We start from the raw sequence: 180,307 nt of genomic DNA, 5'->3' as shown, positions 1-180,307 counted from the left end.
GACCGGCGAAGTCATCCGTGCATAATTGGTTCTCCGGGTCCTGTCCATACTCTACGAGATAGTTTGTCCAAGTAGTTAAGAGATCCCAATATTTTTTTACATAGTCAGCGTTTCCTTCGATTTTGCTAATAGCAGCAGCAAGAATTACCATGTTACCTCCTTCTTCAATTGGCATGTCACCTCCATACACTTGACCATTAGCAATAGGATAAGTCCCTAAATCGTGTGCTGGAAAAGGTTTGTTCCAACGACCGCTAGCACTATACTCAAAGATACTAGTCATCATAGCTTTCTGTAATTCAGGGTTATAAACCAAAAATAGTGGTGCGGATGGATAAGTTAGGTCTACTGTATTTACACAACCATTACTGTTGTTTTCTTTAGAGAACCATAACAAGTTACCTTCTTTATCAGTAAAGAGTTTATGAGCAGAGATCACTTGGCGATAAGATGCCGAACAGATTTCTGCATATTTTTTGCCACCTGCCTTTTCTGCATCGTCATAAATAAGTTCGTCAAAGGCGCGACAACGTTCCATAATAGCCTGATAGTTGTCTCTCAATTTTTCGAAAGCATCGAAGATAGTCACTTTGCCATCATGCTTCCAATAGCCCATACGCTTCTCGTACATATACTCAATAGAGTAAATGTCATCATAACCAAGCATCATGAATCCTTCTTTCCCGCTATTGGAGACAGAACCGAGATTGTGAACATATGCCATAGCCGGATTATCTTCCTCTTTACGAGTTGTCCATTTAGTCTTTGTAGTGGCTAATGTACCATTTTTCACGAATGATTCTTTCATTCCGTAATAGTCTCCCAAACTGACTGATTTACCTGATCCATTCGTACTAGCAAGATATGCATAACCCCAATCAGCACAAATCAAGTCACCTCTTCGGTCACATATTGGTTGATCGATTGAACCTGCTTCTACATAACTGATACCATTCTTTGATAAGGTACGAGCAACAGTAGGCTGGTTACTTTCGTTAATAGCCAGTTCAGGAGTTGTCTCCATATAGAATTGTACATCATGAGTTTTTTTATCTAATGAACGTACATGATAAGAAACATAGTTTATAGGAGTTGACAATAAATCAAGATCATCAATTAATTGAGGAGCGGTAAACACGACATCAAGCTCTACAGGACCACAAGTGAAAGTATAGTAGGTGGAAGTAGCCAATACGTCTACAGATTTCTGAACTGCTTCATTTGCAAACTTAACAGCATTTTCCTTCTCACGAAACAATCCGAAATCGACATATGAACCACCTGTAGTATTGTGGCAATGGGCAGCGATTACGTTCTTACCTTTACGAAGTTTCTTTTTTGCTTCTTCTGAAAGTTTCAGATATACATTATTCTTCCAGACAAGTCCTGTAGAAACAAGCTTTTCCCCATTTAGATACAACTCAAATACATCATCATGAGAATAGATCAGATAAATATCTTCAGCGATATTCGGTTCATTAAAATCGAAAGTGCGACGAATGTAGATATCGGTATTGTCTCCTTTCCATTCTGTGTGAATACGTTCCATATCACGACTACCAAACGCTGCTTTACCTTTCTTCCAATTGCTATCATCAAACTGAAATTCTTGCCATCCGTTTGCTGGTTGGCTGTTAGTGTACGCTGCTTCCCAACGTTCTACATTAGTCATAGGAGCAATAGGTACCAGATTAATTTTATCTTTCCCCAAAAAACGATATACTTTTCCGTCAACACGCAGAGCACCCAATAAAGGTTTCTTCGCACTTGTCCAATGCTCTGTACTACCTTCCATTAATTTATCATAGGGTGACCAGATCGAGAAATAAGGATCTGAAACGATAATAGGCACCGACGGAGCACGTAGCGCTATATCTTTTGCAGGTTTTAATAAGTCAACGGTCTGGGCATTTGCCAACAAGCCGACTGAAAGAGCCATTATGGCTAGCAATTTCTTCATAAATATTTGCTTTAAATTAATCTTCAAATCCAAGGTTATCCATCCATCAATCTTATTTACCTCATAAAAAAAACAAGCCCTAAGTATTCTTTTAAATCCACTTTTTACCTTAATACTATCTCACCTTTGAATAATTGCAATCTTTATACCCGTTTTCCTATACCTTATAATATATAATACCAGTACTGTCATATTTAGGATGAAATGTTATGGAGAAGCGGCTAACAAATTGTGTATTTCTAGCAAATATCGAGCTTTAACAAACTCTTTATTTTCCATAGTATCTCATCTTTGATGACACAAAATAATGGAATTAATAGAAGAAACAAGGAAAATCTGTGTTCAAGAAAGGACAAAATCTATTCTTTTTTGGATTTCAAACGTTCTTTTAACATACGAAACAGGGGTTCTGACGCTGTTTGAGCAGTATTTATCCTTTTTTGAGCAGATTTTATCCTTACCACCTCAAAATGAAGGTCTATTAATTGATGACTTCTAACTTTAACAAAAGAGATATTGGTCATTTCAGATAGCTTTCGTAAATTTGCAACACGAATGCAATACTGATTATACCATCGCAAAATATATACCATATATTAAACCCAAGTATGTTACCCAAGAGGGAACTACTGTCCTTTATGTTCGATATAATTACAATCGGAACAAGCGCACGCTTATCTCTACCGGATACAATATCAAACCGGAACATTGGGATGCAAAAAGGAAATGGATTAAGCGTGCATGTCCCCATTATGAAGAAATTGATGCCTGCTTGATTAAGATAACATCTAAGCTCGGTGATATTCTCACCTATGCTAAAGTAAACGGCATAGATCCGACAGTTGATTTTGTCTTGTTTGAATTAGAAAAGAACAGGGAATATGATCTGCGTCCTAATCGGGTAGATATGTTTGATGCATTAGAACGGTATATAGTGGAAAAAGCACCATCCGTCTCTGCAGATCAAATAAAAGACTATCGAACACTCCGCAAGCATCTGACCGCCTTCAAAGAATACTCATCACAACCTGTAACATTCCGCAACTTGAATCTGACATTTTACAACGAGTTTATGGATTATCTATTTCATAAAGTAGTAAAACCAAACGGAACTGTAGGGCTGCTCACCAATTCTGCAGGAAAAATCATACGTTTGTTGAAAGGCTTTGTTAATTATCAAATAGTAAAAGGAATTATTCCACCGATTGACCTAAAGAACTTCAAAGTTGTAGAAGAGGAAACTGATGCTATTTATCTAAATGAAAAGGAGCTGGCTGCAATATACGAACTTGATTTATCAGATGATAAACAATTGGAAGAGATACGGGATGTATTCATTACCGGGTGTTTCACAGGATTACGATACAGTGACCTTTCAACTTTAAGTCCTGAGCATATTGATTTGGATAATGAGAATATAAATCTCAAACAGCGGAAGGTACACAAGGCTGTAGTGATTCCCATGATTGATTATGTGCCTGAAATTCTTAAAAAGTATAATTATGATTTGCCTAAAATCCCACGATACATGTTTAATGAGAGAGTCAAAGAGTTGGGGCGGAAGATAAAATTGAGCCAGAAGATTGAAGTTGTCCGCAGGAAAGGTAAAGAGCGAGAAAAGAGAATATATGAGAAATGGGAAATGATCTCTTCCCACACCTGTCGGCGATCGTTTTGTACAAACATGTATCTATCTGGTTTTCCTGCAGCAGAACTAATGCGTATATCCGGACATAAAAGTCCATCTGCGTTTATGCGATATATTAAAGTGGATAATCAGCAGGCTGCTAAAAGACTAAAAGAGTTGCGTGCCAAATTAGCCAGATGAATTCCTTAGGGAGATAAAACTATAACCATTTTTAGAATAAGACAACAGGCGTTAGTTTCCTCGGAGGAAACGCCAGTTCCCTTTAAAAGGAACAGTCGTTTCCATTAAAAGGAACGTCCGTTCCCTCACCGGGAAACGACAGTTTCCATTCCAAGAAATGACAGGAAACTATAAGTTACTGATATCTAACCACATAAAGTACTATCGGTAATATTATAGAGTTTATGTTCATGTCCAAACAGATATGCTTCATTCTTACATCGTTAGAGCATTTAGACAGATGAAAATAAAGTTTTTAAATAAATCTATAAGGAACTGCTATTCTAATATATAAGACAAGTATCTCATACTTCCTATAATTCTTTTCTTTCTGTAACTTATTTATTCATGTATAATACATAGAATTACAATACAAACGCAATACAATTTAATCATAATCCATTAATTAATAGGATGTTAATGTGTTTGCGGGTCGTTTGGACAGGACCCGGAGAACCAATTATGCACGGATGACTTCGCCGGTCATTGGGCTCATAATGCCAATCTTTCAGTAAAAGCGATCATGGGTGTAGCCGGATATAGCGAAATGGCGCATATGCTTGGTTTATATGATGTTGCAGAGAAATATGCAGGTATAGCCAAGAAAATGGCGGTGAAATGGGAAGAAATGGCAAATGAAGGTGATCATTACCGCCTTGCTTTCGACCGTGAGAATACCTGGAGTCAGAAATATAATATGATTTGGGACAAAATGTGGAATTTGAATTTATTCCCAAATAATGTAATCGACAAAGAAATTAACTATTATTTGACGAAACAGAATCCTTACGGATTGCCATTGGACTCCCGCAAAGAGTATACAAAGTCTGACTGGATTATGTGGACAGCTGCTATGTCTTCAGATTTAGAAACTTTCAAGAAATTCATAGATCCACTCTATAAATATATCAATGAAACTACTTCGCGGGTACCTATCAGTGATTGGCATCACACAGACAGTGGTGAATGGGTTGGGTTTAAAGCGCGTTCGGTTATTGGAGGATACTGGATGCAAGTGTTAATGGACAAAACTCGATGAAATGTTTAATTAACTATACATTTATTATTAACTAGAATGAAAAACATGAAATGTAAAATGAAAAAAGTATTGAAGGAATGGCGGTGGATATTGCTGGCATTATTCACGATTTGCATTTGTAGTTGTAAGGACGATGACAATGTAGAGACTGGAGCCTTTGATCCATCAAAACCTGTAGCAATTTCTGATTTTACTCCGAAAGAAGGAGGAGCCTATCAGAAACTATTGATTTATGGTGAAAATTTCGGAACAGATGTTTCGAAGGTAAAAGTGAAGATTGGTGGCAAAGATGCTATTGTTATTAATGTAAAAAGTACTTATGTTTACTGTTTTGTTCCTTCAGGAGCTTTTAGTGGTGAAATTGAAATCACTGTAGGAGAAGGAGAGAATGCAGTAACAACGACTGCGAGTACTACTTTTAGCTATGAGAAAAAGATGGTAGTAGGTACGCTTTGTGGCTATCGCAATAATCGTGATGATCAAGGTTGGAGAGACGGACCATTTGATGGACCGGAAGGTGTCAAATGCTGTGGCTTTAGCGATAACGGACGATTAGCTTTTGATCCGTTGAATAAGGATCATTTGTATATTTGTTACGATGGACATAAAGCTATACAGTTGATCGATTTAAAAAATCGTATGCTTTCTTCTCCTTTGAATATCAATACTATACCTACTAATCGTATACGAAGCATTGCTTTCAATAAGAAGATAGAAGGATATGCTGATGAGGCGGAATATATGATTGTAGCTATTGATTATGATGGTAAGGGAGATGAAAGTCCTAGTGTATATATTATTAAACGTAATGCGGATGGTACATTCGATGATAGATCTGATATACAATTGATAGCTGCTTACAAACAATGTAATGGAGCTACTATTCATCCAATCAACGGAGAATTGTATTTTAATAGTTATGAAAAGGGACAAGTATTTCGTTTAGACTTGGTTGATTACTTTAAAACTATTAAGAATGGTGGAAGTTGGGATCCTATAGTAAAGAACAATCCTAATACTTTTAAGCAGTTATTCACTATTGCTGACCCAAGTTGGGAATTTCAGATTTTCATTCATCCTACTGGAAAGTATGCTTATTTTGGTGTGATTAACAATCATTATTTCATGCGTTCCGACTATGACGAGATAAAAAAGGAATTTATTACCCCGTATAATTTTGTCGGGGGATATAAACAGTCAGGTTATAGGGATGATGTAGGAACTGAGGCACGTATGAATAATCCTTGTCAAGGAGTATTTGTGAAAAATCCGGATTATACTGGTGAAGAAGAGTATGATTTCTATTTTGTAGATCGATTAAACTTCTGTGTACGTAAAGTAACTCCAGAAGGTATCGTATCGACCTATGCGGGACGAGGAGCGTCAACTTCCTTAGCTGACGGAAACCAATGGGGAACTGATGATGGTGACCTACGAGAAGTGGCTCGTTTCCGTGATGTAAGTGGACTTGTTTATGATGATGCGAAAGAGATGTTTTATGTACATGATCAGGTGGGACATACTATTCGCACTATTTCAATGGAGCAAGAAGAGAATGTAGCCGGTGACGAGAATATACCGGAAGATGAATCAACAGTGGAATCTAACGAATAAACACATTTATCAGATTATGAAAAAATATTTAGCCATTTTTTTGTTGATGCTGGTTGTCCCATTGACGATTTCTGCACAACAAACAATTACCGTGACTGGTACGGTTACCGACACACAAGATGAGCCGATGATTGGTGTTAATATCACTGTAAAGGATGTAGCAGGTTTGGGAACCATTACGGATATCAATGGTAATTTTTCTATAAAGATGGAACCTTATCATCGACTAGTCTTCTCATACATCGGATATGATGATGTGGAAGTACTTGTAAAAGAACAGCATACTGTTAATGTAAAGATGAAAGAATCAGAGGCTAGTGTACTGGATGAGGTTGTGGTAACTGGTATGGGGGCACAGAAAAAACTGACAGTGACGGGAGCTGTAACCAATGTGAATGTGGGAGATTTAAAACGTTTCCCTACTTCCAATATGTCTAACGCTTTGGCCGGTAATGTTCCGGGTATTATTGCCCGACAAACTTCCGGACAACCGGGAAAAAGTACTTCTGAGTTTTGGATACGTGGTATTTCTACTTTTGGAGCTAGTTCAAGTGCTTATATTCTGGTGGATGGCTTTGAACGTAGCAGTTTGGATGAACTTAACATTGAAGACATCGAATCATTCACAGTATTGAAAGATGCGTCAGCTACTGCTATTTATGGTTCTAAAGGTGCAAATGGTGTAGTATTGATTACAACAAAACGTGGTAAAGCTGGAAAAATCAATATTGATGCCAAGGTAGAAACTTCTTATAATACGCGTACTATCACTCCGGAATTTGTAGACGGTCTTTCGTATGCCAGTCTGATGAACGAAGCATTAGTGACTCGCAATTTAGGAATGGCCTATCAACCGGAAGAATTAGAGTTATTTCGTACACAAATGGATCCGGATTTCTATCCGAATGTGGACTGGATGGATTTGATCCTAAAAAACGGAGCATGGAGTTATCGCGCTAACTTGAACATGAATGGTGGTGGTAACACTGCTCGTTATTTTGTTTCTGCAAGTTATACGGAAGATCAAGGTATGTATAACACAGACCAAACGTTACGTGATGATTACGATACAAATGCCAACTATAAAAAGTGGAATTATCGTATGAATGTTGATATAGATATCACCAAATCGACTTTATTGAAACTAGGTATAGCAGGTTCATTAGCCAAACGTAATAGTCCAGGACTGGCTGATAACGAGATGTTATGGGGCATGCTTTTCGGATACAATCCTATTGCAACGCCTGTATACTATTCCAATGGATATGCGCCTATTTCCCACCGGGATAACGTAAACAAACTTAATCCCTGGGTTGCATCTACGCAAACTGGATACAATGAAGATTGGCAGAATAATGTACAAACTAATGTTACATTAGAACAAAATTTTGATTTCATTACCAAGGGATTGAAGTTTGTAGGACGTTTTGGCTATGATACAGACAACAGTAACTGGATTAATCGTCATCGTCAACCAGATTTGTATAAAGCGAACGGACGTAGACAAGAAACGGGAGAGATTATTTATGAGAAAATGTTTTCCGCATATGACATGACACAATCAAGTGGTAGCTCTGGCAAACGTCGTGAATTCCTTGATTTACTGTTAAGCTGGGAACGTGCTTTCGGAAATCATCATGGAGGAGTTACTTTCCGTTACACACAAGATAGTGAGAAGCGGACAGTAGACATTGGTACGGATATTAAGAATGGAGTATCAAAACGTAATCAAGGGTTAGCAGGACGATTTACTTATAACTGGAACTATCGTTACTTTGTTGATTTTAATTTTGGTTATACCGGATCGGAAAATTTTGCACCAGGAAATCAATTCGGTTTCTTCCCGGCTTTTTCTCTTGCATGGAACGTTGCCGAAGAGTCATTTGTTAAGAATAACTTGAAGTGGATGAATATGTTTAAAATACGTTATTCTCATGGTAAGGTAGGTAATGATAATATTGGGGATAACAACCGTTTCCCATACTTATATACTATAGCCACTACAGGATATAACAGCGAAGGCAAGCCTAATTATGTATATAACTGGGGATTTGGTGATTATGGAAAATCATTCATAGGAACTCATTACACACAGATGGCTTCTAATGGCATTACTTGGGAAGTTGCGACTAAGGATGACCTGGGGATTGATCTTTCTTTGTTTAATGACAAATTTACAGCGACAGTTGACTATTTCCACGAAAAACGTACAGGTATTTTTTTAACACGTGAGTTCTTGCCTGACATTACAGGTCTTGAGAGCAAACCTAAAGCGAATGTAGGTGAAGTGAAATCTCAAGGTTTCGATGGCAATTTTGCTCTTAAGCAGAAACTGGGTGAGGTGGATATGACTATTCGTGGGAATATAACTTATAGTAAGAATGAAGTGCTCGAAAAGGATGAAGAGAATCAAGTCTATTCTTATTTATATCAAAAAGGGTATCGTGTAGATCAAGTTAAAGGATTGATAGCTGAAGGATTGTTTGCTGATTACGATGATATTCGTACCAGCCCGAAACAAGAGTTTGGTACAGTGCAGCCTGGAGATATCAAATATAAAGATGTAAATGGTGATGGTGTTGTAAACGATAATGATAAAGTTGCTATTGGCGCTACTACCACTCCAAACTTAGTATATGGTATAGGGGCATCTTTCGCATGGAAAGGAATTGATGTAAATGTTCACTTCCAAGGTGCCGGTAAATCCACTTTCCCTATTTATGGTAAGTGTGTATATGCATTCAGCGAAAGTGACTGGGGAAATATCTTTAAAGATATGATAAGTGATCGTTGGGTAGATTCAGAGACTGCTGCCAAACTGGGATTGCATGCTAATGAGAACCCCAATGCAACATATCCGCGTTTAACTTATGGGGAAAATAAAAACAACCAACAAACCTCTACTTATTGGATGCGTGATGGTCGATATATTCGTTTGAAGAATCTGGATATCGGTTATACTTTGCCAAAAAGCATAGTCAATAAACTGCACTTCAATAATATTCGTATCTATATTGCAGGATCAAACCTGATTACATGGTCTAAGTTCAAAACATGGGACCCGGAAACTGGCAATCCGCGGGGTGAAGCCTATCCGCTAACAAAATCAGTTACTATGGGTTTATCTGTTAACTTATAAAAATACTAAGAGATTATGATAAAGAAGATTTATATATTATTATTAACCGTATTAGGGATGGGAGTAATTTCTTCTTGCTCTGATTACCTGAATTCGGAGAAATATTTTAAGGATCGTCTGACACTGGAGAAAACTTTCGAAAGTAAGGATCATGTGGAAGAATGGTTAGCTTATGCTTTTTCATTTATAAAAAATGAAAACTATGAGGTGACGACTAAAGGACCAAGTGAGAATTCGTTTTGTTTTTCAGACGATATGTATTATGGTGACCGCGATAAGACAATCGATGCAACAAAGAATGAATTGTCATATAATATGTTCAAGTTAGGAGAATATGATGAGAATACTTATAATGTTGGGGCATGGGGGGCATGTTATAAAGGAATTTTCCAAGCATCAGTATTTATCCATAATGTTGACCGGTGTCAAGAGATGGCTGATTGGGAAATACTAGATTATAAGGGGCAGGCTCGTTTTGTTCGTGCTTACTATTACTGGTTGCTCTTACGTCGTTATGGTCCAGTGCCTATTATGCCGGACGAAGGAGTGGATTATACTCAAAGTTATGATCAAATAGCTACTCCACGTAGCTCATACGAAGAAGTGGCACAATATATCAGTGACGAAATGGTACAGGCTACTAAAGAGTTACAATATGACCGTCGTACTGATAATTATGCTATAGGCCGACCTACTCGTGGAGCTGCATTGGCAGTTCGTGCTTATGCACTGATTTTTGCAGCTAGTCCGTTTGCTAATGGAAATAATGATGAATATGCGCAGCAATTGGTAGATGACGAAGGGCGTCGTTTGCTTTCTTCCGAATATAGTGAAGAAAAATGGGCAAAAGCTGCTGCCGCTTGCCGTGATGTCATCGATTTAGATGTTTATGAGTTGAATATTGTAAATAAATCAACATCTGATAATGGACCTTCTGAACGTCCGACTGTTACTCCACCGGCTGATGGCGAGTTTTCCAATCACCCCTGGCCAAAAGGATGGACAAATATTGACCCGCTCAGATCATATCGTACTATCTTTGATGGTACTATATTACCTGCAAACAATAAAGAACTGATATTTACACGTGGTGCAACAAATATAGATATGTTGGTACTTCATCAGATGCCCAAGGATGATGGCGGCTGGAACTGTCATGGTATGACACAGAAAATGCTGGATGCATATTATATGAATAATGGTAGTAATGAGCCAGGTATGAACTCTATGTATCAAGGAGTAGCTAATTATCAAGGTATTGTAGATACTCGTGAACGTAGAACCGGATTTACTGATTTGCAAGACTTGAAGGATAATAAATATCCGGAATTAGGTTGGAAATATGATCCGAAGAAAGGAGATAACGATCAGGCTAAAACTGGGATGAATGTTTCTTTGCAATATGTAGAACGCGAACCACGATTCTATGCTTCTGTTGCTTATAATGGCTGTACCTGGTATTATTTGAGCCAGACTGAAAGCAAACCTGCCGATGTAAATCAACAGGTTTGGTACTACTTTGGAAGTTCCGATGGTTATCGTAATGACGGTTTCTACTTGCGTACAGGTATAGGAATTAAAAAGTTTGTTCATCCAAACGACTATCCTGGCAATTATGTTGCGAAAGCTGAAACAGCAATTCGCTATGCGGATATTCTACTGCTTTATGCAGAAGCATTGAATGAGTTGACTGGAACATACAATATACCTTCTTGGAATGAGGCGACAACCTACACTATTAGCCGTGATAAAGAACAAATGGAAAGAGGTATTCATCCGGTACGTATTCGTGCTGGGTTGCCTGATTATCCAGACGAATTTTATCTGCAGAGTGGGGTTGATGATATGCGTAAAGCATTAAAACGTGAACGTATGATAGAGTTGATGGGCGAAGGAAAACGTTACTTTGATATTCGCCGTTGGAAAGATGCACCAGTAGAAGAATCTCTGCAAATATACGGTTGTAATGTCTTTGTTGGTGAAGCTAAGAGAGACGAATTCCATTCGGCAATTCCTGTTTACAATCTCCCGTCTACTTTCTCGGAAAAGCTATGGTTATGGCCTATCAAACATAGTGAGTTGAAACGTAATTCACGTTTAACACAGAACCCAGGATGGACAATGTATGATTAATTCTAAACATAAAGACTTATATATGAAGAAAATATATACTTTGGCAGCTTTGGCTGCAATGACAATGTTGGGAACTTCCTGCAATTCGGAATGGGAAGATGAACAATATGAGCACTACATTTCTTTCAGTTCACAACTGGATAGTAAGGGAGTGACGAATATATATGTACCTTATAGCCGCCATGATGCAGAAGGAAATTATGCAGAAGGAGGAGAAGGGAGGTCCAATTATCAGTTACCGATACTTGTCAGTGGTTCTACTGATAATCCAAGTAATGTCACTGTACACGTAGCACATGATGCTGATACATTGAATATTTTGAATTACGCTCGTTACGCTACACGTACAGAACTATATTATGAGGATATGGGAGCAGAAGGATTGGCATACGCTTCATATCCAGAATCTCTACAGATAAAAGCAGGAGAAAATAAAGGTTTGCTGGATCTTAAATTTGATTTTCGCAACATTGATATGTCAGAAAAATGGGTACTTCCATTGCAGATTGTAGACGATGCGGCTTACAACTACGTAGCTCATCCACGTAAAGATTATGCTAAGGCAATATTGAGAATCTTCCCATTTAATGATTACTCTGGCGATTATTCTGGTACAGGGATAACCAACAAGGTGGTGACGGGATATGATGGAAATGGTAAACCGATAGAAACAGCAGAATCTATCACAAAATCGTCAATAAGAGGGTATGTGATAGATGAACAGACTATTTTTACGTATGCAGGAATAGTAGATGAGGATTATACAGACCGTAGAAAGTATAAAATCAAATTTGCTTTTAATGGCGAGACAAATGGTTCGGTTACTATTTCCTGTGATAATGCAGAAGAGATTGGATTTGAATTAAACGAGGACGTGACTCCTTCATTTCGTATTTCTTCATCAATGGATGACGCGAAGCCTTATCTGGAACACCGTTATGTAATAATTAATAATGTTGATTATTATTTCAATTATATACCAGTGGAAGGTACCATCATTCGCTATCATGTAAAAGGCACATTGACATTATCACGTGATATCAATACTCAGATTCCGGACGAAGATCAAGCTATTGAATGGTAGTTCCTGTTAATCGCTAATCTAACGAATCAAGAAGAGGGTGAAGTTCAAAAGCCATTGAATTCATCCTCTTCTCTTATTTTGAAAAGTTATTTTAGGACTGATTGTGTGCCGTTTTTTGTCAAATATCCTGAAGCGTACTATTTCGTTTCTGCAACTGTAGAATACGTCACGCTCCCTAGTTTCCCGTCATTACTCAGTGTCTCAGCTTGAATAATCAACGGTGTGGAATACTGATTATTGTAACATTCGATCACTGCTTTTCCATTTTCATCCGTCTGTACAGACGGATTCCAGTAAAGAGTTCGTCTTTTATCTGCTTTATCCATGTATAATTCTTTGTCCGGATAAGCTGGCGAATAATATTCTAATGCCGGTGTATATCCCTGCATAACAGTCTGCCGGGTACCAAGAGCTGCAGTCTCGTGTTTATTCAGAACATCATGTCTGGGCAATGGAATGAGGTAGAAAATGCTATATTTGTCCAGTTCTGATACATCTACATCATTGGAATTAGACATTTTGGTATTCTGGATAATTTCATCATCTACTCCTCCTGTGCCTTTACTGATGATAATAGAAGCCAAACCATCTATTTCAGTCAGCATCATGTTTACTTCTGTCGACGATAGAATTTTGTTATCCATAATATAACAGATCGGTTTCTGACGATAGGTACAACTGTTATCTTTACGGTCCCAGTAAAAGAGTGGATTTAATTTTTCCATTACTTCCGGGATAGTGGTGACAACTTTGCCATTATCGCGAAGCTGATCGACAGCCTGGCGTATATCATAGTAGGCATCAATACTTTGCTCATTAATTTTAGTCGCCATATTCGTACTTTGACGGCGCCGCTTACTTTTGATTTCAACTTCGTCCAAAAGATAAAGTCCGTCCACCCGGCGGATGGAATCCATATATAAAGAGTCGAATTTTTCAGCTTCCTGTTGCCAGTGGGCAATGTTGCCCCACTCCGGGTGCAACTCTTTGTAACCGTATGCACGCGTAGCAGGCGAGAAATGCCGGTCGATGAGAATAGAAGCGTCCTTATTTCGTTCTTTTCCCACTTTGCGAGTCTGGATGACAGCTTCCATTGATCCCTCGAAATCTTCCAGCGGAATGCTGAAATGTCCGTTCTCATCCGTAACGGTCTGACCGGTAATAATCTCTGCATCTCTCTTCACCATTACGCTGAGAGCTATATCCTTCAGCTTATTTTTGAGAATCGTAGATTTGACTTGTCCATAAAGTACCAGTTGGCTTTCTGGCAACTGGAGTGGGGTGAATGGGCTGATACCGATCTGTTGTGTCATATCATATTTACGCCATCCGTGTACCATTAACAGTATATCCAGTTCCTTCTGTTTCCGGAGAGAACTCTCTGTGAAGTAGTAGCCGGGTTGATGAATGTAGCCTTTCAAGTCCGATGTAAGCAGGAGGTCGGTGAAGATATTGTTATCATATTCCATATAATCAGAGCGGACGGCATCACGGATACTGACTGATAATTTGCCGGGCATCGGTTCTCCTATGGCGTTGTTCAACTGCAGTTCGCAGCGGATGGGAGCATAAGGAGCGTAAATCTCTTTTAAACCTTTGGGCGAGATTTGCAAAGGAGCCCGTGGAGAAGCAAAGACAAAGCGGTCGCATAAAGTATTTCCGGCACGATTGAGCAGACTGATTTGTAAGACTCCTGCCGGTAATTTGCGCGACAATACAGTAAATTGCTGAGGCTCATTTGCCTGACAGTGGATGAGCTGATAGGCATGGGGACGTCCCTGATGGCTTATAAAAACAGCTAATGTATCCTGCGGGGTCGCTACATTACATGATACCGTCACAGAAATAGCCCCTGCATTGTTGTCTACTTTCAGAACATACCCGTTTGGCAATGCTTTAGGGAGGTTAAATTCGTACTTCTTTCCTTGAAAGTTTACTTTAGCAATTGCCGGCAGAGCAGAAGGCGTATATTCAAAAGCTCCCATTCCATCGTGTAAAGTTTCAAAAGAGGTGATTTCTTGCCCCTCTTTGGTATAAAGTGTTCCTGATAATTGAAGGTTTCCTTCATTTTTGCTTTCTGCTTTGAAAGCAACCTGCGAAGTTACCCCTTCGACTAACTGTCCTCCTTCCGGAAAGAAACGCAGACTCAGCTTCTCTCTTGTTTCTTCCGGCCTTTTCTCCATAGACGGACTCAACTCATAGGTGCTGATACTACGCTCCAACTGGTCGCTATGAGAAAGCTGATAGACAGGGAAAGTACGTGAAAAGTACTGCGGATCACTGAATGCAAGCATCCAGCGGGTGTAAGCACGTACTTCGTAATAACCGGATAGCATTGACTGGGGGAGTACAAACTGCCCGTTGCCTTCTCCTTGTGATAGTTTAATGATCTGTTTATCAGTAACGTGCCCTGCCTGATCTACCAGTTCCACATACAAAGGACGGCTGATTGAACTGAAAACTTGTTTTTCGGCAAGAGTGACATATGCTTTGAACCATATCGTGTCGCCCACATAATAGCTTGTATTATCAAAATGCAGATATGCTTTTTCACGCGGATAGTTATCGGCAAAAGTTTGAGCTTGATTCATGTACTGTTCGAATATCACTTTAGCGGGTGGATTTTCTCCACGTGCAGATATTGCTAAAAGTCCGCATACTGAGAGTAAAAATAATAACGGTTTGTTTTTCATATTAGTGCTGTCTATTTTTAGTTGTCTATTTTATTGTATGATTTTTATGTTCAGCACTTTCTCTGTGCTATTTTAGTATCATGTGAACTACTACAAAGATAGCGGTTTCGATGAATAAAGAAGGAAAAAAAACGTTCAATCTAAGAAAGAAACTGTTCATTACTCTATAAATACTAATCGGATTGCTGTTTCATGTTGATAATTCTTTTTATCAAAATTCGTTTGTACTGAATGAGAAAGGCTGCCTTATTTTTATTGTTGAATAGATTTTATCATTTTTTGAATAGAAAATGTTCGTGTTTCTATTGTTTTTTGTCGTTCTTTGGGTATCACATTAAACAAAATCTAATCAATGATAATAAATAGAATTATGAGAACACTTATTATTTTGCTTTTATGCACGAACACGAGTTTTGCGATAGCTCAGATTTCTCCCAAAGCAGTTGAGAAGAATAACCAATCTGTGAAAACTGCGGGTTTCTTTAATGATTCCGATTCTTTAAATAAGGCTATTCATCTTTCAGATGAGGCGATAGCTTTGGAGCCTTCATACAAACTGGCATATGCAAATAAGATTAAATACTTAATGGCGTTGGGACAGAAGGAGAAAGCACTGCAAACCAAGTTGCAAATGGAGAAATTCTCTCCGGATGATCCTTACTATATTTTAGGTAAGGGAATGATGCTGGAAGAGAATGCTAAAAAGAGCCTGGCTATGGATACTTACAAACAAGCTGCCTCTCTTTTCGAAAAACGCTTGAAGGAGAAACCAACTGAAGCAGACCTGATGAATTATGTATTCGTACTCTTTTTGAGGGATAACAAGAATTATTCTTTGGATGAAATCGAAAAGGAGTATCTCCAAATCTTCAGTCCAGCAATAAGACAACACACGAAAAAGTTGATAGATGAACTTAGCAATAAAAGAGAGGATGTAATTCATGAGATGCTAGGTGGTAAATGAAAACATAGGGATTGCGGGTGGTTTACTTCATTCCTATTTTGTTGATGGAGCTATTCTGAATGATTCTTGCACGCTGTTTGTTCCGGATGGTGTTTCTCCGTCAGAATATCGTCAGTCTGATGCTTATCAACAAGCATCCAAGAATCAGCAGTAGTATGGTGGCTCTCTTAGCCTTGTTGCCGATTCACTACAATATGCGTATATGAAAGCTCAGGTTGAGTCTATAATTTTGCCGTTTAAGAAACGGTTGGATGGCTTCACATATTGGCAAAGAGAATTGGAACCGGCCATTCATCCGGCCTTGAAAGCGTATGTCAAAGCGGAAAATGCGACAGGAGGAGTTTCTTCGGTTATGATATTTGAGGAAATTGCCAGGAACACGGATCATTTTTGCAGTGATTTTAAAACAGATCGTGATGTGCGAATGTTCCTGACGCTTTATTTCTGGAAATATTTGTGTTATTTTGCAAATATAGATTTTTATACCGGTCAGGATAAAACTGAAGAGATTCTGAAGGGGGAGGCTGATTAGTTTGGAAATCTGATTATTAGTTTAAAACAAGAACCATTAATGTTATGAAATTGAGAATTGTACATTTGTTATTATTGCAGTCCGTAATGCTTCTTCTTTCCTGTTCCAATCAGAGCCGGAAGAATATGGATACATCGGCAGAACCAGCTGACGTACAGGCGAATGTGTCGGACAGTAGTAGAATTGAACAAGAAGCCATCGGCATGATTGAAGACTTTTATGAGGCTTATGCTGCCAGTTTCATGTCCACCGGTAAAGAAGCTCTCGCACTTGGGGATTCAATTAAGCAAAAGTTTCTGACCAAAGAGCTGATAGAGAAAGTTGATAGGCTGATAGAGGCGACAGATGCCGATCCGATCATTCGTGCGCAAGATTTAGGTGAAAATGACATGAAAACATTGTCGGTGAAACATCTGAATGATAATTGGTATGAGGTTAACTATACTTCGGCTAAAGGCAGCCAGTATGAACGTGCCGTGAGTATCCCGGTCAGAGTGGTTAACGTTGACGGACAATATCTGATTGATGATATAACTCCGGAAAACTGATCGTATCATTAAATGATATGAAAAAAGACAAACAGCATCTTTTACGCTAGGCAAAAGGGCTGTTTGTCTATATTCAACGAGGAAAAGAGTATTCGTTTTATTTCTGTTCTTTGACTTTCTCCATCAGTAGCTTCATGTAGTAGCCACCCACTACGGAACGTGCCTTGAAATTCATCATCTTTCCTGTATTCGTATCATGCCAGTCGCTGATAGGCACACGGGAAGTTGTTTCGTTCGCATAAGTATAGATCGGGTCGATGAACTTCTGGAACGTAGCATCGTCCGGAGACATACAGGCGCTCCATAGTACCCAGTCGGATTTGGTATATTGTGCGCGGGAGTCCAATAGCAAACCATATTTATTTTGCTTGGTCAGATAGAAAGGAATTTCCGTATCGAATACTTTCTGCGGGAAAATGTTCATGTTAAACACTTTGTCCCATATCAGATTGTATTTCTGACTCCACGTTCCCGGTTTGTCAAATGCCAGTTTGTAGTGATCGCCGTCAAATGCCATCTTCTCCCATTCTATCGCCAGTCTTTTGGCGGTTTCGATATATTTGTTCGCAGTTGTTTCTTTGCCCAGCATACGTGCCATTTCTCCGTATCCGGCGATTGCCATGATCGCTTTGGCGGAAAGATTGGCGTTGTGTGCCAGATGTCCGGCAAAGTCGTCTGTACAAAGCTGGTTTTCAGGGTCCAGACCGTTCTCAATCAGGTAGTTTGCCCAGGTTGATAATGTTTCCCAGTATTTGGAAGCATAGTTGGCATTGCCTTCCATCATAGAGATGGCTGTAGTTACCAGAATCATGTTTCCGGCTTCTTCGATAGGCATATCTTCGCCATAAAGCTGTCCGTTGGCTATCGGATAAGTTCCTAAGTCATGAGCGGGGTAAGGCTTGTTCCAGCGTCCGCTTTCGCTGTAATAGAAGATAGAGTTGAGCATTCCCTTCATCAGTTCCGTATTGTAAATAAGGTATAGTGGAGCGGATGGATAAGTTAGGTCTACTGTGTTGATACAGCCGTTACTATGGTTCTCTTTGGATAAGAAAAGCAGGTTGCCTTCCTTGTCGGTAAGGAGTTTATGGGCGGTAATGGAGTGGCGGTAAGTCAATGCGAGTAGTTCGGCATATTTCCTGCCTCCGGCTTTTTCTGCATCAGCCATCAGTTGTTGGTCGAAGGCACGGCAACGTTCCATCAATGAGGGATAAGAAGCCTGCGCACGTTCGAAAGCATCAAAGATGCTGACTTGACCGTTGTGTTTCCAGTATGCCATGCGGCGTTCGTAGAAATATTCGATCGAGTAGATATCGTCGTAGCCTAACATCACATATCCGCTTTTCCCTTGATTGTCTACCTTGCCTAAGTTTTCGGTATAAGCCATAGCGGGCATGTCGCTTTCGCTGCGGGTAATGAAATCCTGGGAGTTGGGTAATAGTTTGCCATTGGTGATGAAGGCTTGCTTCATGTCATAGTAGTTACCTATGCTTAAGTCCTTGTTGGGTGCGCTGTTGCTTCCCAGATAAGCATATCCCCAGTCGATGCGTACACCGTCTCCTTTACGTTTTACGTAAGGCTGGTCGATGGTACCTGCCTTGAGGTAATCCACTCCGTTTTTGCTGATCTTTTCTGAGATGGTTGGTTGTGACGGTTCGTGTACGGCAAGTTGCGGGGTTGTTTCGATATACACTTGCACATCATGTTGTTTCTTGTCGAGTGTACGTACCCGATAGGAGATGTAGTTGATAGGGGTCGAGATAAGATCAAGATCTTCCATCAGCAGAGGTGCTGTGAATACGAGATCCAGTTCTACCGGACCGCAGGTGAATGTATAGTAGGTCTGTGTCGGTAATACATCGACAGACTTCTGGATAGCAGCTTCCTTGAAGTTGCTGAGCTGTTTGTTCTCACGGAACAGGCCGAAATCAACGTATGCTCCGCCGGTTGTGTTGTGACAGTGTGCTGCAATAATGTTTGTTCCTTTACGGAGCCTGGCTTTAGCTGATGCGGATAGTTCGATGGTAACATCGTCATTCCAGGAATAATCGGTTGCCACCAGTTTTTCTCCGTTCAGATAGAGCTCGAATACATCGTCGTGTGAATAACGTAAGTAGATAATGTCGTTTGTCAGGTCTTGATTGAGGTTGAAACTACGGCGTACCCAGATGTCTTCGGTGTTCCACTCTGTGCCGATGCGTTTCATGTCTTTGGTGCCGAAAGCGGCTTTGCCCTTGGTCCATCCGGAATCATCGAACTGGGGCTGTATCCAGTTGGCCGCCGGTTGGCTCATGGTGAACTTTGCTTCCCAACGTTCGGTGTTTGTCATCGGAAGGATTGTTTCGAGGTTTAGCTTGTCCTTGCCCATGAAACGATATACTTTCCCGTCCACCCGGAGCGCGCCCAGTAAAGGATGGGTGGCGGCTGTCCAGTGTTCGGTGTTCCCTTCGTTCAGTTCGTTGTAGGGAGACCAGATAGCAAGATAAGTATCGGAAGTGATCAGAGGTACGGACGGTGCACGCAAAGCGATATCCTGACTCGTTTTAAACAGGTCAGTTGCCTGCACATTGCATGCGAGGCAAACTGACATGATTGTAGAGAATAGTTTATTCATTAATATGAAACTTTTATTTATTTAGCGAGTTACAAATTTTCTGGTTGATGGCTTTGATTTTAGGCTCGTCTACTTTGATCACTTTCCGGTCGTAAGTAACCAGACCGTTCACTTCTTCTTCCACATCTGTGATTTGTGTGTATACGGCAGCCGAGAAGCCTTTCTCGATCAATTCCAATAAATGGTCTGCATATTTTATGTATTCATTAGTCACTTCTTCTGGCGTGTTGAACTTCACGTAGCCCCAGTTCTTGTCTGCCAGCCACAGATGTCCTTTCAGTGCCATACCTATACCGCCATATTCGCCCAGTACGGTAGCGCGTATCGGATCGTAGAGATAGAGGTTCGGTCCGGGATAGTTATGAAGGTCGAGAATATCTCCGCACGTGTAGTGGTTACCTCCACTGGCAGGGTTTACCAGACGGCTGGGGTCGTATTCTTTCGTCCATTTAGTGATTTCAGGAGTCTTGAATTGTCCCCATGCTTCGTTGAAAGGTACCCATACGCCGATGCTCGGATAAGAATACAGGTAGTCGATAATTTCTTTCCATTCTTTGCGATAGTTAGCTTCTGATGCTGCGGAGCGGATGGCGTCTGCGCCGTCATAGTACTTGTGCATCTGCCATTCGGCAGGACCGCGGCCACCGTTCGGCATATCTTGCCATACGATCAGTCCGAGTTGGTCGCAATAAGTATACCAACGTGCCGGTTCTACTTTTACGTGTTTGCGCACCATGTTGTAGCCGAAGTCTTTGATCTTCTTCAAGTCATATACCAATGCTTCGTCTGTTGGCGCTGTGTATAAGCCGTCCGGCCACCAACCTTGGTCGAGCGGACCAAACTGGAAATAATCTTTGTTGTTGAGTTGCAGGCGTGTAATGCCATTCTTGTCTTTATGAGTTGAGAATTTGCGGAGAGCGGTGTAACTCTTCACTTGGTCTATAGCCTTACCGTCTTTATAAAGAGTGACTTCCATATCATAAAGTGAAGGAGACTCGGGTGTCCATAATTTAACGTCTTCCGGCATTGTTAATTCTACCGGTACGCCATTGAGCGCTGCTCCTTTGGCTACGAGGTTTTTGCCGTCGAATACTTTCACTTCCACTTTGTCCGGAGAACATACGTTGGTAGCTACTTCCACTTTGACGGTCTTCTTGTCGATATCCGGAGTTGTTTTCAGTTGGGCGATATGCTGGGCAGCTACCGGTTCCAGCCATACAGTCTGCCAGATACCTGTGACTGGTGTATACCAGATTCCTCCCGGTCTTTCTACTTGCTTTCCTCTCGGCTGTTCGCCACGGTCAGAGGGGTCCCACACTTTCACAACCAGCTGGTTATTGCCTTTATTCAATGCGGAAGTAATATCAAAGTAGAATGGAGTGAAGCCTCCTGTATGTTGTCCTACTTTTACGTCATTTACCCAGACGTCGGCTTTCCAGTCCACAGCTCCGAAATGCAGTAGTATTTGTTTGCCTTTCCAGGCTGACGGTACATCAAAAGTACGCTGATACCATAATTCCTGATGTTCGTTAACAGTTTTGCCTACTCCTGACAGGGAAGATTCCACTGCAAACGGAACTAATATCTCTCCTTGGTAATTGCTTGGTGCCGGTTCTCCTTTTTTAGTAATTGCATAATTCCAGCTACCATTCAGATTTTTCCAATCCTGACGTTCCATAATGGGGCGTGGGTACTCTGGTAATACGTTTTTAGGATTCAACTGCTCACCCCACGGAGTCTTTATCTTATCACCGGCGGGCTTCCATTGAGCGAATGTCGGGCTACAAAGAGCCAATGCGAATAGCACTGCTAGAAAATTCTTTTTCATGGTAATTATCTTTATATATGTTAAATAGAAGAAGTAAATCTCCTTAAAAGGAATATTGCAAAGAAAAGCCAATCAGAGAAGAATGAAGGAAATTTGCTGTTCAATAAATGATAAATGCTCGTCATTTTATAGTGAATGACAGCTTTTCATGCGATAATGGTTATTTTTTATCCTTAATTGAATAATAAGTAGCTTATATTACCGGAGATAATTATGACTTTTGGAGGGAGAACAATCGTATGTTTCCGCGGATAGTAGTAAATAAACTGAAAAACAACTATAATAAACTTTATCAATGAGAATCCTTTTTTTATTAATAGTATTGTCGGTTACTTCTGCCCTACAGTCGCAGGTAGTCATTAAAGAGAATGCTATTCAGAGTAAGTATGCTTTTCCCTTGGTTACTTCGAAAGCGAAAGCTGTAGTAGTTTATGATACTGATGACTATCTGGTGGTACATAAGACTGCGGAGCTTTTTGTTTCGGATGTCGAATCAGTGACCGGACAACAATTACGGTTGACGGACAAACTGAAAGGCGACAAAGAGATTATTATTGTGGGTACAGTTGAGAAAAATCGGCTGATCCGCCAGTTAGCTGAGAAGGGCAAGCTAGATATCTCTTCTTTGGAAGGGGCATGGGAACGATTCCTGATTCAGACGGTTTCCCGTCCATTCCCCGGAGTCAGCAAAGCGCTGGTAGTAGCGGGAAGCGACAGGCGGGGAGCTGCGTACGGACTTTTCTCTCTTTCGGAAATGATGGGAGTGTCTCCTTGGTACTGGTGGGCTGATGTTCCGGTGAAGAAACATAAGACGCTTTATGTCGATGCTCCCGCCACTCTGTCCAAGACTCCTTCGGTGAAGTACAGGGGGATTTTCTTAAATGACGAAGACTGGGGATTGAAACCTTGGGCTGCCAAGACATTCGAGAAAGAAAGAGGAAATATCGGCCCTCGTACCTATGCCAAAATATGCGAGCTGTTGCTGCGACTGAAAGCTAATCATCTGGCACCGGCCATGCACCCCGTTTCTACCGCATTTTATAAGATACCGGAAAATAAACTGGTAGCTGATACCTTTGCCATTGTTATGGGGTCCAGTCACTGCGAACCGTTATTGCTGAACACTGCCAGCGAATGGGACAGCAAGACGATGGGACCATGGGATTATAACAAGAACAAAGATAAGATCAACGAGGTATTGAGTAATCGTGTGAAGGAAAACTGTGCGTATGAAAATGTATATACGCTGGCTTTAAGAGGCTTGCATGATGCAGCTATGGGTGGCGGAGATGTGCCGATGCGGGAAAAGGTTAAGATGCTGGAAAGTGCACTGAATGCTCAGAGAGAGATCATTGCCCGGCATATTGACAAACCTGTTGAAACAATTCCACAGGCATTTACGCCTTATAAGGAAGTGCTGGAAATCTATTCGAACGGACTGGAATTGCCGGATGATGTTACAATTATCTGGGCGGATGATAATTTCGGTTATATGAAACGTCTGAGTGGTCCGCAGGAGCAAAAGCGCTCCGGACGTGCAGGCGTTTACTATCATATATCTTATTTGGGTGTTCCTCATAGCTATTTGTGGTATAGTACTACCCCTCCGGCATTGATGTATGAAGAACTTCGTAAGGCGTATGATACCACTGCCGATCGTGTCTGGCTGGCGAATTGCGGAGACTTGAAAGGGGCTGAAACACAAATCTCCCTTTTCCTTGATATGGCTTATGATATAGACAGCTTCAATGCGGATAATGTCGCCACTTATCCGGCACGTTGGCTGGCAAAGATGTTTGGTGAGGAGTACTACGATACATTGGAAGATATAACTTGTTCTCATATAAATTTGGCTTTTTCCAGAAAGCCGGAGTACATGGGCTGGGGATATTGGAATAACTATTGGGGAGGCGGAGAGAAACGTACGGATACGGAGTTCTCTTTTGCTAACTATAATGAAGCGGAAAGACGCTTGACTGAGTATAGCCGTATTGGGAAAAAAACGGAGGACTTGTTAGCTTCATTGGACGAAAAGAGTAAACCGGCTTTCTATCAATTATTATACTATCCGGTGAAAGGGGCCGAACTGATGAATCATATGACCATCAAAGGACAGTTTTACCGTCAGTATGTCCGTCAGCAACGTGCTGCCGCCAATCGGCTTAAGGCTCAGGTGAAGTGCTATCATGATAGTCTCGAAATCATAACCGATGGATACAACTCTCTGCTGGATGGAAAATGGAAGCACATGATGTCTTTAAAACAGAACTATGATGGTACGAGTTCCTATTTCATGATCCCATTGATGGAAGAGGAATACACACCTGTTGGCTTTCCTAAGCTGGGGCTTCAGGCAGAAAGCGAAAATTTGGATAAAGGAGGAATGAGTTTTCATACATTGCCCGCCTACAGCACTTATTCACGTAAAAGTCATTGGATAGATATATATAATCAGGGGACCGGAGAGCTAAGCTGGAGTATCACGCCTTCGGAAGACTGGATACTGATCTCTCAGAAAAGTGGTAAGACGTCTGCGGAAAACCGTATCTATATTTCTGTTGACTGGGATAAGGTGCCGGCAGGAGAAAAGGTGAAAGGACAAATTGATGTAACTTCCGGCAGTCAGAAGGAGAGTGTACTGGTTTCAGTATTCAATCCGGAGTCTCCTGCACGTACAGAAGTACAAGGATTGTATGTAGAGGAGAATGGTTACATTTCTATTCCGGCAGCGGACTTCCACCGGAAGTTTGAGAGTAATGATATTCGGATGAGTATCCTTCCGGGACTTGGTTTTGAGGGTCGCTCTTTGCAGTTGGGGAATCCGACAGCTCCCTTGCAAATGTATCGTGCAGGTGATGTCCCCAGGGTGGAATATGATTTCTATACATTTAATGCCGGGATTTATGATGTATATACGTATGTTTTGCCGACATTTCCCTTGCATGCTGAGCGGGACTACAAATTGCCGGAACATACTAACTCGGATACAAAGTATAGTGTCCGTATAGATGATGGTTCCATTTCTACTCCTTCTACTTCAGCTATCGAATATTCTCAAATCTGGTATGATAGCGTATTGAAGAATTGCAGAGTGAATAAGTCTACTTTGTATGTAAAGAAGCCCGGTAAGCACACTTTGCAGATACGCTGTGGTGATCCGGGCGTCGTTATTCAAAAGATTGTCATTGACTTGGGAGGAATGAAGCGTTCTTATCTCGGCCCTCAGAGTACAATCTGTAATTAGTTCTGTTTTTTATGAATAGGGGAACCGGATGGCCTTGCCATTGGTTCCTCTTCTTTTTGAGGGGTTCCCAGCACGGGCATTCCGTCTTTGTCCCAGTCTATCTTCTGTAAACGGGGAGAACGGGAATCGGATGCGCCAGGAGCGTCATTCGGTATCTGGCGGGCATGATATAGCATATACCATTCTTTCCCATCCGGAGACGGAGTGAAAGATATTCCGCCGGGACCGTATACATTGTTTTCAGGGTCTTGTTGTAGTACCGGAACCGGAGACTTCTTCCAGGAAGCCGGATCGAGTAAGTTGGCTTTTGCGTCTGCAGTCAGTAATCCGACACAATAATAAGGAGTCCAGCTACCACTGGCTGAATAGAAGATGCATGCTTTGTCTTTATTCTTTGATTCAAAATATTGGGGTGCTTCGTTTACATGTATCGGATAGGCTGTTTTGCTGCCATCCGGATTTACCCATTGGCATTCCCATTCATATTCAGGTTTGGAGATGAGAATCCTGTCAGAAGACAGTGTCCATGGATTCTTCATAGTAGCGATGTAGATACATTGGGTTTCACTGTCTATCCTTCGTTTTTGCCAGCCGCACCATATCATATAGCGTTGGCCATCATGTTCAAAGGTGCTGGCATGGATTGCCCAGTTGTTGTCTTTATCTGTCTGTATGCGTCCTTTCATCACAAATGTTCCTTCCATGGGGTTGGCGGCTTCATTCTCGACAACATAAATCTGGTGATTATCCATATTGCCGTCGTCTGCGGCAAAGTAAATATACCATTTGTTGTTTATACGATGAATTTCGGGTGCCCACAGATGATAGGAGTTGCTGGGGTCGGTGGGTATCCATACATCTTTTTGAGTAGCATGTGAGAGGTCTGTTATATCATCGGTTTCCCAAAGTATGACTCTGTTTTCTGAGCCCTGTGTATAATAATATTTGCCTTCATGAAAAATAGCCCATGGCTCTGCTCCACGTTCAAGTAACGGGTTCGTATAGGTATTTCCTGCGGCTACAGTTTCTTTCTCTGTTGTAGCCTTCTTATGCTGGCAAGAGACACCGATTAATAAGATAATGGATAATAAAAACAATCTGCTTCTCATGGTACTTCTCATTTGATAATGACAATGCAAAGTAAGCATAAAATATTGATAAATCATGCAAATGGAAGTAGAATGGTCAGTTTTTGTTGTTAAATGAACTGTAATTTCTGAAACTTTTCTTTGTTTTTTCTCATCTTTGCGAAGTGAACTTTTAAATAAATAATATATGAAACTTAGACATCTTTTTCTTTTCTGTGTAATTTGCTGTTCTGTATCTATATCTGCCCAAAACAAAAGTAAGCTTCCGAAAACGAGTGGTAATCCTATTTTCCCTGGTTGGTATGCCGATCCGGAAGGGATTGTGTTTGGAGACGAATACTGGATTTATCCTACCTATTCTGCCGCTTATGATGATCAGATATTCATGGATGCTTTCTCATCAAAAGATTTGGTAAACTGGACCAAGCATCCGAAAGTACTTTCCAAAGAAAATATCAGCTGGCTCAGACGTGCATTGTGGGCCCCGGCAGTAATCCATGCTAATGATAAATATTATTTCTTCTTCGGAGCCAATGATATCCAAAATAATAATGAGTTAGGCGGAATTGGAGTTGCTGTAGCAGACAATCCTGCAGGACCTTTTAAAGATGCGTTGGGAAAACCGTTGATTGATAAGATTGTAAATGGTGCTCAGCCGATTGATCAGTTTGTATTTAAGGATGATGATGGACAATATTATATGTATTATGGTGGTTGGGGACATTGTAATATGGTGAAGATGGCACCGGATTTATTGAGTATTGTACCTTTTGAGGATGGTACTATCTATAAGGAAGTGACTCCCCAAAATTATGTGGAAGGGCCGTTTATGCTGAAACATAATGGAAAATATTATTTTATGTGGTCGGAAGGTGGCTGGGGAGGTCCGGATTATAGTGTAGCCTATGCCATTGCGGATTCACCGTTCGGTCCGTTTGAAAGAGTCGGAAAAATTCTGCAGCAAGATACTAATATAGCAACCGGTGCTGGTCATCATTCGGTAGTTAAAGGTCCCGGATCAGATGAATGGTATATCATTTATCACCGTCGTCCGTTGGGCGAAACTGCAGCGAACAGCCGTGCAACTTGTATAGACCGTATGTATTTTAATAAAGACGGAAAAATAGAGCCTGTCCGTATGACTTTTGAAGGAGTAGGAGCTAGCCCTTTGGCAACCCCTGTTCGCGCTAAAACATATGCTAATCCTGTAATAAACTTTAGTTTGCCCGATCCTACTATTATAAAAGGAGACGATGAATATTACTATCTATACGCAACTGAAAGTATTAAAAATGTACCTATTCATCGATCAAGAGACTTGGTAAACTGGTATTATGTAGGTACTGCTTTTACAGATGCTACCCGTCCAAACTTCGAACCTAAAGGGAGAATATGGGCACCGGATATTAATAAAATCGGTGATAAATACGTAATGTATTATTCTATGTCCACTTGGGGAGGTGAGTGGACATGTGGTATTGGTATTGCTACTGCTGATAAGCCGGAAGGACCATTTACTGATTTGGGTAAGTTATTCCGGAGCAATGAAATCAATATACAGAATTGCATTGATCCTTTTTATATTGAAGATAATGGAAAGAAATACCTTTTTTGGGGGAGCTTCCACGGAATATATGGTACGGAACTGACAGATGATGGTCTCTCTTTGAAGAAAGGTGCTCCAATAGAGCAAATAGCCGGTACTGCTTATGAAGGTACGTATATTCATAAACGGGATGGTTATTATTATTTGTTTGCTTCCATCGGCCGCTGCTGTGAAGGTTTGAAGAGCACATATACTACAGTTGTGGGGCGTTCGAAGAATCTGTTCGGCCCTTATGTTGACAAGAAAGGGCGTTCAATGTCAGATAATCATCATGAGATATTGATTCAGAAGAATAAGGCATTTGTCGGTCCGGGGCATAATTCTGAACTGGTGACAGATAAGAAAGGAAACGATTGGATGTTCTATCATGCGGTCAGTGTTGCTAATCCGGAGGGCCGTGTATTGATGATGGATCGTGTGCAGTGGAAAGGTGGCTGGCCGTTTGTGAAAGGCGCTGAACCTTCTTTGGAGGCTGTCGCTCCAAAATTCTGATCAGAATGATAATCTAAAATATACGGAGATATTGTATATAAATTCCCCTTATCCGGTACACCGGGTAAGGGGAATTTATATATATACGCTGTTATCTGATACTTTAAAAGGGCGTTTTGGTCTGTATTTGTTCTTTATTGAATAGAGATTATCGTTCTTTTTCGTCTATTTCTGCAATCTTTGTAACAGGAAAAATATTAAAACTTATCAACTATCATGAAAAGCAAAATTCTTTTGGCGGTAGCTTTACTGCTGGCGATATCAACTACTAGTGTATGGGCGGCTGATAGCTCAGAAAAAACGAACCAGAAGACAGGGTCTTACACCAATGAAGATGTGTGGGCGGCATACGAAGGATTTAATAATACGCTGCTCGACCCGGATAAATATATCTATAAAACGACTTCGGCCTATGAACAGGCGGTAGACCGTGGTCATGGCGCAGCTGCTATCTGGTGTCAGCCTATTTACTGGGATATGTCAATGAACGCCTATAAACTGGCGAAGGCTCAGAAAGATAAAAAGAAAAGAGCCTATTACAAAGAGCTCTGCGAAAAGATATTCGCTGGAAATAAAGCCCAATATTGTCACTTTGATTTCGATAATAATAATGAAAATACCGGATGGTTTATCTATGATGATATCATGTGGTGGACGATCTCTTTGGCACGTGCATACGAACTCTTTGGTGTGGATGAATACCTGAAACTGTCTGAAGAGAGCTTCAGCCGTGTATGGTACGGTTCTAAGAAAGTAGGCGATACAGGATCATATGACAAAGAGAACGGAGGGATGTTCTGGCAATGGCAGCCGATCCATAATCCCAAGCCGAACAGACCGGGTGACGGAAAGATGGCTTGTATCAATTTCCCTACCGTGGTAGCAGCGCTTACACTGTACAATAATGTTCCTAAGAAGAGAAAAGAATCAACCGAAGAATCACCCAAGTATCAGACAAGAGAACAGTATTTGGCTAAAGGTAAAGAGATTTATGAATGGGGAGTAGAAAACCTGTTGGACAAGAAGACGGGCCGGATAGCTGATAGTCGTCATGGAAACGGTAATCCTGCATGGAAAGCACATGTATATAATCAAGCTACCTTTATCGGTGCTTCCGTATTGCTCTACAAGGCGACTAAAGAAAAACGCTACCTGGATAATGCAATCCTTGCAGCAGACTATACAGTCAATGAAATGTCTGCGAAGCATAATCTGTTGCCCTTTGAAAGAGGAATCGAACAAGGTATCTATACGGCTATTTTTGCAGAATACATAGCTATGCTGGTATACGACTGCGGACAAACACAATATATCCCGTTCCTGAAACGTAATATTGAGTCCGGTTGGGCAAACAGGGATAAGACACGTAATGTATGTGGTGGAGAATATGAGAAAGTATTACCGGCCGGTGCTGAGATAGACAGCTACTCGGCTTCCGGTATACCGGCATTGATGCTTCTGTTTCCGGCAGAAAAATAATCCGAAGAGAAACGGGGTAACGACCAGATATAGAAATGAAAATACACCTGAATATCATGAACAATAAACATTTGCTGATTGCTCTCGGCTTGCTTCTTGCCTGCAATCATGCTACTTATGCGCAAAAAGGAAAAAGCAAAGAAGCAAAGACCACGTTTCAGACTGCTGAACCCTGGAAACCCGAAACAGACGTACGTGCTGATGCCACGATGGTATATGGTACACTGGATAAGCCCGGAGTAACTTTTGAACAACGCATTCAGTCATGGAGAGACAAAGGTTATCTGACGGAATTTATGACCGGAGTTGCCTGGGGAGACTACAAGGACTACTTTCTGGGGAAATGGGATGGAGTAGACGGGCATCTGAAAGAAGGACAGCGCGACCGTAATGGAAATGAAATAGCTCATGGTCATCTGATCCCTTATATCGTACCTACCGAAAGTTTTATCCGCTATATGCAGGAAACACAGATCAAACGGGTGATTGACGCCGGGATAACATCCATATATCTGGAAGAACCGGAGTTCTGGATGCGTGGCGGATATAGCGAAGCTTTTAAATCCGAATGGCAGAAATATTATAATTTCCCCTGGCGAGCTCAGCACGAATCTCCCGAAAACACATACCTTTCCAACAAACTGAAATATCATCTGTACTATAATGCGCTGGATAAGATATTCACTTATGCCAAAGAATACGGAAAATCGAAAGGACTGGACATCAAATGTTATGTGCCGACGCATTCTTTGATTAATTATACTTCCTGGCAGATTGTAAGTCCGGAAGCCAGCCTGGCTTCATTGGATTGTGTAGACGGCTACATTGCTCAGGTATGGACAGGGACTGCCCGCGAACCGAATTTCTATAACGGTGTGCAGAAGGAACGTGTATTCGAGAACGCGTTTCTGGAATACGGGTGTATGAAGTCGATGACTGCACCGCTGAACCGGAAAATGTATTTCCTGACAGACCCGATCGAAGACCGTGCGAAAGACTGGCTGGACTATAAAATCAACTATCAGGCCACTTTTGCAGCACAGTTGATGTATCCTATGGTAGATACCTACGAAGTAATGCCCTGGCCGGACCGTATCTATCAGGGACTGTACCGGATAGCGGGAACGGATCAGAAAGAACGCATTCCCCGTTCTTACTCCACCCAGATGCAGACAATGGTTAATACACTGAATGATATCCGTACTTCCGATAAAAAGATTACAGGTACACAGGGCATCGGTGTATTGATGGCAAACTCACTGATGTTTCAACGTTTTCCGAATCATAACGGTTACGATGATCCGCAATTTTCCAGTTTCTACGGACAAACTTTGCCTCTGTTGAAACGTGGTATTCCAGTAGAACTGGTACACATGGAAAATACCCCTTTCAAAGAAACTTTCAAAGGACTCCACATACTTGTCATGTCTTATTCAAACATGAAACCGATGAAACCGGAATATCACAACTATTTGGCTGATTGGGTGAAGAAGGGCGGAATACTTATCTATTGTGGAGAAGATATCGACCCTTATCAAACGGTACTGGAATGGTGGAATACAGATGGAAATGAATATAAAGCGCCTTCGGAACACCTGTTCGAGAAGATGAATCTATCTCGTAATCCGGGTGAAGGAACTTACCGCTATGGTAAAGGAACGGTGATTGTGATGCGTGAAGACCCCAAACATTTTGTTTTGAAAGCCGGAAACGATCAGAAATATTTTGAAACGATCGCATCCGCTTATCAGAAAAAGATTGGCAAAGAGATAGAAACCAAGAACAGCTTCATTGTAGAACGTGGTCCATATACCATTGCTGCTGTCATGGACGAAAGCGTTTCCAAAGAGCCACTGACGTTATCCGGATTATATATCGACCTGTTTGACAAAGACCTGCCGGTACTGACTTCCAAACAAATCCAACCGGGTGAACAGGGGTATCTTTATGATCTGAATAAAGTATCCGGTAAAATAAAAGCCAAAGTGCTCTGCGGAGCTTCTCGTATCTATGATGAGAAAGTCAGCAAACAAAGTTACTCTTTTGTAGCCAAAAGCCCGATAAATACAACTAATGTATCAAGAGTCCTCTTGCCTCGTAAACCAGAGAAAATACGTGTGAATGGAAAAGAGGAACAACCGGAATGGGATGAATCATCAAAAACTCTTCTGTTGAGTTTCGAGAACGATCCTGCCGGTGTGAATGTGTCAATAGAATGGTAAATAGATTAAATAAAACAGGTAATTAAATTATGAAACAACAACTGATGACGCTGTTGCTGGGAGCAGCCTCTGTATTTTGTAGCTGTGAGACCCAGCTGGAACAGCATGTGAAGAGCGAGTTGCGTGCTCCGGCTTATCCGCTGGTGAGCATAGACCCGTATACCAGTGCATGGTCTTTCACGGACAACTTATACGACGGTTCGGTCAAACATTGGAGCGGTAAAGATTTCCCTTTAATCGGTGTAGCTAAAGTCGACGGACAGACTTACCGCTTTATGGGAACGGAGGAACTGGAGTTGAGACCTCTGGTGAAAACTTCGGAACAAGGTAACTGGACAGGAAAATATACAATTCAGCAACCTGCCGACGGATGGCAAAATGTCGGCTTCAATGATGCTGCCTGGAAAGAAGGTGAAGGTGCCTTCGGAACCATGGAGAACGAACATGTAGCCAAGACCCAGTGGGGTGAAGAATTTATCTGGGTACGCCGTGTTGCTGATATTCAGGAAGACCTGACAGGTAAGAATGTATATCTGGAATATTCTCATGATGATGATGTGATTATCTATATCAACGGAATAAAGGTTGTAGACACTGGAAACGCTTGTAAGAAGCACGTACAGGTGAAGTTATCGGAAGAAGTGGTAGCGTCCCTGAAAAAGGGAGAAAACCTGATTGCCGCTTATTGTCACAATCGTGGAGCGAATGGCTTGCTGGATTTTGGTTTGCTGGTAGAATTGGATAATAACCGTTACTTCAATCAGACTGCACAGCAGACTTCTGCCGATGTTCAACCTATGCAGACTTATTATAACTTCACTTGTGGTCCGGTAGACTTGAATTTGACATTTACCGCGCCCCTGTTTATGGACAATCTGGACTTGATGGCACGCCCTGTCAACTATATTTCTTATGAAGTCATTTCTAACGACGGACAGGCGCACCAAGTTGAACTCTATTTTGAAGCTGCTCCTCAATGGGCACTCGATCTGCCTCATCAGGAATCCGTAGCCGACAGCTTTACTGACGGTGATCTGTTGTTCCTGCGCACCGGAAGCCGTAATCAGGACATCCTGAAAAAGAAAGGTGACGATGTACGTATTGACTGGGGACACTTCTACCTGGCTGCTGAAAAAGAGAACAGCACTTATGCTATCGGTGACGGAAAGAAACTTCGCCAAAGCTTTACAGAGAACAAACTGGAAGCTCCTACCACCAATGGTTATGACAAACTAGCTTTAGTACGCTCACTGGGTGAAACAAAGAAAGCGAACGGACACCTGCTGATCGGTTACGATGATATTTACTCTATCCAGTACTTTGGTGAAAACCTCCGTCCTTACTGGAATCGTACAGGCAGTGAAACAATCGTATCACAATTCCAGAAAGCAGAACAGGAATATAAGACTCAAATGCAGAATTGTGCAGCTTTCGATAAGAAACTGATGGCGGAGGCTGAAGCGGCCGGCGGACGCAAGTATGCCGAACTTTGCGCTCTGGCTTATCGTCAGGCATTAGCTGCCCATAAACTGGTACAAGCTCCGAATGGTGACCTGGTATTCCTTTCCAAAGAGAATTTCAGTAATGGTTCCATCGGAACAGTCGATCTGACTTATCCGGGAGCTCCGTTGCTTCTGCTTTACAATCCGGAACTGGTCAAAGCTACCATGAACCATATCTTCTATTATAGTGAAAGCGGAAAATGGACCAAACCGTTTGCTGCTCACGACGTAGGTACATATCCGCTGGCTAACGGCCAGACTTACGGAGGCGATATGCCAATCGAAGAATCCGGCAATATGGTAGTCCTTGCTGCGGCGATTGCTGCTGTAGAAGGAAATGCCGACTACGCACAAAAGCATTGGGAAACTCTGACAACCTGGACGGATTATCTGGTAGAGTACGGTCTTGATCCGGAGAACCAACTTTGTACGGATGACTTTGCCGGACACTTTGCGCACAATGCCAATCTTTCTATCAAGGCTATCATGGGTATTGCTTCTTACGGCTACATGGCAGATATGCTGGGCAAAAAAGACATTGCTGAAAAGTACACGAAGAAGGCGAAAGAAATGGCTGCCGAATGGGTGAAGATGGCGGATGACGGCGACCACTACCGTCTGACATTCGACAAGCCGGGAACCTGGAGCCAGAAGTATAATCTGGTATGGGACAAATTGCTGAAACTGCAGATTTTCCCGGAAAAAGTTGCTGAGACAGAAATTGCTTATTATCTTACGAAGCAAAATAAATACGGCCTTCCGCTGGATAACCGTGAAACTTATACCAAGACTGACTGGATCATGTGGACAGCTACCATGGCACAGGACAAAGCTACTTTCGAGAAGTTTATTGAACCGGTATATCTTTTTATGGATGAAACGACTACCCGCGTTCCGATGTCCGACTGGGTATTTACGGACAATCCGATTCAGAGAGGTTTCCAGGCGCGTTCCGTAGTTGGCGGCTATTTTATAAAGATGCTTGAAGAAAAACTAACTAAATAAAACAAGAACACCATGAAAAAACTCGCTCTATTAGCTTTTACTTTATTTAGTGCGTGGAATATGGATGCTAAAACGATTACCGGACCAGTGGACTATGTTAGTCCGCTGGTAGGTACTCAGTCCAAGCACGCCTTATCTACCGGAAACACTTATCCCGCTATCGCCCTTCCCTGGGGAATGAACTTTTGGGTTCCCCAGACCGGAAAAATGGGGGATGGCTGGGCATATACCTATGATGCCGATAAAATCAGAGGTTTTAAACAAACCCACCAGCCCAGCCCCTGGATCAATGATTACGGTCAGTTCTCCATCATGCCGATTACCGGTAAAGCCGTTTTCGATCAGGATCAGCGTGCCAGCTGGTTCTCGCATAAAGCAGAAACGGCTACTCCTTACTATTACAAAGTATACCTTGCCGACCATGATGTAGTAACCGAGATTGCTCCGACAGAAAGAGCGGCAGCATTCCGCTTCACTTTCCCTGAGAACGATCACTCTTATGTAGTTGTAGATGCTTTCGACAACGGTTCGTTTGTGAAAGTCATCCCTTCGGAAAACAAGATTATCGGTTATACGACCAAGAACAGCGGCGGTGTTCCTGCAAACTTCAAGAATTACTTCGTACTGGAGTTTGACAAGCCTTTTACTTATACGGCAGCTGTTGCCAATGGTAACATCGATACCAATAAACTGGAAGCCAACGATAAGCATGCCGGCGCATTGATCGGCTTTAAAACCCGTAAAGGCGAACAGGTAAATGTACGTGTAGCTTCTTCTTTCATCAGCCCCGAACAGGCGGAACTGAACTTGAAAGAGTTGGGCAAAGATAACATAGACCAGATTGCGGCAAAAGGCCGTAAGGTATGGAACGACGTTTTGGGACGCATCGAAGTGGAAGATGATGATATCGACCATTTGCGTACTTTCTACTCCTGCCTGTATCGTTCGGTACTTTTCCCCAGAAGCTTCTACGAAATAGACGCGAAAGGAGATATCGTTCACTACAGTCCTTATAATGGTGAAGTACTTCCCGGCTATATGTTTACCGATACCGGTTTTTGGGATACGTTCCGTTGTCTTTTCCCTTTCCTGAACCTGATGTATCCGTCTATGAACATGAAGATGCAGGAAGGATTGGTAAATACCTACAAAGAAAGCGGCTTCCTGCCGGAATGGGCAAGCCCGGGACACAGAGGCTGTATGGTTGGCAACAATTCGGCTTCAGTAGTTGCCGATGCTTACCTGAAAGGTCTGAAAGGATATGATATCGAAACCCTTTGGGAAGCTGTAAAGCACGGAGCTAATGCGGTACATCCGCAGGTTTCTTCTACCGGACGTCTGGGCTATGACTACTACAATAAGCTCGGTTATGTTCCTTACAACGTAGGCATCAATGAAAATGCAGCCCGCACACTGGAGTATGCTTATAATGACTGGTGTATCTATCAGCTGGGTAAGGCCTTGAACAAGCCTAAAAAGGAAATTGAGATCTTTGCAAAGAGAGCCATGAACTATAAGAATCTGTATGATCCCGAACATAAACTGATGCGCGGCAAGAATGAGGATGGCAAATTCCAGTCTCCGTTCAACCCGTTGAAGTGGGGAGACGCTTTCACCGAAGGAAACAGCTGGCATTATACCTGGTCCGTATTCCATGATCCTCAGGGATTGATCGACCTGATGGGCGGAAAAGACGGCTTCAACCAGATGATGGACTCTGTATTTATCCTGCCTCCTGTCTTTGACGACAGCTATTATGGCGGTGTCATCCACGAAATCCGTGAGATGCAGATTATGAATATGGGTAACTATGCACACGGTAACCAGCCTATCCAGCATATGCTGTATATGTACAACTACTCCGGTCAGCCGTGGAAAGCGCAGCACTGGATTCGTGAAGTGATGGATAAGCTTTATACTCCTGCTCCCGACGGTTATTGTGGTGATGAGGACAACGGCCAGACTTCTGCGTGGTATGTGTTCTCTGCTATGGGCTTCTATCCGGTATGTCCGGGTACGGATGAGTATATTCTCGGTACTCCTTACTTCAAACAGATGAAGCTGCATCTTGAAAATGGAAAGACAGTAACCATCTCCGCTCCAAATAACGGAGACGACAAACGTTATATCTCTTCCATGACCTTGAACGGCAAAGACCATACAAAGAACTACGTGACTCACGAGGACCTTATGAACGGTGCTTCCATCACTTTCAAGATGGATTCCAAACCCAATGAGCAGCGTGGTACCAAAGAAACCGATTTCCCTTATTCTTTCTCCAACGAATTTAAAAAGAAAAAGTAATTTATGAAGAAGCAAGTAAAATATATCAGTGCGGGTATGCTGGCAGGCATGCTCCTTTGTGGCGGTCAGATGCAGGCTGCAAATACGATGTCCGGAATGCATGTATGTGTGACGGACGCTATTCAGAAAGACAATCGTCCGGAAGTTTCCAAACGTCTTTTCCGTTCGAATGCGGTAGAAAAGGAAATCATCCGTGTGCAGAAACTTCTGAAAAACGAGAAACTGGCATGGATGTTCGCAAACTGTTTCCCCAATACCATCGATACTACCGTACACTTCCGCAAAGGCGCGGATGGCAAACCGGATACATTCGTTTATACGGGCGACATTCACGCAATGTGGCTTCGTGACTCGGGTGCGCAGGTATGGCCGTATGTGCAGTTGGCAAACTCCGATCCCGAACTGAAAGAGATGCTGGCAGGTGTTATCCTCCGCCAGTTCAAATGTATCAATATCGATCCGTATGCAAACGCATTTAATGACGGTGCCGTTGAAGACAATCACTGGATGAGTGACCTGACCGATATGAAGCCGGAACTGCACGAGCGTAAATGGGAAATCGATTCACTTTGCTACCCGCTGCGTCTGGCTTATCACTACTGGAAAACAACCGGAGATGCCAGCATCTTCTCAGAAGAATGGATTCAGGCTATCACCAATGTGCTGAAAACATTCAAGGAACAACAGCGCAAAGACGGAGTTGGCCCGTATAAATTCCAGCGTAAGACAGAACGTGCATTGGATACATTGAATAATGACGGACTCGGAGCACCAGTGAAACCGGTTGGTCTGATCGTCTCCTGCTTCCGTCCTTCGGATGATGCGACGACTCTTCAATATCTGGTACCTTCCAATTTCTTTGCCGTATCTTCATTGCGCAAAGCAGCCGAAATACTTGATAAGGTAAATAAGAAGACTGCTTTGGCTAAGGAATGCAAAGACCTGGCAAAGGAAGTAGAGACAGCATTGAAGAAATATGCGGTATACAACCACCCGAAATATGGTAAAATCTATGCTTTTGAGGTAGACGGCTTCGGAAATCACTTCCTGATGGATGATGCCAATGTACCGAGCCTGCTTGCCATGCCTTATCTGGGTGATGTAGATGTAAACGATCCTATCTATCAGAATACCCGTAAATTCGTGTGGAGCGAAGACAATCCTTACTTCTTCAAAGGCAAGGCAGGCGAAGGTATCGGCGGACCGCATATCGGTTATGATATGGTGTGGCCGATGAGTATCATGATGAAAGCCTTCACCAGCAAGGATGATGCGGAAATCAAAACCTGTATCAAAATGCTGATGGATACCGATGCCGGAACAGGCTTTATGCATGAATCTTTCCACAAAGACGATCCGAAGAACTTCACCCGTGCCTGGTTTGCCTGGCAGAATACGCTTTTCGGAGAACTGATTCTTAAGTTGGTCAACGAAGGCAAAGTAGATTTATTGAATAGTATCAATTAATAGAATACCATGAAAAAGTTATGTGTATGGGCAGTTGCCGCCCTCTTAATGGCAGCTTGTACACCGAAAGCCGAGAAAACAACGGATTCCGGTTTATTGCAAAGTAACTTCCAGATGGAAGTGGATGGAAAGAAAACAGATTTGTATACCTTGCGCAACAAGAACAAGATGGAAGTTTGTGTAACGAACTTCGGTGGTCGTATCGTTTCAGTGATGGTACCCGACAAGGACGGACAGATGCGTGATGTAGTGCTCGGCTTCGATTCGATTCAGGATTATGTCAGCAAGCCTTCGGACTTCGGAGCAAGCATCGGCCGTTATGCTAACCGTATCAACCAAGGTCGATTTACTTTGGACGGTACTGAGTATCAGTTGCCTCAGAATAATTACGGTCACTGCCTGCATGGCGGTCCGCAAGGATTCCAGTACCGTGTGTTTGATGCCGTTCAGCCAAATCCGCAAGAACTGGAATTGACTTACATGGCAGAAGATGGCGAAGAAGGTTTCCCGGGAAATATCACTTGTAAAGTGTTGATGAAGCTGACAGACGATAATGCGATCGATATCCGTTACGAAGCGGAAACTGACAAGCCGACCATTGTGAATATGACCAACCACTCTTACTTCAATCTTGACGGAGACGCAGCCCGTAATGAGGCGCATCTGCTGACAATTGATGCTGACTATTATACTCCGGTAGACAGTACCTTCATGACTACAGGCGAGATCGCTCCGGTTGAAGGAACTCCGATGGACTTCCGCACTCCGACTCCGGTAGGCGCACGTATCAATGACTACGATTTCGTACAGTTGAAGAATGGTAACGGTTACGATCATAACTGGGTATTGAATACCAAGGGCGACATTACCCGTAAGTGTGCTACTCTCGAATCACCGCTGACTGGTATCGTACTCGATGTATATACTAACGAACCGGGTATTCAGGTATATGCAGGAAACTTCCTGGATGGTTCGTTGACCGGAAAGAAAGGTATCACTTACAACCAGCGTGCTTCCGTATGTCTCGAAACTCAGAAGTATCCCGATACTCCGAACAAACCGGAATGGCCTTCGGCAGTACTTCGTCCGGGCGAGAAATATATGAGTCAGTGTATCTTTAAGTTCTCTGTAAACAAGAATTAAAGATAAGTATATTATATCATTAGTTTATCCTATCCTGTCATTCAGAGCGTAGCGAAGAGTGACAGGATGATACTATTTTAGAAGCATGAAAAACAACCGAAGCAGATGGTATGCCCTTCTTTTAGTCGTGTTATCTATCATGACACCGTCAGTTGCACAAAATACAAAGTATGTCAACTTGTTTATCGGTACTTCCGGTGATAACGGACAGGTAGCTCCGGGCGCTGCCGCTCCTTTCGGAATGGTTTGTGTGTGTCCGGATAATGATCCGCGTAGCCATGCCGGTTATGATTATGCAGTGACGAAAGTCTCCGGTATCTCTGTCAACCGCCTCTCCGGAGTGGGATGTAGTGGCGGAGGAGGAAACCTGCGCATTCGTCCGGTAGCTCCTTCACAGGAATTGCATATTAAAAAGTCCCGCGAGAAAGCAACTCCCGGATATTACTCGACAGCTTTTACCAATGGTATCAAAACTGAATTGACAGCGACCAACGCTATGGCGGTGGAACGCTATAAATTTCCCCGAAGCCTTTCCGCTGCCCTTTGGATAGACTTCGCCTCTACGTTTGAAGACGTAGCTACCTGCCATAACAAACGTATATCGGAAACTTGCATCGAAGGCTATGTACAGGCAAAGAACGTCTGCGGACATGGACGCTACAAACTCTATTTCTCCTTAAATACCAGCCATCCTTTCCAGTTGGAAGAACAGAAAGAGACGACTGCCTGCCTTACCTTTGGCAAAAAGGTACGTTCGGTGGAAGTCCGTATCGGACTGTCTGCGTTAAGTTCCGAACTGGCGAGCTGGGAATGTGCCCGTTGGGAAAAGATGGACTTCGAAGATGTGAAATCCCGGACCGCTGATCAGTGGGAAAAACAACTGTCGGCTATCGACGTCAAAGGAGGCAAGAAAGATGACAGGGTCATTTTCTATACTTCCCTGTATCGTACTTACCTGAGTCCGGCGGATGTCAGTTCTCCGGACGGAGCTTATCTGGGTACGGATGGAAAAGTGTATATCTCAGAAGACTTCCGATATTACAGTAACTGGTCGTTATGGGATACCTTCCGCACTAAATTCCCTTTGTTGGTACTGACCGAACCTGCGAAGATGCGGGATATGGCGACTTCCCTGATTCATCTGTATGCAACGGGAAAGAAAGACTGGTCCACCGGATTCGAGTCTACCCCGACAGTACGTACGGAACATGCCGTAATTCTTTTGTTGGACGCTTACCGGAAAGGAATTACCAACCTTGATTTCCGTAAAGGATACGCTGGTATGAAGCAGGAAATGGAGCGGTTGCCCATGCGTTCGCCCGACCAGAAGATGGAATCGGCATATGACTTGTGGGCAATGGCAAAGATTGCGGAAATCATCGGTGAAAAGGCGGATTCCGAACAATACCGGCAACGTTCGGTCTCTCTTTTTGAAGAAACATGGAAGAAGGAATTTATGAATGTGACTCCCGCTTTTGAAGTGATGAAGAACAACGGACTCTATCAGGGAACCCGTTGGCAATACCGATGGGCGGCTCCACAATACATTGATAAAATGATAGAATGGGTAGGGCAGGACTCTCTTCGTTCGCAGCTTACCTATTTCTTCGACCATCACCTTTATAATCAAGGAAACGAACCGGATATCCATGTTCCTTACCTGTTCAACCGACTTGGGGCACCGGAGAAAACCCAGCAGATAGTGCGCAGTCTGATGACCGAACCGATGATCCATAAATATGGAGGCAACTCGGAATTTAAGACTCCTTATCTGGGTAAAGCATTCAAGAATGCCCCCGAAGGGTATAGTCCCGAAATGGACGAAGACGACGGTACGATGAGTGCCTGGTACGTGTTCGGGGCAATGGGTTTCTATCCTCTGCTTGTGGGAGATGAATACTATGATCTGACCTCTCCGCTTTTCGACAGGGTACTGTTGCGGTTGACGAATGGAAACGTACTTACTATTCAGACAGAAGGACGGAAAAAGAAAGACGCACCGATCAAAAGTATCCATTTCAACGGGAAAAAGATTGCTGACTACCGTATATCTCACAATGAACTGATAAAAGGCGGAGAATTGATTTATAATTATAAATAAACCGAATTAAAACAAGGCTGACTAAAAAGTCGGTAGTATCTCCAAAAAAATATTCAAAATGAAACAGAAACGATCTTTTAAAATAGGTGTTGCGGGTACGCTGCTGACTGTCGGGTTACTGACAGCAGCTTTTACTACACGCACTGCCAGTGAGTCTGTAAGGGTGATGGACCGCCCCGACACAGAATCGACGAATGTGAATTATGTGAGCTATCGGGCCCCGCTCCGTCCGTTGAACTTTATTAAGCTGCCTGTCGGCAGCATCCAGCCGGAAGGCTGGGTAAAGAAGTACCTCGAACTGCAACGTGACGGGCTGACCGGACATCTGGGAGAAATCAGTGCCTGGCTGGAGAAAGATAATAACGCCTGGCTGACAACCGGTGGTGATCATGGCTGGGAAGAAGTACCTTACTGGCTGAAAGGTTATGGCAACCTTGCCTATATCCTGAATGACCCGAAAATGATTGCAGAAACAAAAACATGGATTGAAGGTGTATTTGCCAGTTGCCAGCCCGATGGATACTTCGGTCCTGTCAACGAACGGAACGGCAAGCGTGAGTTGTGGGCACAGATGATTATGCTCTGGTGTCTGCAATCTTATTATGAGTATTCTCAGGACCAACGGGTTATTGACCTGATGACGAACTACTTCAAATGGCAGATGACTGTCCCCGACGATAAACTTCTGGAAGACTATTGGGAAAACAGCCGTGGCGGTGACAACATCATCAGTATCTATTGGCTTTATAACCATACCGGAGATGCCTTCCTGCTGGACCTTGCCAAGAAGATTCACCGCAACACAGCCGACTGGACAAAATCAACCTCCCTGCCCAACTGGCACAATGTGAACATCGCCCAGTGTTTCCGCGAACCTGCCACTTATTATATGCAGACCGGAGATTCCGCCATGCTCAAAGCCTCTTATAATGTACATCATTTGATCCGTCGCACTTTTGGCCAGGTTCCGGGCGGTATGTTCGGTGCCGACGAGAATGCCCGTCTGGGATATATCGATCCTCGTCAGGGAGTGGAAACCTGCGGACTGGTGGAACAGATGGCTTCCGATGAGATCATGCTCTGTATGACAGGTGACCCGATGTGGGCTGAGCATTGCGAAGAAGTAGCTTTCAACTCTTATCCTGCCGCTGTGATGCCGGACTTCAAGGCTTTGCGCTACATCACTTGTCCGAATCATACTGTCAGTGACTCAAAGAACCATCATCCGGGTATTGACAACCGTGGTCCGTTCCTTTCCATGAATCCGTTCAGCAGCCGTTGCTGTCAGCATAACCATGCACAAGGCTGGCCTTATTTTTCGGAACATCTGATATTGGCAACTCCCGACAACGGTATTGCTGCCGCCATCTATGCTGCTTGTAAAGCTACGGTAAAAGTGGGTAATGGAAAAGAAATCGTCCTTCACGAAGAGACTAACTATCCTTTTGAAGAAGGCATCAAATTCACCGTTTCTACCGATGAAAAGGTCGATTTTCCGTTCTACCTCCGCATTCCTTCATGGACTGAAGGAGCCGAAGTGCGTGTCAACGGAAAGAAGATCAGTGTGAAACCTGTATCCGGTAAATACCTTTGTATCGAACGCGAATGGGCGGATGGTGATAAAGTAGAAATGACTCTTCCGATGTCTTTGTCCATGCGTACGTGGCAAGTCAATAAGAACAGTGTAAGTGTGGATTATGGTCCGTTGACTTTATCTCTGAAGATTGACGAGAAATATATAGAAAAAGACAGTCGTGAAACGGCTATCGGTGACTCCAAATGGCAGAAAGGTGCTGACCCGAAGAAGTGGCCTACTACTGAAATCTATGCTAACAGTCCCTGGAACTATTCGTTGGTATTGGATAAGAAAGAGCCTTTGAAGAACTTCAAAGTCGTTCGTAAGTCCTGGCCTGCTGATAACTTCCCGTTCACGGTGGCCAATGTGCCTTTGGAAGTGAAAGCTACCGGCCAGATGATCCCCGAATGGCAGATTGACGAAACCGGACTTTGCGGTGTATTGCCCGAAGAAGATGCGGTGAAAGGCGCTAAAGAAGAGATTACATTGATTCCGATGGGAGCGGCCCGGTTGAGAATATCGGCTTTCCCGAATACAAAGGAGTAACTGGTGATGGAATCAGTTTACTTGCATTTGCTATAAGATAAATCATTTTGATTTAGAAAGATATAAGTGTTTATGATTGCATCATTGGCGAAATGACTGATTTGTGCTATTATTTGGAAAGAATGTTGCCTCCAAACTATCAGAATTTCGCCAATTTTGCAATCTAAATAAAAGATGTTTGTTGAACTAATTTATAATAATACTTATATCAACCATGAAGAATTTAGCATTATGGGCTGTTTCTGCCCTTTTTGTAGCTGCTTGTACCCCGAAAGCCGAGCAACCAACTGACTCCGGCCTGTTAAGAACTAACTTCCAGACTGAAGTAGGTGGTAAGAAAACCGATCTGTACACCCTTCGTAACAAGAACAACATGGAAGTTTGTGTGACGAATTTCGGTGGACGCATTGTTTCTGTGATGGTCCCCGATAAAGACGGTAAGATGCAGGATGTAGTTTTAGGTTTCGATTCTATTCAGGATTATATCAGCAAACCTTCTGATTTTGGTGCCAGCATCGGTCGTTACGCAAACCGTATCAATCAAGGTCGATTCACATTGGACAGCATTGAATATCAGTTGCCTCAGAATAATTACGGTCATTGCCTGCATGGCGGTCCCAATGGATTCCAGTATCGTGTGTTTGACGCTGTGCAACCGAATCCGCAAGAAGTGGAACTGACTTATGTCGCTGCGGATGGCGAAGAAGGTTTCCCGGGTAACATTACCTGCAAGGTTCTGATGAAACTGACGGACGATAACGCTATCGATATTCGCTATGAAGCAGAAACGGATAAGCCGACCATCGTAAATATGACCAATCACTCTTATTTTAACCTTGACGGCGATGCGGCAAATAATGCAGATCATCTGCTGATGGTGGATGCCGATTATTATACTCCGGTAGACAGCACATTCATGACAACCGGCGAGATTGTTCCGGTAGAAGGTACTCCGATGGATTTCCGCACTCCGACTCCGGTAGGTGCACGCATCAACGACTACGATTTTGTACAATTGAAGAATGGAAATGGTTATGACCATAACTGGGTATTGAATGCCAAAGGGGATATTTCCCGTAAATGTGCTTCACTCGAATCTCCCAAAACGGGTATCGTACTGGATGTATATACCAACGAACCGGGTGTTCAGGTATATGCCGGCAACTTTCTGGATGGTTCTCTGACAGGAAAGAAAGGTATCACATATAATCAGCGTGCTTCCGTATGTCTTGAAACTCAGAAGTATCCGGATACTCCGAACAAACCGGAATGGCCTTCGGCTGTGCTTCGCCCGGGAGAAAAATACATGAGTCAGTGTATCTTTAAATTTTCTGTAGATAAGGAATAATCTGCTCGCTCCCAAGAAATAAAAAAAAAATTAGTCTCACGGTCTCACTGCCTTTCTGTAAAGATCAGATAACTAGATGAATAATGAATGAGAGATACCTTCGGAGCAGGGTGTCTCTCATCGTTTTATCCCATAATATGCTCCCAAACAGTGTATCTCTCATCCTTTTTTAAGTTGTCTCTCATCATTCTTTCTGCTACAGACTACAGCTGTATTGATTTTACTCTGCCTATCATTTGTATGTTGTGACACTTATGTCCTTAGCATATCTCCCTTACATTCTTATATTATCTTACCGACATCTTCATCGTTCCACCCGGGTGAACTGATCATTGCACCTGGGTAAACCGATCGTGTCACAGACGTAGACAGTTCGTTCTACCCGGGTGGAACGATGAAGATGGCCCTACGAAAAACTGATAACAATAAGTGAAAATCAAGCGATTATAGGGTTGCTTGGACGAAGAGAAACGGTAAATCAGACAATAATTGCCGCAGTTTATAATTATGTCCGTTATTTGTTTGCCTTTAAAGTTTTGGCAATCTCTTCGACCATAAAAGGCGTATTCTTATTTATGTTTTCGCCTTCCAAATGCACTGTTGTGTATGCTTTTAGTACAAACATGTTTTTCTCGATAAATGATGTTTCATCTCAGCCTTAATTTTTTGAATGATTGTAGAATTCTTTTTTACAGGTTTTTCTATGATTAATTGAGCCAGCCTATTTGCCTTTTCTGCCTTTCCCTGTTTCATGTAGACATAATGTAACCTATAAAGAGGTATAAACCTTACAGGACACATTAAGGTAGCTTTCTCTAAATGATGTTTGGCTGCATCATATTGTTTTAGGCCAATATATGCCTCTGCTTGTACTAATTCTAAATTGTAATCTGACCAATAATTACAGCAAATAGCCGTTATTGCTAAGCATTCTTTATATTTTTCGGCAACACAAAGTTCGGCAGAGTAATTATATAAGAAATAAGGATTTCTTCTAAAAGTATGTAGTAAATTATGGTATCGTGGTAACATGTCATTGGTTCGTCCACAGAGCGACATATGCGCTACTTTTCCCCATTCCAGTTCTGCTTTAATTCTGCTCACCACTTCAATAAGCAAAAATAAACTTCCTATTAATAAGAAAAAAGCAATTCCTCTTTTTATAATTGTTGTTTTTTGAAACAAGGTATTTTCATAGGCTTTTCCTATTAAAGTACTAACACTTAATGCACTAATAATCCAAATGAAGGGATAAGTGAATGGATAAGAGAAAAAAGAAAAAACTGCAATGGAAAGTAAAGAGAGCAGAGACACATATCCTGCTTTGGTTGGGTGCTTCCTGTGACAAAGAATCAAGAAAATACCAGCAGCTATCAAAAGTACCCAAGTTAGAATACCAAACTGGACTCCGACAGAAAGGTATTCATTAAAAGGACTCTTAATATTGTCTGCTAAAATTGCAAATTGACTATCCGGATGTTCCTTGAAATATTGGGCTTGATAATCCATATAGTGTGCGCTGAATCCTCCGACTCCATATCCTGTAAAAGGCTCATGTTTTATCATTTCCCATGTGCAACGCCATATTAATAATCTACCATCTGCCGAATCTTTTTTTAGATGATAGACTGTTACAGAAATGACAAATATGCTAATCAGCAGAAAGGATAGACAGAGTAAGAAGCTACCGATATGTTTTTTATAGTGGAACTTATTCTTGTTTTGGTGAATAAAGTAAATTACTAATACGGTAAATATACTAATTGACCCGGCGCGAGATTCTGATAGCAATACTCCTAAGACAATAACAAACAATGCACACCAACTGGCCCATTGAACCTTTTTGTTTGAATATTGTAAAAAATAGAAGGTAAATGGTAACCCTGCGCATAAACTTCCTGCAAAACCGGCAGGATTATCAAAGCTACCGACAACATTGTAGGTGATGGAATGTGAAGACAGTATATTGAAAAATTGTAATATACCGTATCCGGCTTGAAGAAAACAAGATATAATAACCGTGTAGTAACAACATTTTGCATTGCAAACAAACCTTTTTCCCAGGAAAAGATAAAATGAAAAAAGACATCCAATTACTCCTAATCCTGCGAACATAAAAATCCATTTAGGGAAAATTTGGGAATCTGTAAATGTGTTTGCATTTACGAATAAGACTCCCAAACTCAACAGAAAATATAGAATAGAAGAAACTGGAATGCTTTTCATTTATTTATATTAGTTGCTGTTTCAAGGCTCTAAGACGAAATATTTGGTGAAATCTTCACTGTGAGTCGCACCTTTTTCGTCTTTGAAGAAAAGATTTCCGTAGCAGGTTCCTTGCAGCTTTCCTTCGACTTCGTTATATTTTACAATTGGCAGGTCGTTGCATGTAATCTCTATTCCAGAGTAACTAATACACTCTAATTCATTTTTTATCGGATATACTTTTTTATTCATTTTGTCATATCCATAAATCACAGTTAGTTTATAATGCGCATCATAGCCGTCCCTGCTGGAATAAATAATACCGCTTTTTTTCCTGCATTCTAAGATTTCGGTGTTCCAATTTGTCAAGGAGTCAATTTTAAATTCATCAGCTACACAAAATAAAGAGCCTTTTTCGATATTGTATGAACCATTTTGGATTCTTGACACAGTGTTTTGCAAGAGGTGAAGTATTTCTTTTTTTCTTTCTTGAGAGATATCTTTTTTGAGAAAAGAGTAGTCAATTTGAAAAACAGAACTCATGACTTCCCATAATTTATATTCCTCATGATTAACTTTTTCTTTGACCCACTGTGGTACTTCGTCCAATTTGGAGTATTCCTGAGCATTGCATTTAAATGGCAGATTACAAATCCCTGCAAAAAATAGGACGAATAATAATTTATAGATGGACGTATGATTGGTACTTAGAATGTTGTTCATGGTGACTATTATTTTTAATTGTTCTATAACTTTTTTCAAGATCTGAATAGAAAATCACAAAAGAGTACTAACTGTACCAAGATTAATCTTGTGTATATTCAAATTGATCATGGGATCATGAATCCTGTCTTTTGTACAGTTACCTCAACCTTTCTGGATCCATCTTTGAATGATAAAGTTCCGCTACACGATGCGGCTATTAATTTCTTATCCTTATCGTAAGAAACACTGGAAGCACCAGAAAAACTCGGGTCATTTCCTAAATATGGTGATCCCGTATAAACACTCGATGACGTAATTGTAACATCATCATCGGATTTTTTGTAAGTAACAGCAGCTTTTATATAGGGACCTAAGCTATGTGTATACAATGTACATCCATTTGTCTTATATTCAGCTCCTCCTTCTGGTGATCTTGTTGCTATTCTGCCAAAATATTGTGAGTCTGATAGGGTGGTGCCATCTTCATCTGCTATATTTAGGAATCCTTCATATTTATTAATCTGCCCTTTTTCTATTCTTTCACAGATGTTGTTGATGCAATCATAGATTTCTTTTTTCCTTTTTTCTGAAATATCCTTTTTTAAAAAGGAATAATTTATTTCATACCTTGAACTCATGGTTCTCCATAGTTCGTATTCTTTAGGTGTCACTTTTTCACTAACCCAATCAGGAATAGTATTGAGAGGAGCGTACTCTGGATTTTCTTCAAATGATTGCATCGGTTCATTTACAACCCAGTCTTCATTTTGTTCGCATGCCATTAGTGATATAAAAATACATAATGACATTAAATGTCTTAATCGATTCATAAGTGATATTTATTTAAAATTAAATGGATGTCATGTTCTTTTTTAGGACTTCATACTCTTTTTGCAAAGGTACGAATCTTTTAAGTGTGAAAAAAGGGAATGTTACACTTGATTTTGTGGTTTATGATTGATATTCAAACTATTATCATTGCAAAAAAAAGGTATTATCCATTGAATTGTAACAATCGTCCTATTGTTTTAATCTAAAAAAGTCTGATTTCAATACAGACATCCTATTTATTACTTGGGGAATGCAATAAAGAAATTCCGGTAAATCAGACAATAATTGCCGCAGTTTATAATTATGTCCGTTATTTGTTTGTATTCTAATAATAATTAGAGTATATTTGTAAGAATGTATAACACAATGAAGTTAACTTGACTTCATCAACAAAACTATTATATGATGAAAAAAATCCTTTTCTTAATGGTGATCTGCGTAGCCACATCGCTTACTTCTATTTTACCGGCTTCGGCTCAGAATTCAGACCAGACCGACGAGTACAAAACTTTACTAAAAAAGATCATGACGCTTTCCGGCAGTTCGGCATCCTCTGAAGCTATAATGTCTCAATTGATGGCGAGTATGAAAAATGGGCCTTTCCAACAAGATGAGGCTTATTGGAAAGATTTTGCTTCAAAATGGACACGGAAGATTGAAGATAAAGTCATGGAAGTATATGCTCCTATTTACCAGCAACACATGACATTGGATGAACTGAAAAAAGTGGTTGCTTTTTATGAATCTCCTGCGGGAAGAAAACTTGGGGAGACTGCAACTGCCGTTGCAACTGAATCAATGCCGATGATACAACAGCTGTCAATGGAAATGGTGCAGGAAATGATGCCGAAGCTTCAGAAATCAAGAGAGTTGGTAAGGGATGACGCTGCCGAACAGGCCAAGACACGCGATCAAAAGTTATTTGATGCGGCTTATACAGCTCCTAAAGATAGCATAGAGATCGTTGCCGATAGAACCTATGAGCATGGCATGGGTACAAAGCCTTTATTGCATTCTATTGAAAGAAGGAAAGATGATACTAAAGTTACGTTCCTGCAACCCATCTATTTCGACTGGCAATGGATGTACTATAGCCCGGGATTTAAAATAGTAGATAAGAAAACCGGTGATGAATACATGGTGAGAGGATACGATGGTGGCGCACCTATGGATAAGTTGATGATTATTAAAGGTTGCAATCGTAAATACATATATGTCAGCCTGTTGTTCCCCAAATTGAAAAAGAACGTGAAGGAAATCGATATAATAGAGGCGCTGACTGATAAAGAGGAGTTGCCTTCCAATGATGACGGTAAAGCTAAGTCTTATTTTGATGTAAAAGTGGACGATTATTTGGTACTTTCCAGAGAAAACAAGAAAGTCTATTATTGATTAAATCTTGTAATAAATAAAAGATATGATCGGTTTAGAAATACGCATAAATGATGAAGATCCGATTACTGTGGCTTCTGATAATTTGGTTTTTGTAAACTTATTACATGGATATTCTTCCGATCGGATTATGGTAATGGGAAGTGATCTTTTACATTACCTTACCTGGTTCGACGGAAGACCTGAAGTTGGTGATAAGGTATTAATTAGAATTGTTGACACTGATAAGGTGGCACCAGTTTTGACCATGAAGGACTGTGATAGGTATGAAATAAAGCAGTGGTATGAACGGTTAAAGGTTGAACTGCAAGAAAAAGGACTGATATAGAAGATATGAAAGGATTGATTATAAAACGAGGGAATGAGGTTTGTAAAGCGGGCATCCCTGATAACGGGGTTAGCTTGATGGTAAATATTACACGTTATGAGGGTGCTTACTGGAACGTGGGTGGTTTGAAAATGCCTGGAGATGTTCATGTTACATGGAATGGAGGTACGCTTGAAGTAGGAGATGAAATAGAGGTGGAATTTGCGGAGTTTGATGAGGCTACGCTGCCTGACACAGAAGAAAGCCATAAATCTCTGTTAGATACAATAGCATTGACACATGTTGATGATAGTCCGGATATGTGGAATCGAAAACTTGATACCTATAATCGGTTGAAAAAAATGCTGAAGGAGGAGAATGATAATATAATATTGAAAATGGAATAGAAAACAGCGTGATATAGTGAAAGTGCACTTTACAGATTATTAGACATGAATATAAAATTTGATGTTATGAATGAAACAGGAAAAGCTAGTTTAATGAGCCGCATAATTATTGGGATAATCGGTCTTATTATGTTTTCCCTAAATGTGTATCTTTACATTTGGGACCCTTTGGAGAAACATTATGATTTAAATAAAATAGTATTTGGTTGGCTCATTGTTTTGTTTATACTTAATTATTTATTTCGACATAGTAAATGTTGGAAGATAGGATACGTTATATCTATAATACTTCTTGCTTTAGCCTATTTTATAATTCCAATGTAGGCCAAAGGTAAGTAAATAAGCAATAGTATGAAAGTCCTTATTTTTGATCTGACATATTTAATCGCTATTGTCTTTTTAGGTATGTGTATATATAATGGTGAGAATATATTGACTCATATTTATTGGACAAGGCTGGTGGTTTTTATTTTTGTCGGGATATGTGCTGTTTTAGGGATCGGCTCATTTATAAATGAAGTAATTGCAAAAAAGATGAAGCCTGTTTTCGTTTCTTATATTAGGGCGATAGTAGGAATGGTTTATATCATATTATTGGTAGTTTCAAATAAAACAGCCTGTTAATGGATTTGTATAATGGGAATGTTTTATCTTTGCAGTGTTTAAAATAAGATACGATGAATAAAAGAGTAACAATACAATTCGCTGACTTTATAAAGAGTAGGTTGGCAGGTGGTTTGCTCTGTTGCCTTGTATTGTTGGCTGCTTATCTGTTTCAGATGTTTTTCCCAGGAATGTATGTTGATGCATTCTCGTCATCTTTTTATCTTTTTGCGTGGCTGATTCTCTTTGTGGGCGCACTCCTATGGACACTTCGTGAGAAAGGAACATCTGGATTACCCTCCGAGATAACTGATTGGCAATGCATTGCTGCCTTTTTGTTGATTGTTGCAAATCAGATTTATGTTGTTATGCCTAAGGAGGTTCACGTTGAATTGGCTCCTGTAATATCTGCTTATACTTTACCTGTGCTGGTCATTGTCGGTTTGGCAATAGCAGGGATAGTTAAGTTGTCTATCTCATTCTATCGTTCATTGGAAATTGAACGGCAAAAAACAATTCTTCAAGAGAAACGGCTTCAGGAACTGCTGTCTTCTCCTCCACCTGTGTTGGAAGGCGTCATATTTGTGCGCAGACTTTTAGAAAATCAATCTATATATCAATTAACTGCCAGTGAGAACCTTACATTAATAGAAGGATGCCGTGCGATTGATCCTGACTTTTTTGTTTGGTTAAAAGATAAGCAAATAAAAATTCCTCCACGTCATATTGTATATTGCGTACTTATTAGGATGAGGAAAACAAAGAAAGAAATCTTGTCTATTTTTGATATTAGCGATGGTGCTTGCCGTGCCATGAGGTCTCGTGTCCGTGCGAGCTTAGGTATAGAAGATGAGGACATGGAAACCTTTTTGCAGGAGTTACATTAGGTAATCTCTAGTATGTTTATTAGTCCTATAAAAGAATGGATTGCTGATATAAATCCTCCCATAATAGCATAGTAAAACCATACGCGTTTATTCGAATATTTGTTTTGAGGGAATGTGTCGATGGCTCCGATTATGAGCACAATCCATGCTAGAAGTTCAAAGAAAGTAATAAGGAAGTCTTGAAGAGAATAATTTATGTTGTAAATAAAACGATCTAAGTAGCACATCGCTATACTGATGCACCACATTAAGTTGTACAGAATTATATATCGAATTAATTTCACGCTTTATTTTTTTATACAATTCTCATATCCTCTGTCGGCAATCCTTTTGTTTCTGTCATATTTTGCAGCTGCCTGTGTTAAGCAACCAGATGGCATTGAACCATTTTGACAGTTAGCGATAGCATTGTCATAATCAGCTTTTGCCTGCTTATATGCCGCTTGTTTTTGTTCTTCACAGCTACTAGTACTTCCTCCTTCTTCGCGTGTTTTCAGGAGTTTTACTTTTGTAAGTTCGTTACTTTCTGCATATAGTATAAAGAGTTGTGTCCGTTCATCTGCGCTTAATCTTAAAAATCTTGTATGTTTAATCAGGTTTTCTTTAGCTTTTGCCAGTTGCTGTAGTTCATTTTCTAGATTGGCTTTCCTCATGAAGTCTTCCACGTAGTCATCATCATTCAGATTTTCCATAAGTTTGTCATATTCTTCTTCACTTAAAATAGAAGTGTACTCATGAAACTTATCAGCTAAAAGCTCGGAGCTCATTTCGAATTCCCAAAATTCATCTGAACTGGCGATGGAATCAATAAGAGTGCTTCCATTATTTATCATTTTTGATGAAAGTGCACGTGTATTAGTTACCTCGTTTTTTTCTATTTCGTCAGAGTAATATCCGTCTGCGCTACAACTATAAATAAAAAAGGAAGCTACCAGTCCGCAGGCTAATGCCATTACATAATACAAAGTGTATTTTTTCTTTTTTGTGATCATATTCTGTTTTATTTAAATGTGTATGCAAAGTAACGAAAAATAGACTTATTTTAGGGATAATAATCATTCAATAAAAGGAAAATATTTGGTCTAGTGTCAATTTGGTCATGTTTGTGATGTTACAATTTAGTGTAAAATATGAAGGAGAATCGCTCCTAGAAAGCTCACAGGCGCTATATGATAGCTTATTGGTGTAACACATTCGTTGTTAAGGTTTAGTCCAGTCGTTATTATCCGAAATAAAAAATTAAGCTTAACTACTTACTGATAAGTACAAGACTTGATAATGAGAAGTACTTAAGTTGTCTGATTCTTGTACATCAGTTGAGTAAAAGATGTACAACGTTGGAGTAGACGATGTACTACGATTGAACTAAAGATGTACAGCGTTTGATCTATACTATTAGGATGTCAAATCTGAAAGGGCTGAATGTTGGTATCACTTTAAAGGATAATATTCATTCAAAAAAGGATAATATGTGGTCAGAGAAGGAAAGTTTGGGGTATTTCGGTTGTTACAATATTAGGGAAAATAAAAAAATATCCTCGCTGTAATCCTCCTGTGGCACATTCTACATGCTGTAGGAGTGTAACGCCCTCTTTTTCTATGGCAAAAGAACTTGTAAATTTGCAGAAAAATAACACGAAATCATTTATCTCTATTTTTCTGATAATTATGAAAATATTCACAAAGTTGGTATCTGTCTTTTTGCTCGTAGCAATTGGTAGTCTCTTTTTCTTTTCATGTGCTGAAAAAGAAAAATGCACTCCAATGGTTTCATTCCTTGAAACCGCTCTTCAGCAGGCAGGAGAGAACCGTGTGGAACTGGAAAAGGTCTTATCTCATTATAAAACTGATCCGGCGGATAGTTTGAAATATAAGGCCGCTTGTTTTTTGATAGAGAACATGCCTTATTACACCTATTATAAGGGCAAGCAGTTGGACCGATATCTTACTTACTATACTTTACTACAGGAAACACGTGGATTGGGGATTTCTCCCCAAGTAGTGGCTGACTCTGTTTGTCACATGTATGGGGCATTGTATTTAGATTCTTTGCAATCCTATAGAGATATTGAAACTGTTGATTCTGCTTATTTATGTAATAATATTGAATGGTCATTTAAGGTGTGGCAGGAACAACCATGGGGGAAACATGTTTCGTTTGCAGATTTTTGTGAATATCTTCTTCCTTATCGTATTGGTGACGAGACCTTGACTAGCTGGCGTGAATCTATTTATCAGAAGTATAATCCTTTGCTCGATTCTTTACGTGCATCCGGAGTACTTGATAAAGAAGACCCGATTGTGGCAGCCCGTTGTTTGCTCGATTCAATTCGTAAAGGAGGAGTGGTATTTACTACTGCCGTTCCTGCCAGCCTTCCTCATGTGGGACCGGAAGTTGCGCAACTGAAAGCAGGTAGTTGCCGGGAACTTTCAGACTTTGTCGTTTATGTTTGTCGTGCGTTGGGTATTCCGTGTTCAATTGATTTCATGCCGATTCGCGGTGATGAGAATGATAGCCATCAATGGGTAGCATTTTCAGATAAGTATGGCATACTTTATTATCATGAATTTCCTAACGGTGTGAGTGAAGTACGAAAAGACGCAATGTGTGGAATGCCCAAGATAAAGGTCTATCGCAATACCTTTAGTCTGAATCGTGCTATGCAGGAAGAAATGCTGAAATTGGATACTGCTATTGTTCCTCTTTTCAAAGATCCGCATATCGTAGATATTACTTTCCCTTATACCAAAGATTTCAAGAAAGAACTCCACATACCAAAGGACGCTCTATATAAAGGTAAGCCACGTTCAAGAATTGCTTATCTATGTGCCAGCAAACGGATGGATTGGGAGCCTGTTGCATGGACAGAGTTCGATGGTAAAAACATTGTCTTTACGGATATACAAAAAGGACCCGTCATGCGGGTTGCCACTTACGAGCGAGGACGACTTCGTTTTTGGACCGATCCTTTTGAAATAAATGTTTCCAATGAGTTTCATTTTTTCACTCCTTCGGATAGTGTACAGGATGTTACTTTGTTTGCAAAATATACTTTGCGGGCAGATGAGATGTTTTTGAATCGTATGATAGGCGGAACATTTGAAGGAAGCAATGATCCTGATTTTCGTGAAAAAGAAGTCTTGTACTTGATAAACGAGAAACCGAAAAGACTACAGACTGTTGTTCAATCGTATTCTTCAAAATCGTATCGCTATGTCAGATATATAGGTCCCAAAGATTCACACTGTAATATTGCGGAGGCGGCTTTTTATACTCCTAATGATACCGCTTCTTTAAAAGGTAAAGTTATAGGTACTCCCGGATGTTTTCAAAAAGATGGTTCGCATGAGTATACAAATGTATTTGATGGGGATGTCACAACTTCTTTTGATTATATCGAACCTTCCGGTGGTTGGTCAGGTCTTGATCTTGGAACTCCTAAGCAGATAGGAAGAATTGTTTATACGCCTCGGAGTTATGATAACTATATTCGTTCGGGTGATGATTATGAGTTATTCTATTGTGCAAGGAGGAATAATTGGAAATCTCTTGGAGACCAAAGGTCTAAAGCGGACTCGCTGATTTATATCAAAATTCCAGTGAATGCTTTACTTTTATTATGTAACAATACACGAGGAATACAGGAACGAATATTTGTGTATACAGCAGCTGAACAAATTTGGAAGTAAATTCAGATATGATTTTAATAAAAACTTGATTTATTTTGCTAATTGTCATTTATTAAGCTAGCGATATATGATTTAGTAAAGATGAACAAGTTTAATAAGTAAATAATTATTAATGATTAAATTTTAAAATTATGATTTCGAGAAAGAAAAGCCTTTTTTTAAGCGTATCAGTATTGATTCTATTTGTGGCGTTAGTTGCACAAAGTTGTAGTTCGGAGAATGACGATTTTGTTGCTAATCCCAACTCATCATTAGAAATGAGAGCTAACCTAGAATCAATGGATAATCGTGCAACAATTGTCAATTCTATAGCCGAATCTGATGAATTATTAGATTACGGAATGAACTGTATGTTACTTGCTGAGAAGTTAAAATCATATACTTCAACTTTGACTCCAGAAGAATTTGATGAACTTATGAATAACTTAAATAATGATGATTATATGATAGAACTTGTGAGTAAGGTTGACATTGAAAAAGAGGCTTTAATGGTAGAGAATGCACGACAGGAACTATTAGCTAATAAAAGTTTTAAGTTGTTAGATGAGTCCGAAAAAATGAATGTTTTTATTAGATTCTCTGATAATTCGCAGAATACTATGCAACATCTATTGCTAAAAAGTCCGGGTGAAAGTGCAGGAGGTGTTACTAAAGCGGAATGTAAGCGTAGATATGATGAAGACTACGCTTATGCTTCTGCTATTTATCTATCATCTATGCTCCTTTGTTCTTGTGCAACGGGGGGGCTTGGTGTATGTCTTTGTGCTATTGGTGCTTCTGCTGGCTATGACTATGCAACAACTCTTGCTGATCGTAGTTATTATGATTGTTTGTCAAATGCTATAGATCGCTAAATGAGGTATTATAATATCTTTATAGTTTTAGCTATACTATCTGTATTGCTCATGACAATTAATAGAAACTATAATTATTTGATAAATGACTGGTATATTTCAGGTGTTTATGTGTTAATGTGGGTCTTTCTTTTTCTTTATACAGTAAGTAAAGTTCCTAAAAAGAAAAAAGGCTTGAAAGAATATCTTCCTAGCATTTTAGCCTTTCTTGTGGTTCTATTAAATGTCTTGGATGTGCTTAGAAGACATGTTATGTGTTAAAATAAGTAGATGAAAACTTAGGAATAAATACTTAATGTTTTGTGGTTTATAATCAACTTTTTATTTATTCCTAAGTAATAATGAGTTTTTATATGTCAAAAGTGAGTATTACTCAAATCGGCTTTGCTCTTCTTTGCATTGGTAGTGTTTTTATGTATTCTACCCAGATAACCGATCCCTATATTGTTTCTAAATGGTTATATACGATCTTATTTGTTTTAATTATAACAATATATTGTTCAATTAGAATGTTATTAGGAAAATCTGTAAAATTTGATACACGATTGGCTGGGATGAGTATTGTTATTGTTTCTAGTTTACAAGCAATATATGGTCTGTCTCAATGTTTTAATATAACCACCTTTAATACTTTTTATAAGATAATGGGGAGTTTTGAAAATCCTACGGGATTTTCTGCTTGTCTTTGTGTCAGTTTACCCTTTTTTGTTGTATTCCAATTATTAAATGAAAATAAGCAAATACGGTATCTAGTATGTTTTTTAGGGATTATTGTTGTAATAGCAATTGTACTATCATATTCAAGAGCTGGAATTATTAGTGTTGCAATAGTAATTGCGATATTTTTGTTTCAAAAGCTTAAACAGAAAAGAATTTGGAAGTATCTATTATTATGTAGCAGTCTGATATTATTGTTGTTTGGTTGCTATTGGATGAAGAAAAACTCAGCCGATGGTAGACTGCTGATTTGGCAATGTGGTATAAATATGGTAAAAGATGCTCCTTGGATAGGTCATGGGTTGGGTAGTTTCGAAGCGCACTATATGGATTATCAGGCAAATTTCTTTAAGCAATGCGGACAAAGCCGTTTTTCTATGTTGGCAGATAATGTGAAACAACCATTTAATGAATATCTTGGACTTCTTTTAAATTTTGGGATTATTGGTTTATTAGTATTGTTGTTATTGATGGTAATAATTATATATTGCTATAGGAAGAATCCAAGTGTAGAAAAGCAAATAGCCTTTTATTCTTTGTCTTCAATAGGAATATTCTCGTTCTTTTCTTATCCATTTGCATATCCTTTCGTTTGGGTTGTGACATTTTTAAGCATATTCATAATAACTAGTGAATATATCAAACCTTTATTTTCTAATATCCTAATAAAGAAAATAGCTTGTATGTTCATACTTACATATTCTCTTTTCGGGAGTAGTAAATTGTTCGAACGTATTCAAGCAGAATTAGACTGGGGAAAAGCTTCTACGCTAGCGTTATGTAAGTCATATAATGAAACTCTTCCAACCTATGAGAGATTAGAAAAGATGTTTGTGAGTAATCCCTATTTTCTCTATAATTATGCTGCTGTTCTTCAAGAAATGAAGCAATATACCGAAAGTCTAGAAGTGGCTTTAAAATGTCGTCAATATTGGGCAGATTATGATTTAGAGTTAATAATTGGGGAAAATTACCAGCAGCTTAACAAACCTGAACTGGCGGAAAAATATTATAATAGTGCATCTATGATGTGCCCTTCGCGCTTTCTACCTCTTTATAAACTATTCCATTTATACAAAACGAATGGTGAAAAAGAACGATCGCTTGCTATGGCTGAGGCCGTTATTAGCAAACCGATGAAAATTAAGACAACTACTATTAGGATGATGAAAAGAGAAATGGAAAGAGAAATACAAAAAATGAATATGTCTATAAAACTAGAATGAATATGGAATTAATACGGTTGTTGTCAATCACTTCGCTTGTGCATTTAGGAATCTACGGATTGTTTATTGTGTGATAATAGAAATAAATATAGTAACCGAATGAGAATTTATAAAACACTAATGAATAAAACATTCATTTATCTGCTAATAGCAGTATTGGCAGCTTGCAAAAGTACTCCTTACTCTGATGAAACTACTAAAAGTGACCTTCGTGCGCCTGCTTATCCGTTATTAACTTTGCATCCGCATGTGAAACTTTGGTCTATGACGGATGAACTGAACAAACAGAATATGACTTTTGGCGGCAGCACACAACTTCCTTTTGTTGGCTTCTTACGGGTAGACGGTGCTATGTACCGTTTTATGGGTAGTAAAGAACTGCCGATGCAAGCTATCGCTCCGATGGCGCTTGACCATGAAAAGTGGGAAGGAAAGTTCACTTCATTAGTTCCTGATGAAGGATGGGAGCAACCGGATTTTGATGACAAGTACTGGCAATTGTCAGAAGGGGCATTTGGCACGCCTGGCATGTGGGAAGCAAGAACACAATGGACTTCTTCTAATATTTGGGTACGAAGAGAGGTTGAAGTTGATCCGTATCTTCTGGAGCATAAAAAGATTTATTTGCGCTATTCTCATGACGATGTATTTCAATTGTACATCAATGGGAAGCAATTGGTGAATACCGGATATGACTGGGGAGCAAACTTTAAAGTGGAAGTCCCGGACTCAATTCTGCAAACAATGAAAAGTGGAAAAGCGTTGATTGCCGCTCATTGTGAGAATCGTGTGGGAGGAGGATTGGTAGACTTCGGACTCTTTGCCGAGGAACCGACTATGCCGGTGGAAAAGGTAGCCCCCATCTCTTATGAAAAAGAGTGGACGGGAAGATATACTATGGAGCAACCTCAGGAAAATTGGGAAGCCAAAGAGTTTGACGATACAACATGGACAGAAGGACAGGCGGCCTTCGGCACGGATGATCAACGAAATGTGCATACTCCCTGGTTCTCACCTAATATATGGGTGAGGCGCGAACTGACATTCGACCCGGCGTTGGTGAAAAACAAGCAACTGTATTTACGCTATTCCCATGATGATGTATTTCAATTGTATGTGAATGGAATGCAACTGGTCAGCACGGGATATGAGTGGAAAAGTGATCTCAGAGTAAATATCCCGGATTCTATTGCAGAAACTATGAAAGATGGGAAAGCCGTGATTGCCGCTCATTGTGAGAATCGTATGGGAGGTGCATTGGTTGACTTCGGACTATATGCAGAATTGAGGGAAGCTGAACAAACGTCTGTCGATGTGCAAGCAACCCAAACACATTATACCTTCGAATGTGGAGATGTAGAACTGAAACTTAGCTTTACCGCTCCTTATCTGTTGGACGATCTGGAGACACTTGCCCGTCCGGTCAATTATATCTCTTATCAGGCTAAAGCATTGGATGGCAAAGAACATGATGTTGCTGTTTATTTTGAAATAGACCCGCACAAGGCATTTCGTGCCGGACAATCTACACAAATATATGAAAAGGATGGACTGGCTCTGATGAAGACCGGACAGGAAAATCAGAAATTATGGGTGGATAAAGAGAAAGATGGACGGTCATGGGGATATTTCTATCTGGGAACAAAGGATGACGTGACCTGTGCACAGGGGGATGCAGCCGAAATGAGGGCATACTTTATGAAAGAGGGAGATCTGAAACAAATGAGAAAGTCTGCCGAGAAACGCTATGCTGCATTTGCACAGAAGCTGGATATGAACAGCGATTTCCCGCAACATCTCACTGCAGCCTTTGACGGACTGTATACAATGGCTTATTTCGGCGAGGACTTAAGACCTTATTGGAATAAAGACGGAAAATCAAGCATAGAAGATTTGTATGCAGATGCAGAGAAAGATTATAAAGAAGTGATGGCAAAATGTTATGCTTTTGACCGTCAATTGATGGCGGATGCTTACCTTGCCGGAGGAAAAGAATATGCTGAACTCTGTGCTTTGGCTTATCGTCAGTCTGTATCCGCTTTCCAGATGTCTGAAGATTCGGATGGAGAATTGCTTTATTTTACTCCGCAGGTAGGTCCGGTGGATGAATATTATCCGGCTTCACCACTATATCTTCGCTACAATCCCGATTTGGTAAAAGCGATGCTTAATCCGTTCTTTTATTATAGTGAAAGCGGGAAATGGGGAAAGCCATTTCCTCCGCATGATTTAGGAGGATATCCTATCGTAAACGGGCAGACGATAGGTGGTGATATGCCTGTAGAAGAAGCAGGAAACGGATTGATAATGACTGCTGCTATTGCTAAAATGGAAAAGAATGCTTCGTATGCAGAAAAGCATTGGAAGACATTGACTCAATGGGCTGAGTATTTATTGGAAAACGGCACGGATACCGGTGATCAGCTTACTACAGATAATTTTGCAGGGAACTGCCCTCATCATGCTAATTTATCCGCCAAAGGTGTTTTGGGTATTGCAGCGTATGCACGTCTGGCAGAAATGCTGAATAAGAAAGAAGAAGCGGAGAAGTATATGAATGCTGCCGGTGAGATGGCTAAAGAATGGGAAATGGCTGCTTATGCGGGTGACCATTACCGACTGGCTTTTGACCAACCGGATAGTTGGGGGATGAAGTATAATCTGGTGTGGGACAGGCTGCTTGGCTTGAATCTTTTCCCGGAGAGAGTTATTCAGAAAGAGACGGATTTCTATCTTACTAAGATGAATGAGTTTGGATGTCCGTTGGATAGCAGACATAGTTATACGAAAGTGGATTGGACAGTATGGACTGCTTCGTTGAGTGCTGACCGTATGCAATTCCGTAAGCTTATGTTGCCGCTTCATAAGTTTATGAATGAGACTACAGATCGCACACCAATGGCTGATTTGATAAATACGGATGGGAAAACTATAGTAGGATTTACGGGGCGTACTGTAGTAGGTGCCTATTTTATCAGGTTGTTGGAAAAGGAATAATTAGAATCTTAATGTCTTTTAGAAGGTATATTCGGAGCAATATGATATAGTTGATTTATTATTTTAAATAAAAACATTATGAATATGAAAGGTTTATTTTATTTAGTTGTTACTATGGTAGTAATAATTGCATGTACAAATGAAGAGTTTGATGCTAATTCAGAAGTTAAGAAGGAAGAAGTTAAAACAAAGATTGCATCATTAGCTGAAAAATATGATGTAAACGTCGATTTCTTTGAGATTAATCCTTCAGAAAAAACTGAAAATGAGATGTCATTAGAAGAAATTGAAGAATTGTTTCGTGATATAAAACAACTTAGAGAACACCCTGTTGAATTAAAGATGTATAAGGATAAAGAAGAAAATGGCTGTATGTTTTATTCTACTAAAGAGCAGAAACCTAGTGTGCCGCTTGCTAAAACACGTAGTGAAATTTATTCATTCAGTGATTGGATTTGGAATCTTACATGGTTTAGTGTAACTTTGATCGAAGATAACAAAAATGTAACAGTAATGACAGATATAACAGGATTATCAGTTTATACGTATTCTCAATCTTATGCGAGTGGCTATGTATCAGGAAATGCTATATCATTTAATAGTACGGGGAAAATTAAGGCAACTATAACTCAGGTTGTTGGCTTTAACCTTTCTTATGTTATTAATTCTTCAGGGACATACGATAAGAGTGCGGGAAAGGGAAGTGTTACAGTTTCTGCATATTAATGATTATTGAGAATAAAAATTATGATTATGCCTCCAATGTTTTTTGAAATTGTTTATGTTCTGATTTTGTTGATTGGGATATTGGTCGTGTTGAAAAGTCATCAACTTACTAAACCATATAAATATTTATGGGTCATTTTGGTTTTGTTATTTAATCTGTTAGGCATAATTGCCTTTTTGATATGGAAACAGTATCTTAACAAAATGAGCAATAGTGGATCGCATGGAAATGTCTGATTTGATATATAATATGAATCGGGTAAACTTTTTTCTCTATGCTCTTTGTAAATCCGGGATGGATTGAATAGACCATTGAAACTGGTTGTTTTTCTTTGATTTAGCCACCGTTATTATGATGGTGGCTAAATTTCTTATCTTAGATAAAGATACAGGAGGTGCCCCTTTTTTCATAAATGCCATTGTCGTTTCTGTCTATAACCATAAAACATACTTGAAATCGGAAGTTTTTAGGGGTATACCCCTAAAAACTTCCGATTAATTATTTATATTTGTGTCTATAACCCTAAAAACTTCAGTTGTATGATTAATCGTGAACTTTATATGGAGCAAATCACTCCTTTTATTGATAAGCCATTTGTGAAAGTTATCACTGGTATTCGTCGCTGTGGCAAGTCGGTCGTGTTGCGTTTAATTCGTGAGGAACTTTTACGAAGAGGAGTATCTGAGGATTATATTATTTATATGAACTTTGAAAGTTTCGAGTGGATAGACATGAAGGAGGCGAAGGCGTTATACGCTCATATTCGGGAAGCTACGAAAGCCTCGGGAAAATATTATATTCTCTTGGATGAGATTCAGGAAGTTACAGATTGGGAAAAGGCAGTGAATGCCTTTTTGGTTGACTTGGATGTAGATATTTATGTGACAGGTTCTAATTCACGTTTACTATCTTCCGAGTTTTCGACTTATTTGGCAGGAAGATACGTTGCCTTTCACATTATGACTTTATCCTTTAGAGAATATCTATTATTTCATGATCTCCCGCTGACAATTTCTGTATCCGACCGTAAAACGGAGTTTCTGAAATATCTTCGTATGGGAGGATTTCCGGCTATTCATACGGCAAACTATGATTATAATGCTATCTACAAAATAGTGTATGATATTTATTCTTCTGTCATTCTTCGTGATACCGTGCAGAGGCATAGCATTCGTAACGTAGAAATGCTTGAAAGAGTGGTGAAGTTTGTTTTTGATAATATTGGGAATAAACTAAATGCGAAAAATATTGCCGACTATTTCAAAAGTCAGCAACGGAAAGTAGATATCAATACGATTTATAATTATCTCAATGCTTTAGATAGCGCTTTTGTCATTCAACGTATACCACGTTATGACATCAAGGGCAAAGAGATTCTGCAAACCAATGAAAAGTATTTTGTAAGTGATCTTTCATTAATTTATTCTGTGATGGGATATCGGGACCGCTTAATAGGTGGAATGCTCGAAAATTTAGTTTGCATGGAGTTGAAACGCCGCGGATACGAAGTATATGTAGGTAAACAGGATGAAAAAGAAGTTGATTTTGTAGCCATTAGGCGTGAAGAGAAAATATATGTGCAGGTTACTTATCAACTTGGCTTGCAAGCAACCATCGATCGTGAGTTTGCCCCTTTACTGGCAATTGATGATCATTATCCTAAATATGTGGTTAGTATGGATGATCTATGGCAAGATAATATTGAAGGGGTTAAGCATCGGCATATAGCCGATTTTCTACTTGATGAGTGGTAAAGACGGACTAAAGCTTTAGTCCGTCTAACAAATCTAAATAAATCCCGATAGCCTCTTCTATCTCTTTCAGCATAATATACTCTTCGGCTGTATGTGAACGTGAAGAGCGTCCCGGACCGATCTTTACCGATGCAAAGGACATCAATGCCTGATCTGACAAAGTCGGGGAACCGAAAGGTATGCGTCCCATCTTCACCGCTTTCTGTACGAACGGATGTTTCTCATCAATTCGTGAAGAGTTGAGACGGAACGAGCGGGCTTTCGCATCGCAGGCTATATGCTTTCTGATCTCTGCAAATAAATCTTCGTTGGAGTAAAGTTCGTTGCTTCGGATATCAACAACAAATGTACATTTATCGGGAACTACATTGTGCTGAGTGCCTGCATTGATGACCGTAACGCTCATTTTTACCGGTCCGAGTAAAGGCGATTCTTTCTCGAAACGATAATCACGGAACCAGGCGATATCGTTCAATACCTTATAAATGGCATTATCTCCTTCATCGCGTGCGGCATGTCCGGCTTTTCCCGTAGCAGTTACATCCAATACCATCAACCCCTTTTCGGCAATGGCAGGTTGCATTTCCGTAGGTTCGCCTACGATAGCGAATGAAACAGGGGGTAACCCCGGCAATACACTTTCAATTCCATCCTTACCCGAAACTTCTTCTTCGCAGGAAGCCAGATAGATGAGATTGTAATTTTGAGAAGTGCGACATAGTTGCAGGAACACCTGTAAGAGCGAAACAACACTGGCTCCGGCGTCGTTACTGCCCAATCCGTATAATTTACCGTTTTCCTCGCGGGGTGTGAAAGGGTCTTTGCGCCAGCCATTTACGGGTTTTACCGTGTCGATATGAGAATTGAGCAGGATTGTCGGCTTTTTAAGGTCGAACATAGGACTGAGGCACCAAACATTGTTTCCCTTGCGTCCGGTCTGCATCCCTTCGGCTTCGATATAATTTTGCAGGAAATCAGCGGCTTGCGTCTCTTCCCGACTGATGGACGGAATGCTGATTAGTGATTTCAACAGGCTTACAGCTTCGGCTGTCATGGTTGGAATATCGTATTTCATATACAAACTTGTTAATTTAGAGCTTAATATTTGCACAAAGATACTCGTTTTGCGCAATAGTTTCAAATAAAACTAATACCTTTGTACCATATTTATCAATACAAAGAGTATGACTTATCATCATTTATCTGTCTTGGTCCACCGTCAGGCTGAAAAGTATGGCGACAGGGTAGCATTGAGGTACCGCGACTATGAGACAGCACAATGGATTCCGATTACCTGGAATCAATTCTCCGGAACTGTACGACAGGCTGCTAATGCTTTCGTTGCGCTAGGAGTGGAGGAACAAGAGAATATCGGTATTTTTTCACAGAATAAACCTGAATGGTTCTATGTCGATTTCGGCGCATTTGCCAATCGTGGGGTTACTATTCCGTTCTATGCAACGAGTTCACCCGCACAGGCACAATACATTATCAACGATGCGCAAATCCGTTATCTTTTTGTAGGCGAACAGTATCAGTATGATTCTGCATTCAGCATCTTCGGCTTTTGTTCCTCGTTACAACAACTGATTATTTTCGACCGTTCGGTAGTAAAAGACCCGCGTGATGTCTCTTCCATCTATTTTGATGAGTTTATGGCAATGGGCGAAGGATTGCCGCATAATGAGGTGGTGGAAGAACGTACCGCACGTGCTTCTTACGATGATCTGGCTAACATCCTTTATACTTCCGGTACGACGGGAGAGCCGAAGGGAGTAATGTTGCATCATTCGTGCTATCTGGAGCAGTTCCATACGCATGACGAGCGTCTGACGACAATGACCGACAAGGACGTTTCTATGAACTTCCTTCCGTTGACACACGTATTCGAGAAGGCATGGTGCTATCTTTGTATTCATAAAGGAGTACAGATCTGCATCAATCTTCGTCCGGCAGATATCCAGACAACCATTAAAGAAATTCGCCCGACACTGATGTGCAGCGTACCCCGTTTCTGGGAAAAGGTATATGCCGGTGTACAGGAGAAGATCAATGAAACGACAGGATTGAAGAAGGCGCTGATGCTGGATGCCATCAAAGTCGGCAGAATCCATAATCTGGATTATCTTCGGTTGGGAAAGACCCCTCCGGTGATGAATCAACTGAAATATAAGTTCTACGAGAAGACTATTTATTCTTTGCTGAAGAAGACGATCGGTATTGAGAATGGAAATTTCTTTCCGACAGCCGGTGCAGCCGTGCCCGATGAAATCAATGAATTTGTTCATTCGGTAGGAATCAACATGGTGGTCGGCTATGGACTGACAGAATCTACGGCTACGGTATCATGTACTTTGCCGGTAGGTTATGATATCGGTTCGGTAGGTGTGGTATTGCCGGGACTGGAAGTGAAGATAGGTGAAGACAATGAAATCCTGCTTCGTGGAAAAAGTATAACCAAAGGATATTATAAAAAAGCGGAGGCTACTGCCGCTGCTATCGATGCTGACGGCTGGTTCCATACAGGCGATGCCGGTTATTTCAAGAATGGGCAGTTATTCCTGACAGAGCGCATTAAGGATTTGTTTAAGACATCGAATGGTAAATATATTGCTCCGCAAGCATTGGAAACCAAACTGGTGATAGACCGTTATATTGACCAGATCGCTATTATCGCAGATCAGCGCAAGTTCGTTTCTGCCTTGATTGTTCCGGTGTACGGGTTTGTCAAGGACTATGCGAAGGAGAAAGGAATCGAATATAAAGATATGGCCGAACTGTTGCAGCATCCAAAGATTGTCGGTCTGTTCCGTGCACGAATAGAGACCTTGCAACAGCAATTTGCGCATTATGAACAGATCAAACGCTTCACATTACTTCCTGAACCTTTCAGCATGGAGCGTGGAGAATTGACTAATACATTGAAGTTGAAACGCTCAGTGGTTTCTGAAAACTACAAAGAACTGATTGAGAAGATGTACGAAGAATAAGGCTTTTCTCGGTCTGGCCTGATGATAAACGATAAACGGTGAACAAGCTGCATATTTGGCAAGCTGTTCACCGTTTGTTCTTTGTGTATCAATTGGCTATGTATCTGCTATTTTATAGAGAACACTATACTTTAGTAACCGAAGATTTGTTCCTGAGTGAGTTCCTCGATAGGGCCTACTGCTTTCAGCTTATTCATATCGAGGTCTTTCTTGTCTCCCAAGATGCAATACACATACGTGCGTCCTTTCACCCATTCCTTTTGGAAATCAACGATATCTTTCAATGTCATAGTCTGCACGTCATTATAGAGTTTGATGCGCGGATCTACGCTTTGTCCCAAATCCTGTGCATTGATATAAGTCCAGATAATATCGCTTTTGATGATGCGGTCGGTACGCATGCGGTTGATTAATCCTTCTTTTGCCAATTTGAAGGCTGCTTCGGATTCTGGCATATTGTTGATAATATCGTTGAACGTATTGACGGCATCAATCATCTTGTCATTTTGAGTTGCAATCTGGGTACGTATCGTATATGGATACTTCAGATAGCTTGGCGGCATTATACCCGCCCATGCGGAATAAGCCAGTCCACGTGTTTCACGCATTTCCTGGAAGACGATGGAGTTCATGCCTCCGCCGAAATATTCGTTATATAATTCGCGGGTAGGTTCTATAGCCGGATCGTATTTCTTATCAAGATTGGAAATTTGCGCCATATAAATCTGTTTGGCTTCGTAAGGAGCTACCAGCACTTTGGTCGCCGGAGTTTCAAGATAAGAGTATTCGTTTCCTGCAGGAATATCTTTCAGAGTAGCCGGTACCTGGTGGTATTGTTCGATGGTAGCCAGCAGGTCTTTGCTGCTGCTAGGGCCATAATACAGGATACGATGTTTGTAGTTGTTCTGATTATGAATCCGGTCAACCAGTTCCTGTGGATTCATGCTGGCGAGCTCTGCTTCCGTCAGTAAATTGGTGGCGGGAGACTTCGGGCCGTACATCGCATAATTCATCAGGCGGGAGAAGTTCTGTCCTTGATTCAGTTTGGCATCTGCACGGGCTTTCAGTATATCTCCGACCAGATTGTTGTAAGCTTCCTTATTTACTTGTGCGTCTGCCAGTAACTTTTCGAATAGTTGCATGGCAGCCGGCATATTCTCATTCAGACCGGAAAGAACCACGTAGGTGCGTTCGTTGCCCGGAGAAACGTAGAAAGTACACGCCAGACGATAGAACTCGCTCTTCAGTTCTTCCGGTGTCATGTCGGAAGTGCCCAGATATTCAAGGTAGTCGAAAGCCGTTCCCAATGCCTTGTCGTTGTTGTTACCCATATCGAATACGTAGATCAGTTGGAAGAGATCGTTGGTAGTATTCTGCTTATAGAGTACCGGAATATCGGATTTCGCTGTCAGCTGGCTCATATCTTTCTTGAAGTCGAGGAATACAGGTTCGATGGGCTTCACTGCATTCTCCTGTATGGAGGTAAGGAATGGACTTGCCACATCCCGGTTGGATACGATGGGAGTAATCTCCGGTTTTGTCATCTTCTTCTCGTTCGGGTCCTTGCCTTGTTTCTTGTAGACAACGGCATAATTATCCTCCTTCAGATATTTATCGGCAAAGGCCACGATATCCTCTTTGGTCAGTTTAGCCATGCGGTCGATGGCGGTTACTTCGTCCTCCCAGTTTGTTCCGTTAATGAATGAGTTGACGAATATGTCGGCACGTCCTTCATTGCTTTCCATGCTTTGGAGCTCGTAGAGCTTGAAGTTGTTGATATTAGCTTGCAGCATCTTCTCATCGAACTCTCCGGCACGAAGTTTCTTTATTTCGTTCAGCAAGAGGTCTTTGACTTCTTCCAGCGTTTGTCCCTGTTTGGGAAGTCCGCCCAATATGAAGGCTGAGTAATCTGCCAGTCCCATCGGGTAACCGTAGCTGTTCAGCACCTTCTGCTGCTGGTTCAGATCAAGGTCGATGAGTCCTGCCTTTCCATTGTATAATACTTGCGAAACAACTTGCAGAACCTCGAAATCCTTGCTGGCCAATCCGGGGAATCTCCATGCCAGTGCAACGCTTTCCGCATCCGGACCTAATACCTCTTTAACTACAGGTGCGGTGATCGGATCTTCTTTCGGCAGATTCAGTTTGGGAAGTTCCGGATTCGGCTTCAAGCCTCCGAAGTATTTATCTATCAAGGCAATGGTTTCATCCGGGTCTAAATCTCCGGACATACAGATCGCCATATTATTGGGAACGTACCATTGTTTATAGTAATTCTTGATATTGGTGATGGAAGGGTTCTTCAGATTCTCCTGTGTACCCAATACGGTTTGTGTTCCATAAGGATGCTTGGGGAAGAGAGAGGAGAAGATCGCCTCCTGCACTTTGCTGTTGTCCCGGGTCAGAGACATATTTTTTTCTTCGTATACAGCTTCCAGTTCCGTATGGAAACCGCGGATGACATTATTCTCGAAGCGGTCTGCCTGAATCTTTGCCCAGTTCTCTATCTGATTGGAGGGGATATCTTCCTGATAGACAGTCTGGTCATACCATGTGTAGGCGTTGCTGCCGGAAGAACCGATAGCAGCCATCAGCTTGTCATATTCGTTGGGAATGGCGTATTTGGATGCTTCGTAAGAGAGGCTGTCGATGGTGTGGTAGATCGCTTTGCGCTCTGCTTCGTCCGTCGTCTGGCGGTATATCTCAAATTGCTGTTCAATTTGGTCCAATAGTGGTTTTTCGGCAGCATAATCCTGTGTGCCATACTTGTCGGTACCTTTAAACATCAGGTGTTCAAAGTAGTGTGCCAGTCCGGTCGTTTCTGCCGGGTCGTTCTTTCCGCCCACCCGCACGGCGATGAATGTCTGAATGCGGGGAGTTTCCTTGTTTACGGTGAGGTAAACTTTTAATCCGTTGTCCAGTGTGTAGATGCGGGCTTTCAGCGGGTCATTGGGCACTGTCTCGTAGCTATACTTCTTTTGTGAGCTACAACTGCTCATCACTAATGCAAGGAAGAGCGATAAGCATGAAAGTTTCAGGAGTTTGTTCATATTGTGACAACATTTTAGTGACAGAAACAAAGGTAGCGGAATTTTTCTTACCTTTGCACCGAAAAGAGAAATTTGTAAATTGTAAATGATAAAATTGTAAATCACATGATTACTATTGAACAACTTAAAGACGTGAAAGAGCGCACTGATGCGCTGAGGAGGTATCTTTGACATCGACGGGAAGAAAATTCAAGTCGAAGAAGAGCAACTAAGAACGCAGGCGCCGGGATTCTGGGATGACCAGAAGAAAGCGGAAGCCCAGATGAAACTGGTGAAAGACCTGCAAAAGTGGATTGACGGCTATAATGAAGTCAAGACACTGGCGGACGAACTGGAACTGTCGTTCGATTTTTATAAAGAAGAATTAGTGACTGAGGGAGATGTGGACGCGGCTTATGCGAAAGCCAGTGAAGCGGTAGAAGCACTCGAACTCAAGAATATGCTGCGTGATGAAGCCGACCAGATGGCCTGTGTGTTGAAAATCAACTCCGGTGCGGGTGGTACGGAAAGTCAGGACTGGGCATCTATGCTGATGCGTATGTATCTGCGCTATGCTGAAACGAACGGTTACAAGGCTACTATTGCCAACCTTCAGGAAGGGGATGAGGCAGGAATCAAAACCTGTACCATCAATATTGAAGGAGATTTCGCTTATGGCTATCTGAAAGGAGAGAACGGCGTTCACCGTCTGGTGCGTGTTTCTCCGTACAATGCGCAAGGCAAGCGCATGACATCTTTTGCTTCCGTGTTTGTCACTCCGTTGGTGGACGACAGTATCGAAGTGAATATTCTGCCTGCCTGCATTTCATGGGATACATTCCGAAGCGGTGGTGCCGGTGGTCAGAACGTTAATAAGGTAGAATCCGGCGTTCGTCTGCGCTATCAGTACAAAGACCCTTATACGGGAGAAGAAGAGGAAATCCTTATCGAGAATACCGAAACTCGTGACCAGCCGAAGAACCGTGAGAATGCAATGCGCCAGTTGCGCTCTATCTTATACGATAAAGAATTGCAGCACCGCATGGCAGAACAGGCGAAAGTGGAAGCCGGTAAGAAGAAAATCGAATGGGGATCGCAGATTCGCAGCTATGTATTCGATGACCGCCGCGTGAAAGACCATCGTACCAACTATCAGACTTCGGATGTAAACGGAGTGATGGATGGTAAAATCGAGGAATTCATCAAAGCCTATCTGATGGAATTTTCATCGCAGGAATCATAAAAACAAAAATTAGCGAGTGTTATTTTTGGAAAGTTAAAAGATTTGTTTTTACTTTGTTAGCGTTGAACTTTAAAGCTAACATTATGGGTAAAAGTAAGAGAAAAGTAGCACATAGTAAGAAAGAGGAGGAGCAGGCCCAGCGGGTAGTCAAGATAGTATTTGTTTCACTCATTATTTTGGCGCTGATTATGCTGATCGCATATTCCTTTTTCGGTTGATTGATTCACCACAGGTTACACAGTTTTGCATGGACGGGGACACGTTGATTGTCGACGGTGAATATCCATGCTGACGAGGGTAGTCCGTGGTGAATTCTTTTTTTGTAACCCCTTTGTTATCCGTGTAACAGTATTGTAACCATTCTGTAATTTCACCGTATCTCTTTTGTAATCTCTCCGTATCTTGCTCATTGTACCTTTGCCGCGAATTAAGTAGCAAACAACTGAATGAGTAGAATTACAACAACCGTCGCCCTGCTTTTGATGGCGACAGCAGCCTGCGGACAGGCTAAAGAAGATGCCGGGGATGGCAAACAGCTGGATAAGCAGACCATGGAACTGAAAGATTATTTGCCTGAAATTCATGGGACAATCCGGGGAAAATATGAGTTCCAGACAGAAACCAACGAAAGCCGTTTTGAAGTGCGGAATGCCCGCTTCAGTGTTTCGGGAAATGTACATCCGATTGTTGCCTATAAAGCGGAGATCGATTTGTCCGACGAGGGTTCCATCAAGATGCTTGATGCGTATGCCCGTGTATTTCCTGTCAAGGACCTGAATTTTACGATTGGTCAGATGCGTGTACCTTTCACGATTGACGCCCATCGTTCTCCCCATCAGCAGTATTTTGCCAATCGTTCTTTTATAGCCAAGCAGGTGGGCAATGTGCGTGATGTCGGCTTCACCGGTTGTTATACACAAAAAGAAGGTCTTCCTTTTATCCTTGAAGGTGGATTGTTTAACGGCTCCGGACTGACTAATCAGAAGGAATGGCATAAGACCTTGAATTATTCGATAAAAGCACAGTTGCTGCCTAATAAAAATTGGAATCTCACTTTGAGCACTCAAATGATAAAGCCGGAACATACCCGTATTAATATGTATGATGCCGGCATCTACTATCAGAATAATCGTTTTCATATCGAAGCGGAGTATTTGTATAAAATGTATGGACACGAAGCGTTTAAGGACGTTCATGCGGTCAATAGCTTTGTGAATTATGATTTGCCGTTGAAGAAGGTATTCAATAAGATTTCTTTTCTGGCCCGTTATGATATGATGACCGACCACAGTAATGGGCTGGCGGACAGTGAGACAGGTGTTTTGAAGATAAACGACTATGCCCGTCATCGTGTGACAGGCGGCATCACGCTGAGCCTTTCCAAAGCCTTTATTGCCGATCTTCGTCTCAACTTTGAGAAGTATTTCTATCAGAAGTCCGGAGTTCCCAAAGAGTCGGAGCGTGATAAAATCGTTATTGAGTTTATGACGAGATTTTGATTTTTAATTATCTTTGTGCTATGGCACAAGAAATAGAACGTAAATTTTTAGTTTCCGGTGATTTTAAATCCTTTGCTTTTGCGCAGAGCCGGATTATGCAGGGATATATTTGCAGCGCCCGTGGTCGGACGGTGCGGGTTCGTATTCGTGACGATAAAGGTTATCTCACTATCAAAGGTGCTTCCAACGAATCGGGTACCAGTCGCTATGAGTGGGAAAAGGAACTTCCCTTGTCCGAAGCGGAAGAACTGATGAAACTTTGCGAACCGGGAATGATTGATAAGACCCGTTATCTGGTACGTAGTGGCAATCATATCTTCGAAGTAGACGAGTTCTACGGTGAGAATGAAGGACTTATTGTGGCTGAAGTAGAGCTGGGCACGGAAGATGAGGCGTTTGTCAAGCCCGGGTTTATTGGCGAAGAAGTGACCGGGGATATACGCTACTATAACTCTCACCTGATGAAAAAACCGTATAAAACGTGGTGAATGTTAACAAATAAGCTGTATATTTGTTCCTAGTACTAAAAGAGCAGTATATGGAACAGTTGTACAATTATCTACCGAGAGAACTGATAACTTTCGTTCTGGTTACTTTATTTTCTTTACTTATCGGACTGTCACAACGACGGATCAGTCTGAAGCGTGAAGGGGAAACAACTCTCTTCGGGACTGATCGTACATTTACTTTCATTGGTATTCTAGGCTATTTGCTCTATATACTCGATCCTACGGATATGCGTCTGTTTATGGGTGGTGGTGCTGTGCTCGGTTTATTGCTGGGCTTGAACTATTACGTCAAGCAGTCTCAATTCCATGTTTTTGGTGTAACGACCATTATTATTGCACTGATTACTTATTGTCTGGCTCCTATTGTTTCTACCCAGCCTTCCTGGTTTTATGTGATGGTGATTGTGACGGTGCTTTTATTGACGGAGCTTAAACACACTTTTACGGAGTTTGCCCAGCGGATGAAGAACGATGAGATGATTACGCTGGCAAAGTTCTTGGCTATCAGTGGTATCATATTGCCTATGTTACCGCACAAGAACCTGATTCCGGATATTAATCTCACTCCTTATTCTATTTGGCTGGCGACGGTTGTTGTCTCCGGTATCTCGTATTTGTCTTACTTGCTGAAACGCTATGTGTTTCATGAATCGGGAGTATTGGTTTCCGGCATTATCGGTGGATTGTATAGTAGTACTGCCACAATTTCGGTATTGGCCCGTAAAAGCAGAAAGGCTTCCGAGCAGGAGGCGAACGAATATGTAGCTGCTATGCTGCTTGCGGTCAGCATGATGTTTCTGCGTTTTATGATATTGATTCTGATCTTTAGCAGGGAGATATTTACATCTATCTATCCTTATCTTTTGATTATGTCTGTGGTAGCTTCCGTTGTTGCGTGGTTTATACATTCCCGTCATCGACGCTCCAAGGATATGACCGATGAGTCGGAAGATGAGGACAGCAGTAACCCGCTCGAATTTAAAGTTGCTCTGATTTTTGCCACTCTCTTCGTTGTGTTTACAGTGCTGACGCACTATACTTTGGTTTATGCGGGTACAGGCGGATTGAATCTGCTTTCTTTTGTATCCGGACTTAGTGACATTACTCCTTTTATCTTGAACCTTTTGCAGAATACAGGGAGCGTAGCTGTACTGGTTGTTGTGGCTTGCAGTATGCAGGCTATTATCAGTAATATTCTGGTGAATATGTTTTATGCTTTGTTTTTTGCAGGGAAAGGTAGTAAGTTACGTCCCTGGATTTTGGGAGGATTCGGGACGGTGATCGGGGTAAATCTTGTGTTGCTTCTGTTCTTCTATTTGTAGAAAAGGGGGGCATCCTTTTTGTTGCCGAATACACTCAATAGAACTGGCTTATATTTTGTTTTTTTGAATAAAGAAACTATCTTTGTATTTAGATATAATAGTATCTGAATAGTGCTATTTTTAAATTAATTGAATATAATTGTATGCCTTTACTTTATAATTTTGATGTAGAGAGACCCGAAGAGTTGCTGGCAATTCTGGCTCAGAATCTGCAGAAACGCAGGCTTGAGAAAGGACTTTCCCGAGAAGCTCTTACCGAACTTAGCGGAGTTCCGACGCCTACTATTGCCAAGTTCGAACAAAAGCATACTATTTCATTGGCATCCTATGTGGCATTAGCAAAAGCACTGGGTTACTCTAAAGCTATCAAGGAACTTTTATCTGAACCGCTGTTTAGTACAATGGAGGAGTTGGAAATGATTAATAAGAATAAAAACAGAAAGAAGGGGCGTAATGAAATCAGTAAATAAACTGATAGTAACCTATCATAGTAGAAGTGTTGGAACTCTCAGTATGACACCTGATAATCGGCTATGCGCATTTCAGTATGATAGAGAGTGGTTGGCTAATGGGTTTTCTATCTCTCCGCTTGACTTGCCTTTAAAACCTGATTTGTTTATTGCTAAACCACAACCTTTTTGGGGAAACTTTGGTATTTTTGAAGACAGTCTCCCTGATGGATATGGGCGTTATTTACTTCATCGTTTACTCAAAAAACAAGGGGTGAATGATAGCGAGCTAACTCCCTTGCAACGGTTGAGTATAGTCGGAACATCAGGGATGGGAGCTCTTTGTTATATACCGGAGACATACATTGGCGAAGAAAAATCTCTTCCGACACTAGATTGCCTTCAGCAAATGGCATTGGACATACTGTCAGAGAAATCGTATGAGGATGAAGAGGTACTTTACTTTAATAGTGGCAACTCAGGTGGATGCCGCCCTAAATGTTTACTTCACGATACAGAAGGAGCTTGGTTGGTGAAGTTCAGGCATACATATGATCCGAAAGATATGGGAGCGATGGAGTATCGTTATAATGAAGTCGCTCGTAAATGTGGCATAACAGTACCGGACTTTAAATTGATGGACGGAAAGTATTTTGCTACCAAACGTTTTGATATTGAAAATGGTATTAGGTATCATATTGCTACGGCAGGGGCACTACTTAATGAATCTATTATGCAACCCAGATTGGATTATAAGACTTTACTGCACTTGGTTGGTTATCTTACCCAAGACCCTAAACAGGTAGATGAAATGTTCCGGCGTATGGTGTTCAATGTCTTAACGGATAATAAAGATGACCATGCCAAAAACTTTAGTTTCATTTATAAAGAGGGGAACTGGGCGTTAGCTCCGGCTTATGACTTGACCCGATGCAATAACGGATATAATGGAGAACATGCTACCTCTGTTAATAATCATGGTAATCCTACTATAGAAGATATGCTGATTGTTGGAGAGAGCATTCGTATTCCTCGGAAAAAGGGAAAAGAGATGATATTGACTATTGCAGAAGGGTGTGCTGAGTTATTATCTAAAAAAGGCATCTGAGAAACAGATGCCTTTTTTAATGAAGTTATTTAGAAATCAATATCGTTCATGCTATTAACCAATAACTGATATTTAATATATCCTCCACTTTTAGAAGAATATTTGGTATAAATAGCGGTGATATTACCTTTGGCACCATCTGCAGGCAGAGGCTGAAGTGCGAAGTTTGAATATCCGCTGACACGCAGGATATAGTTTCCACCTGTAGATGTCGTATTGTCATAAGCAAACCAGGAAGAACCATAATAGCGATTACCTCCATAGCTGTAAGCATAGGTTGGAGTCAATCCTTCTTCTGCATAATATTTGTTTTCATATACAGCGGTGGTTGAACCGTTCGGGTAAGTTGTTTCCAGATATTGAGGATACTTGTCGCCGTCGTATGTGCCTTCTTTGTAAGTCAGTCCTTCGAAACGTACCAAACGTCCTAATGCATCATCATTCAATTCTGTTTTATAATTATTTTCATTGATAACCAATATGTCGTCTTCTGTCAGACTGCCGAGTTCACCTTTGAATACATGTTGATCTACAAATAAGGTATTCTCGAGATTACGGTTTGCATAACCTTTGGAAATGTCTTCTGCTGTCGGCATTCCACCTACACTTAACATATAACGATAGCTACCGATAGCCAGACCTTTGGTTTTAACAAAGAGAGTCTGCCCTACATGAAAATAAACATAGTTGCTAACCATCAATTTCAGTTCAATGGCTGATTTGGATGATTCATCATAGATGTATACTGATTTGTATACATTACCGGCTTGGTCGCTTGAGATGACTTTTCCGCTGATGACATAGTCTTCTGTGATTTCCAGAGTTTTTCCCAGACTGGCTGCACCGTTTCCGTATTCTTTATAGAAAAGTTGCTTAAAGTCCTTGATGGAGATTAGTTTGCTATTTGAGAAGTCTTCTTTTGTCCAGACTTTGGCTGGAGCAGGCTCTTCAAATTCGTTGTAGCAGCTACTGAAACCGAGCACTACTACCGCAAGCATAAATAATTTAAATATTTTGTTCATAACTGTTCTTTTTACTTATGATGTCCTTAGAAACGGAAATAAATGTTCATGTAATAGGTTGTACCGAACATATAGAAATATTTCGAATCAAACGGTTGGTAAGTTTGATAACTTTCATCCTTGTTCTTCAGCAGACGAACTTGTTCATAACCGCCGGTCTTGATATTCTGGTTGTTGAGCAGGTTCTTTACCTCCAGGCTGAAACCAAGAGTATAGGCACGGTTAATGTACCAGTTCTTACCAACACTTGCATTTAAAACGCAAGCAGAGTTGAATTTCTCCTGATTACGTAACGTTGCGATATCTTCTTCAGTCATTCCCGGTGTCAGTACGGCATCTGTACGATAGAGCGGACTCATAGATAAGTACATATTATTATAATAGTTCATATCTAATGACGCAAATATGTTTTTAGGACCACGGTAAGACAAGCCTACGTTCAGTGCTGTTTGCGGAGTGCTTTCTACACGGAAGTTCTTCCAGTATACTTTACCCTGGTTTTTGATTTCTCCACTATTATCCTGAATCTGTACATAATCCGGGTTATTGTCATAAGTGAATTGTCCCCAGCTGATGGCTGCATTCAGAGAAAGTCCTGCATAGATAGGTACAGAAGCTGCTGCTTCAAGTCCGAAGTGACGTTTGTTGATACCGCTCATTGCAAAGTTGGAGAAGGTAGCTTCTACGTCATCATAATAAGAGAGAACTTTGGACTGATCCATAAACTTCGTATAGTATCCGGAGATACGTGCTTTAACATCCCCCCAACGCAAGTTATAAGAGGCGTCTACACCAAATACCTTCTCGCTTGAAATACCCGGAGTCGCAGAGTTGCGGGTACGGGGAGAAACAAATGAAGCTTGGAAGGCAGGAGCATCCTGCATATAGATGATGTTGGCATCAATAGAATGAGCAGCAGAGAACTTATAGCTGAAGTTGGCTTTCAGTTTATAAGTCAGGTAATTCTGCTTCTTAGAGTCTCCTTGAGAATTGTCAAGGAACAACCCTTTTTTCCAAATACCATGACGCCACAGAGTAGTATGTCCGAGTTCTCCACCCAGATTGACTCCAAAGTTGCCGAAGTTTCTGCTATATTGTGCCCAGGCGCGTGCGTTGATAATATTTCCGTAGTAGTCGTAGCTGTATTTATCACCCTTCTTGACAGCTTGGGCATGACCGTACTTATCATAGTACTCCATGTTGTTCTGGTAAAGGATTGGGTTCATACCACCCATGTCACGTTCGGCAAACTTGTCTACGTCTACCCAGTAATCACCACCCAGCAAATCTTTCACTTCGCTATAATATTCTGTGCGATTACGACGCAAGTTCAATCCACCGTTAATTTTAGAATTGTCACGGAAGATATGAGAGAATTGTGTGTAGAGATTCCAGTCTATCTGATCGGCATGGCGTTCTTCAATCATGTTGATGGCACGATGACCGGCTCCATAGGTCGGGTTCTCTTCCTGGCTTTGGTTGATATGATACAAGTTGTCCCAGTTGATGTGGCGGATGTTATTAGTATTTCCTATCCATGCTTCATACAGTTGTGCTCCGACGTAAGTGTTGTTATAGAAACTCGGTAAATAACGGTAATAGTCGGGACGTGGGTCGGGACCACCGTACCAAGTCAGCGCAGAGTAACCGTTCTGTCCGAAACGTACAGAGGTTGCAACGTTTAATTGTGAACGGTCATTGATGTCGAATGTATAATTCAACATCGTAATAGGTTCATGATAGCTGCGCACACGTGCGTTGACACGCTTTCCATTCAGCCAACCCCAGTTTGGATTGTAGTAGTTGTTGCCTACTAAGTCGTAGACTTCCTGAGTAGAAGCTTGTTGTGCACCACGTTCTGTGGGAGCACCCAGGATGCTTAATGCCAAGCGGTGTTGTGAATTGAATTGCTTTTCTACAGCGGCAAAATATCCGAAGGCATTGTAGTACACACCGTTTACATAAGAGTTTCCTCCTTGGCGGGTTGATACGGAGAAGGCATAAGACCAGCCGTTATCCTGTAATCCGGATGCATAGGTCAGCATACCACGGAAGCGGTACATGGAGTTACCGTTAACTACGCTGGCGCGAAGGCCTTTGCGCATCTGTGAAGGACGGGTATTGATATTTGTTGTACCTGCGATACCGCCGATGCCCATATCCCCCATGTTCAGTGCAGATGTGACTTCCTGATTACGAGTCGCATCATTCAAGCCGCTCCACAAAGACCAGGGAGTATATCCTGTCATTGCGTCATTCAGTTGAATACCGTTCATATAAACGTCGGAGTATTGAGAATCATAACCACGTACATTGAAACGCATTTCACTGAATTTGTAGGAAGCAATGTTATTGAATACGTCTTTTGATGCGGACAGAGACGAGGGAAGTGATTGTGCATCCTCCAGCGTTTCTGTGTCAAATTCGGCAAAGATAGCATCGTCCATCGTAGGAGCAACGTTTTCAGGGATCAAAATGACGTTATTGATATCTCTGATCAACTTATCCACACGGACAGCCAGAGTTAAAGGTTCGAACTCTGCAGCTTCGAAAGACAGAGTGTATTCTCCTTTTACCAGGTTTTCGATAACGAAGTTACCCGACGCATCAGTCTTGGTTGTTACATCTCCCGGGGTTAATGTCACTTTTACGCCGTCTATGGCCGCACGTGTCGTACGGGAAACGACTTTACCTTTGACTCCACCATTGTTTTGTGCAAAAACAGTGAATGACATCAAAGATAATACCATGAATAGGATTGTTTTGATTTTCATATAAACTTATTTTTTTATTTACCTATATAGATATATACGGGGAAGTGGTCACTGTAACCTCCCTGGAAGTTATTACCTACGTATGTGCGCAATGGATATCCTTTGTATTGTCCTTCTTTCTGCACCATGTAAAGTTGCTTGAAGATATTTCCATAGAATTTAGATCCGGGAGCTTGCTGCAATTTCAGCTTTCCTGTCGATCCTTTTGCTAAATTCTCGGATACTACAATATTATCAAAGATATTCCAGGCATCTCCGTAGGCTAGTGTTCCGTATCCTGCTTTGAGCATGTCGGCATAAGGAGCGAAGAAGTCGCCTTCCTTCAAATCTTTCAGTTTGAATTTGGCTCCTAACCCTTGTGCTATACTTTTGTCGGTCGGATCATCATTGAAGTCTCCCATCATAACCACTTTCGTGTTAGGATTGGCCTTCATTACAGAGTCTGCAATACTGCGCATCTGTTCGCCTACAGCGATACGTTTAAATTCTGAAGCTTCTTTTCCTCCCAGGCGTGAAGGCCAGTGTGCTACCATAAAGAAGAAGGGTTCGTTTTCAATCGTTCCCCAAAGCGTCAGGATATCACGGGTCTTGAAGTCCGGAAGTGAAGGGATGACTGTTCTTACAGCTTTTTCTCCTTCTATTTTAAACACATCGGGACGATACAGAAAAGCAACGTCTACACCGCGGGCTTCAGGAGAGTCGAAATGTGAAATCCGATAGTTTGCCGGAGCCAGTTTGCGGGTTGCGATAATATCTTCCAGTACACTGCGGTTTTCTACTTCCGATACACCGATAATTACCGGATAATCCTTGTTGATAGCTGCAATATCGAAGAATACACGTTCTGTGTTAGCCAACTTCTTATTGTACTTGGCTGAGTTCCACTTCTTAGGACCTTCGGGAGTAAATTCATCATCGTGAACTTCCGGATCATTGATTGTATCGAAGAAGTTCTCAAGATTGTAAAATACAACCTTATACGGTTTCTGCGCAAAGCTGAACGATATCAGCAGCGCAAAGAGCGCGGTTACTAATAACAGTTTTTTCATAAGCTAGCTTATTAGTTAATCCCCCATTGAGTGGGATTATTTTGTTGTTTTACACTGTTGGATACTTGTGGAAAGAAGGTAAATCCTGTCATCTTTTCGATGTCTGCTACAGAAGTACAGATAGACTTAGGAGGTTCAATGTTTCCATATGATTTGTGATCTACCCAAAATCCGATTGATATCAGTTCACTGTCTGAACAATCTTTGATGTTCTTTCCTGTTTTTCCACTCTTCGTACGCAGAAGTACTTTAAAATAGTTTGTAGGAACCGGAACTGTATTCCTTGCTCCATCTGTAGTAGTGGTTGCACCTGCCCCAAAATATGCGCCGGTAACTACATACAAGGTATCAGAACAGTTATTTGCCCGAACTTTTGTTTCAAGTTTAGCCCACATATCCTGATTCAAACGATTAAGCTGTGGGGTCATATTGGACATATAGAAGGTTTGAGCATTCATTTCGTCTGTTCCTAGGCGATCGGCTGATGGAAGCTGATGACCACGGTCATAAGATCCTCCATAAGATCTTAATGTACAATCAGCCTGATAACTTTGAGGAATGATAGGGTCGAAGGCCCAACGGTCTGTACGTTCTCCTGAACCTTTGAGGTATGCGTTATGTATCGGATAGGCTACCCATAAAGCTGCTTTCTTTGTTTTATCAAAACAAATAGAATAATTACGTATTGTTTTATTATTTAAAAGAGCATAATGAGTTACATACTGATAATTAGCATTTTCCTTGAAATCAGGTACTTCAGCCCACAGTTTGAAAGCTGGCAAGTTCTGCTGTGATTCAGATAATTGTACTAAATCAAAGACTTTCGCCTCTTGGTCTGCAAACTGGAGTGAAACTTTTGCTACACGTTGTTCTTTACCTGTATTGCTATTATAATACACGTATAAAACATTGAGTCCGTCTTTTATTTCTCCGGATTTAGAGGATAAGGTCAGATCATTGCTACTGAAAGAACACCATGTTGTGCCCTCAGTGATTTCTGCATTCCATATTGTCCCAGGAGTACCTGTGATGATTATGGCAGACGATCCGGATGCTGATTTTACAGTGGAGGAAATTTTCCAGTAGGCATCACCTGTTTGTGACGAGCCTCCACCGTTGGAGTCATCGTTGCTACATGCTGTCATTAATAAAATGAGCACTGATAGCAATAATGATGTATAGTATTTGGTAAATGATATCATTTTAAGATATATATTTAGAGACAAGTAACTCTTGGCAAGTATTACCTGCCAAGAGTTTACTAATTTCTATCAGATTTTAATATAATTGGAATCCACACATTACACCTCGAGCTTTGGCTCCATTCCCATCAAAATTAGCATCAGTTGCAATTGTGATTGTTGACTCAGGTGTTAAGTCTGTAAGGTTAAAAGTGTAATAGTCTGAATCAGTAAAGGTTACAATGAATGTTCCAGTTCCTGCTACACCAGTATTTGGCTCTGCTGTAATATTATCATCACCTGACACACTACCACCTCCATTAACTTTTATATAAACAGTCATTGTCTCTTTATTCCATGCGCTAGCATAGAAAGACAATTTTTTGTTGCCACTGATTCCTAAAGCTCCTGTTGTAAATGTTCCACTTTTTTTGCTGGTACCCAATTTCAGTCCTTCAATAGTAGTTTCATTAATAGATAAATCTTGAGAGTAGGCATTTGTTTTATCAGAACCTTGAGCGAATAAGAAGGGTGTCATGGAAGTATAAGTTCCTTTTGTATCACTTCCTCCTTTTGCTGAAACTTTTATAGGCACAGTAACACTATTGCCATTAGTAATGCTGATGGTGAGGTCTTGCTTAACATCATCACTGCTTTCGTTAGCATTTGATGTAACTATTACTTTCCCATTTTCGAGTTTTGCAGATAAAATACCGCTTAATTGGCTTATTGCAAGTGTATTACTGCCTTGATTAACAGTCGTTACTTCAATTGTTTGACTTCCACCTATAGAAGAAAAACTAACAGAAGATGGATCAACCGATACAATCATTGGTTTATTGGAAGCGAATCCGCTCACGTCTTCAAGATTACGAGGTGCCAATTGTCCTGCACTTTGGTAGATGGAAGCAATACCCGTCATTGATGCTGTTGTTGCTGCATATGGCTGATTATCGAACGGAGTTGCGTTCTTGTTTATATTGACAGTGAATGATGTCCCTGCAACATTGAATGTATGATTTTTGCCAGCACCAGCATCTTTCCACACTCCTCCTGTTGCAATATTGACATTTTCAACTGTAACAGGCATACATACAAATGCTGCTAGTTGAGATAAAGTGACTTTTACAGGTGTTACGGCATTGTTTGCAGAAATAACCTCAATATTATCTGCACTGAATCCTTCAACTTGAGGTACATCATAACGTTTATATATTTTGGCTACATCTTTTTGTAATGTTACTTTAATCTCTTGACCTAATGCATACTGAGTTACATCTATTTGGTTGTTATATAAAGAAAGTGCATTACCCGCTGTGGTAGCTCCTTTGGTCATCAGATAAAGAGTACCATAAGAGTAGTTCTTGCCTGCAGGATCACCACAAATAATACCTTGAATTACATAGTTTTCATCTACAGCTGTGGAAGTACTTGTCATTTTTGTTACTAAGTCTGCTATAGAAATAGGAGTTGCAGTAGACTCGGTAGCAACAAATGTTTTAGGCTCACCGTAAATAGTACTAGATGCAGTTGTTGCATAAGCACGGAATGCATATTGATTGTCTTTAGTCAGATTAGTAACAGCTACTGTCCAAGGATTTTCTTTTACCGATGCGGCTGTTTTAGTTGCTTTTGTCCAATCAATATCTGTTACAGTTCCAGTACTGAATTCAATATACTGTACACCAACTTCGGTGGCTTCAGAAATTTCAATATTAGCAACTGAACCACCTAATGTTGCAGTAGTAGCTGTGATGGCTTTTGCATCTGTGGTTGTTACTTTAGGTTCTCCTGCTGTTCCAAAATCAATTTCAGTACCACCAGCACCTGTTGCCAAAGTGATATCATCTAAACGAATAGCTGAAGCATCTAAAGCTGTGAATCTGATATATAGGTTTTCTGGAACTTGTTTTAATGTGAAGTTTGCTGTTGCAAAAACCCAATAAGGATAATCGGCATCGCCATTATTCTTAGTATATGTAATTGGTACCCAAGCCGTACCATCAGCACTTAATGCAACTTCAAATTTGGAAACATCGAAGGTGTTGTCGTATGTTCCGTTATTGTTCACAGAACGGCTGGCTCCAAATGTCAATTGCAGATTCTTTTGTTCGGAAGTAAGCGTGATCGTATTAACATTGAAGTTTGTAGGAGTTTTGCCGAAAAATACAACGTTAGGTCCTGATGCACCTGCATAAGCATCTGTATTTGCTAATCCACTATTACGGACTGAAGCATTTACGCCTGTATAAGTAACGGATTCTGAACCGACCCCTGTTTTATTCCATCCTTCGTATTTATCAACAAAAGGCCAATTCGTTTTATCAAGCTCAATTGTACCAACATTGTCGTTGTAGATTACTACAGATGGCTCTACGCTTCCACTGCTAATCTTAACAGTCTCTGACATCAACACACCCACTTTATTTGAAATCTCAATAACAACGCTGGCTTCATCATTAACGTTTTCCGGAATGCTAACCTGAATAGTAGCAGAACCTTCACCTTCATATTTTGATAGAGTAACCCATGATTTGTCATCCTTTACTGTAGCTTTCCAACTACGGTTGGTTGAAATGTCAAAAGAAGCTTGGCTTCCGTTGGCTGGTTGACCGTCTAAGCCGAAAATCAAGGTTGTAGGCGAAACTTCGAGGTATGGAGCCTCGGTATCATCATTGTCGTCAACGCAACTTACGAAAGCTGTGCTAACCATTACAAGCATAAGCCCGTAGAATAACTTCAGAAAGTTCAAATTTCTCATTTTGTTGCTTTGTTAATTAATTAATAAAATTTTTGTGAATCATTTATCATTTTGTTCTCTCTCGATAATAATAGTTTAGCAAAGTTATTTTTTTCTATGAAACGTACAAAGTTTCTAACGTCTTTTTCATATTACAACTGTGTTAAATTTTAGTGACTTAAGAACCGGCAATGAGGTGATTTTCGACATTGACGAATAGATTGATTCTTTTTATCTTCAATATATAACATTGTGAAAGAATTTAGAGATGTTTGTTACTTTTTTGAAAGATTTGCATTATGCCTTTATTGGACTTGGCCTTGTTGGCAATTGCACTGTTTACGGAGTATTAATAGAAATATTTTTGAATGGACATCATTTATAATTTGATAGATAGAATCTTAATGGTATAAATTTATTTTAATATTTGGATGCTGAAATACCGTATTGGGAATGAATGCGTCTTTTTACTTTCATCTTGATGGTGGAATCTTATTGTATAAACTATTTATTTCTTCTTTTGTGCTTTGATTGCAGAATGTTTTGTGATGGCCTTGTTGCTCTGATCTTCATCCACAATTTTTCCCACCATCCACTTTCAGCTTTACTTAGCATATCAGAGGTTATCGTGATTATCTTTTCTCTTAACTTGTTCTGTTCGGTTGCCATCGCATACTGCCTTTCCAGCACTGAAATTCTACGCTTTTTGTATTGAAGGTCTTTTTCTTGTAGCTCAATGACTTCCATATACAGTTTACACACTTCAGACTGATTGATACAGAGTTGTTCTAGTGTGCGGATATATCCTGTTGTGGGAAGATTCTTGCGCAGGTATATAAATCTCTGAAGGCTCTTTTCGTCTATGATAAGAGTAGTTTCAGTGAAATATGCGGTGATTGCTTCCATTTCTGCCCACAAACAGATGTCTTCTTCTTTGACTCCGTACTTGTGCGCCGCTTCGTCTATGCTAATCCATTTCGGCATAGTGTTTCTTTGTTTATGCGTTTAACAAAAAAGAGCGAATAACTCTTGCCAAGCATGGTGCAACAAGCATCCCTGCATTTTGCTTTCTAGTCGGAGGGTTATGGGGTATGGGGATTATGTAAGGGAACCGACCGGATACAAAAGAGGCATGGATGCTGTTGAACCATTATCTGTACTCGAGGCCTAGCAAACCCTTGCAAAAGACAATGATAACAACAGACATCCACGCCAATCGTTTATATATAACACATCTCTTACTGATATGTTGATATACAGCCATTCACGTGGAGTATCTGTTGTATCATCTCTCTTTGCGTGAAATTGCTAGTTTCGAGTACGAGAGACAATACATTATTAATACTCCTATTTAAAGGAATAAAAACCACTACCCGCTTATTACATCTCGCTGATGTGCAGAAAGTGTACAGCAAAGATATATGTTTTTTCGGAATAAAGTGGGAGAATGGGAATAAATAAAAGAAGTCTGGTATTTAGAATGTTTTTTTGTGTTTAGGCGATGTTATTTCAAGGTGTTGTTTGCCATTAATATCACTTAGCACATTTATCTCCTTCGTAAAGCAACGCTTTGTATCTTCAAAAGCTATGCTTTATGGTTGCTAAAGCATTGCTTTAAATAACCATACAGCAGATGTTACGAGTGTCGCCTTCACCTTCACTTTTTCCTCTCAACCTTTTATTTATCAGTGATCTCGGGTGAAGGGACGGCTATTCACCTAGTGAGTGGAGAAAACATTGTAAGTGTTTGAAATAAACTATCAATGGTTTGAAACAAACATTGGGAAGAAAAAAATAATCTATTAGCATCTTTTTATTAGGTTATAGCTAATACGAATATCATTATAGCAAAAACAAATTAGCTTATAGCAAAGTGAACGATGTCTTTATGATTACATATGAAAATTGGGTGAAGGATCGGTGAAGGGCGATATGCTTCACCCGTTATCACTTATGAATAAAAGGTTTCGAAGAAAAGGTGAAGGCTACCCTTCTATTTGAAAATTTATAGTATGGCGTATAAAAGCATCTGGCTTTGATGGGAAGGGGGCGTTTCAGCGCAAGAATTTCTGACATTATACAACTCATACCTCATACAAGTTACTTGGTATATGGTTGATGCAAGCTCAAGAGAAGGGAAATCAAGGTGATGCCTGCATGGAAGTGGATGTGCAATAAAATGAAAAACGATTCTCTGATATATCAGGAATTACTTGATATTAATGGCAAATAAAATATGGGTTCTAAATATAATACCTTTTAGTGTACAACTTAATCTCTTTTAGTGAATGAATTAATTCGTCTGCCTATAGGCAAAGTTGCGTTTGCCTATAGGCAACCTTTCGTCCGGCTATAGGCGGACGAAAAGATGCCTATAGCCGGACGAATTAATTTATGAATGTGGTGACGTTATTTTCTACAGAGAAAACCTTTATTCAATTATGCCGTTGTTCTTAAGATTTTGAAAATGTATTTATAATGTGCAGCCAAGAAAGAGCTCTGCCATTTTATGGCGTAGAAATCAGTTTCTCTTTTCGTATAATCTTTTTTATCTCTTCTTTTACGATTCTTAACTCCGAAGATTTCGTAACCATAAAGAAACCATCTACTTTTACCCCGTATTTGTAAGAAATTGAAAGAAACTTCGTCTAATAAACTAAAAACTAAAACGATTCCAAACATGAAACACAGATTGTTGCTACTATTACTATTCGTGTTCACCGCAGTGATGACAGGTTGGGCACAAAACTCCGCTACGCCGTCCTATACTGTCAAAGGGGTACTTTTGGATTCACTGACTCAGGATGGAGAACCATACGCTACTATTAAGATTACTAAAAAAGGAGCACCGGACAAGGCTGTCAAGATGGCGGTGACGGGTGCCAATGGTAGGTTTCAGGAGAAACTGAATGTAGGTGCGGGAGATTACGTCATTACTATTTCTTCGATAGGCAAGGCGCCCGTCACGAAAGAGTTCACTTTGAAACCATCGGTTAGAGTCATTGATTTGGGGACAATGCTCTCCGCTGAGGCTAATAATGAATTGAAAGGAGTGGAAGTCGTGGCGCAAAAGCCTTTGGTCAAGGTGGATGTAGACAAGATTGAGTATAATATTGAGGATGACCCCGACTCGAAATCGAACAGTATATTGGAGATGCTTCGAAAAGTGCCTTTAGTGACAGTGGACGGAGAAGACAACATACAGGTGAATGGTAGCAGCAGCTTTAAAATACACGTCAACGGGAAGCCCAACAATATGATGAGCAACAACCCGAAAGAGGTGTTGAAGAGTATGCCCGCCAATTCCATTAAATATATCGAGGTGATAACATCGCCCGGAGCTAAATATGACGCTGAAGGAGTGGGAGGTATTTTGAATATCGTAACAGTAGGCGGTGGATTCGAAGGATATACGGCAACATTCCGGGCAAATGCCAGCAACTACGGTGCCGGTGCCGGCGGCTACGCAATGGTGAAGCAGGGGAAAATGACTGTCTCTGCCAATTACAACTTTAATTACAATGACCGGCCCCGTGGATATTCGGACAGCTACCGTGAGAACTATGAGTCGGATACGGAAAAATATCTTGAATCAAATAGCAGTTCCAAGTCGAAAGGCAACTTCCAGTATGGAAACCTGGAAGGCAGTTATGAGATCGACACCTTAAGGCTGCTGACGGTGGCTTTTGGAATGTATGGCAGCAATAGTAAAAATTATGGCGATGGATTTACCACCATGTATGGTGCTAACCATGAGGACATAGCCTACAGCTACCGGACCGGCAATCATGGAGATGGCTCCTGGTATTCCATCAATGGAAACATCGACTATCAGCGCACGTCCAGAAAGAACAAGCAGCGGATGATCACCTTCTCCTATAAGATCAATACGCAGCCTCAGACAAGCAAATCTAATACTGGCTATGAAGATATTCACGCCAAAGAAGAGGAGGTGGACGACCTTGTGAAACGGTTGCTGTTGAAAAACAGCCAGTCGGATGGCAAAACGAATACCATGGAACAGACCTTCCAAGTGGACTATACGACTCCGATAGGCGAGTTGCATACCGTGGAGGCAGGTGCGAAATATATCTTCCGCCGCAATACCAGTGACAACAAACTATATGAAGCAGCCGGAGGAAGTGACGATTATTTATATAACGAAGACCGCAGTAGCGACTATCGTCATTTGAATCATATTTTAGCCGCTTATCTCGGATATACATTGAAATATAAGGATTTCACCTTCAAGCCGGGAGTGCGCTATGAACAGACTGTGCAGCGGGTGAAATATATCGTTGGACCGGGTGAGAATTTTCACACGAACTTCAGCGATCTGGTGCCATCCGTTTCTCTTGGCATGAAGCTCGGCAAGACTCAAAACATGCGTGTCGGTTATAATATGCGTATCTGGCGTCCGGGCATCTGGAATCTGAATCCTTATTTTAATAATCTGAATCCGATGTTTATCACCCAAGGTAACTCGAACCTGAAAAGTGAAAAAAGCCATGCGTTCGACTTGTCTTATAGCAATTTTAGTGCGAAGTTCAATATCAATGTGTCGCTGCGCCATTCTTTCAACAATAACAGTATTGAGAATATAAGCCGGTTGATTACGGCGCCCGAAGGGGAGATGTTTGATAATGATCCTACACACATAGCACCGGAAGGAGCTTTGTACAGCACTTATGCCAATATAGGAAAGAGCCGGAACACAGGAATGAGCTTGTATCTGAACTGGAACGCGTCTCCTAAAACGCGCCTGTACGTCAATGGCCGTGGAAACTACAGCGACTTGAAAAGTGAAGCGCAGGGATTGCACAATTATGGATGGAACGGTTCTTTCTATGGTGGCGTCCAGCATACTCTTCCGTTGAAAATACGGTTAAGTCTGAATGGTGGTGGTAGTACTCCTTATATTAATCTACAGGGAAAAGGTTCCGGCTATTATTATTATAGTTTGGGTGCGAGCCGTTCTTTCCTGAAAGATGAGCGTTTGAGCCTGAATGTGTATTGCAGTAATATATTTGAGAAATACAGAAGCTATAACAATCATACGGAAGGCGTAAACTTCCTGTCGAAGAGCAGCAGTAAGTGGCCGAGTCGTAGCTTTGGAGTCAGCATCAGCTACCGGATTGGTGAACTGAAAGCTAGTGTGAAGAAAGCTGCCCGAAGCATCAATAATGACGATGTGAAAGGTGGTGGCGGCGAAGGTGGGAATACAGGTGGAGGAGGTGGTCAGTAGACCACTTCCACGCACGCTGTGATTTCTTTATTTCTGCCTTACATCCTGCTTATTGGTATTGAAACCTAACTTGGTAAGTCCTGCCTGTACATCGGGATGACTCATGAAGAGTTTCCATAACAGCCCTGTCCGGTAATTCTCGATCATGACTGCAATTGGTCCCTGGTCGATGGCAAGGTAACGTTGCGGATACCAGTTGTCTGTTTCGCTGAAAGCATCGTAGAATCCGAAAGGACCGAAGACTTTGTCCCCCATATTATACAGGTGGCGCATCACTTGCATCGAATATTCCGGTGTATAGACGATGGATGAAAGGGCGGCGGTGGGAGAGATAACCCCTTTGTCATCTTGTTCATTCGGTGAATGAGCAGCGTATCCATCGACGGAATAGCTGGCAGTCAGTCCCCAGCAGTCCGGTCCGAAACCTTTGTAGTGTTTGGGGTTGCGGATGCAGTAAGCACGGTTCACTAATGTCAGATTGCGCATTTCGTGGAAGTAGCTGGGACAGTATTCGTCTTTCAGACCGACGGGGTCGAGTCCGAGGAAGGAGTATTGTGCCCAGAAAAGCGGTCCGGCTTCCGTGCCCTGATAGCGGAGATGCAGTTCGATGCCTTCCACTTTATGCGGGGAGACGATAGCTCCGTTCTGCGCCCAGCCATCGTGATAGACGGCTGCCGGTACTCCGTGGGTAGGAGAGGCTGCGGCGAGGATATACATAATCATACATTCGTTGTACCCATGTATGGGGAAGTCCATTTCCCAGCCATAGGTGGGGCTCCAGTGCCAGTATAGCACATTTTGGTCACCGTTGCGATACCAGTTCCAGTCAACGTCTTTCCATATTTGGTCAATGCGTGCTGCCAGTGCTTTTTCTTTCTCATTACCGTTGATGTAATACTGGTGTACGGCGAGCAGTCCTTGCATCAGGAAGGCAGTTTCTACCAAGTCACCTCCGTTATCCTTCTGTCCGAAAGGTTTCACCTTTCCTGTATCGCCATACCACCAGTGCGGATATGCTCCGTGAAAACGGTCCGCTTTTTCGAGGAAGGAGACGATGCGCTCCATTCGTGCCAGACCTTCTTCGCGGGTGACGTAACCCCGGTCTATTCCGGCAAGGATAGCCATGATGCCGAAGCCGCTGCCGCCGGAAGTGACTACGTTGGCATCATTCTGCGGATATACCCCGTCTACATGATACCGTTCGGGGGCAAGTCCGCTGTTGGGCTCGGCACCTTCCCAAAAGTAGAGAAAGGTGCGGCGCTGAACGGTGTCCATCAAGGCGTCGTCCGTGAGCTCAGAACTGGCGGTGGCTGGTCCGCCGGTCTTGTTTTTGCAGGCTCCCGCTGTCAGTATCAGGCAGAGGAGCGAAATATAGAGAGATAGTTTTTTCATTGATTGTGGATTTAAATGAGAGAATAAAATTTAGGCACGGATTACACGGATTTCACGGTTTTAAGAGATTTCGCAGTTAAAGACCGTGTGAATCCGTGTAATCCATGCCTATTGTACGATTTTTATTTTAGCGTGAATCGTGCGGATTTCACGTCCCGGCTGTTTGTCCCGATCATTACTTCAAATTCACCCGGTTCTGCTACTAGTTGCAGGTCGTAGTTGTAATATCTCAGCATTTCCGGTGCAATCTTGAACCGTACAATTTCCGACTGTCCCGGTTCAAGGAATATCTTCTGGAAGCCTTTCAGCTCTTTCACCGGACGGGTAGTGCTGCCGACGAGGTCACGGATATAGAGTTGTACTACTTCCGATCCCGGCCATGTGCCAGTATTGGTGACCATTACTGCTGCCGTCAGTTCTCCCGTCATGTCGATGGTAGAACGGCTCAGGTCGATATCACCGTAAGAGAAGGTAGTATAAGACAGTCCGTATCCGAACGGGTAAAGCGGCTCATTGTCCACATCCAGATAATTGCTGCGGAACTTTTCGAACCACTTGCCTTGTGCTAGCGGGCGTCCCGTATTCTTATGTGCATAATACAGTGGAATCTGACCGACATTCTTCGGGAAACTCATTGTCAGTTTTCCACCCGGATTGACATATCCGAAGAGTGCGTCGCCGATGGCATAAGCAGCTTCGCTGCCTCCGAACCATACGTTCAGAATGGCGGGTACGTGTTCCTGCTCCCAAGTCAGCGTCAGCGGGCGACCTGTGAATAATACCAGTACGACAGGTTTTCCGGTTTTAAGCAACTCCTTCAGCAGGTTTTGCTGTACATCCGGAATGTTCAGGTCTGTACGGCTGCTGCTTTCTCCGCTCATCTCGGAAGATTCTCCGAGAGCCGCAATGATGATATCCGACTGGTTGGCTACCGTCAATGCTTCGTTCAACAATTGCTCGTCTGTCCGGTTGTCACGGTTCAGCGAACGTCCGAACATCGTGGCGCGTTCTTCGTAAGAGGCGTCGCTGATCAGATTGCTCCCTTTGGCATATAGGATGTTTGCTTTTCCGGCAGTCATCTCTTTCAGTCCTTCTACCAGTGACGGACATCGGTCGAGTACGGCAGCTACGCTCCATGTACCCGGCATGTTTGTCCGGCTGTCGGCTAACGGACCTATCACGGCGATGTTACCTTTCGGGTTAAAAGGAAGAAGAGGTTCGGAAGGAGTTCCCGGACGCAGGGTCACGTTGTCATTCTTTAAAAGAACAAAGCTTTCTGCGGCAATTCTGCGGGCAGCGTCTCGGTGCGCTTTCGTAAAGATATCACGTGCCGGACGTTTTAAGTCGCAGTACTTGTAGGGATTGTCAAACAATCCCAGTTTATATTTTGCTTCCAGGATACGGCGGCAGGCAGTATTCAGTGTTTCCATAGAAACTTTGCCTTCCTGAATGGATTTCTTGAGTGTGCTGACAAAGCCTTCGCTCACCATATCCATGTCTACTCCGGCATTGATGGCACGTGCGGAAACCGTTTGCAGGTCGCCGATACCGTGGTCGATCATTTCGGAGATTCCGGTATAGTCGGTTACCACAAATCCGTTGAACCCCCACTGACCACGCAGTACATCCGTCATCAGCCACTTGTTGGCGGTAGCGGGCACACCATCTACTTCGTTGAACGAAGCCATTACACTACCTACACCGGCTTCTACAGCCGCTTCGTAAGGCAGCATATATTCATTGAACATCCGCTGGCGGCTCATGTCTACCGTATTGTAGTCACGTCCGCCTTCTCCTGCGCCATACAGTGCAAAGTGTTTTACGCATGCCATAATTTCGTCATTCCGTTGCATGTTCTTTCCCTGATAACCGAGTACCATCGCTTCGGCAATCATGGCTCCAAGGAAGGGATCTTCACCGCTGCCTTCGGAAACACGTCCCCAACGAGGGTCGCGTGAGATGTCCACCATCGGGCTGAATGTCCATGAGATACCGTCGGCACTGGCTTCTATGGCTGCGATACGTGCCGATTCTTCTATGGCGGTCATATCCCAGGTGCAGGATAATCCCAGCGGGATAGGGAACATGGTTTCGTATCCGTGAATGACATCCATACCGAATAGCAAGGGGATGCCCAGACGGGATTGTTCTACCGCCTGTTTCTGCACATCGCGTATTTTTTCTACTCCTTTCAGATTGAACAAGCCTCCTACTTCGCCCCGTTTGATTTTGGCGGCGATGTCGCTGCTTTTGGCTTGTCCCGTAGTGATTTCTCCGGTGACAGGTAGGTTCAACTGACCTATCTTTTCTTCCACCGTCATCTTTTTCATCAATGCGTCGATGAAGCGGTCCATGTCTTGTGGCGACTTCTGCGCTGCCGCACTCAGGAAGCCGGCAGCGAGCAGCAGAAGTGAAAAAAATATTTTCTTATTTATCATATCGTTCTATCAGTTTGATTTGAATATTAATTAATAATCCGGATTCTGTACCAGTACTCCTTTGGACTTGTCAATTTCTGACTGAGGCAAAGGCAATAATGCGTTCTTATCCTGGTAGTTTACTTTCCCGGCAGCGTGCAATACTTCCGAGGCGATCCCCCAACGTACAAGATCGTAGAAACGGTCGGGCTCCAGCCCGAGTTCCACGCGGCGTTCGTGGCGGATGGCTTCCCGCAATTCTCCCTGATCGTTGGTCGTTATTTTGGGCAGTATATTCGTATTGGTGCCTCTGGCACGTGCACGTACCATTTCCAGATAATCCACCGCTTCTCCGGGGATATTCTTTTCGTTGGCAGCTTCGGCAGCCATCAATACTACATCCGAATACCGGATCAGGCGGATATTCACCCAAAAGCCTTTGTTGGTGTATTCCTTACGCAGTGCGGGGTCGGTATAAGCTTTTTTGTTGAAGTAAGCTCCCATAGCCGGAGAGACGGGGGATTCACCATAAGGTTCGTTGGTGTTTTCCGGGGTGATCGGTTCATCGTCCGTTTTGCGGAAGTAGAGCAGGGTGGCGTTTTTACGCGGGTCACCTGTCTCGTAGGCGTCTGCCATCAACTGGGTTGCCATGTGCCATCCCCAGCCTAAGTCCCACTGACCGGCTCCGCGAACGCCTTGCACTTCGCAGAATTGGCTGCCGATAACGTCACTCTGTGGAAGGGCGGCAGTGGCGGTACATTGCAGTTCGAATATAGAACCGCCGCTGTTCTCTCCGTCGTCGGTGAATATTTCGTTATACGGAGTTTTCAGATTATATAAACCTTTGTTGATAACGTCTGTAGAGGCTTTGTACATGTTGTCCCAGTCACTGCGCATCATATAGGTGCGGGCATGAAGTGAACGGGCAGCTCCCCAAGTCAGGCGTCCGGTATATTCGGTGCTCCATGTTTCGGGCAATGACTCTTCCGCAGTTTTCAGGTCGGTATCGATCTGCTCGTAGATTTTATCGGCGGTAGTCTTCGGGATGTTGGCTTCCGAGGCATCGTTGATCTTGTAAGTCACCAAAGGTACTTCGCCAAAAGCTCTCACTAGATTGAAGTAACAATAAGCACGGAAGAAAGAAGCTTCCCCTTTGTTGATGATATCTTCGGTTTCTGTTTGTCCGGCAGTCTCTTTCTCGGCAATGGCGTCGAGGATATCATTACACTGGTAGATGATGGCGTAATTCTTTCCCCAGTATGAACCTAGCAAACCGTTGGTCGGGGTGTATAAGAAGTCATCGTACATTTCGGCTACATCCGATCCGTCACTCGGGATACTTCCTTTCTCGGAGTCTTCGGAGCGTAGATAATGGATAGCAATGGCGGGAGTACCGGCGGTGATGTCGAAACTACGCATCATGGTATAGACATTGTAGATTTTACCGTTGACCAGCGCATTGGGATTATCGTCTTCGGTGAATTGTCCCTGCGGACTCCGGTCCAGAAAGTCGCTGCAACTGCTTATCAGCAGAGTGGAGGCGGCAATAAAGGTGGAAAAAAGATATTTATTTAGTTTCATACAATTATAGATTTGATTCATTAAAGTTATATTGCGCATGGAAACCTGGCTGTGGCACCTTGTCACCCGCATGGAAACTTGGGTGTGGTACCTTGCCACGCCACTAGAAGGTCAGGTTGATGCCGAAGGTGTAGACAGCAGGTACGGGGTAGCTGCCGTCGTCTACTCCGAAGGTGGTGGCGCTACCTCCCAGTTCCGGTGTGTAGCCGGTGTTGTGCTTCCATGTCTTCAGGTTCTGTATGTTGACATAGACTTTCAGTGCCTGCAAGCGTATTTTAGCAAGGAGGGCCTTGTCGAACGAGTAAGCAAGTTGCACGTTACGGATACGGAAGAAGCTGCCGTCTTCGATATAATACTCCGAATTCAGGTTGTTGATAGAATGTTTGGAGTTCAGCAACGGCTGGCTGTTGGAGGTACCTTCTCCGTGCCAGCGGTCCATGCGCTGTGACAGATAGTTGAACTGTGCAAAGTTATAATTGTCCCAGGTACGGAAAATTTCGTTACCGTGCTGTCCCATCATATCGATGCCCAATGACCAGTTCTTGTAGTTTACTCCGAGAGAAAGACCATAGGTGAAATCCGGTGTCGGGTTACCTATCATTGTACGGTCTTCCGGGGTAATCTTACCGTCTCTGTTCACGTCGGCGAATTTCAGGTCACCGGGAGTGACTGTGGCAAGGGTATTTTCGGGTGATGCATCGATGTCGGCTTGCGACTGGTATACGCCTGCCACCTTGTAACCGTAGAAGAAACCGATAGGATAGCCCGCCATCGTGTAACTCTGCTGTTTGTCTCCGGCGATAATGGAGTATCCGTCCTGAACGAGGCTCTTCACCTTATTCTTGATGGTGGTCAGGTTGGCGCTGACAGAGTATCCCCAGTCACCGATCTGGTCACGCCAGCTGGCTGCCATTTCAACACCCATGTTTTCGATTTCTCCCAAGTTGCCGATGCCGGGTACTGTTCCGGAGATACCGGGCACTTCGGCAAGCAAGTCTTTGGTCCTTTTCTTATAATATACTCCTTCGAAGTGCAGACGGTTGCGCAGCACGTTCGTTTCGAAACCTGCTTCCCAAGCTTCTACTTTTTCCCAACGCAGATTGGGATTGGGCAGATAGGAGAGCTGGTAACCGGGATAGATAATGGACGGCTTGCCGAAAACAGCCGAGTAAGCATTTGACAACAGCGGTTCGGCGGGATAGGCCCTGTCCAGATTCTGATTGCCTAATGTACCGTAAGATGCTTTGATTTTCAACATATCGAGCCATTTGATATCCTTCATGAACTCTTCTTCGGTCATCAACCAACCGCCGCCTAGTGAGAAGAAGTTCTGCCACTCATTGCCGGTGTATGAGAAGGCGGAAGAACCATCGCGACGGAACGAACCGTTGAACAGGTATTTTCCTTTGTAGTTGTAGATCACACGTGCCAGCATGGATACCGTAGTCCGTTCCCATTGGGTACTTCCGTTGGTAGCTGTTGCGGCATCACCGATGCTGACAAACCATTTGTCCGGATCGTCAGGAATCACCAGACCGACACCTTGCTTGCGTGCTCCGTCCAGTCGGCTCAGTGAATTGTAATACGTCGTAAAGCCGGCTGTAGCGGTCAGGTTATGATTGCCGTGATCAAAACTATTGGTGTAAGTCAATAGATAGTCACTCTGCACTTTCGTTTCATTTTCCTTGAACTGGCTGACTTCTGTCTTGCCGGTTCCCAATGTAACTACATCTCCTGCGGCAGTATCGTCATACACCTTCATGACAGGCAAATATGTCCGTCCGTTGTTGGAAGCATAGTCCATGGAGAACATCGCTTTGAAGTTGAAATGTTTCAGGAAGTCCACTTCGCCATAGATATTACCCGATGCCCGGTAGTTTTCGGCTTTGGTCGTATTGGCTTTCAGATCGACGTCTACCATCGGATTGTTGATCTGTGCTTTTTGAAATTCGGGCAGAACACTGTATAAGCCATATTCCTTATTATATACCGGTGCGATAGGGGCAGCACGAAGAGCGCCGAGCACCTGTTTGGAGTCTGCCGGAAGCGTGCGTGCTCCGTTGAACTGGAAACCGACTTTCAGAAAGTCCGTGATCTTATAGTCATTACTTGCATTGATGGTCACTTTACTGAACTTCTCATGCTTGATGTTTCCCTGTTCGTGAGAGTAACCTACGCCCAGATAGAAACTGTGTTTCGGCGAAGCTCCGGTAATACTGATATTATTGTTGGTGATGAATGCAGTCTGGAAAATCTCATCCTGCCAGTTGGTGTTCGCGTTCCAGCCGCTGAAGTCGAACGGAGTGTCCTTCTGATTGGCAAGCTGTTCGCTGTATAGCTCCTGAAATTGCGGACCGTTGACCAAATCAACCTTATCTACTACTTTCTTGAAACCGAAAGAGGTATTAATGTTAACCAGTGTCTGTCCTTCTTTGGCTTTCTTGGTGGTGATGATGATGACACCATTCGCACCGCGAACACCGAAGATAGCCAGTGATGACGGGTCTTTCAGGATCTCCATAGATTCGATGTCCTCCGGATTAAGGAAGTTGATATTGTCATTGAATAGTCCGTCTACCACGTACAACGGTTTGTAGCCATTGATGGAGTTTGTACCACGGATACGGATTTCGGGGTCGGCACCGGCACGTCCGGAGTTTACGATTTGTACACCTGCCACTTTTCCTTGTAAGGAAGATAATGGGTTCGTTGCAGGTTTGTTGGCAATTTCTTCTCCTTTGACGTTGGTAATAGAACCTGTCAAGTCTCTTTTCTTCGCGCTACCGTATCCGATAACGACTGTCTCGGCTAGTACCTGCGAATCTTCTTTCAGGGTGACGTTGATCACATTCTGTGCTCCTACCTTGACACTCTGTGTAGTCATTCCTACATAGGAGAATACCAGTACGTCTTCTGGGGTGACAGAGATTGAATACTTACCGTCCATATCGGTGATGGTTCCGGTGGAAGTTCCTTGTACGAGCACCGATGCACCGATCAGCGGTTCATTGGCGGCATCTGTTACCGTACCGGTCACTGTCTTTGTTTGTGCAAAGGCGGATACGGAGGTCAGCAACAAGCAAGTGAGCGCCACTATGCTCTTAAACCTGATGGTTTTCTTCTGAAGATCTTGTAAAAGTCTAGTCCTCATTGCATTAAATTTTTCCATTCGTTACTATTTAGGTTGAAGTTTATTCTGCCGTCTTCCGGCGAAAGTAACAAAGTGAACAAATGAAAGGCAAAAAAGATTAGGGAAAGAGAGAGAAAGGGCAATTTTAACATTGTAATTATGATGTGTGAAAAAATTATTTGTCTTTTTGTTGCTTGTTTGTTTTATTCTATTTACATTTGTAAAACGAAACGAACTATGAAGCTACTTCTTTCTTATATTATAGGGTTGTTCCTGATTTTGTCTCTCTCTGCTTGTCATGATGGAGGTAATGCAACTACTCTTTTACATCAGGCAGACTCACTGATGCAAGAGTTCCCCGATAGTGCCCTGTCTCTCCTCGAATCCATTTCTCATCCTGAAAAGTTATCCGGCTCTGAAAGAGCTGATTATGCTATATTTTTGACACGGGCAAGGACTAAGTTGTATGTTCATGAGTCAAGTGATTCATTGATTCGGTTTGCAGTAGATTATTATAAAAGAAGTTGGAATAATGAGCGTAAGATGCAAGCCTATTATTATCGGGGTTGTGTGTATCGAGACATGCGGTGTATGGATTTGGCGGTAAAAGATTTCTTGCAAGCATTAAAGGTAATTCCTAAAGAGAGCGAGTATCTTTATTTGGGGGCCATTTATGAGAATCTGGCGGGATGTTATGCGGAACAAAATCTTTATAAGGATGCTATGCACGCCCATCATAAAGCGCATGAAATTTATATTAAGCAAAAGAAAGATGATGGTCTATTTTATGCTGTTAGAGGGATAGGGTATGTTTTTATGCTTCAACATCAATTGGATAGTGCTTTGGTCTATTATCAAAAAGCATTGGATGTTGCAGAGAATATAGGGGAAGATTATTATAAATCTATAATATTGAGTGAATTGGGAATTTTGCATAATGAAAAAGGGGAATTTCAAAAGGCTAACCAATATCTTTCTGCATCTATATCTTCTGCACCAACTGGTACTAATTTATTTTCTGAATATCTTCGAAAAGGTTGTATCTTACGTAATATCCATCAAATGGACTCTGCACGGTATTATTTGAATTTGAGTAAATCTTCTCCTTATATATTTAACCGTGGAGGAAGTTATGGAGAATTATATAAATTGGAGAAAGAAGAGAAAAATTATCCAGCAGCTATAGCGGCAGCTGATTCTTTTATTTATTATCTAGATTCAATTTATGATACAACAAAGGCAGCTGAGATAACTCGTTTGGCTGATCAATATGAAATCGAATTTTATCAGCAAAAAATTGCGGGAAGATATAAAATTGAGGTCTTATCACTTTTGCTGTTATTTATTATTGGAGGAGCGATTTCTCTTTGGATTGATAAACGTCGAAAAAAGAAGTATCTTGAGTTACAAAATCAATTAATGAAGAGTCGTACAGATATTCTATCTGGGGACTTTGAGGATCAGGGTAATGCTGAATCTGATTTTATGAGGATGTTGGAGCCGAGTTTAGAACTTTGTCTTCAGTTGTTTCGAAGGACAGAAACCCATGAGAAACTTCTTTCTTTGGAGAAAAAGATGGGCGTTGCTACCTCTTTGAGTATTCATGAAGGACAGATGATTTGTGAAAGCATTTATGAAACTTTTGGCGACATTATGCTTAAATTGAAAATTCAATATGCTGATTTAACTAAAGAAGACTTGCTCCATTGCGTATTTCTCTTATTGGGTTGCTCCAAAGAAACAATCTTATTATGTACACGTGCTTCTGAAGGAGCATTTAAAAGTCGGAAAAGTCGCATGAAGATTAAGTTAGGAGAAGAATTCTTTGAATGGATGACTATACGCCAATATCTTGTCTCATAGGTGTTTATGTTGGATTGTGACATTCCTGTAACTTTTCTGTAACTTGCAGTCGAGATCCATAGTTATCTTGTAACTTTATTGTGACCAGGCATCTGAATTTATTTAAATCTTATCCCTTACATTTGTATCATAACCAATAAAAATAAGTATTATGAAAGCAAAACTATTATTATTACTTTGTTGCTTATTTGCGATTGAAGGATGGGCAAATTCAAATGATATTCATTTACTAAAAGATAGCCGCTCTAATCCTATGGGAATACCTATTCAACCTACTTATGAGAAATGTGCTATTCTCTCTAATATTCTTAATGTAAGCTTCGGTAGAGCAAAAGATTATGCTATCATTACTGTAACGAATAAAGCTACAGGTGAAATTGTACATTCCAAAACTTATCACAACACTAGCATTGTCATGATTGATATGTCTTCTTGTGAAAAAGGAGAATATACTATTCATATAATTTTGAATGATTGTTTGTTGGAAGGTACATTTACTGTACAGTGAAACTGAACTGAATAAGGTAATGGATAAATGTACTTTTAGTCTTAGTGACAAGAAGTAACTTTTTGTGTTCCTTTTCTGTATAGTCGATATTTCTAATTGTAAAATATTAAGTTAGAGGAAGGAGGTAATTTCCTTTGGGATCTGTTATTTATTATTGTTGTAACGTATTTATCAACCTTTAAATTCAATCGGTTATGAAAGCAATTTTTTTTATGTTTTTATTATGTTGTATTTGCTGCTTATCATGTTCGGATGAGCAAAATACTCTTTCAGAAGAACAGAATGTTATTGAGAATAAGACTTTTGAAAAAGTGAGTAGTTTAGAATTGAAACAACAACTACTGGATTACTTGAATAATTCGGTAAAAACAAGAACTACTTTTAATAATGCTGAAATGAATTACGATTTAGGTATGCAAGAAATTTTGCGTCCACAAATCCAAACCTTTGGGGAGGAAATGATAGTTGTACGAAGTAAAATGGATGCTAATAATATAATGGCATTTTATAAAGAGAATGGTGTTATTGAAAACTGTCTTATAATTGAATGTGCACAAAATGCTGAAGATGCACTTGAAGAAACTATGTTCACATGTTATGATAGTAACAATATTCCTATTTTTAAAGCAATGGTTAATAAAAGAAATAATACATGTAATGTTCTTGAAATATATGATGGACTTGACGATCTGACAGCCCGTGGTGGAAATTGGGGGTGCAATGTATCTCTTGGCTTGGCTGGTGCTTTATGGTCAACCGCTTTTGGAATGGTTACGGCTGGTGCGGGATTTGTTGTGGCGGTTGGTTGGTGTGTGTTACAAACTTGGCTATGTAGCTCCCGTGTAGTCTCTCGCCCTCCAACGGAAATACAAATAGATACAATAGAATTTAAGCCGATGGAAAGAGATGATGATAGTATAGCGAGAGACACAATAGGTAAACTATTGCCCCTGCGTTGATAATTATTTAATATGTACAGTAAATGAGAAATAATATCAAATTAGCATTGTTTTATATTTTAATATTAGGTCTGTTCTCCATTCTTTTATGTACAGAAAATAGTATTTGGTTTTCTGCTTCTATTGCAATGATTTGTACATCAACGGGAGTTTGCATAGGACAACTTATTAAGAAAAGAAAACGATTTCATGCTAGTACTGACAAATTATGGGTTCTATCAGGACTGTTTTTATTATCTATCATAATTTCATTATGCATTTATTTCTTTTTTGATAATAACCCCAATAAAGTGACATATATTTTACTGATGAATCTAGTTCTAGCTTTAGGTTCTATATTGTATATCTATATCACTAGAGAAAAAATATAAAATAATTAGTCGTATGAATTGATAATTAGAATATTTCAATTCATACGACTTTTCAAATATAGTATTATGAGAAAACTTATTTTATTTTTCCTATTTGTGTTTTCTGTTACAGTAGGATTTGCACAGAGTTTTTCCGGAGATAAACTGTTTATTTCGGTAGATGGTGGAAAAGGTGTATTGTTCGGTAAGTCAAACTTGTCACCTTTTGGTGTTAATTATCGTGGGGAATATAATGGAGGCTTGACGTGTAATGTGAAGACACTCTATCGAATTGATAAATTTTGGGTTGCCGGATTAAAGTTTAATCTCTCCGGTACTTCTGCCAATTATACACTTGATGATGAAACGAATGTAGCTGACAATGTAGAACTTTGGTATTTAGGACCGCAACTTGGATTCAAAATTCCAATAACCGAAAGAACTTTAATTAGTTGCGTATTGGGAGCCGGATATCTACATTATCGGGATGAAGGTCGAAGTAATAGTGAATTTAAATGTACTTCCGGTGCATTGGCCGGGAATATGGACTTTCTGGTAGAATATAAATTGACAGACCACCTTGCGGTAAACGGAGGCTTTTCTGTTTTAAGTGGAGACTTTAAGAAGATTGAAATGACAGCCGATGAGAAAAAGGAAACACTACGTCCAAACAAATTGGATAGACTCTATATGAGACGTCTTGATTTTCAGTTAGGACTAGTTTTCTGCTATTGAACATCTTAGGTCAAAAGATTAGCTGGATAGAGTGAACCTTGAAAGATATTTATTACTTTTGAGGTAAAGCTTGGTTTAGCTGAAAGGTATACGAACAGTCTGAATAATAAATAAAAATAGAACAATGAAATTCATGAAAAAAAATAGGCCAGATGTGATGATTATTATACTGCTTATTCTTTGGGGAATATATGAGATATTCGTAGTACCCTTTGAATATGATACTTTGGTATCTATTTTTGTTGGCTTTAATTTGGTGTATCTTTTTCCTTGGTGCTGTAAAGAAACAAGTGCTGAATATTTAAAGATAAGAAATGCTGCCTTACAATATGCTTTCACATTAATCATTGCAGTACTTTGTGCTTTAAAGATTGTCGGAGTTCTGTGTGAACGTATGTTTGATGTTGATGGTCTGAAAATGATATTTATTGGCGTCTTCTTTCAAAGTGTCTATTTCCTGATTGTTAAATTTAAACGTTCGAAGATACATGAAAGGTAATATTAAATTGGCATTATTCTTTGTTCTATTATTGGGACTCTTTACCATTCTTTTATGTACGGAAAGTAGTCGTTGGTTCTCGGCTTCCATTGCAATGATTTTCACAATGAGTGGTGTTTTTCTAGGGCAACTTATTAAGAACAGGAGAAAAAAGTAGTTAATAAACAGAGCGCTGTTTCATCCTTTTTCAAGATAAAACAGCGCTCTGCTTATTGATATTAACGCCTGTATGGCTCTCTTTTAGTACATCTGCTCCGCAGTCTCCATACATCGAATAACATCTTCCTTATTTCCACAGAAAGGACCGGATTTCTCGATCTTCAGCGTAGACATGGCGGCAGCAAACCGACCTGCTTCTTCGATGCTCGCACCCGATACCCGTTGATACAAATATCCGATAGTATAAGTATCTCCACAGCCGGTTGCATCTACTACTTGTCCGGGTTTATAAGCCGGAATGCGATAAAAATCCGTACCGTCGTAAATGAGAGACCCCATACTTCCTAAAGTGACTAATACTTCTTTCACTCCCCATTCGTGCAGTTTACGTGCGGCCTCATGCGGATCGGAAAGTCCTGTGAGCACTTCCATTTCGTGCTCATTTACTTTAAGGAAATGAATATATTGCAGAGCTTCCCGCTTGTCAGTCCAGTCTACCGGGTATACGTGCGTATCACGTACTTCACGCAGGTATCCTTGCGAATCGACAGCTATCAATCCTTTCCGGGATAACTCCTTAATCACTTCTAAAGAAAAATCATCTGCTAACAGCGAACCAAGATGATAAATTTCCGCCTCTATCTCCTGAAGCTGGGAAGCGGTGAAAGGATCGGCTTTAGCCAACACACGTTGTGTACGGTCATCCGGATTTTCTCCATAGATGTTCTCGAAGTATACAGAGTGCTGGCTGGGTAATGCGGTTACGCTGATGCCTATCCCGCGCAGCTGGTCTACTACTTTCATTTCCGTAGCGCCGACTGCTGTCACTAATGCATAATCTATGTCATTGAAATGGCGGATAGCGTGTGAACAATAGAAAGCTGTGCCTCCAGGCATATAGACTGTGCTTTGAGGAGTGACTACCTTATCCAAAGTGATATGGCCGATGCAGCAAAGTTGATGTTTCTTCATATATGTAATCAATTAAAAAGCCCCCAAGATATTTCTTGAAGGCTTTCTAGTTTATATAAATGTGTGCGGATGATAGGACTCGAACCTACACGCCTCACGGCACCAGATCCTAAGTCTGGCGCGGCTACCAATTACGCCACATCCGCATGCGTCGCTTTTTGTTTAGCGGTGCAAAGATAGGAAGATTTTCTGATTTGACAAATAATTAGGCAACAAAGTTACTCACTTAAGATTTCAAAAGCCTTTTCAATCAGTGTGTCCCTATGTTTAGATTGGTCATCCTCAGTCATATCGATAGCTATATCAGGCAAAATACCTTCTTCCAGCGGCTGCATATTTTTGTCGAAATGAGGACTGGCGGAGAAGCGGATGCTCCATCCGTTCGGCAGTTCCGATGTGAAAGGAAGTCCCGAACCGCCACCTGTCTGGTCACCGACCTGGATGATCTTGCCATTGTCTATGCTGCGCATCAGATTGACGAAATCATTGGTTGCACTGTAGCAACGGCGGTTGGTCAGTATAACGACTTTCTTCTGCCAGCGGATGCTGTTGGAAGGTTCCAGGTAGATCGGTTCCGGTTGGGAAAAGTCACTATGTCCTGTTCCCGTTTTATGCTGTATGAATCCGGTCAGGATTTTACTATTGGTAAATCGGGCGGCAATGCGGGAAGAATTAGTCAGATTACCTCCTCCGTTGTCGCGTACATCGATAATCAGTCCGTTGCAGGTTGCCAGATAGACAAGGATTTCATCCAGATTGCCATCGCCGACCCCGGAACTGAAACTTTCGTAGCGGATATATCCGATATTATTGTCGAATATTTTGTACTTCATCCCCGCCGATGTATAGTAGTCCTTGCTGGCACTGCCCAGGTAATACTGGTAAAGAATATCCTCCCGATAATTCCACGGATACCCCTGATACCATGCGTCGTAATAAGAGACACGCTTGGCAGATGAAAGATTGACATGACCGTCTTTCAGGATATAGAGCATCTCGCTGAGTTTATCGAAAAGGTCGTCATTGGACATACCCGGTACAATCAGTTTGCTGTATTTCTCATGAACCGCATCCCAGTCAATACCTTTCGAGTCCAGAAAGCAATACCGTTCGTCAATGATCTTCCATAGTTGCTCGAAGTTTCCTACGGGATCATCAGCGTAATCATCTTCTCCGATGCACCCCGTCTGTATCGGGAGGCAGCAGAGCAGTAAAAGTAGTTGTATAATTCTATTTCTCATTCTTAATCTTTCAGTTCTTGTCCATAAATTCTCCACTCTCCACTTCTCCTAGTACGCTCTCACCGACGGAGGCAGATTCGCTCCTTTTTTGTTGGAAACCCGATACAGGTCTTTCACAAATCCTACCATAAATACATGAGAGTAGGTATGTGTCTTGATTCCGTTAACATTGGATTGTTGCAAGTCTGCCAGATAACTGAAACGCATCTTGGTGTATCCTATCGGGAGATCGACAGAAAGCATCTGACGAAGGGACGGCTGATTGTGGAGAGAGGTAAATTGAATAACTCCACTGGAGTTGCCCAGTGAGAAGATTTCGTAATAAGACTGTCCGTAGTGCGGTGAGAACATAAGTCCGATCATCGGTACGTTGACCTGATAGCGGAGTACCATCGGATAGCGCTTGATTTTCAAATGCCAGATAGCCATTCCCGAAGCGTCCAGATTGACGTATGCCCGGGCTGAAGCCGGATTGTTCGAATTGCGGAGATTGTAGACAAATCCTCCGTTGACGTCAAACAGTCCTCCTGCCAGTAACTTGAAGTTCTCGGTGAGGCGGAACTGGTAATGGAGGCCATAGTTCCAGTTGACGAGTCCGGAGAAGGTATTGTTGTTGTCTGCGCGGTTGTGTGTATAGCCGACGTCTGCCTGAAAGAAGTTCTGCACAGAAACATTCCCGTCGAACAACTTTGTCATCCGGATCGTCTCGCGGGAAATACGGAAATCTATTCCTTTATATTCCTGAGGCGAAAGATAGGTGTCGAACACATTGGTAAATCCGACTCCGTACATGGTGGCACGTGTTACGTAGCGATGTGCTTGCAGACTGTCGGTCTGCGCCTGTAATCTTGTGCAGAGGGCGAACAGGAGGTATCCTGTCAGCCCTAAGTATAATAAGTTTTTCTTCATTGGCACATTGGGTATTTTTTACCGCATGTATACATTAGCTAAAACAGCTTCATCTGTCCCGTAATCTCATCGATGATGTCCCCTTCGCTCTTATCGCTGTCCGGGTCCAGATTTTCCGGTTCTTCTTCCGGTTGTTCCGGTTGTTCGTTAGTCGGTTCCGGGAAACGGGTCGGTTCAAGTTCGTTGATGGTATCCACCGTATAAGTAGTGATACGCTTTCCTTTTGCCTTGAAGCCTTTGACTGCAATAAATTCTTCCGCGTCAATTACCATCGCTTCACGGAAACTGTCGTGTCCGCCGAATATGACTTCCAGACGAGGATAGTACTCATCAGTCAGCAGGATCAGACGGGTATTCTTGTTATCTCCCAGATAGTTCTGCTTGCGGTTGGAACCTTCAAAACAGAAACGTTTCAGATACGGATAGTTCTGTTGGTCGGCGTCATAAAGCGCGGCAGTCCATATCTTGTTCGGGTCGAACTTCTCGACGATGCTGACATTATCTTCGTAGTGGTTGCTCAAATCGAAATTAGTGGTGTAGAACTCGCCATTGTTGAGCACTACCAGAATGGTGTCGTCGCTTTGGAATTCTCCCAGATATTCACCCCGTCCGTCGTAGTTGAGGCGCAGGATATCGCGGTCGAACCAGACTTTTCGTCCTCCGAGGGTAGAGCCTCCTTTCTGTTTCAGGGTAATCTTATGCACCGGCAGTCGGGTGAGGATCACTCCCTGTGCCTGACGTCCCTTGATGCTGATTTCACTGAAATCACGTTCGAAGATGATTCGTCTTACACGCGGGTTCGGCTTTAATGTCACTTTGATGATTTCGGCTTCTCCGTTCGGGTTGGCGCTGAAATAAGTGATGCGTGAGTCCGGCGTTCCTTGCGTGACATCGTATTCACGGTCGCGGACCACACCTGTCACGGCAAAACGTTTGATATACGTCGTTCCTTCTTTGCCGTCCCGGTAAGTGATATTGTAGATGGTGCGTTTGTCATTCTTCTTGAATACATTGACGTAAAGTATGTTTTTGCCCACAAACTTCTTGTCGGCTACCGGAGTGACGATATATTTACCATCCCGGAAGAAGACGATCACGTCATCGATATCCGAACAGTTGGCGACAAATTCGTCCTTCTTCAGTGCTGTTCCGATAAATCCTTCATCGCGGTTGATGTAGAGTTTCTCGTTGGCCTCTACCACTTTGGCGGCTTCGATGGTGTCGAAGTTGCGCAGTTCAGTGCGGCGCGGGAAGTTCTTTCCGTATTTGCTTTTCAGCATCTGATACCAGTTTACGGTATAGTCCACGATGTGAGCGAGGTGATCGTCGATTTCGGCGATCTCTTCTTTCATACGGGCGATCAGTTCATCGGCTTTGTCGGTGTTGAACTTCAGGATGCGCCCCATCTTGATTTCCATCAGTTTGAGAATATCCTCTTTGGTCACTTCACGGATAAAGCTCGGGTAGAAAGGAGTCAGGCGGTCGTCGATATGTGCGCAGGCGGCGTCCATGTCTTTGGATTGCTCGAACTCTTTGTCCTTATAGATTCGTTCTTCGATAAATATTTTTTCGAGGGAAGCGAAATGGAGTGATTCCAGTATTTCCCCTTTCTTGATTTCCAGTTCCTGTTTCAGCAGTCCCAGTGTGTTGTCTGCCGACTTTTTCAGTACCTTGCTGACGGTGAGGAAGTGAGGCTTGCTGTCATCAATCACACAGCAGTTGGGTGAGATGCTTACCTCGCAGTCGGTAAAGGCGTACAGTGCGTCGATCGTTTTGTCCGATGAAGTTCCGGGTGCCAGGTGTACCAGTATCTCTACGTTGGCGGCTGTATTATCGTCTACTTTGCGTATCTTGATTTTTCCTTTGTCAACAGCTTTCAGGATGGAGTCGATGACGGTAGAGGTGGTCTTGCCATACGGAATCTCCGTGATGGCGAGTGTCTTGTTGTCCAGCTTGTTGATCTTGGCGCGTACTTTTACCGCTCCGCCGCGTTCTCCGTCATTGTATTTGGCTACGTCGATGGAACCGCCTGTCTGGAAGTCGGGATATAGCTGGAACGATTCTCCATGCAGATAGCTGATGGAGGCGTCGCAAAGTTCATTGAAGTTGTGAGGTAATATCTTGGATGAAAGTCCGACGGCGATACCTTCCACTCCCTGTGCCAGCAATAGCGGGAACTTCACGGGGAGGGTGACCGGTTCCTTGTTTCTGCCGTCGTAAGACAGCTTCCATTCGGTCGTCTTTGGATTGAATACGATGTCCAGCGCAAACTTGGAAAGGCGTGCCTCGATATAACGGGGAGCTGCCGCACCGTCACCGGTGAGTATATTACCCCAGTTACCCTGACAGTCTATCAGCAGGTCTTTCTGCCCCAGCTGTACCAGTGCATCGCCGATAGAAGCATCACCGTGCGGATGGAACTGCATGGTGTGTCCCACAATATTTGCCACTTTGTTATACCGCCCGTCGTCCAGACGCTTCATGGAATGTAGAATACGTCGTTGTACAGGCTTCAAACCGTCATTGATATGGGGAACGGCACGTTCCAGAATCACATAAGAAGCATAGTCCAGAAACCAATTCTGGTACATGCCTGTTAACTGATGCTTTACGTTTTCGTCCCGCGCGTCCGCCGGTTTGTAGTCTGAATGTCCTTCCGTTATCTCGTTGATTTCGTCACTCATATATCAATCTTCGCTTTGCTTTAACAACAAATTTTCTTCTATCCATCAAAAAAAGGAGGATGTGCACGCAAAAATACGAAATAAATTCAATATGAGGACGAAAAGAACTCACGTTTTTATGATGCTGACAGCTTCAGTAATCCTTTGTTTTCTTGTGTAAACTTCCCGAAGACTTGACAAAGCCCTTTTTATGTTGTATATTTGTAGTCGGCTATCCAGCTTTAATTAAAACCTGAACCAATGAAAAAAGAATTGTTTTTTGCTGCATCTGATAGGAAGTATATGCCTTTAATTTGGTATGATATACTGACAATATAAAGAACGGAAGTCTGAGAAAACAGACTCTGTGAGACTCATTTATCATTGATGGGCTGCGAACTCTTAGCGGGTTTGCAGCCTTTTTTGTTGCATAAAATTAAAGATTAATCTTTGAAAAGGGGAATTTGAGTTTATAATAAACTGGGGGGACGTTTATAATAAACGATGCAGGAATTTATTAGAAACGTTTGTCTGGTTTATAAATAAAAGGTTGAAGTTTTTCATGGGAGCTTGGTCGGGGTGTTGCAGTATCTCTGCCACGGATGCGCTTATATGGTGAAATATGATAACATAAACTCTGTTCGCTTTATGATACAAAGAAGGAGCGTGTGTCAGAGTCAATAGTAACAAAATTCTCCTCCTTCAGGAAGGAGGAGTCCCCGTAGGGGGAGGTGGTAGGTGAATACATAAACTATTGATATTCAATTGTACAGTACACCTACCACCCCGGCTTTCAGCCACCCTTCCTTCCCGAAGGAGGGGAGTTTAGTTACTTTTGACATACCCTCCAACAAAACTATAACCTAATGAAAAAACGAGGAAGAGAAGGGCGGGGTTATACCCGTATTTCCCAACCTTTTTCGTATTCTCTGCCCCAGAGCTTGTTAGCTTCCAGATCATTCAGAATACGTCCGCTTCCCGGATCAATATCTAAAGAATGACCTACACGCTGCGCGATATTGCCTAACTGTACTAACTGAGTACTGATGCAGGCATCTACAATGCCGGAATTCAGCTTACCACCTTTGCGGATGGCGTCAAACCAGTTTTCGAAGTGATAAGCATCCAGCTTTTCCGATGGATTTAGCAAATTACCAGTTTCAAACTTCAAGTTACTTTTTACATCTTTGATTACTTTCCCTTGTAAGTCTGTTATTTTGTACTCATTGCCTCCACTGATGAAAAGGGTGCCTGTTTCTCCGTAGAAAGCGGTACCTACTCCGTATCCGTCTACCGGTGTGCTGTTGCAACTACGCCCTTCCCAAGAGCAGGATGCTTCGTCGCCGAACTGGAAAGTGATGAGTTGTGTATCCGGAGTTTGCCAGTCGTCTTGAAAGCGATAACGTCCTCCGACAGAATCTACCTTTGTCGGATAATCAACGCCCAGCCCCCAACGGAGGATATCAACGAAATGAGTTCCGTTATTCAATGCTTCACCGGTACCCCAGTTCCAGAACCAGTGCCAGTTATAATGAATATAATTGTCTTTAAAATTGGGTACCCGTGGTGCAGGACCTTGCCATAAATCCCAGTCCAGATAGTCGGGTACAGGAACCACTTTTCCTGTGCCTATGGAAGGACGGTTGTTGACATACCAGGACTTGGCATATCTTACTTTCCCGATTGTCCCAGACTTAATCTCTTCTATTGCTTTGATAACGTTCGGCCACGAACGACGCTGGTTGCCGACTTGGACAATCCGGTTATATTTAAGCGTCGCCCTGACTAACATTTCATTCTCTGCCGGATTGTGGCTGGTCGGTTTCTCCAGATAAACATGCTTTCCTGCTTGCATAGCCATAATGGCTGCTTTGGCATGCCAGTGGTCAGGCGTGGCAATGACTACCGCCTCAAAATCGTCCGATTCCAGCATTTTGCGGATATCTTTTTCTCCTTTGGGAGTGCGTCCGCTTATTTTATGAATATCTGCCTGACATCTTTCAAGTGCTCTTGAATCAACATCACAAAGGTAAGTAACTTCACAACCTTTCATCTTGGCAAATCCTTGTGCCAAGGCATTACCTCTGGAGTTTACACCAATGACTCCGATTCGTATTTTTTCGTTCGCACCCAGGATTTCCTGATAACTATTTGAACCGAAGCCGGGAATAATGCTTCCCAAGGAAAGGGCGGCCGTGCCTGCAACTGTTTTTTTGATAAAATCTCTTCTTGTTGTCATAGTGTTTATTTTTCCTCAAAGTTAAGCTGTTATTAACTGATATCAGACTTCTTTTCCGTCAATCAATCTTCAAAAAACGTAAAGCTGTTACTTCTTTTTTCGAAGGAGATGGCGTAACCCGATAATGAGTATACGCGGAATCCATAGTATGAAATAGATGAAAAAACTGATAACGAGCACATACCCCAGTTGAGTGAATATTTCAATCCACGGACGTGTATAGACAAGGATTGCAATAATATTGATTGCAAAAGAGAGAAGAAAGCATATCAGATAAATGTTTCTTTCCCTTTTAATTTTTTGGGAGGTGATGATGATATCTTTCATAATTTAAAATTTCATATATGGTATTTTATATTCGTCGGGGAAAAGGATATGTCGCTCTTCCTCCATTGCTTGATTGCCAAGCAGGCAAAGTACGGTGGAGCAATAGGCTTCTTCTACCACATTTTGTGCTTTTTCTCCAGTGATACATGATTGGCAGAAAGAAGAGAGAATGATATCGGAACCATCTTTGTCGGCTCCGATCATGCTCAGCCCGTTGTTGACGTTAATGTCTCCTTCAATAACAAAATGTGGCGTGTATTCCATTTTTGTTTCCGGTCTCCAACTGGGTCCGGCTGTCGGGATAGCAGCGAATACTTTATCCTTAACCTGTCCGATAAGTTGCCGGATGCCCGATGTTGAATGGTCCTCTTCCAGATAATAGATACCTTTTGCCATCTCCATAGTACCTTTGTGCCCGAGGATCTGGTCTTCCATACCGTTGAACTTATTGGAAATCAACGATTCGTAGGCAATCTTGGTTCCGTCGGAGTATCGGTAAGTCACATTTACGCTATCGTATACTTCGCGACCGTCTTTCCAGTAGACGATGTCTCCCATACCGATGATGCTTACCGGCATTCTTTTAGCTGCCCAGTTGCATACTTCCAGTTGGTGACAGGCCAGTTCGGTCATTAATCCGCCTGAGCTTTCTTTGTACAATCGCCAGTTGATTTGATGTTCCAGTTCCGGTGAGGGGACGGGACGGCGCCAGTCTGCATTTCTGAACCAATGGCAGCGCATTCCTACCACATCTCCGATGAGTCCGGAATGAATCATTTGCATTCCTTTGATATACTTCTCGTCATACATACGCTGCATACAGAAGTAGAGAACCTGGTTGGTCGTTTGATAAGCATCATATATAGCTTTGCATTCGTCTAAAGTCCGTGCCATGGCTTTTTCACAGAATACGTGTTTGCCGGCTGCCAGGGCATCCAGTACGATGGGGGCATGCCAATTCAACGGAGTAGAGATGATTACGCCGTCAATATCTGCCGATTCCAAAAGCTTCCGGTAGTCAGTGTATGCTTTGGCACCCGGACATAACTCTACTGCTTGTTGGAGGTTAGGAGCATAATTGTCACAAACGGCAACAATCCGGGCATGGGGAATCTCCTTTAGATTGTGGATATGATACTGTCCCCTGGAACCTGTACCAATTAAAGCGATCCGGGCTTTCTCGTTGCGGATTTCTTTAAGCTTTTCGGGTGTGCAGGAAGACAGCCAGGGTGTGCTTGCCAGCAGTGCAGTTCCTCCTGCGATATATCCCAGACTTTTGATGAATTGTCTGAGATTCAAATCGACTCCTTTTTCTATTTTGTTTCTCATATTTTATAGAGTATATATAGTTCCTTTTATATGTTTGAAGTTCTCGTTGATCTGTTCCCGTTGTTGGTCGTCGGCAATCATCCAGACTGTACTGAGTATTTCTGCATCCAGCGGATTGTCTGATAAGATACTCGTAACTTTTTTTTGTTCGTTGTAGATTCCTGTAAGCGGATTTATAATATGTCCGGTGTACTGTTCCGTATTCCCGGAAGTGGACAACGTATTGTCAGTAAGGCAAAATTCGTCAAGAGTTTGTTGAGTGTAAGGATTCTGCAAACTGACTTTCCAGCAGTCTCCATAAGGATGGTGTCCTATTCCCATAATCGAACTGTTGCCAAAATCGACGAAAGCATTCTCTATATTTCCCCGCAAGAGGATTTCTTGAATCTTTTTTAAGGCGTATCCCTTCGCGAAACCTCCAAAATCAAGTGTTACGGAAAAGTTGCTAAAAGAGATATGGTGATTGCCGTGAATTTGTATTTGTGAGAAATCGTTTAATGTGATGTCGAAAAGATGAAGAGTCTTTTCATAATAATATTGGCATGACCGTAGGATATCTTCCAATTCCGCACTGACAGAAACTGAATCTTGTTGTGTATGGCTGTTTAGCTTTGATACTTCACTTGTGGCATCAAATCGATTCAACATCTTATCCAACCTTTCTAACTCGTCGGTAATATGTGCCCAAAGCATGTTTAGGAGGGGAAGGTTGGAGTGAATCATCAGGATATCAAGACGTGTCCCCATAACATGAGGAATGAATCCATGAAACATGGATTCATCTGCATAATATTTTATTTCACTTCTTAACACGTGTCTGCGGTCTTTTTTATTTCTCTTTCTTTGCCAGCTCTACAGCTGTAGTGGTAATATAATATTTAGATATTGTATTCTCGTTTTCCCATTCTGGCATATTTTTATCATGCAAATAGCCAAGGAATGCTTCTGCTACTTTACTGAAGTGAGCTTCATGTCCCAGCCTGTCCGCCTGTGGTATATCAATCAGATAAAGTCCTTCATTCATTTTTTTGACGGATAGGAACGGATAGGTCGCCTGCAGTTGTTTGATGGCCTTTTGCAACTGGCTCTCAAATTCGGAGTGATCAGACTCTGCAGCTCTTTGGATGTAGAGTTGTTTCACAAAACCGCTTTCTTTGTCCTGAATTGTTTTCAATGTAGCCTTACTTCCTTTCTTAAGGGAGGTAAAAGTGTCGCCACCATCACTTGGAGGAGTGTAATTCCAGATAACCTTCATACCTATATGAATCCCCTTTACTGTGTAATTTAGGCTACCATTCGCTAAAACTTCCAGCACATTATTATTGATATATTTGTTCAAGAAGGCGGGGAAGGTGTCAGCCTGCGTCGATTGCGAAAATTCAGGTAATGTAATGCGGGTAGGCCAATGTCTGGCTTTCAATACTTCTACATCCGACTGATAACGGATGGTTTCGTTGGGGAAACATTGCCAGTTGACCAGATCGATAAGATGAGTGGTTACATCTGCAATACCTTCTCCTTGTTGCTCTGTGTCATAATACCATACCGGACGAATCAGTGGCTTGCCTGATACATTCTTAAAGAAATGATGAACACTTTCCATAGAAACTGACGGATCATTCAAAGACCCTTTTTGCAATTCACCAAAAAGATCCGGATTGTTCAGTAATGATTTTTCGATGATATTCAGGATGTCATATCGTTCAGTCATCAAGTCGTAAAGGAGTAATTTCCTTTCCTTTGCCAATTGATATGCTTGAATCAGTAAGTCGAAATCCTTCTTGTTAATGGCCAAAGGCTTGTCGGAAAGCACATTGTATCCTGCTTTGATAGCTTCCAGAATATAGTTTGTTTTTTTCTGGTTGTTTCCGGCAAGCACGACTACATCTCCTTGACGGTCGGAAAGCATCCTGGAAAGATAATCGCCCCCAATATATATTTCTTCTTTCCAGGATGTGGGATTCTCCGCCCGTTGATTATAGCTATTTATGTCGTTCAGATATTGTTTGACTTCCGCTCCTTCGGGAGCATATACCCGAATTGTGTCGTTCACTGAGGCCAGCGGATTCTTTTGCAACAGACTGGCATGAAAATGTCCTGGGTCGAGGACCACTATTTTTACGTTCGGATTCATATTTTTGTCATGACTGTTGTTTGCCTGCTTTTTGGAAAAGGAGCAGGAAGCAACTATTAATGAGATGGTCAGGATCCCGATGTGTCTGTATGTGTACCTCATGTGCTATTTTTATTTGTAGGTTTTAATTAGCTTTTGTGCATCTTTCAGCCCTTTTCGGTATGCCTCCTCCATGGTAACGATTTTGCCGTTCTGCTCTTTGCTCATATTGGAAGCTTTCATAAAAGTGAATATCTCAATTGTTTCTTCTTTCGAAATCGGAGCTACTCCGGTCTTGAAAAAAGTGAGTATTTGATCGAGCAAAACTTTGTAACCTTCATATCCTCCTGCTGCTATTGCACCTTTGGGGGTATAAGCTGTACCGCCATAAATGGCCGGACCTTCTTTGATTCCCCTGAAAGTACCTATCCGCCCGTCTTTCCAACGGCCTACCACTACATCAGCATCTTGGGAAGACATACGGTTGACTGACTCGCAACCGGTTCCCATAAGAGTATAAAGCGTTTCTACTCCGTGAATGCCATAAAAACCGAAATCGGGGTGAGTCGGTTCTACCTTGTGAGGAGAATAACAGTCAGCTCCCAGAATTTTGCCGAACTCTCCGTTTCTCAGCTTTTGATTCTGTGGAGAATATCTGAGTGCAGAAGAAGAAAAGATAGGCACATTGTATTTCTCCGCCATTTCGTAAATGGCAATAGCTTGTCCCAATGTCGCTCCAATAGGCTTGTCGATATAGCATATTTTTCCGGATTTGAATACTTCCATTGCTTGTTCGAGGTGGATTCTACCGTCGTTTGTTTCAAGCATGACGCAATCTACCTTGTCAAGCAATTCCGCTATGGAAGATGTAATCTCCACACCGTGTTTCTTGACCTCTTCTATATATCCGGGAATTCGTTCGTAACTGGACTGGATAGTCTTTGAACCATAAGGGTAAGCTGCTACGACTTCGAACTCTTTGACAAACTTATCGTCAGAGTCTCCGTTCAGTAGCTCGGTGAAAGCTGTAGAATGGGAAGTATCGAGCCCGATAATTCCTATTTTAATTACATCCTGCGCATATAGTCTGAAGCTGACAGACAAGAAAGCAAGGAGGATAAATAAGATATTTTTCATATGTATTTATAAGTTTATTCGTTCTGCACTTTCAGGATCCAAATATAAACAAGAATTTTCTTTTTTGCGTAATATACTGGCCGGACATTTTTCGGAAATTTCTCCATAAAGAGTGTTGTATACTGCATTGGCTTTATTTTTAAAAGGCACAATGCAGAACATCCAGTCCGCTTTTAATAAGGCTGGAATGGTAAGAGTCAGTGCTTTAGCAGGAACAAGGTCGAATGCTTCAAAGCATTTTTCATTCACTTGTTGCTGGCGACATATCGGGTCGAGTTCTACTACTTTAACTAAATGGGAGTCGTTGAAATTGGCTACATCCGGATCATTGAATGCAATATGACCGTTTTCTCCAATTCCCAGACAGACAATATCGACAGGATGACGAAGCAGCAATTCGGAATAACGTTTGCATTCTTCTTCAAGGTTTTCTGCTTGTCCGTTCAGATAGTTTACAGTCTTGAACGGGACTTTGTCGAAGATGCGCTGACGGAGAAAATTTCCGAAACTTTGTGGGGCTTCCGGATGAATGCCGATGTATTCATCCATGTGGAAAGCGTTGATTCTGCTCCAGTCAATCTGTTTACTGTGAATAAGATGACTTAAGAATTCATTTTGTGAAGGAGCTGCGGCAAAAATCATATTGATTTCAGCTTTCTCTTTGAGAAGTTCGCATATTTTGTTAGTAACTTCTGTCGCAGCACATTTCCCCATCTGTTGGATAGAAGGGAACATTTTGACTGTTAATAGATCTTGTTGAAACAGGTATGTTTCATTGATTGTAGATAACATGGCCTTTTGATATAGTTGTTGTTACGTTAATTTGATTGTCGAAGATGACGATGTCGGCATCTTTACCTTCCTCCAAAGAACCCTTTGGGGAATCCACATGCAGAATGCGGGCGGGGGTAAGGGTTATCATTCGGATAGCATCGATTAGGGGTATGCCGGCTATATTTATCATGGTTCTTACCAAACGATCGGCGGTAGCTACGCTTCCGGCAAATGCCGAACGGTCGGGAAGCTTGGCTACTCCGTCTTCAATAATAACTTTCTGACCGTTGGTCAGGCTGCCTAATATGGATTCACCGTCCGGCATTCCCGCACCTCGCATGGCATCTGTGCAAAGTGCTGTTTTATCGGCCCCCTTGAACTTATATACGAATTGTAGTAAAGGTTTGGGCAGATGAATGCCGTCCGCAATGATTTCTACTGTCATACCATCAATCAGATAAGCTGCCTCTACCACACCTGCATAGCGATAGGCATTTCTACGGGTGATGGTTGACATCGCTGAATATAAATGAGTGATATGAGTATACCCTGCTTCGTATGCTTTTACCACTTCTTCATAAATGGCATCGGTATGTGCGATGGATGGGAGAATGTGACAGCTATTGAGCTTTTCCCCCAGTTCAATTGCTCCTGCCAGTTCCGGAGCAATACTCCATCGTACAATATCTTGTGAAGCTTCCAGTATTGTGTTATATTCGTCCGGATGAGGCGTTTTCAAATGATTGGGGTCTTGGGCTCCACACTGCTTAGGCGAGAAGTAGGGCCCTTCCAGATGCAGCCCGATAAATTGGGCACCTTTTTTATTAAGACTTTTGGCTTTTTGATAAACGGCAAAGGTCGTCATTAGCTCTTCGTTTGTGCTGGTCAGTGTTGTAGGTACCATGGCTGTTGTTCCATATCTGGCATGAGTTTCGGCTACTCCCAGAAAGGCCTCTACGGTTCCATCCATAAAGTCATGACCTCCGCCACCGTGAACATGTATATCGATAAATCCTGGGGAGACATATTGTTGGTTGGCATCTATGATCCGGTCGTCAGCTTGAGGAATATATGCTTCGGATGATACAATCTGTTCTATCTTACCATTCCGGCAAACCATTATTTTATTGGTTTCGATGCCGGTAGGGAGTATTAGTTCCCCATTGATAATAATCAGTCTTTCCATTTTTTTAATTTTTAATGTCTTACGTTCAGTTTTATCTCCAGGAGTTGATTTTATGCCCTTTGATGGCAAAGAATACCAGATAGATAAAGCAAGGAATAAGTACCCAGTAACCGATACGCAAACTGTACTGGTCGGCAAAGTGACCATATACCAAAGGTAAGATGGCATTGCCGCATAATCCCATAATCAGCAGAGAGGAACCGGTTTTGGTGAATTTGCCTAACCCATGAATGGAAAGAGGCCATATTCCTGCATAGATCAGAGCGTTGGGAAAACCTAAAGCATTCAGAAAGAAGATGGAAGCATTGGCTTGATGACCGAATAATGTCATATCGAAGTCTGCCCATACCACTCCGAATGAGAGAGCCAAACCTAGTAATGTACACCCTATCAGTGCATTTTTCTGGGAAATGTATTTAGGGATAAGGATGATACCAAGTATATATCCTATCATTGTGCATCCCAGTGTGTAAGAAGGGAATACTTTTGCTTCCAGTAAATCCATCCCCATAGAGTTGGCGTAATTGATTATAGTGTCAATGGCTATAACCTGTGTACCTACATGAAAGAAAATGGCCAATGCACCTAATATGAGGTATGGAAAGTCGAGAATGCTTTTTTTGTCAGTATGTTTATTGTCCTGTTCATCAGTGGCATTCTGCTCGTCAGTATTTATTTCCGGTAATACGGAGTAGCGGATACCGATACCTGTCAGCAGTAAGATGATGCCCAGAATAATGTATGGGATAATGACACGTTGTATCAATTCATTGAGCATGGCGTTCTTTGCTGCTTCGTCCAGTGCACCGGATTCAATTAATGCAAAGAGTTCACTGTCGTTTGCTTTCAGAATAAGGGCAGCGAATATGAGCGGGGAGATAATTCCTGCCACTTTATTGCAGATTCCCATGATGCTGATACGTCGTGCTGCACTATCTATCGGGCCGATAATGGTGACATAAGGATTGGCGGCTGTCTGCAAAATAGCCAGGCCGGTGCCAATAGAAAACAAGCCGATGAGGAATATTTCAAATTGCCGTGCCAGAGCTGCCGGGACAAAGATAAAGGCTCCCAAAGCAGTCAGCATAAAGCCATACATGATTCCTTTTTTAAATCCTACTTTCTTCAATAGAATGCCCGAAGGAATGGCCATGACAAAGTATGCTATATAGAAAGCAAAGGCTACAAAATAGGATTCAAAATGGGTAAGCTCGCAAGAAATACGGAAGTATGGAATCAGTATGGAATTGACCCATGATACGAATCCGAATATGAAGAACATACCGGCTAGAATAGCCAGAGATATATAATAAGTTTTTTTTCTTGCCGAAGGTTGATTGTTTCCCATAAATTGGTCTTTTATAGTATGTATTTATATAATTGATAAAACAAAGGTAGTACATTCGATTTCTTTCTTCTCTGTGAAAAACGAAAAGCTACATTCAAAAAACGTATCTTTTGAAGCGCCTGTTTGTCGAATGTCCGCCTTCATTATTGTGCTTTGGTAAAGTACGTATCGTATTTTAAGATAAGACTGTCTGCTATTTGAATCGGGTCTTCCTCTGAAACAATAGGGAAAGAGTCTTTCTGTAATGTCCAGTTGTATTCAAATTGCGTAATGTCCTGGTGGAATTTGTCTTCGTCAAAAGGTTTATCTTCCGAAACAGCAGCGATGACTCCGTCTGTGAAACGTTTCCAACGTTCCCGGTAGAAGCTTCGGGTAAGTCCGCCCCAGCCTCGATTGGCATAGTCATTCAGTTGGGTGTCCTGTTGCCCCCATACGGTCAGGATACAGCGTGCATTTTCTTCATAGTAATCCTTTTCCGACACGGTTGCACCACAGTTTCTGGCGTCTTGTAACCATTTCCCGATGGATAGAGTCGCGTCACAGGAAAGGAGGCGGTCTACGTCAAGCAAGAGGTTGTCCATACGGGTACTCCATTCTCTCATGCCTGTTGTATCTTTCCGGTTATAGCAAGCGGTAAACTGATCTCTATATTCGGAGAACAAGTTTCCTAGTACTTGTCTTCCGATATTGATTACGTCAAAGCGAAAATCACTATTGTTGATGTTCCGGGCTTTTAGTAGCTCTTTCCATATTTGCCATAAGTCGTTATTTGCGTAATGTATGCCGGGGTTTGTATTCCAACTTTTAGTTCCCGTTAGTCTGGGGCGTGCGTTCATTAATACCGATTGGCCGCATGTGGCATGTTCGGTATAAATTTTCTGATGCAAGGCTCTCCACGCTTTGATGATATTGGCATCCTGATTTCCTCCTCTGCACATGGACCAGTTGGTTATCCATTGGTCGGTAGTGACAGGATAATCCCATGCCTGGTCAAAAACAAATTCGTACATAAGAGGGTTTACATCAAAGCCTTCAAGAGTTGCTCCCAAGCCATAGACATTGTCTCCTCCCTCCTTGAAGAGTCGTTTAATCTTGAAATCAATATCATTCAGATTGCCTGCTATCATCGTATTGCCGCCAAAATTACCCAGATAACACCAAATATAGGGATTCCCGTAATATTTTTCAGTATTTCGCCAGATTTCTGTATGATCGCAATAGTAATCGAGTAATATCAGTTTGTTATCCGGTACTGCTTTTAGAAAGGAACGGATACGGGGTTGAGTCCATTTCTTTTTGTCATAGAAGAACATCCAGGTCATTTGTAACCATTGGGCTGCTGAGTCTACCTGATGAATCGACTCGTAAATCTTGCTTGAAACATTGGCTAAAAAATCCTCGCTCCAGTCAGGAGAGTCGACTTCATTGAAAGGATCGATTCCATAAATATGGTCAGTACCATATACTTTGGTTTGTTCCTCCAGAAAACGGCGCTGAATGATTGAGTATAATGAGTCCATCGGATCAATAAAATGACTGCGGTATTTTTCATCGAAGCCACCCCACTGACTCATCTGATAGATTTTTGCATTCGGATAAATTGTTTTTAATTCGGCTGGTACATGACCGGCAAATGCTGGTAATACAGGAGTCATATCAAACTCACGTTCTCTTTCGAGAATACGTTTTTGTAATTCCTCCTGATCCTTTAGCCAGGATTGAGGTAGTGGACTTTGCCAGAAATCGACATTGGACATCCGATGCCAGGGAAGATGGGCTGGCCCTGTAAAGTATGAGCGAACCTGTTCGTCGCTCAAACCCATGTCTGTCCATACTTTGTACCAAATGGATTCTTGTCCGGTAATAGCAAGAGGCATGGTGACTCCGTTTAATGCCATCCAGTCTATCAGTCGTTCCCAGTCCTGCCATTTCCAATAGGGCATAGTATAACCGAATGTACAATAGTTGAGAAAAAAACGATTGTCACATTTGGAACGGATATATACTGGCTGAGGTATCTCCGGTAGTACATCAGGCATTTCCACTGTCTCTGAGGCATACCAGGAAACATGGGTATGACAGTAGTTTTTCAGATAATGATTCAAACCGGCAGCCAATGAGTTACGATTGTTTCCTTTTATCCGTATTTTCCCTTGACTCGATTCCAGTATAAAACGGTCTGTATCAATAGAATCTGTCAGTAACTCGAATAGAAACGACTGGGCATGCCGGGGAAATAATCTTTGGCACATTTCTTTTAATACAGGAGGGCCTGTTTCTACATTGCGTTGGCAACTGACTATCAAAAATAGCAGGAGTAAGTATAGGTATTTATGATTCATAGAATGGCGATGATTAAACTGTTTATACTAATGTGAACTCCGGATGGGGCGGCTGATGACAAAATTGCAGAACTCATGATAGAGTTGGGTATCGGCTGCGTTCCCTGATTTTTTTAGTGTAAGTAGGGATGCACTTCCCTGATAATAGGCAAGGCGTTTTTTCTCCCATATGCCATGTTTCTTGAATGCACTCATATAGTTTTTCAAACGATAAGCCTTTCCTCTGCTATTCAGAGCATTGTCATCAAATTCCAGTTCCATGTGCATATCATACGTGAGTGCTTTCTGGCAGGCATCTTCCAGACGAGAATCGGGGACGGATTCGTTGAAGAAATAATTAGGCTGGAAATAAGCATAATTAAATCCTAGTGATTTCCACTGATTATATCCATCTGCTCCATAATAGGGGATCCAGTTGAAACTATATTTTAGTTTATTCAGGTAGATGGCAACCGCATTTAAAATGTCACGGGTGTCGGTCGCTTTCTCGGCAAGCCAATAAAATCCCGCTAATTCTACATGTTGATAGTTCTTTTCATTGAACTTGGCACGTACCTGATCGATATACCATTTGCAGGCTTTAATTCGGTCGGCAGAGTTGGAAAAGTCAAGCGTCTGGTTATCAATTTTCCCCCAATACTTGGTTGATGAGGATGCTTGTTCCGGGTGTTGGTAGACAATGGGCTCTGGTATACTGATCACAATCTGACGTTTCTGCCGTGGGGTTCCCAAAATGGCAGAGGCCTCTTTGACTGATGCATCTAATGCTCCGATTCCTGTTTCAGATTGGAAGTAATAGTCTATAAGTTTCGTCCAGTCTGCTTGATTGGCTGATTCCAGATTGTACCCTTTGGCGAACATTTTATTAGCGCCTCCTGTACCTGTGTCCATAATTTCCAAAAAGAGGAAGCTGTCGAATAGCCAGTGGGATTGATTGTCGGTATCTACATATCTGATATAAGAACTTACACGTTCTTTATCCCATGTATAGGGAGTGCGATGATGTCCTCCGCCATAAAGTAACACCATATCTGTAGATGTCAGTAACTCGGTGCGGTTCTTTTCCCAATCATAGAATTCTACGACTGGATCGTTTATTTCCGGATCATTCCCGGATGGGAGGGTAGGGACCGTGTGGTCTTCGTCTTGGCAAGCAGCAAGACCACTACCTATACAACAGAGAAAGAGAATAAATAGAATACGTTTCATATTTGCTTTTATTTTATAGGTGTTATTTTAATTAGGGAGACACCGTGGTAGGGGATGGAAGTTTCATAACTACCACTGAATATTCCTAAGTTTTTTTGTCTCCATAAGTCTCTGATTTTGACTTTACCTTGGATGCCCAACTGATTAAGGGCAAAGTTAAAGTTATATTTTTGTTGCTGGATATTTACTGCTTTATCCTGATCCCATAAAATGAAGTAGGGATCCATCTGGAAGAAGCCGAGTGCATAGGAACCATCGTATAACTTTTTATACCATATTTGTCCGTTGGGAACTGTGAGCTTAGTAGCAGGGGCTACCAGTGGGTCCTGATTGACTGCAATCACTTCCGGATTGGTCAGAAGACCTAACGTGAAATCGTCTATGGCAGTCATGTCACAACCAAGCAATAATGGGGCGGAAAGGATGGACCATAGGGAGATATGTGCATATTGTTCGTCAGCGGTTAAGTCCGAATCGTGGGATTTTGCACCCCATCCCGGTCCTAATTTGCCTACTACCAACATATCCGGATCGTTATATTTTCCAGGTGCTGATACGTATGCGCAAACATCCTGGAAACATCCGATTGCCATTACAATATTCCATTGGTCGTTGATATCACGGGTTGTTCGCCACAAATTACCTCCGGCTTCCGCTCCCCAGTTCCATACATTGGGAGCTCCGTATCCGACACAATATACGATATCCCGTTTTATCTGATCTAAAGCGTTGCGCATGACGATAAATGGTTCTTGAATCGTTTTCTCTTCCGAGTTCTTCTCAATGGCAGCATAACCGCAATAATCGTATTTCAAATAGTCTACTCCCCACTTTTCCCAAGTTTTTGCATCTGTCAATTCGTGCTGACAGCTGCCTATATGCCTGCCGCAGGTCGTCCAACCTGGTGAAGAGTAGATTCCGAATTTCAGCCCTAACGAGTGAATGTAGTCAGTAAGTGTCTTAAAGTCCGGAAATTTTTCGTTAGCCGGGAGTTCACCTTCGGGTGTACGTTCATCGGCTTCCCATCCGTCATCTATGTTCACATAAGTCCATCCGTAGGCCTGAAGCTTTTCGTGCATGATTCGGGCAGCATCACGTACCTTTTGGTCATCAGCTGCAAATCGCCAGCAGTTCCAGCTATTCCAGCCCATAGGAGGAGTAAGCATAATCTCGCTACCTATTTTCAGTGTGATCTCCTTTTCATCTGTTCCTTTCTCATTTGTCGCTTGTAGGCGGACCTTAAAGTTACCATTTGTATTCGTGCTTCCGGTGATGAGTCCTGTTTTCCGGTTTAACTTTAATCCTTTCGGAAGTCCTTTGGCTTTATAGGTCATAGGTCGTTTGCCGCTAACCATAATTGGCATGAGAAAAGGATTGCCGGGACGAGCGCCATAAGTCAGTGGGTTATTGATTTGTGGAGCGTCCGGACTTTGTGGAGTCAATATGTATTTTTCTTTGGCAATGGGCTTGGGCCATACAGGAATGGGCTGTACGTCACCGAGAGTTGTGAATTTGACATTCAGCCAATCAGCGCGGTCGTACATCATTCCATCTCCGCATTCCTCTACCAATAATAAAACTTTGTCTATTCCTGATAAATCGATATTGAAAGGTTTGGCAGGATCTCCTTTTCTCATAATTCCGCTTCTCCATAGTTCTTTCCGATCTCCTAATATCTTGAACTGAAGATTACAAGCAAATGGGGTATTGTCATCTGCACCTGCTAATCCGGAAAGCGTCTTGGCTTTTTTTCCGATATCAAAGAGCATACGGCTGATTGCATGAGTTCCTATGCCGCGTTCATAGACGATGCCTTTCACAGTCAATGGCGTCATAGTGACTGCTTTGTTGATTCGGGGGAGTCCCCAATCCTGTATGTAATAAGAACTTTCGCCTAACTCGTCCAGCCAAATTTCTTTTACTTCTTCTGCCTGGCATTTCCAACTAATCGTTAGTATAACCAATAACATTATCTGCTTAATGTACTGCATAGTAAATTATTTTTTTAATACTTTCTTTATAACCGGACAAACAAGGTCTGCATATCTCATCATTCCTAAGTCTGTGAAATGAATACCGTCTACTGTTGCTTCTCCATCTTCTCCAAGCATCTTTTCGGAAGAAATTATGTATATATTCTTTTCACCTTTTGTTTTTAGAGATTTGAAGACACTGTTGACGGCTTTATTCTTTTTGTTTATTTCGATAGCTATTTTCTTGTCGAACAGAGCATGAGTGAATACGGGGTCCTCAATAAATATAATCGGAGTGCGTGGATGCTTATCCCGAAGTATGCGATAGAAGGTTTCCATCTTCTCATATATCTGATCGGAGGAAGCATTAGGGACGAAGTCTAGTACATACACTCCTGCATCTACTGAGGACATTACTTCGGCTATTTCGTAGTCTAAAAGTGCATTTCCACTGAATCCCAAATTGACGATTTCTCGATTGAGACGGCGGGAAATAATATTGGTATGTGCCATCCCAGGACGATTGGCACAGCCACCTTGAAGAATGCTTGTTCCATAAAAAACGATTGGTTTAGTCCGTACTGGAATTGCCGTTCGAGGTACTGATATAGATGCTTCTGCGTCTATTCCGATGGACAATGAAATTACTCCATCATAAAGAGGTAAATATAGCATATATTCTCGCTCGACCGGTTCCATATTTGCTATAATTGTAGCTTGATTCACTTTTCCGGTGGGGCGCCCACTATTCACAAATCTCCATGCTCCGTCTACCCATGTGTATAGATCGAGTCCTTTAGTACCGGTAGGTGTCATATGATTCATCAGGTTATTATTCAAATTCTCCCATTTGGTGGCTATTGTTGTTGAATTGGAGCAAAATCTGATTGCTAATCCTGCGGAGTTTCTGCTTAAATTCCATACCGGTTTACGAGAGACATGCTTTAATGAATCCGGCAATCGTTCGTAGCGATTTTCTGTATTCTTTGTGGCTTTACCATACAATGGAAACTTGGCAGCATCATAATATTTTAATTGAGCTTCCAGATATTCCGGCAAGCACAAGAATGTAATGAGCAAAATGATGATATGTCTTTTCATAATAAATGGTTGTTTATAAAAGCAATGCAATATACATAAAAAGAAACTTACTATGTATATTGCTATAGCTTTTATGAATATCCGGATTGGGCTAATTTTTCTTGAAGAATCCAATTGTAGAAACGACTGCCCGGTTTCCTCCGGTCATGTCATTCAAGTGTTCGTCTCCTACAACCATTCCGGTAGAACCTCCGCCATCAAGATTAATAGCTCCTACACAGCCTAATCCTTTCATTATTTGTGCCAGTTCTGTTAAAGTAGCTCCACCACTGGCGGTAATACGTCCGTCACATATGAATATGACCACTTTTCCATCTTCACGATAACCGATTGCTGTACGGTCCGGGGTTACATTCGCTCCGAAAATGTCATACGGAATGATTTCATAGTTACTGAGATAGTAATCTGTGCCCTTTGATGTCTCTGTAAAATCGAATGGGATTTTTTTGTCTTTCAGTAATACAGGACCTGCACTTAAAGCATATTTAGGACTCCAGCTAATTGCGGTAGTCGGATTTTCATTAGTGACAATTCCATATTTATTTTCTCCTTTGACAGATGGCAAAGGACGGTCGAAATAGAAAACATTACTGGAGGCATCCGTTCCTGTCCAAACAACATTCGGTTTGCCTGAAGCATCTACGCCGAATGTTCCTCTTGTCACATTATACATACTGTTGTATTCTGTATCGCCAGTTTTTAGTGACCCCCGAACGGCTGAAACAGAGCCCAATTTAATGGAATTGATAACAGCTATTCCTGTATGGTTTCCATTATAGAAGTATCCTCCATTGACCAATAAATAACAGTCTCCATTGAATGATGCAGATTGCGTGTCGATGGTTGCGGGAGAAGATGGTATGTGGACACGTACTTCTACCTTACCGGTAGAGAGATCACCAATGGCGTACCATGCATGGAAATTACTACCATTTAAGTTACTGGTGGTTTCGTACAGTTCGATTTCTGCCGGCAATGTAGACTTAGTCAGTTTATTCCATGTCAATTGGATCGCTTGTGGCTCTGTTTCCAAGGAAACAGTCGACTCTGCACTGTAATAAGTACCGGTAGAGGTTGTCAGGAAGGCACGTACTTTATAGGATTTGCCATAGTCGAGTAAGGTATTCGGAATCACTTGAAATACTTTTCCGTCTTCAGCAACTTCCGGTCCGTTTTGCTTTTGATCATTGATAGTGGGTGTGTTTTCGGTACTCCAGCATAAACCATATTTTACGTTGGTTTGTCCAGCTATGTTTGTCACTTGATAAGAGGAACTGATACAAGTTGAGTTTGCTTTGATACTTCCTATGATTGCGATGCTTGGCTCGTCACCGAGGGCTACCAACCGATAGAGCTCGTAAATGGCACGTGAAGTATTCGTAGCCGAGAATGCTCTTACTCCGAAATAGTATATGTTTCCTTCTTCCAGACCATTTTCGATTGTATATTCTGTGACATTTGCGGATACCTTGGCTATTTCTATATTTTCACTGGTATCTGCTTTTCTTAATAAGATGCTGAATCCGGTTTCATTATTACTATTGTCTTTCCAACGTAGTAATACTTTGGTTTTTCCCATTCTTTCTATGGTTATGTCTGAAGGTGCTTGTACGCTTGCAGACTGTTCGTCGCCGTCATTGTCACTTGAGCAGGCTCCGAAGGCACATGTTAATAATATTGCTATAAATATAATCTGTTTCATTTTACTGTACTATTTATTGTTTGATTACAAAGACTGTTTATTTGCTGATTCTGATCGCATCAAGTGCTTTAACGGTTATTTGTTTTTTATTAGGCAGTGTAACCTTGTGTTCTTGTTCACTCATGTTTACTATAAGGTATACGTGTTCGCCTGATACACTAGCCCATTCTGCCGCTAATACTACCGGAGTTATTTCATAGTTGGGTATCTCTTGCGTTGGGTTATCACCAGTTGGAATTATTTCCTGTATAAAACGGCCTCCCAAGAATAAATCATGTTGTTGACGGCGGAAATCTGTCAGATTTTTCAGAAATTTAGCTTCCCTTTTCGCATCTGGGCGCATCAACAGACTGGGCTCTACCCATCCTAACTGAGAACCCCATAACAGACTACGCATACTCATGAAATTCAAAGAACCGTCTGTGATACGCCAAGGGATGTAGGTGTATCCGCTATAGATGCAACGGTCAGAATAAATGAGCGGGAACAACGGAACCATTTTTGTATAGCTGTTGTGCGGAGAATTGACAACTAACATCATGTCAAACAGGTCAATATAGCACTCTGCATTTTCTTCTGTTGTCATGGCTTGGTTCTCTTTGTATAGATTTGTGCGCATTTCGGTGAGTAAACTGCGGTAGGCAAAAGGCCACCAATCACCACCGCCAGGTGCATGTCCGTGGTTGGTTGCATAGCAGGGTTCGCTGTTGGCGCAACCTATCTGATCCATATATACACCGTTCGTTTTTAGTTCAGTTAATATCTGTTTGTTGACTCCTTTCAGCACATCTCTCCAAATATAAGAAGCTGGGCAGGTTACAGTATTTAATACCTTTGAGCTATATACTTCTGTATATAATGTACCATCAGCTTTGCGACAAGAGGCATCTTTACCATTAAGCGTTTTATAGCTGTCTGTTGCTGGATCCCATAGACGACCGTTAATATATGGAGTAATAAATCCTCCAAGTTCCTGTGTTTCTTTAATCATTTCTTTGAATCCTGCTTTTTCGGGAAAGTATTCCGGATATTTAGTATCGAAACGATGATTGTGCCAATAATACCAATGCAATCCGACTCCTTTTCCATAGTATTTCATCGCTTTACGTACTGCTTCCATTGTTTCAGCATTTACTTCTCCCGGCCGTAGCCACATATCAGCGTTTTTGATCCATTCTGCTATAGGACGTTCTGAAATAGTTTTTGCACCCCACAGTGTTTCGAAAGTAAATGGACGATACCATTGTACTGCAGCGTCCTGCCATCCCTTTTGGGTAAATCCCATCACTGTTTCCCAAGGAATGCAGAACTTCTTGTTTTGAGTCCAGGCATAGGATGTTGTCACATTCTGAATAAATACAAGACTTTTTCCTTCACTTTTCATTCTGAATACTTTGCCAGATCCCCCTTTGTCTTGTGCGGCAAAGTAGACTGTGCCTCCTTTATGATGCATCAGCACTAATTGCATTGTGCCTGTACACGAAGGATAACGTGATTGCAGTTGTCCTTCATTGCCGATTGTGTATTCGGTCCCGAATCCGACAGGAAGAATTCCTTTTGCTCCTTCCGGTCTGTTTACAGCAATACGGGGAAATTCAGATTCTGTAATCACCCATCCTTCCGGCATTTCTGCTTCAATGCGCCATTCCGGTAGTTCGGCATCTTTACCTAATGTGACTAATATGCGTACCGGACACGTCGGTCCTGCATCTATAACCATTTGCCAGGTGAATATTAATGTTGAGGCATCTTGAGTTTTTTGTATCTCGCCTCCTTTATATTCGCCCCATCGGGGCATTAAGGTCGGGTTCTCTCCGTTGGGACCCCGATAGATTAGTTGCCACGGATGTGTTGTACTTCCATCTACAGGCAATATGTTCATGCCATCCATGCGGAATTCCTTGAATAAGAATTCTTTTCCGTTGGCAAACACTAATTCAACATTCTTGTTTTTTAATACAAAGTTTCCATTTTCATTTTTAGCAGTCACTGAGGCTGATAAAGTTCCAAAACATTGTAAATAGCATAATATGCTAATAATACCGGTTATCATATTTCTCATATACAAAAGATTAGGATGAATAATTTCTATTTAATAATTTCGATGCTTTTTCTGAATAATTTTATTACTTCCTCTTGTGGAAGAGCGGTTTCCAATATGAGACGCTCTGCTGCGGGGAGGATACTTTTGCTTCCTGCTGACCGGATAGGTATTCTTTTACCACTCTCATTCATCAAAGACAGCTTGTTTTTTTCTATATCAAGAGTGAGTTGCCCTGTACCGTTCATATGCCAATAAATGATACAAGTCCTTCCTGCTTTCTGGAAAATGAATGCCCGGATTGGCTTTTCGTCATCCTTGGTTATTTGACGATAGGGGTATAACTGATAATTTCCTTTTTTATCTTTCATCAGAAGATATTCTTGTTCGGGATTTTTGAGTAATTCTTTCTGTTTGTCTGTCAGGACACCTTGAAGTTTTACTTCTTCCCACATTTTGATAACTCTCAGGTTATCTTCCGTACGAGGATGATTCTGTAACTCTTTTAAATTGCCAACTAATGATATGGGAGAATTCCATGCGACAGCTTTGCTGCAAATATATTCATACATGTCTGGTTGCATGCCTATTGTCTTGTCGTTGGGAGCCAAGTAATTCACCCATCCGAAATTGACAGAAGTAAAATCTTTGGCTATCTGCTCTGCACATCGAAGTGTATACTTCTTCATTGCCGGACGGATACGTTCCGGAGGGAATATATCGAAAGCATTCCCACGACTTAAAATATGCCATCCATAATGTGATTTCAATGCTCCTTCTGCAAATAATGGAGTTGGTTTCATTTCGTTGTATACTATCATCTGAGAGCGGGAGACATTATACCAATAAGGCATCGGTACATCTTCCGCACCATCAAAATAGACAAAACGAAAGCCTGCTTCGTGGTAGATTTTTCCTAAACGTTCGGCAATCTCTTTTTGGATTCCTGTATTTTGGTTGACACGGATAAACAGGGGCCAGTCATCTACATCCAATAGTCTGAAATGTTGTCCTTTGTCATGTGAGGCTGCTTTTGAGTTAAATACTCCCCGTACACATCCCGTAAATTGATATGGTGGTTCGGTGGTATAGTTCTCATAAGTGACAAGCTCGTTGTCAATTTGCAGGAGACGTCGTCCTTTCTCCATACGTACGCCTTCCGGATTACCTTCTATAGTGATGATAGTACTTGAATCATCTAATGGTTCCGAGAGAATAAATTCGCGTACATGGTTGGTGCGGGAGTCCGGTATGCCGTTGTTGATATATGGGTCATTCACTGCTACTTTGGAATAATGAATATGAATGCCGGGTATCATGCCTGCTGCTTTGATTTTATTAGTGATTTCCTGTAAATCTTTCATTCCATTCGGATATTCTTTTCTCCATTCATAATGTCCGCAAGCTTTGGCGAAATCAACATAATAGACGACAATGGATTTGAAACCACCTTTTTGAGCATATGCAATATGTTCATCTATATTTTTAGTCGTGACATCACGTAGCTCATAATAGGAGTACTGATATTCTTTACGTTGGCGACTTTCTACTCCTAAAGGCATATGATAGTCACGTTCTACTTTATCAATACAGGTTAGCAGTTTTTCTTTTGAAGTAGTAATCAGTGCTGCACCGGAATTGAAAAGTTTCACTTGAAAATCAAGTCCTGCATACATCGTAGTATATTCCTTGTTTGCAAAAGCATCGATATAGGTGGTCGGATGGGTGCCTAGCAGGCATATGGCTGTCTGTTCATCCCATGATACATTCAGCCACTCACCAAAGTTCTCACGTTTACGTACTGGTAATTGTAATAATGAGATTTCATCTATTTCAGTTTTGCGTTTTACCCCAAAATCTTCGATACGATAATCAATTTGCTTCAGAGTGAAACCTATATAATAATCTGTGATATTTAACTCTATGATGGCAATGTCATAGGTATCCTGAAATTCTATACGTAATTCATTTCCGTTACGTTCAATTTTATTGGCTGGGAAGGTGCGTGGCTTTGCAGGAAACATTAGGAAGTTTTCATTATCGTAAGGACGGTATTGGGTAATAGCGCATAAAGGTACATCTGCATTTGTTATCAGACATTCCTCTCCCGTAGCTTTGTGTATCAGGCTGCGTGCTTTTCCGTCATTGCTAATAATTAGACGCATTTCCGCGTTCTCTATGACCACATCATTGTTTTCTTTCTGTTCATTAGGCATAGCTATACAAAATTGTGGCAACAATGTCGACACAAGCCAGACTAATAAAACCGGATATGTATAATATATTCTTTTCATCATTTATTTTATGTTTTTATTACCACTTATCTGTGCGAAATGGTCTGACCGGCAGATTGCGTGTATTAATCAGATTTCCTTTCAGGAAATTCCGAAAACAGTAACGAACGGCAACGGGAGATTTGACTGTTGGGGATTTGACAATTACTGTATGATCCTTCTGATTTAAAGAGGCCTCTGCCGGATAAAAGACTTTATCTGAACCTGCAATCTCAAATCCGGAGATATTCATCCAGGGGCTTAATCCTTTTTCTGCATGGGAAAAGGAGATTTCAATTGTCTCTCCGTTGATTTTCATGCTTTTATAAGATGGATATTCGGATTCTATTCCCTGATATCCGTATGTCTTATTCAAGGACATATATGCGAGGCGTTCTCCAATCCCTTTTTTATTGTGAGGATGCACTTGAGGAGCTTCGTATGTCTCTACTAAGTCGTTTGTTCCGATCATACCACTATTGGGAATGAGTGAAAGCGCCTTTTGTTGAGCTTCCCGCAATAATGCTCCTATGTAGCCATCTTCTTTATATTCACAGGCAAATGGGACTGTCTCAACATAGTAGAAAGGCAGGTCTCCTTGTTTCCATATTGATCGCCAATGTTTTACCATCGTAGCTAGGCGTTCGGCGTATGTTCTGCTACTTCTTACATTACTTTCTCCTTGATACCAGATAAAACCTTTTATTGTATATTTGTGACAGGGGTATAAAATTCCATTATACATTAACATCGATTGTAAATAGACTGGTGTCTTGTCACTTCCTATTAAAGTCAGGTCTTCATCCTTGTAGGTTTGTAGTATTTCCTTAGGTAGCCAACCTTCTACTCTTGAGCCTCCCCATGCACAGGTGATAACTCCTATAGGAATCTGCAAGGTCCGTTGTAAAGTTAATGCATAATGATAGGCGGCTGCACTAAACTTCGGAGCATTTTCCGTAGTTGGTTGCTGCCAGCTTCCTTCTGCATACTCCTGCGGAGATAGTTTTACTGTCGGCTTTATGGTTACCATTCGTATTCCCGGATGATTGGGAGCATCTGCTATGACATTATTGGAGTCGCTTATGGGACAATAATCAAATCCGTTCAAAGGCATTACCATATTTGATTGTCCGGCACATAACCAGACTTCTCCGATCAGGAGGTGCTGCAAAGTGACAGATTGCTCTCCATCCGTCAGTGTTAATGTATATTCTTCGAAACTGGCAGCAGGCGTTGTGATCTGTAATTCCCAACACCCCTTTTCGTCAGCATGGGTTTTGACTTCCTTATTTGCCCATGAAGGAGTTACTACAACAGTAGAATTTGGAGTCGCTTTTCCCCAGATTCGTACATTGCTTTTTTGCTGTAAGACCATATTGTCACTAAGTAGTGGAGGCAATTTGACTTTTGCCTCCATATTGATGCTCCACAGTACAATTATTAAAAAGTAGATAAGAATCTTCATGTAGCATTTCTTTTTTTAGTCACGGAAATCCATTTGTATTTTTTCTTTCTTTTTGATGACAGGACCAGCCGGTTCCGGATGGTGCTGAGGATTACGATAATCAAAGTAATAAATATTCAGCTTATCAAATAAGGTGAATGCATCTTCCATACGTGACAGGAACTTGTCGTAGTCTTTGACTGTCGGTGCGGACCAAGCTGATTCTGCCAGTGCGCAGAGGCGGGGAAAGATCATGAAATCTACCCGATCTTTAGTATGCATTAGTTCCGTCCATGTATTGGCCTGTATGCCTTTGACATGTGAGAGGTCAGAGGCTGACACTCCCCATTCGGCAAACCATTTGTCGGGGAAAGCATATACATCTTCTATTGGGCAGAATCCGTCCCAGATTCGTCCCCATTTGTGGTCTTTATATTGTACGAAGTCAAAATAAAGCGGTTTGCGCGGACACATGATAGTCGAATATCCTTTGGTCAGTGATTTGCGCAGGTAATCGGGTTTATCATGTCTCCACCACATAATGATAGTATTATCTTGCTTTACATTCAAGTCGAGAAGTTCATCCCAACCGACTAAAGTTTTACCTAGTGAGTTTACTACATCTGTCATTCTATGCATAAAGTAGCGTTCTGCTTCCTTTACAGTTTGTAACCCTTCGCGTTTCAATAGTGCTTGTACATGTGGGTCTGTTTCCCATGCCTTGATTCCGTAAGCTACTTCGTCGCCTCCGATATGTAAATATGGAGAAGGGAATAAGGCAGCTATTTCTTTTAGTATATTAGTCAGATAAGTATAAGTTTCTTCTTTGCCAACGTTAAAAGTGAATTCCGGATGTTCTTCCGTTCCTCCGCCTGAGTATTCCGGGTAAGCTTTATTGGCTGCTGTGGCATGTCCGGGCATGTCTATTTCGGGTATAATTTCAATATGACGTTCTTTGGCATATGCTATGATATCACGGATCTGCTCTTGTGTATAATATTGTGCCGGTGTATCCGGATCACTATGGCAACCTTCTCCTCCTATAGTTGCCAGTTTAGGGTATTGTTTAATTTCGATTCTCCATCCTTGTGCGTCTGTCAGATGCCAATGGAAGCGATTCATCTTATAATATGCCATCAGGTCAAGGATTTGTTTTACCCTTTTTTCGCCGGAAAAGTGACGTGCTTCATCAAGCATATATCCTCTCCATTCATAACGCGGGGCGTCTTCTATCGTTCCACATCTTAGATCTCCGTTGGTTAACTGCTGTAATAGCGTTTGAATACCATAGAAAACTCCAGCTGGACTTCCTCCTTTGATTAGGACCTGTTTGGGGGCGATAATCAGCTGATAGCCCTCTTTGTTTTGCAGTCTATTGTCTAATGATAAGTTGATTCCTTTCGCAGCTTTTTTGCCGGGGATTACTTTCATTTTATAGTTTAAATCAGCGAGTTTCTTTTCAAGGAATGCTGCTTCTTTATATAAACTGGCATCCAGATAGTGGATTTTCTGACCCGATTTGAGTTTACACGTTTCTGCTTGCATGGTGACTTCAGCAGGATAGGGGATAACCCGTACCTGTTCTTGTGCTTGCAGGCTCATGAACAAACTTAGATAGACTATTGCCAAGGTTGTAAGTAATAGTTTCATGTTTCTTGGTTTTATTAGTTATTTAATAATAATTATAGGATTTTCTCCATGTAAATCCTCTATGGATACTGTCGCAGTGATGGTACGGGTCTCATTAGGGAACAATGAAATGAAGTTATCACTCCAGAATACCGGATTTACGACTTCTTTTGTTTTTTCTCTTTGTATCTTTTTTATTAGTTTGATTACTTCGTAGCTTTTTTCAGACTGCGAAATACATATAATCAACGCTTCCAAGCTTATTAATGAAATTTGATAATGCAATAATTCTCCTGTTTTCAGAGCATATGTCGGGATCTTATATGAATTAAGTAATGATGCAGTTGCTCTTGTATTTTTTGGAAGAAAGATGGCATAGTATAAATAAATGTTTTATATTTTATATCAAGAGAGGTCACTATAAATTTTTGTAATAGAAATCCTCTCTTGATAATGCTAATAATAATTAATCAAGGATTTTTATGCGGATGTTACGATACCATACGTCATCACCATGATCTTGAAAGCCAATGAATCCTTCTCTGTTGTCACCACCACAGTTATTTAATAATTGAAATGCTAAAGGACGTTCTTGCTCGCTAAACTTACTGGATTGCAGTAAATCTGTCCATTCTCGTGTCCATAGATGATATTCAAGAACGTTCTCATCGTTTTGGCCATGAACAACCGTACCTTTGTATACCATAATTTTTGCTTTATTCCATTCTCCGGCAGGTTTGGCATTTTGTGGAATAGCAGGGATCAAGTCATATAAAGAAGCTGATTGCCGATTATTGCTTTTGCCTAATTGAGCATCTGGGTGAACTGCATTATCTAATATCTGGTATTCAGGTGCAGACATAAAAAGCATTTCTAATCGATCGTTTCCATCTTTGTCTTTAGATGTGACTTCTTGTCCTAAGTAGAAAATTCCGGAATTACCGCCTTTGGATATTTTCCATTCTAATTCCAGTTCAAAGTTTTTAAATTTATGTGCGAAGATTAGGTCACCACCGTCACTATTTTGAGCTTCTCCAATACCACTCCCATTGAATTTAATACTACCGTCTTCGATGGTCCATTTAGATGGAACTTGTTCTTTACCATATCCACGCCAACCTTTGAACGTTTCTCCGTCAAAAAGGGTGATATAGCCATCTTTGTCAATGGGAAATTGTATACTGTCAATCTCAGAAGCTTTTAATGATTTGGAACACGATAAAGTTATGAAGTTAGATGAGGTGTCATCTTGTGATACTGCAACTTTCTTATTGCCGTTGCAAGATACCAAAACTCCGGCTATAAGACTATAAATTAGTGGATAAAATTGATTTCTCATGATTCTAAATTAATGTTTAATAGTTAATTATTGGGCATATCCGGTAACTTCCATCCATCTCGGTAAGTATGCTTGATTAATTCCTGAGCAAATGCTTGAGCATTTATTAGGTCTGTCCATTGTTTATTGAAGGTTGGATGCCCATCTTTAATCGTAAAGCCATCTTTGATGACTGTTTGGATGGTAGCATTAGGGTCTATGTTTGTGAATTTCATGTTGAGACCATCCCATAACAATTCTTGATTTAGTGATTGAAGCCTGATAGCAAGTACTCCCATTACTACCATCTCATTGAAAGGTCCTGCTTCTTTGAAGGGAGAAGTAGTCTGAATACGGCTTGAGGCATTTTCCTTGCAGGCACGTACAAAGTCCATTTCATGAGTTTCTTTAACTTCACGTAATACTGGTGGACATTTAGGATCTCTACCGGAGAGTAACCAAGGTTTTCTTCCGTAGCATCCGCAGATCAATGTGTCTTTTGTTCCGTGGAAAATGACACCTCCACCATCTACATTCAAATTTTTGTTTTGAGGGAAACCTTTTGGACGCATTGGTTTCATGCCGCCATCATACCAATAAACTTCCACTTCTGGCATTGCAACTTTCGGCATATTATCGCGAGCTGGGAATGTGAATTTAACCATTTGAGCATTGGGAGCACAATCTGTCATAAGCAATGTCGAACTACCTTGTACTTTAGTAGGATATCCTAATTTTAATCCTTTAAATACCGGATGAAGAACATGACATGCCATATCACCTAATGCACCTGTACCAAAATCCCACCAACCTCGCCAGTTCCAAGGAGTATAAATAGGATTATAATCACGGTACTGAGCAGGACCGAGGAACAAATCCCAATTTAATGTCTTGGGTACTCTTTCTGCCTTGTCTGGTCGACTAAGTCCTTGGGGCCAGATAGGACGATCAGTAAATGCTTCTACTTTAGTGATTTCACCAATTTCTCCGTTCCATATCCATTCGCAGATCTTGCGGACACCAGCTCCTGAAGCGCCTTGGTTTCCCATTTGGGTAGCAATATTATATTTATCTGCGAGTTTGGTTAATAGGCGTGATTCATATACGGTGTGTGTTAATGGCTTCTCACAATATATATGTTTTCCCATTGTGATGGCTTCTGCCGCAATAAGAGCATGGGTATGGTCAGGGGTTGCTATCATTACAGCGTCCGCTGATTTGCCCAATTCATCAAACATTTTGCGATAATCATAATAACGTTTTGCTTTAGGGTATTCATCAAATACATGTCCGCTATATTTCCAGTCTACATCACAAAGCCCAATAATATTTTGGCTGGACATGCTGCGGATTGCACTAGCACCACGTCCACCAATTCCAATGCCAAGGATGTTTAACTTATCACTGGGTGAGATATGACCATGGCTCATACCTAGAATTGAATTAGGAGCTATTGTGATACCGGCTAATGCGGCAGCTCCAGTTTTTAGGAATTTTCTTCTTGAAAAATCTGACATAGTATTATTGTATTTATTTAATAAGATTATACCTATGACTCTGTAGTAATCCGTATCCATTTTTCAGGTGTTTCCTTCGTTCACGGATTTCTTCAAGAGTTTGTAGTTCACCAATTGCCGGAAGAACATGCTGGTGGGCATCTTTCAGAAAGAGCCATGCATTCTCTGAGGCAATAGCGGAATCTCGTATGAATGGTAGTCGGGAATTACGTTTTCCTGTTTTGATGGAATCAGCAAATAATTTGCATAATACATCTATGTTCTTACCGCCAAATGGTCTTTCTAAGTGTAGTGTTTCGTGAACTCCGTGAAGATCAACTACAGCAGTTTGGAAATCATGCGTCATGCGTACAATTCCCTTTGTACCAATAATATCAACATAGGAATTGTGTGTCTGGTTTTTTGATAATTGGCCATATACAAACCCCTGTGTAATATCAAATACTACTCCGTTCTGAAAGGTCCCATGACATTGTATCCACCAAGGTTCTTTATAGTTCCACATGTTGACTCCTTGTGCATGCCAGGTTTTGTATTCACTGTTAGCATACCATCGGGCAATATCTACATAATGCATTCCGCAATCGTGGAATGCCGGACCTTCATATTCGTGGCCTTCACCAGGAACAAGTCCGGGAGTCATATGGCAAATACGAAGAATTGCTAATTCTCCGATTTCACCTTGTTCAATAAACTGTTTGATAGTCTGGTGATACCAAGAATTGCGTAGATATAAATTGACAGTGGAGAAGCGATCATACTTTTCTGTGAGATTTACTACTTCCCATTCTTTATCAATGGTATCAGACACTGGTTTCTCTGATATGATATGTTTTCCACTTTGAATAGCTTGCTCGATTTGTCTTTTTCGAGAGTCAGCGAGTGCAAAGAGACCTACTACCTGTACATCTTTATCTGCGAAGACAATACGTTCATCTGTGATGGTTTTGGATTCGGGTGATAATAATTTGGCAAGTTCTAGAGCATCTGTATTTACATCACAGATGTATACAATGTCCCATTGACCGCTTTTTTGCATTTCTTTTAGATAAAACTGTCCCATGCGCCCAAAACCTATCAGACCAACTTTTATTTTCATGACCAATTATAATATTTACAGGAATATAGATAAACAATTCCAATTTTAGGAAATCAAAAGTCGATAAGCTTTTGGGGCAATATCGACTTTTGATTGAAACAATGATTATAGATTATACTTCGTTAATTCATATGCTATAATACCATGGTCAGTAGTTAACATGTAAACTTGTATAGAGTTACCGTCAGCACTATGACCGATAGCTATGTCGCCTGTTGAGTTTGGATTTTCACCGATTGCATTATAGAATGAAGTCATTCCGGTTAGAGAACTGTTATTCCCATTGGGTCCAGTTGGTCCGAATGCAGGGTCATAATTGTCCAAGCGTGAATCCATTATTTGTGCGTCTGCCATTGCCGTCGTAGTCATAGAAGTTATATTTCCTATGCAAAGGCGACAATATTGAGGTTTGGAAGTTGTGTTGGAATTTTGGACAGCCACTAGTTTTACACCATTAAATTCGGTATATGCTGTACCAATCAGACTACCACCCCACCAATTACCTTTAGGATCAAATATTATCTGACTTCCTTCTTTGGGAGTATAGATCACATTCTTTCGGGCATTGTTGGAGCTCATAATATAATCACATTCGTCTTCTGTTGTCATAGGAATAGGTTTACTTTGCAGGTACCAGCTATAGAGACCTTTGGCTGAGCCATGTACGGAGATAACTTTTCCATCTTCTGTTTTTACCCGAAGAACCCGGTTCATTACACTATTTGCTAATGACATTAATATGGCAGTTCCGTTTGTAATGTCTCCTTTTATAGATACGGTACGTCCCATATCCCACGTTCCTGTAGTTGCAACACTAGCATTGGTACTACGGAACTGAGCAAAAACATCACTAGTGAGAATATCTTCGGACATAATTTTTGTTGGTGGATTGGTAATGCCGTTTTTCCAAACATAAATCTCGAATAACTGATTTTTGCTCCATGGGTTATTAGCTGCACAGAAAGTTATGGCTACCATGTGATTGGCATCATCTTGTGTGATTGCATGGATAAGTCCGGTAGGCAATCCTGTCGTATTAACTTGTATATCTTTCAGATGTTCACCGCTATAACGGTTTAGGACTACAAAGTCTAAGGTTGTACTACTTACTATCAAATAATTGTTAACTATGGCTAGACTACGGTTATTTGTAGGAACGAAACCTCTAGGATCAGCAGGGGTTGTTTGGAATCCGAATAATAAGGATTTATAGCCGATTCTTCCCGGAGCAACGAAAGAAGGAGTTTGGATTTCGACAGTATACTTCTGCTTGGTAACTCCATCTTGTGCGATAACATAGATGTCTGCCATTTGGCTTAAATCAATATAACCTTCTGAATCCATAGCTGTTGATTCAATAGTAGCCCATGGTGAGGTAAATAGTTGTGCCGAACGTATAGCAGCATCAATGGAGGAAGATGTTTTATAAATAACGATAATCCCATTTTCACCTTCGTTCTCAGGTGATTTGATTGTGATCAATGGATTTGGTATATCCGGTAACACTATTTTAGTAATGAGCGCTGATTTTGATTTAGCATAAATTGCTTTGAAAGTGTAAAGGGTTTTTGTTCCATCTTCTTTGATTAATGTAGATTGGAAGCCTGCAACCAAATCATGAATGCCAGAGATTTCAGGCTCGAATCTTGCACCTGTGGGCATGTTTGCAGTAACTTTCATTTGAGTCAAGTCTCCTTGAATTTTTTCAGTATCCGAGATATAATAAGGGACCTGTACTGTGATAGTACCATTTGCTTCATCGACAATAGCATCATATTGCTTGTCTGCATCGGATATTAGAGATCCTTTAACAGAAAGAATATTAATGTTTTCACTATCGCTTCTTACCAAATCATCTGGCTCTTGACATGCAGTAATGAGAAGGATTGAAGCTAATAAACCGTGAAATAAATATTTCATTTTCATAATTCTTCTTTTTAAATAATATTATTTCCACAAATCATTTTGTTCGCAAAGAATGTTAGTTTGCAACTCGCTAAAAGGAATAGGGAAGATAGTATATCTTTCCGGGAACAAACGATCTTGTGTGTCACATTCTACTTTTTCATAAGCGAAATCATTACCTTTTTTCTCTATCTTGATACCATGCAGACGTTTTTGGTTAAGCGTTTGTACGGCAATCCCCCAACGGATCAAGTCAAAATAACGATGACCTTCCAGACCTAATTCACAAATACGTTCTTTGGCTAAATCAGTTAGGTAGTCACTCCAATTATTTTTTTGTTCTAATTGGGGTAATCCTACGCGGTCACGAATTGTTTTTAAATCAGCATATGCTTTTTCGAACTCATTTTTGCGAGCATATGCTTCTGAACGGATCAGATATATTTCTGCCAATCGCATTTCTATCCAATATTGGCCACTTAAGACATTAGTGAAGTTGTATTCAGGGTCATTACTCATGAATTTGCGAAAGATATAGCCCGTAGTTGATCTATGAACATTGTCTTGTCCAGCTGTGGAGAAGTCCATATATCCGTCATCACCGTCAACATATAGCTGTAGAGTGCGTCCTTTCCATGAAGCCCCGTTATATAAAATAGAAGCGTAAAAGCGAGGCTCGCGATTATCAAAAGGTTTGTTTCCATAAACGTTAAGCTTATCCCAGTCAAAAGCTTGATACACACCATTAACTTTAATGTCAAAAGATGATGCATATTCATCTGAAGGAGTAGCTGCAGCTCCGTTATTAGCTCCACCCGTCCATGGCTTAGAGTCAAATGGCGGACAAAAATATGTATCAAAATTATGTTGTTTCTTATTTTGTCCTTTTTCGTAATATACGGGCAATATTAGTTCTTTGTTATTGACAGATGTGAAGATCTTATAATAGCTTTCATAACTCGTGCCAGGAAGTAATGTATAGTCTAGTTTTAATACTTCCTCACACGCTTCAATTGCTTTATCCCAGCGTTTCGCATACAAGGCTGCACGTGCTTGCATGCCATAAGCTGCTCCTTTAGTTAAACGTCCGGCGTCACTATTTGCCCATGATTCAGGTAAATCATTAGCGGCTTTTTTGTATTCTTCCAATATGAAATCCCAGCATTCGGTTTCCGATGAACGAGCTTTTGCTCTTTCTTCTGGGCCGTCTATATACTCCTCAGATGTGCGTAGAATTACGCCTCCATGTCGAATAACCAATTCTTGATAAGCAAAAGCACGCATGAAACGGACCTCTGCAGTACGTGCAGCTACTTCTTCCGGATTTAATCCGTTTCCATATTTTTTTAAGTCATAAAAATATTCATTCAACTGGCGGATACGAGTATACATATCATTCCAGTTAGAACGGAAATTGCCTTGAGGAGTTACGAAGTTACTTTGATAGAAGAAACGATTCATTTTACCTCCATCTACTCCATACCATGAATATTTGATCAAATCACTAGCTCCGTCATCCATCAAACAACTCGCATCTACGTATAATTGTGAGTTTACGTAGAATATGCTATAAAAACCTTTTACATATAAGTCTAGATTTTTGATAGAATTAAAAGCGGTAGTTTCACTGTAATTTCCAGTAGGATCAATATCCAATACGTCGCATGACTGGCATAAACATAAAGCTGTAGCCATGCCTAATATGTATTTTTTTATATTTTTCATATGAATAGTCTGTTTAGAATGAAACATCAACACCTACACTGAAAGTACGTTGTTGCGGATAATAACCGGTAATTACGTTGGCACTTTCAGGATCCAGGTATTTAAATTCTGTAAAAGTTAGTAGGTTCTGACCGCTTGCATATATTCTGAGGCTACCAACGCCAAGTTTATTCATCCATTGTTTAGGGAATGTGTATCCTAACACAACGTTTTTCAAACGTAGGTATGCGCCATTTCTTTTCCAGTAGTCTGAAATCTGGGCGTTATTGGTTCCAGGACTTATTGATAGCCGTGGATATTCTGCATTAATGTTGTCAGGTCTCCAACTGTTTTCTACTAAATAAAGTGGAGCATTGTCTACTCCTGCGTAGAAAGGCTTGGTTAAAGGAGTTTGGTCTGTAACACCGTTTAGATTATACCAGTTTTGTTGCAGCATTTTGTCGCAAAGGGCAGCTCCCTGTAGTTGAATAGATAAGTCGAATCCTTTATAATTGGCATCGGCCATTAGGGCAAACATCAGTTCAGGACGTGAATTACGTGCAATCTTCACTTGGTCTTGTGAATTAATCTGGCCATCTCCATTGATGTCCATATAGCGGATATCACCTAAGCGTGGTTTAGTTCCAATAGGTTTGGGAGCATTATCTAGTTCCTCTTGAGTTTGATATAACCCCATCGATTTCAACCCCCATACATCTCCTATTGAACTCCCCAAGGTGCTTTGCCAAGGTAATGTACCGTCAGCTTGTCTTTTGCTTAATATACGGTTATGTGCATATGTTAAATTTCCGGTTAAGCTATAGTTAAAATCACTAATTTGATTGCGGTGTTTTAGTATTAATTCGAAACCTTTGTTGTCGAAAGTTCCGTCATTCATTCGGGTGGGTACATGACCTCCTAGAGATGCCGGATAGATGGAAGTAATGTTCTGGAGAATGTCATAAGTATATTTATAGAATACATCAAATTCTACTCCTAATAATCCATTCCAGGCATTCATTTCAAATCCGAGATTGATTGTGCGACATTTTTCCCACGTTAGGTCGGTCATTGGATAAGCGACCTTATTGGATAATGTGCTTTGTGAAGATGGGCTGGTTCCGAATGCTACATTATTGCTGTTTAGTTCATAAAGTTTACGATATAAGAAAGGATCTACATTATCATTTCCTAATATTCCGACTGAACCTCTAAGTTTAAAGTAATCGATTTTTGGAAATAAGTCTTTGAAGAAGTCTTCTTCAGAGGCAACCCATCCTAAAGAGACGGAAGGAAAGAATCCCCATCGCTGACCTTCAGCGAAAAGGTAGGAACCATCGTAGCGGAAAGAAGCTTCTACAAGATATTTGTTGTCATAGGCATAATTTAAACGTCCCACGTATCCGGCATATGCAGATTTACCAGATGACCCGTTAATGATAGCTGTTGCGGCATCACCGAAGTTTAATTCAGGAAGGTCAAATATATCAAAATCCTTGCGGCTTCCTGAAAATGAACTTGAGTTTTCTTTCTTTTGTTCGTAAAGAAATAATGCTCCTATATCATGCAAACCAATTTTGTTGTTATAAGAGATAGAAGGACGCAGCATTACCTTTTGTCTCTTGTTATTCCCTACATACATATTTCCTTCTGGTGAAAGATTTGCGCTTTTTACCAGTGAATATCCATTCCCTTTGTTAGCGTTGTTTTTATCTGCTGGAGTGAATGCCATTATATCATAGGCATAAGTAAATGTTTTGCCATCTCCATCATAGTAGTCCCAACTTGCAAACATACTTGCTTTTAGACCTTTTAAGAAGGGGAATGAGTATTCTATTTTGGCAGATGTTTCCAGTCGGACATTACGTGCTTTTTCAAATCCTGAGTTAGCTGATCCATATACAGCATTGGCTGCACTACCGGATTGACGGTAACCGGAGGTGGGATACCCATTATATTCTTGAGGAACATAAGGTAGTGAATATAACATTAAATGGAAGAGATTGTAACCTTTTTGGTTTTCATAAGTATATCCTCCTGGCCGATAGTAATCTTGTATATTGCCAGCAATATTTAACTGAACATTGAGGTTTCTATTGATTTCTGTTGTGATATTGGACCGGAAGTTACCACGTTGATTTTTATGGTCTTTGATGATACCATTGTGGCGTAGGAATCCACCACTGATAAAGTATTTAGTTTTATCTGTACCTCCACTGACAGAAAGGTTATGTTGATGCATCATAGTAGTTTTGTATATGGGCGATGTCCAGTCTGTATTTTCATATCCGTCCGTCGGGTCCCCATTGTAGGTTGCTGCAATCTCTTCATCAGTGAAAAATCCCTCACCAGGTTCCAAGCCATTTGCTATATTGTCTAGTTGACGTGCTAAGTTGTAGTATTGCATGTATTGTGTACCATTCATCATTTTAGGGAGGTTAGTCGCATGGTTGAAAGTAACACTGCCTCGATAAGTGATTACAGGCTTACCTTCTGTTCCCTGTTTGGTTGTAATTAATATAACTCCATTGGCTCCTTTCATACCGTACACAGCACAAGACGCAGCATCTTTTAAAATAGTAACAGATTCTATATCTGACGCATCTATGCGTGCCATTTCACGTTCTACTCCATCAACTAATACTAATGGGGTACTAGCACCGTTGTAAGATGAATAACCTCGTACTAAGAAAGATACATCATCAGCTCCAGGCTGCCCGGTAGATTGTTGGCTTACTAAACCTGGTAATTTCCCGACCAAGGCTTGTGAAATATTACTTGCTGTGGTTTTTAATATTTCCTTTGAGGAAGCGGAAGCGACAGAACCTGTCAAGTGGACTTTCTTTTGAGTTCCATAGCCTACTACAACAACTTCATTCAAACTTGATACATCTTCTGACAAGCTGACATTGATGGTTGTTTGTCCTTGTGTTTTAACTTCGTGTTTGGCCATACCAATGTATGAGAAGATTAATGTACCTGTGGAAGGTACATTGATAGAGTATCTACCGTCAATATCGGTAGTGGTACCTGTGGTCGTACCTTTGACAACGACGCTGACTCCTGGCAACGGATCACCGGTCACGTCTGTGACGACTCCCCTAACCATGTTCTGGGCATAGCCATTTGTGGCATACGCAAAAAGCATCGACAATGAGAATAGTATGATTCTGATTGTTCGGAAACTACTTTTTTGCTTAAAGCATTGTTCCATCATAAGATAAAATTTAATTGGTTAATAAAAAAGTTTTTGGGTATTAGATTTATTGTAATTCTTCTAGTACTTTCCAGCATTGATATAAGCCCCTGGGGACATGGAAACAGCCTTTCCATTTGCCTCCTTTAAGTGGCAGAAGTACTTCTCCCTGGCGGTTTAAGTAACCGAACCATTCAGGATATTGAGCATCTTTGAAGTGCGTCCATACATACTCATGTATTTTCTCGAACCACTCCATACATTGTTTGTCACCTGTCAATTGGTAACCTTTTAGTAGGGAAATAAGTGTTTCAATGTGTACCCACCAAAGTTTTTGGTCCCATTCCAGTTGTTGGGGAGGGCAACCTTTGCGGTCCATAAAATAGTAGATGCCACCATATTCTTTGTCCCATCCGTAGTTAATCATCGTCAAGGTTACATTTTTTGCCTTTTCGATTAGATCAGGGCGATTCAGGCGTTTTCCTAAATCCATGATAAACCACATCGCTTCGATGTCGTGTCCGGGAGTCACTTGCCGTCCTTCAAAACAGTCTACGAGATTGCCGTCCACTCCTATGTTTTCAACAATAATTCCTCCTAGCTCCGGGCGATAGAATACTTCCATCACTTCATGGATACAAGTCTCTATTGTTTTTTCCAGATACTCTTTGTCCAACAAGTGTTCTATTTCAAGTGCCAGATTACAAAGGATCATCGGGAGGGCGAAATTTTTCAGATTACGTGTGCCCGGATGGATTTTGTTCCATTTACCTTTCGGATTATCTGCCTTTGAGAGAATAATATCGAACGTTTTCTTTGCAATGTCAGCATATTCCTGATTGCCTGTAGCCAGACTGAGTTGCCCGAAAGCCATTGTAGCAAATGTATAGGAAAAGATGTTGTATGGTTCTACCAGAGGATTACCTGCCCGATCCAAAGAAAAATACCAATGATAGTTTCCATCATGTCCGTATTTTTTTAGAAATTCACCGCCTTGAATAGCGCAATCCAGCCATTCCTGTTTTTTCTCAACTTTATTGTAAAGCATTGAGAATAACCAAACTTCGCGTCCTTGCAGCCAAATAAATTTATCTGTATCGAATACGTTGCCTTCACGATCCAGACAAGTGAAATAGCCACCGAATTCGTGATCCTGAGAATGCTCTAACCAGAATGGAAGAACATTATTCAGTAGTTCGTCTTTGTATTGGTTTGCTAATTTTTTTAAATCCATAATTGTTAGTTTTTTATTTAATAAGGTCTATTTTACCGTTCCGAACGGGTCCAGTATCTTTCAATCTCCTCCAGAGACTTTCCGGTAGTTTCCGGTACGAGTTTCCAGACAATGAGCATATACGGTACACACATGATGGCGAACAGGAAGAATGTTCCGGCTGGAGTAAGATTCTGGAGCATCCAGGGGGTTAGCTGTCCGATCAGATAGGTACCGATCCAAAGAGCGAATCCGGCAATGGACATTGCTAATCCGCGTATTTTGGTAGGGTACATCTCAGAGAGAAGTACGAATATCACAGCGCAAATGGAAATGGCGCAACAAAAAACATAACACAGAAAGAAGGCTAACAGAAACAGGCTGGAAATATTCCAGGCATTTCCGAAGAGGAAATAACTGCCAATGAGTATCAATGAAACGACCATTCCGGATACCCCATAATATATCAGTTTCTTGCGTCCTACTTTGTCAATGATGAGAAGTGCCAGGATAGTGGTCAGTGTATTCACAAGTCCTACAAGAACCTGATAGAACAGAGAATCCCCTCCTGAAAGACCGGCATTCTCAAAAATGGAAGGCCCGTAGTAAAGAACTGCATTAACCCCCATGAACTGTCCCAGAATAGCAATACATACACCGATAATGACTGCTTTCAGAATACCTGGTTTCAGAAGGATAGACCATTCTGAACGGGTCTCGGAAACAAGGACGGATTTTGTCTCGTTTAGCTGGAAATCAGCCTCTTTAAATGAATTGTAGATCTTTTCCAGAATATAAGTGGCTTTCCTTTCTTGTCCTTTTACTATCAGCCATCTGGGGCTTTCGGGTATGAAAAAGATAATAATAAAGAATATTACGGCTGGTAATGTCTCCATGCCTAACATACCTCTCCACACTTCTGTAACTACTATTTTTTCTAACCAGGCGATAGGTAAGTGGTTTCCACTCTCTGAATATGCCAATAACTGGTAGTTGACAAGATAAGCTCCTAGAAAACCGACAGTTACGGCCAGTTGATACAGGGAGACCATCCTGCCTCTGAATTGTGCGACGGAAACTTCGGAAATGTAAAGAGGAGATACAATAGAAACAACACCAATTCCGATGCCACCTATGATTCTATAAACAACTAACTGGTTAAAGTCAATGCAAAAAGCACAGCCGATTGCTGATGTAGAAAACAGAATGGCAGAAAGTATCATTGTTCTTTTACGTCCGATGCTGTCGCTCAATATTCCGGAAAAGAGAACACCGACAATCGATCCGATCAATGCGCATCCTACATACCATCCTTGTTGCAAGGTGTCCAACTGAAACAGATGTGTCACCTGAGCTATTGTGCCGGATATGACAGCTGTGTCATAACCGAACAGAAAGCCTCCTAAAGCAGCAACGACTGAAAGGAATATGATATAACCCAGATTAATTGTTGTTTTCATATAGTTTATTTGATTTCAAAGTATTCTCTGTATCTGTCATATAAATGTCCTGCCTGCAGATAAGCTGATTGCGGACTTAAAAAGTGAGAAAACTCAAAAGTGATTGCTTTATCATATCCGGCACGTTTTGCCGCTTCCAGTTTCATGCGGAGTTTGTCGAATTTGATCGGCAGGAACCGGATGGGCATATCGCGGTCGAATGTTTCCGCGTTTGTCCAACATTGCATTCCGTATTTGTCTGCCAGTTTCTTGTTCACAGTGAAAAAAGCATCCAGTTCGTCGTAGTCAATGTGTCCGTCTTGAAAAGCACAAGCGTCTACTACATCGTGTATACCATCAAAAATTTCATTCCATTCTCTCTCATGTTGTTCTACGGATACAGCATCCTCCCTTGTCATTTTTCCGGTTCCCATGACTGCCTTTTTACCATCAATCCAAGGGGATATAAAAGTAGGGAGGCCATTCGATACATCTTTGCATTGTTTACCCATGGTATGAAATGCACCGATAGCTCCTTTGGTATTGCGGCTGATTTCCGTGCTAATATACCAGCCTCCGAAACTCTTATACTTTTCACCGTAAGTATTCCATACTTCGTCAATCACATATTTATTATATTCCACTTCCCACGACATATCACGTGTATCCCAATAATGACCGGTGTCATACAGCCCAAAATAAAACTTCATGTTATATTTTTCAGCCAGTCGTAAGTACATATCTACTAAATCCACGGAAGGCATATAGCATCCTTTTCCTAATAGATATTTGGACGGATAAGTGATGAACTTGCGATATCCGGAACGGATCATAATAACGGTATCGATACCAATCCTTTTCATGTGCTGAAAGTCGAGATCCCATTCTTTTTCTCCCCAGTTCTGGTGTGGAATATCGTGAGATATTTCATCTAGAAAAGTGCCTGTGATTTTCAGACCATTATTCTTCGGTACAATTAATTTGCTGTCCGTCCTTTTGCTCGGAGAGAGAACGAATTCACTTCCATCTTTGCCTTCAGCGGCCAGTAGTGTGGGAGCCATTAGGGCGGAGGCTCCCGCTAATGCGGCTTTCTTTAAGAAATCTCTGCGATTATTCGCTTCCATAGTTTACTTTTTTTAGTTTCTACTCTTTTTAGTATATATTTAACCTATTGAATTTTTAATAGTTTAATATTTATTACTAACTCGGAATCATCTGCTAGCTTTATTAATTCCTTTGAGCTAGCACTTTTAATTTATTAATTATGAATTTATTATTGTGTTATTTATTAATTGGGCGATAATTTATGATTAGTTTTATTAATATGGCATTAATATTGCCCCATTCGCAGATGGGGCATTTTATGTTTTCTAGTGTATATTTTTCATAGGCTAATCATTTTAGTCAAGTAATTTAGGTTACTTGGATGAATTGATAGAACAAAGTTAGGCATCCAGAGTTGATTTTTTGCGCAAAAAAACGAAAAAGTGTATTCAAAAAACGCATCTTTCTACTCTTTGGTAGATTTATTTGCTGAATGCAAGTACCATTTAAAAAAATCATATATAATTTCGTTTGATTCAGGGGTTGGGTCATGATTGACTCTGTTGCTCATCGCGACATTATTACGGTATCCTAAGAGCCGGTTGACCGCTATTGTATGGTTTAGCGCTATCCACCGGTCTGTTCCGTCAGAGTATCCTCCGGAAACAAGAAATGGGCGAGGTGCCATCAGCGTATGCAATTCATGCAAATCATATCCTTCTTTGCGGAGCTTCGGATAAATGCCTTTAGCATAATCATGCCCATTTTTGCTCCATGTATTTTCCCATGGTGGCGGATAATATCCCAAATACCAGGGTTCCCAGTAATTGATATATCCCTCTTTTGTTTCGTCGAATACAATTCCGGGGTCTCCCCATGCCGCACAAGCGAACTTTTCGTATAGGCATGAGGCAAACATTGCCCACTTCCCACCATAAGAATGCCCTGTGATGCCTATTCTTGTAGAATCGACGTCCTGTACTTTGGCTAATACTTCCCATGCATTTGCGGCTGCATAAGCTAATGCTGAAAGTGGTTGGAGAGTTGCATTTTCAATGGTGGGGTAATAAATGGAATATGTCTGATTCTCTGTGGTCTTCGTTGTTCCTATTGATAATGTGACAAATCCTCTTTTCGTCAATTGATATGCAAAGTCTCTATAAGGTTTTCCACCCAATCCGATAGCCGTTTCGGGTTCATAAAATGTAGTGATAACGGCAGGCTTTTTGCCTTCTTTGTCCGGAACCAGCAAATAACCTTCAGTCTGTTCGTTGGGAGTCCAGTAGAAGCGGACACGGTATTGCATGAAGTTTTCACGGTGGAGAGTATCCAGAATTTCAAATGTTTGTCCGGTAATGACAGGCGGCCATTGTCCTAACAGGCTCATCCATCTGTCCTTGATTTCAGTTCGTCGTCTTTGCCAGTCTTCAACGGTTCTGACTGTATCCCCATTATAATATAATAAAGGAGAGCGAAAATTCCCATATACATTTTCGTATTCTGCGGGCGGGCGGAAGTAGCTCGATAACTTATTCCATAGATCAGAGGAGTCATTGTTTCCGCTATTTTTGTTTCCGCTGCATCCTGCTAGAAATGCTGCCAGATGAACGATCAGGATGAATAGCACGATTTTCTTTTGCTCCATAAGTTGTTGATTGACTTTAAGAGTTAACATTTACCGAACAAAGATATGCCACTTTAGTAATGCCTCCGGTACTAAAAACGAAAAGCTATATTCGAAAAACGAATAATTTATTTTTTATCTGTTCGTGATTTTTTTCTCCCGATATTCCAAAGGGGAACATCCTTTGAACTTTTTGAAAATCCGGGAGATATTATTATAGTCTTTAAATCCGGCTTCCGTTGCAATGTCTGCCAATGAACGATCTGTAGTAAGAAGTAAATCGGCCAGATGGTTGACCCGGCAGTTTAAGATATACTGATAGATGGAAGTATGCATCGCATTTTTGAATTTCACTTCAAAATTTCTGCGTGAGAGCGGAATCTGTGCCAACAAAGACTCTATGGTCAGGTCGGAATTGTAATGACTCTCTATGTATTTTACAACTTCGAGAATGTAAGGGTCCTTTATATTATGCTTTTCTGTGGATTGCCGCAATTCTATGCGGATAGGGTTGATGACGATATTGAAGGTCCCTTCATGTTCCTTTTTGATTTGTTGATGAATGAGCCTGCCTATGGAATATCCTCCTCTTTCTACTTCCAGTTCTATGGAGGAGATGGGAGGATCGGAAATATTGCAGATCAAGTCATCATTGTCGACTCCTAACAGGGAGATTTCTTCCGGTATGTGTATGTTACTTATCTTGCAGGTTTCCGAAATGAATAGTGCGTGTGAGTCGTCGCAGCAGAACAACGCTATGGGTTTAGGAAGCTCTTGCAGCCATTGGCTTACTTCTATTCTGATTTCGTCTTCATGCTTATCGGATTCGAAACAATAAAAGTTGCCGCCTATCCGTTTAACTTCCTGACGGAAGCCTTCGCAACGTTCGTCAGACCAGACAACTCCGTTTATGCCGAAATAAGCAAAGTTGTGGAACATCCGCTTGGCGAAGAATTGGGCGGCCATTCTGCCCGTTCCTTTGTAGTCGCCCGTCAGATTGGAGTAAGTAGTGCTTCTATGGTGATAATTCTGCAATACAATCGGAATATTCAGTTCTTTCAGTAGATTGACGGTGTCATTGTTCCATTGTCCGATGATGGCGTCAGCTTTCCATTCTTTTGCCCATTTGAGAATACCTTTTTCTCCATACATGCCGCTGTAATAGGATGGAAGCCGATAGAAAAGCCAAGGTCCGTTTTCTTTGGAATATTGTACAAGTCCGCGGAGCAATTTTCTGTCAAATTCACTGGAATAATCGATCAGCAGTAGTATTTTTATCATAGTGTGTGCGGGTATATTAAAGTTTATGGAAACAAATATATAAATATTAGTTTGTTTTCTTTCTATAATAGTCTAACTTTGTTGCGAAGAAGATATGTATGACACCCGGGGCTCGTGCTGTACGACACCCGGGTGTTGTGATGTCTGACATCCGGGTGTCATACGTGCTGACACCCGGGTGTCGTACAGAATGAAAATATAAACGAAACAAGAAAGGAGTATAAGACATGGCAATCCCTTATGTAGTAAGAAAGAAAGCGGACTTGACGTCCGGAGAAAGAAAAGAGTTATGGTATGGTGTACCAAGTAAAATACAGGATAGAGGCGGAGTACAGAACAAAGAACTAGCCCAAGTGGTGGAGCTGCGGGGAGGTTTCCACCGTGGTCAGGTTGAAGGCATATTGGTGGAAGTAGCGGATGCCATCCGCTATTTGCTTTCTATGGGACAGTCTGTGACGATTGATGGGCTGGGTACATTCCAAACGGCTCTGACCAGTCCTGGCTTTGAACGTCCCGAACAAGTGACACCGGGACAAGTATCGGTATCCCGCGTTTATTTTGTGGCAAACAGCGTACTCCGTGACCGCATGAAGAAAACAAAGTGTATGCGCATCCCTTTTAAATATTATATGCCCGAAAGTATGTTGACTAAAGAGATGAAGAAAGCAGATCAGGAGCAGGAACAAACAGAAGAATAAGATAAATTAATACCCTCCCTGTCTTATTTATGAGATAAATGCCTATCTTTGTGGCACTTTTTACGAAAAAAGGTAATTCAAATTAATAGATATAGAAAAGAAAATGGCACAAGAAGACGTTTTTAAGAAACTTGTATCGCACTGTAAAGAGTACGGCTTCGTATTTCCTTCAAGCGATATCTACGACGGACTAGGCGCAGTATATGACTACGGTCAGATGGGCGTTGAATTGAAAAACAACATTAAAAAATATTGGTGGGACAGCATGGTGCTGTTGCACGAAAACATTGTCGGTATCGACTCTGCCATCTTTATGCACCCTACCATCTGGAAGGCTTCCGGACACGTGGACGCATTCAATGACCCTTTGATTGACAATAAAGATTCTAAAAAACGTTATCGTGCTGACGTATTGATCGAAGATCAGTTGGCAAAGTATGACGATAAAATCAATAAAGAAGTAGCAAAAGCTGCCAAGAAGTTTGGTGACTCATTCGATGAGGCTCAATTCCGTTCTACCAACGGACGTGTGTTGGAACATCAGGCTAAGCGTGATGCACTTCACACTCGTTTCTCAAAAGCACTGAATGATAATAATTTGGATGAACTTCGTCAGATTATTGTTGATGAAGAGATCGTATGTCCTATTTCCGGTACTAAGAACTGGACGGAAGTCCGTCAGTTCAACCTGATGTTCTCTACGGAAATGGGATCGACTTCAGATGGTGCCATGAAGATTTATCTTCGTCCGGAAACGGCACAGGGTATCTTTGTAAACTATCTGAATGTGCAGAAAACCGGTCGTATGAAAGTACCTTTCGGTATTGCCCAGATTGGTAAGGCTTTCCGTAATGAGATTGTTGCCCGTCAGTTCATCTTCCGTATGCGTGAGTTCGAACAGATGGAGATGCAGTTCTTTGTAAAACCGGGAACGGAACTGGATTGGTTCAAGAAATGGAAGGAGATTCGTCTGAAATGGCATAAAGCGCTGGGCTTCGGTGATGCCAGCTACCGCTATCACGACCACGATAAATTGGCTCACTATGCTAATGCTGCAACAGATATCGAGTTCCTGATGCCATTCGGTTTCAAAGAAGTGGAAGGTATCCACTCCCGTACAAACTTCGACTTGTCTCAGCATGAGAAATTCTCCGGCAAGAGCATCAAATACTTTGATCCTGAATTGAATGAATCATACACTCCGTATGTGATTGAAACTTCTATCGGTGTAGACCGTATGTTCCTGAGCATCATGAGCGCTGCTTATTGCGAAGAGCAACTGGAAAACGGAGAAAGCCGTGTTGTGCTGAAATTGCCTGCTGCCCTTGCTCCGGTGAAACTGGCTGTTATGCCGTTGATCAAGAAAGACGGTCTGCCTGAAAAGGCCCGTGAGATCATCGATGCTCTGAAGTTCCATTTCCACTGCCAATATGACGAAAAAGACAGTATCGGCAAGCGTTATCGTCGTCAGGATGCCATCGGTACTCCGTTCTGCGTAACAGTGGATCATCAGACATTAGAAGATAACTGCGTGACATTGCGTAATCGCGACACCATGCAGCAAGAGCGTGTAGCTATCTCTGAACTGAACAATATCATTGCAGACAGAGTGAGCATCACCTCATTATTGAAAACTTTACAATAAACCATTAACGAATGAGTAAAAAAATCTATTTATTCTCCTTAGTATTACTGGCTTTGGCTTTTGTTTCTTGTAGCGAAACCGAAGAAGAGGGAAAGTTTGCCAATTGGCGGGCGCGTAACGAGGCCTTTTTAGATTCTTTGCAGCAGGTGTATGATGCAAAAACTGATCCTGAATTGGAATTCTTTGTACCTTTTACGGATCCGGGAATGAAGATTTTCTATAAGAGAACGGTGAAAAATGACGAGGGGAGACGTCCTGTAATACCGAATGTTGTATCAGCGTATTATCGTGGATCTTATTATACAGGTGAGGTGTTTGATCAGAACTTTACCGGAAAAGATCCTGGGGACTTTGATTCTCCAACAGAATTCTGGGTGAATCCTATTTCAATGTCTAATCCTCCTCATATTATACCAGTGGATGGATGGATCGAAACATTGCAGAGGATGAGGACAGGAGAGAGATGGACTGTTTATTTACCTTGGGATATGGGATATGGAACTAGTGACCGGGATGGTATGCCCGGATATTCTGTTTTGGTCTTTGATATAAAACTGGAATCGGTAGTTTCAGATTATTAGATTGTTGAAAATAAGTATGTTTATGAGCTGATTACAAGTAAAGTTTGGTAGGATAGAAATTTAGTAGTCCTTGTAATCGGCGTACTTAAAATATTAAAATTCCCTTTATTTTAGTTGATTCTATTGAGAATTATACTAAAATAAAGGGAATTTTTATTGGAGAGTGATCTAATAATTTTCAATATTGAGGAACTTGTCTGGAAACAGCATATTATAAGTTCATTATATCGATATAATAAGTTGTGTTATTGCCTGTCGTAATGCCCCTAAATGTTTCACCGTTTAAATTACGACTAGATATTTGTGGAACAAGAGGTCCTGTTGGACCATTCTTGATAGCTCTATATGTCCACAAGATAGCTTCATTTCCGTTCTTTCCATTTTCGTCGTCTATGTATATGCTGTTTATTGCATTAGGAATAGGTGTTGAACTAGCTTTTCTTAAAACTCCATGTTGAAAGCCTAATTTTTGTGCAGGCTTGTCACTAAATCTCCAGTAAAGAGTTGTATTATGCCCGAAATTAGATAAACCAGTGGATACTAAACCTCCGTTATCCTCTAAGCTGTTTTTATTTTTATGATCCTCATTGTCATGATATCTCTTTACAAGATCTACATCACCTTCATTGATATTCCATACATAATCATATAAAATCAGAGTACCTCCACCATAATTACCTGGATCTACTAAGCAAAATCTAAATCTTACATTTCCATCAACGGTTGTAGAACCAACATTGCCGGTTGCATGTGTATCTCCTCCATCTTCACAGTCCATTCGGTATACAAATTCTCGATTACCACTGCAAGTACCATACTTAAATACTCCAACTTTGGGGGCATTTCCGCCATAAGCTCTTGTGTCAGTTCGTGTTTTACTGTCATAAGCTAAGATTAGTTTGTTTAATGAATCTTGGATAGCCTTGATTAATTCGGGTTCCGCGCATGTTTCTTCTTGTGTAGTAGGAGTTAATTCATCTTTCTCTTTGTTTAACTCATCAAAAGAATATCCTTTTAATGTTAATTCGTAATCAGCAACTACACTTTCTAGTTCGTCAGATAATTGTGTGTTTTCACTTGCACTCATCGCTCTTTCTTCTTCATTTAGAGAACAAGAAGCTAATAAAATGCTGAAACAAAAAAAAGTAACTTTTTTCATAATACAGTTTTTAATAAATGTGGATAAATAAAAATTATTTTGATAGTTCTTCGTCAATAAGATGACAAATCTCTCGTTTTGAGTTGGAATTAACAATCAAACGTCCATTTACGATAATTGTTGGGGTTGCATAAACACCGAGTAGTACTAATTGATTTATCGATTTTTCAATTAATTTTTTCCCTGCATCATCTTCAATATCTTTCTTGAATTTGTTAATATCCATGGATGTACTATGTGCTATATTATATACAGTTATTGAATCTATGTATCCTTTATGCGTGTATAATGAGTCATGGAATTCCCAAAACTTATTTTGTCTATTGGCTGCTTCACTTGCTATTTGGGCAAAAGTTGGTGTTGCCGAATAGTGGATATAGCCAAATTTGACTTTTTCTTTGTATTTTTGATATATTGTTTCATATAGATTGTGAGCATTAATACAAGATTCGCAATCAAAATCAGATATAATGATAATAGATACTTTTGATTGAAGATTTCCTCTATAATAAGTGTGCAGATTGCTTAAATCAATGGATGGACTTTTAGGAGGATAAATATATTGCACTATTCTTTTATTTTGTTTTAAAGAATCCAGCAAATTATCTATAATAAATCCTTTCAAGCGATATAATCCTGATATCTTTCCAGTGGGAGAGTTTGTGGCTACATTATACATATTAGCATCACGAAATTCTATAATTGATTTCAGATTATAACGTTTTGAAAGAGAATCTATTCCCAATCGCTGGATTTGATTATCTGTATAATTATCAATATATTGCTGATAAGATAGTTGTTTTTTATCAGCCTCTTTCTGTAGTAACTTAACGTTTATTAATTGCTCAACTGCCTTCTTCTTTATTTCATAAATTTTGTTTAGTTCGTCAAAGAGTTCTTGTTTAATGATCGTATTTAATTCATCAGTATAAAGTACTTCTTCTCCTAATTCTGCAATTATCTCTCTGTCATTATGTGATGATTTTTTTCTAGAGTTGCATGAAGGACAAAGTAATGCAAACAGTATGATAAATATAGAATATTTGGTACGTTTCATAACTTTATTATTCTATGGAAATTACTCCTACAGCTACCCATAAAGGAGAGGATACTTTAAGAGTATATTCTGTAGTTTTGTAGTGTTTATCTAAGTTGATGAATTTGATTTTCTCGAAAGATGTTGTTTTTTCATAGTAAACTGTTTCACCGGTAGTTGAATTAATTATGAGTATTGTTACATCATTGCTAGGATGTTCGAATTCTATTTCTAATAATGAGTTATTTACATAGGCTTGTACAGGAGATGGTAAATTTGCAGAGCGGTGCTCTATCTTTACTCTGACCTTCATCTTGATTTGTTTTCTTGTATCTAATGGCATTGCAAAGATAAGATTTGAACAAATAACCATAAGAGAGAATAAAAGTAGATTTCGTTTCATATTGATTTTATGTTATTGGTTTGTTGCAAAATTACGATGTTTGCGTATGCGGAACAATAACATGAAATAACAATATGAAAGATAATCGATCTTGATAATCAGGGTGTTGCGTTTTTGATATAACAAAAATGAGATAATGATAACACTTTCTTTTGCAGGACTATCTTTTATCGTTTTTAAGATCAAATATTACAGAGAAAGTTTGATTGGATAGTTGCTTTCTTATGCGATACTTTCTTTGGTTGAGCGCATATTGACTTTCAACCCTCATACATTTTTTGATAGTATCATTAGAAAGTTGAAGATAATTAAGTATACAGTAATAGAGATCTTCCTGCGTTAGATTTGGATATTGGTTAAGAAGCTCCTGCATTGCTTCCGTGAAAACTTCATTTATTTCTTGATAAATTAATGAAATATCTTCTTGGGATACTCCTTTTTCTCTTTTTATTTTAGATGTTTCAATTAATTGTATTTTCTTATAGGATGTGGTGGTTTTGAATAGACGTACACATGTTTGAAGGCTTTGATGCCATAATTCAAATCTTTTATTTACTATATCTATGTACTTTTGTTCGTTAATTTTGTTAGTGTGTGATATTGTTTTAATTTCTTCTTTTAATACAGCTTTTTCTGTTTGGTTTTTCATAAGAAGTTGCTGTAGATATATGTATTTTATTTTATTGCGGTTGCTGATGTACATTAGTATAAATATGGCAAAGGATATTGTCAATAATATGCAAATGATTAATACTGCTTTATCTTTTTGGTACTGACTTTCTACGCGCTGTTCATACATTTCTGTAGAGTGTTTTTTTATGAGACTATTAATCTCTGTATGATGAACCATCTTTTGTATAGAATCATAATAAACTAATGCTGTATCATTGTATAAAATAGCTTGCTCATATTTTTTTCTTTTTTTATCTATTTCGTATAATGTTTGGTAGATAGATGCTTTTGCATAGATATCTGTATTGATTTTAGCTTTGGATAAATAACAAATAGCAGAGTCTGTTTCTTCCAAATTGCGTAAAATAATCCCTTTCCAAAAGTAAATGGAAGAAAAACTTGTATTATAAGGTGCATATTTTAATGCATGTTCTATATTCTTTTTTGCTTCTATATGCATTCCTAAATTATCATAAATTTTGCTATATCACATAATATGGCAGTCTGCCATATGGAATCATTGATAGATTGTGCTATGGCTAAGGATGTTTGATAATAAGTTAGTGCGCTGTCTTCATCGTCTTGTATTGCATAAATGTTACCTAAGCCTCGCGTCGCATGAAGAATACCATATTTATCTTTTAATAGTTCAGCAGTAGAATAAGATTCTTTATATGTTTTTATTGCCTGAATATAAAATTCTTGATTTTCGTAGCACATCGCTAAATTATTGTAAACCTGTAATATAAAGGTTTTATCAGTCGGGGTAGATTTCAGAACTGTTAAATACGCCTCTGTTGCTTTTACATATTCTTCATTATCTTGGTATACCCTTCCAAGATAAAAATATGATTTAGCTTTTAAATTGTTGTTATCTTTATTTTTATAGTAGTCGATTGCTATCGATATTATAGAGTCATTTTGATGTTGAATGTAATTTTTATCTAAAGCTTGTGTTAAGAGCAATGCATACATTGCTTTAGCTGATTTACTGGGTATTTCTTGAATAGAAAAACTTCTTAATAAGTTTAAAGCACTATCAGGTTTACTAAGCATTAATGAATCTGCTAATTGGAGTTGAGGGATAATATCAGATTTATGACATGCATTTAATGTAATGCATAGTACTATTAAAAAGATTGTGTAGTTTGATTTCATAAAGTGTTTGCTTCTACAAAAATAACTATTTCTAAATGAAATATAGTTAATTAGGAGGATAAAAAATCAACGGTAAAAAGTAAATGATATAAAATACAGGACTTATTTTTCTTTTATGCTGCTCTCCCTTATCTGCAAATGTGTCGGAATCACCACTTGCTTGACCGTCCTGTCTCCCTTAATCTGATCAATCAGCAGTTGACAGGCTGTTTCCCCCATCTTATAAGTCTGATGCGATACGGCAGATAGCTTGGGTTCCACATAATTGGCGTGCTGCTCATCCGTGTATCCGATGATGGCGATATCGTCGGGAATACGAAGTCCGTGCCTTTTGATTACTTCCATAGCGGCAAAAGCCAATGTGTCATTCATGGCAAGGATGGCATCGGGAGGCTGGGGGAGAGATAATAATGTTTCCGTAGCAATCTGTCCTTCCTCATAATCAATTTTCCGGCAGACAACTAATTCCTTTTCAATCGGAATCCGGTTATCGCGCAAGGCTTCCAGATAACCATGCTTCCTTCTTTTTACAATATCCAGATGATTGGCACCGCCGATAAAAGCCACCCGTTTACTTCCATTGTCCAGCAGATGCTGGGTAGCCATTTGTGCGGATTGTGCTCCGTCTGCTATTACTGACGAGAATTGATCGGTCAGGCAAACACGGTCGAACAGAATCAGCGGCATATTGATCTCTTTCAATGCAGCAAAATGAGAAAAGTCAGTTGTTTCCTGAGACAGGCAGGCGATAATCCCCTCTACCCGCATATTGACCAGATTCTCTATATTCCTTTTTTCATGCTCGAAAGACTCGTGCGATGTCGTGATAATGACGAAATATCCGTTATCGATCGCCATGTTCTCTATCCCGTTCAGAATGGAGGCAAAGAAATGAGTGACAATATCCGGAACGATCACTCCGATGATGCGCGGCGCATTCTTTCGCAGACTCATAGCGAAAGGATTGGGACGATAATTCATCTCTTTGGCCAGCTTCTTGGCTTTGGCGCAAAGTTCACGGCTGATTTCCGGGCTGTCTTTCAGCGCTCGGGATACAGTAGGGATGGATACGCCTAATGCTTGGGCGAGGTCTTTGAGTGAAGTATGTTTCCGGTTTTCCATCTGAAGGTCTCCAACTTAGATTTATCTGCAAAGAAAGCATATTCCCTGATAAATCTCCGCATTTAAAGAAAGATTTTTTACGTAAACCGTTACGTAGCTTTTTCGCCCCTCTCTTGTCCGTTGAGAAGGGTTCACCCCTTACTTTTGTCGCATACAAAATAATTTAAAACCCTATACGTATGCAATACCATGAAATCGGAAAGACAGGGATGAAAGTATCGTCTCTCAGCTTCGGAGCTTCCTCTCTGGGAGGAGTTTTCCATGATTTAAAAGAAAAAGAAGGCATTCAGGCTGTGTTTACAGCCATCGAAGCCGGAATGAACTTTATCGATGTTTCCCCTTATTACGGACATTATAAGGCAGAGACTGTTCTAGGCAAAGCGCTGAAGGATATTCCTCGCGACCGTTATTATCTTTCTACGAAAGTCGGACGCTATGGCAAAGACGGAGTCAATACATGGGACTACTCGGCAAAGCGTGCGACGGAGAGTGTATATGAAAGTATGGAACGTCTGAATATTGACTTCATCGATTTGATCAATGTGCATGATATTGAGTTTGCCGACCTGAATCAGGTGGTTAATGAGACATTGCCTGCTTTGGTCGAACTGCGTGAGAAAGGAGTGGTAGGACATGTCGGAATCACTGACTTGCAGCTCGAAAACTTGAAATGGGTGATAGACCGTTCGCCAAGCGGAACTATTGAATCTGTTCTTAGCTTCTGTCACTATTGTCTGTGCGATGATAAATTGGCTGACTTCCTTGACTATTTCGAATCGAAAGAAATCGGTGTCATCAATGCTTCTCCTCTCTCGATGGGCTTGCTGAGCGAACGTGGTGTTCCGGCTTGGCATCCGGCTCCCAAGCCATTGGTAGATGCCTGTCGCAAAGCGATGGAGCATTGTAAAGCAAAGAATTATCCGATAGAAAAGCTCGCTATGCAATTCTCGGTGAGTAATCCAAAGATTGCGACTACCCTGTTCAGCACCACTAATCCGGAGAATGTGAAGAAAAATATCGGCTTTATTGAAGAACCGGTCGATTGGGAACTCGTGCGTGAAGTGCGGGAAATTATCGGAGAACAGCAGCGTGTAAGTTGGGCAAACTCTTAAAAAAACGGTCGATTCTATGGATTATACGATTATTGATGCGCATGCCCATCTGTGGCTTCGCCAAGATACGGTGGTCGATGGTTTTCCTATCCGTACTTTAGAGAACGGACGCTCCCTGTTTATGGGGGAGATTCGGCAGATGGTTCCTCCTTTTATGATTGACGGGGTGAATAGTGCGGAAGTTTTTCTGTCCAATATGGATTATGCCCAAGTCTCGGCTGCGGTTATTACACAAGAATTTATAGACGGCATTCAGAACGATTATCTGATGGAGGTTGTTTCACGCTATCCGGACCGTTTCTTTGTTTGCGGAATGTGTGAGTTTCGCAAGCCGGGCTATCTGGGACAGGCGAAAGAACTGATCGGGAAGGGATTTAAAGCGATTAAGATTCCTGCCCAGCGCTTACTTCTGAAAGAGGGACGGGTAATGTTGAACTGTCCTGAAATGATGCAGATGTTCCGGTGGATGGAAGAGCGGGGAGTGATCTTGTCAGTCGACTTGGCAGAGGGGGCGATACAGGTTCCGGAGATGGAAGAGATTATTCAGGAATGTCCTCGATTGAAGATTGCTGTCGGCCATTTCGGGATGGTTACTCTTCCGGATTGGAAGGAGCAGATTAAGTTGGCACGTCATCCGAATGTGATGATTGAGTCCGGTGGTATCACATGGCTGTTCAATGACGAGTTTTATCCGTTTAAAGGTGCCATCAAGGCTATTCGTGAAGCCGCAGAACTGGTTGGCATGGAGAAACTGATGTGGGGCTCGGACTATCCGCGCACGATAACAGCCATTACTTATAAGATGTCTTATGACTTTGTGGTGAAATCCCCGGAATTGTCGGAAGCGGAGAAAACGTTATTCCTGGGCGGGAATGCGCGGAAATTCTACGGGTTTGCAGAACTTCCGGAACTCCCATACATTAAAAATATGTCGGAATAGAAAGGAAACAGCCACTATACCGCTAAACAATCACTGTACACATGAAAAAGAATACATATACCATTCCTCTCGCACTGGTTTTCAGCCTTTTCTTCTTGTGGGCGATCAGCAGCAATCTGCTTCCCACAATGATCCGGCAGTTGATGAAAACCTGTGAACTGAACACCTTCGAGGCCTCTTTTACGGAGACCGCTTATTGGCTGGCTTACTTTATTTTCCCTATCCCGATAGCTATGTTCATGAAGCGTTATAGCTATAAGGCGGGAATCATCTTCGGGCTGTTGCTGGCAGCTGTCGGCGGATTGCTGTTCTTTCCTGCTGCCATGCTGAAAGAATATTGGGCTTATCTCTGCATCTTCTTCATTATCGCTACCGGAATGTGTTTTCTGGAGACAGCCGCCAATCCTTATGTCACCGTGCTGGGAGCTCCCGAAACGGCTCCGCGCCGATTGAATCTGGCGCAATCCTTCAATGGACTGGGCGCTTTTATCGCAGCGATGTTTCTGAGCAAGCTGATTCTAAGCGGTACCCATTATACACGCGAGACGCTTCCTGTTGATTATCCGGGAGGCTGGCAGGCTTATATACAACTGGAAACGGATGCGATGAAACTTCCTTATCTGATATTGGCTCTGTTGCTTCTTGCGATAGCGGTCGTATTTGTTTTCTCAAAATTGCCGAAGATTGGAGATGAAGGAGCGGAACCTGCATCCGGAAAGAAAGAAAAACTGATTGATTTCGATGTGCTGAAACGCTCGCATTTACGTTGGGGAGTCATCGCGCAGTTCTTTTATAATGGTGGGCAAACAGCTATCAACAGTCTGTTTCTCGTTTACTGCTGCACCTATGCCGGTTTGCCGGAAGATACGGCTACCACTTTCTTTGGACTGTACATGCTGGCCTTCTTGCTAGGGCGCTGGATTGGTACGGGATTGATGGTCAAGTTCCGTCCGCAGGATATGTTGCTGGTGTATGCTTTGATGAATATCCTTTTGTGTGGTGTCGTGATGCTATGGGGAGGAATGATCGGACTGTATGCGATGCTCGCCATCTCTTTCTTTATGTCTATCATGTATCCTACACAGTTCTCTTTGGCACTGAAAGGACTCGGAAATCAGACAAAGAGCGGTTCGGCCTTTTTGGTAATGGCAATTGTCGGTAATGCCTGTCTTCCTCAGTTGACAGCGTACTTCATGCACGTTAATGAACATATTTATTATGTCGCTTATGGCATACCGATGATTTGTTTTGCGTTTTGTGCCTATTACGGTTGGAAGGGCTATAAAGTAATTGATTAATAAATTTATCTCAAACAAATAAAATGAAAGCAGTTCAAATTGTCAACCCCTCCGAAATGAAGGTGGTTGAACTGGAAAAGCCGGCCGTCGGTGTCGGTGAAGTATTGGTAAGAATCAAGTATGTCGGCTTCTGTGGCTCCGATTTAAACACTTTTCTGGGGCGTAACCCGATGGTGAAACTCCCTGTAATACCGGGGCATGAAGTAGGAGCAGTGATTGAAGAGATCGGTCCGGATGTTCCGGCTGGCTTTGAGAAAGGGATGAATGTAACATTGAACCCATATACCAATTGTGGTAAATGTGCTTCGTGCCGTAACGGGCGTGTCAATGCCTGCGAGCATAATGAGACATTAGGCGTACAACGGAATGGAGTGATGTGCGAATACGCCGTGCTTCCTTGGACGAAGATTATCCCGGCAGGTAATATCTCATCCCGTGACTGTGCTCTGATTGAGCCGATGAGTGTAGGATTTCATGCTGTTTCCCGTGCTCAGGTCATCGATAATGAGTATGTGATGGTGATTGGCTGTGGTATGATTGGGATTGGCGCTATTGTACGTGCTGCCTTGAGAGGAGCGACGGTGATTGCGGTCGATCTGGATGATGAAAAACTGGTACTGGCCAAAAGAGTGGGAGCGTCTTACGCAGTAAACTCTAAAACAGAGAATGTACATGAGCGGATACAGGAAATCACCGCAGGGTTTGGAGCTGATGTCGTGATTGAAGCTGTCGGCAGTCCTGTGACTTATGTAATGGCTGTGGATGAAGTTGGCTTTACCGGTCGTGTGGTTTGTATTGGCTACGCCAAAAAAGAAGTCGCTTTTCAGACCAAGTATTTCGTCCAGAAAGAACTGGATATTCGTGGTTCCAGAAATGCATTGCCTGCTGATTTCCGTGCGGTAATCAACTATATGAAAGAAGGTAAGTGTCCGGTAGAAGAACTGATCTCAAAGATTGCAAAACCGGAAGATGCTTTGGAGGCAATGAAAGAATGGGCAGCTGATCCGGGAAAGGTATTCCGTATCTTGGTAGAAATGTAGATAATTTATTTTACAGAATCAACCGCTTAGCCCATTGTATTGAGAATATGAAGAAAGAATGATCCCGTTGGTTTTAAACCAACGGGTCGTTCCTTTAAAACCAAGACACCGTTCCTTTAAAACCAACAGATCTTTTCTTTTAAAGAAATTCTAGATGTTTTTTATCTGTTGAGAATCAGTGTTTTACGGACTGGGCCTGAACACGGGTCAATAAATGGTTATCATTCTTTACATAACTGCGTGGCATTAAAAGATTGAAGTATAATTTGTGCTTTTAGTCTTTAGAATGTTCTTCTATTATTAAGGATGGAATGATAATTGGCTATGATATTGAATCAATCCTTCCATCGGACTTTGGAGAATCTTACCTATCTGAATACCTGTTTGTCGGGCAGCATCCTGTAGAATCTCTTTGTAACAGTAGGCTATCGATCCGATGAAGTGTACCGGATATTGCTTGTAATCATACTGCATCACATTCCTGCGAAAGAAAGCTATAAAGCTGTTCATAACTAATTGGCGGATAGCCGGTTCTTCCAAATGCTGTGCGATAAAAGGAGAGAGACTGGCCAAAAAACGATTGGGAAAGGGCTGGCGATAAACCCGGTCGATGATTTCGGGAGGCGTCAGATCGAACTGCTTCAGAAACTCTTCTTTCAAGGTGGCAGGAAGTTGATTTTTCAGAATATCTCCTACCAGCAGTTTTCCAAGTACGGCACCGCTACCTTCATCTCCCAAAATAAATCCGAGAGGAGAGATGTTACTGACGATCTCTTTTCCATTGTAAAAACAAGAATTGGACCCCGTCCCCAAAATACAGGCGATACCAGCCTTCTGGCCACATAGCCCGTGGGCGGCAGCCAGCATATCCGAATTAGCTTTAATATTCCCGATAACGGGCAGACTGTCTGCAATAGCCCGTCGGAGGACGGGAGCTTTCTCGGGTGTACAACCTGCTCCGTAGAAGTAAACTGCATTGAATTTCCCTTCCGGCAGTTGAGGCAGAAGGGAAGCTGTCAGCTTCTGTTGGATTTCTTCTTCCGACTGGAAGAAAGGGTTGATCCCTTTCGTTCCAAGTCGCTTGATAACTGCGCCGTTCAGTACGACACACCAGTCTGTTTTGGTAGAACCACTGTCTGCAATGAGTATCATATCTTAATGTATATTTTCTTTTTATATAGAATGTAGCCTATTGCCCAGTTGAGAAGGACAAAAAGCAGGGCAAATACAAGCGAGCCTCCTTTATCTCCGAAGACAGGTTGTAGGAGTGCGCTGTAAATATAGCCATGTAAAGAAGTCGCTTCACCTTGGTAGGTCATAGGAATGACTGCCAGCGTAATCGCCAGAATATCTGCCAATACATAAATAAATAGCGGATTTACTCCAAACGATTCGAAGAAACGGCTCCAGTTTTTATAACCTTTAATGTCAATGATCCATACGAGTAATGCCAGAAAACTGGAACCCAGACCGCAGGTTACGAGTACGAAGGAAGGAGACCATACTTTCTTGCAGATAGGGGAACCATAACTCAGTAAGAAACCTGCGAAAGTAAGGATAGTACCTATCAGGAACAAACGTTCCAGCTTCTCATGAATATCTTTTACTTCCATCAATAGCTTTCCGGCACAGAAGCCGATTAAGACGTGGGCGATGGCTGAAATAGTACTAAGCAGTCCTTCCGGATCAAGTATCTGACCGCCATAGATATGAGCTTGTCCTAATACTGCACGGTCGACGATGGAAAGAATATTTGTTTCGTCGTAGACATATCCATTGCCGAGGGCAAGGATTGCAAAATAACTAATGAGAAGTACAGCAATTAAATAAGGTATATATTTATGCTTCATGAGTAAAGCGACTATGGCAGTAACTCCATATCCCAAAGCAAGCCGTTGCATGACTCCGAGAATGCGAATCTGGTCGATAGGGAAGGGATCGTGCTGGAAGCAGAGAATGGAAAGCCAGCTGATGCCAATTCCAATCAGGAAAATGATCACGGTCCGTTTGAGAATTTTTAAACCCGCGGGAACACTGAAGGTGAAATTGTACTTTCTCAAAGAGATGTACGTGGAGATTCCCATAATGAACATAAAGAATGGGAATACCAGATCGGTAGGAGTTAATCCAATCCACTCGGCATGTTTGAGGGGAGCATACGCATGTTGCCAGGAACCGGGCGTATTTACTAAGATCATACCCGCGATGGTGATGCCCCGCATCACATCGAGTGCCAATAGGCGTTTGTTACTTGTTGTTACATTCATGACTGTTACTTTTTAATGTGTTAAGTTATAAGTAATTCAATTTTATCTCTTTTTTCCGAAGGAACTGTCCAGTCGATTGCGGATCATCCATGAAGCAAGGATGCCGGGAATGGTGCATACGCATACCCAGATAAAGAAGTTGGTGTATCCGAGATGTTCCTGTATCCATCCTGCCGGCATTCCCGGAAGCATCATGCCAAGTGCCATAAAACCTGTTCCAATGGCATAATGAGCTGTTTTGTGTTCACCATCTGCAATATAAATCAGATAAAGCATATAGGCAGTAAAGCCGAAGCCATATCCCAGCTGTTCGATGGCTACACAAATGGAGATTAGCAGGAGGTTGTCCGGAGTAGCTGCTGCCATCCAGACATATAAAAGGTCGGGGAGGTTGATAGCCAGCGCCATGGGAATGATCCATTTCTTAAAACCGTCACGGGAAACGAGGAAACCGCTGATGATGCCGCCTATCAGTAGGGCGGCTACGCCGATGGTGCCATAAATGACTCCGACGGATGCGGTTGATAATCCCAATCCGCCTTGTTCGGCACCATCCAATAAGAATGGAGAGGCTATTTTAGCAAGTTGGGATTCTCCCAACCGATAGGTGAGCAGGAAGAAAAACATAAGTCCCAGGTTTTTCTTCTCAAAGAAAGTGACGAATGTCTTAAAGAAATCTTCCAGTAACTTACCCGGTGTTAACCCCGGTCTTTTGACATCTGAAGCAGGGTGGGGGAGAATAAAGCGATGGTATAGTGTCAGTCCGAGGAATAATCCTGCCATCAGATAGAAAGTGATACTCCAGGCCATTGGAACATTGCCATGCGATGTTTCCAACCAGCCTGCCAACATAACCAGGATTCCCTGCCCGAAGATATTGGCGAAACGATAGCAAGTGTTTCTGATGCCTACGAAGAAGGATTGTTCTTTGTTGTTGAGGCCAAGCATATAAAAGCCGTCAGCCGCAATGTCATGCGTGGCAGAACTGAATGCCATCAGCCAAAAGAATGCCAGAGTGAGTTGCACATAGTGTGGAGTCGGGATAAAAAAGGCAATACCGGCGAAACCGGCAGCAATCAAACCCTGCATGGAAATAATCCAGGAACGCTTTGTCTTGACCAGATCTACGAAAGGACTCCATAATGGTTTGATCGTCCAAGGCAGATATAACCAGGAAGTATAAAGCGCTATTTCTGTATTCGACAATCCCAGGCGCTTGTACATGATAACGGCAATTGTCATCACAGCCACATAAGGCAGTCCTTCCGCAAAATAAAGAGTCGGAATCCAGCTCCACGGATTTCGATTGTTTCTTGGTATTATGTTCTTGGCATTTCTTGTTGATATCATGGCATTAGTCTCAGATGTTATTCATATTGTTTTTCAAGTCTGCTTCCGGGATAATAGTGAGCTAAAATATCTTTGTAATAATAACCTCGCTCTCCCATTACTGCCGCACCGATCTGACAAAGTCCTACTCCGTGTCCCCAACCGGCTCCCGTCAGTGTAAAGCGGGTTGGAACATTTCCCTCTTCTCCTTTTTCCTTATCCACAAGGAATGCTGAACTATAAAGATGGGAAGGCGACAATGTACGTCGGATCTCTAATTCTTTTCCGATGGTCAGTGTCCGTAAAGTACCTACTATCTTTAATCGTATCAGGCGTCCGGAAGTTCCTCGCTCTACAGGGATTAAGTCTATGATTTCCCCGAAATCAATTCCCGAACGTTGATGGATTAACTCAGCTAGTTCCTGTTGGCTATAACTGATTTTCCAACGGTAGAAATCAGTCGTTTCCTGATCGTAGTTATTAAGAACCTGACTCAGAATCTTTTTATCCTGCGTATTACAGAAAGCATCCGGAGAAGTTCGTATCCATCGGTCCGCTTCTTCTTCCTGCGTCAGATCGGGAAGCTGTATTGCCGGACCTGTTATTTGTTTCTCCGAATCAGAAGCATGGGATTCCGGTATGTAATCTCGTTTACCGGTCAGATAAGGATGCCTCACATTCTCCCAACAATTCTGAAACTCTTCCATTGCACCGCCACAACATTTGGAGAATCGCGCATCGCAAATCTTTCCTTCATACATCAGCACCTCTCCACGGGTAGCTGAAACAGCTTCGATAGCTTGTGGAGTAGAAGCACGGGTAATTCCCTGATAGCGCTGGCAATGATCATCCGCACAAACATCAAAGTGCGTATGCGCTTCATGATCATACCATTTGATAAGTTGAGAGTGGAGAGTGGAAAGTGGAGAGTTGGCTGCGCTGTCCGGCTGTATAGTAGCTTTCCATTTTTCATTCTCCACTCTCAATTTATTGATCAGCCAGCTTCTGGAAATGACAGCATGTGCTTTCAGTAGTTCCAAAGAGGCGGTGGCACTCATTTCTGATGAGATGACACTTGTCAGGTAATCTTCTATAGAGATTACATTGATGGCGGTCAGTGTCTCTCCTTCGACAATGATTTTCAAAGCTCCCTGGAAGCGTTGTACTTCTTTGCGTTCCCAATGAAAATTGATGCCGATGGTGACATCCTTTAGCTCAAAGAAGATCCCGGCATTTGGCTGAGGGTAGAATATCAATTCATCGTATTCTTTCCCTGACCAGTATATCTTTTCTTTTTGATAAACAGCCTTTTGTGCCCCTGAAACCTTTGTGCCGTCAGGAGTAGTGAAGCTTTCGGGAAAAGAAAATTCAATTTCTTTTCCCGAAAGGATACCGACTGTAATCTGAGGTTCTTCCATTTCTTCTTTACTAGGATGTTTGATCGGTGAGTGCTTTTAACTGTTCCTGTGACAAACTGACCTCCTTGTAAATCTGAGTGATTTTTTTAGCTGTTATCTTATCCAAATCTTCTTCTCTTACAATGGGGAATACGCCACACATCTCCGCAATAGCCGGGCTTATCAATAAGCCTTTTTTCCCTTGGGCATAATAACATTCCGGCCGATGTTTAGAACGTAGGAAAATAATACAGTTCCACTGTTTTATTTCATCGCCTCCAGTGCGGTTTACTGTTTCGAGTCCATACCAGGCAATCACATTGATTAAAGGTTCTTTGTCATGATAAATAGAAACTATCTTATCGTAAAGATACTCAAACATTTCAATGATCCCTCTTCTGTTTGGAGATGAAATGCCAATGCTCGTGGTGAACCCGTTTTCTAGATGACTATGTACGCTATCTTCAGAACTAAGCATGTCCGATATGAAAGTCATCCCAAAAGGATTGGCAATCTTTTCCTCTTTTCCTGCTGCCTGAAAGTGCATATGGTCAGGGGCGGAAGCTCCGCATTCCGGTCCGTTATATAAGATGAGGAACTCGTTCATGTTTTCGGCAAGGAAAAGCATATCCTCAAAACGGTTTTTGATGGTTTGCGGGGTATGTTCCTCTTCAATTATGGTCAGATGCCGGCGGAAAATCGGATAAGGATTGAGGCATACCTCATAATGTCCGAGTGACAAAGACGTTTGTTCTGCCGGGCGATTGTCATTGCACAGAAAACAAGGTCTTTCTTGTATGGACTGAGAGTCGGTCTGGGCCATTGTAGAGATTGCCCGTTGTGGATTTGGGAAGAATCTGACTCTCTTGGTGTCCCCTCCTAGTTTGAGTTCCAGCGTCTTTTCTTTTTTAAGATTCTGTTCTAATTCCTTATAATTCTTTTTTGCCAGCTTCCAGTCTTTTTTCTGTTTTTCTATCATCTCGTTGACGAGACGCTGAAAACTTTCATCGATGCTGTGCATCCGGATTCTTGCCTGTAACTCCCAGGTTCGGATACTGTCTTTGTAGAAATTGTTCCGGTTAATTTTTTCGATATCTAATGCTGCGTCAGAGTTGCCTTCCCAACGGCGGCAAAGATAGATTACATCATAAATACGACCGATCGTATATTCACGAGAAATACTCAGACCTATGGCATAATCTTCTCCATAACTGGTATTGGGGAATTTGATCTTGCGAAGGATGGGAGTGTAGAAGGCCCGTGGGGCACCCAACCCATTGATACGTAAAGCATTGTTGGGACCGTCCTCTACTGTCCACTCTTTATGGTCAATGACACCGGGAGCTATCTCGTTCATCTGAAAATCCGTCATTAGGTAAGTCCCTATCACCATTGCACAGTTCTGCTGATAGAAGGTATCGACGATTTTCTGTAAGGTATGCTCATCCTTATACAGGTCATCGCTATCCAGTTGCACGGCAAATTTACCGCATTTCTCATGGTGTACTCCTACATTCCAGCAACCTCCTATACCGAGATCATTCTCCTGGGGAATGATATGTATTAGTCTATTGTCCGCACTAAATTCCTGGAGGGCTTCGGTGGTACCGTCCGTTGAGTGATTGTCGATCACAATCACATTAAAGGGAAAAGTCGTTTGCTGGCTCAAAGCAGAATTTACGGCGTCACGAATGGTCCGGATACGATTACGGACAGGTATGATGACAGATGCTTCAAACTCAAAAGCTTCTCTGTCCAGGTTTACTGTTCGGGAAGAAGGTCTTACATAGGCATTGATTTCTTTCAGATGCTTGATACAAACTTTCTCCATTTCGATCTGTACTTCCCGATTTTTAGGATTTACGTAATCGAATTGTTTTTCTCCGCTTTTCCGGGTATCTGTTTCTATTTCTGTGTAAAGGAACTCATTGATATGGATGATTTGAAATAGATTACCTAGCATCAGACGCATTTCATAAAATGCAGCATATTGGAAAACTGTTTCCTCCAGAATACTTGAAGCAAGGGTGAAAATTTCGGAATTGAATAAAAGCACCGAACCGAAATCAAAATCATCCCGGAGGCTTCCTTGTTGATAATCAATAACGGGAGCTTGTTTGAGAACTCCGTCAACCAGTTGGTAATGATCTGCGTATACCATTGCATTTTCTGAGGAGTTCTGTATAATCTGTGTCATGCGTTCCAGTGCGTACAATCCTAGTTTTAGCGGGGTCTGTTTCGTGTAAAGCAAAAGATAGCTGGCATCATCTGCGTTGTCAGCAATTGTTTTAATCGTACTTGTAGAGTAGAGACCGTTAATGAGGAGACATTCACACCCCGGTAAGCACTCTTTGTTGGTATCAGCGCTTAGCAGGTAGATTTTGTTCACTAATTCTGAAGCTTGCAATTCTTTTACAGTTTGTATCGTATCTTTCGGATTGCCAAAAGGTATGAAGCAATTGATTTTCTTTTTCATTTTAATGTTTTTTTATTAAAGAGTTGTTGATAGGGGCTGCTGACGATTTCCTTTTGATGAGCAGGCAAAGCCCCAGAAAAGTAAACGCAGCATTCAATATCAGTAACTCGTAGCTAATTTGATATCCATCGAACCAGGCTTCCGAATTTCTTTGCAATACGTAGCAAAGTGCAGGAGAAAGAATGGCTACTAACGGAATATATGGATCATAAACTTGTTTTTTAGTAAAAATGCCGAAAGCGAATAGTCCGAGAATTGGACCATACGTATAGCTGGCCAGCGTATAAATCGCATCAATCACACTCGTATTATTCAGCAAATTGAATACGAAGATGACGATTCCCATCACGAACGCCATCCCGATGTGCACGTGTTTCCGTATTTTGCAGAGTGCCGCTTCGTCTTTCTTGTGCGCATTCAGAATATCTACGGTGAAAGAAGTCGTCAGGGCTGTCAAGGCCGATCCGGCAGCGGAGTACGCCGAAGCTATCAATCCGATAATGAACAGGATACCGACTATTCCCGGAAAGTAATTGCCTGTGGCGATCATTGGGAACAATTCATCGCTCTTGCCGGGATTCTCGATTCCCTGTCGGGCGGTGAAAGTATAGAGCAATACACCCAGCATCAGGAAGAGCAGGATCACGAAGAACTGTGAAATCCCGCTTGTAATCATATTCTTCTGTGAGTCACGGAAGTTCTTGCAACTGAGATTCCGTTGCATCATATCCTGATCCAGCCCGTTCATGGCGATAACGGTAAAGACGCCTGCCAGGAATTGCTTGAAGAAATATCGCTTGTCGTTGACATCGTCAAAAAAGAACATTTTGGAGAGATCGCTGTCTGAAATCGTTGAGACCAATCCGCTGAAATTCAGATGCAGGCTGGAAGCTATATAGTAGATACAAAGTACAACGGAGACTACCAGACAGAATGTTTTCAGTACATCAGTCCATATCAATGATTTCACTCCTCCCCGGAAAGTATAGAGCCAGACAATGAGTACTGTCAGTATGACATTGATTATAAAGGGAATATGGAAAGGCTCGAAGATGAGTAATTGCAAGGTCAGACATACTAAAAAGAGCCGCACGGCAGATCCGAGCATTTTGGAAATAAAGAAAAACCAGGCTCCTGTCTTATAGGAAGAAGCTCCGAAGCGATTTTCAAGATATTCATAGATAGAAATCAGATTCATCCGGTAGAAAAGCGGAACGAGTATGAATGCGATAATGAACTGTCCGACGATAAATCCCAGTACCATCTGCAGGTAGGAGAAGCCGCTGGCTTGTACCATACCCGGTACGGATACAAACGTAACTCCGGAGATAGTGGAACCAATCATGGCAAAGGCGACAATATACCATGCCGATTTGCGGTTGCCGACGAAGAAGCCTTCGTTATCCGCTTTATGTCCTGCTATATAGGAGATAGCGAAAAGGATCATAAAGTATGCTATGATAGTAATAGATAAGATAATTGGACTCATATCTGTTGCTTAAAATTCGTTCGCGGGTGAATATATTCAAATATGCTTTTCCTACAAATTGTACAAATGTAGGGAATTTATCAAATAAATGCATCCTTCTTATGAGTTTTTTATTCCGGGTGTGCCACCTGTATCATTTCTCGATGAGTGCCAGTTTTTGTTGAGAGAAGGAAGTTCAGGAGATATCTTCTCTAATGAAATGCCTGTAGTGACTGAAGTGTCGTGCATCCAGTCTATGAAACGGCAGGTATCAATCGTGCGGGGATGTTCTTCATCAGTTGCCAAGGCAAGGTAACCTCCGTCGTTGCTCAGTTGCGGAAATTTGGATATTTCGGTTATACTTTTGCCGTCAACCTTATGCTTTCTGATCAGTGTAGTTGCGGAGTGAGTAAAACAAATATATCCTTTGCCGGGAATAACAAGGTTTGTATTTTCATCTTCCTGTTTGAGTATTGTGGTACTGAATATTTCTCCCGTTGCTCTCATTTTAAACAGACGCAGAGACTTTACAGTGATATCCTGATCAGCAGGATTATAGAATTCGATGTATTCGGCACCGTCTTTGGCATTGTCATACATCACTTCGTTGAATAGTAACATATTTCTCACATTGTCAGGATATTCCGGCGATTCCGGTGTGTCAGGCTTGTCCGGTTCATCCGGAACGTCCGGTATGTCGTCCGGTTCAGTACTTGTTATTACATCATCAGACAACTGTATATGATGGAAAGTGAAACCGTCACAGCGGCTTTTTGTATAAACGCAGTATATGCCGCAGCAGATTGACTTTGTGATACTTGCGTCTTTTATTTGTTTCTCCTTCGTATATTCGGTTTCCGTTTCCATGCGTGTCCAGAAAGTCCAGTAGCCGTTGGCGTCGCATTCTACTTTGATAAATAATTTCGGAGAATTATTTCCTTTCATGAGTTCTCTTCCCGAAGCCAGTAATTTGGATTGATTCCCATTTTGCCGGTAAAGTGCTACATTGTCTTTTGTTCCTCCTATCTGAATGTAATAGCCGTTCAGATCTCCGGAAAGTATTTCCGATGAAGAGGCTAAATAGAAACGGGCGTAATTATTGGCGGAAGGATTAAAGGTGAGCCGTACCCCGAATTCCCATCGGGTGCTTCTTACAGAAGAAGAGGGGATCGTGATATATGCTGTTCCTGCATCTTCCTGCGGATCATTCAAGTGTACGCCTTCTTTGGTATTAATCGTGAATTTCTCGGTTTCTCCTGTCCAGGGAAGTTCTGATGTTGAACTGTCCGGTTCAAGGCTCTCTTTTTCATCCTCAGGCGGAAGCGCACAACTGTATAATAATATAATGAGGAAACTCAGAAATGTACATGCCTTGCAAATTTTCATACGGCTTTAAATTAGTGTTGTTATCTACCGTATTTGTTTGTGTTCAACGCAGAGGCAATTGCGGATCGGATAATGTTCATGCTTGCAAAGGTACAGTTTCTTGTTGAATAAATGCGAAAGGTTCTTTATTGTTTTCTGTGAATGTTAGAAATAAAAGATACGGATTATACGAATTAACACGATAGCTTTATGCTTTCACAACGCTAAAACCGTGTTAATCTGTGTAATCCGTGCCTAAAAGTTATTATTCCTGTTATTACTCAAAGCGCGGCATCACATACTTGTCCGTATAAGAAGTGAAACTGATGCCGGGCATATAATGAGTATTCGAATTATTTTCCAGCTTCTTTATCAGTGAATAATCATCCGCGTTCAAAGCATAGTAATTATCGGAAGACGGACTCGTCACCCGTACCGTCCAGTCGAACATATTTCCAATAATGGTCAGCGCATCCGTTTCGGGATTGAATGCAGGAACTCCTGTTTTCACCACATCATACGTGCGGCTTTTCAGCACATAGAGGGCATTGTTGACATCTGTCAGGAAAGCAAGCGTCTTTTTATTTCTGAATTCCGTCAGATAAAGGTGCTCTAATGTTAATCCTTCCGGCAAAGCGATGGCACGAACGTAGGGACGTCCTTTCACCTGTTTCAGATGGAACAGACGACGATCGGCATCCAACAGAAGATATCCTTCGTCGTACTCCTTCTTCACCGTCGGGTTTCCTACGATCTCAATGGCCGGAAAGCGGAAATTCTTCTTGGTCATAGCTTCTGTAAACAAGAGGCTTTTTTCTGCATTCACGCTATTGGAAGCCATATCGATAAACTCGATGCCTTGCGAAGTAATGCGGAAAACATCATCCGGCATCTTCAGGTCTACACGCCCGGACATCGACTCCAACAGAGGATAAAGACCGATGGAAGGAGCGTTGATATCCGTAGGTACGCTGCGGAAATTGAAATTCTCCGTCTGCACGATCTTCGGAGTGACCGCTATCCCGTTAATCGTATCCGGAAAACGTTCGTCGGACATCAACTGGCGGAAATAAAACATAGGCAGAATACTGTCGAAAGCCGCTTCGGAATAGATGTTTCCGGCAGCGTCGCGACGTACGGTTCCTTTTCCCTCTTCCTGTCCCATCAAGGCGAAATCGCCGATCACGAAACTATATAGAGTGAAAGGAGTCTTCTCCGGCTTTACGACAAAGAAGTTGTAGCACCAAGGCAACTGCCAGAGAAGCAGGAAGGCGATGGTGACATATAATAGTATGGTACTGAAACGTTTCATCTTTATTTAATTCTTCATTTTTAGTTCTTCATTCTTCATTATCTTAGTCCTGCTTTCCCGCTTTGAACCGTACGATGGAGAGCCAGGAGAAAGACGCGGTCAGCAACGTATAAACCAGCAGATACGGGAGGAATTTGTTATAAGCTTCCGGCGTGGGCGACAGGAAGAAGATTCGCAGTAACAGTACAGCGATAATGAGATTGATGATTCTGCGTTTCCATGCCGGTTCGAGGCAGATCCATGCGATGAGCAGGTAGCCGGAAATACCGGCAAGATACCACGTGAGGGCGGTCAGCAGTATATGATTCTTCAGTTCGTGAGCCAGTACTCCGCTCAGATAGACCTCCATCAGAAGGAAGTTGGAAGCGAAGCAGACAAGCAACAGTACCAAACCGGAGAACAACATATTGCCGGTCATTTTCAGTTCGGGATAGGGCAGGTGCAAAGTCAGTTTCAGACATTTGCGCTGCATCTCGGGAACAAACTGTACGATGGCCATCAGCACTCCGGCAATCAGGGGGATGTATTGTAACATATCGATGAATATGGCATCCCGCTGCATCATGACTTCCCATACATGCGCGGCGCCTTTCATTTCTATCACCCGGTTGATGCGAAGCATACAGTAGCCTGTAAAACCGAGTGTAGTGACTACGGCAAGCAGAAAATACCACCGTGTCTTGATCCATTCTTTATAAAATATAGCGTACATGAGACTTCTAATTTACTTTTTAATCTTTAATTATTTTATTGAATCAGTATTTGCCGGTCAGACCGATGAAGGCATCTTCCAGATTCACATGTTCGCTATGCAGGTCCGTATAGGGTACTGACATGGATTTCAGTTTTGCTTCCGCCTCTGTGAGGGGGAGGAAGGAGAATGTTTCCAGTGTATTCCGCATCACGGAAGGATGATAGAAATCATCGGATGCGGGCAGTTCGTAACCTTCGGGAACAGTACAGGTATAGCGGCGTCCTTCTTTCAGTAATTCGTCAATTGGCTTCTGAATCAGTATCTTTCCGTAGTCCATTATGATACAGTCGTCTACCAGTCGTTCCATATCCTGAATGATATGCGAAGTCAGAAAGACAGTCTTGCCTTCGGAACGTGCATAATCGCGGAGATAGTCTACAAACAGGCGGCGATAACCGGGGTCGAGACCGAGGGAGAAGTCGTCTAATACAAGAAGCTCGGGATTCTGTGCCAGAATCAGTCCGAGTGCTACTTGTGAACGTTGTCCGCAAGACATACGGGAGATGCACTGTCCGGTAGCTACTTTCAGTTTGTTCATCAGTTCATAATAAGCCTCTTTTTTCCATTGATTGGGGTAAAAGGCTGCGTAGAACTTCTCAATCTGGGTGATGCTCATGAATTGATACTGTACGTGCCCTTCTATCAGCAGCCCGATGTTGCGGCGCAATGCCGGAGCCATCGTCTGTATCTCTTGTCCGAAGATACGGCATTCTCCGGAACGTGGTTTCAGATATCCGCTCAGGATGTTGATGGTCGTGGTCTTGCCCGTACCATTCTTGCCCAGTAGTCCGAGGATGCGGCCTTTGGGGACTGTGAAACTAAGATTTTCGTAAATCAACCGTTTGCCGTAGTAGTGCGTCAGGTTGTTACATTCTATGATTTGTTCCATTTTATTTTATCAGTTATTCTGTTCAAAAGAAGAGAAGAAAAAGGATGGGAATCACGATTCCGACAATCATTTCTATTCCTCCTCTGCCGATAATACCTTTGCTGCCTTTCAGCATGATGACTCCGGAAAGGGTGATAATGATGAGGCCGACTGCGAAAATATCCGCAAAGTAAGTCCACCATTGTCCGGGGTTGTAGTGCAGGCGTGCCATTGCTCCGATGAGCGGGCGGCGGGTGACAGATTCGTAGACTGCCTCTCCCGTACGGACGTTTACCTGCAAGTTGGACCCGCCTTTCAAGAATACTTTCATGATGTCCGTTTTCGGGAAATAGTGCTTGGTATAGTTACCTTCCTCTCCCAATGGTTGCAGCAGAGGCAGTACATTTTCCCTTTTCATTCCCTCTTTGCCCGGCAGTTTTTCGGCAATCTTATATTCTTTCCGTTCGATGGAGAAGTTCGGGTTGATGGTGTCACGGTGATTCATCACAATGCCGGAAATGGCATAAATCAAGACCATTCCGGCAAAGAAAAAGGATAAATCACGGTGTATCAGCCTGCTCCATTTACGGATGCTGCTACTCCACTTCATACGAATTAGCTTCCATGAAATAGAAAGACAGATACTCTTTGCCGCTGCTTGCTTTTCGGTCGGCTATCTTCGCGCGGAAGTCGGCGATACGGGCTTCGGGCGTGTTGGCTGTCTC

124 protein-coding genes, 1 tRNA gene and 2 pseudogenes are annotated in these 180,307 nt (G+C 41.5%); 54 read left to right on the top strand and 73 right to left on the bottom strand.

Annotated features, from left to right (window positions below; genetic code table 11):
• The coding region (locus DW640_RS10470; RefSeq protein WP_117578048.1) for a DUF5127 domain-containing protein at positions 1-1,960 on the bottom strand (1,960 nt) is incomplete at its 3' end.
• 307 nt (positions 1,961-2,267) lie between these two features.
• Here DW640_RS10470 and DW640_RS23460 point away from each other — a divergent pair.
• The 7 genes and pseudogenes from DW640_RS23460 to DW640_RS10440 all read left to right on the top strand — a co-directional run bounded on the left by DW640_RS23460 (position 2,268) and on the right by DW640_RS10440 (position 12,836).
• Entirely contained in the window at positions 2,268-2,459 is a 192-nt protein-coding gene (locus DW640_RS23460) for a hypothetical protein (RefSeq protein WP_147326379.1), read from the top strand.
• 45 nt (positions 2,460-2,504) lie between these two features.
• Entirely contained in the window at positions 2,505-3,788 is a 1,284-nt protein-coding gene (locus DW640_RS10465) for a site-specific integrase (protein WP_117578032.1), read from the top strand.
• A 475-nt stretch (positions 3,789-4,263) separates the two neighbouring features.
• Positions 4,264-4,866, top strand: a pseudogene (locus DW640_RS10460) (DUF1793 domain-containing protein); the annotation flags it as partial.
• Between the two features lie 57 nt (positions 4,867-4,923).
• Positions 4,924-6,480 (top strand): IPT/TIG domain-containing protein, encoded by a 1,557-nt coding sequence (locus tag DW640_RS10455; protein WP_008762468.1) that lies wholly within the window; start codon positions 4,924-4,926, stop codon positions 6,478-6,480.
• 16 nt (positions 6,481-6,496) lie between these two features.
• Positions 6,497-9,619 carry a TonB-dependent receptor gene (locus DW640_RS10450; RefSeq protein ID WP_008767691.1) on the top strand — a complete coding sequence of 1,041 codons (3,123 nt, stop codon included), beginning with the start codon at positions 6,497-6,499 and terminating at the stop codon, positions 9,617-9,619.
• Between the two features lie 15 nt (positions 9,620-9,634).
• Positions 9,635-11,752, top strand: a complete 2,118-nt coding sequence (locus tag DW640_RS10445; protein ID WP_117578030.1) for a RagB/SusD family nutrient uptake outer membrane protein — start codon at positions 9,635-9,637, stop codon at positions 11,750-11,752.
• A gap of 22 nt (positions 11,753-11,774) precedes the next feature.
• A complete protein-coding gene (locus DW640_RS10440; RefSeq protein WP_117578046.1) occupies positions 11,775-12,836 on the top strand; it encodes a DUF4973 domain-containing protein in 1,062 nt (353 codons plus the stop codon).
• A 137-nt stretch (positions 12,837-12,973) separates the two neighbouring features.
• Here the strand turns inward: DW640_RS10440 and DW640_RS10435 are convergent, their stop codons facing one another.
• Positions 12,974-15,529, bottom strand: coding sequence for a hypothetical protein (locus DW640_RS10435; protein ID WP_117578028.1), 2,556 nt, complete (start codon positions 15,527-15,529; stop codon positions 12,974-12,976).
• Positions 15,530-15,899: 370 nt separating this feature from the next.
• Between DW640_RS10435 and DW640_RS10430 the strand changes: the two genes are divergently transcribed.
• From DW640_RS10430 to DW640_RS10420, 4 genes are read left to right on the top strand one after another with little or no spacing between them, the layout of a single operon-like run.
• Positions 15,900-16,493 (top strand): hypothetical protein, encoded by a 594-nt coding sequence (locus DW640_RS10430; protein ID WP_048699134.1) that lies wholly within the window; start codon positions 15,900-15,902, stop codon positions 16,491-16,493.
• Entirely contained in the window at positions 16,483-16,647 is a 165-nt protein-coding gene (locus DW640_RS23555) for a hypothetical protein (RefSeq protein ID WP_155520517.1), read from the top strand. The genes DW640_RS10430 and DW640_RS23555 overlap by 11 nt, the downstream gene beginning before the upstream one ends.
• 48 nt (positions 16,648-16,695) lie before the next feature.
• Positions 16,696-17,025 (top strand): hypothetical protein, encoded by a 330-nt coding sequence (locus DW640_RS10425; protein ID WP_048699119.1) that lies wholly within the window; start codon positions 16,696-16,698, stop codon positions 17,023-17,025.
• A 44-nt stretch (positions 17,026-17,069) separates the two neighbouring features.
• A complete protein-coding gene (locus DW640_RS10420; protein ID WP_008762475.1) occupies positions 17,070-17,573 on the top strand; it encodes a DUF3828 domain-containing protein in 504 nt (167 codons plus the stop codon).
• Positions 17,574-17,670: 97 nt separating this feature from the next.
• Here DW640_RS10420 and DW640_RS10415 read toward each other — a convergent pair whose 3' ends face one another.
• Both DW640_RS10415 and DW640_RS10410 read right to left on the bottom strand, forming a co-directional pair.
• Positions 17,671-20,184 carry a glutaminase domain-containing protein gene (locus DW640_RS10415; protein WP_117578026.1) on the bottom strand — a complete coding sequence of 838 codons (2,514 nt, stop codon included), beginning with the start codon at positions 20,182-20,184 and terminating at the stop codon, positions 17,671-17,673.
• A 13-nt stretch (positions 20,185-20,197) separates the two neighbouring features.
• A complete protein-coding gene (locus DW640_RS10410; protein ID WP_117578044.1) occupies positions 20,198-22,012 on the bottom strand; it encodes a glycoside hydrolase family 2 protein in 1,815 nt (604 codons plus the stop codon).
• 295 nt (positions 22,013-22,307) lie between these two features.
• On the opposite strand from DW640_RS10410, the gene DW640_RS10405 reads away from it, so the two are divergent.
• A complete protein-coding gene (locus DW640_RS10405; protein WP_117578024.1) occupies positions 22,308-25,256 on the top strand; it encodes a glycosyl hydrolase 115 family protein in 2,949 nt (982 codons plus the stop codon).
• On the opposite strand, the gene DW640_RS10400 is transcribed toward DW640_RS10405, so the two are convergent.
• Positions 25,253-26,365, bottom strand: a complete 1,113-nt coding sequence (locus tag DW640_RS10400) for a family 43 glycosylhydrolase (RefSeq protein ID WP_187323735.1) — start codon at positions 26,363-26,365, stop codon at positions 25,253-25,255. The genes DW640_RS10405 and DW640_RS10400 overlap by 4 nt on opposite strands.
• Positions 26,366-26,531: 166 nt before the next feature.
• Here DW640_RS10400 and DW640_RS23970 point away from each other — a divergent pair.
• The 11 genes and pseudogenes from DW640_RS23970 to DW640_RS10350 form a co-directional block, all read left to right on the top strand.
• Positions 26,532-27,515 (top strand): annotated as a pseudogene (locus DW640_RS23970) (glycoside hydrolase family 43 protein); the annotation flags it as partial.
• Positions 27,513-28,442, top strand: coding sequence for a family 43 glycosylhydrolase (locus tag DW640_RS23965; protein WP_230327380.1), 930 nt, complete (start codon positions 27,513-27,515; stop codon positions 28,440-28,442). The pseudogene DW640_RS23970 and the gene DW640_RS23965, both read left to right, overlap by 3 nt.
• A gap of 216 nt (positions 28,443-28,658) precedes the next feature.
• Positions 28,659-29,921 carry a glycoside hydrolase family 76 protein gene (locus tag DW640_RS10390; RefSeq protein ID WP_117578018.1) on the top strand — a complete coding sequence of 421 codons (1,263 nt, stop codon included), beginning with the start codon at positions 28,659-28,661 and terminating at the stop codon, positions 29,919-29,921.
• A gap of 56 nt (positions 29,922-29,977) precedes the next feature.
• Positions 29,978-32,143 (top strand): hypothetical protein, encoded by a 2,166-nt coding sequence (locus tag DW640_RS10385; RefSeq protein ID WP_117578042.1) that lies wholly within the window; start codon positions 29,978-29,980, stop codon positions 32,141-32,143.
• 29 nt (positions 32,144-32,172) lie between these two features.
• A complete protein-coding gene (locus DW640_RS10380; RefSeq protein WP_054959273.1) occupies positions 32,173-34,650 on the top strand; it encodes a glutaminase domain-containing protein in 2,478 nt (825 codons plus the stop codon).
• A 12-nt stretch (positions 34,651-34,662) separates the two neighbouring features.
• The gene (locus DW640_RS10375) at positions 34,663-36,954 is read left to right on the top strand and encodes a GH92 family glycosyl hydrolase (RefSeq protein WP_008762490.1); all 2,292 of its coding nucleotides are present in this window, start codon (positions 34,663-34,665) and stop codon (positions 36,952-36,954) included.
• A gap of 48 nt (positions 36,955-37,002) precedes the next feature.
• Positions 37,003-38,421, top strand: a complete 1,419-nt coding sequence (locus DW640_RS10370; RefSeq protein WP_224200668.1) for a glycoside hydrolase family 125 protein — start codon at positions 37,003-37,005, stop codon at positions 38,419-38,421.
• A gap of 9 nt (positions 38,422-38,430) precedes the next feature.
• Entirely contained in the window at positions 38,431-39,564 is a 1,134-nt protein-coding gene (locus DW640_RS10365) for an aldose epimerase family protein (protein ID WP_055299916.1), read from the top strand.
• 85 nt (positions 39,565-39,649) lie between these two features.
• Positions 39,650-41,665, top strand: a complete 2,016-nt coding sequence (locus tag DW640_RS10360; RefSeq protein ID WP_199610318.1) for a GH92 family glycosyl hydrolase — start codon at positions 39,650-39,652, stop codon at positions 41,663-41,665.
• Positions 41,666-41,723: 58 nt separating this feature from the next.
• Entirely contained in the window at positions 41,724-43,787 is a 2,064-nt protein-coding gene (locus DW640_RS10355) for a glycoside hydrolase family 127 protein (RefSeq protein ID WP_117578016.1), read from the top strand.
• A gap of 214 nt (positions 43,788-44,001) precedes the next feature.
• On the top strand, positions 44,002-45,135 hold the full coding sequence (locus DW640_RS10350; protein ID WP_008762495.1) for an aldose epimerase family protein: 1,134 nt from the start codon (positions 44,002-44,004) through the stop codon (positions 45,133-45,135).
• A gap of 612 nt (positions 45,136-45,747) precedes the next feature.
• Here DW640_RS10350 and DW640_RS10345 read toward each other — a convergent pair.
• The 3 genes from DW640_RS10345 to DW640_RS10335 all read right to left on the bottom strand — a co-directional run bounded on the left by DW640_RS10345 (position 45,748) and on the right by DW640_RS10335 (position 48,875).
• The gene (locus tag DW640_RS10345; protein ID WP_074858216.1) at positions 45,748-47,361 is read right to left on the bottom strand and encodes an O-antigen ligase family protein; all 1,614 of its coding nucleotides are present in this window, start codon (positions 47,359-47,361) and stop codon (positions 45,748-45,750) included.
• 21 nt (positions 47,362-47,382) lie between these two features.
• Positions 47,383-48,063 carry a hypothetical protein gene (locus DW640_RS10340; RefSeq protein WP_055229139.1) on the bottom strand — a complete coding sequence of 227 codons (681 nt, stop codon included), beginning with the start codon at positions 48,061-48,063 and terminating at the stop codon, positions 47,383-47,385.
• A 107-nt stretch (positions 48,064-48,170) separates the two neighbouring features.
• Positions 48,171-48,875, bottom strand: a complete 705-nt coding sequence (locus DW640_RS10335; RefSeq protein ID WP_008767163.1) for a hypothetical protein — start codon at positions 48,873-48,875, stop codon at positions 48,171-48,173.
• Positions 48,876-49,278: 403 nt separating this feature from the next.
• Here DW640_RS10335 and DW640_RS10330 point away from each other — a divergent pair, with 403 nt between their 5' ends.
• The 5 genes from DW640_RS10330 (at position 49,279) to DW640_RS10305 (ending at position 52,472) form a co-directional block, all read left to right on the top strand.
• A complete protein-coding gene (locus DW640_RS10330) occupies positions 49,279-50,268 on the top strand; it encodes a DUF2059 domain-containing protein (RefSeq protein ID WP_080669356.1) in 990 nt (329 codons plus the stop codon).
• A 25-nt stretch (positions 50,269-50,293) separates the two neighbouring features.
• Positions 50,294-50,596 carry a hypothetical protein gene (locus tag DW640_RS10325; protein WP_008762497.1) on the top strand — a complete coding sequence of 101 codons (303 nt, stop codon included), beginning with the start codon at positions 50,294-50,296 and terminating at the stop codon, positions 50,594-50,596.
• 5 nt (positions 50,597-50,601) lie between these two features.
• Positions 50,602-50,982, top strand: a complete 381-nt coding sequence (locus DW640_RS10320; protein WP_022472136.1) for a hypothetical protein — start codon at positions 50,602-50,604, stop codon at positions 50,980-50,982.
• Positions 50,983-51,333: 351 nt separating this feature from the next.
• Complete coding sequence (locus DW640_RS10310) at positions 51,334-51,606, top strand: hypothetical protein (RefSeq protein ID WP_074858211.1); 273 nt, start codon at positions 51,334-51,336, stop codon at positions 51,604-51,606.
• 53 nt (positions 51,607-51,659) lie between these two features.
• The gene (locus tag DW640_RS10305) at positions 51,660-52,472 is read left to right on the top strand and encodes a hypothetical protein (RefSeq protein ID WP_055299909.1); all 813 of its coding nucleotides are present in this window, start codon (positions 51,660-51,662) and stop codon (positions 52,470-52,472) included.
• Positions 52,473-52,759: 287 nt separating this feature from the next.
• On the opposite strand, the gene DW640_RS10295 is transcribed toward DW640_RS10305, so the two are convergent.
• The gene (locus DW640_RS10295) at positions 52,760-53,464 is read right to left on the bottom strand and encodes a hypothetical protein (RefSeq protein ID WP_048698920.1); all 705 of its coding nucleotides are present in this window, start codon (positions 53,462-53,464) and stop codon (positions 52,760-52,762) included.
• 676 nt (positions 53,465-54,140) lie between these two features.
• Between DW640_RS10295 and DW640_RS10290 the strand changes: the two genes are divergently transcribed.
• From DW640_RS10290 to DW640_RS10255, 6 genes are all read left to right on the top strand, one after another.
• On the top strand, positions 54,141-56,162 hold the full coding sequence (locus DW640_RS10290; RefSeq protein ID WP_048698944.1) for a transglutaminase domain-containing protein: 2,022 nt from the start codon (positions 54,141-54,143) through the stop codon (positions 56,160-56,162).
• Positions 56,163-56,293: 131 nt separating this feature from the next.
• The gene (locus DW640_RS10285) at positions 56,294-57,016 is read left to right on the top strand and encodes a hypothetical protein (protein ID WP_008767153.1); all 723 of its coding nucleotides are present in this window, start codon (positions 56,294-56,296) and stop codon (positions 57,014-57,016) included.
• 353 nt (positions 57,017-57,369) lie between these two features.
• The gene (locus DW640_RS10275) at positions 57,370-58,959 is read left to right on the top strand and encodes an O-antigen ligase family protein (RefSeq protein ID WP_008767151.1); all 1,590 of its coding nucleotides are present in this window, start codon (positions 57,370-57,372) and stop codon (positions 58,957-58,959) included.
• Positions 58,960-59,079: 120 nt separating this feature from the next.
• Complete coding sequence (locus DW640_RS10270; RefSeq protein WP_225018383.1) at positions 59,080-61,956, top strand: glutaminase family protein; 2,877 nt, start codon at positions 59,080-59,082, stop codon at positions 61,954-61,956.
• Positions 61,957-62,040: 84 nt separating this feature from the next.
• Positions 62,041-62,682, top strand: a complete 642-nt coding sequence (locus DW640_RS10265) for a hypothetical protein (RefSeq protein ID WP_022472132.1) — start codon at positions 62,041-62,043, stop codon at positions 62,680-62,682.
• Positions 62,683-63,222: 540 nt separating this feature from the next.
• The gene (locus tag DW640_RS10255; RefSeq protein ID WP_011108877.1) at positions 63,223-64,437 is read left to right on the top strand and encodes an ATP-binding protein; all 1,215 of its coding nucleotides are present in this window, start codon (positions 63,223-63,225) and stop codon (positions 64,435-64,437) included.
• Between the two features lie 7 nt (positions 64,438-64,444).
• Here the strand turns inward: DW640_RS10255 and DW640_RS10250 are convergent, their stop codons facing one another.
• The gene (locus DW640_RS10250; RefSeq protein ID WP_008762501.1) at positions 64,445-65,512 is read right to left on the bottom strand and encodes a M20 family metallo-hydrolase; all 1,068 of its coding nucleotides are present in this window, start codon (positions 65,510-65,512) and stop codon (positions 64,445-64,447) included.
• 109 nt (positions 65,513-65,621) lie between these two features.
• On the opposite strand from DW640_RS10250, the gene DW640_RS10245 reads away from it, so the two are divergent.
• Positions 65,622-67,427 (top strand): long-chain fatty acid--CoA ligase, encoded by a 1,806-nt coding sequence (locus DW640_RS10245; RefSeq protein ID WP_008762502.1) that lies wholly within the window; start codon positions 65,622-65,624, stop codon positions 67,425-67,427.
• 131 nt (positions 67,428-67,558) lie between these two features.
• Here DW640_RS10245 and DW640_RS10240 read toward each other — a convergent pair whose 3' ends face one another.
• Positions 67,559-70,477, bottom strand: a complete 2,919-nt coding sequence (locus DW640_RS10240; RefSeq protein WP_072067086.1) for a pitrilysin family protein — start codon at positions 70,475-70,477, stop codon at positions 67,559-67,561.
• A 105-nt stretch (positions 70,478-70,582) separates the two neighbouring features.
• On the opposite strand from DW640_RS10240, the gene prfB reads away from it, so the two are divergent.
• The 6 genes from prfB (at position 70,583) to DW640_RS10210 (ending at position 76,586) form a co-directional block, all read left to right on the top strand.
• Positions 70,583-71,699, top strand: a protein-coding gene (prfB, locus tag DW640_RS10235) for a peptide chain release factor 2 (RefSeq protein WP_161800204.1) whose coding sequence is annotated in 2 segments (ribosomal slippage) — positions 70,583-70,645 and positions 70,647-71,699 — 1,116 coding nt in all. Because the reading frame shifts where the segments join, the coding sequence is not laid out codon by codon here.
• Positions 71,700-72,145: 446 nt separating this feature from the next.
• Positions 72,146-73,198 (top strand): porin, encoded by a 1,053-nt coding sequence (locus DW640_RS10230; RefSeq protein WP_008762504.1) that lies wholly within the window; start codon positions 72,146-72,148, stop codon positions 73,196-73,198.
• Positions 73,199-73,218: 20 nt separating this feature from the next.
• Positions 73,219-73,686 carry a CYTH domain-containing protein gene (locus DW640_RS10225; RefSeq protein WP_117578038.1) on the top strand — a complete coding sequence of 156 codons (468 nt, stop codon included), beginning with the start codon at positions 73,219-73,221 and terminating at the stop codon, positions 73,684-73,686.
• Positions 73,687-73,736: 50 nt separating this feature from the next.
• Complete coding sequence (locus DW640_RS10220; protein WP_117578013.1) at positions 73,737-75,029, top strand: DUF4010 domain-containing protein; 1,293 nt, start codon at positions 73,737-73,739, stop codon at positions 75,027-75,029.
• A 143-nt stretch (positions 75,030-75,172) separates the two neighbouring features.
• Positions 75,173-75,499 carry a helix-turn-helix domain-containing protein gene (locus tag DW640_RS10215; protein ID WP_016269701.1) on the top strand — a complete coding sequence of 109 codons (327 nt, stop codon included), beginning with the start codon at positions 75,173-75,175 and terminating at the stop codon, positions 75,497-75,499.
• Complete coding sequence (locus DW640_RS10210; RefSeq protein WP_022472127.1) at positions 75,483-76,586, top strand: type II toxin-antitoxin system HipA family toxin; 1,104 nt, start codon at positions 75,483-75,485, stop codon at positions 76,584-76,586. The genes DW640_RS10215 and DW640_RS10210 overlap by 17 nt, the downstream gene beginning before the upstream one ends.
• Positions 76,587-76,615: 29 nt before the next feature.
• Here the strand turns inward: DW640_RS10210 and DW640_RS10205 are convergent, their stop codons facing one another.
• From DW640_RS10205 to DW640_RS10180, 6 genes are all read right to left on the bottom strand, one after another.
• A complete protein-coding gene (locus tag DW640_RS10205; RefSeq protein WP_022472126.1) occupies positions 76,616-77,608 on the bottom strand; it encodes a DUF5689 domain-containing protein in 993 nt (330 codons plus the stop codon).
• A gap of 26 nt (positions 77,609-77,634) precedes the next feature.
• Positions 77,635-80,382 (bottom strand): TonB-dependent receptor, encoded by a 2,748-nt coding sequence (locus DW640_RS10200; protein WP_117578011.1) that lies wholly within the window; start codon positions 80,380-80,382, stop codon positions 77,635-77,637.
• A 14-nt stretch (positions 80,383-80,396) separates the two neighbouring features.
• Positions 80,397-81,431, bottom strand: a complete 1,035-nt coding sequence (locus DW640_RS10195; protein ID WP_022472124.1) for an endonuclease/exonuclease/phosphatase family protein — start codon at positions 81,429-81,431, stop codon at positions 80,397-80,399.
• Positions 81,432-81,442: 11 nt separating this feature from the next.
• On the bottom strand, positions 81,443-82,633 hold the full coding sequence (locus DW640_RS10190; protein ID WP_055229068.1) for a DNA/RNA non-specific endonuclease: 1,191 nt from the start codon (positions 82,631-82,633) through the stop codon (positions 81,443-81,445).
• A 76-nt stretch (positions 82,634-82,709) separates the two neighbouring features.
• A complete protein-coding gene (locus DW640_RS10185; RefSeq protein WP_022472122.1) occupies positions 82,710-85,373 on the bottom strand; it encodes a DUF5689 domain-containing protein in 2,664 nt (887 codons plus the stop codon).
• A gap of 483 nt (positions 85,374-85,856) precedes the next feature.
• A complete protein-coding gene (locus DW640_RS10180) occupies positions 85,857-86,336 on the bottom strand; it encodes a hypothetical protein (protein ID WP_055229069.1) in 480 nt (159 codons plus the stop codon).
• A gap of 1,696 nt (positions 86,337-88,032) precedes the next feature.
• On the opposite strand from DW640_RS10180, the gene DW640_RS10170 reads away from it, so the two are divergent.
• Positions 88,033-90,597 carry an outer membrane beta-barrel family protein gene (locus DW640_RS10170; protein ID WP_055229071.1) on the top strand — a complete coding sequence of 855 codons (2,565 nt, stop codon included), beginning with the start codon at positions 88,033-88,035 and terminating at the stop codon, positions 90,595-90,597.
• 27 nt (positions 90,598-90,624) lie between these two features.
• Here DW640_RS10170 and DW640_RS10165 read toward each other — a convergent pair whose 3' ends face one another.
• The 4 genes from DW640_RS10165 to DW640_RS10150 all read right to left on the bottom strand — a co-directional run bounded on the left by DW640_RS10165 (position 90,625) and on the right by DW640_RS10150 (position 99,156).
• Positions 90,625-91,989, bottom strand: a complete 1,365-nt coding sequence (locus tag DW640_RS10165; RefSeq protein WP_055229072.1) for a glucoamylase family protein — start codon at positions 91,987-91,989, stop codon at positions 90,625-90,627.
• 122 nt (positions 91,990-92,111) lie between these two features.
• Entirely contained in the window at positions 92,112-94,427 is a 2,316-nt protein-coding gene (gene bglX, locus DW640_RS10160; RefSeq protein ID WP_117578009.1) for a beta-glucosidase BglX, read from the bottom strand.
• Positions 94,428-94,457: 30 nt separating this feature from the next.
• Positions 94,458-95,987, bottom strand: coding sequence for a RagB/SusD family nutrient uptake outer membrane protein (locus DW640_RS10155; RefSeq protein ID WP_055229073.1), 1,530 nt, complete (start codon positions 95,985-95,987; stop codon positions 94,458-94,460).
• Between the two features lie 103 nt (positions 95,988-96,090).
• Positions 96,091-99,156, bottom strand: a complete 3,066-nt coding sequence (locus DW640_RS10150; protein WP_008767123.1) for a TonB-dependent receptor — start codon at positions 99,154-99,156, stop codon at positions 96,091-96,093.
• 198 nt (positions 99,157-99,354) lie between these two features.
• On the opposite strand from DW640_RS10150, the gene DW640_RS10145 reads away from it, so the two are divergent.
• The 5 genes from DW640_RS10145 to DW640_RS10120 all read left to right on the top strand — a co-directional run bounded on the left by DW640_RS10145 (position 99,355) and on the right by DW640_RS10120 (position 104,031).
• Positions 99,355-100,980: a tetratricopeptide repeat protein gene (locus tag DW640_RS10145; protein ID WP_008767122.1), complete on the top strand. Its 1,626-nt coding sequence runs from the start codon at positions 99,355-99,357 to the stop codon at positions 100,978-100,980.
• A 151-nt stretch (positions 100,981-101,131) separates the two neighbouring features.
• Positions 101,132-101,488, top strand: a complete 357-nt coding sequence (locus DW640_RS10140; protein ID WP_008762522.1) for a DUF3244 domain-containing protein — start codon at positions 101,132-101,134, stop codon at positions 101,486-101,488.
• Positions 101,489-101,682: 194 nt separating this feature from the next.
• Positions 101,683-102,447 (top strand): hypothetical protein, encoded by a 765-nt coding sequence (locus tag DW640_RS10135; protein ID WP_008762523.1) that lies wholly within the window; start codon positions 101,683-101,685, stop codon positions 102,445-102,447.
• Between the two features lie 437 nt (positions 102,448-102,884).
• Positions 102,885-103,532 (top strand): hypothetical protein, encoded by a 648-nt coding sequence (locus DW640_RS10125; RefSeq protein ID WP_008767120.1) that lies wholly within the window; start codon positions 102,885-102,887, stop codon positions 103,530-103,532.
• Between the two features lie 124 nt (positions 103,533-103,656).
• Positions 103,657-104,031 carry a hypothetical protein gene (locus tag DW640_RS10120; protein ID WP_008767119.1) on the top strand — a complete coding sequence of 125 codons (375 nt, stop codon included), beginning with the start codon at positions 103,657-103,659 and terminating at the stop codon, positions 104,029-104,031.
• 240 nt (positions 104,032-104,271) lie between these two features.
• Here DW640_RS10120 and DW640_RS10115 read toward each other — a convergent pair whose 3' ends face one another.
• The 35 genes from DW640_RS10115 to DW640_RS09945 form a co-directional block, all read right to left on the bottom strand.
• Entirely contained in the window at positions 104,272-105,162 is an 891-nt protein-coding gene (locus DW640_RS10115) for a PfkB family carbohydrate kinase (protein WP_008762527.1), read from the bottom strand.
• Positions 105,163-105,226: 64 nt separating this feature from the next.
• A tRNA-Leu gene (locus DW640_RS10110) sits at positions 105,227-105,308 on the bottom strand.
• Between the two features lie 72 nt (positions 105,309-105,380).
• A complete protein-coding gene (locus tag DW640_RS10105; protein ID WP_011108892.1) occupies positions 105,381-106,403 on the bottom strand; it encodes a S41 family peptidase in 1,023 nt (340 codons plus the stop codon).
• A gap of 48 nt (positions 106,404-106,451) precedes the next feature.
• Complete coding sequence (locus DW640_RS10100; RefSeq protein ID WP_008762529.1) at positions 106,452-107,312, bottom strand: DUF3316 domain-containing protein; 861 nt, start codon at positions 107,310-107,312, stop codon at positions 106,452-106,454.
• 38 nt (positions 107,313-107,350) lie between these two features.
• Complete coding sequence (locus DW640_RS10095; protein WP_048696320.1) at positions 107,351-109,996, bottom strand: DNA gyrase/topoisomerase IV subunit A; 2,646 nt, start codon at positions 109,994-109,996, stop codon at positions 107,351-107,353.
• An 874-nt stretch (positions 109,997-110,870) separates the two neighbouring features.
• Positions 110,871-112,214, bottom strand: a complete 1,344-nt coding sequence (locus DW640_RS10090; RefSeq protein ID WP_055229075.1) for a Gfo/Idh/MocA family protein — start codon at positions 112,212-112,214, stop codon at positions 110,871-110,873.
• Positions 112,215-112,301: 87 nt separating this feature from the next.
• Positions 112,302-112,541 carry a hypothetical protein gene (locus DW640_RS24385; RefSeq protein ID WP_008767113.1) on the bottom strand — a complete coding sequence of 80 codons (240 nt, stop codon included), beginning with the start codon at positions 112,539-112,541 and terminating at the stop codon, positions 112,302-112,304.
• Positions 112,542-112,544: 3 nt separating this feature from the next.
• Positions 112,545-113,870 (bottom strand): Gfo/Idh/MocA family protein, encoded by a 1,326-nt coding sequence (locus DW640_RS10080; protein ID WP_008767112.1) that lies wholly within the window; start codon positions 113,868-113,870, stop codon positions 112,545-112,547.
• Between the two features lie 3 nt (positions 113,871-113,873).
• Positions 113,874-114,644: an FAD:protein FMN transferase gene (locus DW640_RS10075; protein WP_008767111.1), complete on the bottom strand. Its 771-nt coding sequence runs from the start codon at positions 114,642-114,644 to the stop codon at positions 113,874-113,876.
• A 55-nt stretch (positions 114,645-114,699) separates the two neighbouring features.
• Entirely contained in the window at positions 114,700-116,106 is a 1,407-nt protein-coding gene (locus DW640_RS10070) for a putative oxidoreductase C-terminal domain-containing protein (RefSeq protein ID WP_062695801.1), read from the bottom strand.
• A 9-nt stretch (positions 116,107-116,115) separates the two neighbouring features.
• Entirely contained in the window at positions 116,116-117,120 is a 1,005-nt protein-coding gene (locus DW640_RS10065) for a Gfo/Idh/MocA family protein (protein WP_008762536.1), read from the bottom strand.
• A 6-nt stretch (positions 117,121-117,126) separates the two neighbouring features.
• On the bottom strand, positions 117,127-117,912 hold the full coding sequence (locus tag DW640_RS10060) for a glucosamine-6-phosphate deaminase (protein WP_008762537.1): 786 nt from the start codon (positions 117,910-117,912) through the stop codon (positions 117,127-117,129).
• Positions 117,893-119,080: an N-acetylglucosamine-6-phosphate deacetylase gene (nagA, locus tag DW640_RS10055; RefSeq protein WP_117578007.1), complete on the bottom strand. Its 1,188-nt coding sequence runs from the start codon at positions 119,078-119,080 to the stop codon at positions 117,893-117,895. The genes DW640_RS10060 and nagA overlap by 20 nt, the downstream gene beginning before the upstream one ends.
• Before the next feature lie 31 nt (positions 119,081-119,111).
• Positions 119,112-120,428: a sugar MFS transporter gene (locus DW640_RS10050; protein WP_117578005.1), complete on the bottom strand. Its 1,317-nt coding sequence runs from the start codon at positions 120,426-120,428 to the stop codon at positions 119,112-119,114.
• Positions 120,429-120,571: 143 nt separating this feature from the next.
• Positions 120,572-122,770: an alpha-N-acetylglucosaminidase gene (locus DW640_RS10045; protein WP_011108899.1), complete on the bottom strand. Its 2,199-nt coding sequence runs from the start codon at positions 122,768-122,770 to the stop codon at positions 120,572-120,574.
• Positions 122,771-122,797: 27 nt separating this feature from the next.
• Complete coding sequence (locus tag DW640_RS10040) at positions 122,798-123,979, bottom strand: DUF4855 domain-containing protein (protein WP_008767106.1); 1,182 nt, start codon at positions 123,977-123,979, stop codon at positions 122,798-122,800.
• A gap of 8 nt (positions 123,980-123,987) precedes the next feature.
• The gene (locus DW640_RS10035; protein ID WP_370448180.1) at positions 123,988-125,949 is read right to left on the bottom strand and encodes an NPCBM/NEW2 domain-containing protein; all 1,962 of its coding nucleotides are present in this window, start codon (positions 125,947-125,949) and stop codon (positions 123,988-123,990) included.
• A 27-nt stretch (positions 125,950-125,976) separates the two neighbouring features.
• The gene (locus DW640_RS10030; RefSeq protein WP_008767104.1) at positions 125,977-127,053 is read right to left on the bottom strand and encodes an SGNH/GDSL hydrolase family protein; all 1,077 of its coding nucleotides are present in this window, start codon (positions 127,051-127,053) and stop codon (positions 125,977-125,979) included.
• 91 nt (positions 127,054-127,144) lie between these two features.
• The gene (locus tag DW640_RS10025) at positions 127,145-128,755 is read right to left on the bottom strand and encodes a phosphodiester glycosidase family protein (RefSeq protein ID WP_117578003.1); all 1,611 of its coding nucleotides are present in this window, start codon (positions 128,753-128,755) and stop codon (positions 127,145-127,147) included.
• 37 nt (positions 128,756-128,792) lie between these two features.
• Positions 128,793-130,817 (bottom strand): DUF6259 domain-containing protein, encoded by a 2,025-nt coding sequence (locus tag DW640_RS10020; protein WP_233525436.1) that lies wholly within the window; start codon positions 130,815-130,817, stop codon positions 128,793-128,795.
• A gap of 26 nt (positions 130,818-130,843) precedes the next feature.
• On the bottom strand, positions 130,844-133,093 hold the full coding sequence (locus DW640_RS10015; RefSeq protein ID WP_117578000.1) for a hypothetical protein: 2,250 nt from the start codon (positions 133,091-133,093) through the stop codon (positions 130,844-130,846).
• 16 nt (positions 133,094-133,109) lie between these two features.
• Positions 133,110-134,534 (bottom strand): sialate O-acetylesterase, encoded by a 1,425-nt coding sequence (locus DW640_RS10010; protein WP_008767100.1) that lies wholly within the window; start codon positions 134,532-134,534, stop codon positions 133,110-133,112.
• Positions 134,535-134,549: 15 nt separating this feature from the next.
• The gene (locus DW640_RS10005; RefSeq protein ID WP_008762546.1) at positions 134,550-136,163 is read right to left on the bottom strand and encodes a beta-N-acetylhexosaminidase; all 1,614 of its coding nucleotides are present in this window, start codon (positions 136,161-136,163) and stop codon (positions 134,550-134,552) included.
• Between the two features lie 18 nt (positions 136,164-136,181).
• Positions 136,182-136,391 (bottom strand): hypothetical protein, encoded by a 210-nt coding sequence (locus DW640_RS24300; RefSeq protein WP_224207312.1) that lies wholly within the window; start codon positions 136,389-136,391, stop codon positions 136,182-136,184.
• Between the two features lie 217 nt (positions 136,392-136,608).
• The gene (locus DW640_RS09995) at positions 136,609-137,481 is read right to left on the bottom strand and encodes a DUF1080 domain-containing protein (protein WP_055269086.1); all 873 of its coding nucleotides are present in this window, start codon (positions 137,479-137,481) and stop codon (positions 136,609-136,611) included.
• A 23-nt stretch (positions 137,482-137,504) separates the two neighbouring features.
• On the bottom strand, positions 137,505-138,977 hold the full coding sequence (locus DW640_RS09990; RefSeq protein ID WP_117578036.1) for a Gfo/Idh/MocA family protein: 1,473 nt from the start codon (positions 138,975-138,977) through the stop codon (positions 137,505-137,507).
• 13 nt (positions 138,978-138,990) lie between these two features.
• Entirely contained in the window at positions 138,991-140,076 is a 1,086-nt protein-coding gene (locus DW640_RS09985; RefSeq protein WP_117577998.1) for a Gfo/Idh/MocA family protein, read from the bottom strand.
• Positions 140,077-140,181: 105 nt separating this feature from the next.
• Complete coding sequence (locus tag DW640_RS09980) at positions 140,182-142,002, bottom strand: DUF5018 domain-containing protein (RefSeq protein ID WP_055269088.1); 1,821 nt, start codon at positions 142,000-142,002, stop codon at positions 140,182-140,184.
• Between the two features lie 21 nt (positions 142,003-142,023).
• The gene (locus DW640_RS09975) at positions 142,024-143,706 is read right to left on the bottom strand and encodes a RagB/SusD family nutrient uptake outer membrane protein (protein ID WP_055269168.1); all 1,683 of its coding nucleotides are present in this window, start codon (positions 143,704-143,706) and stop codon (positions 142,024-142,026) included.
• Between the two features lie 13 nt (positions 143,707-143,719).
• Positions 143,720-146,899 carry a SusC/RagA family TonB-linked outer membrane protein gene (locus DW640_RS09970; protein WP_370448819.1) on the bottom strand — a complete coding sequence of 1,060 codons (3,180 nt, stop codon included), beginning with the start codon at positions 146,897-146,899 and terminating at the stop codon, positions 143,720-143,722.
• Positions 146,900-146,948: 49 nt separating this feature from the next.
• Complete coding sequence (locus DW640_RS09965; RefSeq protein ID WP_117577994.1) at positions 146,949-148,115, bottom strand: AGE family epimerase/isomerase; 1,167 nt, start codon at positions 148,113-148,115, stop codon at positions 146,949-146,951.
• A 32-nt stretch (positions 148,116-148,147) separates the two neighbouring features.
• A complete protein-coding gene (locus DW640_RS09960) occupies positions 148,148-149,554 on the bottom strand; it encodes a sugar porter family MFS transporter (protein ID WP_016269728.1) in 1,407 nt (468 codons plus the stop codon).
• A gap of 5 nt (positions 149,555-149,559) precedes the next feature.
• Complete coding sequence (locus DW640_RS09955) at positions 149,560-150,657, bottom strand: DUF4434 domain-containing protein (RefSeq protein ID WP_008762555.1); 1,098 nt, start codon at positions 150,655-150,657, stop codon at positions 149,560-149,562.
• Positions 150,658-151,043: 386 nt separating this feature from the next.
• Positions 151,044-152,222: a prolyl oligopeptidase family serine peptidase gene (locus tag DW640_RS09950; RefSeq protein WP_048696311.1), complete on the bottom strand. Its 1,179-nt coding sequence runs from the start codon at positions 152,220-152,222 to the stop codon at positions 151,044-151,046.
• A gap of 114 nt (positions 152,223-152,336) precedes the next feature.
• Positions 152,337-153,482: a DNA-binding transcriptional regulator gene (locus tag DW640_RS09945; protein WP_008767092.1), complete on the bottom strand. Its 1,146-nt coding sequence runs from the start codon at positions 153,480-153,482 to the stop codon at positions 152,337-152,339.
• Positions 153,483-153,709: 227 nt separating this feature from the next.
• On the opposite strand from DW640_RS09945, the gene DW640_RS09940 reads away from it, so the two are divergent.
• From DW640_RS09940 to DW640_RS09930, 3 genes are all read left to right on the top strand, one after another.
• Positions 153,710-154,180: an HU family DNA-binding protein gene (locus DW640_RS09940; protein WP_061473620.1), complete on the top strand. Its 471-nt coding sequence runs from the start codon at positions 153,710-153,712 to the stop codon at positions 154,178-154,180.
• A 103-nt stretch (positions 154,181-154,283) separates the two neighbouring features.
• Positions 154,284-155,825, top strand: coding sequence for a glycine--tRNA ligase (locus tag DW640_RS09935; RefSeq protein WP_055220605.1), 1,542 nt, complete (start codon positions 154,284-154,286; stop codon positions 155,823-155,825).
• 11 nt (positions 155,826-155,836) lie between these two features.
• On the top strand, positions 155,837-156,406 hold the full coding sequence (locus tag DW640_RS09930) for an FKBP-type peptidyl-prolyl cis-trans isomerase (protein ID WP_048696309.1): 570 nt from the start codon (positions 155,837-155,839) through the stop codon (positions 156,404-156,406).
• A 211-nt stretch (positions 156,407-156,617) separates the two neighbouring features.
• On the opposite strand, the gene DW640_RS09925 is transcribed toward DW640_RS09930, so the two are convergent.
• From DW640_RS09925 to DW640_RS09900, 6 genes are all read right to left on the bottom strand, one after another.
• Positions 156,618-157,565, bottom strand: coding sequence for a hypothetical protein (locus DW640_RS09925; RefSeq protein ID WP_048696308.1), 948 nt, complete (start codon positions 157,563-157,565; stop codon positions 156,618-156,620).
• Between the two features lie 34 nt (positions 157,566-157,599).
• Entirely contained in the window at positions 157,600-158,622 is a 1,023-nt protein-coding gene (locus DW640_RS09920) for a thioredoxin domain-containing protein (RefSeq protein WP_048696306.1), read from the bottom strand.
• Between the two features lie 7 nt (positions 158,623-158,629).
• Entirely contained in the window at positions 158,630-159,004 is a 375-nt protein-coding gene (locus tag DW640_RS09915) for a DUF3244 domain-containing protein (protein ID WP_048696304.1), read from the bottom strand.
• A 160-nt stretch (positions 159,005-159,164) separates the two neighbouring features.
• Positions 159,165-160,136 (bottom strand): hypothetical protein, encoded by a 972-nt coding sequence (locus DW640_RS23955; RefSeq protein ID WP_233525435.1) that lies wholly within the window; start codon positions 160,134-160,136, stop codon positions 159,165-159,167.
• 2 nt (positions 160,137-160,138) lie between these two features.
• Positions 160,139-160,834, bottom strand: a complete 696-nt coding sequence (locus DW640_RS09905) for a lipopolysaccharide assembly protein LapB (protein WP_117577992.1) — start codon at positions 160,832-160,834, stop codon at positions 160,139-160,141.
• Positions 160,835-160,936: 102 nt separating this feature from the next.
• A complete protein-coding gene (locus DW640_RS09900; protein WP_048696301.1) occupies positions 160,937-161,956 on the bottom strand; it encodes a LacI family DNA-binding transcriptional regulator in 1,020 nt (339 codons plus the stop codon).
• Positions 161,957-162,135: 179 nt separating this feature from the next.
• Here DW640_RS09900 and DW640_RS09895 point away from each other — a divergent pair, with 179 nt between their 5' ends.
• The 4 genes from DW640_RS09895 to DW640_RS09880 are packed head-to-tail and all read left to right on the top strand — an operon-like array spanning position 162,136 to position 166,346.
• Complete coding sequence (locus DW640_RS09895; RefSeq protein ID WP_117577990.1) at positions 162,136-163,068, top strand: aldo/keto reductase; 933 nt, start codon at positions 162,136-162,138, stop codon at positions 163,066-163,068.
• Positions 163,069-163,084: 16 nt separating this feature from the next.
• Positions 163,085-164,008, top strand: a complete 924-nt coding sequence (locus DW640_RS09890; protein WP_016269731.1) for an amidohydrolase — start codon at positions 163,085-163,087, stop codon at positions 164,006-164,008.
• Between the two features lie 41 nt (positions 164,009-164,049).
• Positions 164,050-165,306, top strand: coding sequence for an L-fucose:H+ symporter permease (gene fucP, locus DW640_RS09885; RefSeq protein WP_048696297.1), 1,257 nt, complete (start codon positions 164,050-164,052; stop codon positions 165,304-165,306).
• Positions 165,307-165,329: 23 nt separating this feature from the next.
• Positions 165,330-166,346 carry a zinc-binding alcohol dehydrogenase family protein gene (locus DW640_RS09880; protein WP_048696296.1) on the top strand — a complete coding sequence of 339 codons (1,017 nt, stop codon included), beginning with the start codon at positions 165,330-165,332 and terminating at the stop codon, positions 166,344-166,346.
• A gap of 300 nt (positions 166,347-166,646) precedes the next feature.
• Here DW640_RS09880 and DW640_RS09875 read toward each other — a convergent pair whose 3' ends face one another.
• From DW640_RS09875 to DW640_RS09825, 11 genes are all read right to left on the bottom strand, one after another.
• Positions 166,647-167,498, bottom strand: coding sequence for an ATPase (locus DW640_RS09875; protein WP_008767088.1), 852 nt, complete (start codon positions 167,496-167,498; stop codon positions 166,647-166,649).
• Complete coding sequence (locus tag DW640_RS09870) at positions 167,495-168,613, bottom strand: acyltransferase family protein (RefSeq protein WP_008762566.1); 1,119 nt, start codon at positions 168,611-168,613, stop codon at positions 167,495-167,497. The genes DW640_RS09875 and DW640_RS09870 overlap by 4 nt, the downstream gene beginning before the upstream one ends.
• 42 nt (positions 168,614-168,655) lie before the next feature.
• Entirely contained in the window at positions 168,656-169,963 is a 1,308-nt protein-coding gene (locus DW640_RS09865) for an AmpG family muropeptide MFS transporter (RefSeq protein ID WP_074858151.1), read from the bottom strand.
• A gap of 17 nt (positions 169,964-169,980) precedes the next feature.
• The gene (locus DW640_RS09860; RefSeq protein WP_117577988.1) at positions 169,981-171,360 is read right to left on the bottom strand and encodes a SpoIID/LytB domain-containing protein; all 1,380 of its coding nucleotides are present in this window, start codon (positions 171,358-171,360) and stop codon (positions 169,981-169,983) included.
• Positions 171,361-171,370: 10 nt separating this feature from the next.
• Positions 171,371-173,815: a DUF4922 domain-containing protein gene (locus DW640_RS09855; protein ID WP_048696291.1), complete on the bottom strand. Its 2,445-nt coding sequence runs from the start codon at positions 173,813-173,815 to the stop codon at positions 171,371-171,373.
• A 1-nt stretch (position 173,816) separates the two neighbouring features.
• On the bottom strand, positions 173,817-175,304 hold the full coding sequence (locus tag DW640_RS09850; RefSeq protein ID WP_117577986.1) for a sodium:solute symporter: 1,488 nt from the start codon (positions 175,302-175,304) through the stop codon (positions 173,817-173,819).
• A 99-nt stretch (positions 175,305-175,403) separates the two neighbouring features.
• A complete protein-coding gene (locus DW640_RS09845; protein ID WP_008767084.1) occupies positions 175,404-176,669 on the bottom strand; it encodes a lamin tail domain-containing protein in 1,266 nt (421 codons plus the stop codon).
• Between the two features lie 256 nt (positions 176,670-176,925).
• Positions 176,926-177,960, bottom strand: coding sequence for a DUF4857 domain-containing protein (locus DW640_RS09840; protein ID WP_061473617.1), 1,035 nt, complete (start codon positions 177,958-177,960; stop codon positions 176,926-176,928).
• A 43-nt stretch (positions 177,961-178,003) separates the two neighbouring features.
• Positions 178,004-178,672 (bottom strand): hypothetical protein, encoded by a 669-nt coding sequence (locus DW640_RS09835; protein WP_008762573.1) that lies wholly within the window; start codon positions 178,670-178,672, stop codon positions 178,004-178,006.
• A gap of 43 nt (positions 178,673-178,715) precedes the next feature.
• Positions 178,716-179,603: an ABC transporter ATP-binding protein gene (locus tag DW640_RS09830; RefSeq protein ID WP_117577984.1), complete on the bottom strand. Its 888-nt coding sequence runs from the start codon at positions 179,601-179,603 to the stop codon at positions 178,716-178,718.
• Between the two features lie 22 nt (positions 179,604-179,625).
• Complete coding sequence (locus tag DW640_RS09825) at positions 179,626-180,192, bottom strand: PepSY-associated TM helix domain-containing protein (RefSeq protein ID WP_008767081.1); 567 nt, start codon at positions 180,190-180,192, stop codon at positions 179,626-179,628.
• Between the last annotated feature and the right edge of the window lie 115 nt (positions 180,193-180,307).

Origin of the sequence: Bacteroides sp. AM23-12, assembly GCF_003434395.1 — a bacterium.
GTDB classification, from domain to species: domain Bacteria; phylum Bacteroidota; class Bacteroidia; order Bacteroidales; family Bacteroidaceae; genus Bacteroides; species Bacteroides thetaiotaomicron.
The sequence above is the reverse complement of the archived record's forward strand: the minus strand, read 5'-3'. Positions and strand labels throughout refer to the sequence as shown.

Excerpts from the sequence above, each read along its gene's own strand:
- DW640_RS09860 (WP_117577988.1), bottom strand. The coding sequence starts at position 171,360 with ATGGAAGAACCTCAGATTACAGTCGGTATCCTTTCGGGAAAAGAAATT.
- DW640_RS09970 (WP_370448819.1), bottom strand. The coding sequence starts at position 146,899 with ATGGAACAATGCTTTAAGCAAAAAAGTAGTTTCCGAACAATCAGAATC.
- DW640_RS10070 (WP_062695801.1), bottom strand. The coding sequence starts at position 116,106 with ATGAGGTACACATACAGACACATCGGGATCCTGACCATCTCATTAATA.
- DW640_RS23955 (WP_233525435.1), bottom strand. The coding sequence starts at position 160,136 with ATGCATATAGAAGCAAAAAAGAATATAGAACATGCATTAAAATATGCA.
- DW640_RS10120 (WP_008767119.1), top strand. The coding sequence starts at position 103,657 with ATGAAATTCATGAAAAAAAATAGGCCAGATGTGATGATTATTATACTG.
- DW640_RS09870 (WP_008762566.1), bottom strand. The coding sequence starts at position 168,613 with ATGAATGTAACAACAAGTAACAAACGCCTATTGGCACTCGATGTGATG.
- DW640_RS10245 (WP_008762502.1), top strand. The coding sequence starts at position 65,622 with ATGACTTATCATCATTTATCTGTCTTGGTCCACCGTCAGGCTGAAAAG.
- DW640_RS10340 (WP_055229139.1), bottom strand. The coding sequence starts at position 48,063 with ATGAACAACATTCTAAGTACCAATCATACGTCCATCTATAAATTATTA.
- DW640_RS09915 (WP_048696304.1), bottom strand. The coding sequence starts at position 159,004 with ATGAAACGAAATCTACTTTTATTCTCTCTTATGGTTATTTGTTCAAAT.
- DW640_RS10200 (WP_117578011.1), bottom strand. The coding sequence starts at position 80,382 with ATGAAAATCAAAACAATCCTATTCATGGTATTATCTTTGATGTCATTC.
- DW640_RS10265 (WP_022472132.1), top strand. The coding sequence starts at position 62,041 with ATGAAAGGTTTATTTTATTTAGTTGTTACTATGGTAGTAATAATTGCA.
- DW640_RS10155 (WP_055229073.1), bottom strand. The coding sequence starts at position 95,987 with ATGAAACTAAATAAATATCTTTTTTCCACCTTTATTGCCGCCTCCACT.
- bglX (WP_117578009.1), bottom strand. The coding sequence starts at position 94,427 with ATGATAAATAAGAAAATATTTTTTTCACTTCTGCTGCTCGCTGCCGGC.
- DW640_RS10330 (WP_080669356.1), top strand. The coding sequence starts at position 49,279 with ATGATGAAAAAAATCCTTTTCTTAATGGTGATCTGCGTAGCCACATCG.
- DW640_RS09825 (WP_008767081.1), bottom strand. The coding sequence starts at position 180,192 with ATGAAGTGGAGTAGCAGCATCCGTAAATGGAGCAGGCTGATACACCGT.
- DW640_RS10365 (WP_055299916.1), top strand. The coding sequence starts at position 38,431 with ATGAAAAAGTTATGTGTATGGGCAGTTGCCGCCCTCTTAATGGCAGCT.
- DW640_RS09895 (WP_117577990.1), top strand. The coding sequence starts at position 162,136 with ATGCAATACCATGAAATCGGAAAGACAGGGATGAAAGTATCGTCTCTC.
- nagA (WP_117578007.1), bottom strand. The coding sequence starts at position 119,080 with ATGGAAAGACTGATTATTATCAATGGGGAACTAATACTCCCTACCGGC.
- DW640_RS10060 (WP_008762537.1), bottom strand. The coding sequence starts at position 117,912 with ATGTTATCTACAATCAATGAAACATACCTGTTTCAACAAGATCTATTA.
- DW640_RS10095 (WP_048696320.1), bottom strand. The coding sequence starts at position 109,996 with ATGAGTGACGAAATCAACGAGATAACGGAAGGACATTCAGACTACAAA.
- DW640_RS09950 (WP_048696311.1), bottom strand. The coding sequence starts at position 152,222 with ATGGAGCAAAAGAAAATCGTGCTATTCATCCTGATCGTTCATCTGGCA.
- DW640_RS09925 (WP_048696308.1), bottom strand. The coding sequence starts at position 157,565 with ATGAAAAAAGTTACTTTTTTTTGTTTCAGCATTTTATTAGCTTCTTGT.
- DW640_RS10350 (WP_008762495.1), top strand. The coding sequence starts at position 44,002 with ATGAAGAATTTAGCATTATGGGCTGTTTCTGCCCTTTTTGTAGCTGCT.
- DW640_RS10410 (WP_117578044.1), bottom strand. The coding sequence starts at position 22,012 with ATGAAAAAGAATTTTCTAGCAGTGCTATTCGCATTGGCTCTTTGTAGC.
- DW640_RS10115 (WP_008762527.1), bottom strand. The coding sequence starts at position 105,162 with ATGAAGAAACATCAACTTTGCTGCATCGGCCATATCACTTTGGATAAG.
- DW640_RS10105 (WP_011108892.1), bottom strand. The coding sequence starts at position 106,403 with ATGAGAAATAGAATTATACAACTACTTTTACTGCTCTGCTGCCTCCCG.
- DW640_RS10225 (WP_117578038.1), top strand. The coding sequence starts at position 73,219 with ATGGCACAAGAAATAGAACGTAAATTTTTAGTTTCCGGTGATTTTAAA.
- DW640_RS09890 (WP_016269731.1), top strand. The coding sequence starts at position 163,085 with ATGGATTATACGATTATTGATGCGCATGCCCATCTGTGGCTTCGCCAA.
- DW640_RS09880 (WP_048696296.1), top strand. The coding sequence starts at position 165,330 with ATGAAAGCAGTTCAAATTGTCAACCCCTCCGAAATGAAGGTGGTTGAA.
- DW640_RS10285 (WP_008767153.1), top strand. The coding sequence starts at position 56,294 with ATGATTTCGAGAAAGAAAAGCCTTTTTTTAAGCGTATCAGTATTGATT.
- DW640_RS10035 (WP_370448180.1), bottom strand. The coding sequence starts at position 125,949 with ATGTTATTGGTTATACTAACGATTAGTTGGAAATGCCAGGCAGAAGAA.
- DW640_RS10305 (WP_055299909.1), top strand. The coding sequence starts at position 51,660 with ATGAATAAAAGAGTAACAATACAATTCGCTGACTTTATAAAGAGTAGG.
- DW640_RS09855 (WP_048696291.1), bottom strand. The coding sequence starts at position 173,815 with ATGAAAAAGAAAATCAATTGCTTCATACCTTTTGGCAATCCGAAAGAT.
- DW640_RS10380 (WP_054959273.1), top strand. The coding sequence starts at position 32,173 with ATGAAACAACAACTGATGACGCTGTTGCTGGGAGCAGCCTCTGTATTT.
- DW640_RS10440 (WP_117578046.1), top strand. The coding sequence starts at position 11,775 with ATGAAGAAAATATATACTTTGGCAGCTTTGGCTGCAATGACAATGTTG.
- DW640_RS10375 (WP_008762490.1), top strand. The coding sequence starts at position 34,663 with ATGAAAAAACTCGCTCTATTAGCTTTTACTTTATTTAGTGCGTGGAAT.
- DW640_RS10015 (WP_117578000.1), bottom strand. The coding sequence starts at position 133,093 with ATGATGAAAAGAATATATTATACATATCCGGTTTTATTAGTCTGGCTT.
- DW640_RS10185 (WP_022472122.1), bottom strand. The coding sequence starts at position 85,373 with ATGAGAAATTTGAACTTTCTGAAGTTATTCTACGGGCTTATGCTTGTA.
- DW640_RS10195 (WP_022472124.1), bottom strand. The coding sequence starts at position 81,431 with ATGAAAAAACTGTTATTAGTAACCGCGCTCTTTGCGCTGCTGATATCG.
- DW640_RS10240 (WP_072067086.1), bottom strand. The coding sequence starts at position 70,477 with ATGAACAAACTCCTGAAACTTTCATGCTTATCGCTCTTCCTTGCATTA.
- DW640_RS09980 (WP_055269088.1), bottom strand. The coding sequence starts at position 142,002 with ATGAAAATGAAATATTTATTTCACGGTTTATTAGCTTCAATCCTTCTC.
- DW640_RS09965 (WP_117577994.1), bottom strand. The coding sequence starts at position 148,115 with ATGGATTTAAAAAAATTAGCAAACCAATACAAAGACGAACTACTGAAT.
- DW640_RS09905 (WP_117577992.1), bottom strand. The coding sequence starts at position 160,834 with ATGAAATCAAACTACACAATCTTTTTAATAGTACTATGCATTACATTA.
- DW640_RS10165 (WP_055229072.1), bottom strand. The coding sequence starts at position 91,989 with ATGAAAAAACTATCTCTCTATATTTCGCTCCTCTGCCTGATACTGACA.
- DW640_RS10005 (WP_008762546.1), bottom strand. The coding sequence starts at position 136,163 with ATGAAACTATTACTTACAACCTTGGCAATAGTCTATCTAAGTTTGTTC.
- DW640_RS10360 (WP_199610318.1), top strand. The coding sequence starts at position 39,650 with ATGAAAAACAACCGAAGCAGATGGTATGCCCTTCTTTTAGTCGTGTTA.
- DW640_RS10370 (WP_224200668.1), top strand. The coding sequence starts at position 37,003 with ATGCTCCTTTGTGGCGGTCAGATGCAGGCTGCAAATACGATGTCCGGA.
- DW640_RS10255 (WP_011108877.1), top strand. The coding sequence starts at position 63,223 with ATGATTAATCGTGAACTTTATATGGAGCAAATCACTCCTTTTATTGAT.
- DW640_RS09945 (WP_008767092.1), bottom strand. The coding sequence starts at position 153,482 with ATGATAAAAATACTACTGCTGATCGATTATTCCAGTGAATTTGACAGA.
- DW640_RS10425 (WP_048699119.1), top strand. The coding sequence starts at position 16,696 with ATGAAAGCTCAGGTTGAGTCTATAATTTTGCCGTTTAAGAAACGGTTG.
- DW640_RS09975 (WP_055269168.1), bottom strand. The coding sequence starts at position 143,706 with ATGAAAAATATAAAAAAATACATATTAGGCATGGCTACAGCTTTATGT.
- DW640_RS10145 (WP_008767122.1), top strand. The coding sequence starts at position 99,355 with ATGAAGCTACTTCTTTCTTATATTATAGGGTTGTTCCTGATTTTGTCT.
- DW640_RS10385 (WP_117578042.1), top strand. The coding sequence starts at position 29,978 with ATGAACAATAAACATTTGCTGATTGCTCTCGGCTTGCTTCTTGCCTGC.
- DW640_RS09955 (WP_008762555.1), bottom strand. The coding sequence starts at position 150,657 with ATGGAAGCGAATAATCGCAGAGATTTCTTAAAGAAAGCCGCATTAGCG.
- DW640_RS09875 (WP_008767088.1), bottom strand. The coding sequence starts at position 167,498 with ATGATACTCATTGCAGACAGTGGTTCTACCAAAACAGACTGGTGTGTC.
- DW640_RS10215 (WP_016269701.1), top strand. The coding sequence starts at position 75,173 with ATGCCTTTACTTTATAATTTTGATGTAGAGAGACCCGAAGAGTTGCTG.
- DW640_RS09920 (WP_048696306.1), bottom strand. The coding sequence starts at position 158,622 with ATGAAACGTACCAAATATTCTATATTTATCATACTGTTTGCATTACTT.
- DW640_RS10030 (WP_008767104.1), bottom strand. The coding sequence starts at position 127,053 with ATGAAAAGACATATCATCATTTTGCTCATTACATTCTTGTGCTTGCCG.
- DW640_RS10405 (WP_117578024.1), top strand. The coding sequence starts at position 22,308 with ATGAGAATCCTTTTTTTATTAATAGTATTGTCGGTTACTTCTGCCCTA.
- DW640_RS09850 (WP_117577986.1), bottom strand. The coding sequence starts at position 175,304 with ATGAGTCCAATTATCTTATCTATTACTATCATAGCATACTTTATGATC.
- DW640_RS10250 (WP_008762501.1), bottom strand. The coding sequence starts at position 65,512 with ATGAAATACGATATTCCAACCATGACAGCCGAAGCTGTAAGCCTGTTG.
- DW640_RS10345 (WP_074858216.1), bottom strand. The coding sequence starts at position 47,361 with ATGAAAAGCATTCCAGTTTCTTCTATTCTATATTTTCTGTTGAGTTTG.
- DW640_RS09830 (WP_117577984.1), bottom strand. The coding sequence starts at position 179,603 with ATGGAACAAATCATAGAATGTAACAACCTGACGCACTACTACGGCAAA.
- DW640_RS09960 (WP_016269728.1), bottom strand. The coding sequence starts at position 149,554 with ATGAAAACAACAATTAATCTGGGTTATATCATATTCCTTTCAGTCGTT.
- DW640_RS10325 (WP_008762497.1), top strand. The coding sequence starts at position 50,294 with ATGATCGGTTTAGAAATACGCATAAATGATGAAGATCCGATTACTGTG.
- DW640_RS10170 (WP_055229071.1), top strand. The coding sequence starts at position 88,033 with ATGAAACACAGATTGTTGCTACTATTACTATTCGTGTTCACCGCAGTG.
- DW640_RS10400 (WP_187323735.1), bottom strand. The coding sequence starts at position 26,365 with ATGAGAAGCAGATTGTTTTTATTATCCATTATCTTATTAATCGGTGTC.
- DW640_RS10430 (WP_048699134.1), top strand. The coding sequence starts at position 15,900 with ATGAGAACACTTATTATTTTGCTTTTATGCACGAACACGAGTTTTGCG.
- DW640_RS09935 (WP_055220605.1), top strand. The coding sequence starts at position 154,284 with ATGGCACAAGAAGACGTTTTTAAGAAACTTGTATCGCACTGTAAAGAG.
- DW640_RS10190 (WP_055229068.1), bottom strand. The coding sequence starts at position 82,633 with ATGATATCATTTACCAAATACTATACATCATTATTGCTATCAGTGCTC.
- DW640_RS09930 (WP_048696309.1), top strand. The coding sequence starts at position 155,837 with ATGAGTAAAAAAATCTATTTATTCTCCTTAGTATTACTGGCTTTGGCT.
- DW640_RS10435 (WP_117578028.1), bottom strand. The coding sequence starts at position 15,529 with ATGAAAAACAAACCGTTATTATTTTTACTCTCAGTATGCGGACTTTTA.
- DW640_RS24385 (WP_008767113.1), bottom strand. The coding sequence starts at position 112,541 with ATGAAAGATATCATCATCACCTCCCAAAAAATTAAAAGGGAAAGAAAC.
- DW640_RS10270 (WP_225018383.1), top strand. The coding sequence starts at position 59,080 with ATGAATAAAACATTCATTTATCTGCTAATAGCAGTATTGGCAGCTTGC.
- DW640_RS10295 (WP_048698920.1), bottom strand. The coding sequence starts at position 53,464 with ATGATCACAAAAAAGAAAAAATACACTTTGTATTATGTAATGGCATTA.
- DW640_RS09900 (WP_048696301.1), bottom strand. The coding sequence starts at position 161,956 with ATGGAAAACCGGAAACATACTTCACTCAAAGACCTCGCCCAAGCATTA.
- DW640_RS10420 (WP_008762475.1), top strand. The coding sequence starts at position 17,070 with ATGAAATTGAGAATTGTACATTTGTTATTATTGCAGTCCGTAATGCTT.
- DW640_RS10135 (WP_008762523.1), top strand. The coding sequence starts at position 101,683 with ATGAAAGCAATTTTTTTTATGTTTTTATTATGTTGTATTTGCTGCTTA.
- fucP (WP_048696297.1), top strand. The coding sequence starts at position 164,050 with ATGAAAAAGAATACATATACCATTCCTCTCGCACTGGTTTTCAGCCTT.
- DW640_RS10080 (WP_008767112.1), bottom strand. The coding sequence starts at position 113,870 with ATGAGAAACAAAATAGAAAAAGGAGTCGATTTGAATCTCAGACAATTC.
- DW640_RS23460 (WP_147326379.1), top strand. The coding sequence starts at position 2,268 with ATGGAATTAATAGAAGAAACAAGGAAAATCTGTGTTCAAGAAAGGACA.
- DW640_RS10010 (WP_008767100.1), bottom strand. The coding sequence starts at position 134,534 with ATGAAGATTCTTATCTACTTTTTAATAATTGTACTGTGGAGCATCAAT.
- DW640_RS10020 (WP_233525436.1), bottom strand. The coding sequence starts at position 130,817 with ATGAGAAATATGATAACCGGTATTATTAGCATATTATGCTATTTACAA.
- DW640_RS09865 (WP_074858151.1), bottom strand. The coding sequence starts at position 169,963 with ATGATATCAACAAGAAATGCCAAGAACATAATACCAAGAAACAATCGA.
- DW640_RS10450 (WP_008767691.1), top strand. The coding sequence starts at position 6,497 with ATGAAAAAATATTTAGCCATTTTTTTGTTGATGCTGGTTGTCCCATTG.
- DW640_RS10140 (WP_008762522.1), top strand. The coding sequence starts at position 101,132 with ATGAAAGCAAAACTATTATTATTACTTTGTTGCTTATTTGCGATTGAA.
- DW640_RS10025 (WP_117578003.1), bottom strand. The coding sequence starts at position 128,755 with ATGAAACAGATTATATTTATAGCAATATTATTAACATGTGCCTTCGGA.
- DW640_RS10335 (WP_008767163.1), bottom strand. The coding sequence starts at position 48,875 with ATGAATCGATTAAGACATTTAATGTCATTATGTATTTTTATATCACTA.
- DW640_RS10220 (WP_117578013.1), top strand. The coding sequence starts at position 73,737 with ATGGAACAGTTGTACAATTATCTACCGAGAGAACTGATAACTTTCGTT.
- DW640_RS10050 (WP_117578005.1), bottom strand. The coding sequence starts at position 120,428 with ATGGGAAACAATCAACCTTCGGCAAGAAAAAAAACTTATTATATATCT.
- DW640_RS10455 (WP_008762468.1), top strand. The coding sequence starts at position 4,924 with ATGAAAAAAGTATTGAAGGAATGGCGGTGGATATTGCTGGCATTATTC.
- DW640_RS10230 (WP_008762504.1), top strand. The coding sequence starts at position 72,146 with ATGAGTAGAATTACAACAACCGTCGCCCTGCTTTTGATGGCGACAGCA.
- DW640_RS10125 (WP_008767120.1), top strand. The coding sequence starts at position 102,885 with ATGAGAAAACTTATTTTATTTTTCCTATTTGTGTTTTCTGTTACAGTA.
- DW640_RS10180 (WP_055229069.1), bottom strand. The coding sequence starts at position 86,336 with ATGCCGAAATGGATTAGCATAGACGAAGCGGCGCACAAGTACGGAGTC.
- DW640_RS09990 (WP_117578036.1), bottom strand. The coding sequence starts at position 138,977 with ATGTCAGATTTTTCAAGAAGAAAATTCCTAAAAACTGGAGCTGCCGCA.
- DW640_RS10275 (WP_008767151.1), top strand. The coding sequence starts at position 57,370 with ATGTCAAAAGTGAGTATTACTCAAATCGGCTTTGCTCTTCTTTGCATT.
- DW640_RS09845 (WP_008767084.1), bottom strand. The coding sequence starts at position 176,669 with ATGAAAATTTGCAAGGCATGTACATTTCTGAGTTTCCTCATTATATTA.
- DW640_RS10390 (WP_117578018.1), top strand. The coding sequence starts at position 28,659 with ATGAAAAGCAAAATTCTTTTGGCGGTAGCTTTACTGCTGGCGATATCA.
- DW640_RS10445 (WP_117578030.1), top strand. The coding sequence starts at position 9,635 with ATGATAAAGAAGATTTATATATTATTATTAACCGTATTAGGGATGGGA.
- DW640_RS10415 (WP_117578026.1), bottom strand. The coding sequence starts at position 20,184 with ATGAATAAACTATTCTCTACAATCATGTCAGTTTGCCTCGCATGCAAT.
- DW640_RS10150 (WP_008767123.1), bottom strand. The coding sequence starts at position 99,156 with ATGGAAAAATTTAATGCAATGAGGACTAGACTTTTACAAGATCTTCAG.
- DW640_RS10100 (WP_008762529.1), bottom strand. The coding sequence starts at position 107,312 with ATGAAGAAAAACTTATTATACTTAGGGCTGACAGGATACCTCCTGTTC.
- DW640_RS10290 (WP_048698944.1), top strand. The coding sequence starts at position 54,141 with ATGAAAATATTCACAAAGTTGGTATCTGTCTTTTTGCTCGTAGCAATT.
- DW640_RS10040 (WP_008767106.1), bottom strand. The coding sequence starts at position 123,979 with ATGAAACGTATTCTATTTATTCTCTTTCTCTGTTGTATAGGTAGTGGT.
- DW640_RS10320 (WP_022472136.1), top strand. The coding sequence starts at position 50,602 with ATGAAAGGATTGATTATAAAACGAGGGAATGAGGTTTGTAAAGCGGGC.
- DW640_RS10205 (WP_022472126.1), bottom strand. The coding sequence starts at position 77,608 with ATGAACAAAATATTTAAATTATTTATGCTTGCGGTAGTAGTGCTCGGT.
- DW640_RS09840 (WP_061473617.1), bottom strand. The coding sequence starts at position 177,960 with ATGAAACGTTTCAGTACCATACTATTATATGTCACCATCGCCTTCCTG.
- DW640_RS09985 (WP_117577998.1), bottom strand. The coding sequence starts at position 140,076 with ATGAAAATAAAAGTTGGTCTGATAGGTTTTGGGCGCATGGGACAGTTT.
- DW640_RS10065 (WP_008762536.1), bottom strand. The coding sequence starts at position 117,120 with ATGAAAAATATCTTATTTATCCTCCTTGCTTTCTTGTCTGTCAGCTTC.
- DW640_RS10090 (WP_055229075.1), bottom strand. The coding sequence starts at position 112,214 with ATGACAACAAGAAGAGATTTTATCAAAAAAACAGTTGCAGGCACGGCC.
- DW640_RS10355 (WP_117578016.1), top strand. The coding sequence starts at position 41,724 with ATGAAACAGAAACGATCTTTTAAAATAGGTGTTGCGGGTACGCTGCTG.
- DW640_RS09835 (WP_008762573.1), bottom strand. The coding sequence starts at position 178,672 with ATGTACGCTATATTTTATAAAGAATGGATCAAGACACGGTGGTATTTT.
- DW640_RS10210 (WP_022472127.1), top strand. The coding sequence starts at position 75,483 with ATGAAATCAGTAAATAAACTGATAGTAACCTATCATAGTAGAAGTGTT.
- DW640_RS10075 (WP_008767111.1), bottom strand. The coding sequence starts at position 114,644 with ATGTTTCATGGATTCATTCCTCATGTTATGGGGACACGTCTTGATATC.
- DW640_RS09940 (WP_061473620.1), top strand. The coding sequence starts at position 153,710 with ATGGCAATCCCTTATGTAGTAAGAAAGAAAGCGGACTTGACGTCCGGA.
- DW640_RS10045 (WP_011108899.1), bottom strand. The coding sequence starts at position 122,770 with ATGAATCATAAATACCTATACTTACTCCTGCTATTTTTGATAGTCAGT.
- DW640_RS10310 (WP_074858211.1), top strand. The coding sequence starts at position 51,334 with ATGAAAGTCCTTATTTTTGATCTGACATATTTAATCGCTATTGTCTTT.
- DW640_RS09995 (WP_055269086.1), bottom strand. The coding sequence starts at position 137,481 with ATGAGAAATCAATTTTATCCACTAATTTATAGTCTTATAGCCGGAGTT.